At 70.1% G+C, this 213,265-nt stretch carries 209 protein-coding genes and 4 tRNA genes; 97 read left to right on the plus strand and 116 right to left on the minus strand.

What is annotated here, in order from left to right; all coding sequences use genetic code 11:
* Positions 1–205 precede the first annotated feature (205 nt).
* From QQX04_RS04255 to QQX04_RS04265, 3 genes are all read right to left on the minus strand, one after another.
* Entirely contained in the window at positions 206–622 is a 417-nt protein-coding gene (locus QQX04_RS04255) for a sterol carrier family protein (protein ID WP_436968459.1), read from the minus strand.
* Positions 622–2,949 carry a phosphoribosylformylglycinamidine synthase subunit PurL gene (gene purL / locus QQX04_RS04260; protein WP_301126578.1) on the minus strand — a complete coding sequence of 776 codons (2,328 nt, stop codon included), beginning with the start codon at positions 2,947–2,949 and terminating at the stop codon, positions 622–624. Before purL ends, QQX04_RS04255 begins: the two co-directional genes overlap by 1 nt.
* Positions 2,950–3,122: 173 nt before the next feature.
* Positions 3,123–3,587 (minus strand): hypothetical protein, encoded by a 465-nt coding sequence (locus tag QQX04_RS04265; protein WP_301126579.1) that lies wholly within the window; start codon positions 3,585–3,587, stop codon positions 3,123–3,125.
* A 166-nt stretch (positions 3,588–3,753) separates the two neighbouring features.
* Here QQX04_RS04265 and QQX04_RS04270 point away from each other — a divergent pair, with 166 nt between their 5' ends.
* The 20 genes from QQX04_RS04270 to QQX04_RS04365 all read left to right on the plus strand — a co-directional run bounded on the left by QQX04_RS04270 (position 3,754) and on the right by QQX04_RS04365 (position 27,197).
* Positions 3,754–4,578, plus strand: a complete 825-nt coding sequence (locus QQX04_RS04270; RefSeq protein WP_301126581.1) for a sensor histidine kinase — start codon at positions 3,754–3,756, stop codon at positions 4,576–4,578.
* Positions 4,575–5,072, plus strand: a complete 498-nt coding sequence (locus tag QQX04_RS04275; RefSeq protein WP_301126583.1) for a phosphoribosyltransferase — start codon at positions 4,575–4,577, stop codon at positions 5,070–5,072. The genes QQX04_RS04270 and QQX04_RS04275 overlap by 4 nt, the downstream gene beginning before the upstream one ends.
* A gap of 85 nt (positions 5,073–5,157) precedes the next feature.
* Entirely contained in the window at positions 5,158–5,814 is a 657-nt protein-coding gene (locus QQX04_RS04280; RefSeq protein ID WP_301126585.1) for a response regulator, read from the plus strand.
* A gap of 85 nt (positions 5,815–5,899) precedes the next feature.
* The gene (locus QQX04_RS04285; protein ID WP_301126586.1) at positions 5,900–7,090 is read left to right on the plus strand and encodes a serpin family protein; all 1,191 of its coding nucleotides are present in this window, start codon (positions 5,900–5,902) and stop codon (positions 7,088–7,090) included.
* A gap of 60 nt (positions 7,091–7,150) precedes the next feature.
* Positions 7,151–7,939 (plus strand): ABC transporter ATP-binding protein, encoded by a 789-nt coding sequence (locus tag QQX04_RS04290; protein ID WP_301126588.1) that lies wholly within the window; start codon positions 7,151–7,153, stop codon positions 7,937–7,939.
* Complete coding sequence (locus QQX04_RS04295) at positions 7,936–9,798, plus strand: ABC transporter permease family protein (RefSeq protein ID WP_301126590.1); 1,863 nt, start codon at positions 7,936–7,938, stop codon at positions 9,796–9,798. Before QQX04_RS04290 ends, QQX04_RS04295 begins: the two co-directional genes overlap by 4 nt.
* Positions 9,795–11,825: an FtsX-like permease family protein gene (locus tag QQX04_RS04300; RefSeq protein ID WP_301126591.1), complete on the plus strand. Its 2,031-nt coding sequence runs from the start codon at positions 9,795–9,797 to the stop codon at positions 11,823–11,825. Before QQX04_RS04295 ends, QQX04_RS04300 begins: the two co-directional genes overlap by 4 nt.
* Positions 11,822–13,957 (plus strand): ABC transporter permease family protein, encoded by a 2,136-nt coding sequence (locus tag QQX04_RS04305; RefSeq protein WP_301126593.1) that lies wholly within the window; start codon positions 11,822–11,824, stop codon positions 13,955–13,957. Before QQX04_RS04300 ends, QQX04_RS04305 begins: the two co-directional genes overlap by 4 nt.
* A gap of 354 nt (positions 13,958–14,311) precedes the next feature.
* Positions 14,312–14,761, plus strand: coding sequence for a rhodanese-like domain-containing protein (locus QQX04_RS04310; RefSeq protein WP_367312932.1), 450 nt, complete (start codon positions 14,312–14,314; stop codon positions 14,759–14,761).
* Between the two features lie 247 nt (positions 14,762–15,008).
* Positions 15,009–16,049 (plus strand): LacI family DNA-binding transcriptional regulator, encoded by a 1,041-nt coding sequence (locus QQX04_RS04315; protein WP_301126594.1) that lies wholly within the window; start codon positions 15,009–15,011, stop codon positions 16,047–16,049.
* 107 nt (positions 16,050–16,156) lie between these two features.
* A complete protein-coding gene (locus QQX04_RS04320; RefSeq protein WP_301126595.1) occupies positions 16,157–17,479 on the plus strand; it encodes an ABC transporter substrate-binding protein in 1,323 nt (440 codons plus the stop codon).
* A gap of 63 nt (positions 17,480–17,542) precedes the next feature.
* Entirely contained in the window at positions 17,543–18,520 is a 978-nt protein-coding gene (locus QQX04_RS04325; RefSeq protein ID WP_301126597.1) for a carbohydrate ABC transporter permease, read from the plus strand.
* 4 nt (positions 18,521–18,524) lie between these two features.
* Positions 18,525–19,415 carry a carbohydrate ABC transporter permease gene (locus tag QQX04_RS04330; protein ID WP_301126599.1) on the plus strand — a complete coding sequence of 297 codons (891 nt, stop codon included), beginning with the start codon at positions 18,525–18,527 and terminating at the stop codon, positions 19,413–19,415.
* Positions 19,412–21,682 carry an alpha-xylosidase gene (gene yicI, locus QQX04_RS04335; protein WP_301126600.1) on the plus strand — a complete coding sequence of 757 codons (2,271 nt, stop codon included), beginning with the start codon at positions 19,412–19,414 and terminating at the stop codon, positions 21,680–21,682. Before QQX04_RS04330 ends, yicI begins: the two co-directional genes overlap by 4 nt.
* Positions 21,683–21,829: 147 nt before the next feature.
* On the plus strand, positions 21,830–23,047 hold the full coding sequence (metZ, locus tag QQX04_RS04340; protein WP_301126602.1) for an O-succinylhomoserine sulfhydrylase: 1,218 nt from the start codon (positions 21,830–21,832) through the stop codon (positions 23,045–23,047).
* 30 nt (positions 23,048–23,077) lie between these two features.
* Positions 23,078–23,542: a hypothetical protein gene (locus QQX04_RS04345; RefSeq protein WP_301126604.1), complete on the plus strand. Its 465-nt coding sequence runs from the start codon at positions 23,078–23,080 to the stop codon at positions 23,540–23,542.
* Between the two features lie 47 nt (positions 23,543–23,589).
* Positions 23,590–24,183, plus strand: a complete 594-nt coding sequence (locus QQX04_RS04350; RefSeq protein ID WP_301126606.1) for a hypothetical protein — start codon at positions 23,590–23,592, stop codon at positions 24,181–24,183.
* Positions 24,180–25,322, plus strand: coding sequence for a PrsW family intramembrane metalloprotease (locus tag QQX04_RS04355; RefSeq protein ID WP_301126608.1), 1,143 nt, complete (start codon positions 24,180–24,182; stop codon positions 25,320–25,322). The genes QQX04_RS04350 and QQX04_RS04355 overlap by 4 nt, the downstream gene beginning before the upstream one ends.
* 79 nt (positions 25,323–25,401) lie before the next feature.
* Positions 25,402–25,989 (plus strand): hypothetical protein, encoded by a 588-nt coding sequence (locus QQX04_RS04360; protein WP_301126611.1) that lies wholly within the window; start codon positions 25,402–25,404, stop codon positions 25,987–25,989.
* Positions 25,986–27,197, plus strand: a complete 1,212-nt coding sequence (locus QQX04_RS04365; RefSeq protein WP_301126613.1) for a PrsW family intramembrane metalloprotease — start codon at positions 25,986–25,988, stop codon at positions 27,195–27,197. The genes QQX04_RS04360 and QQX04_RS04365 overlap by 4 nt, the downstream gene beginning before the upstream one ends.
* Here the strand turns inward: QQX04_RS04365 and QQX04_RS04370 are convergent.
* The 4 genes from QQX04_RS04370 to QQX04_RS04385 form a co-directional block, all read right to left on the minus strand.
* A complete protein-coding gene (locus QQX04_RS04370; protein WP_301126615.1) occupies positions 27,173–29,485 on the minus strand; it encodes a heavy metal translocating P-type ATPase in 2,313 nt (770 codons plus the stop codon). The two genes, QQX04_RS04365 and QQX04_RS04370, sit on opposite strands and share 25 nt — an antisense overlap.
* A 76-nt stretch (positions 29,486–29,561) precedes the next feature.
* Entirely contained in the window at positions 29,562–29,786 is a 225-nt protein-coding gene (locus QQX04_RS04375; protein ID WP_301126616.1) for a heavy-metal-associated domain-containing protein, read from the minus strand.
* A 76-nt stretch (positions 29,787–29,862) separates the two neighbouring features.
* On the minus strand, positions 29,863–30,189 hold the full coding sequence (locus tag QQX04_RS04380) for a heavy-metal-associated domain-containing protein (RefSeq protein WP_301126618.1): 327 nt from the start codon (positions 30,187–30,189) through the stop codon (positions 29,863–29,865).
* Complete coding sequence (locus QQX04_RS04385) at positions 30,186–30,695, minus strand: MerR family transcriptional regulator (RefSeq protein ID WP_301126619.1); 510 nt, start codon at positions 30,693–30,695, stop codon at positions 30,186–30,188. The genes QQX04_RS04380 and QQX04_RS04385 overlap by 4 nt, the downstream gene beginning before the upstream one ends.
* Before the next feature lie 125 nt (positions 30,696–30,820).
* Here QQX04_RS04385 and QQX04_RS04390 point away from each other — a divergent pair, with 125 nt between their 5' ends.
* Together QQX04_RS04390 and QQX04_RS04395 are read left to right on the plus strand one after the other, a co-directional pair.
* A complete protein-coding gene (locus QQX04_RS04390; protein ID WP_301126621.1) occupies positions 30,821–31,522 on the plus strand; it encodes an aspartate/glutamate racemase family protein in 702 nt (233 codons plus the stop codon).
* 84 nt (positions 31,523–31,606) lie between these two features.
* Positions 31,607–34,015: a phosphotransferase gene (locus QQX04_RS04395; RefSeq protein WP_301126622.1), complete on the plus strand. Its 2,409-nt coding sequence runs from the start codon at positions 31,607–31,609 to the stop codon at positions 34,013–34,015.
* Positions 34,016–34,099: 84 nt separating this feature from the next.
* Here QQX04_RS04395 and QQX04_RS04400 read toward each other — a convergent pair whose 3' ends face one another.
* Positions 34,100–35,077 (minus strand): GNAT family N-acetyltransferase, encoded by a 978-nt coding sequence (locus QQX04_RS04400; RefSeq protein WP_301126624.1) that lies wholly within the window; start codon positions 35,075–35,077, stop codon positions 34,100–34,102.
* A gap of 104 nt (positions 35,078–35,181) precedes the next feature.
* Between QQX04_RS04400 and QQX04_RS04405 the strand changes: the two genes are divergently transcribed.
* Positions 35,182–36,210: an LLM class flavin-dependent oxidoreductase gene (locus tag QQX04_RS04405; RefSeq protein ID WP_301126625.1), complete on the plus strand. Its 1,029-nt coding sequence runs from the start codon at positions 35,182–35,184 to the stop codon at positions 36,208–36,210.
* A 221-nt stretch (positions 36,211–36,431) separates the two neighbouring features.
* Here QQX04_RS04405 and QQX04_RS14640 read toward each other — a convergent pair whose 3' ends face one another.
* The 5 genes from QQX04_RS14640 to QQX04_RS04430 all read right to left on the minus strand — a co-directional run bounded on the left by QQX04_RS14640 (position 36,432) and on the right by QQX04_RS04430 (position 39,255).
* Positions 36,432–37,226 carry an ASCH domain-containing protein gene (locus QQX04_RS14640; protein ID WP_367312933.1) on the minus strand — a complete coding sequence of 265 codons (795 nt, stop codon included), beginning with the start codon at positions 37,224–37,226 and terminating at the stop codon, positions 36,432–36,434.
* A 72-nt stretch (positions 37,227–37,298) separates the two neighbouring features.
* On the minus strand, positions 37,299–38,003 hold the full coding sequence (gene purQ, locus QQX04_RS04415) for a phosphoribosylformylglycinamidine synthase subunit PurQ (protein ID WP_301126627.1): 705 nt from the start codon (positions 38,001–38,003) through the stop codon (positions 37,299–37,301).
* 2 nt (positions 38,004–38,005) lie between these two features.
* A complete protein-coding gene (gene purS, locus QQX04_RS04420) occupies positions 38,006–38,257 on the minus strand; it encodes a phosphoribosylformylglycinamidine synthase subunit PurS (protein WP_084125284.1) in 252 nt (83 codons plus the stop codon).
* A 10-nt stretch (positions 38,258–38,267) separates the two neighbouring features.
* Positions 38,268–38,744, minus strand: coding sequence for a septum formation family protein (locus QQX04_RS04425; RefSeq protein WP_301126630.1), 477 nt, complete (start codon positions 38,742–38,744; stop codon positions 38,268–38,270).
* 70 nt (positions 38,745–38,814) lie between these two features.
* Positions 38,815–39,255, minus strand: a complete 441-nt coding sequence (locus QQX04_RS04430) for a septum formation family protein (protein ID WP_301126632.1) — start codon at positions 39,253–39,255, stop codon at positions 38,815–38,817.
* A 189-nt stretch (positions 39,256–39,444) separates the two neighbouring features.
* Between QQX04_RS04430 and QQX04_RS04435 the strand changes: the two genes are divergently transcribed.
* Positions 39,445–40,152, plus strand: coding sequence for a trimeric intracellular cation channel family protein (locus tag QQX04_RS04435; RefSeq protein ID WP_301126634.1), 708 nt, complete (start codon positions 39,445–39,447; stop codon positions 40,150–40,152).
* A 39-nt stretch (positions 40,153–40,191) separates the two neighbouring features.
* Here QQX04_RS04435 and QQX04_RS04440 read toward each other — a convergent pair whose 3' ends face one another.
* The 11 genes from QQX04_RS04440 to QQX04_RS04490 form a co-directional block, all read right to left on the minus strand.
* Positions 40,192–40,647 (minus strand): hypothetical protein, encoded by a 456-nt coding sequence (locus QQX04_RS04440; RefSeq protein ID WP_301126636.1) that lies wholly within the window; start codon positions 40,645–40,647, stop codon positions 40,192–40,194.
* A gap of 72 nt (positions 40,648–40,719) precedes the next feature.
* A complete protein-coding gene (locus QQX04_RS04445) occupies positions 40,720–41,616 on the minus strand; it encodes a phosphoribosylaminoimidazolesuccinocarboxamide synthase (RefSeq protein WP_301126638.1) in 897 nt (298 codons plus the stop codon).
* Entirely contained in the window at positions 41,616–42,893 is a 1,278-nt protein-coding gene (gene purD, locus QQX04_RS04450; RefSeq protein WP_301126640.1) for a phosphoribosylamine--glycine ligase, read from the minus strand. Before purD ends, QQX04_RS04445 begins: the two co-directional genes overlap by 1 nt.
* A 52-nt stretch (positions 42,894–42,945) precedes the next feature.
* Positions 42,946–43,656 (minus strand): GntR family transcriptional regulator, encoded by a 711-nt coding sequence (locus QQX04_RS04455; protein WP_301126642.1) that lies wholly within the window; start codon positions 43,654–43,656, stop codon positions 42,946–42,948.
* 9 nt (positions 43,657–43,665) lie between these two features.
* Complete coding sequence (locus QQX04_RS04460) at positions 43,666–44,409, minus strand: aspartate/glutamate racemase family protein (protein WP_301126643.1); 744 nt, start codon at positions 44,407–44,409, stop codon at positions 43,666–43,668.
* Between the two features lies 1 nt (position 44,410).
* Positions 44,411–45,304, minus strand: coding sequence for an ABC transporter substrate-binding protein (locus tag QQX04_RS04465; RefSeq protein WP_301126645.1), 894 nt, complete (start codon positions 45,302–45,304; stop codon positions 44,411–44,413).
* A gap of 33 nt (positions 45,305–45,337) precedes the next feature.
* Entirely contained in the window at positions 45,338–46,459 is a 1,122-nt protein-coding gene (locus QQX04_RS04470; RefSeq protein ID WP_301126647.1) for an ABC transporter ATP-binding protein, read from the minus strand.
* Between the two features lie 2 nt (positions 46,460–46,461).
* Positions 46,462–47,301, minus strand: a complete 840-nt coding sequence (locus QQX04_RS04475; protein WP_301126649.1) for a carbohydrate ABC transporter permease — start codon at positions 47,299–47,301, stop codon at positions 46,462–46,464.
* Positions 47,298–48,233, minus strand: a complete 936-nt coding sequence (locus tag QQX04_RS04480; protein ID WP_301126650.1) for a carbohydrate ABC transporter permease — start codon at positions 48,231–48,233, stop codon at positions 47,298–47,300. The genes QQX04_RS04475 and QQX04_RS04480 overlap by 4 nt, the downstream gene beginning before the upstream one ends.
* Positions 48,234–48,235: 2 nt before the next feature.
* Positions 48,236–49,498, minus strand: coding sequence for an ABC transporter substrate-binding protein (locus QQX04_RS04485; RefSeq protein WP_301126652.1), 1,263 nt, complete (start codon positions 49,496–49,498; stop codon positions 48,236–48,238).
* Between the two features lie 332 nt (positions 49,499–49,830).
* Positions 49,831–49,989 (minus strand): hypothetical protein, encoded by a 159-nt coding sequence (locus QQX04_RS04490; RefSeq protein ID WP_301126654.1) that lies wholly within the window; start codon positions 49,987–49,989, stop codon positions 49,831–49,833.
* Positions 49,990–50,269: 280 nt separating this feature from the next.
* Between QQX04_RS04490 and QQX04_RS04495 the strand changes: the two genes are divergently transcribed.
* The 3 genes from QQX04_RS04495 to QQX04_RS04505 are packed head-to-tail and all read left to right on the plus strand — an operon-like array spanning position 50,270 to position 54,030.
* Positions 50,270–50,965 carry a TetR/AcrR family transcriptional regulator gene (locus QQX04_RS04495; protein WP_301126656.1) on the plus strand — a complete coding sequence of 232 codons (696 nt, stop codon included), beginning with the start codon at positions 50,270–50,272 and terminating at the stop codon, positions 50,963–50,965.
* A gap of 12 nt (positions 50,966–50,977) precedes the next feature.
* Positions 50,978–51,703: an ABC transporter ATP-binding protein gene (locus tag QQX04_RS04500; protein WP_301126658.1), complete on the plus strand. Its 726-nt coding sequence runs from the start codon at positions 50,978–50,980 to the stop codon at positions 51,701–51,703.
* Between the two features lie 5 nt (positions 51,704–51,708).
* Entirely contained in the window at positions 51,709–54,030 is a 2,322-nt protein-coding gene (locus QQX04_RS04505; RefSeq protein ID WP_301126660.1) for an FtsX-like permease family protein, read from the plus strand.
* Between the two features lie 206 nt (positions 54,031–54,236).
* On the opposite strand, the gene QQX04_RS04510 is transcribed toward QQX04_RS04505, so the two are convergent.
* From QQX04_RS04510 to QQX04_RS04525, 4 genes are all read right to left on the minus strand, one after another.
* Positions 54,237–55,532, minus strand: coding sequence for an adenylosuccinate synthase (locus QQX04_RS04510; RefSeq protein ID WP_301126951.1), 1,296 nt, complete (start codon positions 55,530–55,532; stop codon positions 54,237–54,239).
* Between the two features lie 183 nt (positions 55,533–55,715).
* Complete coding sequence (gene fbaA / locus QQX04_RS04515) at positions 55,716–56,735, minus strand: class II fructose-bisphosphate aldolase (RefSeq protein ID WP_301126661.1); 1,020 nt, start codon at positions 56,733–56,735, stop codon at positions 55,716–55,718.
* A gap of 45 nt (positions 56,736–56,780) precedes the next feature.
* A complete protein-coding gene (locus tag QQX04_RS04520; protein WP_301126954.1) occupies positions 56,781–58,106 on the minus strand; it encodes an RNA polymerase sigma factor in 1,326 nt (441 codons plus the stop codon).
* Positions 58,103–58,459, minus strand: a complete 357-nt coding sequence (locus tag QQX04_RS04525) for a YciI family protein (RefSeq protein WP_301126663.1) — start codon at positions 58,457–58,459, stop codon at positions 58,103–58,105. Before QQX04_RS04525 ends, QQX04_RS04520 begins: the two co-directional genes overlap by 4 nt.
* A 339-nt stretch (positions 58,460–58,798) precedes the next feature.
* Between QQX04_RS04525 and QQX04_RS04530 the strand changes: the two genes are divergently transcribed.
* From QQX04_RS04530 to QQX04_RS04550, 5 genes are read left to right on the plus strand one after another with little or no spacing between them, the layout of a single operon-like run.
* Positions 58,799–61,036: a response regulator gene (locus QQX04_RS04530; RefSeq protein ID WP_301126664.1), complete on the plus strand. Its 2,238-nt coding sequence runs from the start codon at positions 58,799–58,801 to the stop codon at positions 61,034–61,036.
* Positions 61,003–62,655 carry a PAS domain-containing sensor histidine kinase gene (locus QQX04_RS04535; protein ID WP_301126669.1) on the plus strand — a complete coding sequence of 551 codons (1,653 nt, stop codon included), beginning with the start codon at positions 61,003–61,005 and terminating at the stop codon, positions 62,653–62,655. Before QQX04_RS04530 ends, QQX04_RS04535 begins: the two co-directional genes overlap by 34 nt.
* The gene (locus QQX04_RS04540) at positions 62,652–63,014 is read left to right on the plus strand and encodes a response regulator (protein ID WP_301126673.1); all 363 of its coding nucleotides are present in this window, start codon (positions 62,652–62,654) and stop codon (positions 63,012–63,014) included. The genes QQX04_RS04535 and QQX04_RS04540 overlap by 4 nt, the downstream gene beginning before the upstream one ends.
* Entirely contained in the window at positions 63,011–63,316 is a 306-nt protein-coding gene (locus QQX04_RS04545) for an Hpt domain-containing protein (RefSeq protein WP_301126675.1), read from the plus strand. Before QQX04_RS04540 ends, QQX04_RS04545 begins: the two co-directional genes overlap by 4 nt.
* A complete protein-coding gene (locus tag QQX04_RS04550) occupies positions 63,313–64,518 on the plus strand; it encodes an acyltransferase family protein (protein WP_301126677.1) in 1,206 nt (401 codons plus the stop codon). The genes QQX04_RS04545 and QQX04_RS04550 overlap by 4 nt, the downstream gene beginning before the upstream one ends.
* A gap of 11 nt (positions 64,519–64,529) precedes the next feature.
* On the opposite strand, the gene QQX04_RS04555 is transcribed toward QQX04_RS04550, so the two are convergent.
* Both QQX04_RS04555 and purT read right to left on the minus strand, forming a co-directional pair.
* Positions 64,530–65,183: a TrmH family RNA methyltransferase gene (locus QQX04_RS04555; protein ID WP_301126678.1), complete on the minus strand. Its 654-nt coding sequence runs from the start codon at positions 65,181–65,183 to the stop codon at positions 64,530–64,532.
* Positions 65,180–66,382 carry a formate-dependent phosphoribosylglycinamide formyltransferase gene (gene purT / locus QQX04_RS04560; protein WP_301126679.1) on the minus strand — a complete coding sequence of 401 codons (1,203 nt, stop codon included), beginning with the start codon at positions 66,380–66,382 and terminating at the stop codon, positions 65,180–65,182. The genes QQX04_RS04555 and purT overlap by 4 nt, the downstream gene beginning before the upstream one ends.
* Positions 66,383–66,453: 71 nt before the next feature.
* Here purT and QQX04_RS04565 point away from each other — a divergent pair, with 71 nt between their 5' ends.
* Positions 66,454–67,146 (plus strand): DedA family protein, encoded by a 693-nt coding sequence (locus QQX04_RS04565; protein ID WP_301126680.1) that lies wholly within the window; start codon positions 66,454–66,456, stop codon positions 67,144–67,146.
* A 107-nt stretch (positions 67,147–67,253) separates the two neighbouring features.
* Here QQX04_RS04565 and QQX04_RS04570 read toward each other — a convergent pair whose 3' ends face one another.
* The 5 genes from QQX04_RS04570 to QQX04_RS04590 form a co-directional block, all read right to left on the minus strand.
* The gene (locus tag QQX04_RS04570; RefSeq protein ID WP_301126681.1) at positions 67,254–67,646 is read right to left on the minus strand and encodes an SHOCT domain-containing protein; all 393 of its coding nucleotides are present in this window, start codon (positions 67,644–67,646) and stop codon (positions 67,254–67,256) included.
* A 130-nt stretch (positions 67,647–67,776) separates the two neighbouring features.
* Complete coding sequence (locus QQX04_RS04575) at positions 67,777–68,334, minus strand: LemA family protein (RefSeq protein ID WP_367312935.1); 558 nt, start codon at positions 68,332–68,334, stop codon at positions 67,777–67,779.
* 80 nt (positions 68,335–68,414) lie between these two features.
* On the minus strand, positions 68,415–69,410 hold the full coding sequence (locus QQX04_RS04580) for a hypothetical protein (RefSeq protein WP_301126683.1): 996 nt from the start codon (positions 69,408–69,410) through the stop codon (positions 68,415–68,417).
* A 54-nt stretch (positions 69,411–69,464) separates the two neighbouring features.
* Entirely contained in the window at positions 69,465–70,028 is a 564-nt protein-coding gene (pyrE, locus tag QQX04_RS04585; RefSeq protein WP_301126685.1) for an orotate phosphoribosyltransferase, read from the minus strand.
* Between the two features lie 32 nt (positions 70,029–70,060).
* Complete coding sequence (locus QQX04_RS04590; protein WP_301126687.1) at positions 70,061–70,828, minus strand: SDR family NAD(P)-dependent oxidoreductase; 768 nt, start codon at positions 70,826–70,828, stop codon at positions 70,061–70,063.
* Positions 70,829–70,887: 59 nt separating this feature from the next.
* On the opposite strand from QQX04_RS04590, the gene QQX04_RS04595 reads away from it, so the two are divergent.
* Positions 70,888–71,673 carry an exodeoxyribonuclease III gene (locus QQX04_RS04595; protein ID WP_301126689.1) on the plus strand — a complete coding sequence of 262 codons (786 nt, stop codon included), beginning with the start codon at positions 70,888–70,890 and terminating at the stop codon, positions 71,671–71,673.
* Between the two features lie 16 nt (positions 71,674–71,689).
* Here QQX04_RS04595 and QQX04_RS04600 read toward each other — a convergent pair whose 3' ends face one another.
* On the minus strand, positions 71,690–72,229 hold the full coding sequence (locus QQX04_RS04600; RefSeq protein ID WP_301126690.1) for a variant leucine-rich repeat-containing protein: 540 nt from the start codon (positions 72,227–72,229) through the stop codon (positions 71,690–71,692).
* 217 nt (positions 72,230–72,446) lie between these two features.
* Between QQX04_RS04600 and QQX04_RS04605 the strand changes: the two genes are divergently transcribed.
* The 3 genes from QQX04_RS04605 to QQX04_RS04615 are packed head-to-tail and all read left to right on the plus strand — an operon-like array spanning position 72,447 to position 75,363.
* Positions 72,447–73,085, plus strand: coding sequence for a response regulator transcription factor (locus QQX04_RS04605; protein ID WP_301126692.1), 639 nt, complete (start codon positions 72,447–72,449; stop codon positions 73,083–73,085).
* On the plus strand, positions 73,082–74,287 hold the full coding sequence (locus QQX04_RS04610) for an ATP-binding protein (protein WP_301126694.1): 1,206 nt from the start codon (positions 73,082–73,084) through the stop codon (positions 74,285–74,287). Before QQX04_RS04605 ends, QQX04_RS04610 begins: the two co-directional genes overlap by 4 nt.
* Complete coding sequence (locus QQX04_RS04615; RefSeq protein ID WP_301126695.1) at positions 74,284–75,363, plus strand: DUF8320 family protein; 1,080 nt, start codon at positions 74,284–74,286, stop codon at positions 75,361–75,363. Before QQX04_RS04610 ends, QQX04_RS04615 begins: the two co-directional genes overlap by 4 nt.
* A gap of 24 nt (positions 75,364–75,387) precedes the next feature.
* Here the strand turns inward: QQX04_RS04615 and QQX04_RS04620 are convergent.
* Positions 75,388–75,460: transfer RNA gene (locus tag QQX04_RS04620), tRNA-Arg, on the minus strand.
* Between the two features lie 176 nt (positions 75,461–75,636).
* Between QQX04_RS04620 and QQX04_RS04625 the strand changes: the two genes are divergently transcribed.
* Complete coding sequence (locus tag QQX04_RS04625) at positions 75,637–76,254, plus strand: TetR family transcriptional regulator C-terminal domain-containing protein (protein ID WP_301126697.1); 618 nt, start codon at positions 75,637–75,639, stop codon at positions 76,252–76,254.
* Between the two features lie 67 nt (positions 76,255–76,321).
* Here QQX04_RS04625 and QQX04_RS04630 read toward each other — a convergent pair.
* From QQX04_RS04630 to QQX04_RS04660, 7 genes are all read right to left on the minus strand, one after another.
* A tRNA-Ser gene (locus QQX04_RS04630) sits at positions 76,322–76,408 on the minus strand.
* Positions 76,409–76,479: 71 nt separating this feature from the next.
* Positions 76,480–76,567 (minus strand) — tRNA-Ser (locus QQX04_RS04635).
* Positions 76,558–77,022 carry a hypothetical protein gene (locus QQX04_RS04640; RefSeq protein ID WP_301126698.1) on the minus strand — a complete coding sequence of 155 codons (465 nt, stop codon included), beginning with the start codon at positions 77,020–77,022 and terminating at the stop codon, positions 76,558–76,560. The genes QQX04_RS04635 and QQX04_RS04640 overlap by 10 nt, the downstream gene beginning before the upstream one ends.
* Positions 77,023–77,113: 91 nt before the next feature.
* Entirely contained in the window at positions 77,114–77,716 is a 603-nt protein-coding gene (locus QQX04_RS04645) for a GTP-binding protein (RefSeq protein WP_301126700.1), read from the minus strand.
* Positions 77,697–78,089 carry a DUF742 domain-containing protein gene (locus tag QQX04_RS04650; protein WP_301126702.1) on the minus strand — a complete coding sequence of 131 codons (393 nt, stop codon included), beginning with the start codon at positions 78,087–78,089 and terminating at the stop codon, positions 77,697–77,699. The genes QQX04_RS04645 and QQX04_RS04650 overlap by 20 nt, the downstream gene beginning before the upstream one ends.
* 9 nt (positions 78,090–78,098) lie before the next feature.
* Positions 78,099–78,539: a roadblock/LC7 domain-containing protein gene (locus tag QQX04_RS04655; RefSeq protein WP_062205565.1), complete on the minus strand. Its 441-nt coding sequence runs from the start codon at positions 78,537–78,539 to the stop codon at positions 78,099–78,101.
* A 61-nt stretch (positions 78,540–78,600) separates the two neighbouring features.
* On the minus strand, positions 78,601–83,085 hold the full coding sequence (locus QQX04_RS04660; RefSeq protein WP_301126706.1) for an ATP-binding protein: 4,485 nt from the start codon (positions 83,083–83,085) through the stop codon (positions 78,601–78,603).
* Between the two features lie 188 nt (positions 83,086–83,273).
* Between QQX04_RS04660 and QQX04_RS04665 the strand changes: the two genes are divergently transcribed.
* A complete protein-coding gene (locus tag QQX04_RS04665; protein WP_301126708.1) occupies positions 83,274–84,251 on the plus strand; it encodes an NAD(P)H-quinone oxidoreductase in 978 nt (325 codons plus the stop codon).
* Here the strand turns inward: QQX04_RS04665 and QQX04_RS04670 are convergent.
* Genes QQX04_RS04670 through serS form a run of 3 tightly spaced genes read right to left on the minus strand, consistent with a single transcriptional unit; the run spans position 84,248 to position 87,720 of the window.
* Positions 84,248–85,486: an AGE family epimerase/isomerase gene (locus QQX04_RS04670; protein ID WP_301126710.1), complete on the minus strand. Its 1,239-nt coding sequence runs from the start codon at positions 85,484–85,486 to the stop codon at positions 84,248–84,250. The two genes, QQX04_RS04665 and QQX04_RS04670, sit on opposite strands and share 4 nt — an antisense overlap.
* A 53-nt stretch (positions 85,487–85,539) precedes the next feature.
* Positions 85,540–86,400, minus strand: a complete 861-nt coding sequence (locus tag QQX04_RS04675; protein ID WP_301126711.1) for an HAD family hydrolase — start codon at positions 86,398–86,400, stop codon at positions 85,540–85,542.
* A gap of 48 nt (positions 86,401–86,448) precedes the next feature.
* Entirely contained in the window at positions 86,449–87,720 is a 1,272-nt protein-coding gene (gene serS / locus QQX04_RS04680) for a serine--tRNA ligase (protein WP_301126715.1), read from the minus strand.
* A 37-nt stretch (positions 87,721–87,757) separates the two neighbouring features.
* Between serS and QQX04_RS04685 the strand changes: the two genes are divergently transcribed.
* Positions 87,758–88,981 (plus strand): diacylglycerol/lipid kinase family protein, encoded by a 1,224-nt coding sequence (locus QQX04_RS04685; RefSeq protein WP_301126717.1) that lies wholly within the window; start codon positions 87,758–87,760, stop codon positions 88,979–88,981.
* A complete protein-coding gene (locus QQX04_RS04690; protein ID WP_301126719.1) occupies positions 88,978–90,219 on the plus strand; it encodes an MFS transporter in 1,242 nt (413 codons plus the stop codon). Before QQX04_RS04685 ends, QQX04_RS04690 begins: the two co-directional genes overlap by 4 nt.
* A gap of 22 nt (positions 90,220–90,241) precedes the next feature.
* Here the strand turns inward: QQX04_RS04690 and pheA are convergent, their stop codons facing one another.
* From pheA to QQX04_RS04705, 3 genes are all read right to left on the minus strand, one after another.
* On the minus strand, positions 90,242–91,174 hold the full coding sequence (gene pheA, locus QQX04_RS04695; protein WP_301126721.1) for a prephenate dehydratase: 933 nt from the start codon (positions 91,172–91,174) through the stop codon (positions 90,242–90,244).
* Positions 91,171–92,022 carry a glycosyltransferase family 2 protein gene (locus tag QQX04_RS04700; protein WP_301126723.1) on the minus strand — a complete coding sequence of 284 codons (852 nt, stop codon included), beginning with the start codon at positions 92,020–92,022 and terminating at the stop codon, positions 91,171–91,173. Before QQX04_RS04700 ends, pheA begins: the two co-directional genes overlap by 4 nt.
* A gap of 101 nt (positions 92,023–92,123) precedes the next feature.
* Positions 92,124–92,951 carry a DUF5926 family protein gene (locus QQX04_RS04705; RefSeq protein ID WP_301126724.1) on the minus strand — a complete coding sequence of 276 codons (828 nt, stop codon included), beginning with the start codon at positions 92,949–92,951 and terminating at the stop codon, positions 92,124–92,126.
* Between the two features lie 280 nt (positions 92,952–93,231).
* Between QQX04_RS04705 and pgm the strand changes: the two genes are divergently transcribed.
* The 6 genes from pgm to QQX04_RS04735 all read left to right on the plus strand — a co-directional run bounded on the left by pgm (position 93,232) and on the right by QQX04_RS04735 (position 99,935).
* Entirely contained in the window at positions 93,232–94,908 is a 1,677-nt protein-coding gene (gene pgm / locus QQX04_RS04710; protein ID WP_301126726.1) for a phosphoglucomutase (alpha-D-glucose-1,6-bisphosphate-dependent), read from the plus strand.
* Between the two features lie 67 nt (positions 94,909–94,975).
* Entirely contained in the window at positions 94,976–95,719 is a 744-nt protein-coding gene (locus QQX04_RS04715) for a hypothetical protein (protein WP_301126727.1), read from the plus strand.
* A gap of 85 nt (positions 95,720–95,804) precedes the next feature.
* The gene (locus QQX04_RS04720; protein WP_301126728.1) at positions 95,805–96,722 is read left to right on the plus strand and encodes an LppM family (lipo)protein; all 918 of its coding nucleotides are present in this window, start codon (positions 95,805–95,807) and stop codon (positions 96,720–96,722) included.
* A gap of 47 nt (positions 96,723–96,769) precedes the next feature.
* On the plus strand, positions 96,770–97,663 hold the full coding sequence (locus tag QQX04_RS04725; RefSeq protein WP_301126729.1) for an LppM family (lipo)protein: 894 nt from the start codon (positions 96,770–96,772) through the stop codon (positions 97,661–97,663).
* Between the two features lie 34 nt (positions 97,664–97,697).
* Positions 97,698–98,657 (plus strand): LppM family (lipo)protein, encoded by a 960-nt coding sequence (locus QQX04_RS04730; protein WP_301126731.1) that lies wholly within the window; start codon positions 97,698–97,700, stop codon positions 98,655–98,657.
* A 12-nt stretch (positions 98,658–98,669) separates the two neighbouring features.
* Entirely contained in the window at positions 98,670–99,935 is a 1,266-nt protein-coding gene (locus tag QQX04_RS04735) for an MFS transporter (RefSeq protein WP_301126732.1), read from the plus strand.
* Between the two features lies 1 nt (position 99,936).
* Here QQX04_RS04735 and QQX04_RS04740 read toward each other — a convergent pair whose 3' ends face one another.
* The 3 genes from QQX04_RS04740 to QQX04_RS04750 are packed head-to-tail and all read right to left on the minus strand — an operon-like array spanning position 99,937 to position 102,910.
* Positions 99,937–101,100 (minus strand): hypothetical protein, encoded by a 1,164-nt coding sequence (locus tag QQX04_RS04740; RefSeq protein ID WP_301126733.1) that lies wholly within the window; start codon positions 101,098–101,100, stop codon positions 99,937–99,939.
* 9 nt (positions 101,101–101,109) lie between these two features.
* A complete protein-coding gene (locus QQX04_RS04745; RefSeq protein ID WP_301126734.1) occupies positions 101,110–102,378 on the minus strand; it encodes a hypothetical protein in 1,269 nt (422 codons plus the stop codon).
* On the minus strand, positions 102,371–102,910 hold the full coding sequence (locus QQX04_RS04750) for an RNA polymerase sigma factor (protein WP_301126736.1): 540 nt from the start codon (positions 102,908–102,910) through the stop codon (positions 102,371–102,373). The genes QQX04_RS04745 and QQX04_RS04750 overlap by 8 nt, the downstream gene beginning before the upstream one ends.
* 403 nt (positions 102,911–103,313) lie before the next feature.
* On the opposite strand from QQX04_RS04750, the gene QQX04_RS04755 reads away from it, so the two are divergent.
* The 7 genes from QQX04_RS04755 to QQX04_RS04785 all read left to right on the plus strand — a co-directional run bounded on the left by QQX04_RS04755 (position 103,314) and on the right by QQX04_RS04785 (position 109,505).
* Entirely contained in the window at positions 103,314–104,171 is an 858-nt protein-coding gene (locus QQX04_RS04755) for an ATP-grasp domain-containing protein (RefSeq protein ID WP_301126738.1), read from the plus strand.
* A 189-nt stretch (positions 104,172–104,360) separates the two neighbouring features.
* Complete coding sequence (locus QQX04_RS04760; protein ID WP_301126739.1) at positions 104,361–105,383, plus strand: TerC family protein; 1,023 nt, start codon at positions 104,361–104,363, stop codon at positions 105,381–105,383.
* Positions 105,384–105,428: 45 nt separating this feature from the next.
* Positions 105,429–106,397, plus strand: a complete 969-nt coding sequence (locus QQX04_RS04765) for a DUF4190 domain-containing protein (protein WP_301126741.1) — start codon at positions 105,429–105,431, stop codon at positions 106,395–106,397.
* Positions 106,398–106,555: 158 nt separating this feature from the next.
* Positions 106,556–106,702, plus strand: coding sequence for a hypothetical protein (locus QQX04_RS04770; protein WP_301126743.1), 147 nt, complete (start codon positions 106,556–106,558; stop codon positions 106,700–106,702).
* Between the two features lie 42 nt (positions 106,703–106,744).
* A complete protein-coding gene (locus tag QQX04_RS04775; RefSeq protein ID WP_301126745.1) occupies positions 106,745–107,926 on the plus strand; it encodes a MalY/PatB family protein in 1,182 nt (393 codons plus the stop codon).
* Positions 107,927–107,960: 34 nt separating this feature from the next.
* The gene (locus QQX04_RS04780) at positions 107,961–108,542 is read left to right on the plus strand and encodes an RBBP9/YdeN family alpha/beta hydrolase (protein ID WP_301126747.1); all 582 of its coding nucleotides are present in this window, start codon (positions 107,961–107,963) and stop codon (positions 108,540–108,542) included.
* A gap of 9 nt (positions 108,543–108,551) precedes the next feature.
* Entirely contained in the window at positions 108,552–109,505 is a 954-nt protein-coding gene (locus tag QQX04_RS04785; RefSeq protein ID WP_301126748.1) for a phosphotransferase, read from the plus strand.
* Between the two features lie 55 nt (positions 109,506–109,560).
* Here the strand turns inward: QQX04_RS04785 and QQX04_RS04790 are convergent, their stop codons facing one another.
* Positions 109,561–110,394, minus strand: a complete 834-nt coding sequence (locus QQX04_RS04790; RefSeq protein WP_301126750.1) for a siderophore-interacting protein — start codon at positions 110,392–110,394, stop codon at positions 109,561–109,563.
* Positions 110,395–110,515: 121 nt separating this feature from the next.
* Between QQX04_RS04790 and QQX04_RS04795 the strand changes: the two genes are divergently transcribed.
* The 10 genes from QQX04_RS04795 (at position 110,516) to QQX04_RS04840 (ending at position 119,337) form a co-directional block, all read left to right on the plus strand.
* On the plus strand, positions 110,516–111,130 hold the full coding sequence (locus QQX04_RS04795; RefSeq protein ID WP_301126752.1) for a hypothetical protein: 615 nt from the start codon (positions 110,516–110,518) through the stop codon (positions 111,128–111,130).
* A gap of 113 nt (positions 111,131–111,243) precedes the next feature.
* Positions 111,244–111,786: a copper chaperone PCu(A)C gene (locus QQX04_RS04800; RefSeq protein ID WP_301126753.1), complete on the plus strand. Its 543-nt coding sequence runs from the start codon at positions 111,244–111,246 to the stop codon at positions 111,784–111,786.
* Positions 111,783–113,009, plus strand: coding sequence for a Dyp-type peroxidase (locus QQX04_RS04805; protein ID WP_301126755.1), 1,227 nt, complete (start codon positions 111,783–111,785; stop codon positions 113,007–113,009). Before QQX04_RS04800 ends, QQX04_RS04805 begins: the two co-directional genes overlap by 4 nt.
* A gap of 66 nt (positions 113,010–113,075) precedes the next feature.
* Complete coding sequence (locus QQX04_RS04810) at positions 113,076–113,960, plus strand: phosphotransferase (protein ID WP_301126757.1); 885 nt, start codon at positions 113,076–113,078, stop codon at positions 113,958–113,960.
* Positions 113,961–113,963: 3 nt separating this feature from the next.
* A complete protein-coding gene (locus QQX04_RS04815) occupies positions 113,964–114,890 on the plus strand; it encodes a phosphotransferase (RefSeq protein ID WP_301126759.1) in 927 nt (308 codons plus the stop codon).
* Positions 114,891–114,926: 36 nt separating this feature from the next.
* Positions 114,927–115,406 (plus strand): cation:proton antiporter regulatory subunit, encoded by a 480-nt coding sequence (locus QQX04_RS04820; RefSeq protein ID WP_301126761.1) that lies wholly within the window; start codon positions 114,927–114,929, stop codon positions 115,404–115,406.
* A gap of 4 nt (positions 115,407–115,410) precedes the next feature.
* The gene (locus tag QQX04_RS04825) at positions 115,411–116,637 is read left to right on the plus strand and encodes a cation:proton antiporter (RefSeq protein WP_301126762.1); all 1,227 of its coding nucleotides are present in this window, start codon (positions 115,411–115,413) and stop codon (positions 116,635–116,637) included.
* 188 nt (positions 116,638–116,825) lie between these two features.
* Positions 116,826–118,142 (plus strand): MFS transporter, encoded by a 1,317-nt coding sequence (locus tag QQX04_RS04830; protein WP_301126764.1) that lies wholly within the window; start codon positions 116,826–116,828, stop codon positions 118,140–118,142.
* A gap of 54 nt (positions 118,143–118,196) precedes the next feature.
* Positions 118,197–118,730 carry a GNAT family N-acetyltransferase gene (locus tag QQX04_RS04835; protein ID WP_301126766.1) on the plus strand — a complete coding sequence of 178 codons (534 nt, stop codon included), beginning with the start codon at positions 118,197–118,199 and terminating at the stop codon, positions 118,728–118,730.
* A 175-nt stretch (positions 118,731–118,905) separates the two neighbouring features.
* Positions 118,906–119,337, plus strand: a complete 432-nt coding sequence (locus QQX04_RS04840; RefSeq protein WP_301126768.1) for a prepilin-type N-terminal cleavage/methylation domain-containing protein — start codon at positions 118,906–118,908, stop codon at positions 119,335–119,337.
* An 85-nt stretch (positions 119,338–119,422) separates the two neighbouring features.
* Here the strand turns inward: QQX04_RS04840 and metE are convergent, their stop codons facing one another.
* From metE to QQX04_RS04855, 3 genes are all read right to left on the minus strand, one after another.
* Positions 119,423–121,744, minus strand: a complete 2,322-nt coding sequence (gene metE, locus QQX04_RS04845) for a 5-methyltetrahydropteroyltriglutamate--homocysteine S-methyltransferase (RefSeq protein ID WP_301126769.1) — start codon at positions 121,742–121,744, stop codon at positions 119,423–119,425.
* A gap of 191 nt (positions 121,745–121,935) precedes the next feature.
* Positions 121,936–122,361, minus strand: coding sequence for an OsmC family protein (locus QQX04_RS04850; protein WP_301126775.1), 426 nt, complete (start codon positions 122,359–122,361; stop codon positions 121,936–121,938).
* A gap of 85 nt (positions 122,362–122,446) precedes the next feature.
* Entirely contained in the window at positions 122,447–123,334 is an 888-nt protein-coding gene (locus tag QQX04_RS04855; protein ID WP_301126777.1) for a methylenetetrahydrofolate reductase, read from the minus strand.
* A gap of 217 nt (positions 123,335–123,551) precedes the next feature.
* Between QQX04_RS04855 and QQX04_RS04860 the strand changes: the two genes are divergently transcribed.
* The gene (locus QQX04_RS04860; protein WP_301126779.1) at positions 123,552–124,124 is read left to right on the plus strand and encodes a DNA-3-methyladenine glycosylase I; all 573 of its coding nucleotides are present in this window, start codon (positions 123,552–123,554) and stop codon (positions 124,122–124,124) included.
* Here QQX04_RS04860 and QQX04_RS04865 read toward each other — a convergent pair.
* The 5 genes from QQX04_RS04865 to gcvP form a co-directional block, all read right to left on the minus strand.
* Positions 124,121–124,687: a (deoxy)nucleoside triphosphate pyrophosphohydrolase gene (locus QQX04_RS04865; RefSeq protein WP_436968460.1), complete on the minus strand. Its 567-nt coding sequence runs from the start codon at positions 124,685–124,687 to the stop codon at positions 124,121–124,123. The genes QQX04_RS04860 and QQX04_RS04865 overlap by 4 nt on opposite strands.
* Positions 124,684–125,067, minus strand: a complete 384-nt coding sequence (gcvH, locus tag QQX04_RS04870) for a glycine cleavage system protein GcvH (RefSeq protein WP_301126781.1) — start codon at positions 125,065–125,067, stop codon at positions 124,684–124,686. The genes QQX04_RS04865 and gcvH overlap by 4 nt, the downstream gene beginning before the upstream one ends.
* A gap of 34 nt (positions 125,068–125,101) precedes the next feature.
* Positions 125,102–126,265, minus strand: a complete 1,164-nt coding sequence (gene gcvT, locus QQX04_RS04875; RefSeq protein ID WP_301126782.1) for a glycine cleavage system aminomethyltransferase GcvT — start codon at positions 126,263–126,265, stop codon at positions 125,102–125,104.
* A gap of 45 nt (positions 126,266–126,310) precedes the next feature.
* On the minus strand, positions 126,311–127,759 hold the full coding sequence (locus QQX04_RS04880) for an FHA domain-containing protein (RefSeq protein WP_301126784.1): 1,449 nt from the start codon (positions 127,757–127,759) through the stop codon (positions 126,311–126,313).
* A 153-nt stretch (positions 127,760–127,912) separates the two neighbouring features.
* A complete protein-coding gene (gene gcvP / locus QQX04_RS04885; RefSeq protein ID WP_367312937.1) occupies positions 127,913–130,768 on the minus strand; it encodes an aminomethyl-transferring glycine dehydrogenase in 2,856 nt (951 codons plus the stop codon).
* A 147-nt stretch (positions 130,769–130,915) separates the two neighbouring features.
* Here gcvP and QQX04_RS04890 point away from each other — a divergent pair, with 147 nt between their 5' ends.
* Positions 130,916–131,911: a glycosyltransferase family 2 protein gene (locus QQX04_RS04890; RefSeq protein WP_301126786.1), complete on the plus strand. Its 996-nt coding sequence runs from the start codon at positions 130,916–130,918 to the stop codon at positions 131,909–131,911.
* Positions 131,912–131,974: 63 nt separating this feature from the next.
* A complete protein-coding gene (locus QQX04_RS04895; RefSeq protein ID WP_301126788.1) occupies positions 131,975–134,449 on the plus strand; it encodes a glycogen/starch/alpha-glucan phosphorylase in 2,475 nt (824 codons plus the stop codon).
* Positions 134,450–134,550: 101 nt separating this feature from the next.
* Here the strand turns inward: QQX04_RS04895 and QQX04_RS04900 are convergent, their stop codons facing one another.
* The 3 genes from QQX04_RS04900 to QQX04_RS04910 all read right to left on the minus strand — a co-directional run bounded on the left by QQX04_RS04900 (position 134,551) and on the right by QQX04_RS04910 (position 138,460).
* Positions 134,551–136,143 carry a methyl-accepting chemotaxis protein gene (locus QQX04_RS04900; protein WP_301126789.1) on the minus strand — a complete coding sequence of 531 codons (1,593 nt, stop codon included), beginning with the start codon at positions 136,141–136,143 and terminating at the stop codon, positions 134,551–134,553.
* A gap of 155 nt (positions 136,144–136,298) precedes the next feature.
* Positions 136,299–137,897, minus strand: coding sequence for a methyl-accepting chemotaxis protein (locus QQX04_RS04905; RefSeq protein ID WP_301126791.1), 1,599 nt, complete (start codon positions 137,895–137,897; stop codon positions 136,299–136,301).
* Between the two features lie 194 nt (positions 137,898–138,091).
* Positions 138,092–138,460 carry an RNA-binding S4 domain-containing protein gene (locus QQX04_RS04910; RefSeq protein ID WP_301126793.1) on the minus strand — a complete coding sequence of 123 codons (369 nt, stop codon included), beginning with the start codon at positions 138,458–138,460 and terminating at the stop codon, positions 138,092–138,094.
* Positions 138,461–138,572: 112 nt separating this feature from the next.
* Between QQX04_RS04910 and QQX04_RS04915 the strand changes: the two genes are divergently transcribed.
* The 7 genes from QQX04_RS04915 (at position 138,573) to QQX04_RS04945 (ending at position 143,582) form a co-directional block, all read left to right on the plus strand.
* Positions 138,573–139,208 carry a hypothetical protein gene (locus QQX04_RS04915; protein WP_301126794.1) on the plus strand — a complete coding sequence of 212 codons (636 nt, stop codon included), beginning with the start codon at positions 138,573–138,575 and terminating at the stop codon, positions 139,206–139,208.
* Positions 139,205–140,296 (plus strand): threonine aldolase family protein, encoded by a 1,092-nt coding sequence (locus QQX04_RS04920; protein WP_301126796.1) that lies wholly within the window; start codon positions 139,205–139,207, stop codon positions 140,294–140,296. Before QQX04_RS04915 ends, QQX04_RS04920 begins: the two co-directional genes overlap by 4 nt.
* The gene (locus QQX04_RS04925) at positions 140,296–140,673 is read left to right on the plus strand and encodes a YchJ family protein (protein ID WP_301126798.1); all 378 of its coding nucleotides are present in this window, start codon (positions 140,296–140,298) and stop codon (positions 140,671–140,673) included. Before QQX04_RS04920 ends, QQX04_RS04925 begins: the two co-directional genes overlap by 1 nt.
* A gap of 82 nt (positions 140,674–140,755) precedes the next feature.
* On the plus strand, positions 140,756–141,442 hold the full coding sequence (locus QQX04_RS04930; protein ID WP_301126799.1) for an arsenate reductase/protein-tyrosine-phosphatase family protein: 687 nt from the start codon (positions 140,756–140,758) through the stop codon (positions 141,440–141,442).
* Positions 141,439–141,864, plus strand: coding sequence for an arsenate reductase ArsC (locus QQX04_RS04935; RefSeq protein ID WP_301126801.1), 426 nt, complete (start codon positions 141,439–141,441; stop codon positions 141,862–141,864). Before QQX04_RS04930 ends, QQX04_RS04935 begins: the two co-directional genes overlap by 4 nt.
* Before the next feature lie 267 nt (positions 141,865–142,131).
* A complete protein-coding gene (locus QQX04_RS04940; RefSeq protein ID WP_301126802.1) occupies positions 142,132–143,349 on the plus strand; it encodes an inorganic phosphate transporter in 1,218 nt (405 codons plus the stop codon).
* Complete coding sequence (locus tag QQX04_RS04945; RefSeq protein WP_301126803.1) at positions 143,346–143,582, plus strand: hypothetical protein; 237 nt, start codon at positions 143,346–143,348, stop codon at positions 143,580–143,582. Before QQX04_RS04940 ends, QQX04_RS04945 begins: the two co-directional genes overlap by 4 nt.
* A gap of 38 nt (positions 143,583–143,620) precedes the next feature.
* Here QQX04_RS04945 and QQX04_RS04950 read toward each other — a convergent pair whose 3' ends face one another.
* Positions 143,621–144,667 (minus strand): NAD(P)-dependent alcohol dehydrogenase, encoded by a 1,047-nt coding sequence (locus tag QQX04_RS04950; protein WP_301126804.1) that lies wholly within the window; start codon positions 144,665–144,667, stop codon positions 143,621–143,623.
* Between the two features lie 193 nt (positions 144,668–144,860).
* On the opposite strand from QQX04_RS04950, the gene QQX04_RS04955 reads away from it, so the two are divergent.
* From QQX04_RS04955 to QQX04_RS04965, 3 genes are all read left to right on the plus strand, one after another.
* Positions 144,861–146,234, plus strand: coding sequence for an amidohydrolase family protein (locus QQX04_RS04955; protein ID WP_301126806.1), 1,374 nt, complete (start codon positions 144,861–144,863; stop codon positions 146,232–146,234).
* Between the two features lie 96 nt (positions 146,235–146,330).
* Positions 146,331–146,822, plus strand: coding sequence for a heme-degrading domain-containing protein (locus QQX04_RS04960; RefSeq protein WP_301126808.1), 492 nt, complete (start codon positions 146,331–146,333; stop codon positions 146,820–146,822).
* Between the two features lie 86 nt (positions 146,823–146,908).
* Entirely contained in the window at positions 146,909–147,886 is a 978-nt protein-coding gene (locus QQX04_RS04965) for a hypothetical protein (protein ID WP_301126810.1), read from the plus strand.
* On the opposite strand, the gene dinB is transcribed toward QQX04_RS04965, so the two are convergent.
* The 16 genes from dinB to csrA all read right to left on the minus strand — a co-directional run bounded on the left by dinB (position 147,883) and on the right by csrA (position 162,550).
* Positions 147,883–149,079 (minus strand): DNA polymerase IV, encoded by a 1,197-nt coding sequence (gene dinB, locus QQX04_RS04970; RefSeq protein ID WP_301126812.1) that lies wholly within the window; start codon positions 149,077–149,079, stop codon positions 147,883–147,885. The two genes, QQX04_RS04965 and dinB, sit on opposite strands and share 4 nt — an antisense overlap.
* Positions 149,080–149,210: 131 nt before the next feature.
* Positions 149,211–149,294: transfer RNA gene (locus tag QQX04_RS04975), tRNA-Leu, on the minus strand.
* A 77-nt stretch (positions 149,295–149,371) separates the two neighbouring features.
* On the minus strand, positions 149,372–150,973 hold the full coding sequence (locus tag QQX04_RS04980; protein WP_301126813.1) for a methyl-accepting chemotaxis protein: 1,602 nt from the start codon (positions 150,971–150,973) through the stop codon (positions 149,372–149,374).
* A 174-nt stretch (positions 150,974–151,147) separates the two neighbouring features.
* Positions 151,148–152,749, minus strand: a complete 1,602-nt coding sequence (locus QQX04_RS04985; RefSeq protein ID WP_301126815.1) for a methyl-accepting chemotaxis protein — start codon at positions 152,747–152,749, stop codon at positions 151,148–151,150.
* Positions 152,750–153,032: 283 nt separating this feature from the next.
* The gene (locus tag QQX04_RS04990; RefSeq protein WP_301126817.1) at positions 153,033–153,527 is read right to left on the minus strand and encodes a hypothetical protein; all 495 of its coding nucleotides are present in this window, start codon (positions 153,525–153,527) and stop codon (positions 153,033–153,035) included.
* Positions 153,524–153,886, minus strand: a complete 363-nt coding sequence (locus tag QQX04_RS04995) for a response regulator (RefSeq protein WP_301126818.1) — start codon at positions 153,884–153,886, stop codon at positions 153,524–153,526. Before QQX04_RS04995 ends, QQX04_RS04990 begins: the two co-directional genes overlap by 4 nt.
* Positions 153,887–153,916: 30 nt before the next feature.
* Complete coding sequence (locus QQX04_RS05000; protein ID WP_301126820.1) at positions 153,917–154,411, minus strand: chemotaxis protein CheX; 495 nt, start codon at positions 154,409–154,411, stop codon at positions 153,917–153,919.
* A complete protein-coding gene (locus QQX04_RS05005) occupies positions 154,408–154,791 on the minus strand; it encodes a response regulator (protein ID WP_301126821.1) in 384 nt (127 codons plus the stop codon). The genes QQX04_RS05000 and QQX04_RS05005 overlap by 4 nt, the downstream gene beginning before the upstream one ends.
* Before the next feature lie 5 nt (positions 154,792–154,796).
* A complete protein-coding gene (locus QQX04_RS05010; protein ID WP_301126823.1) occupies positions 154,797–155,603 on the minus strand; it encodes a CheR family methyltransferase in 807 nt (268 codons plus the stop codon).
* Positions 155,600–156,661: a protein-glutamate methylesterase/protein-glutamine glutaminase gene (locus QQX04_RS05015; RefSeq protein ID WP_301126825.1), complete on the minus strand. Its 1,062-nt coding sequence runs from the start codon at positions 156,659–156,661 to the stop codon at positions 155,600–155,602. Before QQX04_RS05015 ends, QQX04_RS05010 begins: the two co-directional genes overlap by 4 nt.
* A 145-nt stretch (positions 156,662–156,806) precedes the next feature.
* Complete coding sequence (locus tag QQX04_RS05020; RefSeq protein WP_301126829.1) at positions 156,807–157,226, minus strand: chemotaxis protein CheW; 420 nt, start codon at positions 157,224–157,226, stop codon at positions 156,807–156,809.
* Between the two features lies 1 nt (position 157,227).
* Positions 157,228–159,636, minus strand: coding sequence for a chemotaxis protein CheW (locus tag QQX04_RS05025; RefSeq protein WP_301126833.1), 2,409 nt, complete (start codon positions 159,634–159,636; stop codon positions 157,228–157,230).
* Positions 159,637–159,754: 118 nt separating this feature from the next.
* Positions 159,755–160,033 carry a hypothetical protein gene (locus QQX04_RS05030; protein WP_301126835.1) on the minus strand — a complete coding sequence of 93 codons (279 nt, stop codon included), beginning with the start codon at positions 160,031–160,033 and terminating at the stop codon, positions 159,755–159,757.
* On the minus strand, positions 160,030–161,946 hold the full coding sequence (feoB, locus tag QQX04_RS05035; RefSeq protein WP_301126837.1) for a ferrous iron transporter B: 1,917 nt from the start codon (positions 161,944–161,946) through the stop codon (positions 160,030–160,032). Before feoB ends, QQX04_RS05030 begins: the two co-directional genes overlap by 4 nt.
* Positions 161,943–162,164: a FeoA family protein gene (locus QQX04_RS05040; RefSeq protein WP_301126839.1), complete on the minus strand. Its 222-nt coding sequence runs from the start codon at positions 162,162–162,164 to the stop codon at positions 161,943–161,945. Before QQX04_RS05040 ends, feoB begins: the two co-directional genes overlap by 4 nt.
* A gap of 98 nt (positions 162,165–162,262) precedes the next feature.
* Complete coding sequence (gene csrA / locus QQX04_RS05045) at positions 162,263–162,550, minus strand: carbon storage regulator CsrA (RefSeq protein WP_301126840.1); 288 nt, start codon at positions 162,548–162,550, stop codon at positions 162,263–162,265.
* 221 nt (positions 162,551–162,771) lie between these two features.
* Between csrA and QQX04_RS05050 the strand changes: the two genes are divergently transcribed.
* Positions 162,772–164,214, plus strand: a complete 1,443-nt coding sequence (locus tag QQX04_RS05050) for an HNH endonuclease (RefSeq protein WP_301126842.1) — start codon at positions 162,772–162,774, stop codon at positions 164,212–164,214.
* 67 nt (positions 164,215–164,281) lie between these two features.
* Here the strand turns inward: QQX04_RS05050 and QQX04_RS05055 are convergent, their stop codons facing one another.
* From QQX04_RS05055 to QQX04_RS05195, 29 genes are all read right to left on the minus strand, one after another.
* Positions 164,282–166,264, minus strand: a complete 1,983-nt coding sequence (locus tag QQX04_RS05055; protein WP_301126843.1) for a hypothetical protein — start codon at positions 166,262–166,264, stop codon at positions 164,282–164,284.
* Positions 166,242–168,293 carry a flagellar biosynthesis protein FlhA gene (locus QQX04_RS05060; RefSeq protein WP_301126960.1) on the minus strand — a complete coding sequence of 684 codons (2,052 nt, stop codon included), beginning with the start codon at positions 168,291–168,293 and terminating at the stop codon, positions 166,242–166,244. The genes QQX04_RS05055 and QQX04_RS05060 overlap by 23 nt, the downstream gene beginning before the upstream one ends.
* Before the next feature lie 46 nt (positions 168,294–168,339).
* On the minus strand, positions 168,340–169,443 hold the full coding sequence (locus QQX04_RS05065) for an EscU/YscU/HrcU family type III secretion system export apparatus switch protein (RefSeq protein WP_301126845.1): 1,104 nt from the start codon (positions 169,441–169,443) through the stop codon (positions 168,340–168,342).
* Positions 169,440–170,222, minus strand: a complete 783-nt coding sequence (locus tag QQX04_RS05070; protein WP_301126846.1) for a flagellar biosynthetic protein FliR — start codon at positions 170,220–170,222, stop codon at positions 169,440–169,442. The genes QQX04_RS05065 and QQX04_RS05070 overlap by 4 nt, the downstream gene beginning before the upstream one ends.
* Before the next feature lies 1 nt (position 170,223).
* Positions 170,224–170,496 carry a flagellar biosynthesis protein FliQ gene (fliQ, locus tag QQX04_RS05075; RefSeq protein ID WP_301126848.1) on the minus strand — a complete coding sequence of 91 codons (273 nt, stop codon included), beginning with the start codon at positions 170,494–170,496 and terminating at the stop codon, positions 170,224–170,226.
* Positions 170,496–171,332 (minus strand): flagellar type III secretion system pore protein FliP, encoded by an 837-nt coding sequence (gene fliP, locus QQX04_RS05080; protein ID WP_301126849.1) that lies wholly within the window; start codon positions 171,330–171,332, stop codon positions 170,496–170,498. Before fliP ends, fliQ begins: the two co-directional genes overlap by 1 nt.
* Positions 171,329–171,874 (minus strand): FliO/MopB family protein, encoded by a 546-nt coding sequence (locus QQX04_RS05085; protein ID WP_301126851.1) that lies wholly within the window; start codon positions 171,872–171,874, stop codon positions 171,329–171,331. The genes fliP and QQX04_RS05085 overlap by 4 nt, the downstream gene beginning before the upstream one ends.
* A gap of 3 nt (positions 171,875–171,877) precedes the next feature.
* Entirely contained in the window at positions 171,878–172,603 is a 726-nt protein-coding gene (fliN, locus tag QQX04_RS05090; protein ID WP_301126852.1) for a flagellar motor switch protein FliN, read from the minus strand.
* A complete protein-coding gene (locus tag QQX04_RS05095; RefSeq protein WP_301126854.1) occupies positions 172,600–173,523 on the minus strand; it encodes a flagellar motor switch protein FliM in 924 nt (307 codons plus the stop codon). The genes fliN and QQX04_RS05095 overlap by 4 nt, the downstream gene beginning before the upstream one ends.
* A gap of 100 nt (positions 173,524–173,623) precedes the next feature.
* Positions 173,624–174,193, minus strand: coding sequence for a flagellar basal body-associated FliL family protein (locus tag QQX04_RS05100; protein ID WP_301126855.1), 570 nt, complete (start codon positions 174,191–174,193; stop codon positions 173,624–173,626).
* On the minus strand, positions 174,190–175,104 hold the full coding sequence (locus QQX04_RS05105; protein ID WP_301126857.1) for an OmpA/MotB family protein: 915 nt from the start codon (positions 175,102–175,104) through the stop codon (positions 174,190–174,192). Before QQX04_RS05105 ends, QQX04_RS05100 begins: the two co-directional genes overlap by 4 nt.
* Positions 175,101–175,871, minus strand: coding sequence for a flagellar motor protein (locus tag QQX04_RS05110; protein WP_301126859.1), 771 nt, complete (start codon positions 175,869–175,871; stop codon positions 175,101–175,103). The genes QQX04_RS05105 and QQX04_RS05110 overlap by 4 nt, the downstream gene beginning before the upstream one ends.
* Positions 175,871–176,170, minus strand: a complete 300-nt coding sequence (locus tag QQX04_RS05115) for a flagellar FlbD family protein (RefSeq protein WP_301126860.1) — start codon at positions 176,168–176,170, stop codon at positions 175,871–175,873. Before QQX04_RS05115 ends, QQX04_RS05110 begins: the two co-directional genes overlap by 1 nt.
* 332 nt (positions 176,171–176,502) lie before the next feature.
* A complete protein-coding gene (locus QQX04_RS05120; protein WP_301126862.1) occupies positions 176,503–177,708 on the minus strand; it encodes a flagellar hook protein FlgE in 1,206 nt (401 codons plus the stop codon).
* 30 nt (positions 177,709–177,738) lie between these two features.
* Entirely contained in the window at positions 177,739–178,179 is a 441-nt protein-coding gene (locus QQX04_RS05125; RefSeq protein ID WP_301126863.1) for a flagellar hook assembly protein FlgD, read from the minus strand.
* 11 nt (positions 178,180–178,190) lie between these two features.
* Positions 178,191–179,726: a flagellar hook-length control protein FliK gene (locus QQX04_RS05130; RefSeq protein ID WP_301126865.1), complete on the minus strand. Its 1,536-nt coding sequence runs from the start codon at positions 179,724–179,726 to the stop codon at positions 178,191–178,193.
* A complete protein-coding gene (locus tag QQX04_RS05135; protein WP_301126867.1) occupies positions 179,723–180,175 on the minus strand; it encodes a flagellar FliJ family protein in 453 nt (150 codons plus the stop codon). The genes QQX04_RS05130 and QQX04_RS05135 overlap by 4 nt, the downstream gene beginning before the upstream one ends.
* Positions 180,175–181,530 (minus strand): FliI/YscN family ATPase, encoded by a 1,356-nt coding sequence (locus QQX04_RS05140; protein ID WP_301126868.1) that lies wholly within the window; start codon positions 181,528–181,530, stop codon positions 180,175–180,177. Before QQX04_RS05140 ends, QQX04_RS05135 begins: the two co-directional genes overlap by 1 nt.
* 2 nt (positions 181,531–181,532) lie before the next feature.
* On the minus strand, positions 181,533–182,189 hold the full coding sequence (locus tag QQX04_RS05145) for a FliH/SctL family protein (RefSeq protein WP_301126870.1): 657 nt from the start codon (positions 182,187–182,189) through the stop codon (positions 181,533–181,535).
* Positions 182,179–183,183 (minus strand): flagellar motor switch protein FliG, encoded by a 1,005-nt coding sequence (fliG, locus tag QQX04_RS05150; protein WP_301126871.1) that lies wholly within the window; start codon positions 183,181–183,183, stop codon positions 182,179–182,181. The genes QQX04_RS05145 and fliG overlap by 11 nt, the downstream gene beginning before the upstream one ends.
* Entirely contained in the window at positions 183,183–184,811 is a 1,629-nt protein-coding gene (fliF, locus tag QQX04_RS05155) for a flagellar basal-body MS-ring/collar protein FliF (RefSeq protein WP_301126873.1), read from the minus strand. Before fliF ends, fliG begins: the two co-directional genes overlap by 1 nt.
* Positions 184,811–185,122 carry a flagellar hook-basal body complex protein FliE gene (gene fliE, locus QQX04_RS05160; protein WP_301126874.1) on the minus strand — a complete coding sequence of 104 codons (312 nt, stop codon included), beginning with the start codon at positions 185,120–185,122 and terminating at the stop codon, positions 184,811–184,813. Before fliE ends, fliF begins: the two co-directional genes overlap by 1 nt.
* Positions 185,122–185,529, minus strand: coding sequence for a flagellar basal body rod protein FlgC (flgC, locus tag QQX04_RS05165; RefSeq protein ID WP_301126876.1), 408 nt, complete (start codon positions 185,527–185,529; stop codon positions 185,122–185,124). The genes fliE and flgC overlap by 1 nt, the downstream gene beginning before the upstream one ends.
* Positions 185,529–185,870, minus strand: coding sequence for a flagellar basal body rod protein FlgB (locus tag QQX04_RS05170; protein ID WP_301126878.1), 342 nt, complete (start codon positions 185,868–185,870; stop codon positions 185,529–185,531). The genes flgC and QQX04_RS05170 overlap by 1 nt, the downstream gene beginning before the upstream one ends.
* A gap of 141 nt (positions 185,871–186,011) precedes the next feature.
* Entirely contained in the window at positions 186,012–186,335 is a 324-nt protein-coding gene (locus QQX04_RS05175; RefSeq protein WP_301126879.1) for a hypothetical protein, read from the minus strand.
* The gene (fliS, locus tag QQX04_RS05180) at positions 186,332–186,751 is read right to left on the minus strand and encodes a flagellar export chaperone FliS (RefSeq protein WP_301126880.1); all 420 of its coding nucleotides are present in this window, start codon (positions 186,749–186,751) and stop codon (positions 186,332–186,334) included. The genes QQX04_RS05175 and fliS overlap by 4 nt, the downstream gene beginning before the upstream one ends.
* A gap of 13 nt (positions 186,752–186,764) precedes the next feature.
* On the minus strand, positions 186,765–188,156 hold the full coding sequence (fliD, locus tag QQX04_RS05185; RefSeq protein ID WP_301126881.1) for a flagellar filament capping protein FliD: 1,392 nt from the start codon (positions 188,154–188,156) through the stop codon (positions 186,765–186,767).
* 98 nt (positions 188,157–188,254) lie between these two features.
* Entirely contained in the window at positions 188,255–189,424 is a 1,170-nt protein-coding gene (locus QQX04_RS05190; RefSeq protein ID WP_301126882.1) for a flagellin N-terminal helical domain-containing protein, read from the minus strand.
* Between the two features lie 272 nt (positions 189,425–189,696).
* Positions 189,697–190,545 carry a sigma-70 family RNA polymerase sigma factor gene (locus tag QQX04_RS05195; RefSeq protein ID WP_301126883.1) on the minus strand — a complete coding sequence of 283 codons (849 nt, stop codon included), beginning with the start codon at positions 190,543–190,545 and terminating at the stop codon, positions 189,697–189,699.
* A gap of 381 nt (positions 190,546–190,926) precedes the next feature.
* On the opposite strand from QQX04_RS05195, the gene flgN reads away from it, so the two are divergent.
* The 17 genes from flgN (at position 190,927) to QQX04_RS05280 (ending at position 207,871) form a co-directional block, all read left to right on the plus strand.
* Positions 190,927–191,409 (plus strand): flagellar export chaperone FlgN, encoded by a 483-nt coding sequence (flgN, locus tag QQX04_RS05200; protein WP_301126884.1) that lies wholly within the window; start codon positions 190,927–190,929, stop codon positions 191,407–191,409.
* Between the two features lie 2 nt (positions 191,410–191,411).
* The gene (gene flgK, locus QQX04_RS05205) at positions 191,412–192,848 is read left to right on the plus strand and encodes a flagellar hook-associated protein FlgK (RefSeq protein ID WP_301126885.1); all 1,437 of its coding nucleotides are present in this window, start codon (positions 191,412–191,414) and stop codon (positions 192,846–192,848) included.
* Between the two features lie 3 nt (positions 192,849–192,851).
* Positions 192,852–193,745 (plus strand): flagellar hook-associated protein FlgL, encoded by an 894-nt coding sequence (flgL, locus tag QQX04_RS05210; protein ID WP_301126887.1) that lies wholly within the window; start codon positions 192,852–192,854, stop codon positions 193,743–193,745.
* Entirely contained in the window at positions 193,742–194,179 is a 438-nt protein-coding gene (fliW, locus tag QQX04_RS05215) for a flagellar assembly protein FliW (protein WP_301126888.1), read from the plus strand. The genes flgL and fliW overlap by 4 nt, the downstream gene beginning before the upstream one ends.
* Before the next feature lie 63 nt (positions 194,180–194,242).
* A complete protein-coding gene (locus tag QQX04_RS05220) occupies positions 194,243–194,950 on the plus strand; it encodes an FHA domain-containing protein (RefSeq protein ID WP_301126893.1) in 708 nt (235 codons plus the stop codon).
* A gap of 4 nt (positions 194,951–194,954) precedes the next feature.
* Positions 194,955–195,476 carry an FHA domain-containing protein FhaB/FipA gene (locus QQX04_RS05225; protein ID WP_301126895.1) on the plus strand — a complete coding sequence of 174 codons (522 nt, stop codon included), beginning with the start codon at positions 194,955–194,957 and terminating at the stop codon, positions 195,474–195,476.
* Positions 195,477–195,479: 3 nt separating this feature from the next.
* Positions 195,480–196,685: a PP2C family protein-serine/threonine phosphatase gene (locus tag QQX04_RS05230; RefSeq protein WP_301126896.1), complete on the plus strand. Its 1,206-nt coding sequence runs from the start codon at positions 195,480–195,482 to the stop codon at positions 196,683–196,685.
* Positions 196,685–198,091, plus strand: coding sequence for an FtsW/RodA/SpoVE family cell cycle protein (locus tag QQX04_RS05235; RefSeq protein WP_301126898.1), 1,407 nt, complete (start codon positions 196,685–196,687; stop codon positions 198,089–198,091). The genes QQX04_RS05230 and QQX04_RS05235 overlap by 1 nt, the downstream gene beginning before the upstream one ends.
* The gene (locus QQX04_RS05240) at positions 198,088–199,542 is read left to right on the plus strand and encodes a peptidoglycan D,D-transpeptidase FtsI family protein (protein WP_301126899.1); all 1,455 of its coding nucleotides are present in this window, start codon (positions 198,088–198,090) and stop codon (positions 199,540–199,542) included. Before QQX04_RS05235 ends, QQX04_RS05240 begins: the two co-directional genes overlap by 4 nt.
* On the plus strand, positions 199,542–200,492 hold the full coding sequence (locus QQX04_RS05245; RefSeq protein WP_301126901.1) for a serine/threonine-protein kinase: 951 nt from the start codon (positions 199,542–199,544) through the stop codon (positions 200,490–200,492). The genes QQX04_RS05240 and QQX04_RS05245 overlap by 1 nt, the downstream gene beginning before the upstream one ends.
* A 64-nt stretch (positions 200,493–200,556) precedes the next feature.
* Positions 200,557–202,623, plus strand: a complete 2,067-nt coding sequence (pknB, locus tag QQX04_RS05250) for a Stk1 family PASTA domain-containing Ser/Thr kinase (protein WP_301126903.1) — start codon at positions 200,557–200,559, stop codon at positions 202,621–202,623.
* 72 nt (positions 202,624–202,695) lie between these two features.
* Positions 202,696–203,778: a polyprenyl synthetase family protein gene (locus QQX04_RS05255; RefSeq protein WP_301126905.1), complete on the plus strand. Its 1,083-nt coding sequence runs from the start codon at positions 202,696–202,698 to the stop codon at positions 203,776–203,778.
* Positions 203,775–204,686, plus strand: a complete 912-nt coding sequence (locus QQX04_RS05260; protein ID WP_301126906.1) for a phytoene/squalene synthase family protein — start codon at positions 203,775–203,777, stop codon at positions 204,684–204,686. Before QQX04_RS05255 ends, QQX04_RS05260 begins: the two co-directional genes overlap by 4 nt.
* Complete coding sequence (gene crtI / locus QQX04_RS05265; RefSeq protein WP_301126908.1) at positions 204,683–206,332, plus strand: phytoene desaturase family protein; 1,650 nt, start codon at positions 204,683–204,685, stop codon at positions 206,330–206,332. Before QQX04_RS05260 ends, crtI begins: the two co-directional genes overlap by 4 nt.
* A complete protein-coding gene (locus QQX04_RS05270; RefSeq protein WP_301126909.1) occupies positions 206,329–206,646 on the plus strand; it encodes a lycopene cyclase domain-containing protein in 318 nt (105 codons plus the stop codon). The genes crtI and QQX04_RS05270 overlap by 4 nt, the downstream gene beginning before the upstream one ends.
* Entirely contained in the window at positions 206,643–206,996 is a 354-nt protein-coding gene (locus QQX04_RS05275; protein WP_301126911.1) for a lycopene cyclase domain-containing protein, read from the plus strand. Before QQX04_RS05270 ends, QQX04_RS05275 begins: the two co-directional genes overlap by 4 nt.
* The gene (locus QQX04_RS05280; RefSeq protein ID WP_301126913.1) at positions 206,993–207,871 is read left to right on the plus strand and encodes a prenyltransferase; all 879 of its coding nucleotides are present in this window, start codon (positions 206,993–206,995) and stop codon (positions 207,869–207,871) included. Before QQX04_RS05275 ends, QQX04_RS05280 begins: the two co-directional genes overlap by 4 nt.
* A gap of 21 nt (positions 207,872–207,892) precedes the next feature.
* On the opposite strand, the gene QQX04_RS05285 is transcribed toward QQX04_RS05280, so the two are convergent.
* The 3 genes from QQX04_RS05285 to QQX04_RS05295 are packed head-to-tail and all read right to left on the minus strand — an operon-like array spanning position 207,893 to position 209,509.
* Positions 207,893–208,519, minus strand: a complete 627-nt coding sequence (locus tag QQX04_RS05285; protein WP_301126915.1) for an aminodeoxychorismate/anthranilate synthase component II — start codon at positions 208,517–208,519, stop codon at positions 207,893–207,895.
* A gap of 1 nt (position 208,520) precedes the next feature.
* A complete protein-coding gene (locus tag QQX04_RS05290; protein WP_301126917.1) occupies positions 208,521–208,688 on the minus strand; it encodes a hypothetical protein in 168 nt (55 codons plus the stop codon).
* Positions 208,685–209,509, minus strand: coding sequence for a class E sortase (locus QQX04_RS05295; protein WP_301126919.1), 825 nt, complete (start codon positions 209,507–209,509; stop codon positions 208,685–208,687). The genes QQX04_RS05290 and QQX04_RS05295 overlap by 4 nt, the downstream gene beginning before the upstream one ends.
* A 135-nt stretch (positions 209,510–209,644) precedes the next feature.
* On the opposite strand from QQX04_RS05295, the gene QQX04_RS05300 reads away from it, so the two are divergent.
* Positions 209,645–209,890: a cell division protein CrgA gene (locus tag QQX04_RS05300; RefSeq protein WP_301126921.1), complete on the plus strand. Its 246-nt coding sequence runs from the start codon at positions 209,645–209,647 to the stop codon at positions 209,888–209,890.
* A 712-nt stretch (positions 209,891–210,602) separates the two neighbouring features.
* Here QQX04_RS05300 and QQX04_RS05305 read toward each other — a convergent pair.
* Together QQX04_RS05305 and QQX04_RS05310 are read right to left on the minus strand one after the other, a co-directional pair.
* On the minus strand, positions 210,603–211,388 hold the full coding sequence (locus QQX04_RS05305; protein WP_301126922.1) for a rhomboid family intramembrane serine protease: 786 nt from the start codon (positions 211,386–211,388) through the stop codon (positions 210,603–210,605).
* Positions 211,389–211,398: 10 nt separating this feature from the next.
* The gene (locus tag QQX04_RS05310; protein ID WP_301126924.1) at positions 211,399–211,938 is read right to left on the minus strand and encodes a peptidylprolyl isomerase; all 540 of its coding nucleotides are present in this window, start codon (positions 211,936–211,938) and stop codon (positions 211,399–211,401) included.
* A gap of 90 nt (positions 211,939–212,028) precedes the next feature.
* Between QQX04_RS05310 and QQX04_RS05315 the strand changes: the two genes are divergently transcribed.
* Positions 212,029–213,123 (plus strand): hypothetical protein, encoded by a 1,095-nt coding sequence (locus QQX04_RS05315; protein ID WP_301126926.1) that lies wholly within the window; start codon positions 212,029–212,031, stop codon positions 213,121–213,123.
* The last annotated feature ends 142 nt before the right edge of the window (positions 213,124–213,265 follow it).

A 213,265-nucleotide genomic window follows, 5' to 3' on the forward strand; every position in this document is an offset into this window, starting at 1 on the left:
CGCTCGGCGTCGGGCTCGGCTCAGGGGATTCCGGCGAGCAGGCCGCAAGTGTGAGCACCCACGCCACCACCGCGAATGCCTGCTTCACGAGACCCCCTTATGACAGCCGCCCCCGGCCGCGCATCACCATCGTGGCATAGAGACGTCCGGCGTCACTGTCGCCGACCCACGTCGCACACACGGGGGAACGGCATGCGCCCGCAAGCTACGCCAGCGGCAGGAACGCTCCCAGGTCCGCCCGCTCCCCCGACGCCTGCAACGAGCCCGCCGCCACCGCGTCGGCCCAGGAAAGCGAGCCCGTCGCCAACGCGAGCCACGTCTGCGCATCCGTCTCGATCACCGCCGGCGGGGTCCCACGGGTGTGCGTGGACCCCTCGATGCACTGCACCGCCCCGAAGGGAGGAACGCGCACCTCGACGGATCGGCCAGGCGCCCTCACCGAGAGCTCCTCCAACGTGTAGCGCACTGCGGTCGCAAGCGTCGTGCGGTCGGGGGTCGGCGCGTCATCCCTCGCGATCGCGGCAGACGGCTCGTGGAGACCCTCCGACGCGGCGGAGGCGCGACGCCACGACTCCACTGCGGCCTTGCCGGCCGCCACCTGGATCCGCCGACGCGGAGCCATCAGGCGAAGCGCGACGGAAGCGTGTCCGCCCAGACCTCTTCCAGCTCCGCCAGCGGCAGCGCGAACAGGCCCTGGAACTCCAGCGCGGCCTCGGAGCGCGCCTCATAGTCGTAGGTGACGCCCACGCGAAGGTTCGGCACTCCACGCGCATCGAGCATCGCCGTCAGGCGCGGCTCCTCCGTGCGCGGCACCGAGACGAGCACGCGACCCTGCGACTCGCTCAGCAGCGCCTGCGCCGCCGAGACGCCATCGCGTCGGCAGATCTCGTCGACGACGATGCGCGCACCCACGCCGTAGCGCAGCGAGCCGAGCGCCGCCGCCGTGACGAGGCCGCCCTCCGACACGTCACGCGCCGCATCGATCAGGCCATCGCGGGAGGCAGCGACCAGCACCTCTGCCAGCACCTTCTCCGCCTCGAAGTCCACCGCCGGCGGAAGGCCGCCCAGGTGACCCTGCAGGGCCGAGAACTGCGAGCCGTCCAACTCGTTCCGCGTCGTACCCAGCAGGTAGAGCACCTGCCCGCCCTCGCGCCAGCCGGAGGGCGTGGCGCGGGTGACGTCGTCGAAGACACCCAGGACGCCGACGATCGCCGTCGGGTTGATCGACGAGTCGATCTTCCCCGGCTCGCCAGTGCCGTTGTAGAGCGACACGTTGCCGCCCGTGACGGGCACGCCGAGCGTCTGGCACGCGTCGGCCAGGCCGCGGATCGCCTCCGCGAACTGCCACATCGAGTCCGGGTCCTCCGGTGAACCGAAGTTCAGCCCGTCAGTGACGGCCACGGGAGTCGCACCCGCGATCGCGACGGCACGGTAGGCGGCGGCGAGCGACTGGCCCGCACCCGCGTACGGGTCGAGCTTCGTGTAGCGGTCGTTCGACCGGGTCGCGATCGCCACGCCTCGGCCCGTCGACTCGTCCACGCGGATCACGCCGGTCGTGTCGGGACGCGCCATCGCGGTGTTGCCCTGCACGTAGCGGTCGTACTGGTTGGTCACCCACGACCGGTCCGAGAGGTTCGGGGACGCCAGCAGCTCGACAGCGGCCGCGCGAAGCTCATCCGGATCCTCCGGGAGCGACGGCGCGTGGTCCGCCTGAAGGCCATCCATCCAGGCCGGGCGAGCGTACGGACGGTTGTAGACCGGACCGTCGTGCGCGACCGTACGCGGGTCCACGTCGACGATGCGCGCGCCGTGGTGGTCGATCGTGAGGCGGCCCGAGTCGTTGACCTCGCCGACCACGGCGGTCTCGATGTCCCACTTGCCGGTGATCTCGAGGAACTGGTCGAGCTTCTCCGGCGTGACGACCGCCATCATGCGCTCCTGCGACTCCGACATGAGGATCTCGCCGGCGTTCAGGGTGGGGTCGCGCAGCAGGACGTCATCCAGCCACACGTGCATGCCGCCCGAGCCGTTGGAGGCGAGCTCCGACGTCGCGCACGAGATGCCGGCGGCGCCCAGGTCCTGGATGCCCTGCACCACGTCAGCCGCGAACAGCTCGAGGCAGCACTCGATGAGGACCTTCTCCATGAAGGGGTCGCCCACCTGGACCGACGGCCGCTTGGCGGGCACCCCGTCCTCGAACGTCTCCGACGCGAGGATCGACGCTCCACCGATGCCGTCACCGCCGGTGCGGGCACCGAACAGGACGACCTTGTTGCCCACGCCCTCTGCGGACGCCAGGTGGATGTCCTCGTGCTTCATGACACCCACGCACAGCGCGTTGACGAGCGGGTTGCCCTGGTAGCAGGAGTCGAACACGACCCCGCCGCCCACATTCGGCAGGCCGAGCGAGTTGCCGTAGCCGCCCACACCTGACACCACGCCGTGGACGACGCGGGACGTGTCGGGGTGGTCGATCTCGCCGAAGCGCAGCTCGTCCATGACGGCCACGGGGCGCGCGCCCATCGCGAGGATGTCGCGGACGATGCCGCCGACGCCTGTCGCCGCACCCTGGTAGGGCTCCACGAACGACGGGTGGTTGTGCGACTCGACCTTGAAGGTGACCGCCCAGCCGTCGCCGATGTCGACCACACCGGCGTTCTCGCCGATGCCGACCATCAGGTGCTTCTTCATGTCCTCGGTGGTCTTGTCGCCGAACTGGCGCAGGTGGACCTTCGAGGACTTGTAGCTGCAGTGCTCCGACCACATGACGGAGTACATGGCGAGCTCGGCCGCGGTGGGGCGGCGTCCGAGGAGCGACACGATGCGCTCGTACTCGTCGGCCTTGAGGCCCAGCTCAGCCCAGGGCATCTCCTGCTCCGGCGTCGCGGCAGCGTTCTCGACGGTGTCGGGCACGTGCGCGGGCGCGGCAGGCGTGGTGGTCTCGGTCATGGAGGACGTCCTCACGGGATCGGATTTCCGGCGATGGATACCGATCCAGCGTACCCGCGCGCGCCCAGGACTCCGCGCGCGCGAGCAACGGTCCTGGCAGATGAGTCGCGGGCGAACCGGGTCGGGCCTCACGACCACGACCCAAGCCGCGAAGCGACTCCGTGGGGCGTGCCTCAGCCTGCCTGAGCGTCGGGTGTCGCAAGCTCGGCGACCGCGTCGCGCGCGGTGCGGAGCACGTCCTCCCACACGCGTCCCGGCGCGGTGACGTGCAGGTGCACGCCCTCCTCCCATGCGAAGCCGTCCGACCCGAGCCTGTCCGCTACCGCCTGGCCGAGACGATCGAACGAGGTGGCGAGGACCAGCGGCGCCTGCTCCGATACGAGCAGCACGTGAGTGCGGCCGGGATGCCGCGACGTGCCGCAGTCGCGGATGAGGGCGCGTGGCCCCGCCGCAGGATGGGTACGCGTCTCGAGCGCCTCCCCCGGGCGTCGGCCGGGCAGCGATGCCAGCGGCACGGCGGCCTGAGCGGCCTCGGCGTCAGAGCCCGAGCCGGGCCGCCACTCCTCAGCCCCCGAGAGCGCCTGCTCCAGGGCGCTCAACAGCGAGTCGCCGCCCTGCACGTCGTCGTCGGGTGCCATGACTCTTCCTTCGTCACCTTGAGGTCCTTCTATAAGAACCCATCGGCAGAGGATGTGCACTCGATGACGAAAAACTCGACATTCGGGGCGAACAGCGTCCACCCTCGCAGGACCGCGCCCGGCCCGGGCAGACCCGGCCCCGGCGGCCTCGCTCTACAGTGGCCGCATGATCTGGCTCCTGCTCGTGGTCGCGTTGGCGGCGTGCGGCGTCGCCGTGCGGCTCGCCTTCCGGTTGCGGGCCGAGGTGCGTCGGAGCGAGGAGCTGGAGGCGCAGCAGGCGCGCGATGCTGCCGCCGCGCTTGAGCTCGCGGCCTCGACGGAGCGGGCGCGCATCGCCCGTGAGATGCACGACGTGGTCGCCCACACCCTGTCCGTGGTAGTCGCTCAGGCCGACGGCGGCCGCTTCGCCGGGCGCACCGACTCTGACGCCGCGATCCGCAGCCTCGACACGATCGCCGAGGTCAGCCGCTCCGCGCTCACGGAGATGCGCGCGCTGCTCGGAGTGCTGCGTGAAGGCGAGAGCGAGGCTCAGATGGGCCCTCAGCCCTCGCTCGCCGACATCCCGACGCTGGTCGCCTCCACCCGCGAGGGAGGCCTGGACGTCAGCTTCGTCACGACAGGCACTCCCCGCCCGGCCCCGATCGGCGCCGGCCTCGCGGCGTACCGCATCGTGCAGGAGGCCCTCACGAACGTGCTCAAGCATGCGGGTCCGAACCCGAAGGCGTTCGTGCAGCTGCGCTGGGAGGATGACTCGCTCACCGTGAGCGTCGCGGACGACGGCCGCGGAGCCGCCGCGCGGGGCGACGGTGCGGGCCTCGGGATCGCAGGGATGGCCGAGCGCGCGAGCGCCTTCGGCGGCAGCCTCTCCGCCGGCCCGAAGGCGGGCGGCGGCTTCCTGGTGCGCGCCCGTCTCCCGCTGGCACCGCGGGACGGTAGCCTCACCTCAACGCCGGCGGCACAGGCCGGCACGACCCCGGGAGCGGATGCATGAGTGACGAGCGCGAGATTCTCACCTGGCAGGGCTATGGCGAGGCCTCGCGTGAGCTGGCTCAGATGGTCGTGGACGACGGCTACGAGCCCGACCTGGTGGTGGCGGTCGCACGAGGCGGGCTCCCCGTCGGCGGCGCGATCTCGTATGCGCTCGGCACCAAGGGCGTCGGTACGCTCAACGTCGAGTTCTACACGGGCGTCGATGAGCGCCTTCCGGCCCCCGTGGTCCTCCCTCCGCTGCTGGACACCGAGTCGATGCGCGGCATGAAGGTCCTGGTGGCCGACGACGTCGCGGACACGGGAGAGACGCTCGCCCTGGTGAAGTCGCTGATGGAGCAGTACGCCGCGGAGGTGCGCACCGTCGTCCTCTACGCGAAGTCGCGCTCCGTGATCGACCCGGACTACGTGTGGAAGCGCACCGACCTGTGGATCACGTTCCCCTGGTCCGCGCTGCCTCCCGTCACGCCGAACAAGCCGCACCCCGAGCTGGGCTGACGCCCGTCGGCGCGGCGCCGACGCTGACACTCCGGGGAGCGCACATCCCGGGCCGCCCGCTGAGCCGAGGGGCATACTGGCGCGCATGACCATCCGTGTGGCGCTCGTCGACGACCAGCAGCTGATCCGTGCGGGGTTCCGCATGGTCGTGGACTCGCAGCCCGACATGGAGGTCGTGGCCGAGGCAGGTGACGGCGCCTCCGCGGTGTCGAGCCTGCTCGCGCTCGACCCTCCCGCAGACGTGGTGCTCATGGATGTGCGCATGCCCGGCATGGACGGGATCGCCGCCTGCGCCGCTCTGACTGAGGCCTCCGACGCCAAGGTCGTCATCCTCACCACGTTCGACCTGGACGAGTACGTCCTGGCGGCCATCCGCGCCGGAGCCTCGGGCTTCCTGCTCAAGGACGCCCCGCCCGAGGACCTCCTCAGCTCGATCCGCACCGTCCACGCGGGCGACGCCGTGATCGCACCGTCGTCCACGCGCCGCCTCCTTGACCGCGTGGCCGCCCTGCCAGAGCCCGTCGACGACTCCCGCCTCGCCGACCTCACCGACCGCGAGCGCGAGGTCCTCACCCTCATGGCGAAGGGCCTCAGCAATCAGGAGATCTGCGCCGAGCTGTTCCTCGCCGAGCCGACCGTGAAGACCCACGTGGGCCGCGTGCTCGCCAAGCTGGGTGCCCGCGACAGGGTGCAGGCCGTCGTCATCGCCTACGAGACGGGGCTGGTCGCGCCGCACGCGTGAACCGGCATCGCATCGGGGCCCGAATGCGTCGGGGGCGCTCACCACTTCCGTTGCGCGTGTCAGAGGCATGGACTTGAGTGGGCACATGACGTCGACAGGGCCCTCGAACCCCGCACCCTCCCGCGCTGAGGCGAACGAGCTCGCCTCAGCGGCGAACGATGCTGGCCTCGCCATCTTCCGGGCCGCAGCCGAAGACGCGGACAACGCCGTCGTGTCGCCGCTTTCGATCGCCCTGGCCTTCGGCATGATCAAGGTAGGCGCGAGCGGTCCGGTCTCCGACGCCCTCGATTCTCTGTTCGGGTACCCGGCCACCGGCATGGACATGCTCGCTCGCTTCCGCGCTCTCGCCACCGCGATGACACGCGACGAGGCAGCCACGGTGCAGATCGCCAACCGGGCGTTCCTCGACCAAGGCTTCACCGCGAACCCCGAGTGGGCGAATGCGATCGGCACATGGCTTGATGCAGGAATCGAGGCCCTGCCGCTCAGTAGCGATCCGTCGGGCGCGCGTCGGCGCATCAACGCGTGGACATCGGACAGAACCGAGGGAATGATCCCGGAGCTGCTGCCCGTGTCGATGCCGGGCCCCGATTCGCAACTACTCTTGGTGAACACGGTCTACCTGCGGGCCGAGTGGGAACGACAGTTCACGCGCGACGACACGTGGGACGAGGACTTCACCCTCCTCGACGGCAGCACCATCGATTCGGAGATGATGCACCGGACGATCGACACCTCGTTCGTGGTCGACGATCACGTCTCTGCCATTCGGCTTCCCTACCTGGGCATGTTGGAGATGGTCATACTCGTGCCGCCAGCGGAGGATTTCACACGCGTGCGGGGCGGGTGGGATCAGTCCATGCTCGACGAACTCGACTCGCGCTGGTCGGACGGCAAGGTCGAGCTGACGATGCCGCGCTTCGAGGCCGAGAGTCGCGTGGATCTGCGGGACACGATCGAGACCCGCCTCGGGGTGTCGGGCCTGTTCGAATCACCTGGTCTTGACGGTATCGGCGAAGACCTGGGGCTCAGTGGCGCGGTGCACGCCGTCAAGATGCTCGTCGATGAGGAGGGCACCGAGGCCGCTGCCGCCACGGCCATCGACATCATGTTCATGGGCTCGGTGCCGGAGCCGTCAGCTCCACCGGTGGTCATCCGCGTCGACCGTCCTTTCCTTTACGCGATCCGGCATGTCGGTACAGGTGCGATCGCGTTCGCAGGTCAGGTCACCGCTCCAGTCGCACCTGAGGAACGGCCAGGTCATACCCGGGTATGACCTGAAGTCCATCCCCCCGGCCGACGCGGCGGCGAGGTCCGCGCCGATAGTTTCGTGGTCATGAAGGGGAATTCGGGGGAATCCTCGGCGACGTCAGCAGCGTCGCCGGCTGAGTCGCCGCTCGCGCTGCGGTCCAGGGGGCTGACCAAGGCATACGGAAGCGGCGCCTCAGCCGTCATGGCGGTCGATCACGTCGACCTCGACATCCCGGCAGGGGTGCTCACCGCCGTCATGGGGCCGTCCGGTTCCGGCAAGACGACGCTCGTGCACCTGCTCGCCGGGCTTGACCGGCCCGATTCAGGTCAGGTCTGGGTGGGGGACGACGAGATCACGGCCATGAAGGACAAGCAGCTCGCGAAGGTGCGGGGCCGGATCGTCGGCTTCGTCTTCCAGGGCTTCAACCTGATGCAGACCATGAGCGCACGCGACAACATCGTGCTGCCGCTCAGGCTGAACGGCCTGCCTCAGGATCCTGAGTGGCTGGACGCGCTCGTGGAGATGCTCGGCATCGGCCGCGAGCTGGAGCGTCGACCGTACGAGATGTCGGGTGGTCAGCAGCAGCGGGTCGCCATCGCTCGCGCTCTGATCACCCGGCCTCGGGTCGTCCTGGCCGACGAGCCGACCGGCAATCTCGACACGCATGCGAGCGCCGAGGTGCTCGCCCACCTGCGGGTCTCGTGCCGCGAGCTCGGCCAGTCCGTCGTCATGGTGACGCACGACCCGACCGCCGCGTCGTATGCGGGCCGGGTGCTGCTCTTCGCCGACGGCAAGGTCGCCGGGCACGTCACCGATCCCACACCCGACGCTGTGCTCGCCGGACTCGACGCGCTGGCGGGGGTCGAGCGATGAGGGCCGCGGCAGCCACCGTCATGGGGATCGCCGTCGCGGCGGTCATGGCGATCTCCATCCCATGGGGGCTGGGCACGTACGGCGAGACGTTCTACTACAGCAGCGACTCGATGGGATTCGCGCCGCTGGGCTTCCTGGTCATCTACCTGGCGATTCCGGCCGCGCTGCTGACGGCGGTCCTCACGGCAATGCTCGGGGTGCGCGCCAAGGACGCCCATGAGCGCGCTGTCATGGCCGCACTCGGGGAGACCGCTGGCACGAGCATCCGGCGAGCTGTCCTTGTCGGGCTGCGGGACGGCGCGATCGCTGCCGGCATCGCCTACGCCTTCATGGGCGCGATGCATCTGGCGGTCGAGAGCGCCAACGGCTGGCCCTCGTTCACCACGGAGACGAACGCGTGGGCAACCCGAGCGGTCGAGGGCGCGGTCGGCATCGTCGCCCTCACCGTCGCGCACCTGATCAGCGCGTGGCGTCGGAATCGTTCTCCCGTCGAGCTCTCGCGTGCAGCGGTGGGCGCCTACCGCCGACCCAAGACCGGGCATCTGGCGGTGCGAGCAGGGGTGGTGCTGGCCGCCGCGGCAGGTCTGATCGTGGGGCTCGCGCTGACCCACGACGGCGACGCGGGCGGTTCAGCGTCCGGACTCGCGGACGGCGCGTACATGACCGTGTGGATCGCGGCCGTCGCTGTTGCGCTGACGGCCCTGCTCCCGGCCGCGACAGCACTCGCCTTCCGGGGCGTCGGCCTCGCGAGCAGGGTCGCGGATCGGCTCGGCTCCACCCAGCTCGCCGCAGTGCTGCGCACTCGGTCCGCGGACCGGACCAAGGCGGCCGCCCGCGTCGTGCTCGTGATCGGCGTCTTCGGCTTCGCCGCCGGCGCGCTCGGGGCGGTCGACACCGGCGTGCGCCACTCCGACTCGTTCGCCTTCATCTACACCGAGAACCCCACCGACCCGGTGGAGACCGTTGCACGCATCGAAGCGATGGATGGCGTGACCGACGTGGTCGCCGCTGACGTCGTCGGTCTCGGAGCCGACGACTGGACCGAGGTCGTCGCGGTCGACCCCGCCGACCTGGTGGGCGTGGACGACGAGCTCGCTGACGCCCTGCTCGCGCATCCAGGCGCCGCGGTCGCGAGCTCCAGCCTCGCGGGAGGCGACGCCTCACGCGACGGGGGCGTCGCCCGCGCGTTCCGTCCCGACGCGGTGGTCCCGCTCGTCGGCTGGGGACTCGCCTACGTCGATGCCACCGAGGTCGACCTCGACTCCACCGGCCACACCTATCTGGTCTACGTGTCCGAAGGCGCCGACCGCATGGCCATCGGCGACCAGCTGATGGACGCCGTGCTCACCAGCGACGGCGCATCACCTGCGAGCCAGGGCATCACCTTCCCCGCCGGTCAGGACGGCGGCTACTCGTGGGAGACCCCCGACCTCGGTGCCTCTCTCTTCTGGATCGTGGTCGTCGTCCTCGCGCTCGCACCCGTCGCCTTCACTGCGGTGAGGGCCGGCACCCGGGACGCTGCAACGCTGACCGCGCTCGGGTCACCGGCCCGGGCGGTCCGAACGGCCGTCGCCATCGAGGGCGCAGTCCTCGGGCTCACCGCCGCCACGATCGGCGTCGTCTCCGGTGTCGCGACGGGCGCGCTCACCGAGGTGCTGGACCGTGCCCGCCTCTCGCTCGACGGCGTCATCACCGACTCCTACCTGGCGGTCGCGCTCGACTCGATCAACTGGGTGACGTCTCTGGGCTTCATCGTCGTCGTGAGCCTCGCCTACGCGGCCCTGGCGGCGATGGTCGCGAGCGCAGTCCATCTTGAGACGCCTGCCGAGGCGCTCAAGGAAGGGACGGCAACGCGATGAAGCACCTCTCCACCCTCGCCATCGGCGTGGTCGCCGCCCTCCTCGGATGGGTGACCGGCCCCATCTGGGTCGGCCAGACACCACTGGCCGACCCGGGCAACATGTACAACCCGTACATCCCGGTCTTCCCGATCATGCTCTTCTACGCGCCGATCCTGATCGCGTTGGGCGCCGCGGTCATCGGAACGCTCGACGCCGCGCACCTCGCCACTCGACGCTCGGAGCTCGCGGCGCTGCGCGCGCTCGGCAGGACCCGTGGCGGCCTCGTCCGCGCCGAGGTCCTGCGCCGCACCGGTCTCCATGCAGCCGTCTCCGTCGGCGGACTCGTGCTCGGCTCGCTGGCCGCGCTCCTCCTGCGAGTGGCCGCCTACGGCTCCGTGGGGCACGATGCAGCGGTCGACTGGGGCGCCGTGTTCTCGCTCGGCGCCGTGCTCGTGGTGCTCGTCGCCTCGTCCGCGCTCGGCACGCTCGCCGCCGCACTGTGGGCGACCGGCTCTCCCGCCGGCGTTGGGGCCGGTGCACGCGCGACGGCCGCCGACGACGCCGTGCCGTCCCGAGGGGGCCTCCAGTCTGCGTCGGACCCCGAAGCGGCACCCGTGCGTCGGCGACGCCGTTGGCCGTGGTGGACCGCGGGTGGGCTCGTCCTGTTCGTCGGGATCGGCTTCGCGTTCCCCTTCCTCGCCAGCGACGGCGGCGTCGTCCCGATCCTCCTCGCGATCGCACTCAGCCTCGCGCTCTACCTCGCACTTCCCGCCCTGCTCGTGTGGGGTGGCGCGTCGCTCGGCAGCCGGACCGTCTCGGCTCTCGGCCGCATGGCCGCCCGGCGCGCGGACCCTGGGACGACGCGGGGACTTGCCTCCGATGCGCTCGCCCGGCGCGTGCCGCTTCGCACCGCGGCGGTCGGCGCGATCGGGCTGGTCATCGCAGTAGCCTCCGGAACGAGCATCGTCCTCAACAGCAATGCCGCCCGCAACGAGCTCTCTCGCGCTTTGATTCCCGACGCGGTCGTCTCGTCCGTGCCGGTGCTGGTCGACGGCGACTACCTCGGCGAGCCCGACGCTCCGCCTGGGTGGGCGCCAGCACTCGACGCGGAGGTCGTGGCCGCCCTGCAGGCCGACGACCGCCTCGTGGTCGTGCCCGTGGCCGTCCTCGTGACGGAGCGCACCGAGATCCCGAGCGAGTACGCCTCGTTCCCCGGTGAGATGCAGCCCGGACAAACGGTCATAGCGCTGACGCCGGAGGCGCTCCACGGCCTCGCCGACGCGAGCCTGCGCGCGATGTACCTGGCCGACGGCGTGCAGCTCGCGAGCACGCAGACGCTCGTCGTCGGCGACACGAGCGTCGCAACGGACACTCCGAGCGTCGCCTCGCCGTTCGTCACGATCTCGCGGCCATGGGCCGAGGACGTGTTCGGCGACGCCGCCGACTCCGCGCTTCTCGTGTACGTGGCCGATACCCTCCCGCGGTCGGCCGAGACCCCGTTGCAGTACAGGGAGCTCGACGCGATCCTCGCGGAGCACGACCTGGAGGACGAGCACCTCACCTGGCCCGCGCGCTACGAGTCCTACGACGTGGGATCGCGCGCCGACGCGGCCTCGCTCCTCCTGATCGCAGGACCGTTCATGCTCGGCGCCGTGGGCATCGTCCTCGCGCTGACGGCCGCCACCCAGCGGCTGAGGGCGCGCGAGCATGCAACGCTCGCTGCTCTCGGCGTCCGGGCTGGCACCCTTCGTGCCGCCGCAGCCCTCGAGGCGGGGACCGTCACCGCCGTCGGCAGCGTGCTGGGGCTCGCCGCTGGCGTGGTGCTGGGAACCTCCTTCTCCGCGCTCAACGGAGCGGGAGGTCTCGGGATTCGGCTGTGGAACGTCGGCTTCGACCTCTCCCAGACGCCGTGGGTGGCCCTCGTCACGCTCGTGCTCGCCGCGACCGCGATCGCCGCCGGGCTCGCTGCGCTCCTCCGAGTGCGAGTCGACGCCAGGACGCCCGCCGAGCAGCTCCGTCAGGCAGACAAGGAAGGCGTCCGATGATCCGCCAGCTGATGCGCGAGCAGTTCCGGGTCCAGAGGGCATACATGATCTGGACCACCGCCCTCCTCACCCTCGCCATGGCACTCGCGTCGTACGCGGCGTTCGTGGCGGCCCAGCAGAACGCCACCGGGGACTACGTGACCCATGCGTATGGGCTCGACGGTGAGTGGAACCGGCTCATCTATCTGGGCGACCCCCTGGAGGTTCTCGGGGTGCAGACCACGCTGAGCGGCGACGAGCTCGACACGCTGCTCGCCGACCCCCAGCAGGTGGAGGCTGGCGTGGTCGCCTACGTCTCCGACGCGGTCGTGATCGCCCCACAGACCGCCGACCACTTCGTGAGCTCGCAGGACATCGCCAGCGACGCCCTGTGGTCCGTGGGCGCGCTCAACGGCGACGTCGACTGGGATCTGCTGCTGGCGAGTGGCTCGGCACCCGGCCACGGTGAGGTCGCACTCGATGCCACGTGGGCCGACGCGCACGACATCGCGGTGGGTGACACCGTCCGCGCCGGAGCGATCGGCGGTGGCGACGGGTTCACTTTCGTCAGCACCGACGAGCTGACAGTGAGCGCCCTGCTACGCACGTCGCTCGACGGGAAGTTCGGTGTGTGGAAGGACCGGGCACTCATCGGCTGGGACTCGCTTGAGGACCTCGGGAGGCTGCCGCTCCAGTCAGTTGAAAGCGTCTCGTCCACCTGGGTGGCCCCTGTGTGGCTCTCCGCGCAGCAGGGCACCCCTGCCCTGGAGGCACTGGCGGGCGAGGACATGCGCATGACCTTCGGGGCCTCCGGAGGCCTCGCGTGGATCTTCCTGCTCGCCGCCGGAGTCCTCACCGCGGGACTGGTGGGCATGGCTTTCGCCGTCGGCCGCGCGCAGGCGCAGGCGCGTCTCCAATGGATCGCGACCGCACGCGTGCTTGGTGCCAGAAGGGGCAGCGTGGCTGCCGCGAGCGCGCTCGAGAGCCTTCTCGCGGGAGTGGTCGCGGGAGCGGTGGGCACAGCTCTCGCGTTCACTGCGATCTCACTCGAGTGGTCGGTGACGCTGCGCGCGCGACCTGACGCCCTCGTGCCGGCCGGGGTCACCGTCGCCAGCTGGGTGGTGGCCGCCATGGTCGCGCTCGCCATCGTCGTCGCCGGCATCATCGGCGCTGTGCCCGCGTTCTGGGCTGCGAGGGTCGCTCCCGCCGCGGCGCTCAAGCCCGTGACGCCTCTCGCGGAGGCGCGAACCTCGCGGAAGGTGCCGCTGTGGCCCGTGGTCGTGGCCTGGACCGTCCTCGCCGCCTGCATGCTCGCCGTAGCCCACGGGATCCCCGGTGAGCAGGGCTGGGCGGCCCGGCTCGCCCAGTCACCAGGTTTCTACGCTCTGGCCATGGCCGCCTCGGTCGCAGCCGTCGTGACCTCGATCGCGCTGATCGTCGAGATCGTGCGGCGGGTGGTGAGGCGGTTGTCCTCGCGGTTGTCCCGTGCGCGGACCCCGTGGCTGATCGTCGCGGGCACCTCACTCGAGGGTCGCCCGGCGGCGGCCTCCGCGCCGGGCGCCGTCATGGCACTTGCGGCGACCGCCGGAGCAGGCATCGCCAGCTCTGCCGCGTTCTACGGCTGGACCGCGGTGTCCGACCCCACCAACCAGACGCTCGGCCCGCAGTGGGCCTGGCTCGGCCCGTTCGCGTTCGCGCCGAGCATCACCACAGGCACGTCGTACAGGCTTGCCGCGGTCGTCGCCGCCGTCGTCTCCGGGCTCCTCGTGCTGGTCGCACTCGCGGCGCATCTGTCGGACAGGCTCGCCTCCGCATCGGAGGAGCGTGCCCGCGCAGCACTCGGCCTGGACGACGCGTCGGCGCGGCTCGCCGGCGCCACACGATTCAGCCTTCCGCTGGTCGTCGGCGTCGCGGTGGGAGGGGTGCTCGGCATCGTGGGCGCATGCGCGCTCTTCTCCTTCTCGTCGGGCAACCTCTCCGACCCGGACTACGCGGTCCACGGCCCCGACTGGGCGCTGCTGCATGTCTCTCACGCCCTGGTCCCCGTGGCCGTGGTGCTGGTCCCGATGCTCGCCATGATCGCGCTCGGCGCTGTGGCCACCGCCTTCACCGTGCGAACGCCTGAGCGCCTCACAGAGAGGATCGCCGCATGATCCGCCAGCTGATGCGCCAGCAGTTCCGTGCGCACCGCACCTCCCTGGTATCGACGACGCTGCTCCGAGCGACCGTCGCCCCATAGTCGGTACCCCCTGGGGCGCGGGACCCTTCTGGCTCGACACCCCAACCATTCGCCCACCCCGGTGCGTTTGTCATATGTCGGGCGTCGTCGTGTCGGCATGCCATCTCCCACGCGACGATGCACGCCTAGGTGAGCGGAAGCGCGATCCGGGGATCAGGGCCGAAAGGCCCGCGGCCCCGTCGACTGGTGTGCCAAGGGGGCAACGCACCAGGAAGATCGGGCTTCCGCTCGCCGCGCGTGAGAGCACCTCCGCCGCCCTAGACTGGGCGTGACGGAGCCACACAAGGGAGTGCTGATCATGGCCGACTATGCAGGGGACATCACGCCGCAGCAGGCGTGGGAGATGATCGAGGACGGCGCGGTCCTGGTCGATGTGCGCACCTCCGCCGAGTGGCAGTGGGTGGGCGTCCCCGATACGGCTCCCGCGGGCTCCGGACCGATCTTCATCGAGTGGTCCACGTGGCCGGGCGGCGCACGGAACGACGCCTTTGTGCAGCAGCTCCAGGATGCCGGGATCACCGCCGACGCCGAACGTCCCGTCGTGTTCCTGTGCCGTTCCGGGCAGCGGTCCATCGGCGCGGCGATCGAGGCGACCGCGGCCGGCCTGGGCCCGGCCTACAACATCGTCGGCGGGTTCGAGGGTGGACCCGACGACTCGGGCCACCGCGGCCAGGTGGCCGGCTGGAAGGCCGAGGGCCTTCCCTGGCGCCAGAGCTGACACGGCTCCTCTTCGACTCTCACGCGAGGGCGGCATCCACTCCGGGTGCCGCCCTCGTCGCTTCTCCCAGCACCTCCGTGCTCAGCCGCGGCGTCTCTCGCAGACGCCGGCAGACGCTTCGGTGACACCGAAGGTCACGAAAACGCAACATCCCCACCTTCGAGTTGCAATGTTTCCGCGAGCAACCTAATGTCGTGAACACGACGCGCATCGAAGCGCTTCGACTAACGAGACGACGGAGTCTGAGATGGCAACTGTGGATGACGTGGCGAAGGCCGCGGGCGTCTCCATCAGCACCGTCTCGTACGCGCTGAGCGGCAAGCGCTCCATCTCGCAGACCACCCGCCAGCGGGTCCTCAAGGCCGCCGCCGAACTCGACTACCACCCCCGCGCAAGCGCTCGAATGCTCGCCGCCAACCGCTCGCAGATCCTCGCGGTGACCGCGCCGCTGCACGCCGACACCGACCACTCGGTGCACATGCAGTTCGCGATGGAGGTCACCAAGGAGGCGCGCAGCCTCGACTACGACACCCTGCTGCTGGTCCACGATGACCCGATGGAGGGCATGCGTCGCTCCGCAGCCACAGCGCTGGCCGACGGCGTGGTCGTCCTCGACGTCGACGCGCACGACCCGCGCGCCGACCTGGCCCGCACCATGGACTACCCGGTCGTGTTCGTCGGCATCCCCGAGCAGTCCGAGGGCCTCATGTGCGTGGACCTCGACTTCGAGGCCGCCGCGCGCCTCGCGGTGGACCGCCTGATCGAGGCCGGGCACTCGTCGATCGGCATGATCTCCCACCCGCGCATCACGATCGAGCGCGAGTCGAACTTCCCGCTGCGCTTCCTCGCCGCGTTCGAGGAGCACTGCCGCGCACGCGGCATCGCGCACGCCGTCGCGTACCCGGACGGCAACCACTCGGCCGTCGGCCCCGTGGATGAGCTTCTCAGGACGCTGCCGGACATGACCGCGCTCGTCCTGAACACCAGCTCGGATGTGGCGAACAGCGCCCTTCCGGCCCTCTTCGCGCACGGCATCACCGTGCCGCACGACATGTCCGTCATCGCTGCAGGCGCCGCCTACCCCACGCATCGCCTCAGCGTTCCGCTCGACAGGATCCCGCTCGACGCTCACGCGTCGTGCGCCGCCGCGGTGGACCTTCTGGTCGCCGCCATCGACAGGGGGATGCGCGAAGCGCGCACCGTCCTGATCGCCCCCGAATACCAGGACTTCGGCTCCGTGCGCGCCCCCGCGCCCAGGGCCGAGAAGACGGCCCAGCACTCGGCATGAGAGATCTCAACCGTGCTGGCTCGTCGGCATCGTCGAAGCGCTTCGACAGCGATGCCACGCAGATCGCCCGGGACCCCCGGGACCGACTACAAGGAAGTAGGAGAGAGATGAAGCACCGCACTGGAGCAGCGGCCGCCGTGCTCGCCATCGGCGCGCTGGCCCTCACCGCCTGCTCGTCCGGAGGAGACTCCGAGCCGGCAGCCACCAACGCAGACGGCTCGGCCGACTACAGCGGCGAGACCCTCACCGTCATGCACTACGAGGGCGAGGACTCGGCGATGGGAATCGCCTGGAACCGCGCCATCGAGATCTTCGAGGAGGAGACCGGCGCGACCGTCGACCTGCAGACCACGGCGTTCGAGGACCTCAACGCCTCGGCCGAGCAGCTCTTCGACTCGTCGGACGCCCCTGACGTCTCCGAGTACAACAAGGGCAACGCCACCGCCGGCCAGCTCGCCGCGATCGGCGTCATCCAGAACATGGACGACGCCTACGCCGAGTACGGCTGGGCCGACCTGCTGGGCGAGGGCATCGACACCATCGCCATGTACGACGAGAACGGCGTGATGGGCTCCGGCTCCTTCTACGGCGTCCCGAACTACGGCGAGTTCGTGTTCCTTTACTACAACGAGGACATGTTCGCGGAGCAGGGCATCGAGGTGCCCACCACGCTCGACGAGCTCGAGGCCGCCATGGCCGCGTTCTCCGACGCCGGCATCACACCGCTGACCACTTCCGCCCAGGAGTACCCGATGGGTCAGCTCTGGTACCAGCTCGCGCTGAGCCAGGCCGACCGTCAGTGGGTCAACGACTACCAGCTGTACGAGAACCCCGTGGACTGGACCGGCCCCGAGGTCTCCTACGCGAACGAGACCCTCGTGGACTGGCTCGACAACGGCTACATCTCCTCCGAGGTCACCGGTATGACCGCTGAGGACGCCGGCCTGCAGTTCATCAACGGCGAGGTCCCGATGTTCTACTCGGGCTCGTGGTGGTACGGACGCATGCTGTCCGACATCACCGGCTTCGACTTCGGCATCACCAACTGGCCGGACACCACCCTCACCCCCGGTTCGGGCGGAAACATGTGGGTCATCCCGGTCGAGTCGGAGCAGCCTGAGCTGGCGAAGGTCTTCATCGACATCACGATGCGTCCCGAGGTCCAGGCGCTGCTCGGCGAGTCCGGCGGTCTGCCGGTCGCGGCGAACACTGACGACATCGCCGACGCCGACGCGCAGGCCCTCATCGGGATCTTCAACGAGGTCAACGACCGTGACGGCCTGTCCTTCTACCCCGACTGGCCGACGCCCGACTTCTACGGCGACCTCAACTCGGTCATGCAGGGCCTCGTGAACGGCGACTACGACGCGTCGTCCGCCGCGACCCAGCTCGAGACGTACTACGAGGACTACGTCTCCAACGTCCGATAACCACCCCTTGTGACGGCGGGGTCCGGGTCGACCGGCCCGGGCCCCGCCAGAGACGGACCTCCCATGTCTTCCTCCCTCCCCCTCGTGCGCGAGAAGCGCCGCAGCAAGCGCCGGATCGAGCCCGCTCGCATCCCTGAGCGCGGCGGCGGCAAGCTCGGCTACTGGCTCTACTTCATCCCCGGCGCCATCGCCGTGGGCCTCATCATCTTCTATCCGCTCGTGCGGAACCTGCGCCTGAGCTTCTTCCACTGGAGGGGCGGCCGTGCGGAGGAGCAGTTCGCGGGCCTCGACAACTGGATCGCCCTGTTCGGCGACCAGGAGTTCATCCAGTCGTTCCAGAACATCTTCCTGGTGATCATCGCCATGGTGATCGTGCCGACGCTGCTCGGCCTGGTCATCTCGGCGCTGCTCTTCGACGTGGTCGGCAGGCGCTTCAGCGGCAAGCTGTCCAGCTTCCTGCGCGCCACCTACTACCTGCCGCAGATCCTCCCGATCGCCGTGGCCGGTGTGATGTTCAGCTGGATCCTCCGCCCGAACGAGTCGGGCGTGCTCAACCAGTTCCTGTCCGCCATCACCGGCAACGAGGTGACGGTCAACTGGCTGGGAGGCTCCTACGGGACCGCGATGGCCTCCGTCATGGTGCTGATGATCTGGATCCAGATCGGCTACCCGGTCGTGATCTTCATGGCGGCGCTCGGTCGCGTCGAGCCGCAGCTGTACGAGGCCGCGGAGCTGGACGGCGCCAACTGGTTCGAGCGCTTCCGCGCGATCACCCTGCCGATGATCCAGCCCGAGGTGTTCGTGGTGTCGCTGACCACCACGATCGCCGCGCTGAAGGTCTTCGCGCCCGTCTTCATCCTGACCGCCGGTGGTCCGAACAAGTCCACCTACGTGCCGTCGTTCTACGCGTACAACGAGTTCATCAACGGCACCGACAAGGGCTACGCGGCTGCGATCGCGTCGTCCATCACCATCGTCGTCTTCGTGGTCGCGGTCATCTTCATCCGCGTGCAGAACCGCGTCGAGAGCAAGGAGGCGTGACGCCATGTCGACCATGACGACGTCGGCCAGCAAGGCCACTGACCCCACGCCCGCGAACAAGAACAAGTCGCGGCCCCGCACCCCCGCCGAGTGGGTCCTGATGGTGCTCGCGACGCTGGGCGCGCTGCTCATCGTCTTCCCGATGCTGCTGCTGCTGCTCAACGCGTTCAAGTCGCCCGCCGACTACGCGAACTCGAGCCCGCTGGACTTCCCCGAGGCGCTCGACTTCACAGGCCTCCAGACGTTCTGGGAGACGCAGAACTTCCCGCGTGCGCTGTGGAACTCGATCTTCATCTCGACGATGGTCGCGGTGCTCGCCGTGATCCTGTCGGTGCTCAACTCGTTCGCGATCGGCATCGGTCGCGTGAAGGGTCGCACCTGGATCGTGCTCGCCTTCCTGATGGCGAACCTGATCCCGCAGGAGATGCTGTTCGACCCGCTGTTCCGCCTCTACGACGACCTGGGCCTGCTGTCCAACCCCTGGTCCGTGATCATCACGTTCACGGTGATCCAGGCGGCGTTCGGCACCTATCTGCTCTCGAGCCTCCTGGGCACGTTCCCCAAGGAGATCCTCGAGGCGGCAGCGGTGGACGGCGCGAGCCGGGCCAAGATCCTCCGCTCAGTGATCGTCCCGATCATCAGGCCGACGCTGTCGGTCCTCATGGTGTTCTTCTTCATCTGGACGTGGAACGAGTTCCTGCTTCCGCTGGCGTTCCTCAACACGTCGGACTCGCTGACCGTGCCGCTGCTGCTCGAGCAGCTCAACGGTGAGCGCCAGACGGACACCACCACCCTGATCGCGGGCACGCTCATCAGCATCATCCCCACGATCATCTTCTTCCTCATCTTCCAGCGCACCCTCACGCGCGGCATCACGGCAGGAGCAGTCAAGTGAAGTTCACCGACGGGTTCTGGATGCGCCGTCCCGGCGTCACCGCCCACTACGGCCAGGAGGCGTACGACGTGTGGGCGGAGGGCTCCGTCCTCACGGCCTACGCACCGACCAAGCGCATCGTGGGCCGTGGCGACACGCTCAACCTGCCGATGCTCACCGTCACCCTGTCCTCCCCGCTCGAGGGGATCGTCAAGGTGCGGATCGACCACCACCAGGGCGGTCACCCTCACCGGGGCTTCGCGCTCCCGGGCTCGCAGGGCGAGATCGGCGAGGTGGTCGTGGACGACGAGGGCGGCACGCTGACCTCGGGCGCGATCACTGCCCGCGTGAGCAAGGGCGCACCCTGGAAGCTCGACTTCGAGGTCGACGGGAAGCGCGTCACCGGTTCGGGTCACAAGTCGCTCGGCTACATCGAGCTGGGCAAGGAGTCGACGGTCACCGCGGAGCCCGCAGGCCTCGTGGGCTACAGCCCTGACGGCATGGCTCCGCACTCGACGTACGTGCACGAGCAGCTCGACCTTGACGTCGCGGAGACGATCTACGGTCTGGGCGAGCGCTTCGGCACGTTCGTGAAGAACGGCCAGACCGTGGACATGTGGAACGCCGATGGCGGCACCAGCTCGGAGCAGGCGTACAAGAACATCCCGTTCTACCTGTCCTCCAAGGGCTATGGCGTGCTCGTCAACCACCCGGAGCACGTGAGCTTCGAGGTCGGCTCGGAGGCCGTGGAGCGCGTCCAGTTCTCCACCGCGGGCGAGTCGCTCGAGTACTTCGTGATCGCGGGGCCGACGCCGGCTGACGTGATCCGCCGCTACACCGAGTTGTCGGGCCGCCCGCCGCGCGTGCCGGCCTGGTCGTTCGGCCTGTGGCTCACCACGTCGTTCACGACCGAGTACGACGAGGAGACCGTGAACTCCTTCGTGGATGGCATGGCGGAGCGGGACATCCCGCTGTCCGTCTTCCACTACGACTGCTTCTGGATGCGCGAGTTCAACTGGACCGACGGCGTCTGGGACGAGCGGGTCTTCCCCGACCCCGACCTGATGCTCAAGCGCATGCACGAGGACAAGGGCCTGCACGTCTCGGCCTGGATCAACCCGTACATCGCGCAGCGCGGCAAGATGTTCCGCGAGGGCGTCGAGGGCGGCTACCTGGTCAAGCGGGCCGACGGCACCGTCTGGCAGTGGGACCAGTGGCAGGCCGGCATGGCGCTCGTGGACTTCACGAACCCCGAGGCGACGGCCTGGTTCCAGGAGTTCGTCCGCACCCTCGTGCGCCAGGGAGTCGACGCCATCAAGACCGACTTCGGTGAGCGCATCCCCACCGACGTGGTCTGGCACGACGGCACCGACCCGATGACCATGCACAACCTCTACACGCAGCTGTACAACGAGGCCGTGTTCGAGGTGCTCAAGGAGGAGAAGGGCGAGGGCGAGGCAGTCCTGTTCGCCCGCTCCGCGACCGCTGGCGGTCAGACGATGCCGGTGCACTGGGGCGGCGACAACTCGTCGTCCTACGTGTCGATGGCGGAGTCGCTGCGCGGCGGCCTCTCGCTGCTGTCGTCGGGCTTCGGCTACTGGAGCCACGACATCGGCGGCTTCGAGGGCACCCCCGACGCGGGTGTGTTCAAGCGCTGGCTCGCGTTCGGGCTCATGTCCTCGCACTCGCGTCTGCACGGCTCGTCGAGCTACCGCGTGCCGTGGGCCTTCGACGACGAGGCGGTGGACGTGGCCCGCACGTTCACCAAGCTCAAGCTGTCGCTCATGCCGTACCTGTTCCGCACGTCGGCGCAGACGGCCGAGTCGGGCCTGCCCATGATGCGCCCCATGTTCATGGCGTTCCCGGGAGACCCGGCCACGCAGCACCTGGACCGGCAGTACATGCTGGGCGACGACCTGCTCGTCGCGCCGGTGTTCTCCGAGTCTGGCGAGGTCATGTTCTACCTGCCTGAGGGCACGTGGACGTCGCTGCTCACGGGCGAGAAGGTGCAGGGCGGACGCTGGGTCGCTGAGACCCACGGCTTCGAGTCGATGCCGCTGTACGTCCGCGAGGGCGCCGTGATCCCGCGCGGCACCCGCACCGACCGTCCGGACTACGACTTCCTGGAGGAGGTCGAGCTGCACGTCTACCCGGGACCCGACGGCGAGCGCACCGTGGTGCTCGAGTCGGCCTCCGGCGAGGTCGACACCGTGAAGGTCACCGTGGGCGACGGCGTCGCGACCGCGGTGTCCACGTCGGGCCGCACGTACACGGCGACGGTGGTCTGACCAGCACCGTCCCACACCCTCAAGGGGAGCCCGCATCGCCTCCCCTGAACGAAGAGGAGCCCCCGGCCCGCTTGGGCCGGGGGCTCCTTCATGTGGGGCGCAGGCATGGGAAAGGTGCAGCGACCCGCCCCTCGGTACGCTGACCCCATGACCGCCGACGACGTCCCCGCGTTCCGACCCGACACCCTCGCCGTGCGCGCAGGACAGCACCGCACCCCGTTCGACGAGATGGCGGAGCCGATCTTCCTCACCCAGGGGTACATCTACCCGACGGCCGCGGAGGCGGAGGCGGCGTTCGCCGGCGAGATCCAGCGCTACCAGTACTCGCGGTACGCCAACCCGACGGTGACGATGTTCGAGGAGCGGCTCGCCGCGATCGAGGGCGCCGAGGACTGCTTCGCGACCGCGACGGGCATGGCGGCGGTCTTCGTCTCCATGGCGTCGATCCTCAAGTCAGGCTCGCGCCTTGTCGCCTCCCGCGCGTTGTTCGGCTCGTCGATCAACGTGTTCGACGAGTACTTCACGGGCTGGGACATCGCCGTCGACTACGTGGACGCCACGGACCCTGCCGACTGGGAGCGCGCGCTGGCCACCCCGGCCGACGCGATCTACCTCGAGTCGCCCACCAACCCCATGCAGGACGTCGTCGACATCCCACACGTGGCGGCCCTGGCCAAGAAGGCGGGCGCCCTGCTGATCGTGGACAACGTGTTCGCGACCCCGATCGGCCAGAAGCCGCTCGAGCTCGGCGCCGACGCTGTCGTGTACTCGGCCACGAAGCACATCGATGGCCAGGGTCGCGTGCTCGGAGGTGCTGTGCTCGGAGGCGCCGAGTACGTGGACAAGGTGCGCCAGATGGTGCGCAACATCGGCGCGACCATCTCGCCGTTCAACGCCTGGGTGCTCGGCAAGTCCCTTGAGACCCTCCCGATCCGTGTGAAGGCCCAGTCCGCGTCGGCCCTGGAGCTCGCTGGCTGGCTCGAGGCGCACCCCAAGGTCGCGGTCGCCCGCTACCCGCTTCTGCCGTCGCACCCCCAGCACGAGCTGGCGGCGCGGCAGATGACGCTCGGCGGGACGCTCGTCACGATCGACATCGCCTTCCCCGAGGGCGTGGACCCGCACGGGGACGAGGCGAAGGCCGCCGCCTTCCGCTTCATGGACGCGCTCAAGGTCATCGACATCTCGAACAACCTGGGCGACGCCAAATCGATCGCCACACACCCCGCCACGACCACGCATCGCAAGCTGGGCCCTGAGGGACGTGCGAAGGTGGGGATGTCCGCCGCGACGGTGCGCCTCAGCATCGGGCTGGAGGACGTCGAGGACCTGCGCGCGGATCTGGAGCAGGCGCTCGCAGCAGTCTGACCCCACCACCGCACAAGACGAGGAGGAGCGTTGAGCAAGGCTTCGGAGACGACCCTCCATGTCCGCGAGCGCGCCCTCACGGCCCCTGCCGCCGACTACGGCGCGCCTGCGGACGCCGAGGCGTGGCTCGCGGGGATGGACATCGCGTTCCCCGACGTGGCGATCACCCTCATCTGCGGGTGGGACGGCACCACGTCGCTGCTCATGAGCACCGGGGGCGGCATCGTCGGTGCGGGCAGCCACGAAGGGGTCGAGCGCGCGGCGCGGAGCTTCGTCTCCGAGGCGGGCGCGTGGGTCGACGAGATGCTGCCGCTGCCCGAGGACCTCTCCTACCCCGAGATGGGTCGGGTCCGCTTCTTCATCCGTCGCGGCGACCGTTGCGTCGTGGGCGAGGCCTCGGATCTGGAGCTGTCCGAGGGCCGGCACGATCTGGCCGGGCTCTACGAGCTCGCGCAGATCGTCGTGACCCAGGTGAGGCGCAGCGCGCGCGGCTGAACCCCCTGCTCTTGCGGGGCCCTCGCACCTCCACTACGTTCCCAGTCATGGGAGACAATGCAGCCGCCCCAGACGGCTCCACCGCGCCACCCGCTCGCTCCCTCGCGGAGCGCCTCGTCCCGGCCCCGTCGTGGCCCGGCGCACTGCTCGTGCTCGCCCTGTCGCTGGGCCTGATCCTCGGACTGCCTGCACTCGCGACCACGATGCACGGAGGCGGGTATCCCGCCGACGAGCCGTTCGAGGCCGCGCCTGGGCTCCAGGTCACGGTCGCCGAGGGCTGGGAGTACGACGACAGCAGCGGGATCTTCTACACCTTCACCCGGGCAGGCGCGACGCTGGTGCTCGTGCCCGCGGTCGGCTCTGACCAGAGCGTTGAGGAGGCGCTTCAGGTCAGCACCGATGCGCTCGAGCAGTCGAGCTATCTGGTCACCGACCCTCAGACCTTCACGACCGACGCAGGCGACAGCGGCATGGTCGTCTCCGGTCACTCCGACACCGAGGCATCGGCCACCTGGATCATCGAGCATGACGGCGGCCAGGCCACGTTCCTGCTCACCGGGCCCGACTCGACCTTCTCCGAGACCTACGAGGCGGCCGACGCTCTCGTGCAGACCGCCGTCGTCCTGGAGGTGACCGAGTGAGCACGCCAGCCGCCTTCGTCGCGCCCCGCACACGGAGCGCTTTCGATCCCCGCTCGCTCGTCTTCTGGGTAGGCGTCGGCCTGCTGATCTACGGGATAGTGCAGGCAGGATCGCACGTGGCCATCTCCTTGCTGAGTGCGCCCGTGCCAGGCGCCTTCGCGCTGCTCCTCTGGTCCGGGTACGCCGCCGCCGTCCTCGCGCTCATCCAGCGCTTCGCCGCCTTCGAGCGACGGCCCGCTCTCTCGATCGCGATGGCGTTCGTCTGGGGAGGCTTCATCGCCACCGGCATCGGCACGGTCGCTGCACCGGCCGCTCACTCCATCGCCGCCGACCTGGTCGGCGCCGACAACGGCTGGGCGACCGCAATCGGAGCCGGAGCGGTCGAGGAGCCTCTCAAGATGCTGGGCCTGGTCGCGCTCGCGCTGATCCCCGGGGCGCGCATCCGCTCAGCGGCCGACGGCCTGTTCTACGGCGCGATCATCGGACTCGGCTTCGAGGTGGTCGAGTCGTTCCTGTACTCCACCCAGTGGGAGGTGTCAGGCACCAGCTTCTCCACCATCGTCCTCTACCTGTTCCTGCGAGGGTTCGTCGGCGGGCTCGCCTCGCATCCCACCTACTCGGCGATCGCGGGAGCCGGCGTGGGCTACTTCTTCGGCTCGACGGCGAGCGCGATCAAACGGTGGGCCGTGATGCTCGGCACGCTCCTCCTCGCGATCGTGCTGCATATCTTCTTCGACTCGCCGCTGCTCGAGTTCGACAACCCGCTGCCGTCCACGGCCATCAAGAGCATCCCCGTCATCATCCTCGCGCTCATCATCGTGCGGATCGTGCGCGGCAAGCAGCGCAAGGCCCTCGAGGCGGGTGCCCGCGACGTGGTTCCTGATGAGCTGGTGAGCCCCGCGGACTTCGAGTCGCTGAGGACGCGCAAGGCCCGCAAGCAGGCCGTCAAGGCGATGAAGAAGGAGCATGGGCGCAAGGCCGCGCGAGCGCTCACGGGAGTGCAGCGCGCCCAGCTCGACCTTCTGGTCTCCGCACTCGACGATGGCATGGAGTCAGTCGAGGCGCGCGCGGCGTGGCAGCGTCTCTATGACGCACAGCAGGGGCTTCGGGAACACATGCCGACGGCCGCGACCGGCTGACAGTCGCGGCACCTCCGCGGGGTTACGCTGGCTCCAAGTTTCCGACCCAGGCCGGCTTCGAACGCGAGGAGTGTGACCCATGTTCCTCGCCGAGACCGGCCCCACCGGCCGGATCCCCTTGGCGATCCGCTTGGTCGGCAGGAACGGCGTGGCGGGGGCGGTCATCGTCGGCCTGATCGCCCTGGTCTACCTGGTGGGGATCCCTGCGCTCGACGCCGCGCTCCGCGGGCCCGCGATCGACGCGTCGAGGGTGACCTCGTCCAGCGGCATCAGCGTCGTCCCGCCCGAGGGGTGGGCGTACGACCCCGACTCCGAGACGTTCCAGGTCTTCACCCAGGCCGGCGCGACGATCATCGTGGCCCCGGCGCTCCCGTCGGACGGGACGCTTGAGGAGGCGGTGGCGCCCACGCAGGAGCAGCTCGCGTCCGATGAAGGCGGCCAGTGGGTGGTCAGCGAGCCTCAGTACTTCACCACGCGCGCGGGCGACCGGGCGGTCCTGCTCGCCGCGCAGAACCCGACCGACGCGCAGCTGCTGTGGATCGTCGAGCACGAGGGTTGGCACGTGCGGGTCGTCATGAACGCGCCCGCGGCATCGCTCGAGACAGCGTTCGGCTCCGCGCAGGAGCTCGTCGAGTCGATGCGGATCCAGCCGGGCGGTGCGCCGTGATCGCCCCGCGCACCGCGTCGGCCATCGATGTCCGGTCGCCCGTGATGTGGGTGGGCGCGGCGCTCTTCCTCATCGGCGCTGTCCGGCTCCTGCCCGCGGTGTTCAGGTCGCTGACCGAGGCTCCGGGACCCGGGCTGCTGGCCTTCACCCTGTGGTCGGCATACGGGATCGTCGGCGCGCTGCTGATCTACAGGTTCGAGATGTTCGAGCGTCGGTCGCTGCGCACGACTGCGGTGGCTTTCGTGAGTGGGCTGGTGCTGGTGCCCGGCATCGCGATGGTCGCGTCGCCCGCCCTGCACGGAATCCTGGTGTCGTTGCGTGGATCGGCGTCCGACTGGGACTCCGCCATCGCCGCTCCGCTCGTCGAGGAGCCGCTCAAGCTGCTCGTCGTGCTCGCGCTCGCGCTGATCCCCGGCGCCCGCATGCGTTCCGCCTCGGACGGCCTGTTCTTCGGCGTCATGGTGGGCCTCGGCTTCCAAGTCACCGAGAACTTCCTGTACTCGACGCAGTGGTCAGCCCAGGGCGCCGACCCGCAGCTCGTGCTCCAGACGTTCATCCTCCGCGGCTTCGTCACGGGCCTGTGGTCGCATGCGACATACGCCGCGATCACCGGCGCCGCGATCGGCTACTTCTTCGGCTCGACCCGCGACCTCAGGACCAGGTCGCTCGTGCTCGCCTTCGCACTAGGCGCGGCGATGCTGCTCCACGGGTTCTTCAACTCGCCGCTGCTGCAGCTGGGCGTGGTGCCGTCGGCCATCCTGAAGGGCATCCCCGTGCTCCTGCTGGGGCTCGCGACGCTGCGGTGGGTCCACATGCGCGAACGGCGCGCGCTCCGTGCCGACGCCCGCGACCTCGTCCCCGACGAGCACGTCAGCCCGGATGACTTCGACGGCCTCGTGACGAGGCGTGTGCGACGACGCAACCGCAGGATCATGACCGACAGGTTCGGCCCGACGGCAGCGCTCGCCTTCGCTCGCCTGCAGCGCGCTCAGCTCGACACCCTCATCACCGCGCACGACGACGGCGTGGGTTCCGCGCGTTACGTTCAGGCGGTCCAGGAGCTCAGGTTCGCGAAGAAGGATCTGCGCGCCGAGGTCGAGGCCGCAGCGGCCGCGCAGCCGCCCGCGATGGCTGGGGGCCCTGGCGGCGCGACGCCTCCCGATCCGGAGACGCCGCCCGCCGGTCAGCGGCCCGCTGGCGAACGGTAGCCGGCGAAGCGCCGAAGTCGCAGCGAGTTCCCAACGACGAACAGGCTCGACGCACCCATCGCTGCGGCGGCGATCATCGGGTCGAGGATGCCGAAGGCGGCGAGAGGAATCGCGGCGCTGTTGTACGCGAACGCCCAGAAGAGGTTGCCGCGGATGGTGCCGAGCGTCCTGCGCGACAGTGCGATGGCGTCGGCCGCCGCCCTCAGGTCGCCCGAGACGATGGTGAGGTCGGAGGCCTCACGCGCCACGTCGGTGCCGGTGCCCACCGCGAGGCCGAGGTCGGCCTGCGCGAGCGCGGGGGCATCGTTGATGCCGTCGCCGACCATCGCGACGCGGGCGCCCTCCGCCTGGAGGGTGCGCACCACGTCGGCCTTGTCGCCCGGAAGCACCTCGGCGATGACGCGCGAGATGCCGACCTCGTCCGCGACCGCCTGCGCCGCGCGTGAGTTGTCGCCGGTGAGCAGGACCACATCGAGACCGAGCTCGCGGAAAGCCCGCACGGCCTCCGCCGAGGTGGGCTTCACCGCGTCGCTGACCACGAGCAAGGCCTCCGCCACGAGCGGCGTGCGGACGGCGAGTCCACCCATGCCGAGACCACCTGCGGCGACCGGGGAGCGGCCGACCAGCACGGCCGTGCGCCCCTCGCCCTCAGCCGCGTGAGCGGCCTGCTCGAGAACCTCGGGGACCTCGTCGAACAGGCGACGCGATCCCACGTGAACCTCGGCGTTGGCGCCGTCTGCGCCCGCGCCCTTGACGGTGGCGACCACGCCGGAGCCGGGGATCGCACGGAAGCCCTTGACCGGGACTCGGGCGGGCCGGGCGGCAGCGATCGCCTGAGCGATCGGGTGCTCCGAGCGTGCCTCCACCGAGGCGGCGGAATCGAGCAGGACATCGGCCTGCTCCGGCGTGAGGCCAGGCGTCTCGCTGGCGACTAGAGTCATGCGCCCCTCGGTCACAGTGCCGGTCTTGTCGAGCACGATCGTGGTCACCTCGCGGGTGTCCTCGAGCGCCTCGGGACCCTTGACGAGCACGCCCAACTGGGCGCCTCGGCCGGTGCCGACCATGATCGCGAGCGGCGTGGCGAGTCCGAGCGCGCACGGGCAGCTGATGATGAGGACGGCCACGGCGGCGGTGAACGCCTGGGCCGCCGAATGCCCCGTGACGAGCCAGAGCCCGAGCGTGACGATGCTGAGCGCGATGACCGCGGGCACGAAGATGCGGGCCACTCGGTCGGCGAGGCGCTGCACCTTCGCACGGCCGGTCTGCGCCTCGTCCACCATGCGGGCGATCTGGGCGAGCATGGTCTCCGACCCCACGCGGACCGCCTCCACCGTGAGGGCGCCGTCAGTCGCGACAGTGCCGCCCACCACCTCGGACCCCACGTGCGCGCGCACCGGAACCGACTCGCCGGTGACGAGGCTCGCGTCCACGGCGGCCTCACCGTCGACCACGACTCCGTCGGTCGCGACGATCTCACCGGGCCTGGTCACGAAGCGCATGCCCACCTGAAGGTCAGCGCGGTCGATCACGGTGCCGTCCTCCAGCCGGGCTGTCGAGGACTGACGGCTGCTCAACGCGCGGATGGCGTCGCCCGCGCGCGCCGACGAGCGGACCTCCATCCACTTGCCCAGCAGGATCAGCGTGACGATCACCGCGCCCGTCTCGAAGTAGACGTGGGCGTCCGCGAGCGCACTGCCCGCGTGTGCGAGCAGCACGACCGTCGACCATGTCCACGCAGCGACGGTGCCGAGCGTGACCAGGGTGTCCATCGTGGTGGATCGGTGCCGGGCGGCACCGATCGTGGCCCGGTGGAACGGCCACGCGGACCAGCCGATCACCGGCGTCGCGAGCGCGAAGGCGACCCACTCCCATCCGGGGAAGTGGAGCGCGGGGATCATCGAGATCACCATGAGCGGCGCCGTGAGGATCGCGGCCAGGGTGAAGCGGCGGCGGTAGTCGGCGATGCGCGCCGCGTCGGCGGCGGCGTGCGCCTCGTGCTCCTCCTCAAGAGTCGGTCCCTCGCTGCCAGAGGAGGCCGGCACCTGGTAGCCGAGCTCGGCGATCGTGGACCGCATCATCTCCGCGAGCGCCTCAGGGTCGATCGTCCCGTCCGTGCGTACGGTCGCGCGACGGGTCGCGAAGTTGACCGTCGCGTCGGCCACGCCGTCCAGGCGCGAGAGTCCGCCCTGGATGGTCGCCGCGCACGACGAGCACGTCATGCCCTCGACGGGCAGGGTGACGGGCGGGGCGGCCCCGGTGTCGGGTGCGGTGTCAGACGTGGCGGTCATCGATGGCTCCGTGAGCGTAGGAGAGGTGTGGTGGGAGCGCGGCCGGCGCGAGTCGTCGCCCGGCCGGGCTCGCGGGTCAGGCGACGGTGTAGCCCGCGCCGGTCACGGCCTCGTCGATCGCGAACTCGAGGTCGTCGGCGGGCACGGTGCCGTCGGTGAGGACCTTGACGTTGCCGGTGGCGACGTCGATCTCCGCGCCGGAGACGCCGTCGGTCGCGGTGAGCGCCTTGCGGACCTTGCCGGCGCAGCCTTCGCAGGTCATGCCGTGGACGGTGATGTCGATGGCGGGGGTGGCGGTCATGGTGTCCTCCTGGGTCTCAGGGCGCCCTGGTGGCGCCTGCTGAGCACGAGAGTAGACCTTCCAGTGCGGTGGAAGGTCAAGTCGCGGGAGCGTCCCGCTCCACCACGTGATACCCGAGCCCGGTGATCGCCGCACCGGCGAGCATCTCCAGGTCCTCGGCGGGCATGGTCCCGTCGGGCCGGAGCACCGCACGACGCGTCACGGGACTGACGCCCGCGGAGGCCACTCCGGGCAGCTGAAGCAGGCCATCGCGGATGGTCGTGGCGCAGCCCGCACATGTCATCCCACCGATGCGCAGCTGAACGTCCCCTTCGGACACCTCGGGCTCTGTGACGACCTCCGGCTCGGCACCATCCCCCTCAGACGAACGCTTCCTCAGCCCGGCGATCGGCCTGAACCTCATGCGTCGGCCCTCACTGGGATCGTCGAGCCGAGCAGCGCCGGACCGGAGTGGGCACCAACGCCGCGGTGAGCGTCAGCGCCATGGTGAGCGTGCGCGGACGAGTCGGCTCGGCCCGCCTCGATCACCTGGCATCGCGCCGGATCGGTGCACGCGACGGGGTCGAGGCTCTCGGCGCGCGACCGCATCACGAGCAGCTCCTGCTTGGCCGCGAGGAGGCTCTCGATCTGCCGGTCGATGTCGTCGAGTCGCCGGGTGAGCAGCTCCGTGGTGTGCTGACACGTGGACTCGCCTGCGCGCTTCATCGCGAGGATCTCGCTCGTCTCCGCAAGCGAGAGCCCTGCGGCCTGGGAGTCACGGATGAACCGCAGCTGCGCCAGGGCCTCGTCCCCGTAGTCGCGGTAGCCGTTGGCGTGGCGCGGCGCCTCCTCCATCAGTCCGATGGACTCGTAATAGCGCACGGTCTTGGCCGTGACGCCTGCCTGCGCGGCAAGATCACCGATTCTCATGCTTCCAGGGTACTGGAAGGTTCACCTCTGTCCTCTGACGGCTGAACCCAGCCGCTGAGGCGCGATTCTCAACAGTGCGAGAGTCATCCTCGCCGCCGCGACCCCCAGGGGCCTAGGCTCTGACCATGCGCACCTCACCCCGACGGCTCGGCCTCCTCGGCGGAATCACCTGGCACTCCACGCTCGTCTACGAACGATTGCTCCACGAAGGCGTCGCTGACGCCATCCCCGGCCGCACCGCAGACCTGGTGCTGCGCCACTACGACTTCGGAGACGTCGGCCAGTCCCAGCACACCGGCGACTGGGTGGGCCTCGCACGCACCTTCGCCCAAGACGCGAGGTGGCTCGTCGAGGGAGGCGCCGAGGCGATCCTCATCTGCGCCAACACCATGCACGTCGCCGCCGCCTCGGTGCAGGCCGCGGTGGACGTCCCCGTGATCCACATGATCGACGAGACCGCCAAGGCCATCAAGGCGCAGGCACTCGACACCGTCGCACTGCTCGGCACCGGCTTCACCATGCGCATGCCGTTCTATCGCGAGCGCATGGCTGCGAACGGCGTGACCGTCCTGGTCCCCGAGGAGCCGCAGCTCGAAGAGGTCCACCAGCTCATCTACACCAAGCTCACCCACGGCATCGTCGAGGACGAGGGGCGCACGCTCATCAAGGACGCCACGACGCGGCTGCTCGAGCGCGGCGCCCAGGGCGTCATCGCCGGCTGCACCGAGATCCCCATGGTGCTCACGGCCGACGACGTCGACGTCCCCTACTTCGACTCGCTCGAGATCCACGCGAAGGCCGCCCTGGAGTTCTGCCTCTCCGACTGAGAGGATTCACTACACACGACAAGGGCATCGACCCTGGAAGATGCGGCTTGCGCCGCCACAGACCCTGGCTGAGGAGGGTGCACGGTGACACTCCCCTCGCGCGTGCCCCCGGAACGGCACGATGTGCCCGCATGGGCCGTGCGGGACCAGATCGCCGCCACCCACCTGCGCTTCGACGCGATCGACCGCGACACCACCTCGCATGCGACGATGCTGCGCCGCCTCGGACTCCACCGCGTGATCTGGGACCGCTTCAGCGAGGACCCCGGCGCTCGCGTCAGCGCGCTCGAGGCGCTGCGCCGCGAAGGGGTCACCCTCGACGGCGTCTGGGTCTCCCACCCTCTGCCCGACATCGGCGAGCCGGGCTACGAGGAGCGCTTCGGCGTCGTCCCCCACCACCTGCGCGCGCTCATGGACACCGTCACCCGACGTGGGATGTCCCCCGACCTCTGGGTGCCGCTCTCGTTCGCTCCCCCAGGAGCTCCAGCACCGCTCCCCGCACGCACCCACCGCGTCGAGGTCGAGCGCGCCGCAGACCACCTCGTCGGACTCGCCAGGCTCGCCCACGGGCACGGCCTGTGCCTCGTCCTCGTCAACCACGGCGGATGGGCAGGCGAGCCGCAGACGATGCTCGACATCGTCGCCGCACTCGAACGCCGCGGGCTCAAGAACGTCGGCATCGGACTCCAGCTCCAGCACGCCCAGCACCACACCGCAGACCTGGACCAGGTGATCGAGGAGCTCGGCGACTCGCTCGTCGCCATCGTCCTGTCCGGCATGGACGCGGGCGCAGAGCTCTCCGGACGCCTCATGCTCCCCTTCGGCGCAGGCAGCCGCGACAGGTGGGTCACCCACGCGCTCGTCGACTCCGGCTGGAACGGGCGCGTCGTCGTCCACGCCGCCGGCCACGACGACGCCGAGGCACGTCTCGCGGACAGCCTCGAAGGCCTCGAATGGGCGGTGGGAAGGCTCGCCGGCGCGCGCACGCCTCGCCCCGCACCCAGGATCGTCGAGCCGACATGGCCACCCGGCTGGGCGTGGCGACCCGATTCCGCGAGCCGAGCCGCAGGACACGCGCGACCGCCGAAGGCCCCGCTGCCCACCCCCTACGGACAGCCCGAACCGCGGCGCGACACCCCGCGCGTCGACTCCGCGCTCGCCTACCTGCAGGGGTCGCGAGGCGAGAAGCCCACGCCCACCCCCACGCCGACCCCCAGGGCGACGCCGGAGCCAGCCCCTACGTCGGCCGCGGCGCCGCAGGCGACTCCCACCGCTGCCCCCACGCCGACGCCTCCCGCCCCCGCACCAGCGCTCACACCTGCCTCCGGAGCTGCCGCGAAGCGCCGTCCCGAGCCGCTCACCGAGCAGATCCCGACAGCGTCTGCGCCGGCACCGGCTGCAAGACCGGCGCCGGCGCCGGCGCACACACCCGCAGCCGCCCCGGCCCCTGAGCCCGCTGCACTGCAGCGCCGGGCCCCGGCATCCCACACCTCCGCGCCTGCGCACCCCGCACCAGCCCGTCCCGAGCACGTGCGCCCCGGGCCCGATCGGCCTACGCCAGCGCGCCCCCTGCCGGTGCGGCCGGGCCTCGACGCCGCGCGCGCGTTCCTGCCACGCCGGCATCGTGCGAGCCTGCTCACATCCGCCCCTCTGCCCAGCGACACGCCCTCGAGAGCCCCAGCCGCCACGAAGCCCGCCACCTCGCCCATCGCTACGGCGACCGAGAGGTCCTCGTCCACACCGCCGGACGCTGCCGATGAGATCCGCCGCTCCCAGATCAGCGACCATGCCCCCGACCCGTACTCAGGGGCGCTGCACGCGCTGCTCACCCACCTGGAGAGCGTCGGGTTCACGGGCGCGCCACGGTCATTCGGCTGGGACGACCAGGGCAGGCATCTCGTGGAGTTCGTGCCGGGCACTCGCGTCGACGACCCCCGCGCACCGGCCGCCGCTCTCGACGCGGCCCGCATCGGCAGGTTCGTGCGGGACATGCACGACGCCCTCGCCAGCTTCCGACCGCCCGTCGGCGCGCGCTGGTTCGAGGGGATCCCGTCGCCAGGCCACGACCTGATCGTGCACCAGGACCTGTCGCCGTCGAACATCGTGGTCAAGGAGGACGGCTCGCTCGCCGCGATCGACTGGGATGCCGCCGCGCCAGGCACCAGGCTGTGGGATCTTGCCCAGGTCGCCCACTCCTTCGCACCGCTCTACAGCGCCGACTCGGACCTTCGCGGCAGCATCTCCCGCCTGCGCGGGATCGCCGACGGCTACGGACTCGACGAGGCCGACCGCGAAGCGCTCGTGCCGCTCCTCGCGCAGCGTTCGGCGAGGATGTACGACTACCTCGAAGCGATGCTCCGCACGGGGCAGTCGCCGTGGGTCGAGCTGTGGGAGCGTGGGATCGGCACCGTCTGGCGCCGCGATGCCGCATGGATCCACGCGCACGAGCAGGACTGGCATCGCGCGCTGCTGGATCGCGTGCCAGCCGTCTGACCTCTCGCGCCCCCGTCGGTCGAGCGATGCCTTGACGCACCCGCGTCGCCGAGCCGAGTCCCGCGAGCGGGCCCGATGTCGCGGCTACCAGCCGATCTCTGCGAGCAGCTCCTCGGCCGTCTCGCGGGCGCTCCGGCCCGCGTTCTCCACCACGACGTCGTCGAGCGCCAGCCCGTCGAGGGAGTCGTCGAGCTCGATGGTGCGGGCGTGCGCCCAGTCGCGCCACCTGCCCTCGGGCTCGCGGGCGTCGATGCGTGCGCGGCGCTCCTCGAGCGGAGCCGTCACCCGGGCGACGACCACCTCGGGTGCCCCCACGTCGTCCCCGAACGCCTTCGCCCAGCGCGCACGGTCGTCAGCGTCCTCGACCACGCGCGCCACCACGACGCACCCGTAGCCGCGGTGCCGGTACAGAGGCGCGATCCTGTCGATGGCAGCGAACATGAGGCCCTGGTGGTACGGGTCGGACGGGTCATCCGGCACCGTCTGGCACAGCGCGTCGGCGTCGAGGAAGGCGGCGCGGGCGCCACGGTCCTCGAGCGCATCCAGGACACCCGAGGCCACGGCGGTCTTGCCCGCGCCGATCGTGCCGTTGACGATCAGCACCCGGGTGGGGATGGCGCGGCCATAGCAGAACGTCCCCTCCTCGTCCTTCCACTCGCCGTAGTTCGTGATGCGGTCGTAGCCGATCCGCTCGTACAGCGCGAGCGCCTCGGGCTGCTGGTCGCCCGTCTCGAGCACGATGCGGGTGGCGCCCGCCCGACGCGCATGGGACTCAGCGACGCCCATGATCGCGCGGGAGTGCCCATGCCCCCGATGCTCGGGCTTCACGTAGAGGCGCTTCAGCTCCACGGCGCCCGCCTCGTGGTACGGCGACCATCGCAGGACTGCGCTCGCGACGGGCTCGTCGTCCGAGTAGCCGACGAGGGACACGATGAGGGTGGGGAACGTCGTCTCGAGCACCAGGTCGGGCTCTCCGTAGCGCTCGGCGAGCTCGCGCTGCTGGTCGGTCCAGAGTGCGAGGGCGTCGGCGTCATCAGGCGCGACCTCGCGGATGGTGATCATGGTTCCAAACTATCCGTCGCGGGGCGGACGGACAGGAATGTGGGAGAGCGCCGCGCCGTTCCTCTCCCGGACGTTTCATGACTGTGCATGCATCTGGAGGTGCGATGAGGAACATCGGATTCCTGTCCTTCGGCTGGTGGTCCGCCGCGCCCGGCTCACGGGTGCGCACCGCCAAGGAGCTGATGGACGACACGATCCGCCTGGCCGAGGCGGCCGAGGACGCCGGCATGGACGGCGCGTGGATCCGCATCCACCACTACGAGCAGAACACGTCGTCGCCGTTCCCCCTCCTTGCTGCCATGGGTGCGCGCACGTCCAAGGTCGAGCTCGGCACCGGCGTGATCAACATGCGCTACGAGAACCCCCTCTACATGGCAGAGGCCGCCGGCACCGCAGATCTGATCTCCGGAGGCAGGCTCCAGCTGGGCGTCTCACGCGGCTCACCCGAGCCCGCGGCCGACGGCCCCGGCACCTTCGGCTACCCGCTCCCGGTGGGGAAGACGCCCGCCGAGGACGCCGCCGAGCGCATCGCGCAGTTCCGCGAGGCGATCTCGGGCGCGCAGATCGCCGCGCCGGGCGCGCATGCCCACGTGCGCGCAGGTGAGAGGCTCCCGATCACCCCTCAGAGCCCTGGCCTGAGCGAGCGCATCTGGTACGGCGCGGGAGGAAACGAGTCCGCCCGCCGCGTGGGCGAGCTGGGCATGCACCTCATGTCCTCCACGCTCGTGGCGGAGGCGACGGGCGAGCCGCTCGGCACGGTGCAGCAGCGTCAGATCCAGGTGTTCCGCGACGCATGGCGCGACGCCGGCCACGCGGGCGAGCCGCGCGTCTCCATCTCGCGCTCGATCATGCCGATCGTGGACGACGCGACGCAGATGTACTTCGGCCCGCACCTCAAGCGCGACCGCATGGGCGCCAACCGTGACCAGATCGGAGAGCTCGACAACGCTGTCTCCACGTTCGGCAAGACCTACGTGGGCGACCTGGACAAGCTCGAGAAGGAGCTGCGGGAGGACGAGGCGGTGATGTCAGCCGACACCCTGCTGGTCACGATCCCCAACCAGCTGGGCGCCGACTTCAACCGCATCACGTTCGGCGCGCTCGCCGAGCTGAGGGACCGCCTGAGCAGCTAGCGGCAGGACATGGGGGCGGGGCCGGCTCGCCCGCACCTCCGCGCCCAAGCCCACTCGAGCCGGCGCCTCCGCGCCCGAGCCGTCTCGCGCGCGCCCGGGCTGCCCCGCACCCGACAGTTCGCACCACTCGCGCGGCGACACGCCGCGCGGCAGCACCGTTCGGGCCGGCTCAGCGGGGTGTCGCGGCTCGGATTGGTTCAAAGTGTCCGGAGACGGGTCGTTCAGGGGCGGTCGGCGGTCTCCGAGTAGACGACCTTGAACCGCTCGCACACCACGGGCATGTCGGGCGCGAAGCCCCGCTCGGAGAACTCCTCCCAGAACGACTGGTGCACGGCGCGCCAGTGCGCGAGCGACCGGTCGCCCTCACCCTCGGACTCGGCGTGCACCTCGTCGACCTGATCGAACGGGACGACGCTGACCTGCGTCGTCTGGATGACCGCCTGGGGTGCGCCGTCGGCGTCGACGATGATGTTGACCTCGCCCTCCTGCGGCAGGGGGTCGTCGTCCTCCTCGAAGTCCCACAGCGATGACGACGTGCCGGTCTTGGTTCCTGCGAGCACGAGCTCGAGCAGGCCTGCGGCGTGCGCGCGGGTGCCTCCGAAGGCCCAGGCTGCGGGCACCTCGGCGGGCATCCCGGTCAGCTCGGCGCGGGCGCGCTCCCAGAACGTCGCAAGCGCCGCGTCGTCGGCGTCGGCGGGCTCGTCCTCCCACGTCGCGCTGTCCCCGGCCACGTCCTCGCCGTAGTGCAGCACCTCGGGCACGGACTCGTAGAACGGGCGGAGCAGCGCCTTCCACTCCTCGAAGTCGGTCGAGTCGCCGAAGCCGTACTCCTCGCCCTCGCCCGCATCCCACTTCACCGTGAGCAGGTAGGTGGAGGGGGCCTCGACCCCACGCCTGCACGTGTGCGTGGCGTAGCCAGGCTGGCGCGCCAGCAGCGGTTCGGCGGCACGGAAGGCCCGCTCGAACGAGGACTCGAAGCCTGCCCTGACCGGGAGCACGACGGATTCGACGATCATGGTTCCTCCAGGAACGATCGGGAGCGGGTCGGCGGCAGCCCGGCTCGGCCCACCGAGGCGGACCGACCTCGGCTACGCGTGCGCCAGAAGACCCTTGATGGCAGAGGTGAAGAACGCGAGGCCGTCGGTGCCCGCACGCCCGGACTCCACGGAGTCGGGGCCGAAGCCAGGCTCGACCGCATGCTCGGGGTGCGGCATGAGGCCGACGACGTTGCCACGCTCGTTGGTGATGCCCGCGATGTCACGGCGCGAGCCGTTCGGGTTCCAGCCCACATATCGGAAGGCGACGCGCCCCTCACCCTCGAGCTGGTCGAGCGTGTAGTCGTCGGCGACGTACTGGCCGTCCTGGTTCTTGAGCGGGATGACGATCTGCTCGCCCTCGCGGTACTCGGAGGTCCAGTTCGTCTCGGCGTTCTCCACGCGGAGCGTCTGGTCGCGGCAGATGAAGTGCAGGTGGTCGTTCTTGATCATCGAGCCGGGCAGCAGATGCACCTCGGTGAGCAGTTGGAAGCCGTTGCAGATGCCCAGGACCGGCATGCCGCCGTTCGCGGCGTCCACGACCTTGTCCATGATGGGCGCGAAGCGCGCGATGGCGCCGGCACGCAGGTAGTCGCCATAGGAGAAGCCGCCGGGCAGCACCACGGCGTCGACGTCCTCGAGGCTCTCGGAGCCGTGCCACAGCGGGACGGCCTCGGCACCGGCGAGGCGCACGGCGCGGGCGGCGTCGCGGTCGTCGAGCGTGCCGGGGAACGTGACGACGCCGATGCGGGCGGTCATGCTCAGACTTCCTCGACGGCCACGGACACGACGTCCTCGATGACCGGGTTGCTCAGCAGCGTCTCGGCGGCCTTGCGGGCGGCGGCGAGCACCTCCTCGGTCACCTCTCCCTCGACGGTCAGCTCGAAGCGCTTGCCCTGGCGGACCTGCGCGAAGCCCTCGATCCCGATACGGGGGAGGGCGGAGGAGACGGCCTTGCCCTGCGGGTCAAGGATCTCGGGCTTGGGCATCACGTCGACGACGATGGTGGGCATGGCGCCAAGTCTACAAGCCGGAGCCCGCTGCTGAGCCTGTGCTCCGGGTCTCCGCGACGAGCACGCACGCGAGCATGCGATCGCCCTGGTTCCACGTGGAAGCGGTGGGGTAGACGATCGAGTAGTACAGGGTGGAGTCGCCGTATGGCGTGCCGACGTACCCTTCGAACTCGGCATAGCAGAGCTCGTCCGCCTCAGCGATGAGAGCGTCCTCGTCGAAGCCGTCGAGCCTGCTCTCGCTGACCGCGTACACCTCGCCGTCGTGCTCTTGCGCACAGTCCACCTGGGGCAGCGCGCTCGTGCCTTCGCCGCCGACCGTGCCGTCGTCCGACGCGACCGCGGCACCGAAGTCGACGCACTCTCCCACGGTGAGCTCGCGGAGAGGCGTGTCCGGCTCCTCGGCGCCGCTGCACGCCGTGAGCAGGAGCGCGATGGCCGCAAGACCGAGGAGCGGACCGCGGCTCAGCTGCGAGCCCCGCGTCCTCATCCCCCGGTCCCGGTGCACACGGCCGACGCTACCAAGGCGTCGGCCGCGGCGGTCCGGGCCGGGCACGGGATCAGATCCCTGAGTCCTTGAGCGAGCCGGTCTGGCCGTCGACGATCAGCAGGCATGCGATCTGACGGTCCCCGTCATCCCAGGTCTGGCTCGACGGGTAGACGAAGGAGTAGTAGAGCTCGGAGTCCTCCCAGGCAAGGCCGACGTAGCCCTCGAAGGCCTCGTAGCAGGCGAGGTCCGCCTCCTGCTCGATCGCGTCGATGTCGAACTCCGGCTCGGCGCTCTCGACGACCGCGTAGACCTCGGCGTCGTGCGGCTCACCGCAGTCCACGACGGGGAAGTGCCCCACCTCTCCCTCGGTCTCCGCCACCTCGCCCGAGGTGTCGAGGCACTGTCCGACCTCGAACTCCTGCAGCGTGAAGCTGTCGATCACCGAGCATCCCGAGAGGACGGCGGCGAACGCCGCGACGGTGATGGTGCTGATGACGGCGCGTGCGCGCATGAGGCCCCCCGAGGACGTAGGTCGCGCGCCGGTCGCGCGCAGAGGATGAACGTAGCAGTGTTCGACACTCGGGCGCGAGAACCTGTGGACCGGTGGGCGCTGCGGGGCGATCGGCCGCGCGGGCGCACCACCGCGTCGGCGTGAGGCACACCGCCGAGTACGCTGGATCGCCGCCCGAACGGAGAGACCATGATCGACCTTGTCACCGCCGTCGACACCGACGCGATCCTCGCCAGCGCGCTCGTCACGCTCCGCGTGGTGCTCGAGTATGTGGGCACCGTCGCGTTCGCGATCTCGGGCGCTGTCGCGGCCAGCCGACGCCGGATGGACCTGGTGGGCGCCGTCGTCCTGGCGAGCCTGGTGGCCGTGGGCGGAGGCACGCTGCGCGACCTGCTGCTCCAGCAGCCGGTCTTCTGGATCGAGAATCCGACGCTCGTGGTGGTCGCGATCGGCGTCGCCCTCGCGATCGCGCCCTTCGCGCGGCGACGAGACCTGGGCGCCTTCGCGCGCCACCGGATCGTCGAGCTGTCCGACGCGGTGGGCCTGGCGATCTTCGTCGTGATCGGTACGGGGATAGCGCTCGACCTGGGCGCCAACCCCGTGGCCGCGATGATCGTGGGAGTGGCCAACGGCGTCGGAGGAGGAATCCTGCGCGACCTGTTCTCCGCCCAGGTGCCCGAGGTGTTCTGGAACGGCCAGCTGTACGCGACGGCGGCGCTCGGGGGCGCGGTCGTCTACTGGGCGCTGTGGGCATGGGGCCTCGCACCCGAGCTGGTGTTCTGGGTCCCGCTCGTGGTGATCCTCGCGCTGCGCGTGTTGTCGCTCACGCGCGGGTGGGGTGTCCCGTCGGTCGCGGTGGTGCAGAAGCGCGAGCTGCAGACCGAGAGCCACGCCTAGACCGAGGCGACCTCCGGCCCACCTACCGCTACGCCACGCTCAGCAGATCCACGCGTAGGTGATCTCGTCCCGCGTCAGCCAGGTGAAGAGGTCGCCAGAGTCCGACTCCCAGTACGCGAGTGCGCCTTCGTACGTCACGAGCGTCCCCACGTCGTCCCCCAGCCCTGGCGCGACGACCGCAGGAAGGTAGGCGGCTGAGACCACTGCGACGTCCGAGCCGGCAGAGGCGGAGGCGTCCGCCCACCCCGGGATGGGGTCGTCCGGGAACTCGTCGAGATTCGCGGGCGTGAACGGGTACAGGGGCCCGCCCTCCCACTGAAGGATCTCGTTGCCGCACGCCGGGTAGTAGAGCACTCCGGCCTCGACCCGAAGCACCTCGCCTGGAGCGCCGTGATCGCTGTGCTCGTCGTAGGTCACCTCGCTTGACCCCAGGCCGCAACCCGCAAGCGCCAGGCTCGCCATCACGGCCGCAGGCCACACACGAAGAACCCTCATGCAATGACGACGCACTGCTCCCCCTCGAACGTTGGTGACCACCCCTGACAGGAAGGTACCGCCGCGGGCGCGTCAGTGCTTGGCGAGCCTGTCGAACGCCTCGACGTAGCGCTGACGGGTGCGCTCCACCACCTCGGCGGGCAGGGCGGGCGGCGGCGCGTCGGACTTCTTGTCCCACTCCGACTCGGCCGACGTGAGCCAGTCGCGGACGAACTGCTTGTCGAAGCTGGGCTGCGCGTGGCCGGGCTCCCAGTCGGCGGCGGGCCAGAAGCGGGACGAGTCGGGGGTGAGCACCTCGTCGGCGAGCAGGATCTGCCCGTCGGCGGTGCGGCCGAACTCGAACTTCGTGTCGGCGAGGATGATGCCCTTCTCGGCGGCGATCTCGTGCGCGCGCGAGTAGACGGCCAGCGTGAGGTCGCGCAGCGCCTCGGCGTCCTCGCGTCCGATCTGATCGACGATCACCTCGAAGCTGACGTTCTCGTCGTGCTCGCCCACCTCGGCCTTGGTGGCGGGGGTGAAGATCGGCTCGGGCAGACGCGAGCCGTCGACCAGCCCATCGGGCAGCGGGATGCCGCAGACCGTGCCGGACTCCTGGTACTCGGCCAGGCCGGAGCCGGTGAGGTAGCCGCGGGCCACGCACTCGACGGGGAACATGTCGAGCCGCTTGCAGACCATCGCGCGCCCCTCGACCTCGGCCGGCACGGGCGCCTCGACGGTGTGGTTGGGCACGATGTCCGCCACCTGGTCGAACCACCACAGGCTCAGACCCGTGAGGATGCCGCCCTTGCCGGGGATCTCCGTGGGGAGGACCCAGTCGTAGGCGCTGATGCGATCGCTCGCCACGACCAGGACGACGTCGCCCCGCGGATGAGGTTCGACGGGCTCATACAGATCGCGGATCTTCCCGGAGTAGACGTGCCGCCAGCCCGGCAGCTCGGGGGCGGTGGGCGGGACGACGTGTCCGGGCATCAGCCCTCCAGGAGGTTCTCGCCGGCGGCGGCGCGCGCGGCGATGTCGGAACGGTGGTGCGAGCCGGGCAGGTCGATGTGCGCGAGGCCCTCGTACGCCTTGGCACGGGCCTCGTTCAGGTCCGCGCCCTCGCCGACGACGGACAGGACGCGACCGCCCGAGGCGACCAGGTGGTCGTCGGTGTCCTTGGCAGTGCCGGCATGAAGCACATGGACACCGTCGACGCGCTCGGCCTGAGCGATACCGGTGATGCGGTCGCCCTTGCGCGGATCGGCAGGGTAGCCGTGGGCGGCGAGGACGACCGTGACGGCGGCCCCGTCCTTCCACTCGAGCGGAGGCAGGTCAGCGAGCCGGCCCTCGGCAGCGGCCATCAGCACGCCTCCGAGCGGGGTCGCGAGCTGGGCGAGCACCACCTGCGTCTCGGGGTCACCGAAGCGGGCGTTGAACTCGACGACGCGCACGCCCTTCGACGTGAGGGCCAGGCCGCAGTAGAGGATGCCGACGAACGGGGTGCCGCGGCGGGCCATCTCGTCGACCGTGGGCTGCGCGACCGTGCGGACCACCTCGTCGACCAGGTCTGCCGGGGCCCAGGGAAGCGGCGTGTAGGCGCCCATGCCACCCGTGTTGGGTCCGGCGTCGGCGTCGTAGGCACGCTTGAAGTCCTGCGCGGGCTGCAGAGGGACGACGCTCGTCCCGTCGCAGACGACGAACAGCGACACCTCGGGGCCGTCGAGGAACTCCTCGACCACCACCTGGCCGCCCGCGTCGACGATCGCCGTGCCGTGGGCCAACGCCTCTGCGCGATCCGAGGTGACGACGACGCCCTTGCCGGCAGCGAGACCGTCGTCCTTCACCACGTGCGGCGCACCGAACTCGTCGAGCGCGGCGGCCACCTCGTCGGCCGTGGTGCACACGCGAGGCGCTGCCGTCGGGACGTCGGCGGCCGCCATGATCTCCTTGGCGAAGGCCTTGGAGCCCTCGAGCATCGCGGCGTCACCGCTGGGCCCGAACACCGGGATGCCTTCGGCACGCACCGCGTCGGCCACACCCGCGACCAGAGGCGCCTCAGGGCCGACGACCACAAGGTCGGCGTGCACGAGAGCGGCGAGCGAGGCGACGGACATACCGTCGTTCGGGTCGATCGAATGCAGGGTCGCGAGCTCGCCGATGCCCGGGTTGCCCGGGGCGGCATGAAGCTGCGTGACGGACGGGTCAAGGTGGAGCGCACGGGCCAGCGCGTGCTCACGCGCCCCGTTGCCGACGAGAAGGACGATCACGGTCGCGAGTCTACCGACGGCTCTCCCACCATCGCCGCCGGAGAGCCGAGGCTCAGAGGTCCAGCACGGCCAGAGTGGGCGTGCGCCCCTTCTCGATGTGCGCATGCGCGATCGACCTGGCAAGCGCCTCATTGCCCGACGCGATCGCATCGATCAGCTCATGATGCTCCGCGCACGCCTTCACGGGGTCCCGCTCGGACGTGAGGTAGAACAGCCAGGTCATGCGCTGGGCGATCTGACTCATGAGGCTGCTCATCAGCTCGTTCCCCGTCATCGCCACGATCTCCGTGTGCAGGCGCGCGCTGGCCTCCGCGACGTCGAGCATGCGGCCCTCATCCGTCGCCTTCTGCTCCTCGTCGACGATGCGACGCAGGGGTGCGACGGCATCCGAGCCCGAGAGGCGGCGCGCAGCGAGGCCGGTCGCCGCCACCTCGATGCCGAGCCTCACGTCGAAGAGCTCGTCGACGCGGTCTGCGGTCCACCGCGTCACGACGGCGCTCCGCCGAGGCTGCTGGTCGATGAACCCGTCGCGGGTCAGAGTGTGGAACGACTCCCGCAGCGGCACGCGCGACACATGGAACGCCTCGCTCAGACGCGTCTCGTTGAGGCGCATGCCCTGCGGGTACTCGCCAGTGATGACGTTCTCGCGGATGCGCCCATAGATCCAGTCACGCAGGGCGCCGTGAGGGACGTCACCGCCGTCCGGTGACGACGCCGAGGGAGGGGCCGCAGCGATCACACTGGCGTCGCGAGAATCTTCCACGTCGAGCAACTATACGACCCCTGTCGCCGCAGCCTCGGGGAAGGGTGACCACCCGATCCACTTCTTACGAGGGTCGATCGGCGCGAACGGGCCACGCTTGCTGGTCCGCTTGCCGAGCTTCACGAGAGCCTCGGCGACCGCGACTGCCGAGGCGACCCCGTCGAGCACGGGCACGCCGAGGCGAGCCTCGAGGTCGCGGTCCAAGCCCGCATAGCCTGCGCATCCGAGCACCACGGAATCGGCGCCCGCCTCGATCAGCGGCGCCGCCGCTTCAGCGAGCGCCTCGACCGCTGCCGGGGAGTCGGCGTGGATCGACAGGACAGGGGTCTCCGTCGCCGAGATGGCGCTGCATCGGCTCAACGCACCCGCCGTGTGGAGGCTCTCGCGGATGCCCGGGATGGTCGAGCTCATGGTCGTGACGACTGCGAACCGATCGGACACGAGCGCCGCCAGGTAGGCCGACGCCTCGGTCACATCGACCACGGGGACCTCGACGAGCTGACGGACGCCTTCCCTGCCGTGCTCGCCGTAGCCGGCCATGACGACAGCATCGAACGCGGTCTCACGGGACACCGCGTCGATCACCGCGGCCGCGGTCATGAAGCTCTCCAGGAAGCCCTCGGCCGACGAGGGACCCCAGGCAGGCTGGATGGTCCGGATCTCGGTGCCCGCCGATGCGGCCGCGCGGGCTCCCGAGTCGATCGCATCGGTGACGTCGTCCGAGGTGTTGCAGTTGACGACGAGGATGCGCATCTCAGTCGACCCGCGCGAAGTCGACGGCGATGTCGCGAAGCGAGACCGGAGAGTCGAGCAGGCCGCCACGCACCACGCCGTTCTGCCAACGCATGTAGGTGTCCTCGCGCAGGCGCGTGCCCGTCCACATGCGCAGCGCGCGCATCCGCTCGATCGACGCGATCAGGTGGCTCTCGGACACGCCGGGGTACCACTTCATGACCTGCGGGACGAACTCGGCGGCGGGCGTCCCGTTCATGAAGGCCATCGCCTCCTCGAGCGCCGTGTTGAACCGCGCGATCGCGTCGCCCTTCGCGGCGACCGTCTCAGGCGTCGTGTAGTAGACGCTCCACGGGATGTCGCCACCGTCCTCCAGGAGGTCGAGCACCACCGTGTGGCCCTTGCTCTCCCAGGTCTTCGCCTCGACGATCCCGACCTGCAGCGCGTCACCGAAGCCGCCGTGGTAGAGCTCACCCATCATGGCGTCGGTCAGGTCGTGCGAGATCCGCGCGCGCGCAGGATCGATGTCGTTCTCGCGCAGCCACATGTCCAGGTAGATCCCGCCGCTGGCACCGCCGCGGCCGGGCACCATGATCGCCTTGCCGTCGATCTGCTCGAGCCACGGCCCGGTGGGCTCGTCGCGCGAGATGAGCGCGAACGCAGCGCGGTGGCACATCTGGCCGGTGACGACCATCTCCCGCCCGTGCCCGCGGTACATCGCAGGCACCCAGACTCCGCCGAGCGCGAGGTCGTGCTCGCCGGACGCGATCCCGGTGACCACGTCCTCCCAGTCGTGCGGGACGATGGTCTCCACCTCGACGTCGTGGTTCTCGAAGTGACCGAACTCGCGCGCGACGAACTCGGGCATGTAGCCGGAGGCTCGGCCGGTCGCGGTGACGCGGATGACATCAGTCATGAGTGAAGGTGTTCCTTTCAGTGGGACCGTGGCTCAGCCGACGGTCGAGGTCTGGGGGACGCGCACGCCGGTGGCGGCGTCGAAGAGCGAGACGTGCGCGGGATCGAGCTGCAGCACGCAGGCCTCTCCCATCACGCGTCGCTGGGTGTGCGAGGCACGGACGAGGATGCGGGACTCATCGCCCTCCTGACCCTGCGGCTGGCACGCGATGATCGCCTCGGCGCCGGTGCGCTCGACGACCTCCACGGTCACCGGCAGGCCCGGTGCGCCCTCGTCGGCGAGCATCAGATGCTCGGGACGGACTCCCACGATCGCGCCGGAGGCTGCGATCCCAGGCTCGAACGCCGTCGGGTGCGCGGCGACGATGTCGGGCGAGATGAGGTTCATCGCGGGCGAGCCGACGAAGGTCGCGACGAAGGTGTTCGCGGGGTTGTCGTAGACCTCGTCAGGCGTGCCGATCTGCTGGATGCGCCCGTGGTCCATCACGATGATCCGCGTGGCCATCGTCATCGCCTCGATCTGGTCGTGGGTGACGTAGACGAACGTCTTGCCCACCTTCTGATGCAAGGCGGTGATGTCCACGCGCATCTGGGTGCGCAGCTTCGCGTCGAGGTTCGACAGGGGCTCGTCGAGCAGGTACAGCGAGGGGTCGCGGACGAGCGAGCGCGCGAGCGCGACCCTCTGACGCTGACCGCCTGAGAGCGCGCCCGGACGGCGGTCCAGATACGGCACGAGGCTGAGCTGCTCGGCGATGCGATCCACCTCGCCCGCGATCTCCGGGCGGTGCATGAGCCGCGAGCGGATGATCGATCCGAGGATCGGGAGATGCTGCCACGGCTTCATCCGGTCCATGACGAGCGGGAACGCGATGTTCTGACGCACGGTCATCTGCGGGTAGAGCGCGTACGACTGGAAGACGAAGGCGATGTCGCGCTTGCGCACGTCCCACTCGTTCACCGTCTCGCCGTCGAAGAGCAGCTCGCCGGAGGTGATCTCCGTGAGGCCCGCGATCATGCGCAGCAGGGTGGACTTGCCGCAGCCGGACGGGCCGAGCAGGACGAGGAACTCGCCGCTGTCGACGCTCGCGTCGAACGGCTCGAGCACCTGGGTGTCGCCATACGACTTGGCGACGGAGCTGAACTGGAGCTGAGGCACGATCAACCTTTCACTGCGCCGGCGGTGAGGCCGGAGACGATGTGGCGCTGGACGAGGAGGAAGAACACGACGGCGGGCGCCGCGAAGAGGGTCGCGACGGTCATGATCGCGGGCATCGACGAGCTGGGCTGCTCCGCGAGGACCGACAGACCGACGGACGCGGGCCACATCTCGCGACCGGTCACGAACGTCGCGGCGTACATGAACTCGCCCCAGCCTGCGAAGAAGGCGAGCACCGCGGCCGCCGCGATCGAGGGGAGCACGAGCGGCAGCAGCACTGCGGTGAGGGTGCCGAGCGGTGGGCTGTTGTCGACCCGCGCGGCCTCCTCGAGCTCGTACGGGATGCCGTCCATGCCGACCTTGATGATGAAGGTCGACACTGGCAGGGCGAAGGCGGCGTTCACCAGCACGAGCCCCCACAGATTGTTCACGAGCCCGAGCCCGAGGAACAGCGCATAGATGGGGATGAGGAACACGGCCTGCGGCACCATCTGGGTGGAGAACAGCAGGAAGGACACGAGTCCTCGCCCGTGGAAGCGGTAGCGGCTGAGCGCGTAGGCGCAGAGCGTGGCGAGCAGGATCGTCAGCACCGTGGTGCCGATCGCGATGATCGCCGAGTTGCTCAGCATCGAGACGACGGGGACGCCGTCGAGGTCGTCGGCGAGCTCCTCCCAGTTGCCCAGCTGAGGCAGGAGCGGCTGCGGCTCCGTGTACAGGACGCGCTGGCTGCTGAGCGCGGTGTTCAGCATCCAGTAGATCGGGAAGCCGACGACTGCGGTGAGGACGATCGCGACGAGGATCGTCCAGGGCGAGCGCTTGCGGCGCGGCGAGTGGGCGCTCATCGGCCGTTCCTCTTCTCTGCTCGGCGTTCGACCATGAGGTAGGCGAGCGCGAAGATGACGGCGAGCGTGATGCCGATCATCGCGTAGGCGGCTCCCATCCCGACCTCCTGGTACTGGAACGCCTGACGCTGGATGGCGACCACGATCGTGCTGGTGGACATCACGGGTCCTCCTCCGGTCATGACGGCGATGATGTCCCAGCGGCGCAGGCTCTCGATCACGAGGAGGATCCCGAGCAGGCGGAACGTGGGAAGGATGTGGGGCCACACCACCCAGGTGAAGGTGGCGACGGCCGACGCGCCGTCGACCCGGGACGCCTCTGCGACCTCGTCGGGGACGGACTTCAGCGCGGACAGGGTGACGAGCATGACGAGGGGCGCGAACTGCCACGCGGTCACGAGGATCACCGAGACCATCGCCCACGGCTCGGAGGTCAGCCATGCGACGGGCTCGCCTCCGGCGCCCTCGATGATGCGGTTGAAGATGCCGCGCGACTCGCTGAACATCCACAGCCAGATCGAGGCTGCGGCGACCGGCGGGATGGCCCAGGGCGAGGCGAGCACTCCCTTGACGAAGCCGTGGCCTCGGAAGCGGGTGTTCACGACGAGGGCGGCGAGCGTGCCCATCACGAGCGCCAGGCCGGTGGACCCCAGCGTGTAGGCGAGGGTGTTGGCGAGCACCTGGGGCAGCGCGGTGCCGGCCATGAGTGCTTCGAAGTTCTCCAGCCCGACGAACGAGCCACCACCGGGATTGGTGAGGCGCGCGTCGGTCAGGCTGATCCAGATCTGCTGGAGGAGCGGCCAGAACACCATGAAGGCGAGCAGCACCATGGGTGCGATCAGCAGTGCTGCGGGAGTGGCGACTCCCCGGAGGGCCCGGGTGAGCCGGAGCCTAGGGCTCCGGCTCACCCGGGGGTTGGCTGTGGCTGTCATGATCAGCCGAGTGCCTCAGCTTCCGCCTGCACCGTCGCGAGAGCCTCCTCCGACGTGACGTCGGAGCTGAGCACGAGCTGCAGGTTCTCGAGCATCGTCTGCATGATCTGGCTCGTCTGCATCTCGTGGCCGGGGATCAGGCGACCGGTGGTGGTCTGTCCGATCTCGAGGAAGCCCTCGGCCCAGGGGTACTGCGCCGCGTACTCGTCGGAGATCGGCACGTCGGTGGCGAGCGGGTCGGCGCCGCTGGCTCCGCGGACGCTCAGCTGACCCTCCTCGCTCACGAGCCAGGACACGAAGTCGAGGGCCGCGTCGAGGTTCTCGCTGTTCTGGTTCACGACCACGTAGAGCTGCTCGTGGTAGCCGGGGTTCGGCATCGGGTTGGGGGCCACGCCGATGTCGGCGGGGTCGACCACGCCCTCGAGCGAGGAGATGAGCGCGCCACCTGCGTGGTCGGACATCATCGCGACCTGGCCCTGCGCGAACATCATGCGCATGGTGTCGAAGTCGTCGGAGGCGAAGATCCCGGCGTCCTGCATCTGCTTGATCGCCTCGAAGCCCGCAACGTTCTCCGGGGAGTCGATGGTCAGCTCGCCGTCCTCGGTCGCCCAGGCGCCGCCCGCACCGTAGGTCCAGGTGTCGATGCCCTGGGTCCAGATGCCGTGGCCCGCGAGCGGGGTCTGGTCGCCGAAGCCGATGGCGTCGGTGTTCGCCTCGATGGTCTCGACCGCGGCGATGAGCTCGTCGACGCTGGTCGGCACCTCGACGCCCGCCTCCTCGAGGATGGCGGCGTTGTACATGAAGCCGAACGGCGCACGCTGCCATGCGACTCCGAGGCGCTCGCCGTCGATGACGCCGCCCTCGTTCGTGGCGTTCAGTTCCGCGCCCTCGACCGCGGAGTCGAGCGGTGCGAGGAAGCCCGCGTCCACGAAGTTCAGGAAGACCGTGTCCTGCACGAACATCACGTCGGGTCCGGCGCCCGAGCCGAGCTCGGTGGTGAGGCGCGTCTCGATCTCCGAGTTGGGGATCTCGACCCGCTCAACGGTGCCGCGACCGGTCTCCTCGTAGGCAGCGACCGAGTCCCACAGCGCGTCGCCGCGTGCGGCGTCCAGCCACTGAGAGTTGGCGAGCGTGACGGGAGCGGCAGTCTCGCCCTCGCCGTCGTCGGTCGCGCCTTCGCTTGAGGTGCAGGCCGCCAATGCGACTGCCAGACCGACCGCAGCCGTTCCGGCAGCTGCGCGCTGCAGGGGGTTCCGAGTTGCCATGTCCACTCCCTTGGTGACGCTTTGCGCCATCGATAGGTTCACTTGCGTGTAACAAGATCGGACCTGAGAACGACTTTTCGGCTCTCCGGAGCGATCTTGTATGACAAAAGTAGACTGGTCATGTTTCGTCCATGCAACGCCGAGGTTGCGCTCACGAAACACTTCGAGGCGGCGCCGCGACGCGCAGTGAACCGGTTCGCTTCAACTCGACGCCTACGCGGAGAGCAACCAAGGGGCTGTTCCAGCACAGACGGAGCACGAAGCATCGCCGCATCCGGGGAACGAGGCACGCACCGTACGGCAGAAGCCGCCGCGCGCGCGACACTCAGAGTCTACAGACGGCTCTCCCACCATCGCCGCCTCAAGACAGCGACCACGGTCCACGCGAGCGCGAAGGTGAGCACCCACATGAAGGAGGTGCGGAAGAAGAAGGCCCAGATCGCTCCGACGACCAACCCTTCGAGGAGAGCTCCACGGACGTGTGCGGTCATGGACCCTTCTCTCTCGCGTCGTGCGTCATCCGAATCCGGCCGGCTCATCCTCGCACGGTCCGGGTGCGTCCTGGCATCGCATGAGTGCTGAATCTCCCTGCCCTCTCAGCACTCATGCGATGCCAGCGCGCAGGCGGCGAGCAGTGGTGGCTGCGCGCAGGCGGCGGGCGCGGGAGGCAGCGCGCAGGCGGCGGGCACTTTGGCCCGCCCGCCCCCTCCCCTTCCACGGCCCACCACGGTCCAGTTGCTGACTGAACGTTCGTTCAGTAGATTCGAGAGTATGGCGACCACGAGCGAGCCGGCACCCATCGCGTCCACCGTCCGCGACGAGATCCGCGCGTGCGCCCTCCGCCTCTTCGCCGAGCGCGGCGTGGCCGGCACGAGCGTCCGCGACATCGCCGCGTGCGCCGGCACCTCACCCGCCAACGTGCTTCACCACTACGGCTCCAAGGAGGGCCTCCGAGAGGCGGTGGACGACGAGGTCGCGCACCTCTTCGCGCATGCCGCGAGCACCGCGCCCGACCAGCTCGCCGACATGATGGACCCCGCCACAGGCGGAGGGTCCGGCAGCTTCGCCGAGCTCCTGCTCTCAGCGGTCCCACCCGACTCCCCCGTGCCCGCCTATGTCCGACGCCTGCTGCTCGACGGCGGTGACGCGGGTCGCCGCCTCTTCCGCAGCTGGTTCGACTCGGCGCGCGCACTTCAGGACTCGCTCGTCGCGAGCGGAGTCGCACGGCCCGCCGAGGATCCCGACGCACGCACCGCCTTCCTGCTCGTCAACGACCTCGCGATGATCCTGTTGCGCGAGCACGTGGCCGACGCGATCGGCACCGACCCGCTCACCACCGAGGGTGCGGCGCGCTGGACCGCGGACGCGCTCGACGTCTACCACCACGGCGCCTTCAGGACGCCTCCCGACGGCTCCCCCACCGCCGGCTCCACAGGTCCCCGCACGCGGGGCCACGCAGCCACCTGAGAAGGAGCACGCATGACCGCCGAGACAACCACCGACCGCGGCGTCCGAGTCGCCGGACTCACCAAGGTCTTCGGCGAGGGAGACAGCGCCGTCCACGCCCTCAAGGGGATCGACCTGGAGATCAGCTCCGGCGAGATGATCGTCGTCCTGGGTCCCTCAGGCTCCGGGAAGACGACGCTGTGCAACATCATCGGAGGCATCGAGACGTCCACGGACGGCAAGGTCGAGGTCGCGGGAGTCGACATCAGCGACGTCGCACCGGCGAGGCTCTCCGACTTCCGGCGGGACCACGTGGGCTTCATCTTCCAGTTCTTCAACCTGATCCCCACGCTCACCGCCCGCGAGAACGTCGAGGTCATCATCGAGATGACCGGGCGCGGAGACAAGACCCAGGTGCCGAAGGTGCTCGAGGCTGTGGGCCTCGGCGACCGCATGGACAGCTTCCCGTCCCAGCTCTCGGGAGGCCAGCAGCAGAGGGTCGCTGTTGCGCGCGCCCTCGCGACCGACCCGGACATCCTGTTCGCCGACGAGCCGACCGGAGCGCTCGACCTTCCCACCGGGCAGCAGATCCTCGGCCTGCTCCAGGATCTGCACAGGCAGGGCCGCACCATCATCGCCGTCACGCACAACGCGTCCGTCGCACAGATCGCCGACCGGGTCATCACGCTGGTCGACGGTCGGATCGACTCGATCCAGGTCAACGACAGCCCGGCCGACGCCGCCGACGTCACCTGGTGATCGCCATGCAGGCGCGCACCAAGAAGACCTTCCGGGACCTGTGGCGGCAGCGCACCCAGGTCATCGCCGTGGGCATCACGATCGCGCTCGGAGTGATGCTCTACATCACCGCCGCAGGAGCGTTCCAGAACCTCACCGCGTCCTACGATGCGACCTACGACCGCCTCGGGTTCGCCGACCTCATCGCCACGGGGGGCGACCCGGAACAGGTCGCGCAGGCCGCGCTCGACGCCGGAGCCGCGGAGGCGATCGCACGCACCCAGGTCGATCCTCCGATGCTGCTCGAGGACACCAAGCTGCTCGGACGCGTCGTCGGGCTCCCGAGCGACGGCCGCGCGCCCGTCGACGACGTCGACGTGGTCGAGGGCGACTACCTGGACCCGAGCGCGCCGGACTCGATCCTGCTTGAGAGCCATGCCGCGGGAACGTTCGACCTCGGGCCGGGGGACAGCCTCGAGATCTACACGGCGACGGGGTGGCACGCGGTCACCGTGGCGGGCGTCGCCGATTCCGCCGAGTACCTCTGGCCCGCGCGCAGCAGACAGGACGTGCTGTCCGACCCTCACTCCTTCGCCGTGGTGTTCGCCGACGAGGCCACGGTGCAGGAATGGTTCGCGACCGGGCCGACGCAGACGCTCGCCTTGCTGGGCGAGGGGGCCGACGAGGAGACGGTGACCGCCGCGATGAAGGACGCGGGCGCGTCGGCCGTCACCACGCAGGACCAGCAGCCGTCCCAGGCGACCCTCAACGAGGACCTCCAGGGGTTCGACCAGATGTCCGTCGCATTCCCCGCGCTGTTCCTCATCGCCGCGGGCGTTGCCGCGTGGGTCCTGCTGACACGACGCATCATCCAGGAGCGCCCCGTCATCGGCACGATGATGGCCGCTGGCGCGCGGCGAGGCAGGATCCTCCGTCACTACCTCGCGCAGGGCGCCCTGATCGGACTCGTCGGATCCGTCGTGGGCGCGATCCTGGGGGCGCCGCTCAACAGCCTCGCGACGTCGGCGTACACGGGGGTGCTCGGCGTCCCCGACACGGTGGTCCGGAACTACCCGTGGATGATCGCCGTCGGCATCGCCTTCGGGGTCCTCGTCGGCGCCCTCGGAGCGCTCGGGCCAGCGGTGGTCGCCTCCCGCACGGCGCCCGCGCAGGCCATGAGACCCATCGCCGACGCGTCGCCACCCGGGGCGTGGAGCAGGCTCGTCGCACGCATGACCGGCGTTCCCGTCGGGCTGCGGATGGCGCTGCGCGATCTTGCGCGCTCCACGCGACGCACCTTCGCCACCATGCTCGGCACCGTCCTGGCGCTCGTCCTCGTGCTCGCCTCCGTCGGCATGATGTCGTCGATCCTCGAGGCGATCCGCATCCAGTTCGACGAGGTCGAGCTCGCCGACGCGACCGTCACCGTTCAGGACGCCTCCGGCGCGGCGGGCGCGATCGAGGCGATGGAAGGCGTTGCCGCCTTCGAGGACGTCGTCGCGGGGGAGGCGACGATCCTCGCGAACGAGGAGAGCTACGAGACGGCGCTCACCGGCTACGAGCCTGGCACCGCGATGCACGGCTTCCGCGGCGTCGACGGAGAGACGCTCTCCGTACCGGCCGACGGGATCCTCGTGGGCCACGCGCTCCAGGATCTCCTGAGCGTCGACGTCGGCGATGCCGTCACGGTCTCGACCGCGGCTGGCGACTCCCAGACCACGATCGCTGGGTTCGTCGACGAGCCGATGGGCACATCCGCCTATGCGTCGCTCGACACCGCCTCGGCGATGCTGCCGCCGACCGGCGTGACGTCCCACTCGCTGCTGTTCACCGAGGATGCGGACCGCGACGCGATGCGCCAGGCCATCACCGACGTCGACGGCGTGGTCGCCTATCAGGACTCGCGCGCGATCCTCTCGATCGTCCAGCAGTACCTGGGGCTGTTCTACGTGTTCATCGGCGCGATGATCCTCCTGGGTGCGGTCCTCGCGCTCGCGGTGATGTACGTGACCATGGCCGTGAACGTCGTCGAGCGCACCGGGGAGCTCGCGACGCTGCGCGCCGCTGGCGTGCCGCTGCGTCGAGTCGCCGGCGCGATCGCGACGGAGAACATGCTGGCCACGCTCCTGGGCGTGCCGATCGGGCTGCTGCTCGGGGTGTGGGCGGCGCAGGCGTTCATGGACACCTTCAACGACGACCTGTTCTCGCTGACCGTCCGATGGTCGTGGTGGGCGCTGCCCGCCGCCGCTCTCGGCGTGCTGCTCGCCGCACTTGCGTCGCAGTGGCCCGCCTCCCGGCAGATCGCGCGAGTCGACATCGCAAGGGTCGTGAGGGAGCGCGCCTCCTGACGCGCCCATGAGGGGCACACCCCTGGCGGGCACCCTCCCGCGCCCCCTTCCGCGCTCCGACACCCCTCAAGAATGCGGCGCGCGAGCCTGGCACCCGCCAGGGGCCCCTCAGCACACGGCGATCACCGAGGTGTCACCGCGAGTCATGCCACTCAGAACGGTAGACCCGGAGCGATCGCTCCGCAAGAGGCTGGAGACGCCCTCGACTAGAGGCGCGTGTGGATCAGGTCGTGGCGCGCGATGATCTCGTCGCGGGCCGGGCCCACGCCGATCGCCGAGATGCGGCAGCCGGAGATCTTCTCGAGCGCGAGCACGTAGTCGCGCGCGTTGCTCGGCAGGTCCTCGAACGTGCGCGCCTTGGAGATGTCCTCGGTCCAGCCGGGGAACGTCTCGAAGATCGGCGTCGCCTTCGCGAAGAGCGCCTGGTCCTGCGGCAGCTCGTCGTAGCGGACGCCGTCCACCTCGTACGCGACGCAGACCGGGATCTCCTCGATGCCGGTGAGGACGTCGAGCTTGGTGAGCACCAGGTCGGTGAGGCCGTTGATGCGTGCCGCGTAGCGGCAGATCACCGCGTCGTACCAGCCGCAGCGGCGCGGACGTCCGGTGGTGGTGCCGAACTCGTATCCGACATCGCGCAGACGGTCGCCCCACTTGTCCAGCAGCTCGGTGGGGAACGGACCCTCGCCCACACGGGTGGTGTACGCCTTCACGATGCCGATGACCGAGTCGATCGCGGTGGGGCCGACGCCGGAGCCGGTGCACGCGCCGCCTGCGGTCGCGTTGGAGGACGTGACGAACGGGTACGTGCCGTGGTCCACGTCGAGCATGGTCGCCTGGCCGCCCTCGAAGAGGACGTTCTTGCCGGCGGCGAGCGCCTGGTTGAGCACCAGGCCGGTGTCCGCCACCATCGGTGCGATCTCGTCGCGGTAGCCGAGAAGCTCGTCCGCCACCTCGTCGACAGTGATCGCGCGACGGTTGTACACCTTGACGAGCATGTGGTTCTTGGGGTCGAGAGCGCCCTCGATCTTGTCGCGCAGCAGGCCCTCGTCGAAAAGGTCGCCCACGCGGATGCCGAGCCGGTTGACCTTGTCCGCGTACGCGGGGCCGATGCCGCGGCCGGTCGTGCCGATCTTGCGCTTTCCGAGGAAGCGCTCGGTCACGTTGTCGAGCGTGCGCGCATACGGCGTGATGAGGTGCGCCGCGTTGGAGATCAGCAGCTTGGAGGTGTCCACGCCACGCTCCTGCAGCGCGTGCAGCTCGCCGAACAGCACACGGAGATCGACGACGACGCCGTTGCCGATCACGGGCGTCACGCCCGGCGTCAGGATGCCGGAGGGCAGCAGGTGGAGCGCGAACTTCTGGTCGCCGACCACCACCGTGTGACCGGCGTTGTTGCCGCCGTTGAACTTGACGACGTAGTCGACGCGCGAACCGAGCAGGTCGGTCGCCTTTCCCTTGCCCTCGTCGCCCCACTGGGCTCCGACGATCACCACACCAGGCACGGTGCTGCTCCCCTCACCCCGGTGCTTCGCCGGGGGCTTGGTCATGTTCAGGGGCGTGAAGAGCCCCTCAGAAGGTTATCGGCCCTTCGGCCGCGCGACTCAAGCGCGCGCCGACGGGCCCGGACGTGGGTGAGCCCCCGCGGTCGGTGACCGCGGGGGCTCGACGCCACAGATCCGCGGTACTTAGATCTTCTTGCCGGCCGAGCCGAGCTGCTGGCAGGCCTCGACCACGCGGGCCGCCATGCCGGCCTCGGCGAGCTTGCCCCAGGCGCGGGGGTCGTAGGTCTTCTTGTTGCCCCACTCGCCGTCGACCTTGAGGACGCCGTCGTAGTTCTTCATCATGTGGTCGACGACCGGACGCGTGTACGCGTACTGGGTGTCGGTGTCGATGTTCATCTTGATGACGCCGTGCGAGACCGCGGTGGCGATCTCCTCAGCGGTCGAGCCGGAGCCGCCGTGGAAGACGAGGTCGAACGGCTTGTCCTTGCCGAACTTCTCGGCAGCGGCCGACTGGATGTCGCCGAGGATCTCCGGGCGCAGCTTGACGGCACCGGGCTTGTAGGCGCCGTGCACGTTGCCGAACGTCATGGCCGTCAGGTAGCGGCCCTTCTCGCCCAGGCCCAGCTTCTCGATGGTCTTGATGCCGTCCTCGGGGGTCGAGTACAGCTTGTCGTTGACCTCGGCCGAGTGGCCGTCCTCCTCGCCACCGACGACGCCGATCTCGATCTCGAGGATCGTGTCAGCGGCCTGCGACATCTCGAGGAGCTCCTCGGCGATCAGCAGGTTCTCGTCCATCGGCACGGACGAGCCGTCCCACATGTGCGAGTTGAAGATCGGACCCTTGCCGGAGGCGATGGACTCGGCCTCGAGCTTCAGGAGCGGCTTCAGCCACTCGTCGAGGTAGACCTTGTGGCAGTGGTCGGTGTGGAGCGCGATGGTGACGCCGTACTTCTCGGCGACGACGCGGGCGTAGGCCGCGAGCGCGAGCGAGCCGACGACCGCGTCCTTGATGGTCGAGCCGGAGGCGTACTGACCGCCACCGACGGAGACCTGGATGATGCCGTCGGACTCGGCCTCGGCGAAGCCCTGGATAGCGGCGGTGACGGAGGACGACGAGGTGATGTTGATCGCGGGGAACGCGTAGCCGCCGGCCTTGGCGGCATCAAGCATCGCGGCGTACGACTCGGTAGTGGCGATTGCCATGGGTTGCTCCTGACATTGGTGCGGATGGAACCGCCGTCCATTCTGTCAGACATCCAGTTCCGTCGTGGGCGGGCTTAGGTCCCGCGACCGCAGGGGATCGCGAGGCGCCTCAGCGATCCGGATCGCGTCGCGCCTGTGCCGCAGGTAGTCGAGCTCGGCGGGGTTGCTCGCGAGCGCGACGGCCTGGTCCCATTCGGCCTGCGCCCCCGCCCTGTCGCCGGCACGTTCGAGGAGGTCGGCACGGGCGGCATGGAGCAGGTGGTAGCCGTCGAGGCCCTCGATCTCGTCGATCTGCGCGAGCCCCGCCGTCGGCCCGTGCACCTCGGCCCAGGCGACCGCGCGCGCGAGCCGGGCGACCGGGCCGGGCGCCTGCTCGAGCAGCAGGTCGTGGTACCTGACGATCCGCTCCCAGTCGATGGGATCACGGGTGTGCTCAGCGGCGATGAGCGCCTGGATCTGCCACGGCCCGAGGTTGCGCATCGCGAGCGCACGGCCGAGCACGGCGTAGCCGCGGCGGATCATCGTGCGGTCCCACAGCGCGCGGTCCTGGTCGGCGAGCCGCACGAGCCTCCCGTGCGCGTCGACGCGCGCGTCCTCGCGGGAGCGGTGGAACAGCTGCAGGGCGAGCAGCCCTGCGAGCTCGGGATGGTCGGGGAGCGAGTCTGCGGCGGTGGCGGTGAGCCGGATCGCCTGGTCGGCCAGCTCGACCCTCGTGAGCGCCTCGGCCGACGCGGCGTGCGCCAGGTAGCCCTCGTTGAAGAGCAGTCCGAGCACGGTCGCGAGCAGGTCGGCGCGCTCAGCGAGGTCGGCGGGAAGGGTGAGCGGTATCCGGGCGGCGCGGATCTTCCGTTTGGCGCGCACGATCCGCTGCTGCACCGTGGCCTCGGGGATCAGCAGGGAGGCAGCGACCTCCTCGGTCGTGAGACCTCCGGCGAGCCGGAGCGTGAGGGCCACCTGGGTGTCGCGGGACAGCGCGGGGTGGCAGCAGAGGAGCAGGAGCCTCAGCTGCTCGTCGCCGGCGTCGTCGAGCTCTGCGGCCCACTCGGCCGGGTCGACCTCGGGCTCTGCCCGCTCGTCGCGAGCGACACCCGCGCCAAGGACACGCGCCTGGGAGGCCAACCGTCGGTCGGCCACCGCCTCGCGGCGCAGCCGGTCGATCCCGGCGTTGCGGGCGACAACGTAGACCCAGCCCTCAGGCGCGTCTGGCACCCCCTGTGTCCACGAGGAGGCGGCCGTCGCGTATGCCTCCTGGAGGCAGTCGTGCGCGAGATCGAGGTCTCCTAGACGGTCGGCGAGGAGGGCGAGCAGCCGCCCGCCCTCCTCGCGTGCGACGCGGGTGAGTGCCGCGTCGACGCCGTCGGCCTGTGTCAGGACATGTCCGTGGGGAAGACGGGTCGCACCTCGATGGCTCCTTCGCCAACCGGGAGCCTGCGCGCCCACTCGAGCGCGTCGTCGAGCGTGTCGACGTCGATCAGGTAGTAGCCGCCCAGGTGCTCCTTGAGCTCCGCGAACGGGCCGTCGACCACCTGGGTGGCGCCGCCGGCGTGGCGCACGGTCGTCGCGGTCTCGGCGCCCTGGAGCGCCTCGCCGGAGTCGTAGGCGCCGGCGTCGATCAGGTCCTGCGTGTACTGGGTCCACGCGGCCATGTACTCGTCGAAGCCGGGATCTCCGGGCTCAGGCGACGGCAGGGTGGGGTCGGAGGCGATGAGCAGCAGGTACTTCATGGCGTCTTCCTTCGTGTCGGCGAGCCCGGGAACCTCCCGAGTCTCACCCTGACGACGCAGCGGAGGCAAGAGATCGACATCGTTCGCTGAGATTCTCCGGGGCGCTTCCGCGCGTCTAGCTTCCGGGGCGCGACGCAGGGGCCGCGCGTGTGAGAACCCTCACATCACACGCACGGCGGCCGATGGGTGGTCGAAGCCCTCGCGCCGCGCTTTCGGATCCGCCCTGTCCCCTGCCGCTGAAACGGACACTCGATGCCTAGCATGATGACAAGCCAGCCCAGCGGCATCGACGACCGACATCCGACGCTCACACCCCCCGGAAGAGCCAGGAGGGAGCAGGTGCAGCACTCTCGCGTGCTCGTCGTGGACGACGACGAGATGATCCGCGCCCTGATCGCCGCCGTGCTGGCGAACGAGGGCCTGGACGTCGTCGAGGCCGAGTCGGGACCGGCTGCGCTCGAGATCCTCTCCGTCGAGCAGCCCGACCTGGTGATCAGCGACGTGATGATGCCGGAGATGGACGGCTTCCAGCTCATCACCAAGCTCAGGGCGACGGCCGACGCAGGGTCGGTCCCCGTCCTGTTCCTCACGTCCCGCATCGACCCGTCCGACTCGGCCACAGGCCTGCGCCTGGGTGCCACCGAGTACCTGCGCAAGCCCTTCACCCCTGACGAGCTGGTGGGGCAGGTGAAGCGGCATCTCGCGGAGCGTCCCGAGGAGGTCGAGGCCTCCCGTGCGCGGACGCCGTTGCCCGGAAGCTCCGAGCTGCACGACAGCGTCGACTTCATCCGGTCGCAGGGCCGCCGGGTCGCCGTCGCGAGGATCGCGATCGAGGAGCGCCTGATGGTCGAGGCACGCTTCGGCGCCGTCGGCTGGGCCGACGTGCAGGAGCAGCTGGGCGCTCTCGCCCGCGCCCGCCTGGGCGAGGAGGCCGTGCTCGGCACCGACGGCGGCGACCTCATGGTCGCTGTCAGCGGCGTACCGCTGCGGAGCATGGACGGCGCGCTCGGCGCAGTGGCGCGGGACGTGTCGGACACGCGCTTCGCCGTCCGCGGCGAGTCGGTGCGGCTCACCCCCACGATCGGCTGGGCCGACGCCGCGAGCGGCATCTCCACGGACACCGCGATCGAGCGGACGGTGAGCGCCGCCGACGCAGCTCGCGACCTCCTCGACCTTCAGCCCGTGCGCTGGCGCCCCGAGATCCAGGAGCCCGAGTCCCGGCAGCCGTCACTGGCCGCCCGCGTCGTCGCCGCCGCGACGACGCCGTTCCAGATCGCGCTCACCGTCGTCCTCGGGATCGTGGGTCCGTTCCTCATCTACCAGGCGCTCTACAGGCTGGGATTCGACATCTCGAGCGCGATGTACCTGATCATCGTGTTCGCGCTCGCGATCACAGGGATGCTGATCTGGTCGGAGGGCTTCTACGCGCTCGACCCGATCCGGCCACCGAAGCAGCCTGGCGCTCCTGCGCCACCCGCGACGGCGATCATCGCGGCCTACCTGCCGAACGAGGCGGCGACGATCGTCGACACCGTCGAGTCGTTCCTGCGCGTCGACTATCCGGACCTCCAGGTGATCCTCGCCTACAACACTCCGCGCGGCCTGCTCGTGGAGCGGACGCTGCGCCAGATCGCCGAGCGGGACCCCAGGTTCCTGCCGCTGCGCGTCGAGGGATCCACGTCCAAGGCGCAGAACGTGAACGCTGCGCTGCGTCACGCGCGTGGAGAGTTCGTCGGCATGTACGACGCGGACCACCACCCTGCGCGGGACTCCTTCACGCGCGCGTGGCGATGGCTGTCGAACGGCTACGACGTGGTCCAGGGCCACTGCGTGATCCGCAACGGCGACGCCAGCCGGACGGCCCGCACCGTCGCGGTGGAGTTCGAGGCGATCTACGCCGTCAGCCACCCCGGCCGCGCGCAGCTGCACGGCTTCGGCATCTTCGGCGGCTCGAACGGATTCTGGCGCACCGAGGTGCTGCGCCGCACCCGCATGCACGGGTTCATGCTGACGGAGGACATCGACTCGAGCCTGCGCGTCATCGAGTCGGGCGGCAGGATCGCGAACGACCCTGGGCTGATCTCGCGCGAGCTCGCTCCCACCTCCTGGCACCAGCTGTGGAACCAGCGCATGCGGTGGGCGCAGGGCTGGTTCCAGGTGTCGAAGCGCCACCTCCGACACGCGTGGCGCTCCCGCACGCTGACGATGCGCCAGAAGCTCGGCATGACGGCGCTGCTGGGCTGGCGCGAGGTCTATCCGTGGATCAGCGTGCAGATGTTCCCACTGATCGCGTTCCTCGCGTGGCGCGATGCGGGCCTGGAGAGCCTCGACTGGTTCATCGCGATCTTCGTGCTCACCACCCTGTTCACCACGACGGTGGGCCCCGGCCAGACCTTCTTCGCGTGGCGCCTCGCCGCGCCCGACATCCGTCGCCACAAGAAGTGGTTCTGGTTCTACCTGTTCTTCGCGTCGCTGTTCTACACGGAGTGGAAGAACGTCATCTCGCGCGTCGCCCAGGTGAAGGAGACGATGGGCGAGAGGCAGTGGAAGGTGACTCCGAGGGCGGCGAGGCGATGAGCGGCGATCAGAGGTCGGCGGGAGCGTGGCGGAGCCTCGTGCTCGCGCCGCAGCGGATCGTGGTGCGACGCTCGGAGCTGCTCGCAGGCGCGGCCGAGGGATCGGTGTTCGACGCGGTGGCCGAGAGCGCGCAGCGTGTGCTCGGCGCCGACGGCGCGCTCGTGTCGGTCGAGATCGACGGGAGCCAACGGCGCGTCGGCGCGAGCGGGCTCGGCCTGGACGAGGACGCTGCGGACATCGAGCTGTTCCGACGGACCCTGCGCCGCGTCGAGCCGCTCGCCATCGAGGACACGTGCGACTCCGGCGATGCCTCCGAGGCCACGAAGGTCCGCGCGTCGATGGGCGTGCCGCTGCTCGTGGACGACGTCGCCGTGGGCACGCTCGCCGTGTTCTCGCACGCTCCGCGGCGGTGGTCGGACGACGACAGGCTCCACCTTGTGACGCTGTCCCAGTGGCCCGTGGCCGAGCTGGCGCGGATCGACACGCTCGCACGCCTGCACGTGGCGGAGGCGGCGCTCACCCGAGCCACCCGTGTGTTCGACGCGATGGCGGAGGGCGTGATCGGCCTCGACCTCGAGGGGCGGGTGGCGCTCGCGAATCCTGCGGCCGCCCGCATGCTTGGCTGGCAGGCGTCCGACCTGATCGGGCAGGACCTCCACGCAGTCGCGCACTTCCAGCGCCCTGACGGTGCCGCCTACCCGCACGACCAGTGTCCCGTGCTGACGACGCTTGAGGACGGCGCTGCGCGTGCGGCAAGGCGCGAGACCTTCTGGCGTCGCGACGGCTCTCCGCTGCACGTCGACCTCTCTGTCGGAGGCCTGATCGACGAGGGTGAGGTGACGGCAGCGATCCTCGTCTTCGACGACATCGAGGAGCGCCTGGACGTGGAGCGGATGAAGGACGACTTCGTCTCGATCGTCAGCCACGAGCTCCGCTCGCCGCTCGCAGCGGTCCACGGCTCGCTCGAGCTGATCGGGGATGTCGCCGACGACCCCGACGCGACCGCGCAGATGCTCGGCATCGCACGCCGCAACACTGACAGGCTGGGGAGGCTGGTGGACGACATCCTCGACCTTGAGCGCGCGTCCACGGGACGCCTGCAGCTCGAGCGGTCCGAGCTCCACGCCGTCTCCTTGATGGAGCAGGCGTCTGAGTCGGTGTCCGGCCTGGCCCGCGAGGGGGACGTGACGCTCGAGGTGAGGCCGTCGGACGTCACCTTCTGGGGCGACGGCCGACGAGTGGTGCAGGTGCTGACGAACCTTGCGAGCAATGCGGTGCGCTTCTCGCCGCAGGGCGGAACCGTCACGCTGACCGCGCATCGTCTGGACCGCGAGGTCGCGATCGAGGTGACGGACGCGGGCCCCGGGATCCCCGAGGAGGATCAGGAGCGGATCTTCGACCGCTTCTGGCAGGTCCCCGCAGGGTCGCCGCGGGGCCGCAGGGGCTCGGGCCTCGGACTCGCGATCGCTCAGTCGATGGCACACGCGCACGGCGGAGGAGTGTCGGTGCGAAGCACGGTGGGTGCGGGGAGCACGTTCACGCTCCACGTGCCGGTGCGTGCGCGCCGAAGCACGGTGCCGGTGGATCGGCGCACCGAGGACGGGAGGGACCCGCGATGACGAGAGTCGTGCTCGTGGTCGACGACGAGGCTGACATCCGCGCGATCGCGCGCGTCGCGCTCGAGACGATCGCCGGATGGCGCATGCTCGAGGCGACGAGCGGCGATCAGGCCCTTGCGGCGCTCGCCGGAGGCGTTCCGGACGCCGTGCTGATGGACCACCTGCTCACGGGCGAGGACGGCCTCATGGTCGCCGCGCGGCTGCGCCAGGAGGCAGGACTCACCGGCGTCCCGATCCTCATGATGAGCGCGGCCTCGACCGCACCGACGTCCGACGACGTGGACGGCTTCATCGCGAAGCCGTTCAACCCGCGCACGCTCGCGGCCCAGATCTCTGCAGCGGCGGGGTGGAACGCATGACGGCACAGGACCCCGCGGACATCATCGCTGTGCTCTGGGAGCGATTCAGGCCTACGGTCGCGGAACGCCTCGACGCGATCTCCGCGGGCGCGGAGGCGATCGCGGACGGAGCGACCGCGGGCGATCCACGGGTGCGCGACGCGCACCGGGCGGCGCACAACCTCGCCGGCGCGCTCGGCTCCTACGGCAGGCCCGACGGCAGCGTCGTCGCGCGTCGGCTCATGGGGCTGCTCGACGAGCCGCGGCCCCGGCACGACGCCGTGGTCGGCGAGCTGGAGACGCTGCGAGGACACTGCGCATGAGCGTGGAGACGACGCACCGCACGGTGCCGACGGATCGACCGGCTGCAGCGGTAGGCGCGCGCTTCGCCGGCCTTGAGGGCTATCGCGGCCTTGCCGCGCTGGCGATCGTGATCTACCACGTGTACCAGCATGTGGAGGCGGCGGATCCGGGCTCGCTCGGCGCCCAGGACTCCGCGTCCTACATCGCGCTGCACGGGCTCGACGGGCTGGTGAGCCTCTTCTTCGTGCTCTCCGCGTTCCTGCTCTTCCTCCCGTATGCGCGCGCGGTGCTGGGCGACGCGGACTCACCGAGCGCGCGCGCCTTCCTGGTGCGCAGGGCGGCGCGGATCGTCCCGCTGTACCTGGTGGCGATCCTCGTCGTGTGGTCGGCCCGGAACACCAACCTTCCCGGCGCGTACAGGGACCTGATCGAGCATCTGCTGTTCATCCAGAACTACGACAACACGTACATCTTCTCCACGATCGGACCCGCGTGGTCGCTCGCAGTGGAGGTGCAGTTCTACGTGCTGCTGGCGCTTCTTGGCGCGGTGCTCGTGTGGGCGGCGCGGCGCCTGACCCGGCGGGGAGGACTCGTCCTCCTCACCACCGTGGTGTCCGTGATGTTTTTGGGAAGCCTCGCGTACAAGCTCGCGTCGTGGCTGATGCTCGGCACCTTGGGCGACGACTGGAAGGTGTGGTTCGGGCTGCCTGCCAAGCTCGACGAGTTCGCGCTCGGCATGGGCCTGGCGATCGTCGTCGCCGTCGGCCGCGCACGGCTCGGCCGAGTGGGCGTCGAGGTGACGCGCTTCACCGGTCTCGCCGTCGTGGTCGCGTCGTTCATCCTGCGACCCGAGGGCGCGGGGAACCATGCCTGGTTCCACACCGGGACCGCTCTCGGATTCGCGCTCATGCTCGCGGCGAGCGTCCTGGGACCGGGCGACTGGTGGACCACCGCGCTCGGCCGGAACCCGCTCGCCTTCCTGGGGCTGATCAGCTACAGCCTCTACCTGTGGCACGAGCCCCTCATGCTGCTGCTCGACTCGCGCGGACTGCTTCCGGGGGGAGCCGGCTTCGGCGGCTTCGGCCTGATGCTGCTCGTGGTCCTCCCGCTCGCGATCCTCGCGGCGTGGCTGAGCTACCAGCTCATCGAGCGACCGGGCAATGCGATCCGGGGACTGATCGACCGTCAGGGTCGCTCGCGCGACTACTACGACGGGGAGTGACCCGACTGGGCTCAGCCCTGGTGGCCGGCCTCGATGTCGCCGTGCTGGCGCACCCACGCGTGCATCGCGATCGCGGCAGCCGCCCCCGCGTTGATCGACCGCGTGGAGCCGTACTGGCTGATCGCGAGAGTCGCCTGCGCCACCTCGCGCACCTCGTCCGTGAGTCCCACCGACTCCTGCCCGAAGACCAGCACGCACTCGCGCGGCAGCGCGAACGTCTCCAAAGGCACCGAGCCGGGCAGGTTGTCGATCCCGATCACCGGCAGCCCGGCGTCGGCCGCCCACGCGGCGAGGTCCCCGGCCGACGGGTGGTGACGGATGTGCTGATAGCGGTCCGTGACCATGGCGCCGCGCCGGTTCCAGCGTCGATTCCCGACGATGTGCACCTCCTGCGCGAGGAAGGCGTTCGCGGTGCGCACCACCGAGCCGATGTTCAGGTCGTGCTGCCAGTTCTCGATCGCCACATGGAACGGATGCCTGCGGGAGTCGAGGTCGGCCACGATCGCGTCGTGCCGCCAGTACCGGTACCGGTCCACGACGTTGCGGCGGTCTCCCTCGCGGAGCAGCTCAGGATCCAGGCGGGGATCCTCCGGCCACGCGCCTTCACCGCCAGGCCACGGGCCGACGCCGTGCTCGGGCGCCGAGTCGGACTCGCGGTCGCTCACGGCTCGACGAGGTCGATCCGCAGCGCGGCGGCTGCGGCGCGCGCCCGGAGGCGGGCGTGCTGCACGTCCTCGCCCTGCGCGACCGTCACTGCCACCCGCCTGCGCCCCTCGACCCGCGGCTTTCCGAACAGGCGCAGGTCGGCGCCGGAGACCGCGAGCGCCTTGTCGACGCCGGAGAACACCGGCACGCCACTGCCCTCCGCCAGCACGGCACAGGACGCCGACGGGGCGCGGAGCGGCTGCTCCGAGACCGGCAGGCCGAGGATCGCGCGGGCATGCAGCGCGAACTCCGACAGGTCCTGCGAGACGAGCGTCACAAGGCCGGTGTCGTGCGGTCGCGGCGACACCTCGGAGAACAGCACCTCGTCGCCACGCACGAACAGCTCGACGCCGAACACGCCCCACCCGCCCAGCGCCTCAGTCGCCGCTCCCGCGATGCGTCGGGCCTCTGCGAGCGCAGCCTCCGACATCGCCTGCGGCTGCCACGACTCCCGGTAGTCGCCGTCCACCTGCACGTGACCCACCGGCGCCAGGAACGTCGTCCCTCCCGAATGCCGCGCCGTCAGCAGCGTGATCTCGTAGTCGAAGTCCACGAAGCCCTCGACGATCACCCGCTCGCCGCCCGCACGACCGCCCTCGACCGCGTACGCCCACGCGGCATCGACGTCCTCGGGGGTCTTCACCACCGACTGCCCCTTGCCGGACGACGACATCACAGGCTTCACGACGCACGGCATCCCCAGGCGCTCGACCGCCTCGCCGAACGCCTCACGCGAGTCGACGAACTCGTAGGGCGACGTCGGCAGGCCCAGCTCCTCGGCCGCCAACCGCCGGATGCCTTCGCGGTCCATCGTGAGCCTCGTCGCCCGGGCGGTCGGCACCACGCGAGCCACGCCCTCGGCCTCCACCTCCAGCAGCACCTGGGTCGCGATCGCCTCGATCTCGGGGATCACCAGGTGCGGGCGCTCACGGTCGATCACGGCACGCAGCGCCGTCGCATCCAGCATGTCGATCACATGGCTGCGATGCGCCACCTGCATGGCAGGCGCTGCCTCGTAGCGGTCCACAGCGACCACCTCGACGCCCAGCCGCATCAGCTCGAGCGCCACCTCCTTGCCCAGCTCGCCCGAACCGAGCAGCATCGCGCGCGTCGCAGTGGAGCTGAGAGGCGTTCCGAGGGTCACAGTGGCGTCGGTCATGCGCCCATGGTGCCAGGGGGCGAGGCGAGGCGCAGACCGCGTGCGACGAGGCGCCGCGTACCCTGGTGCCCGTGCACCTCACCGCAGCCCTGACCGTCCCGGCCATCGGACCCGACTGGATGGACCCCGAGGTCCTCATCACGGGCTTCATCGACAGCTACGGCACCGCCGCGCTCGTCGCGATCTGTGCGGTCGTCCTCATCGAGACGGGGCTCCTGTTCCCGTTCCTGCCCGGCGACTCGCTGCTGTTCACCGTCGGCCTGTTCGTGGGCACAGGCGCGCTCGACGTCCCGCTCTGGGTCGCATGCGTCGCGCTGTTCACCGCCGCCTTCGTGGGCGACCAGATCGGCTTCCTCATCGGCCGCACCGCGGGACCACGGATCTTCAACCGGCCCGACTCTCGGTTCTTCAAGCGTGAGCACGTGGACAAGACCCACGCCTTCTTCGAGAGGTACGGAGGCCGCGCGATCGTGCTGGCGCGCTTCGTGCCGTTCGTCCGCACCTACATCCCCGTGGCCGCGGGCATCGGCAAGATGCACTACGCGCACTTCATCCGCTACAACGTGATCGGCGCGTTCCTGTGGGGCGTCGGCGTGACGCTGCTCGGCTTCTGGCTCGGCGGGTTCGACCTGGTGAAGGACAACATCGAGGTCGCGCTGATCCTCATCGTGTTCGTCTCGCTGCTGCCGATCATCTTCGAGTGGGTCAAGCACCGCCTCGAGGCGCGCAAGGCCACGCCCCAGCTCGAGACCGACGAGGGCTGAGCCCGCGGGCCGCTACGGCCCGCTTCCTCGCGCGCGGGGCCAGACGGTCCCGCACATGCAGAAGGCCGGCCCCGCCGCAGCGGGACCGGCCTTCGTCGCGTCTCAGGTCAGGCGAGCGCCTTGGCCTTGAGCGCCTCGTACTCCTCGGCCGAGATGGTGCCCGCGTCGAGCAGCTCCTTCGCGGCCTTGATCTCCGTGGCCGGACCGGTCGCCTCGGCCACCAGACCCTTCGTGTACTCGACCTGGGCGGCGCGCGCCGAGGCCGCGGCCTCCATGTCGCGAGCGGTCATCGACTTGCCGCGCGCGATCACGTACACGAGCGCACCGAGCACCGGCAGGACGATGACGAACAGCACCCAGAGGAACTTGGCGAAGCCGCCCAGCTCCTGGTCGCGGAAGATGTCCACGATGATGCGGAACACCAGGAAGATGAATGCGACCCACACCATGATCCACAGGGTGAACAGGAGGATCGAGAAGAAGTCCCCAAGGAAGTCCATTGTCTGCTCCTCGCAGATAGACGGCCGACCCCGACGGTCGGCTCTGCTCCCAACGTAGCGCTATCACCCCTGACAATGCACGAGAAAGGGGGCCTCGGAGCGCGCCAGTGCCAGTGGAGCCGTTCGCCTGTCAGAACTGGACGCCAGGCACCTCTCGCGCGGCCTCCGTCGTCTCGAAGTACTCGGCACGCTGGAAGCCGAACGCACCGGCGATCACGTTCGTGGGGAAGGTCTCGATCTTCGTGTTGAGGCTGCGCACGTTGGCGTTGTAGAAGCGCCGGCCCGCGGCCACACGGTCCTCCGTGTTGGTCAGCTCCTGCTGAAGCTGGAGGAAGTTCTGGTTGGCCTTGAGGTCGGGGTAGGCCTCGGCCACCGCGAACAGCCGTCCGAGCGCGGCGGTCAGCACGTTCTCCTGCTGTGCCTGCTCCGCGGGGCTCGAGCCGGGTGCGGCGGCGGAGGCACGCGCCTGGGTGACCTCCTCGAGAGTCGCGCGCTCGTGCTTCGCGTAGCCCTTGACCGTCTCGACCAGGTTGGGGATGAGGTCGTGCCTGCGCTGGAGCTCGACGTCGATCTGGCGCCACGACTCCTGCACCAGGTTCCTGAGGCGCACCAGGCCGTTGTACTGGGCCACCGCCCACACCACGACCAGCACGACGACGATCAGCACGATCCAGCCGACGATATCCATCCGAGCACTCCCCTTCGGTTCCTGCGGACGATGCTAGCCGCGCGGTGCTCCACGGGCCAGGTGCCGCCCGACGGCGCGCGTCACAGACCTCGCGTCCGCGGATCCATCTTCAGGATGTCGAAGTCGCCACCGACACGCCGCGTTCCCTCGGCGTCGGGATCGATCCCGGTCCACCGACCGCTCGTGAGCGCGCCAGGCGTCGTCGCCCACTCCGGCGCCGTGTCTGCGAACGGCCTCATCGCCTCGCTGCCCCACGCGGGCATGCCGTAGTCGACGACCACGTGCTCGCGGATCTGCCGCGCGACGCCCGTCAGCGCGCCGAGGCGCGAGGCGAGCGATTCGACCCCCTGCGGTCCGCTCCGCCACGCCATGAGCGCCGACCCCTCGAAGCGCAGCGCGAGGCCCTCGACGTCGGTCCGCAGCAACCGATCGATCATCAGGGGGTTCAGGACTGCGTGCGCATAGCGGGGGTCGTCGGCAAGCACCCTCCAGCGACGGTTGAACTCGTGAGATTCCACGTCGACATCGCGCCCGCCGAGCGCCTTGGCGACACGGTCCGCGATCCCCTCCGGCACGATGTCCAGGCGCGGCAGCGTCACGGGCAGCTCGACGAGGGTCACGTGATATCGGTGATGCTCGGTGCGCGTCCGTCGGCCGTTCGACACGGGCAGGCCGAAGAGATCGTCCTGTGCGGGAGCCGACCAGTCGGTGCGCTTGACCTCGTAACAGTGGGTGAACGTGGCGCAGCGCGCCCCGGAGAAGGTGCCCGTCAGCACGTCCTCCTGGCGCTGGTTCACGCCCTCGCCGAACGGCGCCTCATGGAACCGGCCCGAGTACTCGAAGGCGCGCGGCCTGTACTCCCACCCGTGGGTCGTCGCGAACTCGGCGAGCTCGCGACGATGCCGCCAGCGCGAGATCTGCTCCCAGGCGAACCAGCCGATGCCCGCCGATATGCCCAGCAGGATCCCCACCGCGCGGCCACCCGAGCCGCCGAACAGCATCAGCACCACGACGATCGCGGCGAGGAGCCCGGCGATCAGGCCGCTCGTGCCACGGAGCCTCCACGGGGAACCCATGCGGCTCACCCTAGCGAGGGGGCGCTTCGCCGGCCGGGGCTCGGAGAGCCGGCGTCACAGGCCCAGGTCGTCCAGCCCGTACAGGTAGAGGTAGGGAAGACCCTCCGCCTCGATCTTCTCCTTGGCGCCCGTGTCGCGGTCCACGATCACGGCCACGGCCACCACCTCCGCGCCCGCCTCGCGCAGCGCCTCGACCGCCGTCAGAACTGAACCGCCCGTGGTCGAGGTGTCCTCCACCGCGACCACCTTGCGGCCGGCCACGTCCGGGCCCTCGACGCGGCGCTGCAGCCCGTGCGCCTTCGACTCCTTGCGCACCACGAAGGCGTCAAGGTCCAGGCCGCGCGAGGCAGCAGCATGCATGAGCGCGGTCGCCACCGGGTCGGCGCCGAGCGTGAGGCCACCCACGGCGTCGACGTCGGCCGGCCCATAGCCGGCCTCCTCGAGCGCGTCGAGAAGCACGTGGCCCACGAGCGGTGCCGCGCGATGGTGAAGGGTGATCCTGCGCAGGTCGACGTAGTAGTCGGCCTCCTTGCCGGAGGCGAGGGTGACGCGGCCGCGCACGACGGCCAGCTCGGTGATCAGGTCGCGAAGCTGCTCGCGCGGGGTGCCGGAGGTCATGGGGCAAGCCTACCGACGGCAGCGAGACCCGCTCAGCGCCCGGGGCGCTGGCTGCGGCGGCCCCGTGTGAGCCGTGCCGGAAGGAGCCGAAGGCCTGCACCCGCCAACCCGTACAGTGCCGACGGGGTGACCACCGTCTGGCCTCGCCGCACCGCAGCGAGCGCGCTCGTCACGACCTGCTCCGGCTCCAGCCACAGAAGATCCGGATACTCGTCACGCATGTGGGCCAGCTCCTCCGAGCTGTGGAACTCTGTGGTGACAAGGCCGGGAAGCACGGCGGTGGCGGTCACCGGCGAGTCCGCGAGCTGACCCGCGATCGCCTGAGTGAACTCCACCACCCATCGCTTGTGCGCCGCATAGGTGGAGTTGCCCAGATGGGCGGCGATCGACGCCACGTTCAGCACCGCGCCATGACCACGCGACAGCATGCCCGGCAGTGCAGCATGGGTGAGGCGCAGCGGCGCGGTGACGAGGACGTCGAGCATCCGCTTCTCGTCCTCCCACGTGCTGTCCACGAACCGCTTGCCAAGTCCGAAACCGGCATTGTTGACCAGCAGGCTCACCGGCGCATCAGGATCAGCGACCCGCCGTGCGACGACCTCAAGGCCGTCCGGATCCGCGAGGTCGGCCGCGAGCACCTCCGCGCTCTGCCCGGTCGCGGACGCGATCACGTCCGCGATCTCGCTCAGACGGTCGCGCGAACGAGCCACGAGCACCACGTCGTGGCCCGCTGTCGCCAGCTGCCACGCGAACTCCTCACCGAGCCCCGCCGAGGCCCCCGTCACCAGTGCAGTCGCCATGCGCCCAGGCTACGGGACGGCCGTCGTGCCGTGTCCGCGCGCCGGGTACCGTGGTCGCCATGCGTCTTGCCACCTGGAACGTGAACTCAGTCCGCGCTCGCGAGGAGAGGATCCTGGACTGGCTCCGCCGCTCGGAGACCGACGTCCTCGCGATGCAGGAGATCAAGTGCAAGCCCGAGCAGTTCCCGCTCGCAGGCTTCCAGGAGCTCGGCTACGAGGTGGCGATCCACGGCCTGAACCAGTGGAACGGCGTCGCGATCGCCTCGCGCGTGGGACTCGAGGACGTGCAGACGTCCTTCGCCGCGCAGCCGGCGTTCGGCAAGCCAGGGCAGGAGCCCGTCGTGGAGGCGCGTGCCCTAGGTGCCGTCGCCGGCGGGGTCCGGGTGTGGAGCCTGTACGTGCCCAACGGCCGCGGACTGAACGACCCCCACTACGCGTACAAGCTGGACTTCCTCGCGCGGTTGCGCGACGCGTCGGCCGCGTGGAAGGACGAGCCGACCGCGCTCGTGGGCGACTTCAACGTCGCACCGCTGCCGACCGACATCTGGTCCGAGGAGGACTCCGAGGCGGAGACCCACGTGACTCCCGAGGCGCGGGCGGCGTTCCACGCGCTGGCCGACCACGGCTACGAGGAGCTGTCGCGGCGCTTCCTGCCCGCGGAGGGCACGTACACCTTCTGGGACTACAAGCAGCTGAGGTTCCCCAAGGGTGAGGGCATGCGGATCGACTTCATCTACGCGTCAGAGCCGCTGGCCGCGCGGGCGCAGGACGTGACGATCGTGCGCGACGAGCGCAAGGGGAAGGGCGCATCGGACCACGTGCCTGTGGTGGTGGATCTCGACTGAGAGCCGCCGCGGCTGCTCAGTGCGCGGCGCGGGCGCCGATGGCGCGCTGCACCGCCGGGTCGCCCAGCGAGGCCAGCCACTCGAGAAGGTTCGACGGCGTCGCGGGATTGGCCGCCACGACGGGCCGGAGCGTCGGCTGCGCGTAGGCGATCTCCGCGAGCTGCTCAGCGGTAGCGCCAGGGTCGGCGGCGAGGGTCTCGCCGGTACCGACCAGCATCTGGGTCACGACGAAGCCTGAGTCGGCCGTCCCCCCCTGGGCGCCCATGGTCACGGTCTGGTCGGTCGCCTCGGAATTTCCCCCTACCAAGGCGTCCCGGACCAGCACCACGATGACCATGAGCGGCACCAGAGGCAGAATCCACAGCAACGGCGGATAGCTCGCGTTCTCGACTGTCGCCAGAGCGGCAGCGGCCCCGATGAACACCGCAGCGCCGATGGCAAACGCGCGGAGCGAGGTCGGAGTCAGTTCTACTCTTGGCAGACGCGAGGACGCGACGATCCCGGCAAACAGAACCCCCGTGATGACAAGAACGAATTCCTCCGCTGACCAGTGCATCACTTCTCCTTGCCGGAACCGGGCCCGCCTCTCGGCGAGCTTGCTTCGAGCGTGCCAGCGGCCCATGGCTCGGTAAAGCCCCCACTTATGGGGGCACCCCGCTGGGGGGCATCCGTGACACTGCTCACACCAGGAGGTTCGGGCCCCACACGGACCAGAGGATCCGCTCCGTTTCAGTAGAGTGAGCACAGAGACACGACGCACCTGGGGGTGGATCATGGCGACGAGGACGATCGCGCTCGTGGAGGACCATGCCCTGATCGCGATCGGCTTCCGCGACCTGATCGCCTCGACCGACGACCTGGTGCTCGCCGGGATGGTCGACACGGTCGAGGGACTGAAGAGCCTCGACGCGGAGCTCGACCTCGTCGTCCTGGACCTGCGCCTCGCGGACGAGTCCCTGCCCGCCGACAACGTGGCCGCGATCCACGCGATGGGCGCCCACGTCCTCATCTACACGGGCGCAGAGGACCGCAGACTCATCCAGTCCGCCGCACGCTCAGGCGCGCTCGGACTGATCCGCAAGGCGTCCGACCCGGACACCCTTCTCGACGCCATCCGCACCGCAGCGATCGGCAAGGAGGTCTTCAGCACGGACTGGGCCGCTGCGATCGACTCCGACGCCGTCCTCACGGACGCCAAGCTCTCCAGGCGCGAGCAGGAGATCCTCGGTCTCTACGCCTCCGGAGAGACCGCGGTCACCGTGGCCCACCGCACCGGACTGTCCCGCGACACGGTCGCCGACTACGTCAGCAGGATCCGCCGCAAGTACGCCGAGGCCGGCCGGCCCGCACACTCGCGCGTGGACCTGTACAAGCGGGCCGTCGAGGACGGGTACCTGGGGAACTCCGAGTGAGCAGCCCCGCGGCGCTCACGGCATCCGAGGTGCACACCTCCGGGCCCGGCCCCGCCGCGGAGCGCATGCTGCGCAACATCTACCTCTCCTGCGGGCTCGGTGGACTCGTGTTCGCCGGGCTCCTCATGCCCAACGCGCTGTCGCAGCTCGAGCACCTCAGGCCGGTCTACGGGATCGCGACGATCGTCGTCGGCCTGCTCGCACCCATCAGCCTCGCGGTGCTCGCGACGTGGGCACCGATCACGGTCATGCGACGGCTCGCAGGGGCGATCGTCATCGTGTTCGCGCTTCTGCACCTCACCTTCCCGCTCGGCCTCGTCGACGGCCTCGGCTCCCTGGACGCGGCGCCATGGCTCCAGGGCATCAACGCCCTCCACGCCGTCATCGCGACCGTCGTCTGGCAGAACCGCCTCGTGTGGCTCTACGGCTTCGCGCAGGCCCCCGTCGTGATGTTCACCCAGATGGCAGCGCGCCCCGAGTCCGACATGCTCGCCTTCCAGGACGCGATCGGCGGGATGCTGTACTCGCTGATCCTCATGGGCACCTCACTCGCGGTGGTCCGCGCCGCGACCGCCGTCGACGAGGCGGCCCGAGACGCGCGGGAACAGGCTGCCGCCCAGGCGAGCGCCACCACCCGCGAGCGCGAGCAGACGCGCATCAACGCGATCGTGCACGACGACATCATGTCGGTGCTGTACGCCGCAGGCACCCCGGCACCGCCCCCGGGCGTCGAGGAGAGGGCCTCCGAGGCGCTCGGAGAGATCGACGCGCTTGCCGCAGACGACGCCGGAGCCCGCTCCTACATGCCTGAGGAGCTCGTGGCGATGCTCCGTGCTACTGCGCTCGAGGAATGCCACGACGTCGAGCTTCACGCCTCGTGGAGCGGAGACGAGCCGATCGGCTCCGACGTCGCGGTCTCGATCTCCGAGGCGCTCGCGGAGTCGCTCCGCAACTCGCTCCGGCACGCCGGTCCGGTGGACGAGGTGCGACGCACAGTGGACGTCGAGGCCTCCCCCGAGGTCGTCACCGTCGTGTGCGAGGACGACGGAGCGGGCTTCGAGCGGAGCAGCATCTCCGAACGTCGCCTCGGGATCCGCGTCAGCATCATCGAGCGCATGCGGGGCCTTGACGGCGGCACCGCAGAGGTGTCGAGCGGCGTGGGAAGCGGCACCGTCGTCACCCTGATCTGGAGGCGCCCATGACCACCGCTCCTCCACGGATCTCGACCGACGCCGCGAGCCTGCTGTATCTCGGCTCCCACCCCGCCCAGCTGCTGCTCGGGCTGTACGGCGTCACCAACATCGTCTTCGTGGTCCTCACCGCCGACATCGTGCACAGCCCCTGGGTCTCGCTGCTCGCAGTGATGCTGGTGCTGGTGGCGGCCTCGCTCGTGATCCAGCCGGGCCCCGACCCGTTCCCCATGCGCGAGACGCTGATCGTCGTCGGCATCGTCACGCTCGCCACCGCGATGGTGTCGTGGAACCTGCCCGGCACGGGCGAGCTCGGCCGTGCCTCCTGGCATCACGGCGCCAACGCGTGGCTGCTGTTCTTCCTCGCGCTGCGTCGCCGCACCGGGATGGCCTGGATCGGCTTCGCAGGGATGGCACTCGTCACCGCGGCATGGGGCTTCACCTCGGGCCGAGGCGCCCTCTCCGCGGTCGCCATGCTTCAGACTCACGCGGGGACCGTGGTCGTGGCCTCGCTCTTCGGAGCAGGGCTCAGGCGCGCCGCCGCCGACATCAACGTGTTCACCGCGCTGGCGGACCGCTCTGCGCGCGCCTCAGCGGAGGCACAGGCCCGCAAGGAGATCCGCAGGCGCCGCGTCGTCGAGCTCGCGGAGACCGCGACCGGCCCGCTCGAGCGCATCGCTGCAGGCGGGCCCTTCAGCGACGAGGACCGGGCGGGCTTCCTCGCGGCCGAGGCCGAGCTGCGGGACTCGGTGCGCGCCCGCGGGCTCACGCTGCCCGCGATCGTCGCCTCGACCTCCGCCGCACGGCGCCGCGGAGTCGACGTCACGCTCCTGGACGACCGCGCGGCCCCCATCGCGGACGGAGAGGTGATGGCCCGGCTCTCCAAGGAGGTCGCGACCGCCCTCGACAGCGCGTCGGACGGGTCCGTCACCGTGCGGCTCCTGCCCGAGGGCCGTTGGGCGCTCGTGACGATCGTGTCCCAGTCCAGCGTCGCGAGCACCCGCGTCGAGCTCGACGCCGACGGCCTCAGGGTCGAGGACGAGGAGCACACCGACACCGCGCCAGGAGACGACGAAGGCCGGGACTGAGACAGTCCCGGCCTTCGCTCTCAGCGCGCCCGGAGGGATTCGAACCCCCAACCTTCTGATCCGTAGTCAGATGCTCTATCCGTTGAGCTACGGGCGCGTGGCCCATCGGGCCGAGACACGAGTATACAGGTTTCCGAGGGTGCTGATGCACACTCGCCCGAGGCCCACCCCCGAGCGCCTCCCGTGCACGCCGCCCGGGCGTCTCGCGCGCCTCGCACCTCTCCTCACAGCGTAGAGTCGAGGGATCGCAACGCCGCGACGAGGAGGTGGACCGTGGAAGGCTCTCGCACCCTGGAGACCATCGTGCGGATGGAGGCGCCTCCCGATCTTGAGCCGGCGCCTCTCCTCGACGCCGTGCTGGAGGAGGCGTCGGTCAACGCGATAGGTCCCGACTCGATCGCCGCCGTCGCCGCCCGGGCCCGGATGTCGGAGAAGGAGATCCACGAGCTCTATCCGGACCATCGGGTGCTGCTGGTCGAGGCCCTTCAACGCCGCGACGAGCTGGGGGCGGCCCACCTGGCGGAAGGGCCGCGCGACGGTCGCACATTGCTGCTCGCCTTCCTGGAGACCGCGCGGGCCAACACCGCGGCCCCTGGCGCCGTGGAACTGTTCGCGACCCTGTCCGCGGCCGCGACGTCCGCGGACCATCCTGGGCACGAGTACTTCCGCACCCGATACCAAGCGCTGCGCCACCTGCTCGTCGATGCGCTCAGGGAGCTCGAGGAGGAAGGCGAGCTCGAGCATGGCGCGGATCCGCAGGGGATCGCCACGCAGGCCATCGCGCTGCTCGACGGCCTCCAGGTCCAATGGCTGCTGGACCGCGGCGCACTGGACATGCCCTCGCTCGTGCGGAGCTTCTTCAACGCGTGGCTGGTGCACCCGCTCCACTGACGGCCGCTGGACGAGCCTCGTGGAATGCCGAAGGCCCCCGACCGGGAACGGTCGGGGGCCTTGTCGGCGGAGACGGTGGGATTCGAACCCACGGATAGGTTGCCCCATCACATCCTTAGCAGGGATGCACCTTCGGCCACTCGGTCACGTCTCCTCGGCACCAGGGCCGGGGACCAGGGTACCGGGCCTGCGACCCGCCGAGCAACGCGCGGCGCAGGCCTGGAGCGGAGAGTGTGGGATTCGAACCCACGGAGACGGGTTACGCCTCAACGGTTTTCAAGACCGTCACCTTCGGCCGCTCGGTCAACTCTCCTTCGGCGGGCCGACGACTGGTGCCGGCGCTGCGCCGGTGCCATTCTGCCAGCCCTCGGGCAGCCCTGGGGTCACGACCGTGAGGCCGTACAGCGCGGCGACCCTCGCAAGCTCCGCGTCGTAGGTGGCGATCGTGTCGATCGCGGGATGCGCAGCGGCGGCTCCCAGGTGAAGCGCCGCGAACGGCTTGAGCACCGCTGCCGCGTGCGTCGACACCGTCACGTTCTGATCCGAGAAGCGGATCAGCGGCATGCGGGAGCGCACCACCTCGACCACCTCGAACGCCTTGGCCTTCGACTCCCTCGGGTACAGCTCTGCGGCCTGGCGCAGCTCGGTCAGCCCCAGCTGTGTGGTCGCGACCTCACGGATGCGGGGCACCACCCAACGGTTCCACTCCTCGAAGTACCGCACCCCCGGGAGGAAGCGGCACAGAGCGGTGCCGTCGACGTAGATCACGTCCCCAAGGTTATCGCCCTGGGGAAAGCCGACGCCGCGCCCCGCCCAAGGCGGAGGCGCGGCGTGCGGCGCTTCATGAGGACTGTGCGGGCTACTCGCCCTTCAGACGCTTCATCGCCAGCTGGACGACGGCGATGAGGGCCTGCTTCGTGGCGGCCTTCTCGCGGGCGTCGGTGTACATCATCGGCACGTCGTCTCCGATGCCGAGCGCCTCGCGGACGTCCTCGAGCTGGTGACGCGCGACACCGTCGAAGCAGTTGACGCACACGACGAACGGGATGCCCTTGCCCTCGAAGTAGTCGACGGCAGGGAAGCACTGGTCGAGACGCTCGGTGTCCACGAGGACGACCGCGCCGATGGCGCCGCGGACCAGGTCGTCCCACATGAACAGGAAGCGGTCCTGTCCGGGCGTGCCGAACAGGTACAGCCAGAGGGCACCCGGGAGGGCGATGCGACCGAAGTCCATCGCGACGGTGGTGGTGGTCTTGCGGTCGCTGACGCCGCCGGCGTCGTCGACTCCGATCGACTTCTCCGTCATGGCCGCCTCAGTGTTGAGGGGGTCGATGTCGGAGATCGAGCCGATGAACGTGGTCTTGCCGACGGCGAAGCCGCCGGCGATCACGATCTTGACGACGGTGGGCGCCACGTGCGGAGGCGTGGTCGCCGCCGGCGCGTTAGAGGGCTGCGATGCCATCGAGGACACTCTCCAAGAGACTCAGGGACAGGCCGCCTTGCGCGTCGTGCGTGCTTGCGTCGTCGGCCGTCCCGCCGGTGTGGATCTTCAAGTGATTTTCTTGCGCAAGGTCCGTCACGAGCACCCTGACCACACCCAGCGGAAGCCGGGTGTGGGCGGAGAGCTCCGCCACGGACTGATACTGACCTGTAGCGAGCTGCAGGATCGTCTTCTTCTCGGGGGTGAGCCCCCTCAAAGCCTGAGGGCTGGAGAGCGACTCGACGAGCGCTTCCATGGGCAGGTCCTTCCCTGCCGCCTTCACGCGGCCTCCGGTGACCGCGTACGGACGGACCGCGTAGGTCTCGTCGTCGTGGGGAGTCTGTGCGTCACTCATGACGACCTCCTACGCGCGGAGCTGTCCGTCGACGGGGAGGTTCTGGCGCATCTCGGTGATGAGCTGCGGGGTGAGCGCGTTCTCGGTGCGGGTCACGAGGAGGGTCATCTCGTAGCCCACCAGGCCGACGTCGCAGGTCGAGTCAGCGGCGACCGCGAGCACGGAGCCGTTGGACACCGACATGAGGAACAGGAACAGCTCGTCCATCTCGATGATCGACTGTCGCACCTCGCCCGCCTGGAGCTGACGCGCAGCACCGCGGGTGAGGGATGCCATGCCGGACACCACGGCGGCGAGGGTGTCGCCGCCGGTGCGGTCGAGGTTCTTCGACATGGCCATCAGCAGTCCATCGGCGCTGACGACCAGCGTGTGGCGCGTGCCGGGAACCGTCTGGACGAAGTTGTCCAGCAGCCATCCGAAGTTGGTCGCCTCGGGACTCAGTTCGGTCACTGCTCCTCCTTGGTGGTGTTGCTGCTCCATCGGCGGAGCTGGATCGTGGTGGTCATCGGGATCAGGACTGGTCCCGGTCAGGCGTGGACTGGCTCCGGTACGCGGCCACGTCGGAGCGTGCCCTCTGGGTGCCAGAGTAGAAGTTCGAGAAGCGGCGCCGGACCGCGTCCGCGTCGCGCGGGCCGCCCGGGATCTGCACCTCGGCCTCGAGGGGCTTCTCCTCCTCGAGGGGCTTGACGCGCTCGCGCTTGGTGAGGCCGGCCTTGGTCTTCTGGACCTTGGGCCGCTCGGACATGAGCGAGCTGAACTCGGAGAACACGGCGGAGGTCACGTCGGACTGCTCGACCTGGTCGGACTCGGGCTCCGGGTCGATCTGGACGACGGGCCGGTAGCCCTCTCCCGGGCCTGTGGCCTGGAGCGCCTCGGCGCCTGCGGCCTCCCAGCCGACAGGGCGTGCGAGCTGGTCGGGCGAGTACATCGTGGACTCGGCTGCGTCGTGCATCTGGTGCACGGCTGCTGCCTCTTCGGCCCATCCGCTGTCGCCGGACTCCGCAGGCATGAACGTGCCCGCGGCGGGGCTCGGTGCGGCAGGAGTGAAGGCGGGCGCCTGAGGCTCGGCGGGCGCCTGAGGCTCGGGTCGGGTGAAGGAGGCACGCGCAGGCATCGTCGGCTCCGGCTCCTGCACGGGCGCGGGCGTCGACTCCTGGGGCGCGTACAGCTGGGCCTGGGGAGCCGGAGAGAACCCTGCGGGCTCCGGTGCGGACATCGCCGACGGCGCGGGAGTCGGTGCGAACGGCGCGGGCGCCGGGCTCGGCTCGGACAGCGGCGTGAAGGCGGCCGGCGCAGCGGGCGTCACAGGCGCAGGCGCCGGGGTCGCCGGCGCGGGTGCAGGAGCTGCCGGCGCGGCGGCCTCCTCGCGGCGTCCACGACCGAACAGTCGGTTGAAGAAGCCGCCCCTCGCGGCGTCCTCGGCGGCGCCGTCGTGGATCAGGTCGTCGAAGCCGACGGCGGGGCTGGCCTCCGCGACAGGCTCGGGCGCCTGCGGCGCATAGGCGGCGGCAGGGGGCTGCGCCTCGTAGCTGCTCTGCGGCGCGGTCGGCTGGGGCGGTTCCGTCGGCATGTATCCGCCGGAGTGCGCGCTCGGCGCCGGGGCCTCGGGCTGCATCGCGGGCGCCGCCTGCTCGTGCTGCCAGTACGGCTGGGCCGGCTCGGCGGGCTGGGTGGGCGCGGGCGCGTCCTCGACGAGGGAGACCGACTCGACTCCGGGTCCGACGGGATCGTCCTCGAGCTGCGGGATCTCGAAGGCGCCGGTGTCCGCGGGGACCTCCGCGTCGGAGGCCTGGGGGATGCCGAACCCGTTCTGGATCAGCGGGGACTGGCCGGTGGTGGCTGGAGCCTCGTGACGAGCGTCGGCGGCCTTGATCCCGGCGGTGAAGGCGGCGGCGACGCCAGGCCTCGCGCGGGTGGCGAGAGGCTCGTCCGCAGTCGGTCCCGTCGGCGCGGCGGACGGTGCGGCGGGCGCCGCGTCCTCGTCGGGGGCGAAGGTGGGGATCGAGAACTCCGGCGTGGGCTGGGCCTGAGGTGCCTGCGCCATCTCCGACGGAAGCGGTGCGGGCGCCTGATCGCCGGCGCCGCGCGAGCGGAAGCCGCGGAACATGGCGGCGCGCTGCTCGGCGCTCTGCGGGGACACCTCGGCCGCGGACACGGTGGGCGTGAAGCTCGTGCCCGCCTCACCCTCGAGCGCGGACAGCTGCTCGGCGGTCGCGCGAGCGGGAAGGCCGATCACGTTCGCGGTCTGGGCGTCGGCGGTCGCGGGGGAGGCGGACTGCGCCGCACGACGACGGCGGGCGGGCAGGCCTGCGGCAGTGGCGCCCGAGACGAGCTCGGCGGAGTCGACCGCGGTGCCCTCAGGGGCTGCGGCAGCGTCCTCGCGGATCAGGCCCTCGACGCTCGTGTCCGCCGAGGCGGTGGCGGGTGCGGGCTCCGGGGCGGAGGCGACCTGCGGCGCGGGAGTCGACGGAGCCGAGGGTGCGGCGGCGCCGCGGCTGGGCAGCGCGCCGTCGCCACGCGCAGGCAGAGCGCCGTCGCTGCGGCCCGAGAGCGACGCGCCCTCCTGGAAGCCTGCCGGTGTGTAGGACTCGTCGGAGGCCGGGGCGGGACGCGCGACGCCTGCCGCCTCGGCGGGACCGGTCAGCGGGTTGTCGATGACCTCGTCGGCGACGAGCGACGACGGACGCGAAGCGGCGGGGCGCTCGACCACGCGGTCGTCGAACAGCGCGGCAGGCAGGACGACGGACACGGCGGTGCCCGCGCCCTCCTGGGACGCGATCTCGACCTTCGCGTTGATGCGACGCGCGATTCGACCGACCACGAACAGGCCGAGGCGCTGGGCTCCGAGGATCTCCGACGCCTGGTTGGAGGCGACACGCGAGTTGGCGTTGTGCAGCTCCTCGGGGTTCATGCCGATGCCGGTGTCCACCACCTCGACGAGGTAGCCCCCGGAGGCGTGCTCGGTGGTGCGGACCGTGACCGGCGTGCCCGGATCGGAGAAGACGGTCGCGTTCTCAAGCAGCTCTGCGAACAGGTGCGCGGCGGTGAGCGCGGAGTGGCCCACCATCTGGGGGTCGGCGTCGAGGTCCAGCTGGATGCGCTCGTACAGCTCGATCTCGGACGATGCGGTGCGGATCACGTCGGACAGCGGCATCGGACGGCGCAGACGACGACCCGTGTCGATGCCTGCGAGAACGAGCAGCGACTCCGAGTTGCGGCGCATCCGGGTCGCGAGGTGGTCGAGCGCGAAGAGCTTGGTCAGCGTGTCCGGGTCGTCCTCGGAGCGCTCCATCTCATCGATCGAGGCGAGCTGGCGGTTGAGGAGGACCTGGTCTCGGCGGGCGACGTTGACGAACATCTCCGAGATGGAGCCACGGAGCGCGGCCTGCTCGGCGGCGATCGACAGCGTTGCCGCGTTGACGCCGTTGAACGCCTCCGCCAGTCGTCCGACCTCGTCCTCGGACTCGACGGGGATCTGGACCTCGGAGAGGTCGACCGACTCTCCAGGCATCGCGACCCGCTCCACCAGGCGCGGGAGCTCCTGCCGGACCGCGGTCGCCGTGGTGGTGAGACGTCGCAGCGGCTGGACGATGCGGCGGGCGATCGCGTTCGCGACGAGCACCGCGACGAGGAACGCGACGACGACCGCCGCGGCGATCAGCAGCACCTGGACGACGAGGGCCTGCACGTCGGTGTCGGACGTGCTGACGATCTCGTTCCACACCTGGTCCTGATACGGACGGTAGTGGGCGACCTCAAGGTCCACGACCTCGGCCCACGGCTGGTTCTGGGCCGCCACGAGCGAGGCGTCCAGACCACCGAGGAGGGTGGTCTGGAGGTTGACGTAGTTGGTGCCGGTGTCCCCGACGGCGATCGACCAGAACTCGGGCACGACGTCGAGCGTGGAGACCGACTGGGCCGCGGCCTGGGCGTCGTCGAGGTCCAGGCCCGCGCGGACGGCGAGCTCTCGGATCTGGGTCACACCGGTGACGCCGAACTCACCGTCGCGGATGAGGCGCTGCACGACGATCTTCTCGTACTCGAGCGACTCGGTGAGCGCGTCCAGCTGCGCGAACGCCTGGAGACGCGAGGTGAGGTCCGCGTTGGCGGTCACACCGGTCGCGGCGAGCGCGGCCTCGTTGTTCAGCGTGATGAGGCGCGTGTAGTAGTTGAGCACCGTGGACGAGTTACCGGTGCCGAGCACGGCAGAGGTGCGGGTGGCCTCGAGGTTCTCGAGCTCCTGGCGACCGTCTGCGATGCGGGACAGCACCGGCGCGTTGTCCTCGGACTCGGAGATGGCGTTCGCGGTCTCCGTGAGGGCGGCGATCGCCTCCTCGGTGGGAGCGAAGCTCGCAAGCAGCTGGTCGCGGAGCTCCACGGGCTCGGTGAAGAGCTGCAGCGCGGCGAGACCCTCGGCGTTGAGGCTGTTCGCGAGCTGGCGCAGGTAGATCGTGGTGCCGGTCGCCTCTGCGGCGTCCGTGGACGAGAGGCGCTCGACCGCGGCGGCGACGCTCGCGTAGTCGAGTCGCAGCTGCGTGGCCTCGTCGTTGGTGGGGAAGGCGAGGCCCTGCTCGGTCGTCTCGATCGTGACCGCGCGGAGCTCGGACGCGAGTCCCGCATCCGTCATCACGAGGGCGTCGACCTGCGAGGCGAGGCCTGCGGCGACACCATCTCCCTGAACCTCGCCGTCCTCGCCGACGGGCTCGGAGGAGAGGTTCGCCATGACCGTCTCGTAGGCGGCGTCCGTGCCGAGCTGCGCGCCGCGCAGGTCGTCTCGGCCGAGCTGCAGGGCATCGAGGAAGTTCACGGCGTAGTAGCGCTCATCGGTGACTGCGTCGCCGAGGTCGCGCGAGTCATCGAGCGCGGTGATGACGGTGTCCGCGTTCCTCGCGGCGTTGAGGTCCAACCAGGAGAATCCGACGACGGCGATACCCGTGAGCAGCAGGACGAGCAGCGGCACTGCCACCGTCAGCAGCATCTTGCTGCGGATACCCATTCTCTGGAGCATCGAATCTTCTCCCTAGGCCGTCGGATCGTCATCCGTCGGCGTCTGCCGCTCGCACCGTGTGTGCGTCGGCACCCCCTGTTATCGGCCTGACCTCCGAGAACATGAGCGCGTGTGGCCGGACTCACCCTGAGACGCTATACCGTCGTCGCTATGACGGGACAGGACCGGAGGATGTGATGAATGTCACTGGACACGCCGTGAGCGGGGGTCCCGAGGTGCTGGTCCCGGCCACGGCGCCGGACCCTGTGGCGGGACCCGGAGAGGTCATCATCGATGTCGCGGCATCTGGTGTCAACCATGCCGACCTTCTTCAGAGGAGAGGGCTCTATCCGCCGCCCGCGGGGGCGTCCGAGCTGCTCGGCCTCGAGGTGTCGGGAGTCGTCTCCTCCGTGGGCGAAGGGGTTTCCCGATGGACCGTGGGAGACGAGGTCTGCGCGCTGCTCCCGGGCGGTGGGTACGCGGAGAAGGTCGCCGTCGACCAGCGCCTGGTCCTGACCAAACCTCCTGCTATCAGCCATGTTGAGGCGGCTGCTCTGGTCGAGGCCGCATGCACGGTGATGTCGAATCTGGACGAGGCGGCGGCGCGTCCCGGCGAGACGCTGCTGGTGCACGGAGGAGTCGGCGGGGTCGGGTCCATCGCGGTGCAGGTCGGCACCGCTCTCGGGCTTCGCGTGATGGCCACCGCCGGCGGCGCCGAGAGGGTGCAGCGGTGCCTCGCGATGGGGGCCGAGAGAGCCTTCGATCACAGGTCGGACGACTGGTCCGAGGAGGTCGCCGCGCTCGGCGGCGCGGACGTCATCCTGGACGTCGTCGGGGGTGCCAACCTTGCGAGAAATCTCACTGCGTTATCCACAGGCGGGCGCCTCGTCGTCATCGGGATGCAGCGTGGTCGCAAGGGTGAGATCGACCTGGGGATGCTGCTTGCGAAGCGTGCCCGAGTGATCGGCACCACGCTCAGGGCGCGTCCGCTGCGGGAGCGCGCAGCGATCGTGGCCTCGGTCGAGGAGCGCATCTGGCCGCTCGTGCCCGCGCGGGTGCGACCGCTCGTCCACGCCACGTTCCCTCTGCGGGACGCGGCGGCCGCCCACGCGATGCTCGAGGCCGGCGGCGTGGCCGGCTCGCTCGTCCTGACGGTCGGGGACGCCTCCGGCTAAGGCCGGTCCAGGTTGCCGGCTGCGAGCGAGGGCGCGAGCGCCGGAGTCACAGGCAGGCGGGGCAGGAGGGTCGCCTGCAGCGCGTGATAGATGTCTGGCTTGCCGGGCCACACCGTGCCGGAGGGCTCGTTCTCCGTTGACAGCTCGTGGTGCCACGACCCCTTCTCGGCGTCGAGCAGGTGCTCGCCCACGTAGTCCCACCACTGCTGGTACTGCTCCGCGTACTCGGGGGACCGGGTCGCGCGCCAGAGCACCGCGGCCGCGCCGATCGCCTCCGCCGCCACCCAGTGCATGCGCTCGCGCACCACAGGGGCACCCTCCCAGTCCGTCGTGTAGACGAACCCGGCGTGCCCGTCGACGTTCCAGCCGTCCCTGACCGCCGCGGCGTACAGCTCGCGCGCCGCGGGGACCATCCACTCAGGCGCGTGCCGGCCGCTCTGCTGGAGCGCGAAGGAGGCCTGCAGGGTCAGGCGGGACCACTCGAGCGCGTGGCCGACGGTGGCGCCGTAGGGGCGGAACGGATGCGCGGGCTCGTCCTCGTTGAAGTCGAGCAGCGGGTTCCAGTCGATGTCGAAGTGCTCGGGCAGCCGCCAGTCGTTGCCGCGACCGTACGAGTCGACGACCCTGGTCACGATCCTGATCGCACGATCCAGCAGCGCGTGGTCACCGAGGACGTCCGCGGCGGCGAGGTAGGCCTCGAGCGTGTGCATGTTCGCGTTGACGCCGCGGTACTGCTCCTCCTCGGACCAGTCCCGGGAGAACGACTCGCGGCTCATGCCCGCCTCGTCGTCCCAGAAGCGGGTGCTGTGCACCTCGACGGCCTCCTCGAGCAGCGCTGCGGCACCTGGACGGCCTGCTGCCGTCGCGGACGCGGCGGCGAGGATCACGAACGCGTGCCCGTAGGCCTCCTTGGCGTCGTTGGTGGGGCCGTCTGCACCGATCGCGGCGAACCAGCCGCCGTGCTCGTCGTCACGGAGCCGGCCGAGCAGCGAGTCGACGCCGTGGTCCACGTAGGCGGCGCAACCTGGCCGACCGAGCATGGCGCCGAGCGCATAGATGTGGGTCATCCGGCAGGTGATCCAGAGCTCGACATCACGCGAGGTGTCGATCCTGCCGTCGACGTCGAGGTAGCCGAAGCCCCCGCGCGGATCCCTCCCGTGCTTTCCGAAGTCGAGCAGTCGGTCGGTCTCGCTCTCGAGCCAGCGGCGGTGAGCGTCAGCGGTCAGCCACATCATGCCGCCAGACTAGCGAGCCACGGCACTGTGCGACAGGGGTCTGATAGCCCGAATCACAGCACCGCGAGGCGCTCCGGGTCGATCAGGGGCTGGAGCACCTCGAGGACGCCGTCCTCGTCCACGGACCCGACGACCTGCTGCGCGACGGCGCGCACCCCATCGGGCGCGTTGCCCATGGCGGCCGAGGTGCCGGCCCAGCGGAGCATGTCGATGTCGTTGTTGCCGTCGCCCACCGCGACCGTGTGGTCGGGGTACACGCCGAGCTGGCGACGGAGCGCCTCGAGCGCCGACGCCTTGGTGACGTTGGGCGGCGTGAGGTCGAGCCACGCCGAGTAGCCGACGGCGTACGTCACGTCATTGAGCCCGATCCGGTGCACGAGCGAGTCGAAGTGCGAGACGTCGGCGTCGGGCTTGCGGATGACGACACGCGTGACCTCCTGAGAGGCGAGCTCCTCGAAGGAGTCGACGACGATCTGGCGTCCGTCGAGCTCGCCCATGGGGAACTCGCGGTTGACGCGGAAGCCGACGCCGAGATCCTCGACGGCGAAGAACGCGTCGGGCATCTCCTGGCGGATCAGCTCGAGCGCGGCCGTCGGGTCGAACGTGACGGTCTCGATGATGTCGTAGCCGCCCGGCGTCTGGGGGTTGAGCTTCACCGTCACGGCGCCGTTGGCGCAGACGGCCCAGCCTCGCTTGATGCCGAGCCGCTCGAGCACGGGCATGGTGCCGATGATGGTGCGCCCGGTGGCGAGCACCACGTGGGAGCGGCACATCCTGACCTTCTGGACCGCGTCCACCACGGCGTCGGAGATGTCGCCGCCCCAGTGCATGAGGGTGCCGTCGATGTCCAGTCCCACGAGGCGCCAGGCATCGCGGTCCAGGGGTGGTCGAAGGCTCGCCGGGTCGCGCGTCATGCGTGGCACCCTAACCCAGGGATGCGACGGGAAGGTGAAGCGACCGGTTCAGCCGAGGGGCTGGAGGTACTCGACTCCGCCCAGGTACGGCCGAAGGATCTCGGGCACGTAGACGGAGCCGTCGGCCTGCTGGTGGTTCTCCAGGAGGGCGACGAGCCAGCGCGTGGTGCCGATCGTGCCGTTGACGGTCGCGACGGGCTCGGTGCCCTTCTCGGCCTTCTCACGGATCTTGAGGCGGCGCGCCTGGTACGTGGTGCAGTTCGAGGTGGAGGTGACCTCCATCCAGCGCTCCTGGCTGGGCAGCCACGCCTCGCAGTCGAACTTGCGGGCGGCGCTCATGCCAAGGTCGCCGGCGGCGGTGTCGATGACCCGGTACGGCAGCTCGAGCGCCTTGAGCATCGTCTCCTCGGCGGCCAGGAAGCGGGCGTGCTCCTCGGCGGCGTCCTCGGGACGGCAGTAGGCGAACATCTCGACCTTGTGGAACTGGTGGACGCGGATGATGCCACGGGTGTCGCGGCCCGCGGACCCGGCCTCGCGGCGGTAGCAGGCGCTCCAGCCGGCGTAGCGCAGGGCGCCCTCCTCGAGGTCCAGGATCTCGTCCGTGTGATAGCCCGCGAGCGCCACCTCGGACGTGCCCGTCAGGTACAGATCGTCCTTCTCCAGGTAGTAGATCTCGTCCGCGTGCTTGCCGAGGAAGCCGGTGCCGCTCATCACCTCGGGGCGCACGAGCGTGGGCGTGATCATGGGAGAGAAGCCGTGGTCGATCGCGGTGGCCATCGCGGCGTTGAGGATCGCGAGCTCGAGTCGCGCACCGATGCCGGTGAGGAAGTAGAAGCGGGCGCCGGACACCTTCGCGCCGCGCTCCATGTCGATCGCCTTGAGACCCTCGCCGATCGCCAGGTGGTCCTGGACCTCGACGCCCTCGGCAGCGAAGTCGCGGGGCGTGCCCTCATGGCGCAGGACGACGAAGTCCTCATCGCCGCCGGCGGGGACGCCAGGCTCGGGGATGTTGCCGAGCGAGCGGGCGAGCTCGACGGCCTTCGCGGAGGCGGCGTCGGCTTCGGCCTGCAGCTGCTTGACCTTGGCCGCCAGCTCCTTGGTGCGGGCGAGCAGCTCCTGCTTCTCGTCGCCCTGCGCCTTGGCCACGAGCTTGCCGAGCGACTTCTGCTCGGCGCGGGCGACCTCGAACTCCTGCAGCGCGGCGCGGTTGGCAGCGTCGGCCTCCAGCACCTGGTCCACGATCGCTGGGTCGTCGCCGCGGGAGATCTGTGACTGCCGGACGACGTCGGGCTCGGCACGCAGAAGCTTGAGGTCGATCATGCACGCGAGTCTATCTGCGCACACGTAGGCTCGTTCCATGATCGCCTACGTGCTCGGGATCGTCGCTGTGGTGCTCGCGACGGCCTCGCTGTCCCTCACCGTGGTGATCACGCGACGCATCGGCTCGCGTGATCCGGTGGCAGTCCCCCGCATGTGGCGACGGATCCTCCGCATCCAGCCGCTGGCGTCGGCCGCGGGGTCGTTCCAGACCCCCAGGGACGGGCACGAGAAGATCGCGTTCATCGCGAACCCCACGAAGTCGGGCGTCGAGGAGCTTCGCGAGCAGGCCCTGCGCGCATGCTCGATCCGCTACCTGCCGCAGCCGCTGTGGTTCTACACGACGGCTGACGACCCGGGCACCGGGCAGGCGCGGGCCGCACTCGAGGCGGGGGCCGACGTGGTGGTCGCCGTCGGCGGCGACGGCACCGTGAGGGCTGTGGCGCAGACGATGGCCGACTCGGACAAGCCGATGGGCATCATCCCCATGGGCACCGGCAACCTGTTCGCCCGCAACCTGGACCTGCCGCTCGGCGACACCCAGGCGATCCTTCGCACCGTCCTCGAGGGCGCGGAGCGGCGGGCCGACGTCGGCTGGATGGACGTGCACCGCGGCCACAACGGCCATGGGGAGGACGAGCGCCACCTGTTCCTCGTGATCGCGGGCGCCGGCTTCGACGCCGAGATGGTCGCGGGCGCGGACGACAACCTCAAGAAGCGCCTGGGCTGGTTCGCCTACTTCTTCGCCGCGATCCGCCACCTGGGCGAGAAGCGCATGAAGGCGTGGGTGTCGGTCGACGGCGGCGACGAGATCGTCGGCCACATGCGCACCGTTCTGATGGCGAACATCGGCAAGCTTCCCGGCGGTATCCAGCTGATCCCGGACGCGACGATGGACGACGGCAAGATCGACATCGCGACGATCGATGCGCGCGGCGGCCTCGTGGGCTGGACCGAGCTGTTCGGCCAGGTCATGGCGCAGGGCGCAGGCCTCAAGGACACCCGGCTCATCCGCGTCCTCAAGACCTCGCGCATCGACCATGTGCGCGGCACCGAGTTCGACATCCGTATGGAGCAGCCGCAGAAGGTCCAGGTGGACGGCGAGTCGCTCGGGAAGGCGACCGGCATCCACGCCTTCGTGCAGCCGGCCGCGCTCACACTGCGAGTTCCGCAGGGCTCCGTGCCCGAGCGGACGGACGACACGGAGCAGCCTGAGGCCACGGCGCCCGCGCCGGAGCCCGCCGAGGACCCGCAGCCCGCATGATCGATCGGCGCAGGGTCGCGACCCTCGCGTCCTCACAGCTCGTCGCAGGAACGGGCGTCGCCGCGGGCATCTCCGTGGGCGCGCTCCTCGCGGAGGAGATCGCAGGGACCGCCGCATGGTCGGGCCTTCCCCAGACCGCACTGGTGCTGGGCTCGGCGCTCGCCGCCGTGCCCCTTGCCCGCCTCGCCGGCCGACGCGGTCGCCGCATCGCGCTGACCACGGGCTACGCGGTCGCGACGTTGGGCGCGGCCCTGTCATTCGCTGCGGGGGCGACGCGCCTCCTGCCCCTGCTGCTGGTCGGGATGTTCATCACGGGAGGCGGGATGGCCGCGGGCCTGCAGGCCCGCTTCGCCGCGACCGACGGCGTGCCCGACTCGGTGCGCGGACGGGTGCTCAGCCTCGTCGTCTGGGCCTCCGCGGTCGGAGCGGTCGCGGGCCCGAACCTGCTGTCACCGGGAACGCGCCTGGGCGAGGCGCTCGGCGTGACCTCGCTCGCCGGCCCGTGGATCTTCGCGGTCGTCACGCTCGCGATCGCCGCCACCGGCATCGCACTGCTCCTGCGGGACCCCCGTCCCGCGGCGCCGCCGGCGCCGCGCAGCATCGCGCGCACGCTCGCAGACCTGTGGGCGCATCCGTCCGGACGGCTCGGGCTCACCGCCATGGCGACCGGCCACGCGGTGATGGTGGGCATCATGGCGATGTCGAGCGTCCACCTGCACGGACACGGCTCGACCCTCACGTTCGTCGGCATCGTCGTGAGCGCGCACGTCGCAGGGATGTACGCGCTCGCCCCGCTCTTCGGCTGGATGACCGACCGTCTGGGACCGTGGGGCGCCGTGGCCGTGGGCGCGGGTCTGCTCCTGGTCGGCGCCGGCCTCACGGCGGTCTCGGGCCGGATCGATGCGGCAGGCGGGACACACTCGTCGGCCGAGGCCTATGCCACCGCCGGCCTGGTGCTGATCGGGCTCGGCTGGTCGGCGGCGACCATCGCCGCCGCGACCCTAGTCGCCGTGCTGAGCCACGAGGGCACCGCGAGCCCCACGGACGTCCAGGGCGTCGCGGACCTCACGATGGGCATCGCAGGGGCTTCCGCAGGGGCGCTGTCAGGCGTGGCGCTCGCCGCATGGGGGTACGACGGCCTGTCGATCGCGGGCGCCCTCCTGCTGGTGCCGCTCGCATGGGAGCTCGTCCGCGCGCGACGGCTGGATCGCGCGCACACGCACGCGCTCGAATCCTGAGGGATCCAGCCCGGGCAGCGGCTCAGGCGATGCCGTGACGCAGCGCGTCCACCCAGGCGCGTGCCGACTCGAAGGACTCCTCGGTCGTGGCCGGCTCGATCGGGGTGAGCTCACCGTGAAAGGCAGGATAGGAGCCCAGGAAGAGCACCACGGGGCAGGTGCGCTTGAGTCCCATGAGCGCCTCGGCGACGCGGGACTCGGCGATGTGACCCATGGCGTCCATCGAGAACGAGTACTCTCCCGGCCGGTCGCCGCGGGGGCGCGACTCGATGCGGCTGAGGTTCACGCCGCGGGCCGAGAACTGCTCGAGCATCTCGAGCAGCGCGCCCGCCCTGTCGCTCGGCAGGTGCACCACGAGCGTCGTCTTGTCGGCGCCCGTCGGCACGGGCAGATCGCCTGGACGTCCGATGCGGACGAACCGGGTCATCGAGGTGGAGCGGTCGCTCACACCGCTGACGAGCACCTCGAGGCCGAGGCTCTCGCCGATCCCAGGAGGCGCGAGCGCGGCGTCGAAGTCCGCCGAACCGTCCGCGAGCGCCACCGCCGCCGCCGCGTTGGACGACGCGGGCACCTGCAGAGCCCCTGGCAGATGGTCGGCGATCCAGCGTCGGCACTGGTTGAGGCCGTGGGAGTGCGCCGAGACACGCTGCACGTCCTCGATCCGGGTGCCGGGCAGGGCGACCAGCTCGAACGAGATGGAGAGCACGACCTCTCCGAGGATCACGAGCGGCTCGCCTTCCGCGAGCGTGTCGAGCGTGGCTGTCACCCCGCCCTCGACCGAGTTCTCGATGGCGACGACCGCGAAGTCGGCCTCGCCTGAGCGGACGGCTCCGAGCGCGGACGGCACGTCGACCATCGGCAGGTGCTCGGCCTGGCCGGCGGGGGCCATCGCGCGCAGCGCGGCCTCGGTGAACGTTCCTGCGGGCCCCAGGTACGCGTAGCGCGGGAGTGTCACTCGCTCTCCTCATCGTTCGGGGCGCGTCCACCGGTGACGGCGCGGCTCGTGGCGTCGATCCCCTGGCGCATGCGTCGGCTGCCGATCGCCATGACCACGTCACGGTACTGGTTGGCACGACCGGGTGCGCTGCGCGCGACCCCGGAGCGGGAGGTGCCCGCGATCTCGCAGTCGACCTCGGTGACGGTCAGTCCGGCGTGCAGGACGTCGATCGTCATCGCAGGCTCAAGCCCGGCGCCGCGCGCGAGCGGCAGGCACGCCTCGAAGGCCTCGCGCGTGAGGCAGCGGATCGAGCTGAGGGGCTGCTTGACCTCCCAGTTGGAGGCGCGCTTGATGGCCTTGCGAGCAGCCTTGGTGCTCAGGCCGACGGCGCGTCCCCCGTTCGCGGTGAGGGCGATCGCGAGGTCGCACACCTTCTCGGTGACGGCCGGCACGAGCGGCGCGGCGCCGATGGCCTGGTTGCCCAGGCGACCGTCGAGCAGGAGCAGCGCGCGAGGCGGCCGGCTCGGATCGTCGCGCATGGCGATGACGGCGGCGCCGGTCTCGGTCGCGGCCGAGCGGCCGCGCGGGTGCGGGTGGCGGACCACGACAGCGCCCGACTTGCGGGCCAGATCCTGCGTGTTGTCTGTCGAGCCGTCGTCCACGACGAGCACGAGGTCGACGCCGGGGATCGCTGCGGCGGCCCTGACGGTCGCCGCGATGCGTCGCGCCTGGTTATGGGCGACGACGAGCGCTGCGCAGTTCTGACTCTCGGGCTCCGGAACGGCCCCACGGGACGCGGCAGGGCGGCGACGCGGGGCGCGCTTGCGCGGGGCGTCGGAGTCCTTGGGCGAGGGTGTCGCAGCCACGGACTCAGCGTAGCGACTGCGCGACGGTACGCAAACTCCCCTTTACCTTCTTGTGAAGGTTCTGTGACCTCGTAGCCGAGGGTTGTCGCAACCCGACAGCGTCAGCGGATCGTGACCTGACGCGAGACCAGTCCAGCGCGGGCGCGACGCTCGTCCGCCGTGAGGGGCGAGGTGTCGGCGATCGCCTCGGCCAGCTTCGGCGCGAAGGCCTCGACCGGCTTCTCCAGCTCGTCGGGCTCGGTGCCCGCCACCATCTCCCACACGGGGATCTGAAGTCCGCATGCGCGGAAGGCGCCGAGCAGCTTGGTGCCGTCCTCGATCGCGGTCTCACGGCGCGCCTGCAGACGGGCGAGGCCGTCGAGCAGCTTCTCCTCATCGACCTCCTGACCCCAGCGCAGGTACTCGCGGGCGCCCATGCGGCACCAGTAGGCGCCGTCCACGGATGCGAGCTTGACGGTGGGGAAGATGCCGGAGTTGGCCTCCTCGAGCGCGGCCTGCACGTCGGGGTCGCGGTCGCCCTCGGGGAGCCAGTACTCATAGCCCTCGTGCACGGTGACCTCCCACGGCACGGCGGGGTCGAGGATGTCCTGCAGGCGGGGACCCGGCTCGAGCTGGCCGAGCTGCGGCAGCAGGTCGCCGTCCTCGAGCTCCTTGGCTGCGAGCGCGGCGTGCGCGATGTCGCGCGACGGATCGCCGCTCGCTCCAGCGCCGCGCATCGCGACGAGCAGCAGGCCGTCCTTGCGGCGCATCGCCGGCCGGTCCAGCGGGAGCACGGTCACGAGCAGCAGGTCGTCGCCACCGAACTCGGCGGTCAGCCTCGCGGGCGCGCTCGCCGCGGGGACGATCTCGCGCATCGCGACGAGGTCGACCTCTCCGGGGAGGCCCTCGAACGGACGCGACACGAACGGGATGCGGTTCTTCTTCGCCATGCGTCCCAGGGTAGTGGCGTGGGTGCGTCGTCGCGGCCTCGCGCGGACCCCCGGACAGTTCGCACCCACCGGCCCCGGACACTTCGAGCCCATGGGCCCCGGACAGTTCGCACCAATCTGCGGGGCGACACGCCAGCGTGTCGCAGGACGGCGCGGCGTGTCGTCGGGGTGTCGCGGTTCGCATTGGTTCGGACTGTCGGCGGCGGGGGCGCCGCATCGTCGTCGCGGCCTCACGCAGAAGACCCGAGACATCCGCGCCCGGGCCTGCAAGACTGACGGCATGCACGAGCGCGCAGGCACAGTTGCCCTTCCCGAGGATCTGATCGACGTCGACGCCCTGCTCGGGGCGTACTACGACCTGGTGCCGGACCCGTCGGTCCCGGCGCAGAAGGTGGTGTTCGGCACGTCCGGCCACCGTGGTTCCGCCTTCGACACGGCGTTCAACGAGGCGCACATCGTGGCGACGACGGCCGCGATCGTGGAGTACCGGCGCGCGCAGGGCACCGACGGCCCGCTCTTCCTGGGCAAGGACACGCACGCGCTGTCAGGACCTGCGTGGGAGACGGCACTCGAGGTGCTTGCTGCGCATGAGGTGGTCGTGATGATCGACGCGCAGGGCGGCTTCACGCCCACCCCGGCGGTCAGCCACGCGATCCTGGTGGCGAACGGCGCGACGAGCGAGAACGGCCTGCGGACCACGGGTCCGGGCTTGGCCGACGGCATCGTCGTCACCCCGTCGCACAACCCTCCGCGCGACGGCGGCTTCAAGTACAACCCGCCTCACGGCGGTCCGGCCGACTCCGACGCGACCACGTGGATCGCGAACCGTGCGAACGAGATCCTCGCGCAGGGCTGGAAGCAGGTGCCCCGCATCCCGCTCACGCGTGCCGCCGGAGCAGACACGACCCGCTACTACGACTACATGGCCACCTACGTGCGCGACCTGCCGTCGGTGATCGACATGGCTGCCATCAAGGAGGCGGGCGTCCGCATCGGCGCCGACCCGCTGGGCGGCGCCGCGGTCGAGTACTGGGGCGCGATCGGCGAGGAGCACGGCCTCAACCTCACCGTCGTCAACCCGAAGGTGGACCCGCGCTGGGCGTTCATGACGCTCGACTGGGACGGCAAGATCCGCATGGACTGCTCGTCGCCGTCGGCCATGGCCTCGCTGCGGAACCTCATGGCGGGAGCTGACGCTCCCTATGACGTCGCCACGGGCAACGACGCCGACTCGGACCGCCACGGCATCGTCACCCGCGACGGCGGCCTCATGAACCCGAACCACTACCTCGCGGCGGCGATCTCCTACCTGTACGGCGGGGCTCGCCCGCACTGGCCCGAGGGCACCGCGATCGGCAAGACGCTCGTGTCGTCGAGCCTGATCGACCGCGTCGGCGCGGAGCTGGGCCGCAAGGTGCTCGAGGTGCCGGTCGGCTTCAAGTGGTTCGTCCCCGGCCTCATGACGGGTGACGTGGCGTTCGGCGGCGAGGAGTCCGCTGGAGCGTCGTTCCTGCGCCGCGACGGCCGCGTGTGGACCACGGACAAGGACGGCATCCTGCTGTGCCTGCTCGCCTCGGAGATCACCGCCACGACGGGCGCCTCCCCGTCGGTCCTCCACAAGGGCCTCGTGGACCGGCTGGGCGAGTCCTGGTACGCCAGGGTCGACGCGGCGGCCACCAAGGACGAGAAGGCCAAGCTGGGCGCCCTGTCGCCCGAGCAGGTCCCCGCGACCGCCCTCGCCGGACAGGACATCACCGCCAAGCTGACGGCCGCACCCGGCAACGGCGCGAAGATCGGCGGCCTCAAGGTGACCACCGAGGACGCCTGGTTCGCGGCGCGCCCCTCCGGCACCGAGGACGTCTACAAGATCTACGCCGAGTCCTTCGTCTCCGAGGCGCACCTGGGTGAGGTTCAGGCGCAGGCGCGCGAGGTCGTGTCGGAGGCCCTCGAGGGCTGACAGCCGCCGATGCCGTCCCGGCTGGAGCTCTCAGGAGACTCGCAGGGACGGCACCTAGGCTGACCCCATGCGCCACGCACCGCCCCTCGTCGCCGCCCTGACCGGCGCGCTCCTCGCGCTCGGTCCCGCAGCCTCCGCAGAGACGTCGGCGCAGCCCGACGAGGGTGCCCGCACCTACGACTTCCCTGACACGTGCGACGCCGACGCCATCGCCAATGGTGACGCCGAGTGCGTCGACGGCACGATCGACATCGACCTCCACGCCGACGGCTCCGCCACCTGGACGCGCGAGACCGCGTACCCGCGGGATGCCTTCGAGGCGTACATCGCCACCTACGAGGACTGGTCCGGCACGCTCGAGGAGTACCTGGACGACCAGCTCGCCGACGCCTCCGCCGACGGCGCCGCCGTCTCGTCCGCGGTGACCGATGCCCTTCTGACCGTCACCTTCACGTCAGAGCTGACCGACGACGACGCCCTCCTGATGGGCTTCGCGCTCGCGAGTGACGACGAGCTGTACGCCGCGATCGACATCTCCAGCGTCGTCGGCGTCTCCCTCGTGACGCTCACCGCCCCCGGCACCGTCCAGGAGACCAACGGCAGCCTTGACGGGCTCACGGTGACGTGGGGCGCGACGGCGCTCGCCGAGCTGGACGAGCTCGACGTCAACGCGCTCACGAGCGGCGGGCCCGCGGGCTCGTCCGAGTTCCCCGCGTGGCTGCTCCCCACCGGCATCGGACTCGTGGTGCTGCTCGGTGTCGCGGGCTTCCTGGGCTTCGCGCGCGGACCCGGCGGCCGCGGCGACGGCTGAGCACCCGTCAGACACGACGGGCGTCCGGGTCCGCTACGGTGGGGCCCGACCGGTCAGGGGTGGCCGGCCGTCACGAGGGGAACTCATGCTTCGCACCGTCACTCGTCGCCTGCGCGCGCTCGCGGTCGTCCTGATCGGCGCGGTCGCGCTGACCGGCTGCTACAAGATGTCGACGACCACCGTCTACCACTCTGACGGCACCGTCGACGTCGAGATCCTCATCGCGATGGACGAGTCGCTGCTCGAGGAGTCGGGCCAGAGCACGGACGACCTGCTGACCGAGATGGACAGCGAGCTCACGGACAGCCCTGAGCTCGCAGACCTGGTCACCGTCGAGCCGTACCAGGAGGACGGCATGGCCGGCTTCACCATGACGATGACCGGGGTGACGCCAGAGCAGCAGTCCGAGCTCAGCGGCCTCGACACCGGCGTCTACGCTCCCGAGTCGACCTTCACCCACGAGGACGGCAGGATCATCATCACCAACGCCACCGACCCCGAGGCGCTCGCAGAGCAGGACGACGCGATCGCCGAGCTGGACTCGTTCGGCATGGAGATGGACGACCTCGCCGGATTCCTCGACTTCGAGGTGCGCCACACGTTCCCCGGCCCCGTCGAGGAGACCACGATCGGGTACATCGACCCCGAGGATCCGAACACCGTGATCATCGACGACCTCTCCGAGACCGTCGACGTGACCGAGTGGACGATCGTCGCGTCCGACGGCACCTCCGGCTCCCCGATCGCGACGTGGATGTGGATCGTCGGCGGCAGCGTGCTGCTGCTCCTGGTCGCAGGTGGCCTCGCTCTGGTGCTCAGGTCCCGCTCCGGCGAGACCGATGCGGTCCCGGTCGCGAGCTCGCCCTATGCCGCACCCGACGCCGCCGGCCAGGCATTCACGCCTGCACCTCCCGCGCAGACCTTCTCGCCTGAACCCCCGACGTTCTCGCCCGAGCCGCAGCCCGGCGACGAGCGGCCGCAGCCTCCCGCTCCCCAGGGCTGATCCCCAGCACCCCCACGCCTCAAGCGCGGTGTGAAAGGGTAGGCCGCATGAACGCGCACCTCACCCGCACCGCGAAGGCCATCGTGGTGGCCCTCGTGACCACCGTGGCCCTCGCAGGCTGCCTCAAGGTCGATTTCGACCTCCAGCTCCAGCCCGACGACACGGTCGACGGAAGCATCACGTACGCCGTCGCGGAGGGCACCGGCGAGGCCATGTCCTCTGAGGACGAGGTCTACTCCGACGAGGACCTGCTCGAGATGCTGTTCGGCGACATGGACGCCTCGGAGTACGCCAACGGCGCCCTGTCCGACTACCGCGAGGACGAGTGGATCGGCAAGACGATCTCGTTCGAGGGCGAGGAGCTCGCGGGCTTCGCGCTCGACGAGTCCTCCGACGGCCTCACGATCGTGCGGGAGGGCGACGAGTTCGTCGTCTCCGGCCCCTACGACTCCGGCGACGAGCTGACCGAAGGCACCGAGGGCGCGGAGATGACGCTCTCCATCACGTTCCCCGGCGAGGTCTCGTCACACAACGGCACGCTCAGCGACGACGGGCGCACCGTCACGTGGGACCTGCTCAACGCCCCCGACAGCCTCGACGCGCGCGGCAGCGCCACCGAGGGCGGCGGAAGCTTCCCGTGGCTGATCGTCGTCCTCGTGCTCGTGGGCATCGCAGTCATCGGCGGCGTGGTCGGCGCTCTGCTGGTCACGAGGCGTCGTTCGTCGAGCGAGCCCGAGGGCTACGCGCCGCCGCTGCCCGAGCCCGCTGCCGAGGGAAGCCTCGACACCCTCTTCCCCTCGGCCGACGCCGCGCCCGAGACCGCGCCTGCCCGGCCCCAGGAGGAGGCTCCCGAGCCCGAGGCCCCCGCTGAGCCCGCCGCGCCCCAGGACACCGACGGAGACGCGGACACCTCCGACACGGGCGACGACAAGAAGGACTAGGCACCACCCGATGAGGCCGGGACACAATGGAGGGGTGATCACTCACCGCTCCGTGTCCCGGCCTCATCGTCTGCCTCGGCTCGCCGCCGCAGCCGTCTCCGTCCTGGCGCTCGCCGGCTGCATCAGGCTCGACTCCTCCACCGAGATCAGCGGGGACGACACGTTCAGCCAGCAGTTGATCGTCGCCTTCGCACCCGACATCGCCGACCAGCTGGGAGGCGGGCTCGCGGCCGGACTCGGCGGCAGCGCCGGGCCGCTCCCCGATCAGGGCGGGTCCGACGACGGTCTGCCTGGCGGCATGATGCTCAACGAGTTCGACCCGTCCGATCTCTACGACCAGATCGCCGGGACCGAAGAGTTCCAGGCGCTCGAGGACGAGTACCCCGACCAGGTCGCTCTCGAGCCCTACGACGACGGCGAGCTGGTGGGTGTCGAGGTGACCCTCACCGACCTGCCTCTCGACCTGTATGCGGAGGCCGCCGAGACGGCCGGCGCGGCCTTCGGGCTCGGCGGCGGGATCACCCACGAGGATGGCCGGTTCGTGGTGACCATCCCCGCGGATGAGGCCCGTGATCCGTCGGCGCTGGGGCTCAACGCAGGGAATCTCACCCTTCTGGCAAACGCCGTCGACGTGTCCGTCGCCTTCACGTTCCCCGGGCTCGTGACCGAGGCGCCGCCGGGCACTGCGGAGGGGCGCACCGTCACCCTGGGAATCGCCGAGCTCATGACGCCGGACGAGATCCGCATCGTGGCCTCCGATGCCGACCAGATCTACTGGACGCCGATCCTCACGTGGGGCGGGATCATCCTCGCGGCCCTCGTGATCGTCGGCGGCGCGACCTTCCTCGTGATCCAGGACGTGCGCGCACGGCGCCGCTCGCACCTCCCCACACCGGACGCGACGCATGAGAGGCGGATCGGAACCCTCGGGCCGGAAGAGCCCGAGGTGGCACCTGAGTCGCCCCCTGACGAGGAGCAGCCTCCTCGCATCTGAGAAGATGCGCTGGTGCTCACCCCCTATCGTCGACTGCTCGCCCGTCCGGGCGCGCTCGCGTTCACCCTCGCGGGCCTCCTGTCGCGCTTCCCCACGTCGATGTTCAACCTCGCCGTCATCCTGCTCATCGAGGGCACGTACGGCAGCTGGGAGATGTCAGGCCGCGTCGCCGCCATCGGCGTGCTCGCGTGGGCCGCGCAGTCGGTACCGACCGCGCGCTGGGTGGACAGGGTCGGCCAGCGCAAGGCGATGTGGCCGCTGACCGCGATCACCGTGCTGGGCGCGGCGATCGTGCTCGCCACCGCCCTGTCGCGCGGACCCGAGCCGATCCTGTGGCTCGGCGTGGTGCTCGGCTCGATGTCCGGCCCTCTCGGCTCCCTCACGCGCGCCCGCTGGTCCCACATGCTGCGCTCGAACGACGACGACGTGCACACCGCCTTCTCGCTTGAGGGCGCGATGGACGAGATCCTCTTCATCCTGGGACCCACCATGGTCACGGTCCTCGCCACGACCGTGCATCCGGCGGCCGGGCTCATCGTCGCCGTCGCGGGCATGGTCATCGGCATGACCTTCCTGCTCGCGCAGACGTCCACCGAGCCGCCCGCGCGCGGCACCGCAGGCACGAGCGGGCTCGGGCTCAAGGTGCCGGCCGCGGTCGCCGCTGTCGCAGTCCTGACCATCGGCGTCGGCGTGACGTTCGGCGCCGTCGACATCACCACCGTCGCCTTCGCGGAGGAGGCGGGGCATCCGGCGCTCGGAGGGCTCGTGCTCGGAGTCCTGTCCGGTGGGTCATTCATGGGCGGCCTGATCTACGGAGCCAGGCGCTGGCGCACCCCGCTGTGGGCACGCGTCGTCGCCGTCGCCGTGCTCTTCGCCACCGGCTTCGCGCTGCTCGGCCAGATGCCGTCCCTCGGCGCGTACGCCGCGATCGGCTTCTTCGCCGGCGCGACCGTCGCGCCGCTGCTCGCCTCCGCCGACACTGTCGTGCAGCGCGTCGTGTCCCAGGAGCAGCTCACCGAGGGCATGGCATGGGTGCGCATCGGCATGGGCGCAGGCGTGGCCCTCGGCGCGTGGGTCGCCGGCCGCGGCATCGACGCCTCGGGCCACACCGCTGGCATGACGGTCACCGCGTGGGCCGCCGCCAGCGTCGCCGTGCTCGCGCTCGCGACCGCCTGGTGGATCCGCCGCGACACCCTCCCCGCGCGTCCAGTACCGATCGAGGAGGAGACCCCGCCCGAGGAGTACGTCGACGGCCCGCCCGTGCCCCCAGGCGTCTAGGTCAGCAGCCGCAGGCGTAGTGCGTGGCACCTCGGCTCGTGGCTTCCCCGTACGCGACACCGCCGCCGTACGCCGCGCCGTCGCCGTCCTGTGGTGCCTCGTCCATCTGCGAGACGGTTCCCGAGGCGATGTCATATCCGATCACCGTAGGCGTCTGGGAGTCCGTCCAGATCTCCATGACGACCACCCCGTCGACGACGTTCGTGCCGACGTTCTCCATCGGCAGCCCGGCAGCCTGGGGCACCTGGAACGGTGTCGACGTGTCGGACGCGAGGTCGTAGAGCACGAAGTCACCGCTGAGGTCCGCGTGGTCGTACTCCAGCAGCACCACGGAGTCGCCGTCCTCGGACGTGACGGTGGTCGAGTAGACGCCCTCCCACCACGCGAGCGCGTCGGGGAAGTCGTCGACCGCTGATGCGGCCGCCCACTCGTGTGCCGCCGCATCCCAGCGGTACAGCTTGGTGCCGTTGCTGGAGGTCGCGCTCCACAACTCGTTGCCCTCCGCATCCGCGGAGACGAAGGAGTTCCTCCCTGCGTTCGCACCGTAGGAGGAGAAGACGATGTCCTCCGACTCACCCGAGCGCAGGTCATAGCGGGCCGAGGCCCACCCGCCGGCCCAGGTGACGCGAATGACGTCCTCGTCCTCGAGCCACGACACCACGCGCGCGTCGTCCCACATCCGCTCGGGTAGCTCGCCCACCTCGAAGTACACCTCTTCGGGGCTCACGAGGTAGAGGACGGCGGGCGGAAGCACCCAGTCGTCGGCGTAGAAGTTGAGGGGAATCGAGACGACCTCCACCGACCAGCCCATGCCGACGCGGTCCCAGACCCAGTCCTCGAGCACCAGTGCCGCCGGATAGTCGACGTTGTAGGTGCCGTCTCCATGGACGGGGTTCGGGTCGGTGCGAGCGGGCGCCGCCTCCGGGTACTCGTCCGCGAGGATCCCGTCCAGGTCGCCCTCGAACGGGTCGACGCTGCTGCTCGGCCCCGGCGTCGGCGTCGGCGTCGGCGCACCAGCGTCGGCCGTCACCGTCACGCGAGGAGCGGGTTCGTTCTCCGTACCCCCGCTCGGCCCCGCAAGCAGCCAGCCCACCCCCACCGCAAGCCCTGCGGCGACGACCACGCCACCACCGATCCACACGTTCCGCGACACCCTCAACGCCACTTCGTCACCTCAGCACATGCATTCTCGGTAGGTGACAGCGCCGTCGGTGGGCTCGCCGTAGCCGACTGACCACATCGTCGAGCGGGCATGATTCTGCACGCCTGCCGGTCGTTCTCCTACAGCGGTCACCGCGCCTGACTCGAGATCGATCACATAGTCGTCGTCCCCCACGGCGGTGAACCACGCGGTCGACCCGTCCAACCATTCCCCGCGCAGAAACCACGGGTCGCTGACAGGAGGGACGGACACCGTCCTGAGGGAGTCCTCGGTGAGCGAGTAGACGACGATCTCTGTCCAGGCGCCGTCCTGTGTTCCGGTGAGGATCACGCGGTCGCCCTCCTCGGAGACTGCGCACCACGACGCCGCGATCCCACCTTGTTCAGCCGACACATGGGGCGCCTGGTCAACCAGAGCGGAGGCGGACCACTCCCTGGAGCGCGCGTCCCACCGGTAAAGCTTGGTGCCGTTGTCGGAGCGTGCGCTCCACAGCTCGTTGCCCTCGGCATCGGCGGCGACGAACTGATTGGAGTCGGCGTTCGCGCCGTAAGAGGCGAAGACGATCTCCTCCCACTCGCCCGTGCGCAGGTCGTAGACCGCACCCGAGGACCCGCCCCCGTCGAAGGACAGTCGCACCGTCTCGTCCTCCTCATCCCACGAGACGACCCTCACGCCGTTCCAGAGCGGTTCGGGCAACAGCGCGATCTCGAAGTACACCTCTTCCGGACTTACCAGGTAGATCACCGACGGCGGCATCTCATAGACCCCCACCGAGCCTGCGTGGCGATAGTCGGGCAACCCCACGGTGGCGACAGACCATCCCTCGCCGACGCGGTCCCACACCCAGTCCTCCATCACGAGCGCTTCGGGGTAGACGATCGGTATGCCGAACTCGGTGTCGGACTCCGACACGGTCGGCCTGGTCTGCACCGCCTCCGGGTACTCATCCGCAAGGATCCCGTCCAGGTCGCCCTCGTACGGGTCGACGACCTCGGCGGGGCTGGCGGTCACCGATGCGTCCGGCGACGGCGTCACGGTCACGTGAATGGTCGGCTGACTCACCGGGTCGGCCCCACGATTCACGGTGGTGACCGCCCAGCTGGCACCGCCGATGGCGAGCACGCCCACGGTCGACGCGGCGACGGCCAGCATGGTGCGCCCCCGACGCCGGCGCCCAGCTCCGGCGAGCACGGCGGCGAGAACCTCGTCCGGCGCTCCGTCAGTGCGCGCGTCCTCCTGCGCGAACAGTGCGCGCAGCTCGTCTCCCAGCTCGTCAGACACGTCGCTCACCCCCTCCCGCGGCCACGCCCGACCATTCAGGCGGGAGCGCCTCGACTCCGAGCGTCGCGGACAGCTTCTTCGACGCGTCGTGCACGTAGCGCTTCACGCTTCCCTCGCGGAGGCCGAGCGTGCGGGCGGTCTCCGAGGTGCTGAGCTGCTCGATGTAGCGCAGCACGATGCACGCGCGCTCGCGGGGGGACAGGTGCGCGAGCGCGGCGGCGACGGACAGCTTGTCGACGGCCCGCTGCTCTGGCCCTGGCGCCGTGTCGATCTCGCGGGTGAGCACCTCGGGCTCGGCGTCGCGCTTGCGAGCCCGCGCCCTATCGATGGTGCGCGTCACGATGGCGCGCTTCACGTATCCCTCGGCGGCCCGCAGGTTCGGGAACGTCCGCGCGCGGCTGAAGACCGAGATCATCGCCTCCTGCACCATGTCCTCCGCATCCGCGGGATCCGAGCACACGAGCCGTGCGTAGCCGACCAGCGCGCCGTAGCGCTCGGTCAGCAACTGCGTGGCCTCGTCCTGCCAGCTCAACGGATCCCCCTCAAAGGACGCGGTCCCTCCGTGCCCTCCACCCTGGAGAACGGCGGTTCGCGCGGACCGGTTGGGGGTGACTATGCAGGAGTCTCACGGGGTGCGCAAGATCGCGTCGGAGCCTCCGCACAGAACTTTCTCAAAGCCAATAACGCACTTGGGGACCTTGGTCCCGCGAAAGCCGCGAGAACGGCTCGTAATGTCTACATCAGACGTGAGGGCGACAGAGAAGTCGCCTGACATAAAGCGTGGCTCGGACGGTCATCCGGGGACTTGACCGTCCGAGCCGCATCTTCTTTCTGGCGCTGTGATCTCGCTCCCTCCCCTGAGATCCGGCGCCAGAATTTTGTCTGCAGCCAGGTGATGTCGAGCAGCATGCGCCGCTCCCGGTACCTTTCCTCGCATGACGCGCATCGCCCTCGCCACGACCCGCGACCTCACAGAGATCGACGCGGACGACCAGCTGCTGCTCGACGCGCTCCCCGAGTCCGAGCTCAAGGCCTGGGAGGACGACGTGGACTGGGCGGCCTACGACCTTGTCGTCATCCGCTCCACCTGGAACTACATCGACCGCCTCGACAGGTTCCTCGCGTGGGCGGAGCGGGTCTCGACCGTCACCCGCCTGGTCAATCCCGTTCCCGTCATCCGGTGGAACACGGACAAGCGCTACCTGGGCCAGCTCGCCGACGCAGGCGTGCCCGTGGTCCCCAGCGTGTTCGTCGCGCCAGGCGAGAGCGTGGACGACGCGTCGCTCACCGGCCGGGTCGTCGTGAAACCCACGATCGCCAACGGCTCCAACGGCGCCAAGCTGATCGACGCCGACCCGCAGGCGGCCCGCGACCACCTCGGGGCCCTCCACGCCCAGGGTCGCACCGCGCTCATCCAGCCCTACCTGGACCAGGTGGACACGCTCGGCGAGAAGTCCCTCATCTTCCTCAGCGGCACCTACTCGCACGCCGCGTCCAAGGCGGCGATCCTGTCGCAGAGCATGTCCTTCTCCAGCGGGCTCTACGCCGATGAGGAGATGAGCCCCGCGACAGCCACCGAGGCCGAGCAGGAGGTGGCTCGTGCCGCCCTCGCAGCCGCCGCACGGGTGCTGCCCGAGGCCGCTGACCTCGCCTACGCCCGCGTCGACCTGCTGCCGAGCGAGGAGGGCCCGATGCTCCTCGAGCTCGAGCTCACGGAGCCGAGCCTCTTCATGCCCTTCGCCGATGGAGCCGCCGCACGGGTCGCGACCTCGCTGCGCGCGCTTCTCGGCTAGGAGGCCCGGGACCTGCGCGGCGCGCGAACGCGGGTCGACACCTGCCGTCGGCGTCGCCTACCATCTCCCCACGAGGGGAGTACTTCCCAAGCTCCGACCCGGTCAGTACGAGGACGCCATCGTCCTCCCGGGCGGACGCCGCGCCAGCGGTGAAGGAGACCTCAGGAGCAGCAAGCCCTGAGGAGAACTATGCCCCCGCACGTCCTCGCCGCCGCCGACGCGGCCGCACAGATCGAGACGATCGGCACCCCGAGCCTGTGGCTCGGCACCATCGGAGCGGTCATCGCACTCATCGCCTTCGACTTCGTGCTCACCAGGCGCCCCCACGAGGTGCGGTTCAAGGAGGCGCTCGGCTGGAGCGCGTTCTACATCGCGCTTCCGCTCCTGTTCGGACTGTGGATCTGGGCGGAGCACGGGGGTGAGACCGCCACCCGCTACTACACGGGCTACGTGGTGGAGAAGAGCCTGTCGATCGACAACCTCTTCGTGTTCATCCTCATCCTCAGCGCGTTCGCAGTGCCCCGGATCCTGCAGCAGCGAGTGCTGCTCGTGGGAGTCGCCGGCGCGATCGTGCTCCGTGGCGCGTTCATCGCGGTCGGGGCCACCCTGATCGCCACGTTCGACTGGACGTTCCTGCTCTTCGGCGCGATCCTGCTGGCCACCGCGATCAAGGTGTTCCGGGACGCACGGTCCGAGGAGGACGAGTCGATCGAGCCCGGCGACATCGCCGTGGTCCGGGTGATGCGTCGCCTCATGCCGGTCACCGACGGCTATCGCGGCACGCGGGTGACGGTGAAGGAGGGAGCCCGCCGGGCCCTCACCCCGCTCGCGCTCGTCATGGCGGCGATCATCGTCACCGACGTGATCTTCGCGGTCGACTCGGTGCCGGCCGTGTTCGGCATCACCTCGGACCCCTATCTGGTGTTCGCCACCAACGCGTTCGCGCTGCTCGGCCTGCGCGCCCTGTACTTCGTGCTGGAGAACGCGCTGTCGAAGCTCGTGCACCTGGGCTACGGGCTCTCGGTCATCCTGGGCTTCATCGGCGTGAAGCTCGTGCTGCACTGGGCGCATGGCGTCTGGGACTGGGTGCCGACCGTCCCGACCACGGCGTCGCTCCTGGTGATCGTGGGCGTGCTCGCCGTCACCGCCGCCACCTCGCTGGTCGCGGTGCGGAGGCAGCAGCGCGTCGGGGCCGACGCCGCAGCGCAGTAGAGTCGAGCCGACACGGCAGGTCCCATCGCCGTCGAAGGAGCAGACATGGCCGACGAGCAGCGCCCGCAGTCCCAGGACCCGTGGGTCGCGCCCCCGCTCGGCAGCGACGGCGCCGGCTCCGGGACGTACCAGGACCCGTTCGCGCAGCAGTCGGCGGGGCAGGTGCCGCAGCCCGGCGTCGCGCCCTACGGCCAGCCGTACGCCGCGCCCGGGTACTCGCAGCCCTGGGGAACGTCAGGCCTGCAGTACGCGCCCCGCTCGGACAAGAACTGGCTCGGCATCACGAGTCTCATCCTGAGCATCGTCGGCGTCTCCCTGGGTGGGGTGATCTTCGGGCATCTGGGGCTCGGCGCCGTCAAGCGCGGCGAGGCGAGCAACCGCGGGATCGCGCTCGCGGGCACCATCATCGGGTGGGTCGGACTCGCCCTCGGCGTCATCGCCGTCGTGCTCGCGATCTCGTTCTCCCTCGTCGCGGCCTCGACCTACGAGGACGACTGGACCGTGGAGGCATCGTCCGAGGCCACCACCGAGGGCTGGTGGGACGAGCCGACGCCTGAGAGCACCGACGACTGGGATGCCGACCTCGCGCAGCCTGGAGACGGCGTGTTCGGGCTCGAGGAGGCCAACACCTACTTCCTCGTGTACGTGAACGGCGCGCTCGAGTCGGAGCAGTGCCTCGCGCCCTCGTCGACCGCGGGCTTCGACCTGGACGTGGTCGACTGCTCGGGGACGCACGTCGGCGAGGTGTTCCTGACGGCACCGCTCAGCGAGCTCATCGTCGGCGACGACGTGTACGGCGACGCGACCTGGACCGAGATGTACGACGCGTGCACCGGCGCCTTCGATGCGTCCGCCGGGGGCACCGGAGTGGACGCGATGGTCGACTGGTGGGTGTTCGCGGCGTCCGACGACGAGGAGCTCTCCGGCGAGGACACGTTCCTGTGCGTCGCCTCCGTGGACTTCAGCGACATGACGGGCTCCGTGTTCGACGGCACAGGCGGCCAGTCGCTCTGAGGAGTCACGTCAGCGGTCGCCGCTGATCCACGGCCTGCCCTGGACACGCGCCTCAGTGCCACCTACGATTGTTCTCGCCTCCCACAAAACCCCCGTGGGGCGCTCGACCACCACCGATGGCCCGGCTTCACGACGCGTGACGCCGGAGAGGAACGACAGTGCCCGCCTCCGCAGCGCAGGAACCCGTCTCGACGCGCGTCGTCGAGTACGCGCGCGACCGCGCGGAGCTGCCGCAGCACTTCGGCTCGTGGCGCGACTACGCGTTCAGCGACATGCCTCCGGAGGAGCCGGTTCCCGGGGCCTGAGGCGTTGCACCGGCACCCGATGCTCCACGTAGGCTCGCCTACGTGAACCCCCTCGATCAGCTCACTCTCGACCAGCTCCGCGCCCGTCGCTCCATCAAGTGGAGCCTCTACGAGCCCGACGTCCTCCCCATGTGGGTGGCAGAGATGGACGTGCTGCTCGCAGACCCGATCCGTGAGGCCCTCGAGGGCGCGCTCGCGATCGGGGACACCGGCTACCCAGGCTCCTGGCCGCTCGTCGACGAGTTCGTCGCGTTCGCCGACCGCCGCTGGGGATGGGCGGTGGATCCGAAGCTCGTCGCGCCCGCAGCAGGAGTCATCCCCGCCTACGTCGACGCCTTCATCGAGGACACCGAGCCCGGCGATGAGATCGTCATCACCTCTCCCGTGTACCCGCCCTTCACCACCTACCTGCGCCAGGCGGGACGTGTGGTCCGGGAGGCACCGCTCACCGCCGACCTGCGTCTCGACGTCGCCGCGCTTGAGGAGGCGCTCGAGGCCGCCACCGCACCCGCCGAGGGCTCCACCACGCGCCGACGCGCCGGGCTGCTGCTGTGCAACCCGCACAACCCCGGCGGCGCGGTGCACACCCGGCAGGAGCTCGAGGCCGTCGCGGCGATCGCGAACCGCCTCGACGTGACCGTCGTCTCCGACGAGATCCATGCGCCGATCGTCTACTCGGGCGCCGAGTTCACCCCCTACCTGTCCGTCGACGGCGGCGAGCGGGGGATCGCGATCCAGTCCGCCTCCAAGGCCTTCAACCTGGCGGCGATGCCCGCCGCGCAGATGATCGCCGGCACCGAGCGGCGAGCGTGGCTCGCGCAGTACCGCAAGGGCGCCCACGGGCATGCGACGCACCTGGGCACGATCGCCGGCACCGTGGCATACCGCGACGGAGAGTCCTGGCTGGACGCCCTCCTCCAGGGGCTCGAGGCGAACCGGGACACGCTGCACGCGTTCGTGAGCGATCAGCTCCCCGGAGTGACGGTCTCCCGCAACGAGGGCACCTTCCTCGCATGGCTCGACTTCCGGGGCACGGCCGCCGCCGGTGCGCGGGATCTGGGCGAGGAGCCCTCGAAGCTCCTGCTCGAGGAGGGGCGCGTCGCGCTCAACCCCGGCACGCACTTCGGCCTCGGCGGGGCAGGGCACGCACGCCTGAACTTCGCGGCACCGCCCGCAGTGCTCGACGAGGGACTGTCCCGCATCGCCTCGGTCGTCACAGGCTGAGACGCCCGGCGACGCTTCCCGAGAGGACTCCAGGATGACCGACATGCGCGTGCTGATGCTCCACGGGCTCGGCAACCACCGGCCGCACGAGCACTGGATGTGGTGGCTCGGCGAACGGCTGCGCCGTGACCGCGTGCCGGTCCAGCACCCGCAGCTGCCGAATCCCGACGCCCCCACCTTCGAGGCGTGGCGTGAGATCGCGCTGGCCGAGCTCGAGATGCTCGCGGGCGGCGGGGAGCGTGTGCTCCTCACCCATTCGCTGTCCTGCGTCCTGTGGGCCCGGATCGCACCAGAGCTGCCCGAGAGCCTGAGGCCTCACCGCGTCGCCCTCATCGCCCCGCCATCAGCCGATCGGCTCGCCACGGTCCTGCCGGGCTTCCCCTACGCGGAGGACGTGGATCTGAGCGAGGTGGCCTCCGGGAGGGTCGTCGCGCGTGAACGCGACCCCTACCGTCACGTCCCGGTCGCGGACGTCGCATCCCGCTGGGGTCTGCCGTCGATCGAGCTGCCGGGCGAGGGCCATCTGAACCACGAGGACGGGCACGGCGCCTGGCCTGCCGCGCTCGCCTGGACCCTGACCGGCGATGACCAGGCATGGAGCGTCACCGCGGGATAGGGTGGGCGCATGCCGTCGGGCCTCGTCCCGGACGCCGAGGTCCGGATCAGCGACGACCTTGTGTCGCGCCTTCTCGCGGCACAGCACCCCGACCTCGCCTCGCTTCCGCTGGGCGAACGCCATGAGGGCTGGGACAACGTCACCGTCCGGATCGGTCACGACCTCGCCGCACGGCTTCCGCGCCGGCGCGTCGGCGCCGACCTCGCATCCCGCGAGCATGCGTGGCTTCCCACGCTCGCCGCAGACTGGGACTTCGCAGTGCCCACGCCGGTGCGGCTCGGCGAGCCTGGCGAGGGCTACCCGTGGTCATGGTCGATCGTGCCGTACCACCCGGGCGAGCGCGCGTTCGATGCGCCGCTGACCGACGCAGGTGCGAAGGACCTGGGCAAGGCGCTCGCGCAGGTGCATAGGGAGGCACCGTCTGGCGCGCCGCGCAATCCGGTGCGGTCAGCACCCCTCGCCGCGCGCGCTGAGGTCTTCGACGCGCGCATCAACACGCTGCTCGACGCCGCCAAGGACGACCCTTCGCGACCGGTCCTGCTCGAGGACGCCGCTCGTGCCGCGTTCGAGGCGGGCGCGCGCGCTCCTCAAGGACAGGAGACGTGGGCGCACCTGGACCTGCATGGCGGGAACGTGCTCTCCGAACGCGGTCGGCTCGCTGCCGTGCTCGACTGGGGCGACCTGGGCGTGGGCGACCCGGCGACCGATCTGGGACAGGCCCTCACGCTCGTGGGCCGCAGGGGCTTCCGAGTGCTCGTGGACGCCTACGCGAAGGCGGGAGGCGCCGCCGCCCGGCGCGGCACGCTGCTCACGAGCGGCAGCCTGCGGGAGGACACCGCTCTCCGTGTCGAGGCCGAGGCGGTCGGCTACGCGGTCACGCTCGCGTGCTTCGAGCGCGCGATCCACCCCTACGCAGGCTGGTCGGCTCTCGTGGACCTGGGGTACGCGACACCTCGCGACTGACCGGCCGAGAGGCGCACCCATGGGCGGGTGAGTCTCGCGCGGGCGAGCGTTTCCGTCAGACCCCGAGCGAGCGCAGGAACGGCTCGTACTCGACCCAGTTCTCCTCGTCGGTGCGGTCCTCACGCCAGATCTGAGCCGCGGTCTCCCGCTGCTCCTCGGTGAGGTTCTCCCACACGGTCATGATGCGGTCCTTGTCGCCGTGCCAGTAGCCGACGATGCGGATCAGCTTCACGGGGAAGCCTGCATCGTGACGCAGGTACTGACGCATGCGGCGGGACTCGGCGGCCTCGCAGGCGACCCAGATGTACGGGTCCTCCGTCTCGGCGCGGAGCTCGGGGAGCATCGTGCGCAGCTCGTGCTCAAGGATCGACGGCGCGACGCCGTTCCCGCCGAGCCTCCACTGCACGTCGACCTGGGCGGCGCTGGGGAGGTCCCTGGCGTCGGCCAGGGTGGGGAGCTCGATGACGACGCTGAAGCGCTCGTCGGCGCCGGCCTCGGCGAGGATGCGCGCGATCGCGGGCAGCGCCGTGCCGTCGCCCAGGAGGACTCGGCGGTGGACGGCGCTCGGGGGACGGTAGTAGGCCTTGGGCTCGGAGACGGCGACGGCGTCGCCGGGCTTCACCCTCTCGCCCCACGCCGCGCCGGGGCCGTCGCCGTGAAGCGCGATCTCCATCTCGAAGCCGTCGGAGAGGACCTTGCTGACCGTGTAGTGCCGGGACGCATGGCCGTCGGAGGCGTCGACGTCGTCGGCACCCACCTCGACGTGGATGAACTCGTCGCCGGATCCCGTGGTCTGCCAGGCGTCGCCCGGCGTGGTGACCCGTACCCTCACGAACCCCGGGGTGACCGGCTCGACGCCGGTGACGACGGTCGTGATGGTGGTCTCCATGAATCCTCCGGGGGGACGCGGGAGCCCGGTCGGGCTCCGAGGTAAGGCTCACCTCACCACATATTTCGAAACGAGTCAATGTCGTAATTCACTCGCGGAGCATCGGTGCGATAATCCACGCATGCGCGTGTCCCCCCAGCGCCGAGTGGCGCGCTCGCTCGCGGGCTCAGCGCTGTCCACGTTCGCCGCGCTCGGATCGCACGTGCTCGCAGGCGCGCACCTGCCAGGCCTCGTAGGGATCGCAGTCCCGCTCGGGCTCGCCTTCGTGATCTGCTTCCACCTTGCCGGACGCACCCTCAGCCTCACGCGCCTCAGCGCCGCAGTGCTCGCGAGCCAGGGAGTGTTCCACCTGCTCTTCTCCTGGGGCACCGTCGACGCCACCGTCACTGGGGACGCCGCCGCGCACCACCTCGAACCCGGCGCGCTCACCGTCACCGCCGCCCACGCCGGTCACGGCGGCCCAGGCATGGCGGTGGCCCACCTTGCCGCCGCCATCGCCACGATCGCCGCGATCCATCGCGCCGACGCCCTGTGGCGCACGCTCAGTCGCGCCACCGACCGCCTTCTGAGCACCCACCTCCGGGTGCCCCCGCCGAGCGCTCACGCGCCTTCCGCGCCCCCGCGTCGCGTCGCTCCGACCCGTGCGCCGCTCGCGGCGCCTCGCCTCGCACTCTCCGAGCCGGCGATCCTCCGAGGCCCACCCGCACTCTCGCTTCAGCACTCGCGCCCGGCCTGACGCCCTGCGCGGGGCCGCGAGCGCGCCGATGCGCGCCGCCTCCATAGGAACCTGCCCGCACCGGCGCGCCTGCGCGCGCCGGTCATCGCGGGCACCCCGCTGAAGAGAGAACCATGAAGAAGTCCCTGATCGCACTCGCCGCCACCGCGGCGCTCGCACTGACCGCCTGCTCCACCGACACCGAGACCGGCTCCGACGGCACCGACGCCGCCGCGAGCCTCACCGTTGCCGACGCCTGGGTGAAGGCCGTCGACGACGGCATGACGGGCGCCTTCGCCCTGATCACCAACGGCACCGGCGACGACCTCACCATCACCGGCGCCACCACGGACGCTGCCTCGATGGTCGAGCTCCACGAGACCGTCATGGACGACGCTGGCGCGACCGTCATGCAGGAGGTCGACGGCGGCTTCACCGTCGGCGCCGGCGAGACGTTCACGCTCGAGCCAGGCGGCAACCACCTCATGCTGATGGGAGTGACGGCACCGCTCGAGCCCGGCGCCGAGGTCTCCATGACGCTCGAGCTCGCCGACGGCAGCACCGTCCCCTTCACCGCGGTGGTGAAGGAGTTCACCGGTGCGCAGGAGTCCTACGCACCGGAGTCGGAGGACATGGACATGAGCCCGTCGGCCTCCGCCGACTTGGACGGCTCGTGAGCCGCGGCGACACCGCAGCGACGCACGCGCCCAGCCGTCGCGGATTCCTCACGGGGTCCGCGGCGGCGGCCGGCGTGGCCGTCGGCGCGGCAGGAGGCGCCTACGCCGCGCACGCGGCACAGCCCGGTCCGGCGACGGACACCGCCGGGCTGAACGGTGCGCGCACCCACGACTTCCATGGCACCCACCAGGCGGGGGTCACCTCGAGTCCCGGTGCGCACGGCGCCTTCCTCGCGTTCGACCTTCCCGCCGGGTCCGTCAAGGACGACCTGCGAAGGCTCATGCGCCTGTGGACCGACGACGCACGTCGCCTCATGTCGGGAGCGGGCGCGCTCGCCGACACCGAGCCCGAGCTCGCGACCGCGCCCGCGGGGCTGACCGTCACGGTCGGATGGGGCCCGAAGGCGGTCGCGCTCGCAGGCGGCTCTGAGGCTGTGCCATCCTGGCTGCGGCCACTGCCCGACTTCTCGATCGACGCGCTCGAGGACCGCTGGTCCGATGGCGACCTGCTCGTCATGATCCACTCCGACGACCCCGTGACCGTCTCCCACGCGCTCAGGATGGTGTCCAAGGATGCGACGAACCTCGCCACCGAGCGCTGGCGCCAGACCGGGTTCCGTCAGGCCTACGGCTCACACCCCTCCGGCACCACCATGCGGAACCTCTTCGGACAGGTCGACGGCACGGCCAACCCGCCTCTCGCCTCCGACGACTTCGCCGCACGCGTGTGGATCCAGGACGGCTGGCTCGCCGGAGGCACGTCGTTCGTGCTGCGCCGCATCAGGATGGAGCTGGACACATGGGATCAGGTGGACCGCATCGGCCGGGAGAACGCCGTCGGCCGGACCGTGGACACCGGCGCCCCGCTCACCGGCGAGGCCGAGCATGACGAGCCCGACTTCGACGCCGTCGACGCCCGCGGCTTCCCGATCATCTCCGACGTCTCGCACATCCGACGCGCCCGGCCCGACGACCCCTCACAGCGCATCGTCCGGCTCGCCTACAACTACGACGACGCTCCACGCGGCAACGAGCCTGCGGAGGCTGGGCTGCTCTTCGGGAGCCTCCAGGCCGACGTGGACGCGCAGTTCGTGCCGATCCAGCGCCGACTCGCAGAGGCGGACCTCCTCAACGTGTGGACCACGCCCGTCGGCTCGGCTGTCTTCGCGATCCTGCCCGGGTGCACCGAGGACGGATACCTGGGGGACACGCTTCTCGACTGAAGGACACGACCGACCATGCGGCCTCGGTCCCACGACGTCGGCACCGGATGCCAGTAGCCTTCTGCCGTGGCGGTGACGACGGGCAGGATCACCATCAGCGATGAGCTGGTGGCGGCTCTCCTGCGCGAGCAGTTCCCCGATCTCGCGGGTGAGGAGATCGGGCGCCACTACGCGCTTCCCGACAGGACCGTGGTGCGCATCGGCGATCACCACGGGTTCCACATGCCCACGGTGCCGGGGCTCGACGCCGCGTACGAGAGATCCGCGCGCCTCGTCGCACCCTTCCTGAGCACGTGGACGTTCCCGCTGGGCGCACCGATCGCCACGGGTCGCCCAGGGCACGGATACCCGTACCACTTCGAGGTCACGCGCTGGATCGACGGTTCGACAGCGGGGATGGTGCCGCTGCATGACTCGGAGGCCGCGGTCCTCGGGGACGCGCTGCGCCAGATTCACGCGCCCACCGACTCGCCCCTGCGGAACTCGACCACGTCGGTGCCGTTGACCACCTTCGCCACCCCGTTCGCCCGACACCTCGAACGCGCGGGCCAGGTCCGCACCCGAGACGGCCGACGCCTCGACAGCGACAGCGTGCGCGCCCTCTGGGATGCCGGCGTCGATGAACGGGCACCCGCCTTCACCTGGACCCATGGGAGCATCGACCCGCGTTCGCTGATCTCGGACCAGGGCCGCTTCGTGGGTCTCGTCGACTGGCGGCACTTCGCACCTGGCGACCCCGCGCTGGACCTGGGCCCCATGCTCATGCATGTCCCGAAGGACTCCCACGCCGCACTGCTCGAGGCGTACGGAGATGTCCCGCCTGAGATGCTGCGGCGCGCCACCGCTGCGCTGATGATCGCCAGCGTGATGCACGCGGGCGGCGACGAGCCGTTCGCCGCCGCGCTCGCGTGGCGACGCCTGGACGAGCTCGGGCTGCTTCGGGAGGCATGACGCATGGCCGACGACCTGAGCCGCCCCCGCGAGGTGCTGTCGAGCGAGATCCTCCCGGACGACTTCATCCGCGCGCTGCTCCAGGAGCAGGCGCCGGAGCTCGCCAACATGCCCTTCGGTCGCCGGTACACCGACATGGAGGAGCACTTCTCCGTGCGCGTGGGGGACGAGCTGATCGTCGAGTTCCCGCGCCAGCACCGCACCCCGTCGTGGGACCCGGTCGCGATGGAGCATCTTGCCTCGGCGTCGCAGGACTGGGACTTCGATGTCCGACTCCCCGAGCGGATCTGCCAGCCCGCGCTCGGATACCCGCACCGCTTCGAGGTCGCGAGGTGGTTCGATGCCTCCACCGCGATCAGGTCACCGTTGCGCACCGAGGCGGCACGGGATCTCGGCAGGGCGCTCGCCCAGATCCACACCGAGCCGACGCGCGACGACGCACCCCTCCACGAGGCGACCGGCGCCTCCATGGTGACCCGCTCCGGGCTGCTCTACGAACGTCTCGCGCAGACGCGAGACCTGCGCTCCCCCGAGGGCTCGGGCGTCGACCCCGACGCTGTGCGACTGGCATGGGAGGCGGCGATCGCGCTCGAACCGACGCTCCCTCGCACGTGGGTCACCGGCTCGCTGGATCCCCGCACCGTCATGGCCCTCGACGGAGAGTTCACAGGCCTCGTGTACTGGCGGGAGATGTCGGTCGGCGACCCCATCAGCGAGCTCGGCATCGCCACCCTGCTGTTCGACCCGCCGGGCACCGACCTGCTCCTCGAGGGCTACGGCGTGGACACCGCGGACCTGCGCACCCAGATGCGCGCGATCGCGCTCAAGCGCGCGCTGCTGTACGTCCACGCGGACAACCCGGCGATCGCACGGCTCGGGTGGACCCGGCTGTCCCAGATGGGCGTGCTCGCCGACCCGACCGCCGCGTGATACCCGTCGGGCCGTCCGCCATGCCAAGGTAGGCGTATGGACATCTTCGAGACGCCGCTGCCCGGGGTGGGCGTTCGCTACGAGTTCGAGGCCGAGAGCGGTGATCGCGTCGGCCTCGTGGTGCGCCGCGATGGCAAACGCGACCTGGGCCTGTACGACCGCACGGACCCCGACGCGTGCACCGGAACGCTCGAGCTCTCGGAGGGCGATGCCTCCGCGCTCGCCGAGCTGCTCGGCGGCACCAACATCACCGCGCGCCTCGAGTCGCTCCGCCACCAGGTCGAGGGACTCGCGATCGAGTGGATCACGATGCCGTCCACGGGCGGCCTCGCGAACCACACCATCGGCGACGGTCATATCCGGACCAAGACGTCGGCCTCGATCGTCGCCGTCATCCGTGACGAGGTCGGGGTGCCAGGCCCGGGACCCGACTTCGAGCTCCGACCGGGAGACACCGTGCTCGTCATGGGCAGCGAGCACGCGGTGAGCCAGGCCCGTCAGATCCTGATCGGATAGAGCCATGTTCCAGGACGGCGGCGTGCACGCGCTGAGGCTCGTCGCCGCCGGTCCGGAGGGCACAGGGGTCATCCTCGTCGAGCTGGGGATCGTCCTGCTCGTGCTCGCGTTCCTGGGGCGGGTCGCCGCCAAGCTGGGAGTCCCCTCCATCCCGCTCTACCTGGCCGCCGGCCTCCTCATGGGCGAGGGCGGCTTCATCCCGGTCGACGCAGGGGAGGACTTCCTCGCCGTCGGGGCCCAGATCGGCGTGGTGCTCCTCCTGCTTCTGCTCGGGCTCGAGTACTCGCCGCAGGATCTGCAGCACGGCCTGCGGACCACGTGGCAGGCCGGGATCGTCGACGGGCTCGCGAACGGCGCCCCGGGGTTCCTGCTGGGCATCATGATGGGTTGGACCGTCACCGCGTCGCTGCTGCTCGCAGGCGTCACCTACATCTCGTCGTCGGGCATCATCGCGCGCCTGCTGGACGACTTCGATCGGTACGCCAACCGCGAGACACCCGTGATCCTCAGCATCCTCGTCATGGAGGACATCGTGATGGCGGTGTTCCTGCCGATCATGGCGGTCCTGCTCGTCGGCGCCTCGCTCGTCCAGGGTGCCGTGGCCGCGGGGATAGCGATCGCGATCGTCGCCGCCGCGTTCTTCATCTCTCTGAAGTTCTCCGCGCACGTGTCCAAGGTGGTCCACTCGCACTCCCGCGAGCTCCTCCTGCTGTCCGTGCTGGGCCTCGCCTTCCTGGTCGCAGGGCTCGCCGAGGCCGCCCAGGTGTCCGCGGCCGTCGGCGCGTTCCTCTTGGGCCTCACCCTCTCGGGCCAGGTGGCCGACGACGTGCGCACCCTCATGCCGCCGCTGAGGGACGTCTTCGGCGGGATCTTCTTCGTCTTCTTCGGACTCACGATCGACCCGCGCGACCTGTGGCCCGTGCTGCTGCCCGCGCTGCTGCTCGCGGTGGTCACCGCCATCACCAAGATCGGTACCGGGATGTGGGCCGCCAGACGCGTCGGCATCGGCCCCAAGGGTCAGTGGCGCACGGGCATCTCGCTGATCCCCCGCGGCGAGTTCTCGATCGTCATCGCCGGGCTCGGCATCACGGCCGGCATCCAGCCGCAGCTCGGCCCGCTCGCGGCCGCCTATGTGCTCATCCTGGCCATCGGCGGAAGCCTCCTCATGCGCTTCGCCGCGCATATCGGAGGCCCCGCGCAATGGCGTGAGGAGCTCGCCTCCCGGCGCTGACCAGGCCCTCTGGCCATGGGCCACATCACGGTCCCTCAGAGTGGCGCAGGTCCCGTGTTGCGTCATGCAACAATATGCCGGTCGCCCGGTGAGGCTCCGCCCCGGGTGATGCGCCGGTCGCATCGCGCAGGTGGTGCGGCAGACGTGCAGGGTTGCGCGTCGCTTGATCCCTTCAGCGAGGTGTGACGATGTTCTCGCGCTACAGCGACATCCTTGCGCTGCCCGGCGCCAGCAGCTTCATGTGGTGGGGGCTGTTCTCCCGGATCCAGATGGGCATGACCTCGCTGGCGACCTTCCTGCTCGTCCAGCTCGAGTACGGCTCGTACGCCACCGCGGGGCTCGTGGTCGGCGTGCTCGCCGTCGGTGCCGCGCTCATCAACCCGCAGGTGAGCAGGCTCGTGGACGAGCACGGCCAGTCGAGGGTGCTGCGGATCGGCTTCGCGATCGCCGTCACCGCTCGACTCGGCTTCGTGGCCGCCGCACTCGCGCACGCGCCCACCTGGGTGCTGCTGCTGATCGTGCCCTTCTTCGCGACCACCGGCGCGCAGTCCACGCTCACGCGCGCCCGCTGGACCCACATCGTGCCCGATCGGCACGCCCTGAACTCCGCGTTCTCCCTGGAGAGCTCCATGGAGGAGGTGCTGTTCATCGCCGGCCCGGCGACGGCCACCATCCTCGCGACGCAGATCGGATCGTGGGTGCCGTCCATCGTGGCCGCGACGACCCTGCTGATCGGCGGCTACGTGTTCCTCTCGCTCAAGGACACCGAGCCACCGGCACGTAGAGGCGACGCGGGCACCTCGCCGCTGACGTCGGCTCCCGTGATCGACGGCTCGCTCCCCCGCATCGGCTTGGAGCGCCCGCGCAAGGTGCGCCGCTACCGCCGTCCGCTCCGCGGCCACCTCCTCGTGACGACGCCCGCCCTGATCCTGACGTCCATCATCTTCGCCACCCAGGGCGCCCTCTTCGCCTCGGCCGACGCGTCCACGGTGGCCCTCGCCGAGGAGCTGGACCAGATGGCGTGGTCGGGTCCCGTGCTCGCGATCTTCGCGCTCGGCTCGCTCGTCGGCGGCCTGCTCTACGGCTCGCGCGTGTGGCAGCGCACCCTCGCCTCTCGTCTGCTCTGGGGCGTCACGGCGTCGGGAATCGGCGCGATCACCTTCCACCTCGCCGGGTCGCTCGCATGGCTCGCGGTACTCATGTTCCTCACGGGCCTCGCGATCGCGCCGACCATGGCCGTCGGCGATGGCGTCGTCCACGCGTTGGTGCCCCGCAGCAGGCTCACCGAGGGCATGGCCTGGACGCGGGTCGGCCTGGACATGGGAGTCGCGCTCGGCGCCTGGCTCACCGGCCTGGCGATCGACACCTACGGCTCGGGGGGCGGCTTCACGGTGACCGCCTGGGCCGGCGCCCTCGGCATCGTGCTCATGCTGGGCGGCTGGCGGTACCTGCGCCGCAAGCGCGCCTACGAGGAGAAGGTCGACAGGGCGCCCGCCGTGGCCTGAGACGGTGCCGCGAGCAGCGTGACAGGCCCATCGCTCTGCTGAGACGATACGGCCATGCCCTTCCGCCCCACGCTGCGAGACGCCACGCCCGATGACGGCGCCGCCGCCGCCGCGATCTACAACCCGTACGTCAGGGACACCGTCATCTCCTTCGAGACCGAGGAGGTCCCGGTCGAGCAGATGGGTGCACGGATCGCGAAGGTCCAGTCCGCTGGCCTGCCGTGGCTGATCGCCGAGGACGCCGACGAGCGCACGATGCTCGGCTTCGCCTACGCCGGCCCCTTTCAGGAGCGCGACGCCTACCGGCACGCACTCGAGCTGACCGTGTATCTCGATCCCGACGCGCGCGGCGGAGGCATCGGCACGCTGCTCTACGGCGCGCTGATCGAGAGGGTGCGAGACCTGCCGGACAGCTCGCGGCACTCCCCTGCGCACGGGCTATACTCGCGCATCGCGCTCCCCAACGACGCGTCAGCCGCGCTCCACGAGCGGTTCGGGTTCTCGCGGGTGGGTACCTTCACCGAGGTCGGGTTCAAGCACGGCCAGTGGGTCGACGTCGGGATCTGGCAGCTGCTGCTCGAGGACTGACGAGCGCCACCCCTTTCCTCCCCGTTGGTCCCGTACGTACCGGCGACGCCCCGCGTACAGATGCGCGGACTGTTGCGCTGAGTTCCACTCTCGGTCACGATAGTGAGAACGCGTGCCACCCCGGGCATCGACGCGAGGGACGTCGGAGACGGGAGCATGCTCTGAGGGGGGCACCATGCAGCACCGCACAGATCTACGCCGCGACGACGGCTTCAACCTTGTCGAGATCCTCGTCGTCGTGGTCATCATCGCCGTCCTGGCCGCGATCGCGGTGCCGATCTACCTCAACCACCAGGCCAGGGCCAAGGACGCAGTCGCGCAGGCCGACGCGATGAACCTGGGCATCCAGATCCGCGCCGCCTGGGACGACGAGGCGACGTCGTTGGCCGTGACCTCGGACGGCGACTACTACTTCATCAACTCGGAGAAGGTGCTCGGCGTCTCACCCGACGTGGAGTTCGTCGGCTTCACCGGAGGTGGCGCGATCGACGACTGGTGCGTGCAGCTCCGCATCCCTGGCGGGAAGAACAGCGATACGCCCGGCGTCCGCTTCGACTCCGTCAACGGGTACGTCGAGAACGCCGCCTGCACCGGGCTGACGCCCTAGCTCACCGGTCACCGCGGCGTCGGGCCGAGTGCACGAAGGGCTGGGCATCCGGATCCGGATGCCCAGCCCTTCGACGCGGTGGCGGCTAGCGAACCGCCTTGGTGGCCGCGATGAGGTTCTCGAGGCTCGCGACGGTCTCCTCGTAGCCACGCGTCTTGAGACCGCAGTCGGGGTTGACCCACAGCTGACGGCCGGGGATGGACTCCTTGGCCAGCGACAGCAGCTCGGTCATCTCCTGCGTGGACGGGACGCGCGGCGAGTGGATGTCCCACACGCCCGGACCGATCTGACGCTCGTAGCCGTGGGTGCGGATCGCGGGCAGCACCTCCATGCGCGAGCGCGCCGCCTCGATCGAGGTCACGTCGGCGTCGAGGCCGTCGATCGCGTCGATGATCTCGCCGAACTCCGAGTAGCAGAGGTGCGTGTGGACCTGCGTGTCGTCCTTGGCGCCCGCAGTCGAGAGCCGGAATGAGCCCACCGACCACTCGAGGTAGGCCGCCTGGTCTCGCTTGCGCAGCGGCAGCAGCTCACGGAGCGCGGGCTCGTCCACCTGGATGATGCCGATGCCGGCGTCCTCGAGGTCGGTCACCTCGTCGCGCAGCGCGAGGCCCACCTGGTCGGCGGTCACGGACAGCGGCTGGTCATCGCGCACGAAGGACCACGCGAGGATCGTCACCGGACCGGTGAGCATGCCCTTGACGGGCTTGTCCGACAGTGACTGCGCGTACTGCGCCCAGCGCACCGTCATGGGCTCGGGACGTGCGACGTCACCCCACAGGATCGACGGGCGCGTGCAGCGCGAGCCGTAGGACTGGACCCAACCGTTCTTGGTGACGGAGAACCCGTCGAGCAGCTCGGCGAAGTACTGGACCATGTCGTTGCGCTCGGCCTCGCCGTGGACGAGAACGTCGAGGTCCAGGTCCTCCTGCAGCTTCACCACGGACTGGATCTCGGCCTTCATCGCGGCCTCGTACGCGGCGTCGTCGATCTCACCCTTGGCCCATGCGGCACGGGACTTGCGGATCTCCGGGGTCTGCGGGAACGAGCCGATGGTCGTCGTGGCGAGCTCGGGGAGCTGGAAGCGCTCGTGCTGTGCGGCCTCGCGGACCGGGTAGGCAGCACGGTCACGGTCCGCAGGCGTGATCGCCGCGAGGCGGTCGCGCACGTCGGCACGGTTGGTGCCCGGGTGCGCTGCCCGGGACGCCAGCGCGGCGCGGGTCTCCGCGAGCGCATCGGCCACGGCGTCCTCGCCTTCGCGCAGCGCGGTGGCCAGGGTGACGACCTCACCGATCTTCTCGTCGGCGAAGGACAGCCAGCTCAGAAGCTCCTCACCCAGGTGCTCCTCACCCTCGAGGGTGTGGGGCACGTGGAAGAGCGAGGTCGCGGTGCCGACTGCGACCGCGCCGCCGAGCGCGGCGACCGCCTCGAGCTTCGCGAGCGCCTTGTCGGCGTCCGTGCGCCAGATGTTGTGGCCGTCGACCACGCCGGCCACCACGGTCAGACCAGCCAGGTCCACGCCCTCGGGCACGGCGCCCTTGACGAGGTCGAGCGCGACGGCCTCGACGCCGGAGGCGGCGAGCACGGGAAGCGCATCCTCGAGAGAGCCCATGGGGGCGGCGACCAGGATCTGAGGACGCTCCGCGGCTGCAGCGAGGGCGGCGTAGACCTTCTCGGCGTTCGCCAGCACGTCGGCACGGTCGGCGTCGATGTCCGCGACGAGCACGGGCTCGTCGATCTGAACCCACTCGGCTCCCGCGGCCTTGAAGGCGGCCAGGAGCTCGACGTACACGGCCAGCAGGTCGTCGAGGCGCTCGATCGGCGCGAAGCCCGTGGGCGCGTCGTCCGAGGGCTTGGCGAGGTAGAGGTAGGTGAGCGGACCGGTGATGACCGGGCGGGTCAGGTAGCCGGCGCCCTTGGCCTCGGTGAACTCGTCCACCCAGCGCGTGGAGGAGAGCGCGAACGTGGTCTCCGGTCCGATCTCGGGCACCAGGTAGTGGTAGTTCGAGTCGAACCACTTGGTCATCTCGAGCGGGGCGTCGGCGCCCTCGCCACGAGCGATGGTCGAGTAGCCGGCCAGGTCCACCGAGCCGTCGTCCTTGCGCAGGCGAGCGAAGCGGGTGGGGATCGCGCCGAACGTCACGGAAGCGTCGAGCACGTGGTCGTAGAACGAGAAGTTCGACGGGATCGACGAGTCATCCTTCGCGAGGCCGAGCCCAGCCATTCGCTCACGGGTGACGGAGCGGAGCTCCTTCGCGGTCGCCTCGAGGTCGGCCTCGGTGGTCGTTCCCTTCCAGAACGACTCGAGCGCCTTCTTGAGCTCGCGCATGCGTCCGATGCGCGGGTATCCGAGGACGGTCCCGCCGGGGAAGGCAGGGGTGGGCACGGCAACAGGGGTGTTGTCAGACATGAGTTCCTCATGGGTGGCATGCGCGGCGGGCTCGCCATTGCGCTTTGTCGACGCGCGACTTCGTGCGCCGAGTGGGTGCGCGCGAGTTTACCTACGCGAAACACGCCTGTGAAGGGTTCTGCCTGCGGTCATGCTCCTGCCAGGCGACTTGGACAGGTGTCATCTGGATGCTTCGCGCGTCCGAGGGGTGGTCAGTCCTTCTCAACCAGTGAGACGGGGACGCCTGCTTCGACAGTGCGAGAGACGGTGCAGTACTTGTCGTGGCTCGCCTTCAGGGCGGTTGCGATGCGGGCGCGCGCCTTGTCGCCGTCCTCGCCCTCGGGGAAGGCGAGATCGAACACCGCCGCGATGTCGCGCAGGATGTTCCCGGACTCGCCCTTCACCTGCTCCGCGGTCACGGTGACGTCGAAGCGATCGGGCTCCGCGCGACGGGTCGTCATCATGTCCACATCGATGCTCGAGCAGCCGGCGATCGCGGCCAGCAGGAGCTCGACCGGGGAGACGAGCCCCTCACCGCGACCGAACGTCAGCGTCGCGCCGGACTGGGTCGTCACGGTGTAGACACCCTCGGACTCACGGGTCATCGAGATCGACTTGGGCAGGGTCTCGTCGGACATGGCTTCCTTTCGGACGGGGTACGAGCAGGCTAACGCGGCTCAGGCGACGCGGATTCCGCCACGGGACCGCACACGCGGCGGGACCTCAGCTGGCGCGCAGACCCATCGCCTCGACCAGCTCGAGCGCGGCCGCCGACTGGTTGAAGGTGATGATGTGGATTCCTGGGGCACCGGCGTCGAGCAGCTCTCGCGACAGTCGTGCCGCATGGGCGACTCCTGCCGCGCGCGCCGCATCGTCGGACTCCGCCGCCTCCAGCGCCGCGACGAGCTCGACGGGGGTCGGGACGCCCGTCAGCTCGGACGCGCGGACGGCACGCCTGGTCGACACGATCGGCATCACCTCGGGGATGATCGGCATCGTCACGCCATGCGCGAGCGCATCCTCGACCAGCGCCGTGTACTGCTCCACCTCGTAGAACACCTGGGTGATCGCGAACTGCGCCCCCGCGCGCTCCTTGAAGCGCATCACGTCGATCGCCGACTGTCGCCATCGCTCCATCGCGTGCGTGGCAGGGAACGCGGCCACGCCCACGCAGATGTCGCTGACGCCGTGCGCTCGCGCCACCTCATGGACGAGCGAGACGAGCTGGCTCGCGTAGAGCAGCCCATCGGGGTGCGGCCGCCAGTCCGGGGTGCCCTGGGGCGGGTCCCCACGCAGCGCCAGGAAGTCGAGGACGCCCTCCTCGAGGTACTCCTCGATCACGGTGATCAGCTCGTCGCGGGACTGGTCGACGCATGTGAGGTGCGCGAGCGGCGGGATGGTGTGCGCCTCGGCGAGCATCTGGACGACGCCGCGGGAGGTGGACCGCGTGGTGCCTGAGGCCCCGTACGTGATCGACATGAAGTCCGGGTGCGTGTCCGCGAGCACCTTCATCGTGGCACGCAGCGTCTCCTCCGCCGCAGGGGTGCGGGGAGGGAACAGCTCGTAGCTGAGAGTCGGACGCTCATGGCGCAGGAGACCCGCGATGGTCATGGCGCAGAGGATACGCACACTTGGCCCGCGGTGCCGTGGACAGGTGTCGGTCATGCCGGTTCCGTGAAGCGATGCGACGGCGCCGGACGTCTCCGGTCACGAAGGGCTCTCCCGAGCGCAGACCCACCGGCGTCCCCAGGCCGCGCCTCGTTGTCTCGTGTCCGCAGGCAGCCGCGAGACCGTCCAGCGCGTCACAGGCGCTTGGCAGACTGGGCGCATGACGAACCCCACCGAGCTCGCGATCCGCTGCTTCGGCAACGACGATCCCCTCTACGCCGCCTATCACGACGAGGAGTGGGGCGTCCCCGTGCACGGAGACACGGCACTGTACGAACGGCTCGTGCTCGAGGCCATGCAGTCAGGACTCGCGTGGATCACCGTGCTGCGCAAGCGCGAGGGCTTCCGCGCGGCGTTCGACGGGTTCGATCCACACGTGGTCGCCACCTACGGGGCCGACGACGTGGAGCGATTGATGGCAGACGCGGGCGTCATCAGGAACCGTCGGAAGATCGAGGCCGCGATCACGAATGCACAGGCGCTCGTGGCGCTCCAGGCTGAGGGCGGCTCGCTCGACGAGATCGTCTGGGCTCACGCCCCGGAGCCTCGGTCGACGCCTCCGGCCACCTGGGCCGATGTACCCGCACAGATCCCCGAGTCCGTCGCCCTCGCGAAGGCCCTCAAGAAGGTCGGCTTCGTGTTCGTCGGACCGACCACGATGTACGCGGCGATGCAGGCCTGCGGACTGGTCGACGACCACATCGCGGGCTGCGTGTCGCGGACAGCGTCCTAGCAGAACCCCTTGCGCAGGCGCGCGATCGCGTCGTCCAGGAGCGCCTCGACGATGCGGGTGTCGGCCGGCAGCCACGGCACATCGCGCCAGGCACCGGGCTCGAGCCAGCGCAGCTCGTCGTGGTCCTCGAGCGGCTTCGGCTCGGGCAGCGAGCCGTCCTCGCCGGGCTTGAGGGTCGCCCACCACACGCGCAGCACCAGCCGCGGTCCGTCGGCGTCAGCGGCGCGGAGCTCCCATGCGGGGCCGGTGTCGGTGCCATCGGGCAGAAGGATGCCCTGATCAGGACCCGGGATCTCATCGCCGAGCTCGACCTCGACGCCCAGCTCCTCGTCGAGCTCGCGGTGCAGGGCCTCCTCGGGAGTCTCCCCCTCGTCGACCTTGCCGCCAGGGAACTCCCACAGGCCCGCGAACACGGGAGGCGCCGAGCGTCGTGCAGCGAACAGCAGGCGCGGCTGCTCGAGGTCGTCGGTGATGGCCGCCGCGACCACGAGGCGCGGCGCGCCATGGACGGGGACCTGGCCGTGCGGCTCGTGGTCTCCCGCGGGGACGGGATCCGAGGTCACTCGGTGATCTTCGCGTACGCCTCGGAGTCGAGCAGCCCCGACGGCTCCTCAGCCAGGCGGACCCTGAAGATCCAGCCCTCTCCATAGGCGTCCTCGCCGATCGTCTCGGGAGCGTCGGACAGCTCCTCGTTGACCGCGACGACCTCTCCGGTCACGGGCGAGTACATCTCGCTGACGGCCTTGGTGGACTCCAGCTCGCCGCAGACCTCGCCCGAGCTGACCGAGTCGCCCACCGCGGGCAGCTCGACGTAGACGATGTCGCCGAGCGCTTCAGCGGCGTGCTCGGTGATGCCGACGGTGACGACCGAGTCCTCGGCGAGCTCGCCGGACACCCACTCGTGCTCCTCGCTGTACAGGAGCTCCTCGGGAACGTGTGCCATCAGTGGTCCTTCCTTACAGGCTGGCCATGGGGACTCAGGCGGTCCTCTTGTAGAACGGTAGCGCGGTCACGGTCATCGACTCCCGCCTTCCACGCACATCGACATGGACAGCGGTGCCCTCGGACGCGAGCGCAAGCGGCACGTAGGCCATCGCGATCGGCTTGCCGAGCGTGGGCGACGGGGCGCCGGAGGTGACGGTTCCCACGGAGGCGCCGGACTCGTCGACGATGCTGTAGCCGGCTCGCGCGGCCCGTCGGCCGTCACCGACGAGGCCCACAAGAGTCTTCTCGCCGCCCGCCGCGGCGGGGTCTGCGAGCGCGGCGTTCCACGCGTCGCGTGCCGACTCGAGAGCGGCCCGGCCCACGAAGTCCCCGCGGGGATTCTTCTCCGTCCCGAACACGACCACGCGGCCGAGCCCCGCCTCGAAGGGGGTGGTCTCACGGGTGAGCTCATGCCCGTAGAGCGGCATCCCGGCCTCGAGCCGCAGCGTGTCGCGTGAGGACAGGCCACAGGGCACGATCCCGTCCGCGGCACCCTCGGCGAGCGCCAGCTGCCATACCGCGGCGGCCTCATCTGCGCCGACGAACAGCTCGAACCCGTCCTCGCCCGTGTAGCCGGTGCGCGCGACGAACGCGTGGATGCCCCCGGCCAGGAGGATCGGCGCGGACGCGTAGTACTTCATGGCCTCGACGTCGTCGGCTCCGCGCTCGGTCATGCGCTGCACGATCGCCTCGGCGGCGGGACCCTGGACCGCGATGAGGGCGATGTCGTCGGAGATGTCCTCCACGTCGGCGTCGAAGCCCTCGACCCGCTCGGCGAGCTCGGCGGCGACCGCGTCCCGGTTGGCCGCGTTCGCGACGATCACGTAGTGGTCCCAGTCGCGTCGGTAGACGATCAGGTCGTCGATCACGCCTCCGTCGGCGGCGCACAGCATCGTGTACTTCGCGCCGCCGAGCGCGACCGCGCTCATGCGCCCGACGAGCGCATCGTCGAGGAAGGCCTCCGCCTCGGCGCCGCGCACCGACAGCTCGCCCATGTGGCTCAGGTCGAACAGGCCCGCCGCGGTGCGGACCGCGGTGTGCTCGGCGATGTCTCCCGAGTAGCGGACCGGCATCTCCCAGCCGGCGAAGTCCACGAGCGTCGCGCCGAGGGCGACATGCTCATCGTGCAGGGGCGAGCGGAGCGGTGCGGAGTTCACGGGTTCAGCGTAGTCGCGTCGGAACTTGCGCCCCGTGCGGCGCCGTCAGTCGCCGACCCGTCGCAGGACCATCTCGAAGTCGCCGAACATGACGCGGCCCACGAGCGGAGTGGGCGCGTGGGGCGGGACGACGGTCTCGCGGCCGTGGGAGTCGACGAGGAGGGTGCCGTTCGTGGAGCCAAGGTCCTCGACCATCCACAGTCCGTCGATCCAGACGAGCCGGGCGTGCGTCTTCGACATCGTGCGCGTGGGGTCCGCGATGTCGATGCGAGCGGCGCCGTCCGCGCCGGGCCTGCCGCCGATGCGTCCCACGATCGTGACGGCGCTGGTGAGCGCGTAGGTCACGCCGTCGCGGGTGACGAGCTCCCATGGCTCACGTCGACGCGGGCTGACGCGCGTCTGGTCCAGGTCGTCGTCCTCGTCCTCGTCGCCGAAGCCCGAGTTGAGGAGCGCGGCGATCGTCGCGTCGTCGAACACGCCCTTCCACGCCGGGGTCTCCTCCTGCGAGGCGGGCGGGGGTCCGGGCAGCGGGTCGGGCATGCGCTTGCCCGTGTCGCGGCCGGACTGATCGTCATCACCGAGGGTCGGCATGCCGGCAGTCGCGAGCTCGTCGGCCCCCGTGACCTCGGCCGGACGCTCGTACGGAGACACGGGCTGCGTGGGCGCCACGTGAGGCTGCTCAGCCGCGGGCGTCGGCGAGGACGGCGGCGGCGACCACGGCATCGGTCGATCGGGATCTGAGGGTGTGGTCACTGGAGTCTCCTCGAAGAGCTGCCGCGACGGGATCGCGGCCGGTACGGCAGCCGGCGGCGCGAGCCTCGGCGACGGCGCGACGGCGGTGGCGGGGGACTGCTGTCGGACGAAAGCCTCAGAGCGGGACTTTTCGTCCCCAGCAGTCTTGCGCACTGGCAGGGGTGTGGACAAGGGGGCCATGACTGGCTGCGTGATCGTGGGGGCCTCGGCGTCGAGGTCGTCGGAGTCGTCTGCGGACGACGCCTCGGACACGATCGGGATCGCACCGGTGATCGGTCGCACGTCGCGTGCGGCCATGGATGCCGCGACGAAGCCCCAGACGGGAGGGGCGATCGCGGCGACGACGACGAGTCCGCGGGGGACCCTGAGGCGGGCGCTGAGCCAGCCGGCGTGGAGGATCCAGAGGATCCATCCGGCGACGGCGAAGGGCGCGGCGACGAGCAGCGGGAGCACCCAGGCGGCGCGAGGCAGGTCAGCACCCACCGCGAGCGCACCGATCACGCCGGCTGCGGCGAGCACACCGGCCGCCTCGAGCGACCGGACCGTTCCGGTGGCGACGGCCGAGCCATCGGCGGCGCGCGCCGCGGCGACCCACCTGGCGACAGGGATCCACGCCGGTCCGACGGGGCGACCGAGCTGGCGCAGAGCCGCGCCGAGGCCGAAGCCCATGAGGACGTATCCGGCCAGGAAGAGGCCCAGTCCCGTCAGGAAGGCGACCGCGTAGGCGGCATCGTCACCCATCGGCGTCTCCCTTCCTCATGGCGTGCTCGATCAAGGGATCGAGGCTAGTCTCCGGGCACGCCGGAACCAAGGCTTTGTCGCGTACTCCACATCGGCGCGATCGGCCTCGGACATGAGGGGTTGCCCGCCCGCGGCGGGCGGCGGAGGCGGACGTTACTCCGCGGGGTCCTCGAAGAGTTCGAGCGGCGGGCATGCGCACACCAGGTTGCGGTCGCCGAACACGTTGTCGATCCGGCGCACGGGCGGCCAGTACTTGTCGGACTTGAGCGCGGGGACGGGGAAGGCAGCCTGGGTGCGGGGGTACGCCTGCTCCCAGGTGTCGCCCGCGACGGACGCGGCGGTGTGGGGCGCGTGCCGCAGCGCGGAGTCGGCGGCTGCGATCTCTCCCCGCTCGATCGCGCGGATCTCCTCGCGGATGGCCTTCATCGCCTCGATGAAGCGCTCGATCTCGGCGAGGTCCTCCGACTCGGTGGGCTCGACCATGAGCGTCCCGGCGACTGGGAAGGACATGGTGGGCGCGTGGATGCCGTAGTCGATCAGTCGCTTCGCGATGTCCTCGGCGGTGACGCCTGTCGCCTTCGTGATCGGGCGCACGTCGAGGATGCACTCGTGGGCGACGAGACCGTTCGGACCCTTGTAGAGCACCGGGTAGTCCTCGTCGAGCCGCGTGGCCACGTAGTTGGCGGACAGCACCGCGACCTGGGTGGCGCGCAGCAGGCCCGGGCCGCCCATGAGGGCGATGTAGGCCCACGAGATGGGGAGGATGCCGGCCGAACCGTACGGCGCGGCGGAGACGGGGGCCCCGCGGCGCAGCAGCTCCTGGGGCCGACGCACGGTCTGCTGGAGCTCGGGAAGGAACGGAACGAGGTGCTCCGCGACGGCGACGGGGCCCACCCCGGGGCCGCCACCGCCGTGCGGGATGCAGAACGTCTTGTGCAGGTTCAGGTGGGAGACGTCGCCGCCGAAGTGTCCCGGCTTGGCGAGGCCGACCAGCGCGTTGAGGTTCGCGCCGTCGATGTACACCTGGGCTCCGGCCTCGTGCACGGCGGCGCACACCTCGCCCACGTGCGCCTCGTAGACGCCGTGCGTGGACGGATAGGTGAGCATGATGCAGCTGACCGCGTCGCCGTGGGTGGCGAGCTTCGCATTGAGGTCGTCCAGATCGATCTCGCCGTCGGACGCCGTCCCGACCACCACGACCCGCATGCCGGCGAGAACCGCCGAGGCCGCGTTCGTCCCGTGCGCCGACGCGGGGATCAGGCAGATGTCGCGCTGCTCCTCGCCGATGGAGCGGTGGTAGGCGCGGATCGCGAGCAGGCCCGCGTACTCGCCGCGGCTGCCCGCGTTCGGCTGGACGGACACGGCGGCATACCCGGTGATCTCGGCCAGCCAGTCCTCGAGCTGGCCGATCATCTCGCGGTAGCCGCGAGTCTGCTCGGCGGGCGCGAACGGGTGGATGTTCGCGAAGCCGGGCCAGCTGATCGTGGCCATCTCGATCGCCGAGTTGAGCTTCATGGTGCACGAGCCGAGCGGGATCATCGTGCGGTCGAGGCTGAGGTCGCGGTCGGCGAGGCGTCGCATGTAACGCATGAGCGACGTCTCGGACCTGTGCGCGTGGAAGATCGGGTGCGTGAGGTAGTCGCTGGTGCGGCGCAGCTCGCGCGGGATCGCCACGCGCGGCGGCGTGTAGATCGGGTGGCGCTTGGTGGCGGTGAACGCCTCCACGACCTTGTCGAGGATGTCGAGTCGGGTGACCTCGTCGCACGCGATCGCGACGGCGTCGGCGTCCACGCGACGCAGGTTGATGCCCTCGACGGCGGCACGCGCGACCACGGAGTCGGCTCCCCCAGGCACCTCGCAGATCACGGTGTCGAAGAAGTGCTCGTGGCGCACATGGATGCCCGCGGCGGTGAGGGCGTCCGCGGCGGCGACGGCGGTCGAGTGGACCTTCATCGCGATCTCGCGGAGCCCGTCGGGCCCGTGGTAGACGGCGTACATGCTGGCGACGACGGCGAGCAGCGCCTGCGCGGTGCAGATGTTGGAGGTGGCCTTGTCGCGGCGGATGTGCTGCTCGCGCGTCTGGAGGGTGAGCCTGTAGGCGGTGTTGCCGTCGGCATCGACGGACACTCCGACGAGGCGGCCGGGGAGCTGGCGCTCGAGGCCGTAGCGGACCGACATGAAGGCGGCGTGCGGACCACCGAAGAACAGCGGCACGCCGAAGCGCTGCGCGGAGCCGACGGCCACGTCGGCCCCGAGCTCGCCGGGCGCCTTGACGATCGCGAGCGAGAGGAGGTCGGCGGCGACGGTGACCAGCGCGTCGACCTGGTGGGCCTTGTCGATCACGTGGGCGACGTCACGCAGCAGTCCGGACGCGCCAGGCTGCTGGACCACGAGGCCGACGAGGTCCTCCGGGGCCTCCCAGTCCTCGTAGAGGTCCTCGACGCGCACGGGCAGGCCGATCGCCTCGCACTGCGCCTGCACCACCGCGACGGTCTGCGGGAGCGTCTCCGAGTCGAGGACGATGACGCCGCCCTCCTTGCCCTTCACCGCGCGGCGCATCAGCAGCACGGCCTCAGCGACGGCGGTCGCCTCGTCGAGGAGCGAGGCGCCGGCGATCGGGAGCGCGGTGAGGTCCGCGATCATCGTCTGGAAGTTCAGCATCGCCTCGAGGCGACCCTGGGAGATCTCCGACTGGTACGGCGTGTAGGACGTGTACCAGGCGGGGTTCTCGAGGATGCCGCGCTGGATCACCTTGGGGGTGATCGTGTCGTGATAGCCCTGACCGATCATCTGCACCGCGGTGCGGTTCTTGGTCGCGATGCCGCGCAGCGCGTCGAGCACCACGTGCTCGTCCCGCGCCTCTGGCAGCTGGAGCACGTCGTCGAGCCGGATCGACTCCGGCACGGCGGCCTCGACCAGCGAGGCGAGCGAGGAGTAGCCGACGGTGTCGAGCATGGTCTCGACAGCGTCGTCGGCAGGACCGATGTGGCGATCAACGAACGAGGTCACCCGCCCATTGTGTCGCAAAGCCTCGTTCGCGGACAGGGCGCGCGCCGAGACCGGCGAGACCCGTGCTCGTCGACGCACCGTGGACGCGGCTCGCGGGCGTGTCAGGACCGCCTCCCTTGCTGTGCAGCGGCACTACGCTGGGGATTCATGAAGGTCGTCATCCAGGTGCCCTGCCTCAACGAGGAGGAGACCCTGCCCGCGGTGCTCGACTCGATCCCGCGCGAGATCCCGGGCGTGGACGAGCTGGAGATCGTCGTGATCGACGACGGCTCCACCGACCGCACGGGCGAGGTGGCCCTCGCGCACGGCGCGCATCACGTGCTGCGGCACACGACGACGATGGGCCTCGCCCGGTCGTTCAGGGACGGCGTGGAGCATGCGCTGGCGCACGGCGCCGACATCGTGGTCAACACCGACGGCGACAACCAGTACCCGCAGGAGCGGATCCCGGATCTGGTGGCGCCGATCCTCGCCGGGAAGGCGGAGATCGTGATCGGCGATCGTCAGACGCGCACGATCGCTCACTTCTCGCCGTTCAAGAAGCAGATGCAGCGCCTCGGGTCGTGGGTCGTGAACCGCGCGGCCCGCACCGAGCTCCCCGACGCCGCCTCGGGGTTCCGCGCCTACTCGCGATACTCGCTCTACCGGCTCAACATCGTCACGCGCTTCAGCTACACGATGGAGACCATCATCCAGGCGGGCAACAAGCGCCTCGCGATCGACTCGGTGCCGATCCACACCAACCCCAAGACGCGCGAGTCGCGCCTGTTCTCCAACATGTGGGTGCACATGGCGCAGTCCGCGAAGGCGATCCTGCGCTCCTACCTGATGTATCGGCCGTGGACGGTGTTCGCGCTGCTGGCCGTCGTGTTCGGCGTGGTGGGGCTCTCGCCGTTCGTCCGCTACGCGATCCTGCTCCTGCAGGGGGATCAGGGGAACCACTTCCAGTCGCTGATCCTGGGCACCCTGCTGCTCGTGGGATCCCTGCTGTCGCTTGCGCTCGGGGTGCTGTCCGACCTGCAGCGGACCAACCGCACGCTGCAGGAGGATCTGCTCGAGCGGATGAAGGAGCAGCAGTTCGGCCCCGCGCGTCCGGCGACGGGCCTGGGAGCGGGGCCGCAGCCCTCCACAGAGGCGCCCTGACCGCCCTCGACCGGGCCCTGAGACCTGCTGACAGGGGCGCGGACTGCGCGTAGATTGCCCCATGTGAGCGAGAACACTCCGCCGCTGGCGGTCCCCGAGCATTCAGTCGAGAGCTTCACGCGGTCCTTCCTGCGTGAGCTCAACTACGGTCGCGGAGTCGACCTCGATCGCGCGAGCGCGAACGACAAGTACTTCGCGCTGTCCCGCGCGGTCCGTCACTATCTGACGACCCGCTGGCTCGAGACCCTCCGCAACCAGCACCGCGACCAGGCGAAGACCGTCGCGTACCTGTCCGCCGAGTTCCTCCTAGGCCCGCAGCTGGAGAACGCGCTGCTGGCGGCCGACCTCGAGGACATCGCGCGCGACGCGCTCGCCAACCTGGGTGAGGACATCGAGGAGCTGCGCGCCGTCGAGGTGGAGCCCGGGCTGGGCAACGGCGGCCTCGGTCGCCTGGCGGCCTGCTTCATCGACTCGCTGGCCACGCTGAACGTCCCGTCGGTCGGCTACGGCATCCGCTACGAGTACGGCATCTTCAAGCAGACGTTCGTGGACGGCAAGCAGGTGGAGAAGCCGGACCACTGGCTGCACCTCGGCTCCCCGTGGGAGCTGCCGCACCCCGAGTACTCGGTGCCGGTGTGGTTCGGGGGGCACACCGAGGAGGCGACCAACAGCGCCGAGGGCGCCCGCACCTGGGTCCCGTCGTGGCACGTCACCGCCAAGCCGTACAACTACATGGTCCCGGGCTACCGCAACGGTCGCGTGAACACGCTGCGCCTGTGGAGCGCCCGCGCCCGCCACGACTTCGACCTGCGCGAGTTCAATGCGGGCGAGTACACGGAGGCGGTCCGCGCCCGCACCTTCGCGGAGAACATCTCCAAGGTCCTGTACCCCGAGGACTCGACGCCGCAGGGCAAGGAGCTGCGCCTGCAGCAGCAGTACTTCTTCGTCGCCGCGTCGCTGCGGGACTTCCTGGATCACGTGCTGCCCGAGGACTACGACCTCCACAACCTGCCGAACCGCATCACGTGGCAGCTGAACGACACCCACCCGGTGATCGCTGTGCCCGAGCTCATGCGCATCCTGGTCGACGAGAAGGGCTGGGACTGGGCGGACGCGTGGGCGGTCACGCAGAAGGTCTTCGCCTACACGTGCCACACGCTGCTGCCGGAGGCGCTCGAGGTGTGGCCGGTCGAGCTGCTGGGCCGCCTGCTGCCCCGCCACCTGGAGATCATCTACCGCATCAATGAGGAGTTCCTCGAGGAGGTCCGCGAGGCCTTCCCGGGAGACGAGCTGCGCGTGCGCCGCATGTCCATCATCGCCGAGGAGCCCGGCCGCGCGGTCCGCATGGCCCACCTCGCCACGGTCGCGGGCTTCAAGGTCAACGGCGTCGCCGAGCTGCACTCCGAGCTCCTCAAGGACAAGGTGCTCAACGACTTCGCCGAGATGTGGCCCGACAAGTTCACGAATGTCACGAACGGCGTCACGCCGCGACGCTTCGTCCGCCTCGCCAACCCCGGCCTCTCGGAGCTGATCACCGCGGGGATCGGCGACGGCTGGATCACCGACCTGGAGCAGCTGCGCAACCTCGAGCCGCTCGCGGACGACCCCGAGTTCCGTCGCGCCTTCCGCGACATCAAGGGCGCCAACAAGCACCGTCTCGCACAGGTCCTCAAGGACCGTGACGGCATCGAGCTCGCGGGCGACGGCATGGTCGACGCGATGGTCAAGCGCCTCCACGAGTACAAGCGTCAGAGCCTCAAGCTGCTGCACATCGTGTCGCTGTACGAGGGCATCAAGTCGGGCCGCATCCCGCTCGAGTCGGTGACGCCGCGCACATTCGTGTTCGGTGCCAAGGCGGCCCCGGGCTATGTGCGCGCCAAGGAGACCATCGAGCTCATCAACGCGATCGGCCGCACCATCAACGCCGACGCGTCGCTCGAGGGCCGCCTGAAGGTCGCCTTCCCGCCCAACTACAACGTGACGCTCGCGGAGATGCTGATCCCTGCGGCCGACCTTTCCGAGCAGATCTCGCTCGCCGGCAAGGAGGCCTCGGGCACGGGCAACATGAAGTTCGCGCTCAACGGCGCCCTCACGATCGGCACGGACGACGGCGCGAACGTCGAGATCCGCAAGCTCGTGGGCGACGACCACTTCTTCCTGTTCGGCATGTCGGAGCCGGAGGCGTCGGACCTGCAGGCCGAGGGCTACGACCCGGGCGCCTACTACGAGTCCGACCCGCAGCTGAAGGCGGCCCTGAACCTCATCGGCTCCGGCCATTTCACGGGCGGCGACAGGGACGGGGCCGCGGGATCGATCTTCGCGTCGCTCACGCAGCGCGACCGCTTCATGGCGCTCGCCGACTTCCGGTCCTACATGGACGCGCAGGAACGCGTCGAGTCGGCGTACGCGGACTACGAGTCGTGGAGCCGCTCGGCGATCCTCAACATCGCCCGCAGCGGGTTCTTCAGCTCGGACCGGTCGATCCAGGACTACCTGGACCGCATCTGGGGCGCGAAGCCGATCGACCAGAACCACTGACCATCGGGGTACCTGGTGGTCGCCCACCGGGTGCCTGACAGTCGCTGAGCCGCGCACGAGGGGCCCCGGGGATCGCTCCCCGGGGCCCCTCGTCGCGTGCCTCAGTAGGTGAAGTACTCGACCTTGGCCCGCAGGTGCGAGCTGAGCTCCGCGAGCTCGTTCACCGAGGCGCCGATCTGGTCGAGCACCTGGGCCGAGTCGGCCGACGCCTGGGCGACGGTCGAGATGTTGCCGGCGATGTCCGCCGATCCGGTCGCCGCCTCGGCGACACCCCTCGACATCTCGGTGGTCGTGGCGGTCTGCTCCTCCACGGCCGAAGCGATGGTCATCTGGAAGTCGTTGATCTGCTTCACGATCTCGGAGATCTCGGTGATCGCCTCGACGGCGCCGCCGGTGTCCTCCTGGATGGCCTGGACCCGCCGCGCCACCTCCTCGGTCGCCTTCTGCGTCTCCTGAGCGAGGTCCTTGACCTCTCCGGCGACGACGGCGAAGCCCTTGCCCGCCTCGCCGGCACGCGCAGCCTCGATGGTCGCGTTCAGCGCGAGCAGGTTGGTCTGCTCGGCGATGCCGGTGATGACCTTGATGACGTTGCCGATCTCCTGGCTGGAGACGCCAAGCTTCGCCACCTGCGCGTTGGTGGACTCGGCGACGCTCGTCGCGTTGGCGGCGACGCGGGCGGCCTCGTTCGCGTTGTGAGAGATCTCCTTGATGGAGGCACCCATCTGCTCGGCACCCGACGCGACGGCCTGAACCGACCGGTTCACCTCATCGGCCGATGCGGCGACGACGCCCGCCTGCGTCGAGGTCTCCTGGGAGCCTGCGGCCACCTGCGCGTTGGACGCGGACAGCTCCTCGGCGGCCGCAGCGACCGTCTGCGCGGAGCTGATGACCTCGGCCATCGTCTCGCGAAGCGCGCCCTGTGCCGTGCCGAGGGACGACGCCATGTCTCCCATCTCGTCGTTCGAGGTGACGCGGGCGGTCGAGGTCAGGTCGCCGTCGGCCATGGCCTCGAGAGACGTCTTCACGGCGGCCGCCGAGCGGGAGATCCGGCGGGAGGTCCACCAGCCGACCACGACGCCGACCGCGATGCCTGCGACGAGCAGGACCGTGGTGATCATGATGACGGCGTTCGAGTGCGCGACCATCTCCGCCTGCCGAGCCTCGATGCGCACGTCGATCGCGTACGCGAACTCCTCAACGAGCGAGGTGATGGTCCAGTCGTAGCCGGTGATGGTCGACTCGGTCGCGGGCTCGACGCCCTCGGTCGGCACCCACACGGAGTTGACCGCAGCCTTGTAGCCATCCCACGTGGAATCGATCAGGTCGAGACCGTAGACCTCCTCCCCGAAGGTCCGCGAGAAGTCGGCGACGTAGGCGTCGAGCTCCTCTTCGAACTCCGTCTGGTGGAACTGCATGTCCTCGACGATGTCGGCCACCTTGGCCTCCGAGACGCCGCCCAGGCGATAGGTCGCGGAGCGTGCCTCCCACAGCGCGTCCTCGAGCGAGTTCACCGAGTCCTCCATGCGCCCCTGCGCGGCGAGCAGCTCGGCGCTCTCGTCCTCGATGCTGTGCAGCGTCGAGATGGAGATGGTGCCCACGACCGCGAGCGCGGCGACGACGGAGCCGACGGCGGTGAAGATCTGGGCGGCAAGCGTGAAGCGTGGCCTGCGGCGGCCAGGTGCGGACGTGGTCATGGTTTCCCCCGGGTTCGTCAGTGAGTGAGGTGCTCGTGCTGACGCACCCATCGTCCGCAACGAGGGGCCTAGTAGGGACTTCAGTCCTAGGGGGCGCGTGAAGCGGTTCGACGCCGGGCCCAGGTGCACCCTGGAGCCAGCGTCGCCGCGTCATGTCAGTAGTGGAAGTGGGAGACCTGGTCGCGCAGGTCACCGGCGAGCTGCGCCAGCTCCGCCACGGAGTCACCGACTCCGGTCAGCACCTCACTCGCCTCACTCGAGTCCCGCGCCATGCCGGACACGCTCTCCGCGATGCCGGAGGTGCCGGTCGCCGCGAGCGCGGCGGAGCGCGAGATCTCCGCCGCGGTCGCGGTCTGCTCCACCACGGCGGCCGCGATCTGATTCTGCAGGCCGTCGATCCGGTCGATGATGTCGCCGATCTCCCCGATGGCCCGACTGGAGTCGGCCGCGTCGGATTGGATCGCCGCGACCCTCTGCGCTACCTGCTCCGTGGCGCGCGCCGTCTCCTGCGCCAGCTCCTTGACCTCGCTCGCGACCACCGCGAACCCACGTCCCGCGTCCCCTGCACGGGCTGCCTCGATCGTGGCGTTGAGCGCGAGCAGGTTCGTCTGCTCCGCGATCGTGGTGATCACCTTGATGACCTCGCCGATCTCCTGGCTCGAGACGCCGAGACGGGCCACATGCTCGGTGGTCGTGTGCGCCATCTGCGTGGCTGAGGCGGCGACGGTCGCAGCGTCGTTCGCGTGGCCGGAGATCTCCGCGATGGACGACCCCATCTGCTCGGAACCGACCGCGACGGCCTCCACGGAGTCATTGACCTCGCCGGCGGTGCGTGCCACCTCGGTGGCCTGCAGCGACGACTGCGCAGTCCCTGCAGCGATCTGCGCGTTCGCGGCCGCAAGCTGATCAGCCGCCGAAGCGACGGTGCGCGCGGACGCGACGACCTGCTCCATCGTGCTCCGCAGCGACGCCTGTGTGATCGTCAGAGCAGCGGCCATGTCACCCATCTCGTCGGGGCTGTCCACCGATGCGGCCACGGTCAGGTCGCCCTCGGCCATCGCCTCGAGCGCCTGCCGAACCCGTCGCACCGAGCGGCCGAGCGCCGCGCCGAGCACGAGCGCAGCGATCCCGGAGAGGAGCACCCCTCCCGCGACCAGGCCGATCACCAGCACCACCGCGTCTCGGCCATCCGCCTGGCTCTGGAGCGCGAGCTCCTCGACCCGCGCCGAGGTCTGCGTCGCAAGGTCGGCGGCCGCCGCGTCGAGCGACTCCCCCACGGTGTCACGGGAGGACTCGGCGAGAAGGGTGTTGCCGACTGCCTCGCCGGTCACGACCGCTTCGTTGTCCCGGTAGCGCGCCCACGCCTCCTCGAGAGCGACGGTGTCGAGCGGGCTCCCGAACGCGTCGTCCGTCACGTCGCGCAGCGCGGCGAGCGCCTCGTCCACGTCGCCGTACAGCGCCTGCTGCTCCACCCACGCGGCCTCGGCCTCCCCGCCAGACAGCGACGCCATGGCAGCGCTGTGGATGCGCACGCTGTCGAGCGCCTCATCGAGAGTGATGATCCGCGCAAACACGCCACCGACGTCGCTCACCGCGTGATAGCTGTCCGCACCCTGGTCGCGCAGCTCGAGCGAGGCGACGATCGAGGCGCCTCCGAGCATGACCATCACGACGCCGACGACGCCCGCGAGCTGCCAGCGGAGCGAGACGCGGATCCCGCGTCGACGCAGCGTCCCCACCAGTGGACCGTTCATTTCATTCTCCTCACAACACCTTGGTTACCAGGCAATACAAATGGTTCATCGGTGACGAACCATCGTCTGTGAGGAGCGGGGAGGTGAGATAGGTCACATACCGTCACCGTCGGGCGGCGGTGAACGATGCACCCGGACCTTGGGCCCGGTTCGACGCTGACGCTCCGTCTCCCTGGAGCCCGTCCCGGGCGCCGCTAGCGTCGACCGCGGAGCTTGTCGAGCTGACGACGCTCGCGCTTGGTCGGCTTGCCTGCGCCACGGTCGCGGACGGCGAAGGCCGCGCTGTGCTCGCGCTTGGGCGGCGGTGGGCTGTGGTCCTCGTACGCCTCCTGCGCGGGCTCGGCGCCCACGCGCTTGAGCAGGAGCTTGCGGACCACGACGATCCGCTCGCGAGCGCCGCCCTTGACGATCACCCGATCCCCGACACGCACGGGCGTGGACGGCTTCGCCCGCTCCCCGCGCACCCGCACGTGGCCGGCCTTGCACGCCTCGGTCGCCTGCGTGCGGCTCTTCGCGAGGCGCACCGCCCACACCCAGACGTCGGCGCGCACGGAGTCGGTCATGGATCGAGGGTACGCGGCGCCTGCGGTGCGCACCGTCACCGCGGGCGCGCGGCCACCTCACGGGGTCCCCACGGCAACAGGTGGCACCCCGTGGCGGCCCTACGCTGGTCCCATGAGCGATGTGGTGTTCGAGATCTTCGGGTGGATTGGATCCATCCTCATCGTCGTCTCGCTGATGCAGGCGCGGATGCTGACCTTCCGGTGGATGAACCTGATCGGCTCGACGATCGCGACCGCCTACAACCTGATCTACGGCATCTGGCCGTATGTGGCGATGAACGTGGCGATCGTGGTGATCAACGCGTACTGGCTGAACCGCCTCTACAAGGAGGCGAAGGACCCTGAGGTCTACAAGGTGATCCCCGTGCCCTCCGACGGCCCCTACCTGCGTCACGTGCTGACGCTCTACAAGGACGACATCGCCCAGTTCGCCCCCGAGTTCAGCGCCGAGCCCGCGGATGGCGTCGTCCGGCACTCGTTCCTGGTGGTGCGCGGCGATGAGGCCGTCGGCGTGGTCGCCGTGCGCGAGGCGGGCGACGGCGTCGGCGAGGTCGAGCTCGACTGGGTCAAGCCGCGCTTCCGCAACTTCACGCCGGGCCAGTTCGTGTACCGCGACTCGCACGCGCTTCCCGAGGCGGGCTTCCGCCAGGTGCGGCTGACCCCGCACGAGATGACTGACCGTGAGTATCTGCGCAAGGCGGGCTTCCGCACCGAGCGCACCGAATGGGTGAGGGACCTGACCGCATGACCATGACCGTCCACTTCGCGTCCGACAACTACGCCTCCGTGCATCCGGAGGTGCTGGACGCGATCGCGTCGGCCGACGGCGGCCACGAGCCCGCGTACGGATCGGACTCGGTCACCGGCGCCTTCGACGAGGCGATCCGTGCGACCTTCGGCGAGCACGCCGTCGGCTTCCCCGTGTTCAACGGCACAGGCGCGAACGTCACGTCACTGCTCGCGCTCAGCCCCCGCTGGGGCGGCGGCGTCATCGCGTCGGAGCACGCGCACATCCACAACGACGAGGGCGGCGCGCCGGAGAAGGTGGGCGGCCTGAAGGTCCTCGAGCTTCCCGCGCCCGACGGCAAGATCCTGCCCGCGCAGCTGGACCGCTACACGCCCGACCTGGGCGACGAGCATCGTGCACAGCCCGCGGTCCTCTCGCTCACGCAGAGCACGGAGGTGGGCACCGTCTACTCGGTGGAGGAGATCACGGCGCTGGTGGACGCGGCGCACGCACGCGGCATCAAGGTGCACGTGGACGGAGCCCGCATCGCGAACGCGGCGGCGGCGCTCGGCGTGAGCCTGCTCGACGCCTGCGGAGGGGCCGACGTGCTGTCCTTCGGAGGCACCAAGAACGGCGCGATGCTGGGCGAGGCCGTCGTGGTGCTCAACCCGGAGCTCGCCTCGGGCCTCGCACACGATCTGCCGTTCGTACGCAAGCAGACCATGCAGCTCGGCTCCAAGATGCGGTACATCTCCGCGCAGCTGACCGCGCTCATGACCTCCGCTGACGGGTCGGGCGACCCGCTGTGGCTCCGGAACGCGCGGCACGCGAACGCGATGGCGGCATCGCTGCGGGAGTCGTTGCAGCCCTTGGCCAACGCCGGGACGCTTCGCTTCGCCCAGGAGACCGCCGCGAACGCGGTCTTCGTGGAGATGCCGCGCGCCATCGCCGACGAGGTGCGACGCGACTACCGCTTCTACGACTGGCGGCCCGGACGCAGCGCTGAGACCGTGGAGGTGCGGCTCATGTGCGCCTGGGACACCCCGGCGGCGGACTGCGATGCCTTCGCTGCCCGCGTGCACGAGGTCGCGGGGTCTGAGGAGGGCTGATGGTCGCGTGTCCGTGCGGGTCAGGGCAGTCGTACGGTGACTGCTGCCGCCCGTTCGTGAAAGGCGAGCTCGAGCCGCCGACGGCCGAGTCGCTCATGCGTTCCCGCTACACCGCGTACGTGCGGCGGGACGCGGGCTACCTGCACCGGACCTGGCACCCGACCACCGTGCCGACGACGCTCGATGTGGAAGCGGTCGAGTGGCGCGGACTTGAGGTGCTCGGCTCCACACGCGGTGGCGCTGACGACGACGAGGGCACCGTCACCTTCGTGGCGCATCACAGCACGGGGGTGATCTCGACGGGACAGATGCGGGAGACGAGCAGGTTCGTGAAGCAGGACGGCCGCTGGCTGTACGTGGACGGCGACGTCGACTGACTCGTCGTCCCTCGGTGGTTCCTCGATGGTTCGTCCGGACGAAGGTTGACACCGACGAGAAGCCTCAACCATCATTGAGGCAATGAACGCCTCGTCCTCACTGACCGACCGCGCCGCGCGCCATGCAGCGCTCGCCGACCCGATCCGCCTGCGGATCGTCGACCTGTTGACGCTCGGCGATGCCACCCCGGGAGAGCTGCGGGAGCAGCTCGGCATCAGCTCCAACCTCATGGCGCATCACCTGCGCCAGCTCGAGGCGGTCGGCATGGTGACCAAGCGCCGCTCTGACGCCGACCGACGCCGCTCATACGTCGCACTCGCCCCCCGCGCGCTCGAAGACCTGGCGCCCACGCCTCAGCTCGCGGCACGCCGCGTCGTCTTCGTCTGCACGGGAAACACCGCCCGGTCGCAGATGGCCGCCGCCGCCTGGAACGCCGCGAGCGCGGTGCCTGCGGAGTCCGCGGGCACGCACCCAGGCAACCGCATCTCATCGTCGGCCATCGCCGCCGCCGACCGCGGGGGCGTCACCATCCCGTCGGCCTCCCCCCGCCACGTGGACGACGTGCTCGCACCGGACGACCTCGTCGTCACCGTGTGCGACGCCGCCCACGAGGAGCTCGCCGACCCCAGCGCGCTCCACTGGTCGTTCGCCAACCCGTCCGACGACGGATCAGACGCCGCCTTCGACGCCGCGTTCGCGCTCATCACCGACCGCATCGCCCGGCTCGCCCCCACCATGACCCCGCATACGGAAGAGGCCACCTCATGACCGACCCGACCGCCAAGCCTTCAGCCCTGTTCCTCTGCGTGCACAACGCAGGCCGCTCCCAGATGGCGCTCGGCTTCTTCAAGCACTACGCGGGCGAGGACGCGATCGCCTACTCGGGCGGCTCCGGCCCCGCCGAGGCCCTCAACCCCGTCGCCGTCGAGGCCATGGCGGAGAAGGGCATCGACATCTCGAGCGAGCGCCCCAAGCGCTGGACCGACGAGATGGTGCGCGAGGTCGACTCCGTCATCTCCATGGGCTGCGGTGACACCTGCCCGTACTACCCCGGCAAGAAGTACGAGGACTGGATCCTCGAGGACCCGGCAGGCCAGGGCATCGAGGCCGTGCGGCCCATCCGCGACGAGATCGAGCAGCGCGTGCTCGCACTGCTGCGGGAGTTCGGGGTGGAGCCGGCGGGGGTCTGACCCGCGGCGCTCACATCTCGCGCCGCCGGTCTCGCGGCGCACGCCTCGCGCCCCCACACCCGCGCACGTGCGCGCTGGCATCGCATGAGTGCCGAGATCGACCCCCGTGTCAGCACTGGTGCGATGCCAGGGCGCGCCGCCGTCGGGCGTCAACGCGGGACCTAGGTCCCGTTTGACCCGAGGCTCCCCGGAGGCTCGGTGCCGTCGCGGCCGGATACCGCCCGCTCGTGGCCTCGCGCGCTCGTGGGACGGACGACAATTGTTCCCGTGAACGAACCGGTGCTGCTCGTCATCGTCGTAGCCACCGCGCTCGCCTTCGACTTCACCAACGGCTTCCACGACACAGGGAACGCGATGGCGACCTCGATCGCCACGCGCGCGCTCAAGCCCAAGCAGGCGGTGCTGCTCTCCGCCTCCCTGAACATGGTCGGCGCGTTCCTGTCGCTGACCGTGGCCGCGACGATCGCCACGGGCATCGTCGACTCCGGCGTCGTGACGCTCGAGGTGGTGCTCGCAGGCCTCGCCGGTGGCATCGTCTGGAACCTCCTCACCTGGCTGCTGGGCATACCCTCCAGCTCCTCGCATGCGCTCGTGGGCGGCGTCGTCGGCGCTGCCCTCGCCGCCGCGGGCTCCGCGGGAGTGCTGTGGGACGGCCTCATCTCCAAGGTGCTGCTGCCCGCGCTCATCGCCCCGATCGTCGCGATCCTCGTGGCGAGCGTCGGCACGGCGCTCGTGACGCGCCTCACGAAGGACGTCCCGCAGGAGTCCAACGACAAGATGTTCCGCTGGGGCCAGATCGGCTCCGCCTCGCTCGTCTCACTCGCGCACGGCACCAACGACGCGCAGAAGTCGATGGGCATCATCCTGCTCGCGCTCATCGCCGCCGGCGCGGTGCCGTCGGACTCGTCCGTGCCGTTCTGGGTGATCGTGTCCTGTGCGCTCGCCATGGCGCTCGGCACGTACACGGGAGGCTGGCGCGTGATCCGCACGCTCGGCAAGGGCCTCGTCGAGCTCGAGTCGCGTCAGGGCATGGCCGCCGAGACGTCGTCGGCCGCCGTGATCCTGCTGTCGAGCCACTTCGGCTACTCGCTGTCCACCACGCACGTGGCGACCGGCTCGATCCTCGGGTCGGGGGTCGGCATGCGCGGCGCGAAGGTCCGCTGGGGCGTGGCCGGACGCATGTTCTCGGCGTGGCTCATCACCGTACCCGCGGCGGGCGCCGTCGGCGCACTGTTCTATGGGATCGACACGTTCGTCGGCGGCGACGTCGGCTCGTACGTGGTGTTCGGCCTTCTGCTCATCTCCGCCGCGGTGTTCTACGTGCTGTCTCGCCGCGAGCCCGTCGGCCACCACAACGTCAACCACGAGTGGGAGCCGGGCGAGCAGGCCGACGAGATCGTCGCCGAGGCCGTCGAGGCCCACGATGTGGAGCTCATCGCCGAGGGCACCGGCGCGGGCGCAGGCGGGAAGCGTGATCAGGCATGAGCGAGTACATCGAGTGGAGCGCGCTCGGACAGGTGGTCCTGTTCGGGCTGATCGTCGGCGCAGGGCTTCCGGCACTGTTCGCCGTGGGTGTGCGTGCCCTCGCCGGCACCGGCGCGCGTGACGAGGACGGGCATGTCCGCGGGAGTCGGGCCGCCGTCGCGATCGCGTGCTTCGCCGTGATCATCGCGGCGATCGTCGGCGCGATCGTCTACATCGCAGCGGGCGGCCACTAGGCCCAGGCGGCTCCTCGCCCGGGCCTCGCTCCTCTCGGCTAGTCGCGCAGCGAGTCGATGTCGATGACGTAGCGGTAGCGCACGTCGCCGCGCACCACGCGCTCCCAGGCCTCGTTGATCTGGTCGGCGGAGATGACCTCGATCTCGGGCACCACGTCGTTCTCGGCGCAGAACTCGAGCATCTCGGCGGTCTCGGCGATGCCGCCGATGCTTGAGCCCGCGAAACGACGCCGGTTGGTGAAGAGCGTGAACAGCGTGACCTGGGCGGGCTCGGGCGGCGCTCCCACGCTGACGAAGGTGCCGTTGAGGTCCAGCAGGCCCAGGTAGTCGTCGATCGCCAAGGGCGCGCTCACGGTGTTGAGGATGACGTCGAAGCTGCGGGCGAGCGTCGTGAAGGTCTCGGGGTCGCTCGTGGCATAGAAGTGGTCCGCGCCGAACGCGAGCCCATCGTCCTTCTTGCGCAGCGACTGCGAGAGGACGGTCACCTCGGCACCCATGGCGTGCGCGAGCTTGACGGCCAGGTGGCCCAGTCCGCCCATGCCGACCACCGCGACGCGGACGCCGGGGCCCACCTTCCAGTGGGAGAGCGGCGAGTAGGTGGTGATGCCGGCGCACAGCAGCGGTGCGGCCTTGTCGAGCGGAAGGGCGTCGGGGATGGCGAGCACGAAGTCCTCGGCGACCACCACGTCGGTCGCATAGCCGCCCTGGGTGATGGTGCCATCCTCGTCCACGGCGCCGTAAGTGGCGACGAAGCCCTTCTCGCAGTACTGCTCGTGCCCCGCCTTGCAGTTGGCGCATTCGCGGCACGAGCCGACCATGCAGCCCACGCCGACGCGGTCGCCGACGCTGTGTCGCGTGACCTCGGAGCCGACCGCCGTGACGACCCCGGTGATCTCGTGGCCGACGGCGAGGGGGTACTCCATCTGTCCCCACTCGTCACGGGCGGTGTGGATGTCGGAGTGGCACACGCCCGCCCATGCGATCTCGATCGCGACGTCGCGCGGTCCCGGGTCTCGTCGGGTGACGGTGCCGCGCTCAAGAGGGGCAGTCGGGGAGGTGGCGACGATCGCGTTCACGACGGACATGAGGTTCCTTCAGATCGGTGTCGACGATGCGCACGGCATCGGGCTCGCACCCACAATACCGGTCGGCGATTGGTATTTGGCAACCCGAGAGGCCCCCTCCCCCTCCGCACTCCCGATAGAGCGCTCCCGCTGCGCGGAAACTGCACCGAAACACCCCTGTGGTGGACTTCTCGCCGACACCGAGGAGGTCCCCATGGCCGTGCAGATCCTGACAGCCGACATCTTCGTCCCAATGGACGCCGATCGCAGCGTGCTCACGGACTCGGGTTTCGCGCACGACGACGGCACGATCGTCGCCGTCGGCACCTCCGACGAGCTGACCGCCGCCTACCCCGACGCCCCCGCGCGGCACCTCGCGGATCACGTCCTCATGCCCGGCCTCGTCAACGCGCACCACCACTCCGGCATGCTGCGCGGCACCGCCGAGCACCTCCCCGTGTGGGAATGGCTGCGCCTGCACATCGACCCCATGCACCGCGTCCTCACCCCGGAGGACGCCGAGGCCGCGTCGTGGCTCTGTTACGCGGAGGGCCTGCTCTCGGGCTCCACCACCGTCGTCGACATGTGGCGCTACATGGACGGCGCGGCCCGCGCGGCGTCGGCCCTGGGCAACCGCGTCGTCACCGTCAACTACGTGGGCGAGCACCCCGACTACGACTACTTCGACACGCTCGACGACAACGAGCGGATGCTCAAGGAGTGGTCAGGCGCGGCAGACGGGCGGATCATGCCGTGGGTGGGGCTCGAGCACCCCTTCTACGCGGACGACGCGGGCCAGCGCCGGGCGATCGCGCTCGCGCAGCAGTACGGCACCGGCCTGTACACGCACTGCTCCGAGTCCGAGCTCGACGTGCAGCTGTTCCTGGAGCGCACGGGCAAGCGGCCCATGCCCGCGCTCGAGTCCCTGAGCTTCTTCGACACCCCGCAGACGATGATCGCCCACGCCGTCTGGCTCGACGAGTCCGAGGTGGAGCTGATCGCGTCGCACGGCGTCAGCGCCTCGCACAACCCCGTCAGCAACATGAAGCTCGCGAGCGGCTTCGCGCCCGTCGCGGAGATGCTGGCCGCAGGGGTCGCCGTCGGCATCGGCACCGACGGCGAGAAGGAGAACAACAACCTGGACATGTTCGAGGAGATGAAGGTCGCCTCCCTCATGGGGAAGCTCCGAGCGATGGACGCCGCCGCGATGGACTCGTGGCAGGTGCTCGAGATGGCCACCACCGGCGGCGCGCGGGCGATCGGCCAGGGGGACCGGCTCGGCTCGCTCGAGGTCGGCAAGCAGGCCGACGCAGTCGCCGTCCGCACGGACACTCCGCGCATGACGCCGCTGCTCCCGTCGGGCCCCTACGCGAACATCCACCACAACCTGGTGCACGCCGTCCGGGGCTCGGACGTCACCCTCACCATGGTCGCCGGGAAGGTCGTCGTGGACGACGGCGAGCTCACCACCGCGGACATGCCCGAGCTCATCCAGCGGGTACGCGACCGCGTCCCCGACCTGTTCGCGCGCCGTACCGCCTACCTCGAGGAATCCGGCGAGCAGACGGGGCTGATGAGCCCTCACTAGGGCGCGACGGAGCGTCGCTGTACCTGGGCGTCGAAGTCCGGTAGACATCCAGTAGGCAGCGGCCGCAACGACGCGACGCCGCGCGAAGGGAGAGTCATGCCGCACACCCACCAGGACCTCGCCGCCCAGGTGGCCGCGCTTCGCGAGCAGGAGAGCAGCCTCGCGCTCACGCGCTTCACCCACGACGACGCGTGGGCGCTGGGCTCCTGGATCGTCGAGCGCGGGCGGGCCGAGTCGCTCGGCATCACCGTCGACATCCGCAAGGGCGACCAGCAGGTGTTCCACGTGGCGCTCGCCGGCACCACGCCTGACAACGACGACTGGATCGCGCGGAAGATTCGCACGGTGCGCCGCTTCGAGACCTCGAGCCTCATCGTCGGCCGCTCGCACGCCGCCAAGGGGCGCGACTTCAACGACACCACGAAGCTCCCCTTCACCGAGTACGTGGCGCACGGAGGTTGCGTGCCCGTGCTGATCGACGGCGTCGGAATGGTCGGCACGCTCACCGTGTCCGGGCTCGCGCAGCAGGACGACCACGCGCTCGCCGTCGAGGCGCTGCAGTGGCTGAAGGCGCGCCCCGCGCAGTAGTCGTCCGGGAACGAAGGCGCGTCCCCGCTGGTTATGTGGGGTGACACCAGTCGACCGCGGGGAGGCGTGCGACCACGATGACCGATGTGACGCGAACAGGAGCGGGGCCGGCGACGACGGCGCTGCCGCCCGACTTCCAGGAGCGTGTGTTCAAGGCGATCGCCGTGCAACGGCCCGCGGTGACCGCCTACATCAAGGAGGTCCGCCGCAGGGACCCCTCGGCGACGCCCGCGCAGGTGATGAAGAAGATCGAGTCGCAGTACGTCGCGACCACGACCGCGACGTCAGCCGCGATCGGCGCTTCCGCGACCATCCCCGCCGTCGGCATCCCCGTCGCGATCGGGCTCGGCGTCACCGACCTGCTGTTCTTCTACGAGACGACCGCGCTGTTCGCACTGTGCATGGCCGAGCTGCGCGGCGTCGAGATCGACGACCCGGAGCGGGCGAAGGCGCTCGTGCTCGCCGCGTTGCTGGGTGAGAAGCGCAAGAGCAAGATCACCGAGATCGTCATGTCGGCGCTGCCCGCGAGCGCGACGGTCCGCGGCTCCCGCAAGGCGGTCGGTGTCGCAGCGTCGGCGGTGTCCCCCAAGTGGGGCGACCTGCTCTCGCAGCAGCTCCCCGACTCCGCTCTGGTGCCGGTGACGATGGTGCTCGCCAAGAACGCGATCGCTCAGGGCGCCGTCATGGGCGGCGTGAAGGTGAGCTCCAAGGCGGTGCCGGTGATCGGAGCCGTCGCCGGCGGGGCGACCAGCTACTACTTCGGCAAGAGCGTCGTGAAGTCGTGCCGCGAGGGCTTCTCCGCGCCCATGGAGCAATGGCCCGAATGGCTCGAGCTCAACGACAGCGACGGAGACGGAGTCCCTGACCCGTCGAGGGCCGTGGTCGCGATGCGGGCGGCACGCTCGTCGGCCAGGAGCGTGGCCTCGAAGACGGGCGCGGTGGTGGGATCTGCGGCCACCACTGCCGGCTCGGCTGCGATCAGCGCGTCGAAGGCCACAGGCAAGAAGGTGAGCCAAGCGGCCTCGAGCGCGAAGTCCGCGGTCGCACGGAGGCCGCGCGCCTAGTCGTGCTCGGGCAGCCGCGGCGCCGACACTCCGGGATCGCGGCCCAGAAGCGTCGCACGGGTGACGGCGGCGGAGCCGAACCGATCGCGCACCGCGTCGAGCGCGGTGTCGATGCGTGCCCCGTCGTTCCAATCGAGGGGAAGTTCGGGCTGCACTTCGCCACCGCGAGTCAGCTGCGCAAACGACACGCCGATGAGGGTGATGCCCCGTGCGGAGATGTCGGGATCCACGGCGGCGAGCAGTCGCTGGGCGACGGCGAGCAGCACCTCGGTGCGATCGGTGGGTGTGGCGAGAGTGCGCGATCGGGTCGCCTTGGTGAAGTCGCCGAACCGGAGCCTCAGGACCACGGTGCTGCACGAGGATCCGCGATCACGTAGACGCTTCGCGAGCCCGTCGATGATCTGGGTGAGGATGGCCGAGAGCTCAGCGCCCGAGTACGCGCGGTTGCCCAGTGCTCGCTGCGAGCCGATGGACTCGTGGCGTGTGGTGGCCTCCACGGGCCGCGGATCCCGGAGCCGGGCCAGCGCGTGAAGGTGCGCACCGGCCGCCTTGCCGAGCCATCGCTCGGCCGTCTCAGCCTCAAGCGCGGCCAACTGTCCGACGGTCCGAATCCCGTTCCTATGCAGCTTCTCCGCGGTCACCGCGCCGACGCCCCAGAGTCGTTCGACCGGGAGTGGATGAAGGAACTCCTCCTCGCGGTCCGGCTCCACCACGAGGAGCCCGTCAGGCTTGCTGGCCGCGCTCGCCACCTTCGCAAGGAACTTGGTTCTCGCCACGCCCACAGAGATCGGGAGCCCGACCTCGGCCCGCACGCGTTCCCGGAGTCGCACGGCGATCTGCTCGGGAGTTCCGGCCAGGCGGCGCAGCCCCCCGACCTCGAGGAACGCCTCGTCGATCGAGATGCCCTCCACGTAGGGCGTGGTGTCGTGGAAGATCGCGAACACGCTACGGCTGGCGGCGGAGTAGGCCTCCATCCGGGGCGGGACGACGATGACCTCGGGGCACAGTGCGCGCGCCCGCTGTGTGCTCATCGCGGTGCGAACCCCCCGAGCCTTCGCCTCATAGCTCGCGGCGGCCACGACACCGCCGCCCACGATCACGGGCCGTCCCCGCAGTGCGGGATCATCCCGCTGCTCGACCGAGGCGTAGAACGCGTCGAGATCGGCATGGAGCACCGTCGCCTCGCCGCGCATCTGCACCCCCTGCCGCCACACGCTCTTCCCGACGATGTTCTCACCCGGGCCCGACACTGAAGCGGCGGCGGGGCGCACGCTCGCCCAGGCAAAGCGAAAGGCCCCCGATCTCTCGGGGGCCTTTCTTCACGTGCGCGAGGGGGGAGTTGAACCCCCACGCCCTTTCGGGCACACGGACCTGAACCGTGCGCGTCTGCCTATTCCGCCACTCGCGCGTGCCGGGAAATGTTAGCACGGTCGGGGCCCCGTGAACGAACCAGGACCCCGACCGCCAACCACGTACCCCGAGGGGTCAGAAGGTGAAGTGCTCCACTCGGCCGCGCAGGCTCGTCGAGAGCTCGGCCAGCTCGTTGACGCTCGCCTGGATCTGGTCGAGCACCTCTGCCGAGTCTGCGGACGTCTGCGCGACGGTCGCGATGTTGCCGGCGATGTCACCCGAGCCGGTCGCCGCCTCGGCCACGCCCCTCGACATCTCGGTGGTCGTGGCGGTCTGCTCCTCCACGGCCGACGCGATGGTCATCTGGAAGTCGGAGATCTGCTTGACGATCTCCGAGATCTCGGCGATCGCCTCGACGGCGCCCTCGGTGTCGTCCTGGATGGCCTGGACGCGACGCGCCACCTCCTCGGTGGCCTTCGCCGTCTCCTGAGCCAGGTCCTTCACCTCGTTCGCGACGACGGCGAAGCCCTTGCCCGCCTCGCCAGCCCTGGCCGCCTCGATGGTCGCGTTCAGCGCGAGCAGGTTGGTCTGCTCGGCGATGCCCGTGATGACCTTGATGACGTTGCCGATCTCCTGCGAGGAGACGCCGAGCTTGCCGACGCGCTCGTTCGTGGTGTCGGCGACCGCCGTTGCATTGGAGGCCACACGCGCAGCCTCGTTGGCGTTGTGGGAGATCTCGCGGATCGACGCACCCATCTGCTCGGCGCCCGACGCGACGGTCTGGACGGAACGGTTGACCTCCTCAGCGGCGGTCGCGACCACGCCAGCCTGCGTGGAGGCCTCCTGGGAGCCTGCGGCCACCTGGGCATTGGCGGCAGAGAGCTCCTCAGCGGCCGCGGCGACCATCTGTGCGGAGGTGATGACCTCGGCCATCGTCTCCCGCAGCGACGCCTGCGCCTTGGCGAGCGAGCGCGACATGTCGCCGATCTCGTCGCCGCTGTCCACGTGCGCCTCGACAGTGATGTCGCCGTCGGCGAGCGCCTCAAGGGAATGCTTGACCTTCGCGGCGGCTGCCGTGATGCGGCGCGACAGAGTCACACCGGCGAGCACTGCGGCGACGACTCCGAGCAGCACCACACCGATCATGACAAGGCGCACGGTCTCTGCGCTGCTCTCCGCTGCGGTGATCTGGGCCTCGACGGTTCCGTGCACCTCTTCGACGAGCTCGTCGATGTTCTGCGCGACGAGCGCCGTCTGCGCGTCCATCTGGGCCTCGGTGGGGCGTGAGGCGACGTCGGCGGAGGTGTAGTGGTCCTGAGCCATGGCCTGGAAGGTCTCCCAGTCGCCGACCTTCCGCTCAAGGTCCGAGACGGGCACCCCGAAGCTCTCCTGATAGTCGGTGACGAAGGCGCCGATGGCGGCGTCCATCTCGTCGAAGCGCGCGGAGAGCTCCTCGAAGCCAGCGCCGAGCTCCTGCTCGGTCATGCCCTCGAGGCGGATGATCTGCTTCTCGACCTCGGCGAAGCCCTTCTCCATCGCCAGGACGTTCGCGTCCGAGCTCTCGAGCTGAGCGATGAGCTCGTGGTCGCGGGCGGATGAGCTGCTGAGCTGCAGCACGCCGACGAGGCCCACGGCGAGCAAAGCCACGAGGACGAGGCCGAAGGCGGCGGTGAACTGCGCGGACAGGGGGAAACGCGCAAGGCGCCGTGCGCGCACGGGGGCGGTCAGGGTCTTCATGATGCTCCAGACGATGAATGGTTTCAGACCGCTCATCGACAGGAGGAGTCACTCGGTGAGCCTTCGAGAGAAAAGCCCCGCGGGGTATCCGTGTCGTTCGCGCTGTGCTGGTGGCCGCCGCCCGCCGCGTCGGCGGAGCGACGACCACCTCACACGGTCACGAGGTGCTGCGCGTCAGTAGGTGAACTGCTCGACCTTCGAGCGCAGGTTCGCGCTGAGCTCGGCGAGCTCGTTGACGCTCGCGCCGATCTGGTCGAGCACCTGGGCCGAGTCTGCGGAGGCCTGCGCCACCGTCGAGATGTTGCCCGCGATGTCCGCAGAACCCGAGGCAGCCTCGGCGACCCCACGCGACATCTCGGTGGTCGTGGCGGTCTGCTCCTCGACTGCCGACGCGATGGTCATCTGGAAGTCGTTGATCTGCTGGACGATCTCGGAGATCTGGCCGATCGCCTCGACGGCGCCGCCGGTGTCCTCCTGGATCGCGGCCACGCGACGCGCGACCTCCTCGGTGGCCTTCGCGGTCTCCTGGGCGAGGTCCTTGACCTCACCCGCGACGACGGCGAAGCCCTTGCCCGCCTCACCGGCGCGCGCGGCTTCGATGGTCGCGTTGAGGGCCAGCAGGTTGGTCTGCTCGGCGATGCCGGTGATGACCTTGATGACGTTGCCGATCTCCTGGCTCGAGAGTCCGAGCTTCGCGACCTGGTCGTTCGTCGCGTCGGCGACCGACGTGGCGGACGCGGCGATGCGGGCGGCCTCGTTCGCGTTGTGAGAGATCTCCTTGATGGAGGCGCCCATCTGCTCCGTGCCGGAGGCGACGGCCTGGACCGAGCGGTTCACCTCGTCGGCCGCGTTGGCGACGACGCCGGCCTGGGTGGAGGTCTCCTGGGACCCGGCAGCGACCTGAGCATTGGCGGCCGAGAGCTCCTCGGCGGCGGCGGCCACAGTCTGGGCGGAGCTGATGACCTCGGCCATCGTCTCGCGCAGCGAGGCCTGAGCGGAGCCCAAGGAGGTGGCCATGTCGCCGATCTCGTCCCGGCTGGTGACCTTCGCCTCGACCGTCAGATCGCCCGCCGCAAGAGCGTCGAGCGAGGTCTTGACCTGGGACACGCCACCGCGGATGCGTCGGGAGAACCAGACGCCCATGGCGATCGCGGTCGCCACGGCGATGCCCGCGACACCGATCAGGATGAGGCGGATCTGAGAGGCGAGCGCCTCACCCTCCGCGATCTCCGCGAGGATCTGCTCCGCGACCTGATCAGTGAGCGACGCTACGGAGGCGCTCACCTGGGCGCCGATCGCGTCCTGCTGGTCGGTCGTGATCGGCTCAGCGGTGGAACCGGGGCTGTACAGCGCGTCGAGACCGGCCGTGTAGGAGCCCCACGCGGCGACGTCCTCCTCGACATACGCGATCTCCTCGTCGAAGTAGTCGAGGTAGAGCGCTCCGAACTCGTCGATCCTGGTCTGGAAGAGCGCGATGTTCTCCTGCTGCGTGGCCCACGCGGCGGGGATCTCCGCCTCGTCCATGGACCTCATGCGGAGGGTCTGCATGCGGACGATGTCCACCGCGTCCTTGACCTCGGCGATCTTCGCGTCGGCCAGGTAGATCTTCTGCATGATCAGCTGATCGTCGGCGCCCTGCCGCGTCAGCTGCGTCACCGCCGTCGTGGCGACGATCGCCAGCAGCACCACGACGGTGCCGAAGGCGAGGCTGATCTGCGCGGACAACGGGAAGCGCCTGGCGGACCTGCCACGGTTCCGGGTAACGGTGTTCTTCATGACTCTCCAAGACGAAGGATTCCGACGCCCGGAGAATCGGCTCCGCATTCCCTGGGGTGAGAATCAGTGACGAATTCCTCATGCGAACCCGAACTATTGGCATATCACCTACAGATGGCGCCCAATCGGCTGCGAGCGCAAGAACTCGGGCCCGTTCGGACCTCTGCCCGGACAGCAGAAAGCCCGCGGCCGCCGCGACCCCGAACGAATCGGAGGCCGCGGCAGACGCGGGCATGCCTGAACCCTCGAAGCGCGAACGGCGCACGCGCCTCGACGGTCCCCCCTAGAAGGCGACGACGACCGAGATCCGGCCCTCGCCATAACCCTGGATCGACAGCGTGCCGTCGATCCGGCCGCCCTGTTGAAGGGCAAGCTCGTTGACGTCCGCAGGCAGGGTCTCCCGCGGCGCGTAGGTCTCCTGCAGCTTCAGGTGAACGGTGTCCTTCTTGTTGAAGAGCGACGCCGCCACGTTGAGGATCTCCGACATGTTGTCGAACTGCGGAGGCGACACGAGGCCGCTCGACACGGCCTGCTCGGCCCCGTTCTGCGGCATCAGCGCGATCGCCGAGCCGCCACGTGCGATCAGCGGGATGTCCACGAGCGCGATCGCCTTCACGTTGCCGAAGTCGTCCACATAGGTGGCGCACGCGGCACCGTCGAGCGGGTCGACGCGATCTCCGTCGCCCCACTCGACGCCACGGCCCAGCATGCCCTCGAACAGCTCCCGGACCTCGAACGCCGTGGGCACCGGCGTCGGCTTCAGGTCGACGGCGCTCATGCGAGGAGCGGATCGATCGTGTCGCGGAACGTGTCCGCGGTGAACGGCTTGGCGATAAGGAACAGCGCGCCGGCCTGCTCGGCCGTCTCACGCATCTGATCCGAGCCCTCGGAGGTCACGAACGCGAACGGCGTCTCGTTGCCCTCACCGCGCAGGTTGCGCAGCAGCTCGATGCCGGTCATCTCCGGCATGTTCCAATCGGACAGCACGAAGTCGGGCGCGTTGGCTCGGATCTTCGTGAGGGCATCGGCGCCGTTCTCGGCCTCCTCGATGTCCCACCAGTCGTAACCCGCTTGGCGGAGCGTGCGGATCACGATCTGCCGCATGACGCGGCTGTCATCGGCGACGACAACCTTCATGTCGGCCACCTCTCTTCCTTGTTAGTCGGGTTATGACCTGGACGAAGGGTCCTCGTTCAGGACCCACAGGCTGACGCACAGGAGTGCGCCTCGCCACGTGACGCAGGCGTCCACCACGGGTGAGGCGTCGGCCAGCGTGGGCATCTCGTCGGACACCTCGGGCATCGTGAGGGCGCCCGGGTGTGTGACGAGGGACTTGACGTTCCCGCCGACCACGTTGACCAGCTCGCCGACGGCGTCGGCGAAGTCGGTCTCGGCCACGGGGGCGTCGTCCTCGAGATCGAACAGGATGCGGGCGAGGTCCTCGCCGGTGTCCCGTCCCATCGAGATGAGCACGCGGGCCTCGTCGCCGGCTCCGACGACGTCGACCCACGTGTAGGTCGGGTGGAGGATCGCAGGGCGCTCGCCGTACCACCGCATGAGGTGGCCGGGCTCGCCGTCGATCATCGTGGTGAACAGGTCCTCGGCGACTGCGAAGACCGGGTCCGGGTCCGCGAGGACCTCCCAGTTCGTGGTGACGGTCACAGCGTCTCCTTCGCCTCGACCAGCCCCAGGAACTGCAGCTTGTCGATGATGATGTCCGGGGTGAACGGCTTGATGACGTACTCGTGAGCGCCGGCGGCGAGCGCGCGGACGATCTGGTTCTGCTCGCCCTCGGTGGTGACCATCATCAGCGTGATGTCGCGCCACTCGTCGCGCTTGCGCGCCTCGACCACGAACTCGAAGCCGGTCATCACCGGCATGTTCCAGTCGATGCAGCAGAGCTGAACGTCGTCGTGCTCCTCGAGGCGGTCGAGCGCCTCCTTGCCGTCTCCGGCCTCCACCACGTCGAATCCGACGTCGGTGAGGATCCCTCCGACGATGCGTCTCATGACGCGCGAGTCGTCGATGACCAGTGCCTTCATGTCGTCTACTTCCCTTCGCGAGGCCTGTACACGGAGCTGCCACCTTCGTGGACCCGCTCCCAGGTGTCGTCGATTCCGATGGTTGTTTCGGCGGCGCCGAGGAACAGGTACCCGCCCGGGGCCAGCGAGCGCCGGACCCTGGCGAGAACGTCGCGCTTCGTCGCCACGTCGAAGTAGATGAGGACGTTGCGAAGGAACACGATGTCGAATGGTCCGCCCATGGGCGGCTGGTCCAGCAGGTTGTGCTTGCGGAAGGTCACCTGCTGGCGCAGGGGCGGAGCGATCTCGAAGGTCGCTCCCTTGCGCACGAAGTGCTTGACGAGGACCGGTGCGGGAAGGCCCCGGTTCACCTCGAGCTGGCTGTACGCGCCGAGGCGGCCCTTGGCGAGCACCTCCTCGGACAGGTCCGTGGCCACGATGCTGAGGTCGAGGTCCGGGTGGTGGTCCTTGACGGTCATGGCGATCGAGTACGCCTCCTGGCCGGTCGAGCATGCCGCCGACCACACCTTGATCCGGCGAGAGCCGCGGTTGCGCAGGTCCGGCAGGACGGTGTTGCGCAGCATGTTGAACGGCGTGATGTCGCGGAACCAGGAGGTCTCGTTGGTGGTGAGCGCCTCGACGACCTGCTCGTGCAGGCCCGTGTTGGCGCGCAGCGTGCGGACGTAGGCGTCCACGTTGGCTGCACCGGCGGAGCGGGCGAGGGGAGCGAGCCGGCTCTCGACCAGGTACTCCTTGCCCTTCTCCAGCTGGATCGCGCTGCGCTGGCGCACCAGCGTCGCGACGAAGTCGAATGTGTCAGGTGCGAGGCTCATCGTGCCACCTCCACGCGTCGTGCGGTCCGGCCGGTGAAGGCGCCCGCGATGGCGGGGGCGATCTCCGTGATCGGAAGGATCTGATGTGCGAGTCCGGCCGTGGCGACCGCGCCTGGCATGCCCCAGACGACCGACGTCGGCTCGTCCTGGACGACCACGCGGCCACCGGCGTCCTTGATGTCGCGGCAGGCGTCGCGGCCATCCGAGCCCATGCCGGTGAGGACGACGGCGAGCAGGTCGCCGCCCCACACCTTCACGGCCGACTTGAACATGACGTCCACGGCGGGCCGGCAGAAGTTGACCTGCGGGCCCTGGTGCGTGACGGCCTTCACGAGGGTTCCCTGGCTCTGGACCTCGAGGTGGTAGTCACCGGGCGCGATGTAGATGGTGCCGGGCTCCAGGCGGTCGCCGGCCTTCGCCTCCACGACGCGGCTCGGGCCGATGCGGTCCAGGCGTGCGGCGAGCTGGGCGGTGAACACGGGCGGCATGTGCTGAGTGACGAGCACCGGGACCGGGAGCGGGCCGGGAAGCGCGCTGACGACCTTCGAGAGAGCCTCGGGGCCACCGGTCGACGAGCCGATGACGACGGCACGTGGCCGACGGACGGGGCCGTCGTGCTGGGCGACGCGTGCGGGCGCACCCATGCGGGGACGGCCGACGAGGGCCTTGATCTTGGGGAGAAGCTGCTCCTTGATGACGCCGACGGCCTCCGTCGGGTCGGCGACGCGCGTCGGCTTGGTGACGTAGTCGGTGGCACCTGCCGCGAGCGCGTCCAGGGTGGAGGACGCACCGTGCGAGGTGAGCGTCGAGAACATGATGATCGGGGTGCGCACACCGCGGCGACGCAGCTCCGTGACGGTCTCGATGCCGTTCATCACGGGCATCTCGATGTCCATCGTGATGAGGTCGGGCTTGAGCGCCGCGGCCTTGGAGAGCGCGATCGACCCGTTCTGGGCGACACCCACGACCTCGATCGCGTTGTCAGCCGAGAGAGCGTCGGTCACGATGCGGCGCACGACGACGGAGTCGTCGACGACCAGGACCTTGATAGTTGCCATCGTCGGCCCCTATCCGGCGGATCCGGCGCCCATGGGGGACGCCCCGCTCTGCTTTGACATCATGTCTCCTCGTCCGGCGCTTCCTACGCCGAGGTGGTGCCGACCTGCCCTGAGGCGGCCGGCGGGGACTGGGTGAAACCTTGGATCAGACCTGTGCTGCAAGATCCACGTCGAGCGACAGCAGCAGGTCCTCCTCGAGCGAGTAGACGCCGGTGACGACCTCCTGGAGGGACTCCTCCAGGGTGGGCGGCGGCGGGCCGAAGCTGTCGCCGTCGAGCTCGAGCACATCGCCCACCTGGTCCACCAGGAGCGAGACGGGCTCGCCGTCGATGTTGACGACCATCATCATCGGCTCGTCCTCGGGGCCGTACGGGGCACGGCCGAGGCGGGCGCGCAGGTCCACCATGAGGACCACCTGGCCGCGCAGGTTCACCAGGCCGGCGACGGCCTCGGGAGCGTGCGGGACCGGGGTGTGGGCCTGCATCTTCAGGGCCTCCTGGACCCGGGCGACGTCGACCCCGTACAGGCGGTCGTCGAGCTTGAACGTGGCGAGCTGGTGACGCATGTCAGGCTCCCTTCCCTGCGCCGATGAGCTCGGCGACCTCGGACTGGTTGAAGACGTGCTCCTCGACCTCGTAGAACGCGGCGTCTGCCTGCGTCACGGCGGCCTCGAGGTCGAGCAGCTCGGTGACCTTGTCCTTGACGACGATCGAGCCGAGCAGCCCGTAGCCGGACACCTCGGAGCGCTCCTCGGCAGTCGAGTCGACGATGTCGACGACCTCGTTGGCGACGAGGGCGACGGTGCGGTCGCCTCGCGTGCAGATGATGAACGCGAGCTCCTCGCGGAAGGCGGCACCCGAGCCAAGCATCTGGGCCAGGTCGACCACCGGGGTGATGCGGTCGCGGTACTGCATGACCGTCGCTCCGCCCACGGTCTCGAGGACCTCTGCGGAGAGACGCTCGAGTCGGGTGACGGCGCCGAGCGGCATCGCCAGCTGACGACCCTCGCCGACGGCGACCACGAGCATCTGCTCGGTGTCCCCACGCAGCGCGGCCTCGTCGTGCACGTCGATCTGAGTCTCGGTGAGCTCGAGCGCGCGGCGTGCCACGGCCGGGATGTCGAGGATCAGCGTGACCGATCCGTCTCCCAGCAGGGTCGCGCCGGCGTAGAGGCCGATGGTCTTGATCGCGGTCGCGATCGGCTTCGCCACGATCTCCTCGGTGTTGCGGACCTTGTCCACGAGGAGGCCGAAGCGACCGCCGTCGGCCTGGAGGACGGTGATGACCGCGCCCTCGAGAGACTCGCGCTTGTCGCGGCCGAGCACGTCGCGCAGGTCCACGAGCGGCAGCAGCTGGCCACGCAGGCGGTACACGGGGGCGTCGCCCACGTGGTCGATGCCGGTCAGCTTGTCGTCGATCGCGAGCAGCTCGAGCAGGTTGACCTGCGGGATCGCGAACACCTCGTCCGCGCACTCCACCGTCAGGGCCGGCATGATCGCCAGGGTCAGCGGGATGCGCAGGCGCCACGTCGTACCGGTGCCCGGCGTCGACTGGACGTCCACGACGCCGCCGATCGAGTCGATCTTGGTCTTCACCACGTCCATGCCGACGCCGCGGCCAGACACGTTCGTGACCTTCTCCGCAGTCGAGAAACCCGGCAGGAAGAGCAGCTGCAGGATGTCCTGCGGGCTCATCGACTCGATCTGGCCAGCGGTCTTGAGGCCCTTCTCGATCGCCTTCGCGGAGATGACGTCGGGGTCGATGCCCTTGCCGTCGTCCGCGATCTCGATGACGACCTGACCACCCTGGTGGTAGGCGCGCAGACCCAGCACACCCTGCTCGGGCTTGCCTGCCTTCGCACGGTCCGCGGGGGTCTCGATGCCGTGGTCGATCGCGTTGCGGATCAGGTGAGTCAGCGGGTCCTTGATCGCCTCCAGGACGCCGCGGTCCAGCTCCGTGTCCTTGCCGACCATGTCGAGGCGGACCTTGCGGCCCAGCGCCGACGAGATGTCACGGACCATGCGGGGAACCTTGTTCCACACGTGGTCGATCGGCTGCATGCGGGTCTTCATGACGCCCTGCTGCAGCTCGGTCGCGATGAGCGACAGGCGCTGCGAAGCGCGCACGAGTGCGGGGTCGTCCATGTCGGCCGCAAGGTTCGTCATCGCGTTGCGGGCGAGCACCAGCTCGCCGACGTGACGCATCAGGGCGTCGAGGACGTCCACGTCCACGCGGATCGACTGCTCGGCGGCGGAGCGGACCGGGGTCTCCTCGGTGGTCTTGGTCTCCTCGGCGGGCTTCGCCGCGGCGGCGGGAGCTGCGGGAGCCGCGGGCTTCGCGGGAGCGGTGTCGGGCTTGGCCACGATCTTCTTTCCGATCTTCGGGGCAGGCTTCTCGGCGGCTGGCTTCTCGGCGACGGGCTCGACCTCAGCCTCGGCCTCGGGCGCCTCGTCAACGTCATCCGCGTCGTCGGCGTCGTCCTCGTCGTCCTCGTGAAGCGCGGCGACGGCGGCCTCGATGGCCTCCTCGGCGGCAGCCTCATCCACGGGCTCGGCAGGCGCGGCCGTCTCGGTACCCGCGCCACCCGTCGGGTCGTCCAGGACGGCCTGGATCTCCGCGACGATCGCGCTCGTGTCGATCGTGCCCTCGGTACCGGTGGACTCGATGACGCCCAGCAGGTCTCGCACGGAGTCGACCATCTTGAGGAGCACGTCGGCCGTCAGCTGCGTCATCACGCGCTTGCCGTCGCGAAGCTCGGCGAGAAGGTTCTCGCCCACGTGGGTCAGCGACTCGAGGTTGCCGAACGCCAGGAAGCCCGACGTGCCCTTGATCGTGTGGATCGTGCGGAACACCGAGCTCAGCAGTGCACGCGAGCTCGAGTCGCTCTCCAATGCGACCAGGTCCTGGTCCAGCTGGTCGAGGTTCTCATAGCTCTCGACCACGAACTCGCGGACGATCTCATCCATCGCGTCCATCGATACGCTCCCGTCACGTTGCTGCGGCTCTCTGCCGTGTCACGCGTCTCATCGGCCGGGGGTGCGCGATGGTGAGCAGTCGTGGAAGGAGGGGTCCGTCACACCAGGTGTGCGGGGGTCAGCGTGACAGCGGGCAGCCCGCGCACGCGACCTTCGCGCCGGGAATGCAGCCTGTGCCGCAGGCGGTGCCGGTGTCGACGACCAGGCCGAGCCTCAACGCCTCGGCGGCGACCGCGTCGGCCACGTCCCCGCGGATGCCGAGCTCACGGGCGGCCCCCGCGGGCGTGAAGCCGCGGCCCATGAGGGCGACGACGGAACCGAAGACGGACCCGGCGCCCTTGACAGGGTGGGTGTCCCGTCGGCCGGGGGCGGTGTCACGGGACGGGCGCGGGCTCACAGCCGGCTGCCGATCTGGAACACCGCCGTCGCGAGCAGGTAGGCGCCGGCGAAGGAGGTGGCGGCGGCGCTCGTCGTCCACTTCCAGCCATAGAGCCGACGCTGCTCGGCGAGCGTCGCGAAGCAGGGCATGTACGCGAGCAGGAACAGCATCATGGCGAGCGACGCGGCGGCGGGGTGACCGTCGGACGTCTCCGTGACCGTGGCACGCACCTGGTCGCGCAGGGCAGCCTCACCGGACCCGTCGTCGTCCACGGCGTAGGCCTGGGCGAGCGCGCCGACCACTGCCTCCTTGGCGGCGACGCCCGTGACGAGCGAGGCGGCGATGCGCCAGTCGTCGAGCCCCATAGGCGCGAGCGCGGGAGCCACACCCTCGGAGACGACGCCATACACGGAGTCCTCGACGGGAACATCGGCGACGCTGTGGCCGCCTCGTGCGGGGATCGCCTGGAGGACCCACAGCGAGATGACGGCGAGCAGGATGACTGTGCCGGCCTTGCGGAGGAAGGAGAGGACGCGCGACCAGACCGCGCGGCCCAGGGTGCGCAGGTGCGGCCACTGGTAGTCGGGCAGGGCGATGACGAGCGACTGCGGGGTGAGGTCCCGCATGACGGTGCCGCGCGCGAGCAGCCCGCCCAGCACGACCAGGACGACGGAGGCGACGTACATCCCGAAGACGACCGTGCCGGCGTTGTCGGGGAAGAACGTCTGGGCAAGCACCAGGTACACGGCGAGGCGGGCGGTGCAGGAGGTCAGCGGGACCAGCATGCCCGCCAGGAGCCGCTGACGCGCGTGGGGCAGCACCGCCGTCGCCGAGAGGGCGGGCACGTTGCATCCGAAGCCGACGATCAAAGGCAGCATCGCGCGGCCGTCGAGGCCGATGCTACGGAGAGCCTTGTCGGCGACGACGGCGACGCGAGCCAGGTAGCCCGACGCCTCCAGCGCGCTGATCGCCGCGAACATGAGCGCCATCAGCGGGACGAACGCGACGACCGCCGAGATTCCGGCCAGCACCCCTCCTACCAGGAACGACTCGAGCCATGCGGGCGCGGAGAGCGCCTCGAGCGTGGCGACCGTAAGAGTGGTGAAAGGACCGTCGACGAACCCGGCCATCAGGTCCATCAGCGGCGCCGCGGCCACCGTCGTCAGCTGGAACACGGCCCACACGACCAGCGCGAACACCGGGATGCCCGCCCACGGGCTGAGCAGCACCCGGTCCAGGCGATCGGAGAAGGTGTGCCGGGCGTCGTCCGGGGGGAGGACGGCGTCGACCACACTCTCCACCCAGTCGAAGAGGACCTGCGCGCGCTCCAGCTCGGAGTTCAGCGAGAGGTGATCGTGGTCGGCGGCCGGGAGGCCGCGCACGTGCTCGGGGCGGGCGAGCGAACGGCTGACCGCGAGCGCGAGCGCCTCCAGGCCGGCTCCCGTGCGGCCGTTCACAGCGACGACAGGGACGCCCAGCACCCGGCCAAGCGCAGGCACGTCGGGAGCGAGGCCACGGGAGGCGGCCAGGTCGGTCATCGTGACCGCCACCACCACGGGCGCCCCGGTGAGCGCGAGCTGGGCCAGCAGATACAAGGAGCGGCTCAGCGCCGTCGCGTCCAGCACCACGACCGACACGGCACTCTCTCCTGCTGCCATCGCGTCGGCCGCGACCTGCTCATCAGGAGAGCGGGCGACCATGCTGTACGTGCCAGGCAGGTCGACCAGGGCGACGTCGGTGGTGCCGCACCGCCATAGGCCCTCGGTGAGCGCGACCGTCGTGCCCGGCGCGTTCACCACATGCTGGCGAGCGCCGGTGAGGGCGTTGAACAGCGTCGACTTGCCGACGTTCGGGTTGCCGACGAGCAGCACCGTGGGGGCGTCGGTGGGCTTCGCTGGGGCTGACTGGCCGTGCTGATGAGCGGGGGTCATACCGGGTCCGCCTCGACCTCGGCCGCGGTCGCCGCATCGATCGCGATGCGGGCCGCGCCGATCGCCACGATCCTCGCCCCCGCCGCCGCGATGCCGACGACGCTCACGAGGGTGCCCGGCCGCAGGCCCATCTCCCGCAGGCGAAGGGCGGTATCCGACTCGGCGCTCACCGCGCGGATGCGTGCGCGGGCGCCCCGGGGAAGCTCGGCGAGGGTCACGGCCTCAGCGTAGGCACCGAGGTGAGGGTGGCCTTACCTACTTAGGTCCCGATTTCTGCAAGGAGATGCGTGCGTTATTGCGCAGGTGGAGCGAGACGTCAGGACGTGGCCGACGGCGGGGGGCCCGGCTTGGGGGACGCAGCGGGCTTGGGCGCCGGCTTGGGCGGCGCGAGCTTCTTCAGCGCCTCCACAGCGCTGTCGTCCACCGAGGCCGCCTCGGCGTTCTGCTTCTCCACGGCCTCGAGGATCTCCGCGCGCGTCACCTTCACCTCGCGCGGCGCGTCGATGCCGATACGGACGCCGTCGGAACGCACATCGATGATGGACACGATGATGTCCTTACCGATGACAAGGCGCTCTCCGACGCGACGTGACAGGACCAGCATGCGACGAGCCTAACGGGTGAGCGGGCCGTCGTGGCCTACGCCTGGCCGACGCGCGAGGCGCGGTAGGCGCCGCACCGCCGCGCCCATGGCCCGACGACGCGCGGATGATCGGCACCTCATGACCGCAACAGCGGGTCAGACGGGGCGTAGGCGCTCACGGTGGGCATGGTCGCCGCGCACCTTTTATCCCTTTTGTCAGACCCTCCTGATGGAATGGATCCATGACGCAGAGCACCGGGACCGTGACAGACGTCGCGGTGCTGCGCGCGCTCCTCGAGGACGTGGAGTCCCTCCCCCGGGCGGAGCTGCTGGCGGTCCAGCAGCGCGCCGTGGCCGTGCGCCGTGAGGCCGACGTGCTGCTGGCCAGAGTCGCAGCGGAGGTCGCTCGCCGGTCACAGCCGGACGACGGCAGCGTCGGGCTGGCCCGGCGCGAAGGGCATCAGAGCGCCCAGGGCCTGGTCGCGTCGGCCGCAGGCGGCAGTCAGGCCGAGGCCGCACGGCTCATGCGCGTCGGGCAGGTGCTCGCGCGAGACGCCGAGGCGACCCGCGTTTCCACGATCGACACGGCGGGATCAGCCGAGCCCTCGGCGTTCGGCGCGCGCGGTCGAGACGACGGTCCCCGCTTCCCGGCACTCGCTGCGGCACTCCGGGCGGGTCGACTGTCGGTCGACGCCGGCGCCTGCCTGGCAGATGCCCTGGAACGCGTCGCTGAGGTGCTCTCCGATGTCGACCTCGCGAAGTGGGAGACGGAGGTCGTCACCAAGGCGATCGGCCTGCCCCTCATGAAGGTCCGCAGGCTTGTCTCCTTCGCGGAGGCACCGGTGCGTCCCAAGGACCTGGAGGCCCGCGAGGAGCAACAGTACGCTCGCCGATCGGTGACGCTCCGACCCGAGGCCGACGGGATGATCACCCTTACCGCACACCTCGACCCGGTCTCCGCCGCACCCGTCCGCTCCATGCTCGACGCGTACGTCCGCGACGCATTCCAGAAGCGCCGCGACGCCCTCAAGGACACGGAGTCCCACTCACCCGCGGCTGATGGCGAGAACGCAGCGCTTGCCGCATCGATGCGCGCAGCCGGATCTCCCGAGCCCACCGCCATGCAGCTCCGCGCCGACGCGCTCGTCTGGCTGGCGCGGCACGCCCAAGGCTGCGAGTCCGATCATGCCGGCGTGAAGACCACCGTCGTCGTGCGAGTCGACCTGGACGCCCTTCGCGCCGGCATTGGTACCGCCGAGATCGACGGGGCACAAGGACCGATCAGCGTCACAGCGCTCCGCCAGATGGCCGCCGACGCCGAGGTCATCCCCGCCGTCCTCGGATCGGACGGCGAGATCCTCGACTGGGGACGCAAACGACGGTTCTTCACTCACGCGCAGAGACTGGCGCTCGTCGAACGCGACGGGGGATGCGCACGATGCCACGCACCGCCCAGCTGGTGCGAAGGGCACCACATCGAATGGTGGGAGCGAGACAAAGGTCGGTCCGACCTCTCGAACGGCGTGCTCCTCTGCGTCCGATGCCACCACGACATCCACCGAGACGGGTGGGACATCACCGTCAAGAACAACCGCGTGTACTTCACCCCTCCGCGGGCGCTCGATCGCACCCGCACGCCAGCGCTCGGAGGACGAGCGCGCGTGGAGGCGACGGTCAGCGTCTAGGCGGGGTCAGCGGGCGGAGTGGGTCTGGGACGAGTCGCGCGGGTGGCGAATGTCAAATCCGAGCCGATCAGGACGCGGCCGACAGACGTTCCGCCAGTAGCGCCGCCCAGACCACAGGAGACGCCGGCAGGCCATCCATCCACGCGACCGGCAACGACGCATCCAGCAACGCCGCCGGAGCCTGAGAGCGACCCACACCCGTCGCCGCGATCCCCTCCAGATGCGCGCCCGCCGACAACGGCTCAAGCGCGGCCGCCGAGCCGTACGCCTCCGAGGCGTCGACCGCAGCCCACGCCGCGTCGGCACCGAAGGCCTCCAGCAGAGGCACCGCCGCCACCGCACCCCGACGACCCGGCGCCACACCCAGCGCCACCACCGTCGCGGCACCACCTGACGCAGCCTCCGTCGCACGATGCCGCACCGCACGCGCCGCCTGCTCAGTCCTCACACGACGGCCATGACCGCGGATCGCCTCACACTCACCGGCCAGCACCAACGACTGCTCCGGCAGACCCATCCACGCCGTGACCTGAGCCGCCACCGCGCGCGCACGCTCAGGCTCACCCACAACCACGAGCAGCTCCCCCGGCTCGAGTCGACGCTGAGTCGGTGCACCCAGCCGCGCCACGATGTCCAGCAGCGGCACACGATCCGACAGGACGAGTCGTTCACCCAGCAGTCGAGGCGGCACGCCCAACGCCAGCAGCTCGGCCACCGTCGGACCCTGCTGCACCGCATCCGTCAGGTCAGCCTGCACACCCCACCGGTGAAGGACGACACCCTCGGCCTCGCGGGCCGGAACAGTTGCGGGTGTCACCTCACGCGCGGAGACGGACGCCGGCTCCGCGGGAGAGATCTCGGATGATGCCGCCGCGACCGAGGACTCCAGCTCCACCGACGTCGACGCGGTCGGGCGAGCCGGTGAGACCGGACGGGCGGGCGACACCGTTGCATCGAGGCGAGCAGGAGAGGACGGGCGCGCTGGCGACACGGGCTGAGTGGACGAGCCAGGCCGCGTGGATGAGCCGGGTCGCGTAGACGAGCCAGGCTGCGTGGGCGAGTCGGGTCGCGTAGGCCCCGAGGCCGCTGTGGCGCCGCCGTCGGCATCCTCGTCCGGAGCGAGCTGCGGGATCTCGTAGCCGAGCTCCGGATCCACCTCCCGACGCCGCGCCCCCCACGCCGACGCGGGCCGAGTGCTCTCGTCGGGGGCGAGCTGCGGAATGGCCACCGCATCGTCGTCACGCTGCTCGTGCGAGCCGTCAGCCTGCCCGGCGTTACCCGGCACGCGTCCGTCGCGGGCCGAGTCGTGGCGCACCGTCGGTAGCACCACGGCATCCGGATCGGCCGCAGGGAACGCGACCGGCGAGAACTCGCGGATCGCGCTCGCCACCTCGGCTGAGGACACGCCTCCCTCGGCGGCCGCACCCGCCTCGACCGCCGGACCCGCCTCGACGTCGAGGTTCCCCTCCGGATCGGCAATGGCAGCCTCGGGCGCATCCGCGGTAGACGTCGCGGCCCGGTCCGGGAGCGTGAACTCTTCAAGCGCCTTGCGGAACTCCTCGGCACTGGTGGGCACGTCATGCCCGGCGGCCGCCTCGTCGGCCGACGCGGAGGAGCCGGCGGACTCAGAGGAGCCTCCAGACGCGGAGGAGCTTCCCGACACCGCCTCGAGCGCCTCAGCCACCTGCGCCACCGGAGCCGCGCCGGAGAACATCTCCTCACGCAGCGCCTGCGCATCCGCGATCTCAGCGGCCAGCTCGGCGGAGGTCGGCTCGAGCTCACCCGGGACCTGAGCGTCCGACCGCGCCTCCCGGGGAGCGCTGGCGCCGCCTGCGCCCAGAGCGGGCCGCGCACCGTCGGCGTCGATCGCGAGCGAGGCGTCGGGCACCTCGAGCGTGAGCTCGTACTTCTCCTTCGCGAAGAAGCCCATGACGCCGCCCGTACGGACCCGCTCCGCCCGGACCACCGTCACATGGGGGCCGAACTGCTCCCGCGCGCGCACCAGCAGCTCATGCGGGTCCGAACCCTCAAGATGCAATCGCTGCGGCATCGCTCACGACTCCCACGCTCTCGACCTGCACGGATGCGCACGTCACCTCTGTATAGGAAAGAACAGGTACCTGCGGGATCGCAAGGGCAAGGGTCTTGCGCAGCGCGGGCCGCAGCGCCGGCGCGCATGCGAACACCGCCTCGTGACCCGCCCGCTCGACCTCCTGCATGCGCAGTCGCGCCGACTCGAGGAGCCGCTCCATCCTGTCGGGGTCGATCGCCAGCTGGGTGCCGTCGTCGGTGGGGCGTCGCGCCTCCACGAGCTGCTGCTCGACCAGCGGGTCGAGCGTGATGACGCGCAGCACGCCGTCCTGCACGTAGGGGGCGGCGACGGCCGGGCCGAGCGCCGTGCGGGACGCCTCGATGAGTCCTTCCGCGTCCGTGGAGACCTTGGCACGCAGCGTGAGGCCCTCGAAGATGCGCGGCAGGTCGCGGACCGACACCTTCTCCGCGAGCAGCCCCTGCAGCACACGCTGCACCTCGCCCAGCGAGAGGAGGGTCGGCACCAGCTCGTCGACGACGGCCGGGTTGACCTGCTTCACGCCGTCCACGAGGACGCGCACGTCCTCTCGCGTGAGGAGGCGCGGGGCGTTGTCCGCGATGATCGAGCCGAGGTGCGTCACGAGGACGGAGACGCGGTCCACGACGGTGGCGCCCGCCAGCTCGGCCTGCGAGCGCGCCTGCATCGGCACCCACTTGCCGGCGAGCCCGAACACGGGCTCCCGCACGGTCTCGCCCGCGATGTGGTCGAGGTGGTCTCCGAGCGCCAGCAGTCGGCCCGCGGGCGCCTCGCCTCGCGCGACCTCGACGCCGCCGATGCGGACCACGTAGGTGGAACGCGGAAGATCCACCGAGTCGCGGGTGCGGACGGGCGGGATGACGAGGCCGAGGTCCATGGCGATCTTGCGTCGCAGGCCCTTCACGCGGGCCAGCAGGTCCTGGTCGGTGCCGGCGCCCACGAGGTCCACCAGGTCGGGCGAGAGCTGGATCTCGAGCGCGTGGACCCGCATCTCCTCCATGATCGCCTCGGGCGAGTCGGGGCCGGGTCCCGTGGGCGCGGAGGACTCGACGGGCTCGAGCTCCTTCTCCGCCTTCTGGAGCGCACCCACGCGCTGACCGATGATGAGCAGCCCGATGCCGAGCACCAGGAACGGAGGCTTGGGCATGCCGGGCACGAGCGCGAGGAGGACGGCCGCGGTGCCTGCGATGAGGAGCGCCGTACGGGACTGCGTGAGCTGCGAGCTCGCCGCCGTTCCCATGTCCTCCGACGCCGTGGCGCGGGTGACGATGATGCCTGTCGAGACGGACAGCAGGAGGGCGGGGATCTGGGAGACGAGGCCGTCGCCGATGGTCAGCATCGAGAAGCGCTCGAGCGCCTCACCGGGCTCCATGCCCATCTGCAGCATGCCCACGCCGAAGCCGCCGAGCAGGTTGATGATCGTGATGATGATGCCGGCGATCGCGTCGCCCTTCACGAACTTCGAGCCACCGTCCATGGCGCCATAGAAGTCGGCCTCGGCGGCGACGTCGGCCCGGCGCTGGCGGGCAGTGTCCTCGTCGATGAGGCCCGAGTTCAGGTCGGCGTCGATCGCCATCTGCTTGCCGGGCATGGCGTCGAGGGTGAAGCGCGCGCCGACCTCGGCCACACGGCCCGCACCGTTCGTGATGACGGCGAACTGGATGACGACCAGGATGAGGAAGATGACGAGGCCGATGATGATCGAGCCGCCGACCACGAAGTGGCCGAACGCGCCGATGACCTCGCCCGCGTAGCCGTCGCGCAGCACGAGCCTCGTGGAGGCCACGTTGAGTCCCAGGCGGAACAGCGTGAGGACGAGCAGCAGCGAGGGGAAGACCGAGAAGTCGAGCGGCCGCTTCACGTACATGGACGTGAGCAGCACCACGAGCGACAGCGCGATGTTCGTGACGATGAGGAAGTCGAGCATCGCCGCGGGCAGGGGCACCACGAGCAGCAGCACGATGCCGACGACGCCCACGGGGACGGCGAACTGCATCAGGCGGTTCTTCATCATGACTGGCCTTCCTTCATGAGGATGGTGGGGAGGTTGGTGACGCTCATGCGGCGACCGCCTCGGCGTGCGGGTCGCGGTGCATGCCGGCGGCGGCGCCGCGGCGGCGGAGCGCCATCACGAACGCGAGGACGCGGGCGACGGCGGCGTACAGGTGGGGCGGGATCTCGTCGCCGAGCTCGCAGGCTGCGTGGAGGGCCCGTGCGAGCGGGATGTCCTGCACCATCGGCACCCTGTTCTCGGTGGCCTTCTCGCGGATCTTCGCCGCGATGTGCCCGCTGCCCTTGGCGACGACGCGGGGGGCGCCGGTGCCGGGCTCGTACTTGAGGGCGACGGCCACGTGGGTGGGGTTGACCATGACGACGTCGGCGCCGGCGATCTCCGCCATCATGCGGTTGCGGCTCATCGCGATCTGACGGGCACGGATCTGACCCTTGATGTGCGGGTCGCCTTCCATCTGCTTGTGCTCGTCCTTGATCTCCTTCTTGGACATGCGCGTCTTCTTGCGGTTGCGCTTCATGATGACGAACACGTCTGCGGCCGCGAGGGTGAGTCCCGCGAAGACGGCGATGCGCACCAGGGAGGAGACGCCGTCGGTCGCGAAGCCGATGAAGGACTCGAGCGAGTGGGAGCCGGAGCCGAGCATGACGGGAACCATGCCCTGGATGACCACGTAGAGGACCGTGCCGATCGCGGCGGCCTTGAGCGCGGCCTTGAGGCCGTTCCACCAGGCCTCCTTGCCGAAGACCTTCTTGGCGCCGTTCTTGGGGTTGAACTGCTCGAACTTGGGCTTGAGCCGCTTGGCGGAGATGTGGATGCCGCCCTGTGCCGCCGAGCCGATGATGGCGGCCAGCACGACCACGCCGAGCAGCGGCGCCATGGTGACGATGACGGAGCCGAGCCCGCCCTGGAGCGACTCGAGTGCGGCCAGCGAGTCGGGCGCCTCCGCGATGCCCTTGATCGCCACGAGCTGCTCCTCGGCGGCCTGCGCGCCGTGGGAGATGACGAACGGCAGCATCAGGACGGCCGAGCCGACGCCGATCCATGCGGACAGGTCCTGCGACTTCTGCAGCGCGCCGTCACGGCGCAGCTGCTTCATGCGTTTCGGTGTGGCCTTCTCGGACTTCTCGCCCGCTTCGTCGTTGCTCACGAGCCACCTCCCAGCATGAGGCCCACGGCGTCGTCCGTGAGGCTGGAGATGATCTGCGGCAGCGCGAGGAACGCGACGGACCCGAGCGTGAGGGTCAGCAGGATCTTCAGCGGGAAGCCGAGCGCGAAGGCGTTGAGCGCGGGGGCGACGCGCGTGAGCAGGCCGAGGCCTACGTCGGCGAGGAAGAGGACGACGATGAGCGGGCCCGCGATCTGCAGGGCGGCGACCATCAGCTGGGCGAGGCCGTGCGTCATCATGTCACCGAGCACGGCGAGCGACGGCGCGGCGCCGAGCGGCAGGACCTCGAACGACCTGACGACTCCGCCGATGACCAGCTGGTAGCCGTCGGAGGCGAAGAGCAGGGCGAGCGCGGTGGTCGCGTAGAACTTGGAGAAGACGGTGGACTGCTGGCCCTGCATCGGGTCGTAGGCGGAGGCCATCTGGAAGCCGCCGAACACGTCGATGAGCGAACCGGCCGTCTGAACGGCGGCGAACACGAGCCTCACCAGGAAGCCGAGTGCGAGCCCGACGAAGGCCTGCAGCACGAGCGCGCCGATGAAAGCGCCGCCACCGCCCGCGACGAGGGTTCCGGGGGCGATCGTGGAGGAGGCGGTGACGCGCGGCATGGCCGCGAGCGCGATGCCGATGCCGATCGCCACCTTCACCGAGCCGGGGAACTGGCGGACGTTGAACGGCGGCGAGACGACGAGGAATGCGACGAGGCGGACCCCGGCGAGCATGAGCGTCTCGAGGAGCGCCAGATCGAACGTCAGCTCCATGTCAGCCCCCCAGCAGTCCGGGGAGCTTCTCGAAGAGCTCGTTGGTGAACGTGATGGACTCCTGGATCATCCAGTGGCCCGCCACGAACAGCGCGATGGCGACGCCGATGGCCTTCGGCACGAACGACAGCGTCACCTCCTGGATCTGGGTGACGGACTGGAACAGCGACACGAGGAAGCCGATCGCGAGCGCCGTGATCAGGAGGGGCGCGGAGAGCTTGGCGGCCAGCACCATGGCGTCGAGGCCGACGTCGAGAACTGCGGAGGTGTCCATCAGCCGTAGCTCCCGATCAGCGCGGTGATGATGAGCGTCCAACCGTCCACGAGGACGAACAGGAGGAGCTTGAAGGGCAGCGACACCATGACGGGCGGCAGCATCATCATTCCCATCGACATGAGGGCGCCGGAGACGACCAGGTCGATCACGAGGAAGGGGACGAAGATGACGAACGAGATGATGAACGCGGCGCGCAGCTCGGACAGCATGAAGGCGGGCATGAGGGTCGTCATCGAGACGTCCTCGGGCGAGCCGGGGTTCTCGGCGTCTGCGGCGCGGGTCATGAGCGCGATGTCGGATTCGCGCGTGTTCTCGAGCATGAACTCGCGCAGCGGCATCGAGCCGACGTCGACCGCCTCGGTGAAGCTGAGCTCGCCTGCGAGGTAGGGCTGGACTCCCAGCTCGTTGATCTCGCCGAGGATCGGGCCCATCACGAACAGCGACAGGAACAGGGCGATGCCCGCGAGGACCTGGGTGGGCGGGGTGCCCTGGAGGCCGAGCGCGTTGCGGGTGAGGGCGAGCACCACGAAGATCTTCGTGAAGCTGGTGGTCATGAGCAGCAGCGACGGCGCGACGGACAGCAGGGTGATCGCGATGAGGACGACGATCGAGCTGGACGGGGTGCCGTCGACTCCGTAGAGGTCGACTGCGACTCCGGGGCCGGAGACGGTGGGTTCAGCGGGTGCGGACGGGGCGGTCGGTCCAGCGGGGTCCACGGCGGCCTGGGCGCTTCCCCCGACTGCGATCACGAGGATCGCGGCGAGCAGGAGGGCGAAGACCACCGAGAACCGGCGTGCGAGAGACGACCGGGCCCCGGACGGAGCGGGGGTCATGGACGGCGGACGGTCCGTTCTTGCACCGTCGCCACCGCCTTGCGCCAGGTGTCAGGCGCAAGGATCGATCCTTCGAGGGGCGAGCGGTGCCGTTGCGCGTCGGCCGTCCGGGCCGACGTCGAACGGACAGGGGCAGGGACGACGGCGGGGCCGGCGGCCGCGTCGACGACGCGGAGCTCGGACACGGTGGCGTCCTGGGTGGTGAGGGTCGTGGAGTCGAGGTCGGCGACATCCAGGTGTGCGATGTCTACGTCGACGCGCTCCTCACCGGAGGTGGCGGCGGGATCCTCGAGCGGGATCTCACCTGCGTCGTGCAGGAGGGTGATGCCCTGGTCGGTGTATCCGACCACGAGTCGACGGCCTGCGGCCTCGACCATGGCGACACCGGTGCGACGCGACAGCTGCTGGCGACCGACGATCGCCAGGCCTTCGCGTCGGCGGGTGCTCGCGGAGGTCCGCATGCGGCGGCTCAGCCACCACAGCAGACCGAGCACGGCAGCCAGCGAGAGGCCGACGCGCAGCACGAGCAGGAGCATGTCCATGGGTCAGCGGCCGTCCTCGTTGGTGACGATCTCGGTGATCCGGATGCCGTACTCCTCGTCGACGACGACGACCTCGCCGCGGGCGACGAGGCGGCCGTTGACCATCACGTCGGCGGGCGAGCCGGCGGCGCGGTCGAGCTCGAGGACGGTGCCGGGCACCAGGTCGAGGACCTGACGCATGGGGAGGCGGGTGTGGCCGATCTCGGCGGTGAGCACGAGCTCGACGTCGCGCAGCATGTGCATGCGGGCGCGCTCGTCGATCGGCGCGGCGCCGACGGAGGGGCTGGGGGCGGACGGCGCGGTCTGGGTGCGGTTCTGGCGGACGCGGATGCCGAACCAGGCCTGGGCGGCGCCGTCGGCGTCGACGAGGACGAAGGCCTCCATGTCGGGGTCCATGAACGCCTCGCCGAGCGTGTCCTCGAGCGCGGTGTCGAGCACGCCTGCACCGAGCGTCGTGGCGGCGGCCTCGAGCGCGGGGCGGAGGATGTCTGCCGCCTCGACGCCTGCGCCTGCTCCGGCGAGGGCCTCGGCGATCGCGTCGTGCGCGACGAGCACCAGGTCGGCGCTCGTGGAGCCGACGAAGTGCGCGCGGGTGATCTTGGTGTCCGCGGCGGGGGCCTGGCCCGGGCCGAGCGGCACAGCGGTCAGCGGCGTCGCGGTGGGCAGCTGCTCGACGAGGAGCTCGGCGGCCTGCTGCGCGACGGCGGCGGCGGGAACGGTGGCGGTCATGCTTCCTCCTGGGTGGACACGACGAGGCAGGCGACGCGGGTGCCGTTGGCACCGATCGCGGCGTGGGCGAGGGTGACGCCGTCGACGACGACATCGAGCGGGGAGTCCACTCCGTGGCGGAGCGACACGACGGACCCGACCTCGAGCGCGCCGACCTCGGCTGCGCTCATGTGGTGTCCGCCGAAGCGGACGGTGACGGGCAGGGGCACCTCGGTGAGGCGGTCGACGAGCTGGTTGACGGCGAGGTCGTGCGCGGCCTGCTCCTCGACGCTGCGGCCGCTCTCCTCGTCGGCCTCACGGAGCGCCGCGATGACGGGCTCGGCGAGCACCATGAGGGTGATCGGCGCGGTGACGGGGCCGATCGTCATCTGGAAGTGGCCGACGATGACGGGCTCGGATGCCGCGGCGAGCTGCATGAACGAGGGGCTGTAGCGCACGGTGCGGAGGCTGAAGGACAGCGGTCCGATGGTGCGGACCGCGTTCGTGAGGTCGGTGCACGCGAGCTGGAGCATGTCGCTCATCAGCTTCCACTCGATCTCGGTGAGCTCGCGGAACTCCATGCCGAGGTCGACGGCGGGACCGCCGAGGAGGCAGTCGACGAGCGTCATCGTGAGGTTCGTGGGGAGCTGCAGGAGCGCCGGCGTGCGGCTGGGCTCGAACTGCAGGACGACGCCCGTGGTGGACGCGGGCAGCGTGTTGATGTGCGCGTCGTACCCGGTCAGGTCCAGGCGCTCGAGGTCGACGGTCGCGAGCAGGCCGAGGCGCGAGCTGAGGATGGTGCCCCACTGACGCGCGAAGCCCTGCAGCGCCACCTCGATGGCGCGGCTGTGCTCACGGGTGAGCGTCATCGGCTGCGAGAAGTCGTACAGCTCGGGCGTGCCCGTGCCGCGACCTCGCCGCGTGCGTTCCTGTCCTGTCACGACGGCCACATCGTCCGGACAGGGGTGCGCGTAAGGATTGCCGGCCGCGGAAGGCGTTCTCCGTGCGGGGAATGTGACAAACCTCGCGCGGCCGGATGCTCTACTGGGTGACGAAGTCGGTGTAGTAGACCCCGATCACCTCACCGTGGTACGCCTCCTTGAGGGTCTCCGCGAGCTCATGCTTGAGCTCATCGCGGATCTCCGGATCGGACAGCTCGTCCTGGGTTCGACCTGAGAACAGGGCGATCGCCGCGTCGAGCGCGATGGCCTCGCCGATCTCGCCGTGTGCGACGGCCTCGGCGCTGACCTCGAGCCCCAGGCCGAGCCGCAGGTAGTGGCCCTGCTCCAGGTTGATGGAGATCGACTCGACGACCTGCACTCCTCCGGACTCGACCTCCTCCTCGTGGACCTCCTCCTCGACGACGGCGCCGTCTGCGGCGGCCGCGGGGTCCTCGCCTGCGGCGCCCGGTCCCATGAGGAACCAGTAGGCGCCGACCGCGATGATGACGATGAGCACTCCGATGACGATGCTCATGAGGCGCTTCTTGCCTCCGCCTCCACCTCCCTCGCCTCCGGCGGGGCCTTCGGGAGCGGGTGCGCCCCCGGCGGGTGGACGGGCGCCGATCTTCGGCTTGCCCGGGCTGACGATGCGGGCCTCCTGCGTGGTCATAGGTCTCCCATCCCTTCTGCTCTCAGCGCGGCCAGCTCGGCCTGCAGCTCCTTGTGGGTGACGCTGCCCTCCTCGATCGCGGCGGCGATCTCGGGGACGAGCGCGCGGATCTCCTCCGACGCTCCGGACTCCACGACGATGTCGACGCGGCGGTTCGCGGTGAGCGCCGCCTCGGAGGTGCCCTTCGCGATCGGGCGCGAGTCTCCGTAGCCGGTGGCGGAGATCTGGGTCGACGGGATTCCGCCGTGCTCCACGAACCGGCGCAGCACCTGGGTGGCGCGCGCGCTCGACAGCTCCCAGTTGGTCGGGTAGTTGGCGGAGGGCAGCACGTTCGCGTGCCCCTCGATGGACAGCAGTCGGGGCTGGCGATCAAGAGGACCGGCGAGCGCGTCGACGACTCGCCTGGCGCGCGCCGTCATCGCGGCGTCGTCGGGCGCGAAGAACACGTTCGAGCCGACGAGGCCGATGATCAGGCCCCGCTCGTCGATCTGGAAGGTGACGTCCGCCTCGAGGCCCTTCGACTCGAGGAGCGACTCGAGCTTCGCCTGCACCGCGTTGAGATCCTCGTACTCGGAGGCCGCCTCAAGGTAGTCGAGCTGGTCCTGCGTGTACTGGCCCTCGGCGTCGTTCGATCCGTCTGAGCCTTCGTGCGCGACTCCGACGAAGTCGGGCGCGATCTGATAGCTCTCGAGGCCCGTGAGGGCACCGCTGGATCCGGAGATGATGCTCGGCGCGTCGTGGCCGAAGCCGATCGCGAGCGAGTCGCGCAGCTCCTCGAACTTGGTCTGATCCACCTGGGAGATCGCGTAGAGGACGATGAACAGCGCGACCAGCACGGTCATCATGTCGGCGTAGGAGACGGCCCAGCGCTCGTGGTTCTCGTGCTCCTCCTCCTCGTGCTTGCGGCTCATGCGGCCTCCTTGGCGGGCTTCTTCGCGTCGAACGCGAGAGCCCTGAGGCGTGCGCCCACGGAGCGCGGGTTGGCCCCGGCCTGGATGGCGAGCAGGCCTTCCATCGCCATCTCCTTCTTCTGCGCCTCGAGCTCGGAGATCCGCTTGATGCGGGCCGAGATGGGCAGCCAGATGAGGTTGGCGGAGAGCAGGCCCCACAGGGTCGCGACGAACGCAGCGGCGATCATGTGGCCGAGCGTCGCCGGCTGGTCGAGGTTCTCGAGGACGTGCACGAGCGAGACGACGGTGCCGATGATGCCGATGGTCGGCGCGAAGCCGCCCATGTCGGCGAACACCTTCGCGATGGCCTTGTCGGCGGCCTTCTGGCCGTCGATCTGTGCCTCCATGATGGCGCGCAGGTCCTCGGGGTCGGTGCCGTCGATCGCGGACTGGAGGCCGTCCTTGATGAAGTCGTCGTCGATGTCGCGGGTGGCGTCCTCGAGCGCGAGCAGGCCCTCACGGCGGGCCTTGTCCGCGAGCGACACGACCAGGTCGACGGTCTCGCCGGCGTCCTGCTGCTTGTACAGGAGGTACTTGCCGAGGCTCGAGAACGCGGCGATGAAGCCCTTGAGAGTGGTGGTCGCGAGGCCTGCGCCGAGCGTGCCGCCGATGACGAGCATCATCGGCGCGGGCAGGACCACGGACATGGGGGACGAGCCCTCCATGAAGATCGAGGCGATGACGGCCGCGAAGGCGACGCCGATGCCGATGAGGGTCGCGACGTCCATCAGTCGGCCTCCGGCGTCACGGCGAGGTGCTGGCGGGAGCCGATACCGGTGACGGTGGCGACGACGTCGCCGTCGTGCGCCCCGTCAGGGTGCACTCCGTCGGCCATCTCGATGGCCATGGCGACCACTCCGGCGCGGTGCTCCTGGACGATGCGGGTGAGGTCCGTGAGGCCCTCGGCGACGAGCAGCTTGGTGCCGTCGACGAGGGTGACGACCGTGTCGGGCGTCGACTCCGCACGCTCGATGAGGTCGGGGTTGACGGCGAACGGGTGGCCGTTGAGGCGCGTCAAGGTAATCACGGTTCACCATCCCTGGCATTCATGCGGGCCCATCCGTGAGCCCGGTTACCTCCACCTCATCGGCGGGGTGCGGGGTGTTGTGAGCGAACCGGACAGCCGGTCGCGCGAAGCGGTGTCGACTCGCTCACACCGGCCGCGACGCTCGCGTCGACGCGCGCTCTGCGCGGGCGAGCGACAGCATCTCGCGGGCGAGTGCTCCGTCCCGAGGCTCCCGCGCGAACCTCCGTCCGAACGAGCCTCAGGGGCACGGAGGACCCCGGACACGACGAAGCCCGCCGCGGCAGGACGGGGGCCTCCTGTCGCGACGGGCGTCGCAGCGCTGGCTGGCGAGGCTAGCGCTTGAGGTTGACCAGCTCCTCGAGGACCTGGTCGGACGTGGTGATGACGCGCGAGTTCGCCTGGAATCCGCGCTGCGCCACGATGAGGTTGGTGAACTCGGCGGAGAGGTCCACGTTGGACATCTCGAGCGAGCCGCCGGTGAGCGAGCCGCGGCCTCCGGTGCCGGCGGTGCCCACCTGCGGGTCGCCGGAGTTGACGGTGGTGCGGTACAGCGAGTTTCCGGTCTTCTCGAGGCCCGACGGGTTCGTGAAGTTGGCCAGGGCGACGCGGCCGACGGCCTGCTTGAGGCCGTTGGAGAACGAGCCCATGACGGTGCCGTCCGAGTTGATGGTGAACGACTGCAGGTTCCCGGCGGCGCGACCGTCCTGGCTCGCCGCGGCGAGGGTGTCGAGCCCGGCGTAGCCGGTGAGGGTGGTGAGGTCCACCGTCATCGCGGGCAGTCCCACGGCGGCGTCGGCCGGGAGGGCCGGCATGGTGAGCGTGTTGATCGAGCCGTCCGTGTTGAACGTGACCGAGCCGGTGCCGGACGAGGTGGTGCCCGCGACGTCGGCCGCGATGTCCCAGCCTGCTGCGGTGCGCGTGAACTGGACGGTGAGCGCGTGGACGTCGCCCACGCCGTCGTACACGTCCATCTGGCGGGTGAGCGTCGTGCCGACCGCGGTCTCGCTGGCCAGGTTGCCCTCGAAGGTGGCGGTGCCGGTGGCCGAGGCGCCCATGAGGGTCGAGACGGGCAGGCGCAGGTCGGTGAGGGTCGCGTTCGTGTCGATGTTGCCGGCCGCGTCGGCCTCCCATCCCTGCACGAGGCCGCCGTCGGGGGTGACGAGCTGGCCGAGCGAGTCGAACGAGAAGGATCCGGCGCGCGAGTACATCTGCTCGCCGCCCTTGCCGACCACGAAGAAGCCGTCGCCGGAGATCATCATGTCGGTCGCGACGTTGGTGAGCTGCGCGGCGCCCTGCTGGAAGTTCGTGGTGATCGCGGCGACCTTCACACCCAGACCCACCTGGGCCGGGTTGGTGCCGCCGATGCCCTCCTGGGCGGCGCCCGCGTTGGTCAGCACCTGGGACAGGGTGTCCTGGAAGCGGACCTGCGAGGTCTTGAAGCCTGCGGTGTTGACGTTGGCGATGTTGTTGCCGGTCACGTCGAGCATCGTCTGGTGCGCGCGCAGTCCGGAGATGCCGGAGAAGAGGGAGCGGAGCATGGTGTGCCTTCTTTCTTGGGATCCGCGCGACTACGCGTCGGTGGTCTGGGTCGGGGTGGAGTTGACGGAGAGGATGGAGTCGAGCGACACGTCGGTATCGCCCACCTTGATCGACGGGACCGAGTTCGCGAACGACGCGGCGAGCGCCTCGCCCGTCACGACCGTGCCCTCGGCGTCGTAGTAGCTGACCTGCTGGCCGACGACGCCCATGGCGGCCATGCGCATGGTCAGCGCGAACTGCTCCTGGATGGTCTCGGTCTGCGCGACGGTCTGCTCCATCTGCGCCATCTGGACCTGCTGGGACATCATCTGGTTGGTGTCCATCGGGTCCGACGGGTCCTGGTGGGTGAGCTGCGTGACGAGCAGCGCCATGAACATCTCGTTGTCCATGACCTGCTTGCCGCTCGACACCGCGGTGCCGGTGGTGAGGGCGGAGGTGGTGGTGAGGCCGGTGGTGGCTTCGATGGTCATGAGGGTTCCTCTCAGATCATCAGGTCGACGCCGCCGGCACGACGGCTCGTGGCGAGGGTGGGTGCGGTGGGCTCCTGCGGTCCGTCGAGGCGGATCGAGGTGGGTGCGGCGGTGGTGCCGCGGCGTTGGCCGAGGCCGTCGCCCTGGTCGGCGGGACCGCCCTGCGGGCCCTGGTCCGTGCCGAGGTCGAGGTCGGCCTGGAGGCCGGTCGCCGCGAGGTCGCGGCGCAGGTCCGCGAGCGCGCCGCGGAGGGCCTCGCGAGACGCGTCGGACGCGCCGAACAGCTGGATGCTGACGTTGTCGGAGGTGATGTGCGCGACCACCTTGACGGGGCCGAACGTCTCCGGGTTCACGGACAGCGTGAGCACGTGCTCCCCCTGCGGAAGCTGCTTGAGGTGCGTGAGCTGACCGGTGAGCTGGGATGCGAGCGGAGTCGCGGGCGTGGCCGGCACGGGCGCCGGGGCCGACGCGGTCGCGACGTTCGCGGTGGGCGAGGCCTGCGCGGGGAGGCCCGCGGTGGGGGCGGCGCCGTCGACGCTCGCGGTCGCCTGGGTCGGGGCCGACGGACGGTGCGCCGCCACCTGCTCGGTCGCCTTCACGAACCCGAGCGCAGCCTGCGCGGCCCGCTCTCCGGCAGGGAACTGCTCGGTGCCGCGCTGACGGGCCGACGGGTCGCCGGGCTGGTCGGAGGTGTCGCCCTCGGACTTGGCGGCGGTCGCGGCGACGGCCTCACCCTCGACCGCTGACAGCCCGCCGGTACGCGCGGCCGACGGTACGTCCACCTCGGAGTCGACGGTGGTCTCGTCAGCCGACGGACCGGAGTCGGCAGCGTTCGCCTGGGCGGCGACGGCCTGGGTGGCGGCAGCCTGGGTCCCGGCTGCGCTCGCCGCGTCCGAGGACTCGGCGGGCCGGGCGCCGTCGCCGGCTGCGGTGTCGGTGAGCGCAGGCGCCGCGGTCAGCGGATTCTGCTGCTCGCCGTCCTCCGCGACCGCATCGGCGACCACGTCCGTCTCGGTGGTGAGCGAGGCGCCGGTCTCGACAGCGTCGCCGGACTGGCCGTCGGGCTTCGTCGAGCCGGTACGGACATCGCTCGTGCGCTTGTCCTGTGCGCCGGTCTCGGTGCCGTCGGTGCGGCGCGCGTCGGCGTCGTGCTCCACGCGGCCGCGGTCCGTGTGCGCCTTGTCGGCACGGGCCTGGTCAGCGTGGGCCTGGCGAGCGCGGGCCTGGTCGGCGGCGCGGTCGCGTGCCGCCTCCGCCTGGTCCGCAGCACGGTCGCGGTGAGCCGCGGCGCGATCACGGGCGGCGTCGGCCCTGTCGCGCACGGCGTCGGCGCGGTCGCGCGCCGCACGGGTCACGGCGAGGTCGTCGCGGGCCTCGGAGCGCGCCCTTCCGGCATCCTCGCGGCGTGCGGAGTCACGTCCCGAGACGTCGCGCTGCGCGCCGGCGAGCTCGCGGGCGAAGTCGGCGCCGTCGGACGCGACCTTGCCTGACGTGCCGCCGCTCTCGGAGCGCCCGGGCGCCGGGATCGCGGAGATCATGGTGGTCATCGGTCCTCCTTGTCGAGGGAGCGGCGAAGCGCCGCCTCATCAAGCACGAGCTGCTCGGCCGCGAGGTCCTCGGCGGCCACCTTGGCGGCGTGCCGCTCGCCGAGCTTCTCGATCATCGAGACGCGCATGCGCGCCTCTCCCCACTGCTGCGCCGCGAGGTCCGCCTTGGTGGAGGCCTCGTGGAGCGCGCCGGTGAGCTCGGAGATCGTGGTCGCGGATGCGGCCCGCGAGGCGGCGATGATCTGCCAGGTCTCGGGCGTGGCCAGCGCAGTGGCGCCGGCATGCCCGGGGGATGCGAAGCCGAGCCCCGTCAGGCGGGTGCGTGCGTCGTCCACGGCGACCTCCGCCGCGCGGCGACCGTGGTTGGCGCGCTCGAGCGTCGCCGCGGCGCGCTCCTCGGAGAGGCGCCGGGCGCGCAGCAGGCCGTCGAGCGGGAACCGGCGGGCCATCAGCGGACCCCCATCTGCTGCACGAGGCCCGCGAGCGCGGTCCACGACTGCTCGGCGGGGATGTGATGGTCCACCGACTGGCGCAGGAATCCGTCGATCGCATCGGCGTTGGCCACGGCGGCGTCCACGAGCGCGTTCGAGCCGGGCGCGTAGGCGCCCACGTCGAGCAGGTCCTGCGCACGCTGCCTGGCGGCGAGCACCTGCCGGAGCTGGAGCGCCAGAGTCTGCTGCTCGCGGGTGGTGACCCGGCTCGCGACTCGGGAGACCGAGCCGAGCACGTCGATGGCCGGGTAGTGACCCGCGACGGCAAGGTCGCGAGAGAGGACCACGTGGCCGTCGAGGATCGAGCGGGCGGAGTCGGCGATGGGCTCGTTGTGGTCGTCGCCGTCCACGAGCACCGTGTAGATGCCGGTGACGGAACCCTTGTCGTCGGTGCCTGCACGCTCGAGCAGCTGGGCGAGCATGCTGAAGGTCGACGGCGGGTAGCCGCGGGTGGCGGGGGGCTCGCCGACCGAGAGTCCGATCTCACGCTGCGCCATGGCGACGCGGGTGAGCGAGTCCATCATGAGGACGGCGTGGCTGCCTCGGGCGCGGAGGTCCTCGGCGATGCGGGTCGCGACGAAGGCGGCACGGAGGCGGACCATCGCAGGCTGGTCGGAGGTGGCGACCACGACGACGGAGCGCGCGAGCCCCTCCGGGCCCAGGTCGTCCTCAAGGAACTCGCGGACCTCACGTCCGCGCTCGCCGATGAGGGCGATCACGCTGACCTCGGCGTCCGTCCCGCGGGCGATCATGGACAGCAGGCTGGACTTGCCGACGCCCGAGCCCGCGAACAGGCCGATGCGCTGGCCGCGGCCCACGGTCACGAGGGTGTCGAGCGCGGTGACGCCCAGGCCCACGGGGGTGTCGACGCGGGCGCGGCTGAGCGCGTCGGGAGCGTTCATCGAGATCGGCACGCGGGACATGCCCTCGCCGCCGAGCGGGCCCTTGCCGTCCATGGGGCGGCCGAGGCCGTCGAGCACGCGGCCCAGCAGCTGGGGGCCGGCGGGCACCGTGAGGGGGCTGCCGGTGGCACGGGCGGCCATGCCGACGCGGAGGCCGTGGATCTGGCCGAGCGGCATGCAGCGGAGCGAGCGGGGGGTGACGGCGACGACCTCGGCGACGGTGCCGCCCGGCTCGTCGCTGTCGATCGCGATCAGGTCGCCGACGGCGCCGGGCAGGCCGCACACCTCGACGGACAGGCCGATGATCGACGCCACGGAGCCCACGAGCTCGGGTGCGGCGGCGGCGACTGCGGAGGCCAGCCGGAGCTGACGGCCGCCTTGTGCCCTCTCGGGCGCTGCGAGCACTGACATGGTCACATCTCCTCGTCTTCGAGCAGCGCGCGGCGGACGCGCTGGAGCGCGGTGCCGATGCGTGCGTCGAGGGTGCCGTCCTGGTACTCGGTGACGGCGTCTCCCGGGGTGAGGCGCGGGTCGGCGGCGAGCACGGTGCCGGCGGGGAGCTCGACGTCACCTCCGTCGACGGCGCGCTGGATGTGCTCGAGGTCGCTCGGGCACAGGCGGATGCGGGTGGGCTCCACCTCGTCGGGCAGGTTCAGGGCGCGGGCGAGCGCGGTGGCCGCGGAGCCCGCGGCCGTGCCGAGCTCGCGGGCGACGATCGCCTCGGCGATCTCGAGCGCGGCGCTGTGGAGCAGGTGCTCGGCCTCGTCCAGGACGGGCGCGGCGCGCAGGCTCCACTGCGAGGCGGTCGCGTGAAGGGCGGCGAGCGCGTCTCGTACCTGGGCGTCGCGCAGGGCCTCGCGGCGATCGTGGTCGGCGGCGAGCCGAGCGCGATCGGCGTCCGCCTGCTCTGCGGCGGCGCGGGCGCCCGCGGCATAGCCCGCGGCGTAGCCGGCGGCGTGGCCGGGGGTGCTCGCGGTGCGGTCGGACTCGGGCGAGCCGGCGTCGGCCGCGACCGATCGGCTGCCGAGCGACGCGGGCACGAAGGGCTGGATGCGGAGGTCAGGCGACATACTCGTCCTCCCCGTCGCGGCTGATCATGATCTCGCCGGACTCCTCGAGGCCGCGGATGACCTGGACCACCTGGGAGCGGGCCTCCTCGACCATCGAGATGCGGACAGGGCCGAGCATGTCGATCTCGTCGACGAGGTTCTCTCGCGCGCGCTCCGACATGTTGCGGAGGATCTTGTCGCGCACAGCGTCCTCGGCGCCCTTGAGGGCGGTCGCGAGCGTCATGGTCTCGACGCCGCGCAGCACCATCTGGATCGCGCGGTCCTCGAGGAGGGTGATGTCGGCGAAGACGAACATCATCTGGCGGATCTGGTCCGCGAGATCGGCGTCCTGCTCGTGGAGTCCCTCGAGGATCATCTTCTCGGTGGCGGCGTCGGCCTTGTTGATGATCTCGACGAGCGGCTCGATGCCGCCGACCGCCGTCATCTCGCGGGAGGTGAGGAGGTTGGTGGCCTTGCGCTTGAGCTGCTCGGCGACAAGGTTCACCACGTCGGGCGAGGCGCCGTCCATGAGGGCGATGCGGTGCGCGACGATGGTGCGCGTCTCGGGGGCGAGCCCGGCCATGATCGCGGAGGCGTGCTCGGGGCGCAGGTGGGCGAGCACGAGCGCGATGGTCTGGGGGTGCTCGCCGGTGAGAAGCGACACCACCTGGCGGGCGTCGGCGTTGCGGAGGAACTCGAAGGGCTGAACCTGGATGCGGCTTGCGAGGCGGTCGAGCACCTCGGCGGCCTTCTCCTTGCCGAGCGTCTCCTCGAGGAGCTTCTGCGCGTAGCCGTAGCCGCCCTCGACGATCAGTCCGCCGGCGGACAGGCGCTGGAACTCGCCGAAGACCTCCTTGAGGGTCTCGTCGTCGACGGTGCGCAGACGCGTGATCTCGGTGGTGACCTGGTCGATCTCGTGCTCGTCCATCTGGGACATGACGCGCGATGCGGCAGCCTTGCCCATCTGGATGAGCACGAGCGCGGCCTTCTGGGGCCCGGTGAGCATGGCGGGCATCAGCGGCGCTCCGCAGTGATCCAGCCGCGGAGGACCTCCGCGACCTCGGCGGGCTGCTGCTCGGCGAAGGCGGTGATCTCCTCACGGATCGCGAGCGCGACCGAGTCCATGTCCGGCACGGGCGCGGCTTCGAGCGCGAGCCCCTCGCCGCTCGCCTCGCCCTGGGCGGCGTCGATGAGCGCCTGCGAGCGGGCGTCGAGCGCGGCCTGGGCGCGGGCCTCGAGCTCCTCGACGGCTTCGAGGCTGAGCTGGACTCGCTCGTCGGTCTTGCGGTTCTTGCGCGACTTGACCATGACGATGATGACGACGATCAGGACGACGAGGCCGATCAGCGACCACTTCACGATGTCGATGATCATGGTCTGCGTCGCGGCGGCCTGCTGAGCTGCGCTGGCCTCCTCGATCGCGGCGGCGGCCTCCTCGGCCTGCGTGGTGTCGAAGGCCATGGTGGAGACGGACAGGATGTCGCCGCGGGTGGTGTCGACGCCTGCGGCAGCGGCGACCATGGACTCGAGGTCGGCCATGTTGATGGACGCGGCCACGGCGTCGTTCGCGACGACGGAGACGGACTGGCGGCGCACGGTGCCGGGAGCGGAGGCGGTGATCTCGGTGACCTTGTTGACCGCGTTGTTCCGCACGTAGTTCTCGGACGTGTAGTCGCCGGTGCCGTTGGCGCCGTCGGGGACGGAGATGTTGTCGGGTCCGAGCACTCCTGCCTCGGTGCCGCCGGTACCGGTGTAGCTCTCGGTGGTGCTCGACTCGCTGAGCGGCTGCGCGCTCGGGTCCGAGCTGAAGACCTCGCTGGTCCGCTGCGTCTCGTCGTAGTTCAGCTCGGCGGTCACGGAGACGACGGCGTTGCCAGCGCCGACGATCTGGTCGAGCATCTGCTGCACGTTGGAGGCGATGCGCTGCTCGTAGTCGGCCGTCGCGCTCGACTGCTGGATGGACGAGTCCTCGTTGCCGACCGTGGAGAGCACGATGCCGTCGGAATCGATGACGGCGACGTCCTCGGAGCGCATGCCCTCGATCGAGGCCGAGACGAGGTTGGCGATGGCCTGCACGTTCTGGGTGCCGAGCGCGGTGCCGGGCGCGGTCGCGATGAAGACCGACGCGGTGGGCGGCGCCTGCTGGTCCGCGAAGACGGTGTCCTCGGGGATCGCGAGCTTCACGGAGGCGGTCTGGACGCCCTCCATCGCCTCGATCGTCGCGGCGAGCTCACCCTCGAGGGCGCGCTGGTAGGTGACCTGCTGCTGGAACTCGGAGCTGGTCATCGACATGTTGTCGAGCAGCTCGTAGCCCACACCCGTGCTGGAGGTGATCCCGGCGGAGGCGACGGCGAGTCGCGTGTCGTAGAGCTGCTCCTCGGGGACGAGGATCGTCGACCCGCCGGCGGTGAGCTCGTAGGGCACACCGCTCGAGTCGAGCTGCGCCACGATCGCCGCGGCATCGGCCGACGCGAGGTTGGTGAACAGCGGCGCCAGGTTCGGGCGCGTCATCCACTGGCTGAGCGCGACGACGCTGACCACCAGCACTCCGGCGAGCATCGCGATGATGATCTTCTGGGCGAACGTCATCCCGTCGGCGGTGGTCCGCAGACGCTCGAGGTACCCCGTCACCTGCTTCGGCATCAGGCCTGCATCCTCATGATCTCGGTGAACGCCTCGACGGCCTTGTTGCGCACGGCCGAGACGAGCTCGAGCGTGACGGCGGCCTCGGTGGCGGCGATCGTGTACTGGTGGACATCGGCGAGGTCACCGGAGACGGCCTTGACCGCGAGCTCGGAGCTCGTGGACTGCAGCCCCTGCACGTTGTCGACCGCGGAGGCGAGGGTGCTCGCGAACGCGCCGTCGCTGCCGGGGACTCCGGTGGCGGAGGCGGCGCCCATGTAGCCGGTGGGGGCGACGGCTCCGCCGACGCCGGAGATGGCGGGGATGGTCATCAGTTCCTCCCGATCTGCAGGGCGCTGGTGTACATGTCCTTCGCACGGTCGATCACCGAGGCGTTCGCCTGGTAGCCGCGCTGCGCCATGATCAGCTGGGTCATCTGGCTGGTCATGTCGATGTCGGGGTAGCGCACGTAGCCCTCCTCGTCTGCGAGCGGATTGGTGGGCTCGTAGACGAGCCGGCCCTCAGCGGAGCCGTAGACGGCGCCCGCGACGTGCACGCCGCCGCTCTGACCGCCGTCGTTGCCGTTGGCCTGCGCCACGATGTAGCGGGCCTGGAAGGCGTCCTCGTCGGTGGGACGCACGGTGTTGACGTTGGCGAGGTTGTCGGAGACGGCGTCGAGCCAGTGGCGGTAGACGTTGAGGCCGGAGCCCGCGATGCCGATCGCTGCGAAGGTGGTCATCAGGCGTTCCCGATCGCCGTGCGGAGGGCCTTGAACTTGCCGTCGATGGCGCGCTCGGCGAGCTGGTAGCGCAGCACGGTGTCGATGTTGGAGACGGTCTCGGTGTCGAGGTTGACGTTGTTGCCGTCCTCGCGGGTGGGCTCGACCGAGATGCCGATGGTCGCGTCGACGTCACCGCTTCCGCGGGAGACCGCCCTGCTGAGCGCGTCCTCGAACTGGACACGGCGGGCCTGGTATCCCGGGGTCTGGATGTTCGCGATGTTGTCTGCGATGGTGCGCTGCCGCAGGGACAGCGCATCGAGCGCGGAGGACATCGCGTCGAAGCTCACGGAGCCGAACATGGAACGGCCATCCTTCCCACATGGATGAGGGGCCGATCCGTGGCCTAAGTCGTCGAGCGATCCGTGCTCAACCCGCCCATCGTCAGTGCGACGGGGGTGTGAAGGTTTTCGATGAGGTTTCTGTCAGCGAAGTGACAAACCTCACGCGGGGGTGTCGATGTACACCGGTCGGGCCGGCTGTGCGGCCTTCATGCGCGACACTGCGCGTCCGTGCCGGCGCGACTCATGCGCGGCCGCAGACAGCTCCTGCGACACCTTGAGCTGGCGGTCGAGCAGCGTGCGTGCACGCTCCACGAGGTTCGCGGGCATGGGAGGGAGCTGCGGCGGCACCCAGGGCTCGACGCGAAGCTCCACGTCGCGATGGCTGGCGTTCAGCATCTGCTCGGCCTGCGTGACGTCGATCTCGAGCTCGGTGAGGGTGCGCTCCCACTCGGCCGCCCAGTCGACGTCCTTCCCGGCGGTCATCCGACGCCCAGGTCTCCGAGCGCGTGCTCCGGCGCGGTCTCGGCGACCTGCCTGGCGGCCTCCTGCCATGCCTCGGCGAGGGGGGCGACGAGCTCTCGACATGCGGCGACCTTCTCAGCGTCGCCGCTGATGTTCGCCTCGACGAGCGAGGTGGTGAGATACGTGTAGAGCGCCATGAGGGAGGGCCCGCCCTCCCACGCGTTCACGTCGAGCGTGTTGGCGAGCTCGGTCACGATGTCCTGCGCGTGGGTGAGCTGGGTGTTCGCCTGATCGCGCTGGCCCTCGCGCAGGGCGACCTCACCTCGTTCGAGATCGCGCAGCAGGCGGTCGTACAGCATGACGAGCAGGGTCGATGGGCTGGCGGTCGTGACCGCGCTCTCGACATAGCGGCTGCGGGCGGCCGAGTATCCGTTCATGTGTCACACGCTCCTATTTGCTGCTGTTCCAGGAGGGCAGCTGCGAGATCTGCTGCTCGAGCCACGACTGCTGGGAGTTGAGGGTGCCGAGCGCGGTCTCCATCGCGGTGAACTGCTTGGACAGGGTCGCCTCACGCATCGCAAGGCGGTCGTCCCAGGCGGCGATCTGGTCGGCGAGGCCGTCGATCCGGCTCTCCTGGGTCTGGATCTTGAGGGACAGCGATCCGCTGGTGGAGTCGGAGAAGGACTCGGCCGTCTCCTGGATGCGGGCGCCGAGGGCCTGGATGAAGGCGGCGGTGCCGTCGGGGTCGTCCGCGAGCGCGGCGGAGAATGCCGCCGAGTCGAACTCGAACTCGCCGTCGCGCGTGACGGAGATGCCGTACGAGGAGGGAGAGGCGCCATCGATCGGATAGCTCGCGGCCTGCGTCAGCTGCGTCCTGAGGTTGCGAACCGCGCTGTCGCCGCCGAGCAGACCGGCCGAGATGATGCTCTCGCCCTGGTCGTTCGTGCTCGAGGTGGTCCGGGTGCGGGAGGCGATGTCGCTGAAGATCGTGTTGAGGTTGGACACCAGGTTCTTGGCGAGGCTCTCGACGGAGCTCGCGTTCGTCGCGACGGAGATCGTGACCTCGTCGCCCGGCTCCACCGTCGCGCCCAGGGTGACGTTCACGCCGGTCATGAGTCCGGTGAAGGTGTTGGACGACTGGGCGTAGGTGGTCTCGGCGGCCGTGCCTGGGTAGAGGGTCAGGCTCGCATCGGTGGCCGCGCGGGTGACGACGGAGTCAAGACGCGTCGCGGTGCCGCCCTCGACCGCGGCCTGATCACCGACGTACAGCTCGAAGGCTCCGTCGGCGCCGGTCGTCTCCGAGGCGAACTGGAGCCGATAGCTGGGCGTGTCCCCGCCGGAGACCTGCACGCGGGTGGCGGTGACGCCTGCCGAGGAGCTGTTGATCGCGGAGGCGATGTCGGCCAGGCTGTTGGAGGCCGGGGTGATGGTGAGGTACTCGCCGTCCGCCTTCAGGAACGTGAGGGATGGCGGGTTCTCGGCGACGAGCGTCGCACCTTCGGTGACCGCGGCGGTCAGCGACACCTGCGAGGTGGCGACCGCGTCGACGGTGAAGCTGAGGCTTCCGGCCGAGGCTGTGGTGCCGGCCGTGGCGGTGACCGCGTCCGAGGACGAGGTCGCCTTGAAGGAGGCCCAGCTGTCCGGGTCTGACGCCTTCTCGGCGGCGGAGGCGAGCGAGGCGACCTTGGTGTTGATGCCCTGAAGCGCGGAGAGCACGTTCTCGGCCTTGCTCTGCTTGCTCTGCAGCAGCGCCTGCGGCTGGGCTTCGACCCGCATGAGCGCAGAGATGATGGACGTGGTGTCCATGCCGGAGATGATGCCGTCGATGCCAAGCGTGGGCATGAGCTCCTGCCTTCCCTGTGGTCGATGCCGGTATGCGGATGAGGGGGATAAGCCGGAGGGTCGCCCCCGAGCCGAGGCTCAGGGGCGACCCGACGGACTTAGCCGAGGAGCGAGAGAACGCCCTGCGGGATCTGGTTGGCCTGCGCAAGCATCGAGGTGCCGGCCTGCGACAGGATCTGCGAGCGGGTGAAGTTCACCATCTCGGAGGCCATGTCGGTGTCGCGGATGCGGCTCTCCGACGCGGTCAGGTTCTCGACGGCCACGTTCAGGTTGTTGATCGTGTGGTCGAAACGGTTCTGCACCGCACCGAGGTCGGCACGCTGGGTGGAGACCGTCTTGATGGCGTCGTCGATCGTGGTGATCGCGACCGAGGCGCCGGTGGCCTGGGTGCCGGTCAGGGTGTTGTCCGCGGAGAGGGCAGCGGGGGCTGCCTCCTGCGTGAACACCAGGCCGGTGGCCGAGGCGGTGGCGGCGATCGTGGTCTCACCGGCGGTCGCACCGAACTTCGCGTCGAGCGCCGAGTTCACGGCGGCGAGGCGGTCAGCAGCGGACGAGCCGGCATCGAACTTGATGGTCGACAGGTCGAGCGAGGTGTCGCCCATCTTGATCGTGCCGTTGAGGTTGTCGAACGACTCCGACAGGGTGAAGTCGGAGGCCGCGTCGACCGTGACGACACCGGCGGTACCGGTGGCCGACGCGGTGGTCTGCGCGACGGTGAGGCCGGCACCGGTCGAGGTGACGTCGACACCGTCGACACCGAGGCCAGCGGCCGACATCGCGGTGGACACGCCCACCGAGATCGTCTCGCCGGCGTTGGCGCCGACCTGGAAGGTGCCCGAGTAGTTGCCGTCGAGCAGCTTGGTGCCGTTGAACTGCGTGGTGTCAGCGATACGGGTCAGCTCGTCCTTCAGCTGGCTCATCTCGGACTGGATGTTGGCCTTGGCGTCGGTGGACAGACCACCCTCGTTGGAGGCCTGGACGGACAGGTCGCGCATGCGCTGCAGGATGTCGTGCGTCTCGGTGAGCGCACCTTCAGCGGTCTGCACGACCGAGATGCCGTCCTGAGCGTTGCGAACGGCGACCTTGAGGCCACCGATCTGCGAGCGCAGGCCCTCGGAGATGGCGAGACCGGCAGCGTCATCCGCGGCGCGGTTGATGCGGTAGCCGGACGACAGCTTCTCGAGCGAGCTGCTCAGGTCGTTCTGCGTGTTCGAGAGGTTGCGGTACGAGTTCAGCGCCGCGATGTTGTTGTTGATCGAGAGAGCCATGATGTTTTCCTCCATGAAGTCGGCTCGGACGTGGCACCCATCCGTGGGTACACGTAGCCCCTATCGGGTCGAGCGGGGTGGTGTTGAGTTTTCTCGAGAGTGTTTTTCGTGAGATTTCTGAAGACGTTCCGCGCGCGCGGCGCAGACCATCTGCCAGGGATGTCGGCCAGGGCGCGACGGAGACGGCTCAGAGCCGTGAAGGGTACGCAGGCGCACGTACGACGGCGTGGACTTCCGGAGTGTCGACGCAGGCGTGCGAGCGGCTGCGTCGGTCAGGAGGCGGCGCGGACGCCCGTCATCGCGTCGAGCGCGGGGTTGACGGCGGAGGCGCCGCGAGCCTCGGCGGCGCGCGCGGCGACTGCGGCGTAGTAGGCCTTGCGACGCCGCTCGGCGACGCCCTCGGCGGGGTCGACCACGGGAGCCTCGTCCTTCTCGAGGTTGGCGTTGAGGCCGTCCTTGAGGAGCGCGAGCGCCTCGGTGCGCAGCTGGCTGATGCGGGAGCGGGTGACGCCCATCTCCTCGGCCAGGTCCACGACCGCGCGGTCGTGGAAGAAGAGCTCCTCGACCACGTAGCGCAGCTTCTCGGGCAGGCAGTCGATGCTGGCGCGCAGGTACTCGATCCTCTCTGCGCCCACGATCGCGTCGAGCGGGCCGGTGCCCGGCTCGATGACCATGTCGGACACCGCGCCGTCGAAGGCGTCGGAGGAGAGCACGCGGGTCTCGCTGTCGACGCGGGCGGCATCGACCTCGTCCACGGACACGCCGAGGGCCTGGGCGACCTCCTGGCGGGTGGGCGTGCGGCCGAGCTGTCCGGCGAGCCGGTCGGTGGCCTCGGAGGTCTCACGTGCACGACGGCGGGCTCCACGGGAGACCCAGTCCATGGAACGCAGCTCGTCCACCAGGGCGCCGCGGATGCGGAGCGAGGCGTAGCGGGCGAACGGCACTCCCTTGGACTCGTCGAACGAGCGCGCCGCACGGACCAGTGCGAGCGCGCCGGCCGACATGAGGTCGGCGCGGGCGACGTGAGAGGGAACCCTGGCGAGGACCTCGTTGACGTTGTACCCGATCAACGCGAGGTGCTCTTCGACCAGAGCGTTGGAGGCATCGTGCTGCGTGTTCATGGCCGGAATAGTGACACCCGGAGCGTGTTCGTCAATATGAGCAGCGTCACACGGTGCAGTGAAATGGGACAAAGGGGATTGTCTCCGGAAAATCCAAATGTCCGATTCGTGTCCGAGTGCGTGTGGAACACGCCATACTTCACACGGGCGAGTCACTTGAACTGGGACTCGCGAGAATGCAAGATTTTGCCGATGTGAATGTCATCACAGGACGTCGGGTATCGGGAACACCCTGCTACTCCCAATACCGAGAACGCCTGGGTCGTCGTTCTTGTCCGTTCTTGTCACATCTGGGGACGCCTGGACGATAGAACAGTCAGATGGGCCCCCCGGGGTCACGCACCGACAGCCCCACCCCCGGGGCACGTAAGAAGGAGCCGCATGTCACTCGACGAGCTGTCCACGATCCTGTGGCGCGAACGCGAGCTGCTCGAGACCCTGCTGTACCGCCTCGAGACCGAGGAGCTCGTGCTCGCCGGCGGACGCAGCCGCTGGGTCGCCCGCGCCGCGCGCGAGGTCGAGGCCGTGCTGGACCAGATCAAGGCCACCGAGCTGGGACGCGCCGTCGAGGCCGACGAGGCAGCCCGTGAGCTCGGCATCCCCGCCGGCTCGAGCCTGCTCGAGCTCGCCCAGGCCGCACCGTCCCCCTGGGACGAGATGCTGCGCGGCCACCACGTCGCGCTCACCGACATCACCTCGCAGATCTCCACCCTGAGCCACCTCAACCGCGATCTCCTCGCGCGCTCCGTGCGCGCGACCCAGGAGGCGCTGCTCGGGATCGACCAGTCGATGAAGGAGTACAGCGCGAAGGGATCCGCCGCCAAGGCGGGCGACACCGCCTACCTCCTGGACGAGGCCTTCTGACCATGGGCTCCTTCTCGACGCTCTCGACCGCGCTGTCCTCGCTGACCGCCCAGCGCCAGGCGCTCAACGTCGCCGGTCAGAACATCGCGAACGCCAACACGGTCGGCTACACGCGTCAGCGCGCGGACCTCCAGTCGATCTCCGCCACGAACGTCGCGTCGATCCACTCAGGCGTGGCGCTCAGCGCCGGCACCGGGGTCACCGTGGCCGGGCTCGAGCGCCTCAGCGACCAGTTCCTCGACGCGCGCCTGCGCACGCAGAGCGCCCAGGCCGCCGATGCCGACTCGCTCGCGACCACCCTCGAGCGCCTCGAGAGCGTGGTCCCCGAGCCGAGCGACACGGGAGTCAGCACCTCGCTGCACGAGTTCTGGGACGCCTGGCAGGACCTCGCCAACTCCCCCGAGAGCGACGCCACGCGCACGGTGGTGCTCGGCACGGCGAAGACTCTCGGCATCCAGCTCGCAGACACGTACCGCGCCTTCGAGTCCCAGTGGGACCAGGCACGCGCTGAGGCCGACGCGCAGGTGTCCGCTGTGAACAGCACGGCCGCCTCGATCGCGGACCTGAACCAGCAGATCCGCGGCGTGCTCGTGTCCGGCGGATCCGCCAACGAGCTCATGGATCAGCGGGACCAGCTCGTCACCCAGCTCTCGAGCGCCGTGGGCGCCACCGCCAAGCTGCAGGAGGACGGCACCATGACGGTGCTCGTGGACGGCAACCCGCTCGTCCAGGGCGACCGCGCGAACTCCATCCAGGTCAACGGCTCGTACGCCATGGCCGGCGGACTCGACGAGCCCCCGTCGACCGACACCGTGAGCCTCCAGTGGGCGAACGGCAACCCGCTCGTGCTGGACGCGGGCTCGCTCGCGGGCACGGTCACCGCGCTCCAGCCCACGTCCCTCGGCGGGCCGATCTCAGGCGCGGTGGACGCCATCAACGACCTCGCGACTCGCGTCGCCACCCAGGTCAACACCATCCACTCGGCCGGCACCACGCTCGCCGCACCGCCGTCGGACACCGGAGTCGACTTCTTCTCCTTCTCCGCCGGCATGCCGCCCGCGCTGGGACTCACCGTCGCCGTCACCGACCCCTCGATGGTCGCCGCAGGCAACGGCGCCTCGGGCGCGTGGGACGGCTCAGTGGCCGACCAGATCTCGCAGCTCAGCCAGGCAGCCGACGGCCCCGACTCCACCTGGAAGTCGTTCATCGTGGACCTGGGCGTCAGCACCGCTGCCGCCCGCAGGCGCGCCGAGGTCGCCGAGTCCACCCGCGCGACCGCCGAGACGATGCAGCTGAGCAACGCCAGCGTCGACATCGACGAGGAGATGACGAACATGATCGCCTACCAGCGTGCCTACGAGGGCGCCGCGCGCGTCATGACCGCGATCGACGAGATGCTCGACGTCCTGATCAACCGCACCGGTGTGGTGGGGAGGTAAGCCATGATCAACCGTGTCACCCAGCAGACCGTCCAGCGCACCACGCTGGCGAACCTGCAGTCGAACCTGGCCAAGATGGCGCAGATGCAGGGCGAGATGTCGTCCGGCAAGCTCATCACGAAGGCGTCCGACGACCCGAACGCCGCCGGCCGCTCGATGACCCTGCGCGCCGAGAAGTCCGCCACCACGCAGGCCCTGCGCAACGCCCAGGACGGCCAGTCGTGGCTCGCGCAGATCGACACCACGCTGCAGCAGTCGATCACGTCCCTCCAGCGCGCCCGCGACCTCACGGTCCAGGGTGCGAGCACCGGTTCCGCGAGCGCCACCTCGCGCGAGGCGATCGCCGTCGAGCTGGAGGGCCTCCGTGACGGCCTGCTCGACCTCGCCAACACGACCCTCAACGGGCGCTCGCTGTTCGCAGGCACCTCGTCCGACGGGATCGCCTTCGACGACGGGGCCGGCGGCTACGCCTGGCACGGCGTCGCGGGAGCCTCGGTCGAGCGTCGCATCGGGGCGGACGCGACCGTCCGCGTGGACGCCGACGGCGCCGCGGCATTCGGCGTCGGCGCCACGTCCGTCTTCCAGCTGCTGGACGACATCGCGGCCGATCTGCGCGGCGGCGTCGATGTGACCGGCAGGCTCGACGAGATCGACGCCAGGCTCGCGGGCATGACCTCGTCGATCGCGGACGTCGGCATCCGCTTCAAGCAGGTGATGGACACCCAGTCGTCGCTCGAGCTCAAGGTCCAGGACCTGACCTCGGGCATCTCCGGTCTCGAGGACATCGACCTCGCGGAGACCGTGATGGAGCTGCAGATGCAGGAGGTGGCCTACCAGGGTGCGCTCGGCGCGGCCGGTCGCGTCCTCCAGCCGACCCTGATGGACTTCCTCTCATGACGATCGCACTCTCGCTCGACGCCGACCGCGCCTCCGTGCAGCAGCTGCCGGACGTGCTCACCTTCATCGAGGCGCCCCCCGGCATGGCCTCGCTCACCACGTTCCGCCTCGCCTCGATCGACGAGTTCGGCTACCTGTTCACGCTGCGAAGCGCGCAGGAGCCGGGAGTGCGTCTCTTCGCGGTGTCGCCGCGCGTCTACTTCCCCGCGTACGCCCCCGAGGTGTCGCAGGAGGTGCGGGACGCGCTCGACATGTCGGAGGACACGACTCCCGTGATGCTCGCGATCGTCCACCCGGGCGAGGGCGCCACCACCACCGTCAACCTGCTCGCTCCCGTCGTGGTCGACCCGACCACGGGCAATGCGGTGCAGGTGGTGCTCGACGGCGACGAGTGGCCGCTGCGCGCTCCCCTGGTCGCCGAGTCGGCTGCCTGACGTACCTGACCCCACGCCGACGGCCTCGTCCCTGGTGGGACGCGTGCACGTTACGATTCACGCATGGGTGTGCTCGATCGTTTCGAGAAGGGCGTCGAGAACGTGATGCAGAACGCGTTCGCGAAGACGTTCAGGTCCGGCATCAAGCCGGTCGAGCTCGCCGCCGCCCTGAAACGGGAGTGCGACAACCGTGCCGCGGCGGTGGACAGGGGCCGCACCGTCGCGCCCAACGAGTACGTGCTGACCCTCAGCCCCGCGGACCACGAGACCGTGGTGAGCTGGGGAGACGAGGCGCTCACGCACGAGCTCGAGGACGCGCTCCAGGACCACGCCTCCCGCCAGCAGTACAGCCTCGTCGGCGCCGTCACCGTCTCCTTCGCGGAGGACGAGTCGCTCGCCACCGGACGCTACGCCGTCAGCTCCCGCACCACCCGCGGGCCCGTGGCCCCTGCCACCACACGCAACCCTCAGTCCCGCTATCCGCTTCTCGACGTCGACGGACAGCGCTACTACCTGACGGGGGCCACCACCGTCCTGGGACGCGGTTCAGAGGCGGACATCGTCATCGACGACACGGGCGTCAGCCGAGCCCACGTCCGGCTCGAGGTCACGGAGCACGGCACGATCCTCACCGACCTGGGCTCCACGAACGGCACGTTCGTCGAGGATCAGAGGGTCAAGGAGGCGACGCTCCTGGACGGGAACGCCATCACGATCGGCCGCACGACGATCATGTACTGGGACGCCGTTCCGAGCGACGAGGACCTCTGACCCGATGAGCCAACTGTCGATCACCCTGCTGCGCCTGGGCTTCCTCCTGCTGCTGTGGTCGCTCGTGCTGACGGCGATCGCCGTCCTGCGATCGGACCTGTACGGCACGCGGGTCGTGACGCGAGGTCGCGGACGCACCGCGCGGACGCGGGACGACGCCCGTGCTCAGAAGCAGGCCGCGCCCTCCCGGGCAGGCACGGGGATCCGCACCGGAGCGGTATCCACGAAGGAGCGCACGCAGGGCCACCTGGCCGTGACGTCGGGCCCGCTCAAGGGCGCAACGGTCCCGCTGGGCGCCGCTCCGATCCTCGTGGGGCGCGCCCCCACGTGCACCCTCGTGATCGAGGACGACTACTGCTCGTCCAGGCACTGCAGGATCTTCCCCGAGGACGACGGGTGGCGGGTCGAGGATCTCGGCTCCACGAACGGCACGTACCTGGGCAACCAGCGCGTCGACGATCCGGTGCCGTTCCGTGAGGGCGATGTGATCCGCATCGGCGCCACCAGCCTTGAGCTGAGGAGCTGACGCTTGTACATCGCCTTCGACTTCGCCGCGCGCTCCGACGTCGGCCTGGTCCGCGCCAACAATCAGGACTCGGCCTACGCGGGCCCGCAGCTCCTGGTGGTCGCGGACGGCATGGGCGGCGCGGCCGGAGGTGACATCGCCTCGTCGATCGCTGTGGGCAGGCTCGTCGCGCTCGACGGCGAGGCGCACGGGCCGGACGAGGCGCTCGAGGAGCTGAAGAACGCCATCGGCGACGCGCACGCGCAGATCGTCGCGCGCGCCGAGAACGATCCCGAGCTGTCCGGCCTCGGCACGACCGTCACCGCCCTCCTGCGCGCAGGCGCCACGCTCCACATGGCGCACATCGGCGACTCGCGTGCCTACCTGCTGCGCGACGGCGTCTTCGAGCAGGTCACGACCGACCACTCGTTCGTGCAGCACCTGGTGGACACGGGCCGTCTCAGCGCGGCCGACGCCGAGCATCACCCCAAGCGCTCCATGCTGCTGCGCGTGCTGGGCGATATCGACGCGGACGTCCCGGTGGACATCTCTGTGCGCGAGACCAGGCCCGGGGACCGGTGGATGCTGTGCTCGGACGGGCTGTCGGGCGTCGTCAGCCGCACCACGCTCCAGGAGACGCTCGCCGAGATCGAGGACCCTGGCGACTGCGCGGACGCGCTCGTCGGTCTCGCGCTCGCCGCAGGCGCCCCGGACAACGTGACGTGCATCGTCGCGGACGTCGTGGACATCGACGCCATGCCGCGCGGCCAGGGTCCCTCGACGCAGTCGCAGATCGTGGGGTCCGCCGCGAGGGACAGGAACAAGCCGTCGTCCGGCGGGACCGGCGCCGCAGCGCGTGCCGCGCGCCTCTCCCCCGCCGAGCCGGTCGAGGACGACGACGAGCCTTCTCGATGGTCCACCCGGTGGTCCACGTGGAAGGCCTGGCTCCTTCCCCTCATCACGCTTCTCATCGTGGCGGGCGGCGCCTACGGCGGCTACGTCTGGACGCAGCAGCAGTACTACGTGGGCGAGAGCGACGGGTACGTCGCGATCTATCGCGGCATCCCTGAGGAGCTGCCCCTCGTCTCGCTGCACACGCTCGTGGAACGCACCGACACCCCCCTCGAGGAGCTCGCCGAGTACCAGCAGGAGCGGATCGCCGTGGCGATCAGGGCCGGCAGCCTCAACGAGGCCGAGGCGATCGTGTTCGCGCTGGAGTCGACCGGCTGATGGCCACGATCTCGGAGCTGCGGGTCCATCGGGGGAGGCGCGCGGAGGCGTGGCTCCTGGTGCTGGCCTGGGCGATCGCCGTGCTCGCACGCGGCCTCGTCGACTATCACGCAGACTTCCTCGAGCTGGACGAGCTCGGCTGGTACGCGCTCGGAGCGGCCGGCCTGGCCGCCGTGCTTCACGTCGCGCTGCGGGTGCTCGCCCCTGACTCCGACCAGGTGGTGCTCCCCACGGTGCTCGGCCTCATCGGGGTCTCGCTCGCCGAGATCAGGCGCCTCGACTTCGCCTACGCGGACCGCGGCCGCGACACCGACTTCGGCGACAGCCAGATCGGGTGGGTGCTTCTCGGCGCACTCGCCTTCATCGTGGTCCTCGTCGTCATCCGCGACCACCGGGTCCTCAGACGATTCACCTACACCGCGGGCATCCTGGGGATCATCCTGTATCTGCTGCCCGCCGTACCGGGCCTCGGCAGGGAGATCAACGGCGCGAAGATCTGGATCGGCATCGGCAGCCACTCGCTCCAGCCCGGCGAGTTCGCCAAGATCCTGCTCGTCGTGTTCTTCGCCGGATATCTGCAGACCAACCGTGACGCACTCGCGCTCGCCGGTCCCAAGTTCCTGGGCATGCGGCTGCCTCGCATGCGGGACATGGGGCCGCTCGCAGTGATGTTCGCCGCGGCGCTGCTCATCATGATCGACCAGCGCGACCTGGGCGCCGCGCTGCTGTTCTTCGGGATCTTCATCGGCATGGTCTACGTGGCCACCCAGCGCGTCAGCTGGGTGGTCATCGGCCTCGTCATGTTCATCGTGGGCGCGGTCGCCGCCGGCATCGCCTTCCCCCACGTGGGTGCGCGATACGACGCCTGGCTGCACGCGATGGACCCGGACGTGTACTCGTCGGGCCGTTCCGAGCAGCTCGTCCGCGGCCTGTTCGGCATGGCGTCCGGCGGGCTGTTCGGCACCGGACTCGGCAACGGTCGTCCCGACCTCGTGCCGTACGCGGAGTCCGACTTCATCATCGCGTCGCTCGGCGAGGAGCTCGGGCTCACCGGTCTCATGGCGATCCTCACGCTCTACGTGATCCTGGTGCAGCGCGCGATGCGCACCGCGATCGGCGTGCGCGACGGGTTCGGCAAGCTGCTGTCCGCCGGCCTCGGGTTCGCGATCACACTTCAGGTCTTCATCATCGTCGGTGGCGTCACGCGCCTCATCCCGCTCACCGGGCTCACCACCCCGTTCCTGGCCTACGGCGGATCGTCGATGCTCGCGAACTGGATCGTGGTCGCGCTGATCCTGCGTATCTCCGACCAGGCGCGTCGGCCCGCGGTGCGCGCCGAGGCGAAGCCCGAGACCACCCCCGCTGCACGTCGGCGGCCCGACCTGGAGGAGGAGCCGGCAGAATGAACGATCCGATCCGCCGGCTCTCCGTCGTCGCCCTCGTGCTCATCATGGCCCTCATGGGCGGTTCCACCTGGATCCAGGTGCTCAACGCGGGAAGCCTCAACGACGACCCGCGCAACGTCCGCACCCTGTACCGCGAGTACGGCACCTACCGCGGCCCCATCGTCGTGGACGGCATCGCGGTCGCGCAGTCCGCCGCGGTCGACGACCCGTACGGCTTCCAGCGTTCGTACACGCTCGGCCCCGTCTACGCGCCCGTCACGGGCTTCTACTCCGTGGTGTACGGCCGCACCGGGCTCGAGCAGGCCGAGAACACCCTTCTCAACGGCACCTCGGACGCGCTGTTCTGGTCCCGCCTGGGCGACCTCTTCGCCGGCGAGCAGCAGCAGGGCGCGTCCGTGGAGACGACGCTCGACGCCGACCTCCAGCAGGTCGCGTTCGACGCGATGGGCGACTACTCGGGCGCGATCGTCGCGCTCGACCCGAGCACCGGCGCGGTCGAGGCGATGGTCTCCACCCCGTCGTACGACCCCAACGTGCTCGCCTCGCACAACGCCTCCGCCGTCAACGACGCGTACGCCGAGCTGATCGACGACCCGGGCGACCCGCTCCTGAACCGCACGATCGCGCAGACCTACCCGCCCGGGTCCGTGTTCAAGCTGGTCGTCTCCGCCGCCGCCCTCGAGGCCGGGTACACGCCCGAGACCTCGATCCCCGCCCCCGACGTGCTGGATCTGCCGCAGACGGAAGCGACCATCCGCAACTACCAGGGAGAGTCCTGCGACACCAACGCCGAGGGCAGGACGACGCTCGCCGACGCGCTGCGCGTCTCGTGCAACACGGCCTTCGCCTCGCTCGGCATGTCCCTCCAGTGGGAGGGCATCGAGCGCATGGCGAACGCCTTCGGCTTCGAGGACTCGTTCGACATCCCCCTCACCGTCGCCGCCTCGCAGCTTCCCGACGACCCGAACGCGCCGCAGACCGCGCAGAGCTCGATCGGCCAGTACAACGTCAGGTCCACCCCGCTGCAGATGGCGATGGTGGCGGCCGCGATCGCGAACGACGGCGTGCTCATGAAGCCGTACATGGTGAGCACCATCCGCTCCAACAGCCTGCAGGTCATCGAGACCACCGAGCCCGAGGTGTACTCCGAGCCGATCAGCACGCAGTCCGCGAGCGAGCTCACCGACATGATGGTCGACGTCGTCGCCAACGGCACAGGACGCAGCGCCCAGATCTCAGGCGTCGAGGTCGCAGGCAAGACGGGCACCGCCGAGACCGGGACCGACGCGCCTCCGTACACGTGGTTCGTGGCGTTCGCCCCGGCGTCCGATCCCGAGATCGCGGTCGCCGTGCTCGTCGAGGACGGCGGCGAGGGCGCGACGGGCGGCCGCGTGGCCGCACCCATCGCGCGACAGGTCATCCAGGCAGCCCTCAGCGGAGGGCAGGGCTGATGGCGATCGCATCCGGCACCACGCTCGGCGGACGCTACGTGCTCGAGTCCCTCATCGCCGTCGGCGGCATGGGCGAGGTGTGGCGCGGCACCGACATCGACCTCAGCCGCAAGGTCGCGGTCAAGACGCTCAAGGAGGCGTCGGCATCGAACGCGACGTTCCTCAAGCGGTTCAAGAACGAGGCGCGCAACGCTGCAGGCGTGCAGCACCCCAACATCGCGCAGGTGCTCGACTACGGCGACCAGGAGGGAACCGCCTACCTGGTGATGGAGCTCGTGGACGGCGAGCCGATGTCCACCATCCTGGAACGCGACCGCATCATCCCCGAGCGCAGGCTCGTGAACCTCATGATCGAGGCCTGCCGCGGGCTCGAGGCGGCCCACGCGGCCGGCATCATGCACCGGGACATCAAGCCGGGCAACCTGCTCGTGTTCGGCGACGACAGCCTGAAGATCACCGACTTCGGCGTCTCCCGCAGCCAGGACCAGACGACCCTCACCGCCACCGGCATGGTGATGGGCACCGCCCAGTACCTCGCCCCCGAGCTCGCGCTCGGCAAGCCTGCGACGCCCGCGTCTGACATCTACTCGCTCGGCATCATCATGTACGAGTCGGTCGTGGGGAAGCGGCCCTTCACCGCCGCGAACGCCGTCGACATCGCCGTGGCCCAGGTGAACGACAAGGTGCCGCCCCTGCCCCCGACCGTCTCGCCGGAGCTCGCGACGCTCATCATGAAGGTGCTCGAGAAGAACCCTCGACGCCGCCCGAGCGACGCACCACGGCTCGAGGCGCAGCTCGCCTCGCTCCGGCTCGAGGAGCGCACCGCGGCGCCGACTCCCCCGGTCGGAGACGAGACGCAGGACAGCAGGACGGCCCGCCGGAGGCTGCCCCCATCGATCGCTCCCCGAGCCCACCGCCCACGGCCCGATCTGCAGGGTCCGAGAGCATGAGGCACAGGGAGTGCCACAATAGGCGCGAGCACGTGCGCCCGACGATAGTGACCGAGGACGAGGAATGAACGAGGAATCGAAGATCCTGGGAGGCCGGTACGAGGTCGGTGACCTCATCGGCCGAGGAGGCATGGCCGAGGTGCATATCGGCTACGACACTCGCCTGGGCCGCACCGTCGCCATCAAGATCCTGCGCGCGGACCTCGCCCGCGACCCGTCCTTCCAGACCCGCTTCAGGCGCGAGGCTCAGGCGGCCGCGGGCCTGAACCACCCCGCGATCGTCGCCGTGTACGACACGGGCGAGGACCACGTCACCTCCGAGACCGGACAGCCGCAGGCAGTCCCCTACATCGTCATGGAGTACGTCGAGGGTCACACCGTGCGCGACATCCTCAAGGGAGACGTCGCGGCGCCTATCGACGAGGCGGTCGAGATCACCGCCGGCGTGCTCACCGCCCTGGACTACGCGCACCACGCCGGGCTCGTGCACCGCGACATCAAGCCCGCGAACGTGATGCTCACGCCCACGGGCGCAGTCAAGGTCATGGACTTCGGCATCGCGCGCGCCCTCGCCGACGCGGGCCAGACGATGACGCAGACCCAGGCGGTCGTCGGGACCGCCCAGTACCTGTCCCCCGAGCAGGCGCGCGGCGAGAACGTCGACGCCCGCTCCGACCTCTACTCCGCAGGCTGCCTGCTGTTCGAGCTGCTCACGGGCCGCCCGCCGTTCGTCGGCGACTCACCCGTGTCGGTCGCGTACCAGCACGTGCGCGAGGAGGCACCGCGCCCCTCCCAGTTCGCGTCCGACGTCCCCACGGAGCTCGACCAGGTCGTGCTCCGCGCGCTCGCCAAGAACCGCGACGAGCGCTACGCGAGCGCCCAGGAGTTCCTGTCCGACCTCCGCGCCGTCATGAACGGCAGCGCGCTGTCGCCCAGCACCGGCGCCGTCGCGATCGGCTCCGCGGCGCTCGGCGCCGGCGCGGCCGGCGTGGCCGCGGCAGCCGCGAGCAGCGCGGACACCGGTGAGAACCCCACCGAGGCGTTCTCTCCCGCCACCCAGGGCACCGCCGTCATGCCAGCCGCCGCGTGGGGTGCCGGTGGCGCAAGCCCCGCCGCCATCCCGCCCGCGACCGGCGAGGTCGCCGTGCAGGACGAGGAGGAGCTCGTCGTCGACGAGAACGAGCGTCGGCGCAAGATCATCCTGTGGTCGTCACTCGGCGGCGCGGCGGTCATCGCGATCATCGTGATCCTGCTGCTCCTGCTCAACGGCGGACCCGAGGAGCCGGTCGCCGATATCGAGGTGCCGGATCTCGCGGGCGTCGCGGTCGAGGAGGCGCAGGCTCAGCTGGACGAGCTGCTGCTCGAGAACGAGGTGGTCGAGCAGGCCAGCACGGACGTCGAGGCAGGAGACGTCATCTCGACGGATCCCGCCGCAGGCGAGCTGCTGTTCGAAGGCGACCTCGTGACCCTCACCGTCAGCTCCGGGCCTGGTGAGGTGGAGATCCCGTCCGTGCGAGGACTGACCGAGGACGAGGCCGTCGCCGAGCTCGAGGCCGCAGGCCTCACCGTCAGCTCGATCGACAACACCCAGCACGATCCCGGGCTCGAGGAGGGTCGCGTCATCGGCACCACGCCGGAGAGCGGCGAGACCGTCGACGCCGGGAGCGAGGTCGAGCTGCTCGTGGCGGACGGACAGATCGAGCTCGTGGACCTCGTGGGTGACACGGTCGAGGCTGCCCGCGAGAACATCAGCGCTGCGGGTCTGAACGCGATCGTCCAGACCACCGAGACCGATGAGGCCGAGCCTGGCACCGTCCTCTCGCAGACGCCCGGAGCCGGCCTGGTGCCGGTGAACTCGGACGTGACGATCGAGGTCGCCGCGGAGCCCTCGACGCGAGAGGTGACGAACGTCGTCGGCCAGAGCCAGGTCCAGGCGACCTCGGCACTGCAGGCGGCAGGCTTCAACGTCACGGCGTCGGAGGCGAACTCGGACACCGTGCCGTCGGGCACCGTCATCTCGCAGAACCCGAGCGCGGGCACCGTCGTGGCTCCCGGGACCACGGTGAACATCACCGTGTCGATCGGTCCCGCGAACCCTGCGCCCGACCCGACCGCCACCGTCGGACCTTGACGACTGGCCATCTGACATGACGCGAGCCCCAGCGGGAATGTCCTGCTGGGGCTCGCTGTCTATAGTGGCGTGATGGAGAGGGTTTCGACCGTGGAGTCGCTGCACGAGGTGGTGCGTACTCGCCTGGACTGTGTCCACGAGGCGCTGGCCGAGCACGTCTCGCACGAGGCAGGCCGGCTCGGATCGGCCGGGACGGACTACCGGAACCTGTGGCTCTCCCTCGGAGACCAGTTCCCGGGTGGCAAGAGCCTGCGGCCGGCCCTCACCCTCGCGTCGTACGCGGGTCTCGGCGGCGACGACCCCGACGCGGTGGTCCCGGTGGCCGCCGCGATGGAGATGCTCCACACGGCGATGCTCGTGCACGACGACATCCTCGACCACGACGAGGTCCGCCGCGGACGCCCCAACCTCGCCGGCACGCGGCGAGCGGCGCTCGACGGATCGCCCCTCACACCTGCACAGGTCGACAACCACGTCCTGTCCGCGGCACTGCTCGGCGGAGACCTCGCCATCGCGTCGGCCTACGACCTCGTGTCGTCCTCGAACCTTCCGGCGCACCACCGGCTGGCCTGCCTGGACCTGGTGACCCGCGCGATCCGCACCACGATCGCGGGAGAGCTGCTGGACACCTACGGCGATCTCACCGATCCCGCCGACGCGGACGCCCTCATCGTCGCCGAGCTCAAGACCGCCACGTACACGTTCGTCGTACCCCTGCTCGCCGGCGCCCAGCTCGCCGGCGCAGACCCCACGATGATCGGTCATCTCGAGCGCATCGGCACCTCGCTCGGCGTCTCCTTCCAGCTCGTGGACGACGACCTGGGGATCTTCGGCGATCCCGAGGTGACGGGCAAGTCTGTGCTGTCCGACCTGCGCACTGGAAAGCGCACCGAGCTGATGCGGCTCGCGTTCCACCGCGCCACTGACGAGCAGCGGGAGGTGCTGCGCGCCGCGCTCGGCAACCCCGACCTGGACGAGGATGGCGCCGCACGCGTTCGCGAGGTGCTGGTCGCCTCCGGCGCGCGGGGACAGACGCTGGGCATCGCCCGACGCCACGCCCGGCTCGCGCGCCGCCTCGCCTTCGAGCGGATCCCGGCACCGCTCTCCGGCTACCTCCTCGAGCTCATCGACCGCCTTGAGGAACGAGTGTCGTGAACGATGCCGACGCGGGCCATGAGGCCGACGCGCCCGACACCGACCTCGCCCTCTACGATCGCACCGCGCACGACGCGGCCTCCCAGGTGATCGCGCGCTACTCCACCAGCTTCGGCATGGGCACGCGCCTGCTCCCCCGCGAGATGCGCGCACACATCGAGAACGTGTACGCGATGGTGCGAGTGGCCGACGAGATCGTCGACACCTATCGCGGCCCCGACGCGCGCGAGCTGCTCGACAGCTTCGAACGCGAGGTGGACGCGGCTGTCACGCGGGGGTTCTCGACGAACCTCGTGGCCCACGCCTTCGGGCGCACGGCGGCATCCGTCGGCATCACCGACGCGCAGATCACGCCGTTCTTCGCCTCCATGCGGATGGACCTGGACAAGACGGTCCACACGGACGAGTCGTTCCGCACCTACGTGTACGGCTCGGCCGAGGTGATCGGTGAGATGTGCCTCGCGGTGTTCCTCAACACCGGCGAAGGGCCGCGGCCGCTGCCGCCGGAGGTGGCGGAGGGCGCGCGTCGGCTCGGCGCGGCGTACCAGAAGGTCAACTTCCTGCGCGATCTCGGCGCCGATGAGACGGCGTTGGGCCGCTCGTACTTCCCTGGCGTGAAGTCCGAGACGCTCGACGATGCGCAGCTCGCCGCCCTCGTCGACGACTGCCGTGGTGACGTCGAGGCGGCGGAGCGGTGTCTCCCGGCGCTCCCCCGGCGCGCGCGCGTCGGCGTCGCCACCACGATCGAGATCTACACGCGACTGCTGGACCGCATCGCACAGACCCCGGCCACAGAGCTGAGCGCGACCAGGGTGCGGGTCCCCGACCGCATCAAGCTGGCGATCGCGCTCCGACACATCATCGAGGGGCGGCGGCGGGAGCCGACGCCGGAGAGGAGCGCGATGTGAGCGCCCAGAGCGCGGGACCCCGCGTGGTCGTGATCGGTGGAGGCATCGGGGGCCTGGCGACGGCTGCCCTCCTGGCCCGGGGAGGCGCCGACGTCACCCTCGTCGAACGCGGCGCGGAGCTCGGAGGACGCGCGGGTCGGCTGAAGAAGGCCGGCTACACGTGGGATACAGGCCCCTCGTGGTACCTCATGCCCGAGGCCTTCGAACAGTTCTACGGTCTGCTGGGCCGCAAGGTCGAGGACGAGCTGGATCTGATCGACCTCGACCCGCGCTACCGGGTGTTCTTCGAAGGCGAGGATCCCGAGGGCGCCGCGGAGAGCCTCGACGTGCTCGCCGACCCCGACGCGAACTATGCACGCTTCGACGCGATGAGCGGCGGCGATGGCGAGGCCATCCGACGCTACGCGAAGGAGTCCTACGACCTGTACCGGCTGGCGCTCGACCGCTTCCTCTACACGACGTATGAGAACCCGCTCAAGGTCGCGTCGCGCGAGGTGATCCGTCGGCTTCCCACGCTCGGATCGCTCCTGACGCGGCCGCTCGGCGCGAAGATCGACAGGCGCGTCCGCGATCCTCGCCTGCGCAAGGTGCTCGGCTTCCACGCCGTCTTCCTCGGCTCCGCGCCCGACCGCGCGCCGTCGCTGTACTCGCTCATGAGCCACATGGACCTGACCGACGGCGTGCGCTACCCGCGCGGCGGGATGTACGAGGTCGTGGAGTCGCTCGTGCGCGTCGCTCGCGAGGAGGGTGCGGCGCTGCGCACCGACGCGAACGTCACCCGGATCGAGGTCGGGCCCGATGGACTTGCCACGGGCGTCGTCCTCGCCGACGGCGAGACCCTCCCGGCCGACGTGGTGGTCTCGGGTGCCGACATGCATCACACCGAGACCGCGCTGCTCGAGCCCGAGCACCGATGGCAGGACGAGCCCGCCTGGAAGCGCCGCTCGCCTGGCGTGAGCGCGCTGCTCGTGTTCGCCGGCGTGAAGGGCGAGCTCCCCGAGCTTGAGCACCACTCCCTCTTCTTCACCAAGGACTGGGACGCCAACTTCGCGCAGATCGTCGGCGACGGCGCGCTCTCGGCGCCGGTGCCCGGCTCCCTCTACGTCTCCAAGGTGACGGCGACGAATCCGACCGCAGCACCCGCGGGCTACGAGAACCTGTTCATGCTGGTGCCCTTCCCCGCGGATCCCGAGCTCGGAGCCACCGACCGGTCGCGCGCCGAGCTGGAGGAGCTCGCCTGGGGCTACCTGGACCAGGTCGCCTCGTGGGCTCGCATCCCTCAGCTTCGCGAACGCACCACGATCTACTCGGTGAAGGCGCCGGCGGACTTCGCGACGGAGCTCTCCGCGTGGAAGGGCTCGGCCCTCGGGCTCGAGCACACGCTGTTCCAGTCGGCCATGTTCCGGCCCGGCAACGCCTCGCGGAAGGTGAGGAACCTTCTGTACACGGGTTCCTCGACCGTGCCCGGGATCGGCATGCCCATCTGCCTGATCTCTGCCGAGCTCGTCGCCAAGCGACTGCTCGGCGACACGGGCCCCTCCCCCCTCGCGTCTCCAGCGGCCGACGGCTTCCTCGCGGGATCCACGCGATCGGATGTCCTCGGCCGCCTGGCGCGCGGCGAGCAGCGCCTCGGGATCGACGTATGAGCGTCGTCTATCTCGGCGCTCTCGTGGTCAGCCTGGTCGGCTTGGGCGCGCTCGACCGCAGGTTCGGACTCGCGCTCTTCGTGCAGCCCGCGCGCACGATCGTGACGATCGCCATGGGCGTCGCGGTCTTCCTCGTGTGGGACGTGCTCGGAGTGGAGCGTGGCATCTTCTTCATCGGTGACGGGCCGTACCAGACGGGAATCCTGCTGAGCCCGGAGATCCCGATCGAGGAGCTCTTCTTCCTCACGCTGCTCACGTATCAGACGCTCCTGCTGTGGCGCTGGTTCTCACGACGGCAGGAGGCGCGCGCGTGAGCAACTACATCACCCTGTCGGGTCTGATGCTGGTCCTGATCCTGCTCTTCACCTTCCGACCGCTGCGGAGACTGCCCGCTCGACCGTTGCTGCTCACCGGCGCGGTGCTCCTCGCGCTCACCTTCGTCTTCGACAACCTGATCGTGGGCGCGGGGATCGTGGGCTACGACGACTCGCTCACCCTGGGGATCCGGGTGCCGATCGCGCCGATCGAGGACTTCGCGTACGCGATCGGCGCCGTGCTGCTCATCCCTGCGCTGTGGCAGTGGAACTCACGGCTCGCTCCGCGCGATCACCACACCGCCGCAACCGACCCGGCCGCGCCCGACCCGGAGGCTGAACGCCCATGATCGCCAACATCGTCAAGGCGTCGCGGCCGGTGTCGTGGATCAACACGGCGTTCCCGTTCGCGGCCGGCTACCTGATGGCGACGCGCGAGGTGGACGCGATCCTCATCATCGGCACGCTCTTCTTCCTGATCCCGTACAACCTCCTGATGTACGGCGTGAACGACGTCTTCGACTACGAGTCGGACCTGGCGAACCCGCGCAAGGGCGGCATCGAGGGCGATGTGATCCGCGACCGCGCGCAGGCACGACGGGTGCACCGGGCCATCCTGTGGTCGTCGGCGCTGACCGTGGTGCCGTTCGTCGTCTGGCTCCTGCTCCAGGGATCAGTCGCGGCGGGCGCGACGCTGCTGCTGGTCGTCTTCGCAGTGATCGCCTACTCGGCGCCCGGACTGCGCTTCAAGGAGCGGCCCTTCCTCGACTCGTTCACCTCTGCGGTCCACTTCGCGGGACCGCTCGTCTATGCGCTGGTGATCGCGGACGTCCCGCTCGGAGATCGGGCCGTGTGGCCGATCTGGGTCGCCTTCCTCGCCTGGGGCATGGCCAGCCACGCCTTCGGCGCGGTTCAGGATGTGAAGGCGGACCGCGAAGGCGGAATCGGGTCTATCGCAACCGTGCTGGGCGCACGCACCACGGTCCTGCTCGCCGTCGGCTGGTACCTGCTCGCCGGCATCGTGCTCGCGACGCTTCCCTGGCCCGGCAACCTCGCTGCCTTCCTCGTGCTCCCGTACGCGATGTCAGTGGCACGGTTCAGGCGCATCACTGACGAGACCTGTGAGGACGCGAACCGAGGATGGCGGACGTTCCTGTGGCTGAACCAGCCCGTCGGCTTCCTTGTGACGATGCTGCTGATCGCCGTGTGGCGCGGCTGGCTGTAGCCCAGGCTGCGCGCGTCGGCGCTACTTCCGCACGAGCGGGCCGAGCCCCGCGGACCGGCCTTCGGCGTCGGGCATGCCGCACAGCTCAAGCCAGTTGGCCAGAAGGCGGTGTCCGCCTTCGGTGAGCACCGACTCCGGGTGGAACTGGACGCCGTGCAGCGGCAGCTCCTTGTGCTTCAGCCCCATGATGATGCCGTTCGCGGTGGAGCAGGTCACCTCGAGCTCGTCGGGAACCGTCGGGTTCTCGACCGCGAGCGAGTGGTAGCGCGTGGCGGTGAACGGCGAGGGCAGGCCGGCCAGCACCGAGTCGGCGTGGTGCGAGACCTCGGAGGTCTTGCCGTGCATGAGCTCGGGCGCATGGCTCACCACCCCGCCGAACACCTCGGCGAGCGCCTGGTGGCCCAGGCAGATGCCCAGCATGGGCGTACCGGTCTCGGCGCAGCGTCGGATCACGTCCATCGAGGAGCCCGCCTCCGCGGGGGCTCCGGGCCCGGGCGAGACCAGCACGCCGTCGTAGTCGGTGACGTCGCCCGCCTCGTGGACGGCGTCGTTCCGCACCACCACGGTGTCGGCGCCCATCTGACGCAGGTAGCCGACGATCGTGTAGACGAACGAGTCGTAGTTGTCGACGACGAGGATCCTCGCCATGTCAGCCTCCCTGTCCCACGGTCTGCTCCTGGATTCCGAGATACGGCTCGAGCCACGGGAACACCCACTCGAACAGTACGGCGACCAGCCCGACGAACGCGATCAGCAGGATGAGGGTCTTCACCCACGCGTTGCCAGGCAGGTGCGACCACAGCCATGTGGAGATCACGAGAGGTCCTCCCTCATCTCGGCGGGCACGCCGTGGCCCACGGGAGCCCAGTACTTCAGCTCCGCATGCACGATCCATCGCTGTGCCGCGGAGAACCGCGGATGACAGCTGGTCATGGTCAGGTAGTGACCGTCCGCCTCGGCGCCCGGCTGGTTCGGCACGGGTGCGATGACCTGGACGTCGGTGGGAAGCACGATCTCGTGGTTCACCACCTCGTAGACGAACCATGCCTCGTCGGTCTGCACGACGACGTCGTCGCCCAGGTCGAGCATGTCGATGTCGGAGAACGGCTTGCCGTACGTGGTGCGGTGGCCCGCCACGGCGAAGTTCCCGAGCTCGCCGGGCATCGCGGTGTCGGGATAGTGACCGATGCCGATCACATTCAGCACCTGCGCCTTGTCCACGCCCTGCGCGATCGGCTTCACGTAGTCCTCGCCCCAGCGCGGCACGTACATGACAGCGAAGGTCTCGGCGTGCGCAGGCTGATCCATCTGGGGCGGGTCGTCCGTGAACTGGAACTCCGCCGGGATCGTCTCCACCACGTCGACGGCGGGTGCGGCGCTGGCCGTGGTCTCCGGCTCAGCCGCGGTGATCCCGGCCACGAAGTCCTCGACGATCTGCGACTGCTCGCGATCCGCGGTGACGTCCGTGTAGAAGAGCTGCCACACCACGAACAGACCGAGCAGGACGCCGGCAGCGATCATCAGCTCACCGGTGACGCCCAGCACTCGGTCGAGCGCGCGGGGCCCCGAGGCGCGGTGCCTGGGCTCGCGCGGCGTCGAACCGGACGACGGCGGGGTCGTGTCAGTGTCTTGCGTCATGGTGGGACCAGCGTACGTGAGCACGTTGCAGGGCCGATACCCCCTTGGTGCCCTGGCCTGGGACCCGGCAGGTACCCTGGTTCCCAGCATCCCGCCCATCGCGCGCGACGCGCGCCATCCTCAGGAGCAACGACCGTGGCACGAGCCAAGAAGAACGACCGCGAGACCTACAAGGCGCCCCGCAACCTCGGCAAGGCCAAGTCGGAGAACCCGAAGTGGCTCATCCCCACGATCCTCACCCTCCTGATCGTCGGCCTCGTGTGGATCACGGTCCACTACGTGACGTCCGGCCAGTACCCGCTGCCCCTGAGCAACTGGAACGTCTTCGTCGGCTTCGGCTTCTTCGCCGTGGCGATGGGACTGCTGACCCGCTGGAAGTAGGCGGCCCTCGGCGCGTGCTGCGCCGAGCCCCGGACCCGTCCTCGGACGGTGGAAGGCGCGCACCATCGGTGCGCGCCTTTTCTCTTGCCTCGTGCGGCTCCACGTACCGTGCACTTCTGGGGACGAGCCCTGGGACATCCTGTGGACCCATGTGGACTGCGGGTCCCTCTCCCCACGAATGCCTGGGGAAAACCCGGTGGATATGTGAATAACACCGATGTATTTATCCACACCGCTCTCCACACTCGGGGATAACTACAGCGCTGTTGTTCACAGCTGTGTGCACCGCTGTGAATATGGGAGTCGGTGCTGCTCGGGAGAGGCTCCCGTGCGTGGCGGCGGTGCGATCGGGATTGCGGGGCGCTGCGGGGCGTGCAACGCGGAGAGCTACCTGAGGACACCTCGGCGGGTGGCTGGCCCGGCGCTCGGCGGCGAGCACAAGCGGTCGCGAGTCTCCCGCGGCGCTCATGGCGACGCGCAGAGCGGTCGCGAGTCTCCTGGGAAACGCGGGGGGCGGTGAGGAGACCAGTACTCAGTGCCGCGCGGCACGCAGCAGGGCGACGACAGCAGTACTCAGTGCCGCGCGTGGCACACGAGGACGCCAGGAACCATCGTGGGTCTGCCGGGAGCGAGTCGGCGCGGGAAGCAGCGCCCTGCAGAGCGCGCGGGTGAAGCGCGACGGACGGCGGGGGTTGTCAGCGGCGCGGGGTTGTCAGCGGCGCCGTGCGCGCTGCGGGCTGTTGACCCAGTGCAGCATGCCGAGCATCACCGCGGCGCCGGCCACGGCGCCGCCCAGGTGCGCCTGCCAGGACAGGCCCGGCACGATGAAGCCGAGCACCAGCCAGAGTCCGCCGGTGGTGACGACGGACTGGTAGTTCAGCTTGAGCTTGTACAGCACCACTGCGTAAGCGGCGAAGAGTCCGAAGATCGCTCCGGAGGCGCCGCCGTGGATGCCGCCGCGCGCGAGGAGATCCACGCCGAGCGAGCCGCCGAGGAGCGAGAGCACGTAGAGCGCGAGGAAGCGCATGCGCCCCAGGATCGGCTCGAGCTGGCTGCCGAACTGGAACAGCACCAGCATGTTCATGCCGATGTGGAAGATCCCGAAGTGCAGGAAGCCCGAGGTGATCCAGCGGTACCACTCCTCGCCGGCGCCGCCGAGCTCGCCGTTGAGCGCGGGGATCATGCCCCACTCGAGCGCCCAGGCGTTCTGGCCCAGGACGAGGTAGCCGTACAGGTACGCGGCGACGTTGAGGCCGATCAGCGTGAGCGTGACGACCGGGCGACCGAAGGCGCTCGTGAAGCCGAGGCGGTTGACGACCGACCGCGACTGCTTCTGAGCCTCGCGCGCGCAGTCCACACAGATGATGCCGACGGGCGCGGGCGTCTGGCAGTCGGGGCAGGTGGGCCTCCCGCAGCGCTGGCAGGAGACGTAGGAGACGCGGTCAGGGTGGCGGGGGCACACGGGTTCCATGGCGGTCCCGCCACCCGACGCAGTCATCCGGGTCCGACTACTCGGAGATGGTGACGGACGTGATGGTGATGTCCTCGACGGGACGGTCGCCAGGGCCCGTGGCCGTGGTGGCGATCTTGTCCACGACGGCCTTGGACTCGTCGTCCACGACCTTGCCGAAGATGGTGTGCTTGCCGTTGAGCCAGTCCGGGTTCGTCACGGTGATGAAGAACTGCGAACCGTTGGTGCCGGCAGGCTTGCCGGTGATGGGGTTCACGCGCTTGCCCGCGTTCGCCATGGCGAGCAGGTAGGGCTCGTTGAACTGGAGCTCGGGGTGCGGCTCGTCGTCGAAGGTGTAGCCCGGGCCACCGGTGCCGGTGCCGAGCGGGCATCCACCCTGGATCATGAAGCCGTCGATGACGCGGTGGAAGACAAGACCGTCGTAGAAGGGCTCGTGGCTCGCCTCTCCGGTCTTGGGGTTCTTCCACTCCTTCTCGCCGGTCGCGAGACCGACGAAGTTCGCCACCGTGTTGGGAGCGTGGTTGGGGAACAGCTCGATGCGGATGTCACCGGCCGTGGTCTGGAGCGTTGCGATCATGCTCGTCATTGTGGCATAAGGCCTCGCCATGAGGCGTTGTAGGTGGCACGATGGATAAAAGGACTACCAACGTGGGATGGGAGACTCGCCATGGGACGGGCAAAGGTGGACATCGACGCCGAGAAGTACCGCAAGCAGGCTGAAGAGGCTGCTGCGGCGGCGAAGGAGGCCGCCGACAAGGCCGCGACGGCCGCAAGCGAGGCGGCGAAGCGCGCCGTCGAGTGGGCGGGGCCGCAGGTGGAGCACGCCAAGGACTGGGCCGGCCCCCGCGTCACGCAGGCGAAGGACTGGGCTGGACCCAAGGTCGACGAGGCGGTCGCCTGGGCCAAGCCGCGCGCGGAGAAGGCGTACCGCAAGGGCGCCAAGAAGGCGTCGCCGTACGTGCACAAGGCAGGCGACAAGACGTCCGAGTGGGTCGACATCGCGCAGGCCGCGATCATCGGTGCCGCCATCCCGGCCGTGGTGGCCGCGGTGGACAGCGCTGCGGAGGAGCCCGAGGAGAAGAAGGGCTCGGCTGCCAAGGTGCTGATCCCGATCGCTCTCGCGGCCGCGGCCGGCGCTGCGCTCGTGGCGTGGGCGCGTCGCGACCCGGGCCGTGATGCCTGGGCCGGGGACGACGACTGGGAGCTTGAGGACCCGAGCGGTGACTTCCCCACGAAGCTCCGTCACGACGTGAACAAGGTCGCCGACCTCACCACGTCGTCCATGAAGAAGGCCGTGTCCACGGTCTCGGATGCGGCGCAGACCACGTCCAAGCAGGTCGTGGACGCCGCGGGTCCCGCGTGGGAGAAGGCGCTCGCGCAGCTCGGCCCCACCTACGCGAAGGCGAAGGAGGCGGCGGGCCCCGCATACGAGCGTGTCCGTGAGACGGCCGTCGAGGAGGCGAAGAAGATCGCCGACCAGGCCGGCCCCGCGATCGAGCGCGTGAAGGCGACGGCGACCACCGAGGCCAAGAAGTTCGCGGCGTCGGTCGACGAGGCCCGTCACCAGGCGGCCGTGGGCATCGCCGACACGATCGACGGCGCCGAGGACGTCTGGGAGGACGAGGGCGGCACCGGCGAGGACGGCCTCACCGCGGAGGAGCGCAAGGACGAGGCGATGGCTGAGAAGCCCGCCCCGAAGAAGGCGCCCGCCAAGAAGGCTCCTGCGAAGAAGCCCGCGGCGAAGAAGACGGACGACTCGTGATCTGAGTCGCGCCTGACGTCACGGGGCGCCCCCCCAGGTGGTGGGGGGGCCCCGCGTGGGGGTGGGGGGGGGGGGGGCGCCCCCCCGGTGCCCCCGCCCCGCCCGCGGCCCCGCGGGGGACCCCCCGGCGCGGCGGAACACG

The organism is Demequina zhanjiangensis, from assembly GCF_030418315.1.
Taxonomy (GTDB): Bacteria; Actinomycetota; Actinomycetes; order Actinomycetales; family Demequinaceae; genus Demequina; species Demequina zhanjiangensis.

Excerpts from the sequence above, each read along its gene's own strand:
- QQX04_RS04255 (WP_436968459.1), bottom strand. The coding sequence starts at position 622 with ATGGCTCCGCGTCGGCGGATCCAGGTGGCGGCCGGCAAGGCCGCAGTG.
- purL (WP_301126578.1), bottom strand. The coding sequence starts at position 2,949 with ATGACCGAGACCACCACGCCTGCCGCGCCCGCGCACGTGCCCGACACC.
- QQX04_RS04265 (WP_301126579.1), bottom strand. The coding sequence starts at position 3,587 with ATGGCACCCGACGACGACGTGCAGGGCGGCGACTCGCTGTTGAGCGCC.
- QQX04_RS04270 (WP_301126581.1), top strand. The coding sequence starts at position 3,754 with ATGATCTGGCTCCTGCTCGTGGTCGCGTTGGCGGCGTGCGGCGTCGCC.
- QQX04_RS04275 (WP_301126583.1), top strand. The coding sequence starts at position 4,575 with ATGAGTGACGAGCGCGAGATTCTCACCTGGCAGGGCTATGGCGAGGCC.
- QQX04_RS04280 (WP_301126585.1), top strand. The coding sequence starts at position 5,158 with ATGACCATCCGTGTGGCGCTCGTCGACGACCAGCAGCTGATCCGTGCG.
- QQX04_RS04285 (WP_301126586.1), top strand. The coding sequence starts at position 5,900 with ATGACGTCGACAGGGCCCTCGAACCCCGCACCCTCCCGCGCTGAGGCG.
- QQX04_RS04290 (WP_301126588.1), top strand. The coding sequence starts at position 7,151 with ATGAAGGGGAATTCGGGGGAATCCTCGGCGACGTCAGCAGCGTCGCCG.
- QQX04_RS04295 (WP_301126590.1), top strand. The coding sequence starts at position 7,936 with ATGAGGGCCGCGGCAGCCACCGTCATGGGGATCGCCGTCGCGGCGGTC.
- QQX04_RS04300 (WP_301126591.1), top strand. The coding sequence starts at position 9,795 with ATGAAGCACCTCTCCACCCTCGCCATCGGCGTGGTCGCCGCCCTCCTC.
- QQX04_RS04305 (WP_301126593.1), top strand. The coding sequence starts at position 11,822 with ATGATCCGCCAGCTGATGCGCGAGCAGTTCCGGGTCCAGAGGGCATAC.
- QQX04_RS04315 (WP_301126594.1), top strand. The coding sequence starts at position 15,009 with ATGGCAACTGTGGATGACGTGGCGAAGGCCGCGGGCGTCTCCATCAGC.
- QQX04_RS04320 (WP_301126595.1), top strand. The coding sequence starts at position 16,157 with ATGAAGCACCGCACTGGAGCAGCGGCCGCCGTGCTCGCCATCGGCGCG.
- QQX04_RS04325 (WP_301126597.1), top strand. The coding sequence starts at position 17,543 with ATGTCTTCCTCCCTCCCCCTCGTGCGCGAGAAGCGCCGCAGCAAGCGC.
- QQX04_RS04330 (WP_301126599.1), top strand. The coding sequence starts at position 18,525 with ATGTCGACCATGACGACGTCGGCCAGCAAGGCCACTGACCCCACGCCC.
- metZ (WP_301126602.1), top strand. The coding sequence starts at position 21,830 with ATGACCGCCGACGACGTCCCCGCGTTCCGACCCGACACCCTCGCCGTG.
- QQX04_RS04350 (WP_301126606.1), top strand. The coding sequence starts at position 23,590 with ATGGGAGACAATGCAGCCGCCCCAGACGGCTCCACCGCGCCACCCGCT.
- QQX04_RS04360 (WP_301126611.1), top strand. The coding sequence starts at position 25,402 with ATGTTCCTCGCCGAGACCGGCCCCACCGGCCGGATCCCCTTGGCGATC.
- QQX04_RS04370 (WP_301126615.1), bottom strand. The coding sequence starts at position 29,485 with ATGACCGCCACGTCTGACACCGCACCCGACACCGGGGCCGCCCCGCCC.
- QQX04_RS04375 (WP_301126616.1), bottom strand. The coding sequence starts at position 29,786 with ATGACCGCCACCCCCGCCATCGACATCACCGTCCACGGCATGACCTGC.
- QQX04_RS04380 (WP_301126618.1), bottom strand. The coding sequence starts at position 30,189 with ATGAGGTTCAGGCCGATCGCCGGGCTGAGGAAGCGTTCGTCTGAGGGG.
- QQX04_RS04385 (WP_301126619.1), bottom strand. The coding sequence starts at position 30,695 with ATGAGAATCGGTGATCTTGCCGCGCAGGCAGGCGTCACGGCCAAGACC.
- QQX04_RS04390 (WP_301126621.1), top strand. The coding sequence starts at position 30,821 with ATGCGCACCTCACCCCGACGGCTCGGCCTCCTCGGCGGAATCACCTGG.
- QQX04_RS04400 (WP_301126624.1), bottom strand. The coding sequence starts at position 35,077 with ATGATCACCATCCGCGAGGTCGCGCCTGATGACGCCGACGCCCTCGCA.
- QQX04_RS04405 (WP_301126625.1), top strand. The coding sequence starts at position 35,182 with ATGAGGAACATCGGATTCCTGTCCTTCGGCTGGTGGTCCGCCGCGCCC.
- QQX04_RS14640 (WP_367312933.1), bottom strand. The coding sequence starts at position 37,226 with ATGATCGTCGAATCCGTCGTGCTCCCGGTCAGGGCAGGCTTCGAGTCC.
- purQ (WP_301126627.1), bottom strand. The coding sequence starts at position 38,003 with ATGACCGCCCGCATCGGCGTCGTCACGTTCCCCGGCACGCTCGACGAC.
- purS (WP_084125284.1), bottom strand. The coding sequence starts at position 38,257 with ATGCCCACCATCGTCGTCGACGTGATGCCCAAGCCCGAGATCCTTGAC.
- QQX04_RS04425 (WP_301126630.1), bottom strand. The coding sequence starts at position 38,744 with ATGAGGACGCGGGGCTCGCAGCTGAGCCGCGGTCCGCTCCTCGGTCTT.
- QQX04_RS04430 (WP_301126632.1), bottom strand. The coding sequence starts at position 39,255 with ATGCGCGCACGCGCCGTCATCAGCACCATCACCGTCGCGGCGTTCGCC.
- QQX04_RS04435 (WP_301126634.1), top strand. The coding sequence starts at position 39,445 with ATGATCGACCTTGTCACCGCCGTCGACACCGACGCGATCCTCGCCAGC.
- QQX04_RS04440 (WP_301126636.1), bottom strand. The coding sequence starts at position 40,647 with ATGAGGGTTCTTCGTGTGTGGCCTGCGGCCGTGATGGCGAGCCTGGCG.
- QQX04_RS04445 (WP_301126638.1), bottom strand. The coding sequence starts at position 41,616 with ATGCCCGGACACGTCGTCCCGCCCACCGCCCCCGAGCTGCCGGGCTGG.
- QQX04_RS04460 (WP_301126643.1), bottom strand. The coding sequence starts at position 44,409 with ATGCGCATCCTCGTCGTCAACTGCAACACCTCGGACGACGTCACCGAT.
- QQX04_RS04465 (WP_301126645.1), bottom strand. The coding sequence starts at position 45,304 with ATGACTGATGTCATCCGCGTCACCGCGACCGGCCGAGCCTCCGGCTAC.
- QQX04_RS04475 (WP_301126649.1), bottom strand. The coding sequence starts at position 47,301 with ATGAGCGCCCACTCGCCGCGCCGCAAGCGCTCGCCCTGGACGATCCTC.
- QQX04_RS04480 (WP_301126650.1), bottom strand. The coding sequence starts at position 48,233 with ATGACAGCCACAGCCAACCCCCGGGTGAGCCGGAGCCCTAGGCTCCGG.
- QQX04_RS04485 (WP_301126652.1), bottom strand. The coding sequence starts at position 49,498 with ATGGCAACTCGGAACCCCCTGCAGCGCGCAGCTGCCGGAACGGCTGCG.
- QQX04_RS04490 (WP_301126654.1), bottom strand. The coding sequence starts at position 49,989 with ATGACCGCACACGTCCGTGGAGCTCTCCTCGAAGGGTTGGTCGTCGGA.
- QQX04_RS04495 (WP_301126656.1), top strand. The coding sequence starts at position 50,270 with ATGGCGACCACGAGCGAGCCGGCACCCATCGCGTCCACCGTCCGCGAC.
- QQX04_RS04500 (WP_301126658.1), top strand. The coding sequence starts at position 50,978 with ATGACCGCCGAGACAACCACCGACCGCGGCGTCCGAGTCGCCGGACTC.
- QQX04_RS04505 (WP_301126660.1), top strand. The coding sequence starts at position 51,709 with ATGCAGGCGCGCACCAAGAAGACCTTCCGGGACCTGTGGCGGCAGCGC.
- fbaA (WP_301126661.1), bottom strand. The coding sequence starts at position 56,735 with ATGGCAATCGCCACTACCGAGTCGTACGCCGCGATGCTTGATGCCGCC.
- QQX04_RS04525 (WP_301126663.1), bottom strand. The coding sequence starts at position 58,459 with ATGAAGTACCTGCTGCTCATCGCCTCCGACCCCACCCTGCCGTCGCCT.
- QQX04_RS04540 (WP_301126673.1), top strand. The coding sequence starts at position 62,652 with ATGACGAGAGTCGTGCTCGTGGTCGACGACGAGGCTGACATCCGCGCG.
- QQX04_RS04545 (WP_301126675.1), top strand. The coding sequence starts at position 63,011 with ATGACGGCACAGGACCCCGCGGACATCATCGCTGTGCTCTGGGAGCGA.
- QQX04_RS04550 (WP_301126677.1), top strand. The coding sequence starts at position 63,313 with ATGAGCGTGGAGACGACGCACCGCACGGTGCCGACGGATCGACCGGCT.
- purT (WP_301126679.1), bottom strand. The coding sequence starts at position 66,382 with ATGACCGACGCCACTGTGACCCTCGGAACGCCTCTCAGCTCCACTGCG.
- QQX04_RS04570 (WP_301126681.1), bottom strand. The coding sequence starts at position 67,646 with ATGGACTTCCTTGGGGACTTCTTCTCGATCCTCCTGTTCACCCTGTGG.
- QQX04_RS04575 (WP_367312935.1), bottom strand. The coding sequence starts at position 68,334 with ATGGATATCGTCGGCTGGATCGTGCTGATCGTCGTCGTGCTGGTCGTG.
- QQX04_RS04580 (WP_301126683.1), bottom strand. The coding sequence starts at position 69,410 with ATGGGTTCCCCGTGGAGGCTCCGTGGCACGAGCGGCCTGATCGCCGGG.
- pyrE (WP_301126685.1), bottom strand. The coding sequence starts at position 70,028 with ATGACCTCCGGCACCCCGCGCGAGCAGCTTCGCGACCTGATCACCGAG.
- QQX04_RS04590 (WP_301126687.1), bottom strand. The coding sequence starts at position 70,828 with ATGGCGACTGCACTGGTGACGGGGGCCTCGGCGGGGCTCGGTGAGGAG.
- QQX04_RS04595 (WP_301126689.1), top strand. The coding sequence starts at position 70,888 with ATGCGTCTTGCCACCTGGAACGTGAACTCAGTCCGCGCTCGCGAGGAG.
- QQX04_RS04600 (WP_301126690.1), bottom strand. The coding sequence starts at position 72,229 with ATGCACTGGTCAGCGGAGGAATTCGTTCTTGTCATCACGGGGGTTCTG.
- QQX04_RS04605 (WP_301126692.1), top strand. The coding sequence starts at position 72,447 with ATGGCGACGAGGACGATCGCGCTCGTGGAGGACCATGCCCTGATCGCG.
- QQX04_RS04615 (WP_301126695.1), top strand. The coding sequence starts at position 74,284 with ATGACCACCGCTCCTCCACGGATCTCGACCGACGCCGCGAGCCTGCTG.
- QQX04_RS04645 (WP_301126700.1), bottom strand. The coding sequence starts at position 77,716 with ATGGCATCGCAGCCCTCTAACGCGCCGGCGGCGACCACGCCTCCGCAC.
- QQX04_RS04650 (WP_301126702.1), bottom strand. The coding sequence starts at position 78,089 with ATGAGTGACGCACAGACTCCCCACGACGACGAGACCTACGCGGTCCGT.
- QQX04_RS04660 (WP_301126706.1), bottom strand. The coding sequence starts at position 83,085 with ATGGGTATCCGCAGCAAGATGCTGCTGACGGTGGCAGTGCCGCTGCTC.
- QQX04_RS04665 (WP_301126708.1), top strand. The coding sequence starts at position 83,274 with ATGAATGTCACTGGACACGCCGTGAGCGGGGGTCCCGAGGTGCTGGTC.
- QQX04_RS04670 (WP_301126710.1), bottom strand. The coding sequence starts at position 85,486 with ATGATGTGGCTGACCGCTGACGCTCACCGCCGCTGGCTCGAGAGCGAG.
- QQX04_RS04675 (WP_301126711.1), bottom strand. The coding sequence starts at position 86,400 with ATGACGCGCGACCCGGCGAGCCTTCGACCACCCCTGGACCGCGATGCC.
- serS (WP_301126715.1), bottom strand. The coding sequence starts at position 87,720 with ATGATCGACCTCAAGCTTCTGCGTGCCGAGCCCGACGTCGTCCGGCAG.
- QQX04_RS04685 (WP_301126717.1), top strand. The coding sequence starts at position 87,758 with ATGATCGCCTACGTGCTCGGGATCGTCGCTGTGGTGCTCGCGACGGCC.
- QQX04_RS04690 (WP_301126719.1), top strand. The coding sequence starts at position 88,978 with ATGATCGATCGGCGCAGGGTCGCGACCCTCGCGTCCTCACAGCTCGTC.
- QQX04_RS04705 (WP_301126724.1), bottom strand. The coding sequence starts at position 92,951 with ATGGCGAAGAAGAACCGCATCCCGTTCGTGTCGCGTCCGTTCGAGGGC.
- pgm (WP_301126726.1), top strand. The coding sequence starts at position 93,232 with ATGCACGAGCGCGCAGGCACAGTTGCCCTTCCCGAGGATCTGATCGAC.
- QQX04_RS04715 (WP_301126727.1), top strand. The coding sequence starts at position 94,976 with ATGCGCCACGCACCGCCCCTCGTCGCCGCCCTGACCGGCGCGCTCCTC.
- QQX04_RS04720 (WP_301126728.1), top strand. The coding sequence starts at position 95,805 with ATGCTTCGCACCGTCACTCGTCGCCTGCGCGCGCTCGCGGTCGTCCTG.
- QQX04_RS04725 (WP_301126729.1), top strand. The coding sequence starts at position 96,770 with ATGAACGCGCACCTCACCCGCACCGCGAAGGCCATCGTGGTGGCCCTC.
- QQX04_RS04755 (WP_301126738.1), top strand. The coding sequence starts at position 103,314 with ATGACGCGCATCGCCCTCGCCACGACCCGCGACCTCACAGAGATCGAC.
- QQX04_RS04760 (WP_301126739.1), top strand. The coding sequence starts at position 104,361 with ATGCCCCCGCACGTCCTCGCCGCCGCCGACGCGGCCGCACAGATCGAG.
- QQX04_RS04765 (WP_301126741.1), top strand. The coding sequence starts at position 105,429 with ATGGCCGACGAGCAGCGCCCGCAGTCCCAGGACCCGTGGGTCGCGCCC.
- QQX04_RS04780 (WP_301126747.1), top strand. The coding sequence starts at position 107,961 with ATGACCGACATGCGCGTGCTGATGCTCCACGGGCTCGGCAACCACCGG.
- QQX04_RS04785 (WP_301126748.1), top strand. The coding sequence starts at position 108,552 with ATGCCGTCGGGCCTCGTCCCGGACGCCGAGGTCCGGATCAGCGACGAC.
- QQX04_RS04790 (WP_301126750.1), bottom strand. The coding sequence starts at position 110,394 with ATGGAGACCACCATCACGACCGTCGTCACCGGCGTCGAGCCGGTCACC.
- QQX04_RS04795 (WP_301126752.1), top strand. The coding sequence starts at position 110,516 with ATGCGCGTGTCCCCCCAGCGCCGAGTGGCGCGCTCGCTCGCGGGCTCA.
- QQX04_RS04800 (WP_301126753.1), top strand. The coding sequence starts at position 111,244 with ATGAAGAAGTCCCTGATCGCACTCGCCGCCACCGCGGCGCTCGCACTG.
- QQX04_RS04815 (WP_301126759.1), top strand. The coding sequence starts at position 113,964 with ATGGCCGACGACCTGAGCCGCCCCCGCGAGGTGCTGTCGAGCGAGATC.
- QQX04_RS04820 (WP_301126761.1), top strand. The coding sequence starts at position 114,927 with ATGGACATCTTCGAGACGCCGCTGCCCGGGGTGGGCGTTCGCTACGAG.
- QQX04_RS04825 (WP_301126762.1), top strand. The coding sequence starts at position 115,411 with ATGTTCCAGGACGGCGGCGTGCACGCGCTGAGGCTCGTCGCCGCCGGT.
- QQX04_RS04830 (WP_301126764.1), top strand. The coding sequence starts at position 116,826 with ATGTTCTCGCGCTACAGCGACATCCTTGCGCTGCCCGGCGCCAGCAGC.
- QQX04_RS04835 (WP_301126766.1), top strand. The coding sequence starts at position 118,197 with ATGCCCTTCCGCCCCACGCTGCGAGACGCCACGCCCGATGACGGCGCC.
- QQX04_RS04840 (WP_301126768.1), top strand. The coding sequence starts at position 118,906 with ATGCAGCACCGCACAGATCTACGCCGCGACGACGGCTTCAACCTTGTC.
- metE (WP_301126769.1), bottom strand. The coding sequence starts at position 121,744 with ATGTCTGACAACACCCCTGTTGCCGTGCCCACCCCTGCCTTCCCCGGC.
- QQX04_RS04850 (WP_301126775.1), bottom strand. The coding sequence starts at position 122,361 with ATGTCCGACGAGACCCTGCCCAAGTCGATCTCGATGACCCGTGAGTCC.
- QQX04_RS04855 (WP_301126777.1), bottom strand. The coding sequence starts at position 123,334 with ATGACCATCGCGGGTCTCCTGCGCCATGAGCGTCCGACTCTCAGCTAC.
- QQX04_RS04860 (WP_301126779.1), top strand. The coding sequence starts at position 123,552 with ATGACGAACCCCACCGAGCTCGCGATCCGCTGCTTCGGCAACGACGAT.
- gcvH (WP_301126781.1), bottom strand. The coding sequence starts at position 125,067 with ATGGCACACGTTCCCGAGGAGCTCCTGTACAGCGAGGAGCACGAGTGG.
- QQX04_RS04880 (WP_301126784.1), bottom strand. The coding sequence starts at position 127,759 with ATGGGTGACGATGCCGCCTACGCGGTCGCCTTCCTGACGGGACTGGGC.
- QQX04_RS04890 (WP_301126786.1), top strand. The coding sequence starts at position 130,916 with ATGAAGGTCGTCATCCAGGTGCCCTGCCTCAACGAGGAGGAGACCCTG.
- QQX04_RS04900 (WP_301126789.1), bottom strand. The coding sequence starts at position 136,143 with ATGACCACGTCCGCACCTGGCCGCCGCAGGCCACGCTTCACGCTTGCC.
- QQX04_RS04905 (WP_301126791.1), bottom strand. The coding sequence starts at position 137,897 with ATGAACGGTCCACTGGTGGGGACGCTGCGTCGACGCGGGATCCGCGTC.
- QQX04_RS04910 (WP_301126793.1), bottom strand. The coding sequence starts at position 138,460 with ATGACCGACTCCGTGCGCGCCGACGTCTGGGTGTGGGCGGTGCGCCTC.
- QQX04_RS04915 (WP_301126794.1), top strand. The coding sequence starts at position 138,573 with ATGAGCGATGTGGTGTTCGAGATCTTCGGGTGGATTGGATCCATCCTC.
- QQX04_RS04920 (WP_301126796.1), top strand. The coding sequence starts at position 139,205 with ATGACCATGACCGTCCACTTCGCGTCCGACAACTACGCCTCCGTGCAT.
- QQX04_RS04925 (WP_301126798.1), top strand. The coding sequence starts at position 140,296 with ATGGTCGCGTGTCCGTGCGGGTCAGGGCAGTCGTACGGTGACTGCTGC.
- QQX04_RS04930 (WP_301126799.1), top strand. The coding sequence starts at position 140,756 with ATGAACGCCTCGTCCTCACTGACCGACCGCGCCGCGCGCCATGCAGCG.
- QQX04_RS04935 (WP_301126801.1), top strand. The coding sequence starts at position 141,439 with ATGACCGACCCGACCGCCAAGCCTTCAGCCCTGTTCCTCTGCGTGCAC.
- QQX04_RS04945 (WP_301126803.1), top strand. The coding sequence starts at position 143,346 with ATGAGCGAGTACATCGAGTGGAGCGCGCTCGGACAGGTGGTCCTGTTC.
- QQX04_RS04950 (WP_301126804.1), bottom strand. The coding sequence starts at position 144,667 with ATGTCCGTCGTGAACGCGATCGTCGCCACCTCCCCGACTGCCCCTCTT.
- QQX04_RS04955 (WP_301126806.1), top strand. The coding sequence starts at position 144,861 with ATGGCCGTGCAGATCCTGACAGCCGACATCTTCGTCCCAATGGACGCC.
- QQX04_RS04960 (WP_301126808.1), top strand. The coding sequence starts at position 146,331 with ATGCCGCACACCCACCAGGACCTCGCCGCCCAGGTGGCCGCGCTTCGC.
- dinB (WP_301126812.1), bottom strand. The coding sequence starts at position 149,079 with ATGCGCGGCGAGGCGACGGTGCTCCATGCCGATCTCGACGCGTTCTAC.
- QQX04_RS04980 (WP_301126813.1), bottom strand. The coding sequence starts at position 150,973 with ATGAAGACCCTGACCGCCCCCGTGCGCGCACGGCGCCTTGCGCGTTTC.
- QQX04_RS04985 (WP_301126815.1), bottom strand. The coding sequence starts at position 152,749 with ATGAAGAACACCGTTACCCGGAACCGTGGCAGGTCCGCCAGGCGCTTC.
- QQX04_RS04990 (WP_301126817.1), bottom strand. The coding sequence starts at position 153,527 with ATGAGCGCCGTCGACCTGAAGCCGACGCCGGTGCCCACGGCGTTCGAG.
- QQX04_RS04995 (WP_301126818.1), bottom strand. The coding sequence starts at position 153,886 with ATGAAGGTTGTCGTCGCCGATGACAGCCGCGTCATGCGGCAGATCGTG.
- QQX04_RS05005 (WP_301126821.1), bottom strand. The coding sequence starts at position 154,791 with ATGAAGGCACTGGTCATCGACGACTCGCGCGTCATGAGACGCATCGTC.
- QQX04_RS05010 (WP_301126823.1), bottom strand. The coding sequence starts at position 155,603 with ATGAGCCTCGCACCTGACACATTCGACTTCGTCGCGACGCTGGTGCGC.
- QQX04_RS05015 (WP_301126825.1), bottom strand. The coding sequence starts at position 156,661 with ATGGCAACTATCAAGGTCCTGGTCGTCGACGACTCCGTCGTCGTGCGC.
- QQX04_RS05020 (WP_301126829.1), bottom strand. The coding sequence starts at position 157,226 with ATGCGTCACCAGCTCGCCACGTTCAAGCTCGACGACCGCCTGTACGGG.
- QQX04_RS05025 (WP_301126833.1), bottom strand. The coding sequence starts at position 159,636 with ATGGACGCGATGGATGAGATCGTCCGCGAGTTCGTGGTCGAGAGCTAT.
- feoB (WP_301126837.1), bottom strand. The coding sequence starts at position 161,946 with ATGACCCCCGCTCATCAGCACGGCCAGTCAGCCCCAGCGAAGCCCACC.
- csrA (WP_301126840.1), bottom strand. The coding sequence starts at position 162,550 with ATGCTGGTCCTGTCACGTCGCGTCGGAGAGCGCCTTGTCATCGGTAAG.
- QQX04_RS05050 (WP_301126842.1), top strand. The coding sequence starts at position 162,772 with ATGACGCAGAGCACCGGGACCGTGACAGACGTCGCGGTGCTGCGCGCG.
- QQX04_RS05055 (WP_301126843.1), bottom strand. The coding sequence starts at position 166,264 with ATGCCGCAGCGATTGCATCTTGAGGGTTCGGACCCGCATGAGCTGCTG.
- QQX04_RS05060 (WP_301126960.1), bottom strand. The coding sequence starts at position 168,293 with ATGAAGAACCGCCTGATGCAGTTCGCCGTCCCCGTGGGCGTCGTCGGC.
- QQX04_RS05070 (WP_301126846.1), bottom strand. The coding sequence starts at position 170,222 with ATGGAGCTGACGTTCGATCTGGCGCTCCTCGAGACGCTCATGCTCGCC.
- fliQ (WP_301126848.1), bottom strand. The coding sequence starts at position 170,496 with ATGGACACCTCCGCAGTTCTCGACGTCGGCCTCGACGCCATGGTGCTG.
- fliP (WP_301126849.1), bottom strand. The coding sequence starts at position 171,332 with ATGACCCCCGCTCCGTCCGGGGCCCGGTCGTCTCTCGCACGCCGGTTC.
- QQX04_RS05085 (WP_301126851.1), bottom strand. The coding sequence starts at position 171,874 with ATGGACATGCTCCTGCTCGTGCTGCGCGTCGGCCTCTCGCTGGCTGCC.
- fliN (WP_301126852.1), bottom strand. The coding sequence starts at position 172,603 with ATGACCGCCACCGTTCCCGCCGCCGCCGTCGCGCAGCAGGCCGCCGAG.
- QQX04_RS05100 (WP_301126855.1), bottom strand. The coding sequence starts at position 174,193 with ATGACCACGCAGGAGGCCCGCATCGTCAGCCCGGGCAAGCCGAAGATC.
- QQX04_RS05105 (WP_301126857.1), bottom strand. The coding sequence starts at position 175,104 with ATGAGCCGCAAGCACGAGGAGGAGGAGCACGAGAACCACGAGCGCTGG.
- QQX04_RS05110 (WP_301126859.1), bottom strand. The coding sequence starts at position 175,871 with ATGGACGTCGCGACCCTCATCGGCATCGGCGTCGCCTTCGCGGCCGTC.
- QQX04_RS05120 (WP_301126862.1), bottom strand. The coding sequence starts at position 177,708 with ATGCTCCGCTCCCTCTTCTCCGGCATCTCCGGACTGCGCGCGCACCAG.
- QQX04_RS05125 (WP_301126863.1), bottom strand. The coding sequence starts at position 178,179 with ATGACCATCGAAGCCACCACCGGCCTCACCACCACCTCCGCCCTCACC.
- QQX04_RS05130 (WP_301126865.1), bottom strand. The coding sequence starts at position 179,726 with ATGACCACCATGATCTCCGCGATCCCGGCGCCCGGGCGCTCCGAGAGC.
- QQX04_RS05135 (WP_301126867.1), bottom strand. The coding sequence starts at position 180,175 with ATGGCCCGCCGGTTCCCGCTCGACGGCCTGCTGCGCGCCCGGCGCCTC.
- QQX04_RS05140 (WP_301126868.1), bottom strand. The coding sequence starts at position 181,530 with ATGTCAGTGCTCGCAGCGCCCGAGAGGGCACAAGGCGGCCGTCAGCTC.
- QQX04_RS05145 (WP_301126870.1), bottom strand. The coding sequence starts at position 182,189 with ATGTCGCCTGACCTCCGCATCCAGCCCTTCGTGCCCGCGTCGCTCGGC.
- fliG (WP_301126871.1), bottom strand. The coding sequence starts at position 183,183 with ATGCCCGCCATGCTCACCGGGCCCCAGAAGGCCGCGCTCGTGCTCATC.
- fliF (WP_301126873.1), bottom strand. The coding sequence starts at position 184,811 with ATGCCGAAGCAGGTGACGGGGTACCTCGAGCGTCTGCGGACCACCGCC.
- fliE (WP_301126874.1), bottom strand. The coding sequence starts at position 185,122 with ATGACCATCCCCGCCATCTCCGGCGTCGGCGGAGCCGTCGCCCCCACC.
- flgC (WP_301126876.1), bottom strand. The coding sequence starts at position 185,529 with ATGACCACCTTCGCAGCGATCGGCATCGCGGGCTCCGGCCTCAACGTC.
- QQX04_RS05170 (WP_301126878.1), bottom strand. The coding sequence starts at position 185,870 with ATGTTCGGCTCCGTGAGCTTCGACGCGATGTCCTCCGCGCTCGATGCG.
- QQX04_RS05175 (WP_301126879.1), bottom strand. The coding sequence starts at position 186,335 with ATGACCGCCGGGAAGGACGTCGACTGGGCGGCCGAGTGGGAGCGCACC.
- fliS (WP_301126880.1), bottom strand. The coding sequence starts at position 186,751 with ATGAACGGATACTCGGCCGCCCGCAGCCGCTATGTCGAGAGCGCGGTC.
- fliD (WP_301126881.1), bottom strand. The coding sequence starts at position 188,156 with ATGCCCACGCTTGGCATCGACGGCATCATCTCCGGCATGGACACCACG.
- QQX04_RS05190 (WP_301126882.1), bottom strand. The coding sequence starts at position 189,424 with ATGGCTCTCTCGATCAACAACAACATCGCGGCGCTGAACTCGTACCGC.
- QQX04_RS05195 (WP_301126883.1), bottom strand. The coding sequence starts at position 190,545 with ATGAACACGCAGCACGATGCCTCCAACGCTCTGGTCGAAGAGCACCTC.
- flgN (WP_301126884.1), top strand. The coding sequence starts at position 190,927 with ATGTCACTCGACGAGCTGTCCACGATCCTGTGGCGCGAACGCGAGCTG.
- flgK (WP_301126885.1), top strand. The coding sequence starts at position 191,412 with ATGGGCTCCTTCTCGACGCTCTCGACCGCGCTGTCCTCGCTGACCGCC.
- flgL (WP_301126887.1), top strand. The coding sequence starts at position 192,852 with ATGATCAACCGTGTCACCCAGCAGACCGTCCAGCGCACCACGCTGGCG.
- fliW (WP_301126888.1), top strand. The coding sequence starts at position 193,742 with ATGACGATCGCACTCTCGCTCGACGCCGACCGCGCCTCCGTGCAGCAG.
- QQX04_RS05220 (WP_301126893.1), top strand. The coding sequence starts at position 194,243 with ATGGGTGTGCTCGATCGTTTCGAGAAGGGCGTCGAGAACGTGATGCAG.
- QQX04_RS05225 (WP_301126895.1), top strand. The coding sequence starts at position 194,955 with ATGAGCCAACTGTCGATCACCCTGCTGCGCCTGGGCTTCCTCCTGCTG.
- QQX04_RS05235 (WP_301126898.1), top strand. The coding sequence starts at position 196,685 with ATGGCCACGATCTCGGAGCTGCGGGTCCATCGGGGGAGGCGCGCGGAG.
- QQX04_RS05240 (WP_301126899.1), top strand. The coding sequence starts at position 198,088 with ATGAACGATCCGATCCGCCGGCTCTCCGTCGTCGCCCTCGTGCTCATC.
- QQX04_RS05245 (WP_301126901.1), top strand. The coding sequence starts at position 199,542 with ATGGCGATCGCATCCGGCACCACGCTCGGCGGACGCTACGTGCTCGAG.
- pknB (WP_301126903.1), top strand. The coding sequence starts at position 200,557 with ATGAACGAGGAATCGAAGATCCTGGGAGGCCGGTACGAGGTCGGTGAC.
- QQX04_RS05255 (WP_301126905.1), top strand. The coding sequence starts at position 202,696 with ATGGAGAGGGTTTCGACCGTGGAGTCGCTGCACGAGGTGGTGCGTACT.
- QQX04_RS05270 (WP_301126909.1), top strand. The coding sequence starts at position 206,329 with ATGAGCGTCGTCTATCTCGGCGCTCTCGTGGTCAGCCTGGTCGGCTTG.
- QQX04_RS05280 (WP_301126913.1), top strand. The coding sequence starts at position 206,993 with ATGATCGCCAACATCGTCAAGGCGTCGCGGCCGGTGTCGTGGATCAAC.
- QQX04_RS05285 (WP_301126915.1), bottom strand. The coding sequence starts at position 208,519 with ATGGCGAGGATCCTCGTCGTCGACAACTACGACTCGTTCGTCTACACG.
- QQX04_RS05295 (WP_301126919.1), bottom strand. The coding sequence starts at position 209,509 with ATGACGCAAGACACTGACACGACCCCGCCGTCGTCCGGTTCGACGCCG.
- QQX04_RS05305 (WP_301126922.1), bottom strand. The coding sequence starts at position 211,388 with ATGACTGCGTCGGGTGGCGGGACCGCCATGGAACCCGTGTGCCCCCGC.
- QQX04_RS05310 (WP_301126924.1), bottom strand. The coding sequence starts at position 211,938 with ATGATCGCAACGCTCCAGACCACGGCCGGTGACATCCGCATCGAGCTG.
- QQX04_RS05315 (WP_301126926.1), top strand. The coding sequence starts at position 212,029 with ATGGGACGGGCAAAGGTGGACATCGACGCCGAGAAGTACCGCAAGCAG.